The following is a 198,048-nucleotide window of genomic DNA, read 5'->3' as shown; positions in this document are numbered from 1 at the left end:
CCGCCGCATTTTTTCTGAAATTTGGGGGTGGGTCCTTTGGGGCCCGCCCCCTTTTTTTTATGCCCGGGAACGGGTGCCGATGACGGACGTACTGGCGCCATTGGATGTCGCAACGTCCCGCTGAGCATGCGGAAATGCCTGGATCCGGCGCCGGATCCAGGCATTTCCGCATGCTCGTTGCCGCTTAGCCGGTGCGGCCGGCCTCGTGCAGGTCGCTCAGGTCATCCAGATCGTCCTGCCGGTCCGCGGCCTCCACCTCCTCCCGGGAGATTCCCAGGAGGTAGACGATGGTGTCGAGGTAGGGGACGCTCACCGAAGTGTCGGCCTGCTCGCGCACGACGGGCTTGGCGTTGAACGCCACGCCCAGGCCGGCTGTCTGCAGCATGTCCAGGTCGTTGGCGCCGTCGCCGATCGCCACGGTCTGGCTCAGCGGCACGCCCGCCTCTACGGCGAAGCGGCGCAGTGCCTCGGACTTGCCCTTGCGGTCGACGATCGGGCCCACCAGCGCGCCGGTGAGCTTGCCGTCGACGATCTCCAGAGTGTTGGCCATCGAGTAGTCGAGGCCCAACCGTTCCACCAGGACGTCGGTGACCTGGGCGAAACCGCCGCTGACGATCGCGCACTCGTAGCCGAGCCGTTTGAGGGTGCGCACCAGGGTGCGGGCGCCGGGGGCGAGCACCAGTTGTTCGCGCACCGCATCGACCGCGGATGCGTCGAGTCCCTTGAGCAGGGACACCCGGCGGCGCAGGGAATCTTCGAAGTCGAGCTCGCCGCGCATGGCCTCTTCGGTCACGCGGGCGACCTCCTCGGCGCAGCCCGCGTGTTCGGCGAGGAGCTCGATCACCTCGCCCTGGATGAGCGTGGAGTCGACGTCCATCACGATCAGGTGTTTGCCGCGACGGTGCAGGCCGCTGGGCTGCAGCGCCACGTCGACCGACTGGGTCGCGGCTTCCATGGACAGATCTGCGCGCAGCCGCTCGGGCTCGGCGCCGGAGATGTCCAGCTCGATGGAGGTGACGGGGTAGCTGGCGAGCCGCTCGATGCGGTCGATGTTGGCGCCGGAGCGGGCGACGCAGGAGGCGATCGCGCCGAGGGCACCGGGGCGTAGCGGGTCGGCCAGTATGGTCACGTGGAGCTGCTCGGCGGATGCCGCGCCGACGCGTCCGTTGCCGTTGGAGAACTCGACGTCCATGTCGAGGTCGATGCAGGTCTTGTCGACGGCACTGCGGATTTCAGTGAATACGCGGTCGTGGCTGACACCGGGGGCGACACCTTCGTCGACCGAGAGCAGCGCGCCGAGAACGAGGCGGCCTCCCACGACGACCTGTTCGAGGTCGACGAGGGTTACCGGGAACACGGACAGGGTGCTGAGCAGCCGGGCGCTGATGCCCGGGCGGTCGCGGCCGGTCACCGTTACCAGGAGCGTGGTGTGATCATTCATGGCGCTCACCACGGTACTCGCCCGACTTTTCGGACAGTTGGGCAGGGCCGCACCCCCGCGAAGGGGGTTCATCACGTCGTCACCGTCCGGTCGGCGGGCCGGTGCGCGGGCGTTACCGGTCCTTCTTCCGCTTGCGCTTGGGGCGCTTCGCCTTGACTTCGATACCGCCGAGCATGCAGGTACCCGTAAGCCGGATAACGGGATGATTCGGATCGGACACCGCGTCCGTGCCGTGCAGGTTGGCCCCACCGAGGATCCCCGATGTGTTGTTCACCACACGTACCCCGTGGGGGACGGTGATCTCCAGGCCGCCCATCACGACAGCGCACTGGATGGTCACCTCGCGCTGCGACAGCACGGCGTCGCGCAGGTCCAGGTCAACGCCGCCGCACAGCACGGAAACGTTGGTGCGCGGCTCGACCAGCCAGCGTCCCTTGCGCTCGGCCCCGCCGAACACCGCGACGATGTTCTCCCGGCCGACGCTCTGGGCCGCCATCCGCCGCGCCTCCTCCGTGGAGACCGACACCCCGCTTTCGGGCGATCCGCTTCCGCCCGACTCGGGTAGGTCGTGGGTGATCTGCGAGAGTTCACCGACGGTCTTCGCGCGGTAGACGGCATCGAGCCGGTCCTCGTGCTCGACCTGTGTCAGCCGCCCCTCGGCGACGGCTTCGCGAAGGCGCTCCGACACGCGGTCGCGGTCGGCGTCGGAGGCGCGGATGTGTTCGGGTTCCATGGCGGGTGGCCGTCCCTCTGCTGTCATGGTCTGCTGCGTTCGCGGGGGTTCGAGCGCGGCCGCTCAGTGGCTGCGCCCGCGCTCGGCCGCGTTGAGCTTGCCGGGCTCGCTGGGCGTGTTGAGCTCCCTGGACTCTGCGGTCTGGATCTCGACCGCGGAGAGCCAGGATTTCCCCGTCACCACTACGGTAGGCCCGCCGGGTGCCGCGCCGCCGCCGGTCGTGTTGGCGGTACTGGCCGCAACGCCGGCGACGCGGCTGACAACGTTCACCCCCGGCGGCACGACGAGTTTCAACGCGCCGAGCAGGAGCGTGACCCGCACGGTGACCTCGTGCTGGGAGAGTACCGCCGACCTCATGTCGAGCTCGGTGGCTCCCAGAACCGTTGCGACGTTGGTGCGCGGCTCGACCAGCCAGCGCCCCTTGCGCACGGCCGCCGCCAGCACCGAGCGGATGTTCTCCGTGCCGTTGGGCGCGCGCACCATTCCACCGGTATCGCCGTGCGGACCGGCGGGTGCCGGCCCGGCCCCGGCAGCCGCATCCGGCAGGTCGGCGGTCAGCGGCGCGAGTTCGCCGAGGGTGCGTGCGGCGTAGGCGGCGTCCGTGCGGTCGCTGTGCTCTTCCTGGCTGATCCGCCCCTCGGCCAGCGCGGCGCCGAGGATGTCGGCGGCGCGGTCGCGGTCGGCATCGGATGCCCGCAGAGCGGCGCGGTGGGTGTCGGCGCGGTTCCCGGCGGGTGCGTGAGCCGTCTCGTTCATGTTCCGAGTATCGGTGCCGGCCCCCGCCGCGCGGATCCGGAAACACCCCTGGCTTTCCCCTGATGAATCCAGGGCCCGCCCCGGGGACCGCTGGGTGCGATCACCCTGCGGCGGCGCCGTAGGCGGCGACGCGTGCCCGGCGCACCGCGCTGTCGAGCGTGCGCAGCGCCTCGCGGCGGGACTGCATCTGCCCGGAGCTGAGGCCGCGCCCCTCGTCGTTGCCCGCCAGGCGGACGACGACCGCCAGCCGGTCGGCCTGGGCTGCCAGCCCATGCGCGCGCTGGGGGTGGCCCGGCGCGAGGCCGGGGGTGGGTGCGCGGCCGGTGTCGCGCAGGTCGGCCAGCGCCTTGGTGACTTCCGGGCCCCATGTGGAGATGTCGTCGACCTGGCCGAAAAGTGCCGCCGATTCGCGGATGGCCGCCTGGAGCCGGTGTTCGGCGTCGGCCAGCGGCACGGGTTCGGGGTCGGTGTCCGCCGCCGGATAGGGCGTCCAGGCAACGCCTACGTAGGAGGAGCCGCGCCGGTCCTCGCGGGGCACCAGCCCGACCTGGCGGTTTTCCAGCCGCACCAGTACGGCTTCGCGCGCATCGATGGCGGCCTTGTTCAGTTCGGGCTCGCCGACCAGGCCCAGCGGGTCGCCGGGGACGGGCAGGCACAGCCGGAAGGAGGTGAGCCCGTGCGAGCGGAGCCGGGCCAGCGCTGTGCGCAGCGGTGCGCCGGCCTCGAATGGCAGGCCCTCGCCGACGGTGTCGACGACATGGGGTCCGGTACCCTGCTCGACCGCGTCGACGGCGTCGTCGAGCCCGGCCCGCCCGGCCAGCCAGGCGTTGCCCCACGCGACGAGCTGGGCGGAGGAGAGTTCTTGCAGCATCGGTTCAGCTTAGATCGGCTGGGAGCGTGTTCGGCCCGGCGTGGTGGAACCGGGGACGTCGGACCCGGCCCGGACCGACCGGGTCGAAACGGCACTCCCTTAGCCCTCTCGGGCCGGCCCCGCTTGCCGCCCTACCCCCGGGTGCACCGGTCGTTCGGCCGGGGTTCGGGGAGCGGGCGGCGATCGGTGTCCAGTAGGTTCGCATCGGCGGCTGCGGGCGCGGCCGCCGAGCGGTGGACGTGCGGCTCGACCCCAGAGTATGACGACGGAGAGTGCGATGAACGGCCAGGTGCTGCGCTTGAGCGGCGTGACGGTGCGCCGCGGCGAGGCGGAACTGCTGCGCGATGTGGATTGGACCGTCGAGGAGGACGAGCGCTGGGTGGTGCTCGGCCCCAACGGTGCCGGCAAGACGTCGCTGCTCAGCGTCGCCGCCGCGCAGTTGGGGCCGGACTCGGGAACCGCGGAGGTCCTCGGCGAGGATCTGGCCGGCGCCGACACCACCGAGATCCGCAGCATGGTTGGGTTCGCCGGTTCGGCGGTGGCCAACCGGATCCCCGATTCGATGCCGGTGCTGGATCTGGTGGTCAGTGCCTCTTACGGCTACCTGGGCCGCTTCGGTGAGGAGTACGGCACGGTCGACTACGGGCGCGGACGCGCGCTGCTGGCGCGCTGGGGAGTGGGGCACCTTGCCGAGCGCCGGTTCGGCACCCTGTCGGAAGGCGAGCGCAAGAGGGTGCTCATCGCCCGCGCGCTGATGGCCGACCCCGAACTGCTGCTGCTGGACGAGCCTGCCGCCGGCCTGGACCTGGGTGGGCGCGAGGATCTGCTGGGGCGGCTGGCCGTCCTGGCGGGCGACCTCGAAGCCCCGGCCCTGGCGATCGTCTCGCACCACGTCGAGGAGATCCCGCCGGGGTTCACCCATGTGCTGATGATGCGCGGCGGCGCCGTGACCGCCGCCGGGCCGCTGGAGTACGCCATGACCCAGGAGAACCTGAGCGAGACCTTCGGGATGACGCTGAAGGTGGAGCGCGACGGCGAGCGGTGGAGCGCCCGGGCGGTGTGAGCGCGCGCTCGGCTTGCGGCGGCGGGCCGCCGGGCAGCGGGACGGCGCCTGCGATCGGGCATTGGGGATGGCCCTAATACATATATCCGGACGCCCGTAATCGGCGGGGCTGTCCGCATGTGGCCAGGTGGCCGCGGTTTGGTCCGAGATCACCGGACTGCTGCGGGGACGCGCGCGCACAGCCGTCCTATGATCGCCGCGTGTGTGCGGTATCCGAGCCGTCCGCGCACACCGGTCGCGGTGCACCGGCCGCGGTGTTCCGGCGACTGTGCAGTGCCGCCTGTTGTCCCCCGACCTGTGCCCCCGACAGGAGAGCCGGAGCCGCCCTGATGGGAACCATCGTCATCATCCTGCTGATCTTCGTGGCCATCCTGGCAGTGGTCGGCTGGCGCAGCGTCCGCATAGTCCCGCAGGCCATGTACTACGTCGTGGAGCGGTTCGGCGGCTACCACCGCACGCTCAAATCGGGGTTCAACATCGTGGTGCCCTTTGTCGACCAGGTCCGCGAGCGCATCGACATGCGCGTCCAGGTGTTCACCTTTCCGCCGCAGCCCGCGATCACCCAGGACAACCTGTCGGTCAACGTCGACACGGCCGTCTACATCCGGGTCACCGACCCCTACAACGCCACCTACCGGGTGGCGAGCTACAGCCAGGCGGTCGAGGAGCTCGCCTCGGCGACCCTGCGCAACGTCGTGGGCGGGATGGACCTGGAGCAGACCCTGACCTCGCGCGACGAGATCAACAGCGAGCTGCGCGCGGTGCTGGACGACGCCACCTCCGAATGGGGGATCGAGGTCAGCCGGGTCGAGCTGAAGTCCATCGAGCCGCCGGAGTCGGTCCAGGAGGCCATGGAGAAGCAGATGCGCGCCGACCGCGACAAGCGCGCCGAGATCCTCAATGCCGAGGGGCAGAAGCAGTCGGCGATTCTGCGGGCCGAAGGCGAGCAGTCGGCCGCCGTGCTCAGCGCCCAGGGTGCCGCGGACGCCGAGAAGGTGCGCGCGAAGGCCGAGGCCGAGGCGATGACCGTGCGCGCCCGCGGCGAGGCCGACGCGATCACCATGCTGGCCAAGGCGCTGAAGACCGGCGAGGTCAGCCAGGAGGTACTGGCCTACCAGTACCTGCAGAAGCTGCCCGAGATCGCCCAGGGCGACGCCAACAAGCTGTGGATCGTGCCCAGCGAGATGGGCAGAGCGCTGGAAGGCATCGGCAGCCTGTTCGAGGGTGCCCGCGGTGCTGCGGGCACCGCGGGTGCGGCCGGCGCATCCCGCGAGGCGGTACCGCCCGAGGCAAGGGACCCGAAAGCCGACTCCAGCGGGAAGATCGCGAACCACCGGCTGCAGGGCTGATCCGAGCCGACCGACCCGAGCCGACCCGAGCCGGTCCGCGCTGGGCGGCGCCCTAGACGCCCTGGACGCGCTCGGCGCTGGGGGCCACCGGGGCCGATGGCCCCGCATGGCCCCGCAGATGCCCGTGAGCGCCCATGAGGGCTCGCAGGCGCCCGCGGCCCGCCCGCTGCGGGCGCGCGGCCGTTGCCTGCGCTCTGGTGCCCGCTCATGCGGCGCACACCCCTGCGGCGCCCGCGGCGTGGGTAGGTGTAGCGCACACGCCGGGCCGCGCCTTCGCGGGGACATGCTGCGAAGGCGCGGCCCGGCAAGCCGGGCTCAGTACGGCGGCCGGAGGGGCCGCCGGAACGGCCGCAGCGCCGGGATCAGGGTTCGGTCTCGGCGTAGACTTCGGCGGCCAGTTCGGCGTCCTGGCACCGGCCCTCGCCCGGTGCCGCCGGGTTCCGTTCCTCGTAGCGGGCCCGTGCCGCGGTCAGCAGATCCCACCACGAGGTGACATCAGGACGGCGGCGCAGCAGCGCGCGGCGTTCGCGTTCGGTCATCCCTCCCCAGACGCCGAACTCGATGCGTCCGTCCAATGCCTCGGCCAGGCACTCGGTGCGCACCGGGCAGCCGCGGCAAATCAGTTTGGCGCGGTTCTGCGCGGCACCCTGAACGAACAGTGCGTCGGGATCGACCTCGCGGCACAGTGCGCGGGTCGCCATTTCTGCAGTCCACATGTTGCCCCACTCCCAAGATCAGCATGTGTGTTGTTTGCGCCGGCGGGCGCGGTCGCCGGCGGGTTGGGGTGAAGGGGGACATCGGCCGGGAACAAGCCCGCTCGCTGGTCCGGACAGGGGGTCGGTTCTTCGCGGCGGGCCGGGGTTTCGGCTCGCTGTGTCCTTCCTCACCGCTGAGGTCGAAACTACGGACCGGCAGAGACGACCGACAGGCCCCATTGGGCCCATTTCTGATATAGCCCGAGTGGGCCATAGCCAACGGGACCAGGAGTCGCAAGGCGGGTACCCGGTGTCATCGGCGGCGGGTGCGGAGGGCGTGTCCAGCGGCGGCCCGGTGCGCGGGCGCAGCGGCTGGAGCGGCGAATGTGACGCAGGGCGCTCCGGGGCGGCATGCGCGCACTGCGCCGACCTGCGTAGACTGTATGCAGCGGGTCTTGGTTCGGTCGATCTGGTTGACCTGGCCGATCCGGTCGGTTCACCGGCCGGCAAGCGGTCCGCGCGGCGTGCGGAGCCGGTGTTCGCCAGTGCGCTCCCGCCGATAACCGTCCGGATGTTCGCACCGATGTGCGCAATACGTGCCGTTGAAAGGTGTCCATGAGTCTGTGGGAGGCGCTCGCCGTGCTGGCGGCGGGAATCGGCGCCGGCGGCATCAACGCCGTGGTCGGCTCCGGGACCCTGCTCACGTTCCCCGTGCTGCTGGCCTTCGGCTACGCCCCGGTGACCGCTTCGATCTCCAACAGCATCGGCCTGGCACCGGGCACGCTCACCGGTACCTTCGGTTACCGGCGCGAGCTGCGCGGCCAGGGCCGCCGGGTGCTGCGCCTGGCCGCGATGTCGTGCCTGGGTGCCCTCACCGGCGGCGTGCTGCTGCTCAACCTGCCGTCAGAGGTCTTCGAGCGGGTCGTGCCGGTGCTCATCGGGCTGGCCTGCGTGCTCATCATCGTCCAGCCGCGCCTGGCCAAGTGGGTGCGCAACCGCAACAGCGGCCGGGAGCGTTCGGGCGGCGGGCCGCTGCTGCCGCTGGGCGTCTACGCCGCCGGCACCTACGGCGGCTACTTCGCGGCCGCGCAGGGCATCGTACTCATCAGCGTCCTCGGCACCGCGCTGGACGAGGACATGCAGCGGATCAACGCGCTGAAGAACGCGCTCGCCGCCACCGTGAACGCGACCGCCGCGGTCTTCTACATCACCTTCGGCGATCCCGCCTGGCCGGTGGTGGCGCTCATCGCCGGCGGATCGGTCATCGGCGGCTACGCCGGCGCGTGGCTGGGCCGCCGGCTCAAGCCGTTCGCGCTGCGGGGGCTGATCGTGGCGGTCGGGCTGACCGCGGTGGTCCAGCTCGTGCTGGAACAGCTCTGACCCGACCGCCCGCCTGGGCCGGTCCTACCCCGCAGCCAGGTACCCGCGGCGCTCGGCGTCCTCGATCAGTGCCACGGCATAGGACCCCAGCGCCTCCGACCCCTCCGAGATGGTCTTCACCCGCTCGGCCACCTGCGAACGGGTGACACCGTGGCGCACCCAGGTACCGCCCTCGGTGTGCCAATTGGCGAGCATCGGCGCGAGGCGGTCGATGGCCTTGGCGAAACGCGCCTCAGCGGTTGCGCGCCCCTCGAACTCGTCCCACAGCTCCCGTGTCCGCTCCGCCTGGTCCGCGGGCAGCAGCGCAAAGATACGGTCGGCGGCGGCACGTTCCCGCTCGGCCTGAGTGTCGGCCGCCTGCGGGTCGTAGATGAACGTATCGCCGGCGTCGATCTCGACGATGTCGTGCAGCACCAGCATTTCCACGACCCGGTCGATGTCGGTACCCGCCGGCGCGTACTCGGCGAACACGCGGGCGGCCAGGGCCAGGTGCCAGGAGTGTTCCGCATCGTTCTCGCGGCGCGAGCCGTCCACCAGCATGTTGCGCCGCAGGATGCGCTTCAGCTTGTCGGTTTCCAGAATGAACCGGAGCTGGGACGTGAGCCGTTCGTGATCGACGCCGCTGGCAAACACCGGTGCCGGTTCCGTCACGTAAGTCGCCCTCCTAGCACACACAATGAATCGTCACGTTGAAACCAGGGAGTTCCCGGCCGCCACGGGGATGATGATCCCATGCAACGGGGGCCGGCTGACGCCGGAGCGTCCGACAGAGGAGACTGCATGGAGCGGCGAATGAACGCACGGCCACGACTTATCGTCATCGGCGGCGACGCGGCGGGGATGAGCGCCGCCTCGCAGGCCCGGCGGCTGCGCGGCGCCGAGGATCTGGAGATCCTCGCCCTGGAGCGCGGACCCCACACATCGTACTCGGCATGCGGAATCCCCTATCTGGTCGGCAAAACCGTATCGAGTCCCGGCGAACTCGTGTCGCGCGACCCCGAGACATTCCGCCGCGACTTCGGTATCGACGTGCGCACATCGGTAGAGGTCGAAGGGATCGACCTGGACCGGCGCACGGTCACCGCACGCGCAGCAGGCGGAGGTGCGCGCGAGGAACCCTTCGACGAGCTCATGGTCGCCACCGGCGCGGTGCCGGTGCGCCCCGACCTGCCGGGAATGGACGCCCCGGGCGTGTTCGGCGTGCAGACGCTCTCCGACGGCATCGCGGTGCGCGAGTTCGTCGACACCGCCGGTCCGCAGACCGCGGTCGTGGTCGGCGGCGGCTACATCGGCCTGGAGATGGCCGAGGCGTTCGTGCAGCGGGGCATGGAGGTGCACCTGGTCGAAGCGGCGGCCGAGCCCATGGGCACCCTCGACCCGGACATGGGCCGGCTGGTGCGCGACGCCCTGGTGGGCATGGACGTCCGCGTGCACCTGGGCGAACCGGTCACCGGCATCGAGACCGGCCCTGGCGGCCAGGGGGTGCGCGCGGTGGTCTCCTCGCGGGCGCGCTACCCCGCCGACGTGGTCGTGCTGGGCCTGGGGGTGCGGCCCAACAGCGGTCTCGCGCGCGGCGCGGGTATCGACATCGGCCCCACCGGGGGTATCGCGGTCGATGCCCGGATGCGCACCTCGGCCGAAGGCGTGTGGGCGGCCGGCGACTGCGTGCAGAGCCTGCACCGCGTCTCGCAGGGACCTGTTGCCATCGCCCTGGGCACCCACGCCAACAAACAGGGCCGGGTGGCGGGCACCAACATCGGCGGCGGCTACGCCCGGTTCGGCGGCGTGCTGGGCACGGCCATCAGCAAGGTCTGCGGCTTGGAGGTGGCGCGCACCGGGCTGAACGAGGCCGAGGCCGAGCAGGCCGGATTCGCGTTCGAGACCGCCACCCTGGAGTCCACCACCCGGGCCGGCTACTACCCCGGCGCCGCGACGATGACGCTGAAGATGCTGGCCGAGCGCCGCTCCGGCCGGCTGCTGGGCGCCCAGATCGTCGGCTGGGAGAACGCGGGCAAGCGGATCGACGTGCTGGCCACCGCGTTGTGGAACGGCATGGCGGTCGAGGACATCGCCGCCATGGACCTGGGCTACGCGCCGCCGTTCTCGCCGGTGTGGGACCCGGTGCTGATCACCGCGCGCAAACTCGCCGAGCGGATGTGACACCCCCGGTGCCCCTGGCGCCCCTGATGCCCCCGGCGGCGCCGTGCCGCCGCGTGCCGCCGGCGGCGGGCGCTCAGGACAGCCGGACGGTCGCCTCGGCCGCATCGGCAGGCCCCGCCGCTTTCATGTGCGTGTGGAACCACTCGACCAGGGCGCGGTCGGCCAGGACGTTGCCGGGAGCGGGCGGGCCCGGCTGCAGCCCCGGCTCGGGTCCCATGGTGTGGGCGAGGTCGGGGATCTCGATGTGGCGCAGCGCCTGCGCGGGGTATCCCGCCTCGATCAGGGTGTCGTGCAGGGCCCGGCCCCGCTCGGGCGCGATGACATCGTCCTGCTGGCCGGCGGCGATCAGCAGCGGCGGCTGGGGCCGGCGGGCGGCGAGGTCGCCGGCGCGGGTGGTGAAGTCCAGCCAGGCGGCGACCTCGCGCGAGGTGTCGTTCCAGGCGTAGGGGATGCCCAACCGCCGCTCGCGGGCCGCCAGCACCGCCCGCGGCTCGATGACCGGGTTGACGACCCCGGCGGCGGCGATCGGCAGCCGGCTCTCGGCGAGGGCCAGCAGCGCGGCCGCGCCGCCCGCGCCCACACCCATCAGGCCGAGCGGGGAGTCGGCGACCGGGAACTGCTCGCGCAGGTCGGCCACCGCCCGGGAGAGCTCGGCCGCGGCCTGCTCGACGACGGGGCCGTAGAGCTCGATCAGGTAGTCGGCCTGCCCGCGGCGGTTCACCTCGGCGACACCGCCTTCTGGCAGCCGCGCCCCGAACATCGGCAACCCGAGGTAGAACCGCCAGGCGGGCAGCGAAGCCAGCGGCAGGGTGCCCGCCAGCGCGGTCTCGCTGCGGGGCGGCTCGAACGCGTGCAGGGCGACGACCATGGGAGCCGGGCCGGCGGTGACCGCGGGCGGCACGGCGACATAGGGGATTCCCGCCGCCGTTCCCATGGTCGGCTGAGTAGGGGTGCTGTCGGCTCGCACTGGAGGATCCTCCTGTAGTTCGGACGCCGAAAGCCGTCTAGTGGCGATCTCGACCGACCTCATTCGTGCTGAGAGTGCATGTCGCAGCCTAGTTCAGCCGAAGTGATTGCCGAGGTAGTTCCGCAACAGGAGCTTGGCCTCCTCGATCAGCCGGGGATCGCCATCGGCGTCGCTGCGGAACGCCAGCTTGAGTACCGCATCGGCGGCCTCGACGGCCACCAGCACCGCCCGGTCGACCTCCTCGCTTTCGCCGGCCCCGCCAATGGAGGTGAGGAGCAGGCGGATCCGGGTGGCGATCACCCGGTTGTTCTCGGAGCCGGAGTCGAGCAGCCTGGTGTCGACCGTGTCCCCGAAGTGCAGGCTGCGGAACCCGGGGACGGTGCGGTGCATCGCAAGATACTCGTCGATGATGACATCGGCCGCCTGGGTCCAGTGCTCGCGGGTGCCTTCAGCGAGGCGCTCGCGTAACCGGGCGGTGAACATGTCGAGATAGCGCAGGCCCAGAGCCTGCGTGATCGCCTTCTTATCGGGGAAGAACTGATACACCGACCCGATCGCCACGCCCGCGCGTTCGGCGATCCGGGTGGTCGACAGCTCGCTGTAGCCGCCCTCGTCGAGCAGTTCGGCGCAGGCGTCGAGCATGCGCTGCACGCGCACCATGCTGCGCTGCTGCGCCGGCAGCCGGCGCAGCGGGGCGCGGGCCAGTGACGCACTTGCGGCCGTGTCGGCACCTGCGCGGTGGCAGCCGCCGGCGCCCGTGCCGCCGGTCTCGGTCCCGGCGGCGGGTCGGCCGGGCTCTGCGGGTTCGTCGCCTCCTGTGGGCGGCGTGCGGGTCGCGCTCCCTGTTGAAGTAGTCATCACGCCCCCTCTGACTGTGCCCCGTGTCCGGTCGGTTCCCATTGAACGGCGGGAACGGGGCCGTGATCGGCAGTCTGACCGCATACGGCCACCTGCCGCGCGCGGAGGCGGATCGCACGGGATTGCACGGATCGCTGTCAGAAGCGACCCGCCGGACTTGGTACGGAGCCTGAGGCTGAGTACCGTCGCCGGAATGGACCTCCCAACGCCCGCCTCCGACATCGAGGCGTTCATCCGAGAACTCCCCAAGGTCGAACTCCACGTGCACCTGGAAGGCTCCATGCAGCCGGCCACGCTGCTGGAGCTGGCCCGCAAACACGGCGTCACCGGTGTTCCCGGGTCCCTGGAGGAAGTCGGCGACTGGTACGCCTTCCGGGATTTCCCGCACTTTATCGAGGTCTACCTCACCTCCATGCAGGCACTCGCCGACGAGGAGGACTTCGCGCTGCTGACCGCCGACGTAGCAGCCCGGCTGGCCGCCCAGAACGTCCGCTACGCCGAAGTGCACGTCAGCCTGTACGCCCACCTGATGCGGGGCGTGCCCGCCCGCGTCGTCTTCGCCGGGATCGAGCAGGCGCGCGCCGACGCCGAGCGCAGGCACGGCATCAGGCTGCGCTGGATCCCCGACTTCCCCGCCGACTACGGGGTGCACACCGGTGAACAGACGCTTGACGCGGTACTGGCCGACGGCCCGGAAAGCGTCATCGGGTTCGGCGTGGGCGGGGTGGAGGTGCCGATGGAGCCGATGGCCGGCCTGTTCGCCCGCGCCCGGGCGGCCGGACTGCACAGCCTGCCGCACGCCGGCGAGCACGGCGGCCCCGAACGCGTGCGCGAGGCGCTGGACCTGCTGAAGGCCGAACGGATCGGCCACGGCATCGACGCAATGCGCGACCCCGGGCTCGTCGCCCGCCTGCGCGACGAGCAGGTGCCGCTGGACGTGTCGCCGACCTCGAACCTGCGCACCGGTGCCATCGGCCGGATCGCGGACCACCCGCTGCCCCGGATGGCGGCGGCCGGGCTGGCCGTGACGCTGAACTCCGACGACCCGCCGATGTTCGGCACCGACTTGACCAACGAGTACCGGACAGCCGCCCAACTGGGGCTGGACCCCCACGGCCTGGCCGGCCTGGCACGCAACGGTGTGGCCGCCTCCTACCTCGAGGAGTCCGACAAGCGGGTGCTGATCGCGGAGATCGACACGGTGCTCGCCGGACACGCGCACACCCTGTAGGCCCGGGGCACCCGCGCGCCCCCGGCAGGCGGGTCCTACCCGGCCGCGTCCGCGCCGCTGCCGCCTTGGCCGCCGCCCTCGGGGGACTGGGTGAGGTCGAGTCCGCACGCGTCATTCATGGCCTGCCACTCCGGCATCTCCTCCTCGGCGGCGGCGCCCTCGTAGACCCGCGGGACGCCGTCTTCGAGCTGCGCCGGCTGCCACTGGTCGCCGACCACCTCGCCGTTCTGGAAGGTGAGGGTGAGCAGCCCGGTTTCGGCGGTGGGCCCGTAGTAGTTGTAGAACCCGAAGTTGCCCAGGCCGTACTGGACAAAGGAGTCGCCCAGGTAGCCGCTCGGCGAGATCTCGTGGGCGTGCCCGCCGACCACGGCGTCGGCGCCGGCGTCGACGAGGTCCTGGGCCAGGTCGGGCGCGTGCGCCTTGGGGCAGTAGTCGCCGACCAGTCCCCAGTGCAGGTAGGTGATAACGGTGTCGGCCTGCTGGGTGGCGGCCGAGACCGCCTCGACCAGCCGGCCGCGCATCTCGTTCTTGGCCGAGGCGAGGCCGGGCTTGTCCTTGCCGGCCGTCCACGCTTCGAGGAGGTGGTCGTCGAGGACGTCGGTGGCGCCGATGACCGCGACCTTGCCGCCGGGTGTGTCGAAGATCTCGGGCGCGTAGGCCTCCTCGGCGTCGAGGCCGGCGCCCATGACGCGGACCCCGGCCTCGTCGGCGTTGGCCAGGGTGTCTTCGAGGCCCTCGACGCCGTAGTCCATGCCGTGGTTGTTGGCCAACGAGGCCACGTCGATGCCGGCCGACGACAGCGCGGTGAAAGCCGGCGCCGGTACGCGGAAGCGGTATCCCCCTCCGGGAGCCGGGGTGCCGCGGTCGGTGACCGGGGTCTCCAGGTTCACCATGGCGACGTCGGCGGTGGTAAGCGGGGTGGAGATCGGTCCCATCGCGGTCTCGGGGTTCTCCTCCAGGCGTCTGCGCATCACGCCCTCGAAGATCACGTCGCCGCCGATGGCCACCGTGATGGGCGGGTTTTCGCCGGCCGTGTCCGCAGCCGGGTCCGCGGCGGCCGCACCCGGGTCGGTGCTTCCGCCGGTGGAGGTGCCGGCCGAGCAGGCGGCCAGCATGGCGAGCGCCGACGCCGCTGCTCCGGCGCGCAGCAGGACGGGAAGTCCGGTGGTGAAGGAGACACGGGCCATATCAAGCTCCAGGTCGAGGCGGCTGCAATGGGGGGCACGGGGCGCCGCCGTGAGCGGGCGCGGCCGCCGGGCCGGTTCCCTGCCGTGCGGCGGGGGGAGCGCGGTTACTCGGGGAGGGCGCGCTGCCACAGGCGGCACGAGTTTACTGTCGCTCCGCGGGTATCCGCGTGCGCGGTGCGCGGGAGAGTTCCCATGGCGTCCGGACGGGGCGGATACCGGGATTAACCCAGGTCAAACGGAAGGTAAGCGTTTAACTGGAATCTCTCGTTTTCTTGAGTCATTCCAGTTTGTGTCCTACAGTGGGGATCATGGACAACGTCGCCGGCGATCTTCGCTCGGCCGGACTCCGGGTCACCGCGGCACGGGTGGCCATCCTTGAGGAGGTCCGGTCCGGCAACCACCTCGACGCCGAACGCATTGCGCGCGGCGTGCGGGGCTCGCTCGGCCACGTCTCGACCCAGGCGGTCTACGACGCGCTGCATGCGCTGACCAAGGCCGGCCTGCTCCGGCGGATCGAGCCCGCGGGATCGCCCGCGCGCTTCGAATCCCGGGTCGGGGACAACCACCACCACCTGGTCTGCCGCATGTGCGGCGAGGTCACCGACATCGACTGCGTGGTCGGCCGGGCTCCCTGCGTGGAGCCCTCTGAGTCGCACGGCTACGCGATCGACGAGGCCGAAGTGGTGTTCTGGGGCGTCTGTCCGCAATGCCAGGCACAGAGTGCGGGATCCGACAGCGGACCGCTCGCGCAGGATCAGGGCGGTCTGTGACTCCCTTGCTCCGCCGCGCCGGCTCCGCCGCGGAATGGCACCGCGAATCCCGGCCTGCGCCGATCCACGAGGCCGCTTTGAGCATTTTCGAAAGGTGCGAGCAGTGAGCGTTCCCTACAGCACGGACGACGCCGGCCACCCGGCGCCCAGCGACGGTCTGTCGCAGTCGGTAGGCCCCAATGGCCCGCTGCTGCTGCAGGACCACTTCCTGATCCAGAAGATGGCCCACTTCAACCGCGAGCGCGTTCCCGAGCGCGTCGTGCACGCCAAGGGCGGCGGCGCCTTCGGCGAGATGGAGATCACCGAGGACGTCAGCCAGTACACCAAGGCCGACCTCTTCCAGAAGGGCAAGAAGACCCCGCTGCTGCTGCGGTTCTCGACCGTGGCCGGCGAGCTGGGCAGCGCCGACAGCCAGCGCGACCCGCGCGGGTTCTCGCTGAAGTTCTACACCGAGCACGGCAACTACGACGTGGTCGGCAACAACACGCCGATCTTCTTCATCCGCGACCCCTCGAAGTTCTCGGACTTCATCCACTCGCAGAAGCGCCGCGCCGACAACCAGCTGCGCGACAACAACATGCAGTGGGACTTCTGGACGCTGAACCCCGAGTCGGCCCACCAGGTCGCGTTCCTGATGACCGACCGCGGCATCCCCAAGACCTGGCGCCACATGAACGGCTACGGCAGCCACACCTTCCTCTGGTACAACGCCGACGGCGAGAAGTTCTGGGTCAAGTACCACTTCAAGACCGACCAGGGCGTCGAGAACCTCACCGCGGGCGAGGGCAAGTCCCTTGAGGCCGCCGACCCCGATGCCCACCGCCGCGACCTGTGGCAGGCCATCGAGCAGGGCGACTACCCGTCCTGGACCGTCAAGGTGCAGATCATGCCCTTCGACGACGCGGCCGACTACCGGTTCAACCCGTTCGACCTCACCAAGGTGTGGCCGCACAGCGACTACCCCGAGATCACCATCGGGAAGTTCACACTGAACCGGAACCCGGCGAACTACTTCGCCGAAATCGAGCAGGCCGCGTTCGAGCCGTCCAACCTGGTTCCCGGCATCGGCACCAGCCCCGACAAGATGCTCCAGGGCCGGCTGTTCTCGTACCCGGACACCCACCGCTACCGGATCGGCCCGAACTACCTGCAGCTGCCGGTCAACCAGCCCAAGTCGGCCACCCGCAGCTACAACTTCGACGGGCCGATGGCCTACTCCAACAACCAGGACCCGGTCTACGCGCCCAACACGGCCGGCGGCCCGGTCTCGGCCAACGAGCTCTACGAGCCCGAGGGCTACCAGATCTCCGGCGAGATCACGCGCTCGGCTTACGAGCTGCACAAGGAGGACGACGACTTCGGCCAGGCGCGGACCCTGTGGGAGTCGGTCCTGACCGAGTCCGAGCGCGCCAACATGGTGAGCAACATCGTCGGGCACGCCTCGGCGCCCGAGGTCACCGGCGACATGAAGAAGCGCGTGGTCGAGTACTGGACCAACATCCACCCCGACCTCGGCGCAGGTGTGGCCAAGGGCCTGGGCGTGCAGTCCTAAGCACTGCGGCCCCGGGCCCGCAGGCTTAAGCACTGCGGCCCCGGTCCTGTGGTCCCGGCCGGTTCTGCTGCCGGGACCGTCCAGGCGGCGGCGCCGAAAGGCGGGGGCGGCGCGTGCGCGCACCGCCCCCGCCCGGCGCCCGGCCCCGGGTGCGGATCCGCGATACCGCCCGGTATTGCGGATCCGCACCCGGGGCTTTTTGCTGTCGGGGCGGATCGCCCTTTGCGGCAATGCGGGGACTCGGGATAAAGACGGTTGTTTTCCGGTGGCCGGTAAGTGCCGATAGTGCAGTGGCGGGTCGTAGCCCGTGCTTTCCAACGGTGTATTCCGTTCGATAGGCGCCTGTCCATTGGTATGCACTCGCGCGTATTGTAGGTGCATAGAAGGCGTAATGTGGAAATGATGGCATTCGTAGTTGTTTGTCGTGTTTGGCGGGTCTTGCGGGGGATATCCGGTGCGGGGGTCCGGCGCCGCGGCCCGGCCGCTCGGCTGCCGGGGTGCCGTCTTCCGGTCGCCGAACAGCGCACACTCCGTTACGTAGTAGTACGAGTTCGCTGCGCCCCCGGATAAGTTGTTTTTTCGGGCGAAACGCATGACAGGCCGATGAAAACTGCTAGCGTGGTCGGACAACGGCGCAGGGAAAACATACCCGCCCTTTTCCGGGGCGGCGCCGTCAGGCTGCCGGTGGCACGAAGACGCCCAATCGCGTGCCCATGTACGGCGACAGCCGATTTCTGCTGTTCCATTCGGCTCGGCGGTTCACTCACCCCGCCTCGGTGACGCCATGCCCCCCAATAACGAACACGCCCTCCGTGTTCGCGTCCGCGAAAGGTCATGCCCGAACATGCGCAAGCGCTTCTACACGTCCTTGTCCGTCTCACTGCTGACCGCCGGCCTGGTCGGCGCGTCCCCGGCGATGGCCTTCGCCGGCCCTGAGACAAGCGGCTCCGGCGGCGTCGCCAGCGGCAACCAGATCAATGTGCCCGCCGACATCAAGGCCGAACTGTGCGGCAACGCCGTCTCGGTCCTGGGCATCTCCTCGGCCGACTGCACCCGCGTCTCCAAGGTGCTCTACGCCGCGAGCGACGCCGGCAAGGACTCGCCGCAGACCGACGGTTCCGGCGGCGTCGCCAGCGGCAACCAGATCAACATCCCGGTCGACGCCGCCCTGGACCTGTGCGGCAACTCCGCGGCAGTGGGCGGGGTCGCCAAGGCCGACTGCACGACCGTCGTCAAGAAGCTGGCCGAGAAGACCGAGGGCGGCGAAGCGCCGCAGACCGACGGTTCCGGCGGCGTTGCCAGCGGCAACCAGATCAACATCCCGGTCGACATCGCGCTGGACGTCTGCGGCAACTCCATCTCGGTGCTGGGCGCGTCCAAGGCCGAGTGCACCACCGTGGTCAACGTCATCGAGAAGTCGCCCGACAACGGCGGCGGCGAAGCGCCGCAGACCGACGGTTCCGGCGGGATCGCCAGCGGCAACCAGGTGAACGTCCCCGTCGACGCGGCCGTCGACATCTGCGGCAACGCGGTCGGGGTGCTGGGCCTCGCCAAGGGCGAGTGCATCGAGCAGATCTCCAACGGCGGCGGACACGACGACGGCGGCGATGACGGCAACGACAAGCCGGACGACGGCGGCCAGGACGAGCCCGGGGACGGCGACGAGCAGAATCCCGGCGGCGACGGCGATGACGGCAACGACAAGCCGGACGGCGGCGAGTCCCCCGCGCCCGAGCCCACCACCGACCCCGCTGCCGACAACACCCCCGACGCCAAGCCGGCGCCCGGCAACGGCGACGACACCAACGCGTCCGGCGGGCTGCCGCTGACCGGCCCGGCCCTGGGCGGCCTGGTCGCCGCGGCCGTTGCCGCGCTGGGTGGCGGCGGCGCCGCCATGTACTTCAGCCGCCGCAAGGCCGCCGCGGCCGGCGCCGACAACGCCTCCGACGAGGGTGCTGAAGACTAGAACAGGCGCCATCGGCGAGTCGGCGCTCTTTGTAGCCGGTTCGCAGGGCGGGCCGCGCGCACCCAGGGGTGTGCGCGGCCCGCCCGCGTTTGCCCTGGGGCGCAGCGGGCCGGCGGTGTAGTGGCTGGTGGGGGCAAGACCGACCCGCTGACCGGCCGCGCCGCGGCTCCTATAGCCTCGAAAACGTGCTCCGTGTCCTGCTTTCTCCGCGCATGCTGGCGTTCCACGCGCTGGTCGTGCTGGTCGTGCCCTCGTTCATCTGGCTGGGGTTCTGGCAGCTGGGCCGCTGGGAGGACAAGTCGGCGGCGGTCGACATGCAGGAGACCAACATGGCGGCCGAGCCCGTCGCCGTCGAGCGGCTCACCGGACCCGGCGAGGACGTCGCCGCCGGCGACCGGTGGCGCCCGGTCACCGCGACCGGGCAGTACGACCCCGAGCACGAGCTGCTCGTGCGCAACCGCACCGGCGACCGCGGTGTCGGCCTGCACGTGCTGACTCCCCTGGTCACCGACGACGGAACGGCGCTGCTGGTCAACCGCGGCTGGATCGAGCAGCCGCCCACGGCGACCAGCAGCCCCGATGTCCCGGCTCCGCCCGAAGGACGGGTCACCGTCACCGGCCGGCTGCAGTTCAGCGAAACCGAGGAGAGCACCGGCATCCGGGTGCGCGGCGGCCTGCCCGAGGACCAGATCATGGTCGTCAACGTCGACCGGATCGCTGCGGACCTCCCCTACCCCGTCTACGGCGGCTACGCCGAACTGACCGAGCAGCGGCCCGAGGGCACCGACCGGCCCGAGGAGGTCTCGCCGCCGGAGTCCAACACGGGTATGAACCTCTCCTACGCGGTGCAGTGGTGGGTGTTCACCGCCATCGCGATCGGCGGCTGGGGCTTCCTGATGCGCCGCGAGGTCATCGAGGCGCGCGGCGGCGGAGGTGGCGAAGGCGGCGGCGAACCCGGTCCGGACGCGCACGAGGCACCGGACGGACCCCCGGACGCCCCAGAGCCCGAACCGGAGCCCGCCGGGCCGGATCCGGAACCCGTACGCTCCGACGCCCGCCTGTAGCAGCGGCCCCGCCCGCAGTGCCCCGCGCCGGCTCGGTAAGCCGGCGAACGGGTGGCAGGATCGGGGCATGACCGACGACCTGGACGCCTCCGACATTCAGCGCGTGACACGGCGCGCGGCCGGACCCGATGAGAGCGCGGCGGCCAACCGCGTGTGGTGGGAGCGCGCCGCCGACGAGTACCAGATCGAACACGGCGCGTTCCTGCGCGACACCGGGTTCATCTGGGGCCCCGAGGGCCTCGACGAAGCCGCCGCCGGACTGCTCGGCCCCCTGGAGCGGCTGCGCGGCGCGCAGGTGCTGGAACTGGGCTGCGGTGCGGGGCAGTGCTCGCGGTGGCTGCGCGCCCAGGGTGTCGAACACGTGGTGGGTGTGGACGTGTCCCGCCGCCAACTCCAGCACGCGCGCCGGATCGACGAGGACACCGGGCTGCGGGTGCCCGCAGCCCAGGCCGATGTCCAGCGCCTGCCGTTCGCCGCGGGCGCCTTCGACCTGGTGTGCTCGGCTTACGGCGGGTTGCCGTTCGTGCCCGACGCGGCGGCGGCCCTGGCCGAGGCGGCGCGGGTGCTGCGCCCGGGCGGGCGGCTGGTGTTCTCAGTGAGCCACCCGTTCCGCTGGTGCTTTCCCGACGACCCCGGCCAGCGGGGCCTCACCGCCGACCAGTCCTATTTCGACCGCCGCGCCTACGTCGAGGAGAACGCCGCCGGCCGGGCCGTCTACGTCGAGCACCACCACACCGCCGGCGACTGGGTCCGCGCGCTGGCAGGCGCGGGTTTTGTGCTGCAGGACCTGGCCGAGCCGGAGTGGCCGGAGGACAACGAGGAGGTGTGGGGCGGCTGGAGCCCGCTGCGCGGCCGCATCCTGCCCGGCACCGCGATCTTCGCCGCCGAACGCCCGTAGTACGGGCCCGCAGCGGCCAACGCCTCTGCGCGGCCGGGAACCGCTGAGCGGCGAGGGCCGCACTTCGGGAGCCGCGCCCGCCCGGTCAGCGGGTCAGCCGGGTCAGCCGCTGAGGCGTTCGGTGGTGGCGCGCAGGGCGGCGGGGTCGATGTCCGCCCGGGCGAGTACCCGGCCGGCCGCCGACTCCGGAACGCGCAGGATGCCCAGTAGCAGGTGGCCGCTGTGGATCGTGCCGCCCTTGCCCGCCAAGCAGGCCTCCAGCGCCTGCTCCAGCGACGACCTGGCCGCCGTGGAGAAGCGGATGTGGCCGCTGGTGGCACCACGCAGCCGCCCGAGCAGGCCGCGCCTCTGCGGGGACCCCTCGGCTTGCGCGTCCGCTCCCACACCCGCGGGTTCGGGGTCGGGGGCCGCGGCCTGCGGCGGGACCTCCTGCCGTACCAGGGTGCGCAGGGCGTCGATGCCGGTGCCGTGCTCGTGCAGCGCGCGGGCGCCGGTGCTGTTGCCGTCGGTGAGCAGTCCCAGCAGGAGGTGCTCGGTGCCGATGCGGCGGTGTCCGATCGTGCGCGCTTCGTGCTGGGCCTGCACGACGGTCTGGCGTGCTTCCGGTGTGAATCGCTCGAACATCTGGGAACCCTGCTTTCCGTTGCGGTGTGCGCCGGGCCGTGGTGCCCGCCTGTTTGTCAACTTATGTTGACCGCATGGCAGTGTCAACTGAAATTGACCAGAAGGCGGATCGGCTGCCGGGCACCCGCCGGCCCGCCGGCTTGCCGCCGCGCGAAAGTGCGCCGCAAGCCGGCTTCCGGGGTGGGCGCGGAATGTGCGCCCGAGCGGCCGGGCTCAGTCGGTAGCGGGTTTGCGCAGGTGGTGGATCCAGGCCGGCGGGATATTGGCCAGGACCCGCTCGGTGCCGATGCCGTAGCGGTTGACCCATTCCTCCACCACCCAGCTCGACCGGGCCTGGCGGAGGTAGTCGGCGCGGGGGGCGACGACCGCCTTGACCTGCTTGGTGTAGAGGTAACCGAACAGCGAGACGCGGCCGCCGGGGCGCAGTACGGAGAAGTAGTACTCCAGGATCTCGCGGACTTCCTCGGCCGTGAAGTTGGCGAAGGGGAGCCCGGAGACGATCACGTCGTAACTGCGGTCGGGGCCGAGGTCGGTGACCAGTGCCTGGTGCAGGTTCGCGCTGTCGGCGATCAGGTTCAGGTCGGGGTCGGAGACAAGGAGTTCGGCCAGGTGGTCGGCGAACTCGGGGTTGGGTTCGACCAGGTCGATCGTGTCGCCCTTGCGCATGTGCTGGGCGATCACCCGGGAGACGGCTCCGGTGCCGGACCCGGCCTCCAAGATCGACAGCGGGGCGTTGGGGTCCTCGCGTTCGTCGACGAACCGGGAGAGCGCGTGCCCCAGGGCGCGGCTGCTGGGAGCCACCGCCCCCGTAGCGCGGAAGGTGCGTGCTGCCTGCCGGACGAACAGCCCGGCATCGCGCAGCCGCGAATCTAGACCAGTGGATTGCAGTGGATTCTGTGGCGCTGCCATGCCAGAACGGTAGTGCCTATCACCGTAAGCCGCAGGTTAGCCGGTCCGGCGTGTGACGTGTAGCATAACCGGGTTTTCCCGCGAGAGCGGATGGCATGTGGCGCATCCGACAATTCCGGCGGAGCCGGGCGTTGCATAACGGGTTGCCGACAAGAGGCGGACCTATGGCGGATACGCGCCGAGCCGCGGGTAGAGGTGCGCCGCGGGCAGGCCCGCGATAGTGGGCAGCAGACCCGAAACCACCGAGATCCGGACGCACGCCGCCTGTGTAGGGAGAACAGCAGTGAGCGAAACCGAGGGCACCCCCGAACCGGAAACCGCGCCCGCGCCCTCCGGCGGGCGCCCCGGGCGCCGCACAGCACTGGTCACCGGCGCGTCGTCGGGCATCGGCGAGGAGTACGCGCGCCGGCTCGCCCGGCGCGGCTACAACCTCGTGCTGGTGGCGCGCCGCAGCGAGCGGATCGAAGAACTGGCCGGCGAGCTGACCGGCGAGTGCGGCGTGGACGCCACCGCGCTACCGGCCGACCTCGCCGACCCCGACGACCTGGCCCGCCTGGAGGAGCGGCTGCGCGCCGACGGCACGGGCGGCGGCGACGGCGCCGCACCCGTCGACCTGCTCGTCAACAATGCCGGCATGGGCGGCGGCGGCGAGTTCGCCGAGCAGGACCCCGGCGAGGTCGACACCATGCTGGACCTCAACGTCCGCGCCGTCCTCCGGCTCGCCCGGGCGGTCATCCCGGTCCAGGCCGCCCGCCGCAGCGCGGCCGGGCTGGCGCCCGGTGCCGCGCCGCGCATGGGCGTCATCAACGTGTCCTCGATGGCCGGGCAGTTGGCGGCCAACCCCGGCGGAGCCGTCTACGGCGGCACCAAAGCGTTCATCCGGCTGTGGAGCGAGAGCGTGTCCTTGGAGGTCGCCGGAATGGGGGTGCAGGTCACCGCGGTCCTGCCCGGTTTCGTGCGCACCGAGATGACACGGCGGGTGCAGGAGAGCGGCGTGCCCGACCTCGCGTTCGTGCCCAAGGAGCGCGTCGTCACCGAGTCCCTGCGGGCCTGGGCCGCCGGGCGGACCTCGGTCGTGCCCGGACCGCAGTACAAGACCGCCGACAACCTGCTGCACCTGATCCCCCGCACCCTGGTCAAAAACGTCGTACGGCGCAGTGGCGCCAAGGGGGTACTGCGCAAGCTGGAGTGAGCCCGGCCGCATAAGCCGCTCGTCATCCGCTGTTCCGCCGAGCGGGGTCACGACCGGGGGCGGCGTGCGCCTAGGCTGGGAGGGCACGCCGCCTGAGGAAAGTGATCATGAAGACCTTCGATGAGCTGTTCGCCGAGCTGTCCGAGAAGGCGCGTACCCGGCCCGAGGGCTCGGGCACCGTCGCGTCCCTGGACTCGGGCGTGCATTCCATCGGCAAGAAGGTCGTCGAAGAGGCCGCCGAAGTGTGGATGGCCGCCGAGTACGAGTCGGACGATGCCGCGGCCGAGGAGATCTCCCAGCTGCTCTACCACCTCCAGGTGCTGATGCTGGCGCGCGGGCTGCGCCTCGGGGACGTCTACCGGCATCTGTAGGCCGGTCCGGGCCTTGCCGCCGCGACCGGCCGCCGCCGAGCCCACCCCTGCCCGCAGTCGACGCTCAACGAGGACACTCCTGCCATGGCCGACCAACTCCGAATCGCCGTGCCCAACAAGGGCCAACTCGCCGAACCCGCCAGCGCAATGCTCCGCGAAGCCGGCTACCGCCAGCGCAAAGACTCCCGCGACCTTGTGCTGGTCGACCCCGAGAACGAGACCGAGTTCTTCTTCCTGCGCCCCAAGGACATCGCCGTCTACGTCGGCGAAGGCATCCTGCAGGCCGGAATCACCGGCCGCGACATGCTGCTCGACTCCGGTGCGCCCGTCGAGGAAGTGCTGCCGCTGGGATTCGGCGGCTCCACCTTCCGCTTTGCGGCGCGCGGCGGCTCGTCGATGACAACCGCCGACCTCGAAGGCAAGCGGATCGCCACCTCGTTCGAAGGGTTGCTGGAGCGCTACCTGAGCGAACGGGGCATCGGCGCCCGCGTCATCCACCTCGACGGCGCCGTCGAGAGCTCCATCCAACTGGGCGTGGCCGACCTGGTCGCCGACGTGGTCTCGACCGGCACGACCCTGCGCAACGCCGGGTTGGAGCTGTTCGGCGAGCCCATCCTGGAATCCGAGGCCGTGGTCATCCGCCCGCGCGGCGCCGCCGAGGACCCCAAGATCGAGCAGCTGCTGCGCCGACTGCGCGGGGTGCTGGTGGCGCGCGACTACGTGATGATGGACTACGACGTCCACGCCGAACAGCTCGACGACGCCGTGGCGCTGACCCCCGGCATGGAGGGCCCCACGGTATCGCCGCTGCACCGCGAGGGCTGGGTGGCCGTGCGCGCCATGGTCCCCCGCAGCACGGCCCAGCGCATCATGGACGACCTGTGGGAACTCGGCGCCCGCGCGATCCTGGTCACCGACATCTACGCCTGCCGGCTGTGACCTTCGGGCCGTCCGCAGCAGAACCCGAGGTCGTCGACCGCACGGTAGGTGCCACCGGCGGCGAGCTGGTGCTGCGCCGCGCCGGCGGGCACTTCGAGATCATCAGCAACGGCGTGTTCCTGATGGACACCCGCGACGGCGCCTCCGAGCGGGAGATGGTGCGGGCCTGCCTGGAGCCGCTGCCCGCTGCGCGCGGCGGCGGTTCCGGGGCGCGGGTGCTGATCGGCGGCCTCGGCGTCGGTTTCTCCGCGCGTGAGGCGCTGGACGACCCGCGGGTGGAGCACGTGCTGGTGGTCGAGCTGGAACCGTCGGTGGTCGAGTGGCACCGCGGCCCGCTGGGCGCCGCCGCAGGCCGGCCCGCCGCGGACCCGCGGTGCGAGGTGGTCTGCGCCGATTTCGTCACCTGGGTCGCCGAGGCGGCCGAGCGCGCCGCGGTAAAGGGCCCGTGGGCCGACGCGGTCTGCCTGGACATCGACAACGGCCCGGGCTGGACGGTGAGCGAGGGCAATGGCCGGCTCTACCGGCCGGCGGCCCTCGCACAGCTCCGCCGGCTGCTGCGCCCGGGCGGCACGCTGGCGTTCTGGAGCGCCATGCGCGCTCCGGCGTTCGCCGACCTGCTGCACGCGGAGTTCGGCGCCGTAGAGACGATCGACATCCCGGCCCGGGCCGGCGAGCCCGACCTCATCTACCTCGTCCGGACCCCGGACCGGTAGGCGGACGCCTGCACAGGCCCGCGGGGCCTTCGGCGACGCCTGCCGGGCACCGTCCGCCGACCTCCTGCCATCGGCGTTCGTTCCTCAAGCAGGTGTTCGCATCGCGCGGACCTCCAGTGCGATGAGCCAGGTCCATCCGATGATGTTCGTCAGGCGTTGCCAGATACCGAGGGTGTCGGGCGCTGCCAGAGCGACGACGAAGGTCGCCGGCATGGCGACGCCCGCGAGGATGCAGTACCACCGCCACAGTGGGGTGGCGCGCCAGCCCGAGGCGGCGAAGCAGGCCGCTATCAGCGCAGCGGAACTGACGGTTCCCACAACGTTGTGGGCCAGGCCGTGCCAGGTCGGATCGCCGGTCGGTACCGGATCGGAGACGAATACCCCGGAGAGAGCCAGGCCCATTCCGACGAGGACGACGAACCTGCCCGTCCAACGGTTCACTGTTTGCGATATCGCCGAGGCGGACGCCGTGACCAGCAACCCGGAGATGATGAAGTTGGCGATCTGCAGCCACCCCCCGCGGCCGATCCCGGCCTCGCTGACCGCGTCGCTTACCGGGTTGTAATCCGGCTTGATGGCGTCGTTGACAAGGAAGAGCAGCATGAACAGAGCCGCGCCCGCAGCACCGCATAAGAGCAACCGCTGTCGTGGATTCATCGCGCGCACAGGTATCCCAAGGATTCGAGCCGGAGTCCGTCGTGGGCCGGTCGGCCGCCACGGTGACGACAGCCTATGCCGTCACCGGAACTGGCCGGTGCTCCGGGTATGGCTGTCTCCTGCCGACTCGGGCGTTGACGGTGGCCTGCGGTGCCTCGGGCCCTCTGGGTGGTGATATGGCTCCTGGCCGTGCCCTATCCCCGAGATTGCCGGATGATGGCGGGGCGACGATGGCGATCCGCTCCCCCTGCGGCCAAGGCGGCGCCGCAACCGGCCTTGTAGGTTCGTCGTGAACGCCAGCGCCAGCTTCTGACCCCGCACGCCGCACCGGAAAGGCCCCTCGTGCACGAGGAGACCCCCCCACTCCCCGACGGCCCCCCCAACCCGTTTGCCTCCGGCCGGTTCCTCGCGGCCGCCGCCACTGTCGGCGTGCTCGTGGTCATGGGGTTGGTCGTGACCATCATCATGCTGATCGAGGGCAGCTCGCCCGACAGCTCCTCGTCCCCGTCCTCCGAGCAGAGCCAGGAAGGCGCGGTCGGCGAACAGGAGTACCCCGACGACCCAGCGACCTCTGCGGTGCCGCGTAGCGACGGTAGCGAGAGCGTCTGCGGCCTCGCGGGCGCAGAGGCCACCGACTTCACCGCTTGGCCCCAAGACACCACCTGGCAGACGGTGGGCACCTTGGAGGCGCCCTCCAGCACGGTGCACGGGCCCGGACAGACCGAAGACAACGGCTACCGCCACTGCTATGCGAAATCGCCCTCCGGCGCGGTGATGGCGGCCACCAACTTCACCGCCATGGGCACCGACCCCCTCATCACCCCGGACCTGGCCGAACACATGCTGGCCGAGGGCGAGGGCCGGCAGGCGGTGCTGGAGGAACTGGAGTCAGGCGGAGCCGGCTCCGACACGAGGACCCCCGGCCACATCGGCGGGGCCAAACTCGTGTCCTACACCGGCGAGCGGGCCCGGGTGGAGATCGCTCTGGTCATCGAGGAACCACAAGCCATCGCGGCCCACTCGGTCGACTTGCGCTGGGCGGACGGCGACTGGAAAGTCGTCACCCGCGACGACGGGCAGATGATCATTCCCCAGGTCATCATCTACTCCCTGGACGGCTACGTGCTGGGCCCTGAAGAAGAGGATGGGTAGGGAGAGCTATTCGGGGTAGCTCGTGCAGTTCCCCTCAATCTGGAGGAACTTCAGCGGCACTGCCAACCCGAATCGGGTCGCCGCGAGCTTGTCCGACAGCTCGAGGTCGCCTTCCTCTGGCCGTCACTGCTCTTCGAGTCCCACTTCCTCGGGACTCCGCCCGTGGCACGCATGGCACTCCAGGTGTGCGGTCCTGTATTAGCACCCCAACCCCCTGGTGGCGAGGGCCCTGGGCCGGTGCGTGGGAGTGTTGCGTCGGGAGCCCCCCCGCGGGTTACTTGTCGTCCTGTCGCCGATATTTCGGGGATCCCGGACCCGCGGCACGATTAAGGGGCGCGCCGTGCGGCACGCCCCTTAATCGGCTGTGCGGTTCACTCCGCTGCGGCCTCGCCGTCGGCCTGCTGCTTCTCGATCTCCTTGCGGACCTCGTCCATGTCCAGGTCGCGGGCCTGGCGGATGAGGTCTTCCAGGCTCTCCTTCGGCAGGGCACCCGGCTGGGCGTAGATCACGGTCTTGTCGCGCACGACCATCAGCGTCGGGATGGACTGGATGTCGAAGCTCGCGGCGAGCTCCTGCTGGTCCTCGGTGTCGACCTTGGCGAAGACCAGGTCGTTGTGCTTCTCGGAAGCCTCTTCGTAGACCGGGGCGAACTGCTTGCAGGGGCCGCACCAGGACGCCCAGAAGTCGATGAGAACGAACTCGTTCTCCGTCAGGGTGTCGTTGAAGTTGTCCTTGGTGAGGTCGATCGTGGTCACGAAGTCTCCTGGGTAATGGTTGACGATTGCTTCCCCCGTAGAGCGGTCGTGCCCGCTGTTTTGTTCCGCAAGCGTCGGGGTCAGCACGGATGCGGACGCGTGTGGGGAGGCGCCGTCGGACAGCGTCGCACACGCCGCCCCGATGCTGGCAATCCCGACATTACGCCTGATGAATACCGGTTTGGGAGGAAAAGGTGGCGGTCACTAGGGTCATTGCTGAAGATGATCACCACCGGTCGCCCATCGGGCGGCGGACAGGGGGCAGGCGATGGCCGCGGGCAGAGATCTATCCGCGGGGGAAACGGCCGGAGCCGGCGGCGGCGAGCGCCCCGGCGGATCCAGGGGGCTGGAGCCGGACTACCGGTTCACCCTGGCCAACGAACGGACCTTCCTGGCCTGGATCCGCACCGCGCTCGCGCTGATCGCGGGAGCGGTCGCCGTGCTGCATCTGGTACCGCTGGACTGGCACGCAGGGGTGAAGCTGGCGGTCGGGTTCGCGCTCACCGGTCTCGCGGTCGTCATCACGGTTTATGCGCCGCTGCGGTGGCTGCACGTGCAGAAGGCGATGCGGCGCGAACAGCCGCTGCCCATGAGCGCGCTGCCGGTCATCACCGCCGTCGGGGTGGCGCTGGTGTGCGCCGCCGTCCTGTTCGGGAACTACTGGTCGTGATGGGGCACTGGACGAGCACGGACACGCCCGCGGACATACCGCCGCAGGAGCGCAGCGGTTCCCACGCCCCGTTCGGCGGCGGACTGCAGGCCGAGCGGACCCTGCTCGCCTGGCAGCGGACCCTGATCGTGCTCATCGCCGTGGCGCTGCTCTACCTGCGCGACCCGGTCGACACCGCGCAGGCGGCCGTCAGCGAAAACGCGGTCTACCGCCTGTTCCCAGTGCTGGGAGTGCTGCTGGCGGTGGGGTTTCTCATCGTGCACCTGCGCCGCCGCTGGCGCTCCACCGGCCACGGCCTGTGCGACGACCGGACCGGCCGCCCACCCGCTCCGGTAGCGCGCCCCTGGGCACTGGTACTGGCCAGCGCGGCAACGGCGCTGCTGGCGTTCGCGGTGGCTGTGGGCGCGGTGCTCGGTTAGGCCGGAGCCGGAGTTGGGGACGCGGGTGGTCGTGGTTCGGCCGCCCTTGACTCACCCCGACATCCGCGCCGACGATTACGAGGTGAGCAAACCGGAGCAATCCGAGAGCGGGGGACATTCGCATGCAACTACGGTTCCTCGGCAAGGAGAGTAAAAGCGGCGACAGCCCTACCCTCTACGCCACCGACCGCGACACCTACCTCGTCCAGGGCTACACCGTCCCACCGGCGATGCGCGCGAACCTTGACCTGGCCGAAGGGAACACCTGCGTGGTGATCTACGATCGGCTACTCGGGCACCTCGCCCGCGACGGCATCACCGGAACGCCGCACCGCCGGCGCCCCATCATCGCCGCCGTCAACGAGGAGTCCAGCGTGATCGAGGGAGCCGTGGTCACTGACACCCGGGCGCGCGCCCGCATGCGCATCCCCGACCACGAGGATTGCGTGGAGATCCCCAAGGCCGCCCTCGCCGCCCTGATGGGAGTACCCGGTTGGACCTGATCAGTCCCGAGCAGCGCAACAAGCTGTTCGAGACCTTCGAGAGCGATGCGTTCCACCTGGAACTGCGCGACACCTACCACGTGTCCGGCGAGGAAGACCCGTTCACCGCCTGGTTGGACGGTGTGCCCGACGACCAGGCATGGCTGCAGCCCTGGCTGGACCTGATGCGTTCGGCCACCGCCTTGGGCCGCACCGTGCGGCGGGTGCGCGTGGTCACCGAACCCGTCTCCGACTACATCCGTTTCGAGCACGAGGGCACCGCCGACAACATCGCCGCCGGTGAGGACATCCGGTGGCTACCGCGCCACCACCTCCCCGAAGGGCTGGCGCTTCCCGCCGGCGGGCGGGACTGGTGGCTCTTCGACGATCGGCTCCTGGCCGTCGGCCACTTCGACGCGCATGGCCGCGTGCTCGGCTCCGAGCTCGTCACCGATCCTCAGACCGCGGCCGAGTGCGTCCGCGTCCGCGATGAACTGTGGGCGTTGGCCATCCCGCACGACACCTACGCCCCCCGCTGAGCCTGCATGTCCAGTCAGGCCCAGCAAGCACGGGAAGCGCTGGGGGGCCGCCTGCGCGACCTGCGCAAGGATGCCGGTCTGACCGGGCGGGCCCTCGCCGCCGCCGCGGGGTGGCAGCTCTCCAAGGTCTCCAAGATCGAGCACGGCAAGCAGAACCCCACCGAGGACGACATCCGCACCTGGTGCTCCCACTGCCGTGCTGAGGACCAGGTGGGCGACCTCATCGCCACGGTCCGCCACGTCGAATCGCTGTGGATGGAATGGCGCAAGGTCCTGCAGACGGGAACCCGCCGACGGCAGCGGACCTCGATCGGACTGTATGAGCAGACGCGGCAGATCCGGGTATTCGAGCCCGCGATGGTGTGGGGTTCGCTCCAGACGGCCGAGTACGCTGCCGCGGTACTGCGCACGGCCGTGGAGTTCTACGGCATCCCCGATGACGTGGAGGAGGGCGTGGCCGCGCGGATGGAGCGCCAGCAATTCCTCTACCGCGGGTACCGCCGTTTCTCCTGCTTGCTGGGAGAGCAGGCACTGTACACCAGGATCGGCGGGCCCGACGTCATGCGCGGGCAGCTCGACCGGCTGCTGGCCGCGATGTCGCTGCCGCGGCTGAGCCTCGGCATCATCCCCGCAGCCGGTCCGGGCGGCATCGTTCCAGGGGAGGCGTTCGCCATGTTCGACGACCGCGCCGTCATGGTGGAGACGGTCTCGGCCGAACTGACGATCACCCAGCCGCGCGAGATCGAGCTGTACGCGAGGGCGTTCACCCGGCTGCAGCAGTCCGCGGTCTACGGCCAGGCCGGGCGGGACCTGATCCACCGGGCTGCTGACTACCTGAGTTGAAGCAAACCAAAGCAAACATCTCGCGCCCGAGGTGCGCCCCTTTCTAGCTTCGTTGCATGGCTACCGCATCCCCGGATCCCGGCCTTGACGGCCTCAACGAGACCTACGCCGACCGGTGGCGCGTGTGGCGTTCGGTCGACGAGTACGGGCGGCACGCCGCCTGGTGCGCCACCAACCTCGATCCCGCCGGCGACCGGGTGCCGACATTGCACGCCCACACGCTGGCGGAGCTGGAACGGCAGATGGCGGACCCGCCCCGGCGCGTCCGTACCGGCTTGCCGGACCTGCGGGCGCCGCGGTGACCCGCGGCAAGCCCGAGAGGGGCCAGGACCGCGACGACCCGCCGTATGAGCCGCCGCGGCGGATCTCGGGTACCGAGTGGGATTCGGACTACGACGAGGCCGTGCTGCCGCCTGACCGGATGACCTACGGCCCGCAGACCTGATGAACGGCCGCGGCCACACAGACCTCCGCGCGCCGGTGTGGCGGATCACCGCCCCCGAGGGGCCCGGCGCGCGGAGCCACACCCCCTGCCCCCGGTGCGGCGCGGCACCGGGCAGGGCCCACCCACCCCCACAAGAGGAGGACACACAAGATGGCACAGTGCAGCATGTGCGACGGGACCGGCGTCGTCTGGACCGAAGGCGACGGCGACGGCAAGAGCCCTTGGAAATCCCGCAAACCCATCCCCTGCCCCGCTTGCAACGGGAAAGGCCACAAATGACCGACTGGTCGCCGGCGCGAGCGGAACTCGCCGCCGCACTCGACACCGCCCCCGAAATCGCCGCCGCCTTCGCAGCCGTGCCGCGGGAAGCGTTCATTCCCGACCGGGTCTGGCCCACCCACCTCGGTGACCCCCTGGACCGCGCCGACGACCCTCGCACATGGGCGGAGCTGATCTACGCGGACCAGCCCATCGTCACCCAGGTCGATGACGGCCAGGTCGGCGGCATCGGACGGCCCTCGTCCTCGTCGTCCATGCCGTCGATGATGGCCCGGATGCTCCAGGCCGCCGACCTGGGCCAGGGGTCGCGGGTGCTTGAGGTCGGCACGGGGACCGGCTACAACGCGGCGGTGCTGTGTGAACTGGTCGGGGCTGGGAACGTGACCACGATCGAGGTCGACCCCGCGGTCGCCGAGGATGCGCGCCGGCGGCTGGCCGCTCTCGGCCGCAACCCCGCGAGCCTGGTCGGCGACGGGTCGGCGTCCGTCGAGGGCGGCCCGTTCGATGCCGTCATCGCCACATGCAGCGTGATCGGCGTCCCGCCCGCCTGGATCACCCAGACCCGGCCCGGCGGGGTGGTCGTCACCCCGTGGGCGCCGGCGCCGGACCTGCCGAGCGGTCTGCTGGCGCGCCTGGTGGTCGGCGCGGACGGCGCGGCCACCGGCCGGTTCGCCGGTACCTCCAGTTTCATGCGGCTGCGGTCCCAGCGCTGGACCGGCGGGCCGCCGCATGACCTGGACGCCGACCCCGAAGTGCGGACCCGTGCCGACGGCGACCCGCGCGACGTGGTGATGGAGGATGCGGGTCTGCAGTTGGCGCTGATGACCGGCCCGTGGCGGTTGGGGATGCGCTGGGACTCACCGCGCGCGGACCCGTATGTGTGGATCTCGGCCACCACCAGCCCGTCGTGGGTGCGGTTGCACGGTGACGGGCGTGTGGAGCAGGGCGGGCCGCGCCGGTTGTGGGAGGAGCTGGTCGAGGCCCGCCGGTGGTGGGAGGAGAACGGGCGGCCGGCGGTCACCGGATACGGATTGAGCGTCGATACCGCAGGAAACCACCGGGTGTGGTTCGGTGCCCCGGACGGGCCGTCGTGGCGGCACCCGGGGGTGGCCGGGTAGGTCTTGTACCCGGTTGCCTCAGAGCAGGCGGGACAGTCCCGGGGATGCGGGCTGCTCACAACTGAATACGCGCAGGTCAAACGGCTTAAGGGGCCGGACAGCGGGAATCCGGCCCGACACGCCCGCGCTGCGTCGATCAGGAGGCCGCTTCGGCCGGGCTGTCAGAAACGCCGGGCCGATCGGCGGGTCAGGACGCCAGGGCAGCGCGCGGAGGCGGGGCCTGGGCTCCCTTGTGTTCGATGATGGAGTTGATGATGTCGTCGAGCCGCCACTCGGGTTCGTAGTCGATCAGGCTGCCTGCCAGCGCGGTGTCGGGCATGCGCCGCCGCATGTCCTCATAGCCTTCGCCGTAGGCCTCGTCGTAGGAGACGTAACGCAGCTCGCTGTCGGACCCGGTGAGGTCGATGACGCGCCGGGCCAACTCGGCGATGGAGACCTCCTCCAGCCCGCCGAGGTTCACCGCGCGGTTGCAGGCCTCGGGAGTCTCCAGCAGCCGGACCATGGCCGGCACGACGTCGAAGACCGAGCCGAAGCACCGCCGCTGGGTGCCCTCGCCGTAGACGGTGATCGGCTCGCCCGCCAGCGCCTGGTCGACGAAACGCGGCACCACCATGCCGTAGCGGCCGGTCTGGCGCGGGCCGACGATGTTGAAGAACCTGGTGATGACACACGGCAGCCCGGAGTCGCCGCCGTGGATGTAGGCCACCAGCTCGTCGAGTCCCTTTGCCGCGGCGTAGGACCACCGGCTCTTCAGCGGCGAACCCAGGATGCGGTCGGCGTCCTCGGTGATCCCGTCGGCGTCGTTCTTGCCGTAGACCTCGCTGGTGGAGGCGACGAGATAGCGGGCGCCGTGGGCGACGGCGGCCTCGACGACGTTCTCGGTGCCGTGCAGGTTGGTGCGCAGCGACTCCAGCGGTCTGTCCACAATGGTGTGCACACCCACCGCCGCGGCCAGGTGGAAGACGGTGTCGCCGCCGGCGACCACGTCGCCGACCAGTGCTCTGTCGAGAATCGATCCTTTTACCAGCTCGAAACGCGGGTGCCCTTCGAGCTGCTGCAGGTTGGACTCGGAACCGGTGGACATGTCGTCCAGGGCGACGACCTCGTGCCCGTGGGCGATCAGGTGGTCGCACAGATGCGATCCGATGAATCCGGCTCCGCCGGTTACAACGGCCTTCAAGTTGCCTCCCCCTCATCAGGGTGCTGCGTGGAATACGCGGACCTCGGTGGTGCTGCGGGGCTCGGGCCCGTAACAGGTCAGGCCAGGCAGCGCATCGCGTAATACGCCTCGGCGAATGCGACCCCGCCCTGCATCCCGCGCAGCACGGCCAGGCTCTGCAGGGTGAGCTCGGAGCGTGTGTGCGGGTGATCGTGGAACTGGCTGCCGTACAGGCGCATGGCGGCGATCTTGGAATCGATCGCGCCTTGGTCCAACTCGACCAGCATGTTCGGTGCGGCGGCGGGCTCGTAGCGCCACTGATCGGCGGCCTCCTCGTAGGCGAGCATGAGGCCGGGGTGGTGGCGGCGCTGGGCGTTGGAGGGCCGCAGCGCGGTGTGCACGGCCTCGGCCGCCGCCTGGTGGTCCTGGTTGTAGCTCAGCCGGTGCGGCGCGAGCACCACGGTGGGTTCGACGGCGGCGACGCCGATCGGGCTGCCCCGTTCGACCATGTTGGCGACCTCGAAACGCGGTACCGCGTCCAGGCGCAGGTGGTAGTCGTCGCCGGGGAAGGCGATGTGCCAGTCGTCCCAGCGGAAGTGGTCGGCGACCTCTTTGATCTCGCCCACGCGCTCGTTCGCGGTGGAGTAGCCCCGAGCGGAGATATCGGCGGTGTCGCCGACCGTGAGGAACTGGACGTAGACCTCTGCGCCGGCGGACTTCGCCTTGTGCAGCAGCCCGCCGCAGCCGAGTACTTCGTCGTCGGGGTGCGGAGCGATGACCAGGAGACGCTGTTTGGACCAATCGATCATGATGCGGTGTCCTTCGTGGAGGATTGGAGAAGCGGCGCGAAGTGCCGCCGGCGGCCGCCCCCGCGGTCGGTGTGCGGTGTGCGGTGTGCGGACAAGGCCGGATGAGCGGCTTCGGGCTGCGTTCGGATGTGCGGGAATTCGCTGTTGGGGACGGCCGCGCTGGGCTAGCCGTCCGCGGACCCGGCGCGGGTGTCGCGCAGTAGCCGCAGGCCCTCGGCCGGACCGGCGTTGACCAATAAGTCCAGGGCGGCCATCCGGGGGAGGAACTCCGCCTCGACCCGGTTGAACTGCGGGTACTCAGGGTGCCGGAACCGCTGCCACTCCACGTCGATGCCGTACCGGCGGAAGGCCGCGGTGTCGATGTAGCCGCGGGCTCCGTCGCCGGAGAGCATGGATGTGGCGCCCACCTTGGCGGCGATCTGGGCGAGGAGCTCGCTCTTCTGGCCCGGGAACTCGCCGAGCTCGCTGGCGCGCACCACGGGGGTGCGGATGCCGAAACCGTCCAGGACGGTGCGCATGGTCGCCATGGCGAGATCGGACAGGAGGTGCCAATCCTCCTCGTAGATGCGCAGAATTCCCGTGCGGAACTCCTCCCAGAACGGCGCGCCGTTGTAACAGTGCTCCGCCAGCGTGCGGCGGTGTTTTTCGCGCCAGGAGTGGGAGTTGTCGATGGATTTGTCCAAGATTCGCTCGTTGCGGTTGCGTTGTATTACCGGAACGGTCAGCAGTACCGGTCCGCTCTTCGTAGCGACGTAGTTGCGGTTCTGCCACCCCCTGCGCTCGTATTGGACATGGTCGAGTACGACAAAGAGGTCGCTCTGATCCGCCTTGTCGATGAGTCCCAGCCAGGGCAGGTAATGCGGCTGGTGCATGGCGACGCGCACTGCGGTTCCTCTCCGAGATGGTTCCGGCACATGGAGTTGCGCTGACCAGTGCGGACTTCGCGGTGTCGGTCCTTGACGCCGAGTGCGGGGCCGGTCGGTCCGGGATGTGTGTAGGAGGTCGGCGAACACTGCTGATAACGGTTGAAACCAATGGTGAATCCGGAGAAACTGCTGGCATGGGTCCTGCTGCGAGCTCCCCCAGGTATTGCACCAACGGGCACCACGGACCGCAAGGACATGCATTAAGTTTCGTGTGGCCTAGATAGGCCGCCAACTTCCGTGAACTTCTGGCATCTGAGAAACGTCATCTTATTGCTTGCCTTGTCGCCAACGATCGGTCAAACCACCATCAGGAGGACAACCCGTGCGTACGGCGCGTTTCATCGGAAGTTGGCTCGCCGGGGTGATCGCCCTGACGCTTGCCGTGACACTATTTGTGCAGTGGCTGCGGTTCGTGCTCGGCTCGGCGGGCGATGCCACCCCCGCGCCGCTGCTCCTCGGGATGGCCTTCGGGGTCAACCTGTTCGTGTGGAGCCTGGTAGGCGGAGCCCGGCTGGGTGACGACTCGGTGCGGGCGCTGGTCGCGCGCCGGGCGGAGTCCCGGCGCCTTGCGCGGTCCGCTGCCGGCGGGTCCGGCGCCATCGGCCCCGAGCCCGTGCCCGCCGGTGTCGGCGAGGCCGACCGCACCGGCGGCGACCGGGTGCTGGTGCGCTCGGCTACCGCACCCGCCGCCGGCGGGGCAGGCGGCGAGGGCGGCTCCGACACGCCGGGCGGTCCGAACGATCCGGTCGGGGCCGAACCCGCCCGGGGCGCCCACGCGGCCGTTGCCGAAACCGGCGGTGACCCTGATCGGATCCGCCTGGCCGTGGTGATCCCCGCGCACAACGAAGAACCGGTGATCGACGCCGCGATCACCTCGGCGCTGCGGCTCTTCAACCGCTGGGACATCTACGTCGTCTCCGACAGTTCGCACGACGCCACCGCCGACATCGCCGCCGAGACCGGTGTCAACGTGCTGGAGCTGCTGACCAACCGCGGCAAGGCCGGCGCAATCGAGGCGGTCGTCGAGGAGTTCGAGCTCACTGAGCACTACGAGGGCGTGGTCATCCTCGACGCCGACACCGAGCTCGACGCCAAGTACGTCGAGGGCGCCTGCAGACAGCTCGCCGACCCCGGTGTCGCCGCGGTCGCCGGGTTCGTGGTGGCCGAGTGGAAACCCAAGAAGCGCACCGTCGTCGGCCGGCTGATTTCGGCCTACCGCGACCGCCTGTACTGGCTCCTGCAGTACCTGATGCGGTTCGGGCAGACCTGGCGGCACACCAGCACGTCGTTCATCGTCCCCGGGTTCGCCAGCGTCTACCGCACCAGCGCCCTCAAGGCCATCGACATCAACCCCAAGGGACTGGTGATCGAGGACTTCAACATGACCTTCGAGGTGCACCACAAGCGCCTCGGCCGGATCTCGATGAGTCCCGACACACGGGCCTACTGCCAGGACCCGTTCACCCTGGGCGACTACATCAAGCAGGTGCGGCGCTGGACACTGGGGTTCTGGCAGACGGTGCGCCGGCACGGGATCTGGCCCAGCCTGTTCTGGTTCGCCCTGTTCTTCTACATCCTGGAGGTCGTGGTCGTCTCGGTGCTGCTGCTGACCACGGCCCTGCTGGGCGTGTTCACCCTGGCGCCGCCGCTCACGGGGGGCGCGGTGCTGGCGTGGGACGGCTACGCGGCCGGCTATGCGGCCGTCACCGCGGTGCTGCCGCTGACCACCATCCTGGTCGGGCTGTTCGTGCCCGACTACGTACTCACCTGCATCCTCGCCACCGTCCGGCGGCGGCCCAGCTACCTGGTCTACGGGCTGTTCTTCCTGCCGATGCGGGTCATCGACGCGTACCTGACCCTGCGCACCATGCCCCAGGCCTGGACCACGAAATCCGACGGCCGCTGGCAGAGCCCGATCCGCGCATCGCAGGGACTCTGACGGCCGCACCGGGGCGGGTGCGGCCCGCCGGCGTGTGACCCGACCCGCATCGGCGGCGCTCACCACGGCGTTTAGGCTCGATTCAGGCCGAACCACCGCAGCCGCACACCCGCCGACAGCACGAGGTGCCCCGTGGAAAAGAAGCGTCTCCCGTTCACCCTGTACCGGATCCTGGCCTATGTGACGGGCGTCTTCCTGCTACTGCTGACGTTCGTGGCGATGCCGGCGAAGTACCTGATCGGCGAGACCGCGCGGTTCTCGCTCGTGGGCGCGCCCGCGGGCACCGAGACCTTCTTCGGCGAGGAATCGGTGCTGATGCCGCTGGTGGCGATCCCGCACGGCTACGTCTACATGGCATACGTGCTGGTCGTGCTCTGGTTGGCGCTGAACCGGCGCTGGAGCGCACCGCGGACCGTGGGCGTGGCGCTGGCCGGGACCATCCCGTTCGTCGGGCTGTTCCTGGAGCGCCGGCTGACCGGCGCGGAAAAGGCCGGGCAGGCGCAGCCGGCCGGCGCGGCCAAGAGCGGCGGGGCTCAGGAGGTCGGCGCCACCGACAGCTGAGGACCCGCGGCTCCGTCCGCATCGGCCGGGGCGGGGGCGGTTGCCGCAGGAGTGCCTGCGGCGGCACCGCCGCCCGCGGCCGCACCGCCCCCGGCCGACCCGCTGCCGGATGCCGCACCGCCGGGTTCCGGGTCGGCCGGACCCGCCGGTCCGGCACCGCCTCCGGTGCCGCCCGCACCACCGGACGGCCCGCCGCCGGACAGCCCGCCGTCGGCGGAATCGCCGTCGCCGCGCAGCTCGCGGCGCATCAGCGAGATCCAGAACACCAGGACCGCACCGCCGAACACCACCCACTGCCCGGCGTAGCTGACGTTGCGCCAGTTCCATACGGTGCCCTGCGGCGGCTCGGGCGGCGGGATCCTGCGCAGTTGCGTGTCGGCACCGCTGAGCGCGGGGTCGGCCGGGCGCTGCTCGCCGCTGATGATGTAGCCCTCGTAGAGCCGGTAAGGCCACTCGTTGACCAGCAGCGACGGCGCGATCCGGGCGACGTGGCCCTGCGGGGTGTCCATGGGGATGTAGCCGTCCTCGGCCTTGTCGGGCGGGGCCAGCCACCCGGTCACGGCGACCTCGCCTTCGGGCAGGGCCGGGAGCCGGTCGGCGGAGCCGGCGGCGTCCTGGGGGATCCACCCGCGGCTGACCGCGATGGCGGTGTCGTCGCCGGTGACCAGCGGCACCACAACGTAGTACCCCTTCTCGCCCTTGGGTGAGAGCGCCGGCGCGAGCCGCCGGCCACCGGGATCGTAGACGCCGGTGGTGGTCACCGCCTGGTTGCCCTCGCTCTCGGGCATGTACTCGCCCGGTCCGAGCACCTCATCCAGCGGTTGCGCGGCGGCCAGGCGCTCGACGGGGTTGGTCACCACCTCGCGCGAGGGTTCCTGAGCACGTTCGAACTGCCAGTACCCCAGCCCGAGGCATACCGCCACGGCGAGCACGGCCAGCAGATGTATCCCGATCCAGCGGGGCTTGACCAACACAGAGCGCACGTTCCCCAGGCTATGTCCGCGGTTGCGGCCCCGTGTTTTGCCCCCGTATCCAGCGCGTTCTTGACCCTGTGGGCTGCGACTTGGTGCGCCGGTTGAGTGAACATGGATATCACTTTAAGTAATTCGGCGTGACTGAGGGTTGTTTTGGCAGGTCATGATCGGTAGTCTCTGTACCAGAGCGAGAGAGAAAGCTGTTTCGCACGGCGCTCTCGCCACAACATAGAGCTTTGCAGGTCGCGACTCCAGGGGGGAGGAGTCTGCGGCCGTTCCCAAAGGCGAGGGCCGCATCCGTGATTTTGAGGGGGGACACGGAGGCGGCCCTCGCGTCATGCCCGCGGGGACCGGGCCCCCGATTCGCACCCCCGGCGGCCACCGGTCCGAAACCCCGCTGCGCGAGCCGCCCCACCCGCCGGCGCCCGCGATTTCTGCCCGCCGCAGAACGCGCAGGCGGCGCCGCCGCTGCCGTGGCCGCGGCCCGCGCTGCGGCGTAGGCTCGACCCGTCGGGTGCGTGCGTGTTTTGGAGGGCTCCATGGGTGAACAGTCCGCTGCGTGGCACGAGCCGCTGATGCGCGACCTCGTCGGGGGCGTGCTGCGCCGCGCCAGGTTGGAGCAGGGGCGCACACTGCAGGACGTCGCCGACGAGGCCGGGGTCTCGCTGCCGTACCTGTCCGAAATCGAGCGCGGACGCAAGGAGCCCTCGTCCGAGGTGCTGGCCGCGGTCTATCGCGCGTTGGGGCTGCAACTGCTCGACCTGGTCGGCGGCCTGCACACCGAGCTCGCACCCGCTCCGGTACCGCTCGGCGGCGAATTCCGCCCCTCCGGGCCGAACGGCGGCCCCCAGGCGATGCTGCTGGCAGCCTGAGCCGATCCGCCGCCCGGCCCGGGCCCCGGACAGTCCTGCCCAGGGCCCGCACCGCCGGCGCCCGGGCCGCCGGCGCCCGCCATGCTCCGGCCGGAGTGCTCAGGCCGGGCCCACCGCGAGCCTGTCGCCGGAGATCACGGTGTCGACCAGGCCGTAGTCCTTCGCCTCTTCAGCGGTGAAGATCTTGTCGCGGTCGGTGTCGGCGCGCAGCCGCTCGACGCTCTGGCCGGTGTGCCGCGACAGGATCTCCTCGATCTCGGCGCGCACCCGCAGCACCTCGGCCGCCTGGATCTCCAGGTCGGCGGCCTCGCCCTGGCCCTCGCTGGAGGGCTGGTGCAGCAGCACCCGCGAATGACCCAGCGCCAGCCGCTTGCCCGGTGTGCCCGCGGCGAGCAGCACCGCCGCGCCCGAGGCCGCCTGGCCCATGCACACCGTCGAGACGTCGCTGCGCACGTAGTCCATGGTGTCGTAGATCGCGGTCAGCGCCGACGTGGAGCCGCCGGGGGAGTTGATGTAGAGGTTGATGTCGCGCTCGTTGTTCTCGTGGTCGAGGTGCAGCAGCTGGGCCATGACCACGTTGGCGACCCCGTCGTCGATCCCCGTGCCCAGGAAGATGATGCGCTCCGACAGCAGCCTGCTGAACACGTCGTAGGAGCGCTCGCCGCTGGGGGTGCGCTCGACGACCACCGGAACCGTGTACTGCCCGCTCATTTGCTCTCTCCCTGCGCGCCGTGGTTGGGCTGGGCCGGGGTGATCCCCGGCGCGTGCTGTGCTGAGTCGAACCCGAACCTGCGGGCGGTGTCGCCGCCGAGGTCGGCGATGCTCTCGACCACGTGGTCGACGAACCCGTAGTCCTTGGCCTCCTGGGCCGTGAACCAGCGGTCGCGGCGCTGGTCCTCGACGATCCGCTCGATCGGCTGGCCGCTGTGCCGGGCGGTGAGCTCCTGCAGCGTCTTCTTGGTGTGCGACAGGTTCTCGGCCTGGATGGCGATGTCGGCCGCGGTCCCGCCCAGGCCGCCGGATGGCTGGTGCATCATGACGCGCGCGTTGGGCAGGCTGTAGCGCTTGCCGGCCGTGCCCGTGCACAGCAGGAACTGGCCCATGCTGCCCGCCCAGCCCATGGCCAGCGTGGCAACGTCGTTGGGGATGAACCGCATCGTGTCGTAGATGGCCATGCCCGCGTACACCGAACCGCCGGGGCTGTTGATGATCAGCGTGATGTCGCGCTTGGTGTCCTCTTCGGAGAGCAGCAGGAGCTGCGCGCAGATCCGGTTGGCGATCGCCTCGTCCACCTGGCTGCCCAGCACGATCATCCGGCCGTGCAGCAGCCGGTGGGCGATCTGGTCCTCGAACGGTGCGGCCGCGGTCTCGGCGGTGAGCCGCGGAAGCGTGTGCTGAGTGGTTGAGAGCACGTCTCCTCCTTCTAGTGGGTCGTACGTCGCTCTGCTGCCGGTTCGTGCGGGTCCGGGAGCGGCGGTGCTCGCCCGCCTCCGGGCCGGTCCACTCCAGCCTGCGGCCCGCACCCGCGCCGAATCGAGCGTTTCTGCCCTGGGGAGATCTGCCACGGGCAGAGCCCCCGGCGGTACCGGTACCGGTACCGCGCCGGTCCGGGCGTGCGGCGTCCGCCACCGCCGCCCGGTTGACCTCAACATTGGTTTAGGTACGAGGGTGTGGAGCGGACCGGCAACTGCGGACCCGGACGAGCACGACAGGCACGACAAGCACGGACAAGGGAGTGATCGCCATGCGCGCGGTACAGGCACACGGTTTCGGCGGGCCCGAGGTACTGGAGACCGCGGAGGTACCCGCCCCGCAGCCGGGCCCCGGCCAGGTACTTGTGCACGTGGAAGCCGCCGATGTGCTGTTCGTCGAAACCCAGATCCGCAGCGGGTGGGGCCGCGAGCAGTGGGGGATCGAGCACCCGTGGACACCCGGCGACGGCGTCGCCGGCCGGGTCGCCGCCGTCGGCCCCGGAGTCGGCGCCGAATGGGTGGGGCGCCGGGTCGCCGCCACCACCGGCAACGCGGGCGCCTACGCCGAGCGGGCCGTGGCCGCCGCCGAGAGCCTCACCCCCATCCCCGGCAACCTCAGCGCCTCCGAGGCCGTGTCCTACGTGCACGACGGCCGCACCGCCCGGATGCTGCTGGAGGCGACCGGCGCGAAAGAGGGCGAACGGATCCTGGTGACCGCTGCCGCCGGCGGCCTGGGACTGCTGCTGGTCCAATTCGCGCACGCCGCGGGAGCCACGGTCGTCGGCGCCGCCCGCGGCGCGGCGAAACTGGCGCTGGTGCGGGACATGGGCGCCGACGCCGCCGTGGACTACACCGAACCCGACTGGACCGGGCAGGTCACCGCGGCCTTCGGGGGCCGCGGCCCCGACGCCGTGTTCGACGGTGCCGGCGGCACCATCGGCGCCGACGCGTTCGCGATCACCGCGCCCAACGGCAGGTTCTCCGCCCACGGCGCGCCCAGCGGCGGTTTCGCCGCGGTCGGCGCAGCCGAGGCCGCCCAGCGCGGCATCACCGTGCAGGGCATCGAGCAGGCCCAGCCCAGCGGCCCGGCCGAGAGCGCACGGATCATCGGGGAGGTGCTGGCCGACGCCGCAGCGGGCCGGCTGCGCAACCCCATCGGCGCGGTGTTCCCCCTGGAACGCGCCGCCGACGCCCACGCCGCCCTGGAAAGCCGCGCCGTCGTCGGCAAGGTGCTGCTGACCCCGTGAGCACGGGCCGGTGGGGCGGTGTCCGCACCGCAGCACCGGCCCCGCGGCCCCGGCCGCGGCAGCACCGGACCGCCGGATGATCGAGAAACCCCCGGCCGGATGTGTTCGGCAGCTACGCTGGCCACCTGGAGTACCAGGAGGTCGCGCATGGCCGTCGTTTCCCTCCACTACCGCTTTGACGGGCCCCGGCACGCCCCCGTGGTGCTGCTGCTGGCGCCGCCCGGCGCGAAGTGGACGGTTTGGGAGCCGCAGATGCCCGAGCTGACCCGGGAACTGCGCGTGCTGCGGGTCAACCACCGCGGGCACGGCTCGTCGCCGGCGCCGCTCGGCGATTACGCCATGGCCGAACTCGGCGCCGACCTGGTCGCGCTGCTCGACGAGTTCGGGCTGGAACGCCTATCGGTCGTGGGGGCAGGCCTCGGCGGCATGCTGGCTACCTGGCTCGCGGCCACCCACCCCGAACGGGTGCAGCGGCTGGCCCATGTGGTGAGCACGGCGGCCGTGCCGCGCGGCGAGCCGTGGCCGCGGTTGGCGGCGCGCGCCCGGGGCGGCGGCATGGCCGGGGTTGTCGACGAGGCGACCCGGTGCTGGTTCACCCCCGGGTTCGGCGAGTCCCGCCCCGATGTCGTCAAACGCCTGGCGGAAGAGTTCATGGGCGTGGCGGCGGCGGGTTTCGCGGGCTGGTGCACGGCCGTTGCAGGGCTCGACCAGCGCCGGCTGCTGTCGCGCGTGCGGGCCCGCACGCTCGTCATCGCCGCCGCGCACGACCCGCTGCTGCCGCCCGGCCACGGCCGCCGCCTGGCCCGGGGCATCCCCGGCGCCCGGCTGGCGACGGTGCCGGGCGCCGCCCACCTCGCCGGAATCGAACGCGCCGACCGGGTGAACGAACTGCTGACCGAGCACCTGGCCCACTGAGCCCGAGCTGCCGACCGGGCGGGTCGGTCCGGTTAGAATCGGCGCCGGAACCACGAGCGAGTGGCGGTGGGGCCCGCCACGAGAACCCGCGCGAAGGGCGCAGGGCAACCGCGGCCAGGCCGGATTCGCTGTACCGCCGCCTGTACCGCCAACGGTCCCTATCAGGCAGTGTTCGCTGATAGGAGATCCCGCCGTGCCCGATGAACCCGTCCCGCCCCCTGAACGCGCCGGAGCCCGCAGCGCCGAGCCCGCCGCGGCCGTCGACCCCGATGTCGACCTGCACGTTCCACGCCAACGGCGCGAGCTGCGCGACGCGCCCTGGGCGGTGCTCGCCGCGGTTTCCGCCGGCGGCGCGATCGGCGGGGCGGCCCGCTGCGCGGTCGGGTTGCTGGTGCCGTACCAGGTGGGACACCTGCCGTGGCCGACCCTGACCGCCAACATCACCGGGTGCCTGCTGATCGGCGTACTGATGACCGCGGTCGCGCGCGCCCGCCCCGGTTCGCGGTTGCTGCGCCCCTTTGCCGGGCCCGGGATCCTCGGCGGCTACACCACCTTCTCCGCCCATATCGGCGAAGCGCATGCGCTGCTGAGCGGCGGCGCGCCGCTGGGTGCGCTCGGCTACCTCGCGGTGACATTGCTCGGCGGGCTCGCCGCGGTGTGGGCGGGGATCGCGCTGACCGAGCGGCTGCTGGACCGGGGCGCCGCCCCCGCGCCCCATCGAGCGGGTACCGGCGGAGGTACCGGCGGCGGGGAGGTGCGGCCGTGATCGCGACCGTGCTGCTGGCCGCGGCGGGCGCCGCAGTGGGCGCTCCGCTGCGCTACCTCACCGACCGGTTCGTGCAGCAGCGCCACGACTCGCGGTTCCCGTGGGGCACCCACGCCGCCAACGCCACGGCATGCCTGCTGCTGGGCCTGGTCAGCGGCCTCGCCCTGCCAGGGTGGGCCCAGACGTTGGTCGCTACGGGACTGCTCGGCGCCCTGTCGACCTATTCGACGTTCGGCTACGAGACCGTCGCGCTGCTGCGCGATCGCGCCCGGTTCCTGGCCGTTGCCAACGTGGCCGCCTCGTTGCCGGCCGGATTGGGCGCGCTGGTCATCGGCCGGGCGCTGGGTGCCGCGGTCGGCGCGGGGTGAGCGCCGCAGCGCCCAATCACCCGGTCACCCGGCTCACACGATGTCGGGACCGCCCCAGCCGTAGGTGTCGCGGGCGCGGACCGCGGCGAGGTCGTCCTCGGAGAGCACGCGCGGCTCGCCCAGCGCCCGCGCGCGGATGTAGATGCCGCACAGCCACTCCAGCAGGCGCGCGTGCTCGAACGCCTCCTGCGGGTCGGCGCCGAGGGCCAGCCCGCCGTGGTTGGCCAGCAGCGCGGCGCGTTTGCCCTTGAGCGCCTTGACCAGGTGGTCGGAGAGCTGGCCGGTGCCGTAGGTGGCGTAGTCGCCGACCGGGATTGCGCCGCCCAACCGCGCGGCGCTGTGGTGGATCGGCGGGAGTTCCGCCAGGACCGCGGAGACGACGGCGGCGTGCTCGCCGTGGGCCTGCACGACCGCGCCGGTGTCGGTGGTGCGGTAGGCGGCGGTGTGCAGCGTGGTCTCGGCGGCGGGTTCGCGGCGGCCTTCCAGCACCCCGGCGTCGACCGACAGCACCGGGCAGTCGGCGGGTTCGACCCGCTCCAGCGGTATGCCCGCCGGGGTGATGGCGATCCAGGAGCCGCTGCGGATGCTGACGCTGCCGCCGTCGTGCCGGGCCAGGCCGGTTTCGGCGAGTCGGCGGGCGACGCGGCACACGTCGCGGCGTTCTTGCTCCAGCAGCATGGGACCTCGGCAGTCTCCCGGCACGGCGGGGTTGGGAAGGGCGGAGGCGCACACCGGCACCGGCACTGCCACCGCACTGCGGCATCGCATTAGGTATGCCTTATCTACGTTAACCCGATATGGGGTTGTTCTGTCCAGGTGGGGCCTTGATGCGGATGTGTATGGGCCGGACGCCGGTGGGATGTGCGCCGGGGCGGTTGCGGCCCCGGCGCAGGCCGCAACCGGGGGCGGACCGGCGGTATCGGCGGTAGCGGCGGCGTCCGGGGGCGGAGCGCCGGGTGGGGCGCATCACCCGAACAAGCTGCGATTTCAGGTCTTCTGCGCAGGTCAGCTATGGTCTAGCGATTGCCGCCCGCTTAGTAAAGAACCTGCAACGTCCGTTTGTGGCCACTTCACCTGGGGAGGAGGGTTCCGTGACTGGACCTGACCTACGACTCCCGGCCAAGCCCTACTTGTCCGAGCCCGGCTCGGCCCGCGCCGAGAGCAACTACATCGACGGCGCCTGGTGCGCCGCGGCCAAAGGCGGTATCCGCGAGGTAATCAACCCCTACGACGCCTCGGTGCTGACCGTCGTCAGCGAAAGCGGAGCGGGCGACGCCGAAGCCGCTGTCGCCGCCGCCCGCGCTGCTTTCGACCAGGGCGACTGGGCCCGCCGGCCCGCCGCCGAGCGCGGCGCGATCCTGAACCGCATCGCCGACCTGCTGCAGCGCGACCGCGCCGAGATCGCGCTGATGGAGTCCCTCGACACCGGCAAGACCATCGAGGAGGGCGGCATCGACGTCGACGACGTCACCGCCGTGTTCCGCTACTACGCCGGCCTCGCCGACAAGGACGCCGGCCGCGTGGTCTCGGCCCCCGAGGGCATCTTCAGCCGCGTCGTCTACGAACCCGTGGGCGTCTGCACGATGATCACCCCCTGGAATTACCCGCTGCTGCAGCTCTGCTGGAAGATGGCGCCCGCCATCGCCGCCGGAAACACCATGGTGGTCAAACCCAGCGAGATCACCCCGGTGACCACCTGCAAGCTCTTCGAGCTGTGCACCGAAGCCGGCGTGCCGGCCGGCGTGGCCAACCTGGTGCTGGGCACCGGTGCCGAGGCCGGATCCGCGCTGGTCGAGCACCGCGACGTCGACCTCGTGTCCTTCACCGGCGGCCTGGCGACCGGCAAACGGATCATGGCCGCAGCGGCCGAAACCGTGAAAAAGGTCGCCCTGGAGCTGGGCGGCAAGAACCCCAACATCATCTTCCCCGACGTCGACCTCGACACCGCGGTCGACTACGCGATGATGGCCGCGTTCTTCCACTCCGGCCAGGTCTGCTCGGCCGGGGCCCGCCTCATCGTGCACGAGGACATCCACGACGCGTTCGTGGCCGAACTGTGCCGCCGCGCTGAACGGGTGCGCCTGGGCTGCGGCCAACACGAAGGTGTGCAGTGCGGCCCGCTGGTGTCGGCCGAGCACCGCGCCAAGGTCGAGGCCGCCGTCGCCCGCGGTATCGAAGAGGGCGCCACCCTGGCCGCCGGCGGCCGCCGCCCCGACGAGCCCGGACTCGCCGACGGCTTCTTCTACCGCCCCACCGTCTTCACGGGCTGCCGCGGCGGCATGGACATCGTGCAGACCGAGGTGTTCGGCCCCGTCGTCACCGTCGAAACCTTCCGCACCGAGGACGAAGCGGTCGCCATCGGCAACGACACCGACTACGGCCTCTCCGGCGCCGTCTGGACCGACGACCCCGGCCGCGGCGACCGCGTCGCCGCCGGGCTGCGCCACGGCACCGTGTGGATCAACGACTTCGGCCCCTACTTCCCGGGCGCCGAATGGGGCGGGTTCAAACGCTCCGGCGTCGGCCGTGAACTCGGCCAAGCCGGACTCGACGAGTACCGCGAAGCCAAGCACATCTACCGCAACCTGGCTCCCGAGCCGCAGCGCTGGTTCGACTGAGCCAACCGCCCGGCCCGCCCGGCCCGCCCGGCCCGTTCCCCGTTCGACACGGAGGACAGGGCCGGCCGGGCCGGCCGTTTCGCCCGGGCCGATGGCCGCGCGCCGCCGCGCCGCGCCCACCGCCCCGACCGCCCGCCGCCGGCCCCTGCCCCGGCGCGGCGTGCCACCCCCGCGCCCCCGCCATCCCCGCTACCCCATCCCCGGAATAAGGAGCTGCAACAGGTGTCCGCCAACGACGGCCACAGCGGCGGAAACGCCACCCCGACCAGTACCACCACCACCTCCACCGCATACGACTACGTCATCGTCGGCGGCGGTACCGCGGGCTCGGTCATCGCCAACCGCCTCACCGAGGACCCCGGCACCAGCGTGTGCGTGATCGAGGGCGGCCCCTCCGACGCGGGCATGGAACGCGTACTGCGCCTGCGCGACTGGCTCGGGCTGCTGGAAAGCGACCTCGACTACGGCTACACCACGGTCGAACAGCCGCGCGGCAACTCCCACATCGTGCACTCCCGCGCCCGGGTCCTCGGCGGCTGCTCCTCGCACAACACGCTGATCAGCTTCCGCCCGTTCGCCCAGGACCTCGACGACTGGGTCGCCGCCGGCGCCCGCGGCTGGGACAACGCCACCGTGCAGGCCTACGCCGACCGCATCAAGTGCAACATCGTCCCGGTGGCCCCGCAGGACCGCAACCCCATCGTCACCGACTGGATCACCGCCTCGTCCCGGGCCACCGGCGTGCCGGTCATCGAGGACTTCAACGCCGAAACCTCCCACCGCGGCGGGTTCCGCGACGGTGTCGGCTTCTTCTCGCTGTCCTACGACCCCTACACCGGGCACCGCTCCTCGGCATCGGTGGCCTACCTGCACCCCATCATGGGCGTGCGCGGCAACCTCACCCTGATGCTGGAAACCTGGGCGCACCGGCTGGTCTTCGACGGCGACCGCGCCACCGGCGTGCAGGTCACCACAGCCGACGGCCGCGAGCAGACCGTCACCGCCGAACGCGAGGTCATCCTGTGCGCCGGCGCGATCGACACTCCGCGCCTGCTGCTGCTCTCGGGCATCGGCCCGGCGGCCGACCTGCGCGAAGCAGGGGTCGACGTGCGCCACGACCTGCCGGGTGTCGGCGAGAACCTGCTCGACCACCCCGAGTCGATCATCATGTGGGAAACCGAGCAGGAGATCCCGGAGAACACCGTCATGTTCTCCGACGGCGGCCTGTTCGTGCGCCGCGACACCGGCGACCCCCGGCCCGACCTGATGTTCCACATCTACCAGGTGCCGTTCGACGACAACACCGCCCGCCTGGGCTACGACTCGCCCGGACCGCGCAACGCCGTCTGCATGACCCCGAACATCCCGCGGTCCCGTTCGCGCGGGAAACTCTGGCTGACCAGCGCCGACCCCGCCGCGAAACCCGCGCTGGACTTCCGCTACTTCACCGACCCCGACGACTACGACGCGCGCACGATCGTCGACGGGCTGCGCATCGCCCGCGACATCGCCGCAACCGAGCCGTTCAAGTCGTGGATCAAACGCGAGGTCGCCCCCGGCCCCGCCCTGACCACCGACGAAGAACTCTCCGAATACGGGCGGCGCGCCGCCCACACCGTCTACCACCCCGCCGGCACCTGCCGGATGGGCGCCGCGGACGACCCCGCGGCAGTGGTCGACCCGGACCTGCGCGTGCGCGGGCTCGCGGGCCTGCGCGTCGCCGACGCGTCCGTCTTCCCGACGATGCCCTCGCCCAACCCGATGGTCACCGTGCTCGCGGTGGGCGAACGCGCCGCCGACCTCATCCGGGCCGACCGGTAGCACGGGGCGCCGACCGCGCCCCGCCCCCATCCAACGACAGGCCGCACCGCCGCCCGACCGGCGGCGGTGCGGCCGATCAGAGGAGCGAACCTTCCGATGAACTCTCCAGCAGAGTCCACCGCACAACCGAATACCCCCGGCGGCACCGAGCCGCGCATCTCCGTCCGCAACATGTGGAAGATCTTCGGCAAGAACGCCGACTCGGTCGTCGGCACCGAACTGGCCGCTTTGGACCGCGAAACCATCCGCGGACGCACCGGCGCCACCGTCGCCGTCCGCGACATGTCCTTCGACGTGCACCCCGGCGAAATCTTCGTGGTGATGGGCCTGTCCGGCTCGGGCAAGTCCACCCTGGTGCGCTGCTTGACGCGGCTGATCGAACCCACCTCCGGCAGCGTGCACCTGGACGGCGAGGACATCGCCGCCTGCGCACCCGCCCGCCTGCGCGAACTGCGCCGCAGCAAAATGGCGATGGTCTTCCAGCACTTCGGGCTGCTGCCGCACCGCCGCGTCATCGACAACGTCGCCTACGGGCTGGAGGTGCGCGGCACCGACCGCGCCGAACGCTACGCCCGCGCCCGCGAAATGATCGACATGGTCGGCCTGTCCGGCAACGAGGACTCCCGCCCCGGACAGCTCAGCGGCGGCATGCAGCAGCGCGTCGGCCTGGCCCGCGCACTCGCCGTCGACCCAGAGGTCCTACTGTTCGACGAGCCCTTCAGCGCACTGGACCCGCTGATCCGCCGCGACATGCAGCAAGAGGTACTGCGGCTGCAGCGCGAACTCGACAAGACCGCCGTTTTCATCACCCACGACCTGTCCGAAGCGCTGAAACTCGGCGACCGCATCGCGATCATGCGCGACGGCGAACTCGTGCAGACCGGCACCCCCGAAGAGCTGGTCGCCGCCCCCGCCGACGACTACGTCCGCGACTTCGTCAAGGACGTCTCACGCACCACGGTGCTGACCGTGCGCACCCTGGCCCGCCCGGCGCGCCCCGGCGAGGAAACCGACGGCCCGGTCGTGTCGCCGGACACCGTGGTGGCCGACGCCCTGGGCCCGCTCGCCGCAGGCGGCGCACCCCTGCGGGTGATGGACGGCGCGAAGCCGCTGGGCCACGTCGGCCGCGACGACGTGCTGCGGATCATCGCCGAGGACCACTCCGCCGACGCGGTCAAAACCGCCGGCGAGGCGCCGGCGGCCACCGCCGCGGGCGACACGGCGGGAGCGTGACCATGGCAACCGCACGCCCCGCATCCCGAACCCCCGCCGACACCTCCGCCACCTCCCCGCCCGCCCCGCCCGCATCTTCCCCCGGAGGCAGCGGGCCCGGCGCCTTCGCCTGGGCACGCAACCGGTGGGTGCAGGCAGGCGCCGCACTCGCCGTGCTGGCCGCCGGTTTCTTCGCCGCCCGCGCCCTGGGCTCGCCCGCGTGGCTCGGCACTTTCCCCGAAGCCACCGGCCAGTGGCTGATCGCCCGGCTCGACACCGTCTACGAATGGATCGTCGCCAACCGCAACTCCAGCCCGCTGTTCCTCTACGGCTTCAACTACGTGTCAGTGGGCCTGGGCTCGGCGGTCGTCCTCGTCAACCAGGCGCTCGTGCTGCTGACCTGGCCCGGCGTCGTCGTCCTGGGCACCCTGGCGTCCTGGCGCGCCGCCGGGTGGCGCGCGGCCCTGCTCGTCCTGGCCACCTTCGCCGTCTTCGCGCTCACCGGGCTGTGGAACGAGGCGATGACCACCCTCGCGCTGATCGCCACCTCGGTGCTCATCGCGCTGCTCATCGGCATCCCCCTCGGCATCGCCGCCGGCCGCAGCGACACGGTCCACCGGGCTCTGCGCCCGATCCTGGACTTCCTGCAGATCATGCCGGCGTTCGCCTACCTGATGCCGATGCTGCTGCTGTTCGGTATCGGCAACCCCGCCGCGGCCGTCGCCACGTTCCTCTACGCGATCCCGCCGGCCGTGCGCATCACCGCGCTGGCCATCCGCAACGTCGACGCCGGCGCCATCGAGGCCACCACCTCGCTGGGCTCCACCCCCTGGCAGATCCTCACCAAAGTGCAGCTGCCGATGGCCAAACGCACCATCCTGCTCGGCGTCAACCAGACCATCATGCTCGCGGTTTCCATGGTCGTCATCGCCTCGGTGATCGGTGCCGGCGGACTCGGCGACGCCATCTACCAGGCGCTGGCCAAGGTCAACGTGGGCCAGGCGGTCGAGGCGGGCGCCGCGATCGTGTTCATGGCCATCGCCCTGGACCGGGTGACCGGCGCGGCCGGCGACGGCATCCGCACCCCCGTCCTCCCGCAGGCATGGCGCCGCCCGGCGCCGGTGATCGGCCTGGCGGCGACCGCCGCGGTCGCCCTCGCCGCCCGCACGGCCGGGATCGCGGGCTGGCCGCCGGCCTGGTCGGTCAGCGTTTCCCGTCCCGTCAACAGCGCCCAGCAGGCCGTGCAGTCGGCCATCGGCGACGCCACCGGCGCCTTCGGCGAACTGCTGCTCAAGTGGGTGCTCAACCCGCTCAGCACCCTGCTGACCGGTGCGCCGTGGTGGCTGGTGGTGCTGGTCGCCGCCGCGTTCGGGCTGATCTTCGGCGGGTGGCGCATCGCCGCCACGGCCGCAGCGGCGATCCTGGCCACCGGCCTGCTCGGGGTCTGGGAGAACAGCATGGACACGCTCTCGCAGGTGCTGGTGGCCGCCGCGGTGACCATCGCCATCGGCGTGGCGGTCGGCATCCTCGCCGCCCGCAGCGACACGCTCGCGGCGGTCCTGCGCCCGGTGCTCGACGCCATGCAGACCCTGCCGCCGTTCGTGTACCTCATCCCCGCGGTCGCACTGTTCAGCGTGGGGCGGGTGCCGGCGCTGGCCGCGTCGGTGGTGTTCGCACTGCCGCCGGTCATCCGGCTCGTCAACGACGGCATCCGCGGGGTCTCGCCGGCCGCGGTCGAAGCCGCCGTCTCGCAGGGCTCGACCCGCCGCCAACTGCTCGCCAAGGTGCAGTTGCCGCTGGCCCGCTCATCGCTGCTGCTCGCCGTCAACCAGGGGATCATGATGGTCCTCGCCATGGTCGTCATGGGCGCGCTGGTCGGCGCGGGCTCGCTCGGCTACGACGTCGTGTTCGGCCTCAAACAGAACCAGCTCGGCCTCGGGGTGACCTCGGGGCTGGCCATCGTGTGCCTGGGCGTGTTCCTCGACCGCGTGACCCAGGGAAGGAGGAACGATGCGTGAGCACACCCCCATGCGGCGCCGTCCGATACTGCTGACCACCCTCGCCGCGTTCTGCGCGGTGCTGATGCTGTCCTCGTGCGCGGTGCGCACCACCTCCACACTGCGCGACCCCAACACCGTGCGGATCGCACTGAACGGCTGGGTGGGCTACCAGGCCAGCGCAGTCGTGCTATCCCACCTGCTCGAACAGGAAATGGGCTACCAGACTCAGCTGATGCGCGTCGACGAACAACCGTCCTGGCAGGCCATGGACCAGGGCGCGGTCGACGTCATCGTGGAGAACTGGGGCCACGAGGACCTGATGGAGCTGTACGGGCCAAAGGGCAACGGCACCGCGGTCGACGGCGGCCCCAATGGCAACAAGGGGACACTCGGCTGGTACGTGCCCCGATACCTCGTCGACGAGTACCCCGGGATTGACACGATGGAGGGCATCAAGGAGCACGCGGACATCTTCGCGACCGCCGAGACCGGCGGCAAAGGCCAGTTCCTCGGCGGCGACCCCGGCTTCGTGACCCAGGACCAGGGCATGATCAACCACTTCGGGCTGGACCTGGAAATGGTCTACGCGGGCTCGGAAGCCGCCCAGATCACCGAGGTCCGCGAACGCTACGAGGCGCGCGAGCCCGTCCTGTTCTACTTCTACGAGCCGCAGTGGCTGTTCGAGGAGCTGGACCTGGTGCACGTCGACTTCCCCGACTACCGCGAAGGCTGCGACGCCAACCTGGACGACGTCGCCTGCGACTACCCCTCCTACGACCTGAACAAGATCTTCCGCAAGGGCTTCGCCGAAGAGGGCGGCCCGGCTTACCGGATGCTCGACAACTGGAAGTGGACCAACTCCCAGCAGAACGAGGTCGCCCGGATGATCGCCCAGGACGGGATGGACCCCGAGGAGGCCGCGGCGAAGTGGGTGCGGGAGAACCCGGACGTGTGGCGGCCGTGGATCCCCGCTGATGCGAAGCAATGAGCGGATGAGGCGGCGGTGGCGGCGCCGGCGAGTTGGTGAGCCGGTGCTGCCGGTGCTGCGGCGGCAGCGCCGCGGCGCTGCAGGCGGGGCGGACCGGCCCTTCGGCCGGCCCGCCCGCCGCCCCGGTGGCGTATCAGCGCTCGTAGCGCCGGCGCCGGCTGACCCAGAAGATGTTCAGCCCGGCGGCGACCGCCCCCGCCGCCAGCACGATCGTCAGCGGCGCCGAGTGCAGCACCGCCGCGGCCAGAACCGTCCCGACCAGCAGGACGATCAGCCCGAAAACGGCCAGGACCAGCCGGAACAGCAGCGGACTGGCCGGGCGCTCGTGGCTGCCGATCGGCCCTTTCAACCGTCCCCGGCGCCCCATGTTCCCGGCCCTTTCCGCGTTGCCCAGCCGACCGCGCTCATCGTAGCGAGGCCGGCCGGCAAGCCCGCGCCGGGATGGGCGGCCCATGCAGGGCCGGTGCCCCGGGCCGCGGGCGCGGTGCCGCGAGTGGGTGGCTGCCCCAGCGCGGCGGCCCGCCCGCCGGAAGCGGCAGCGGGCCGCGTCCGCCGACCGGCCGACGCGTGGGCAGAGGGCGCTGGGCCGCCCACCCGCGGCGGTCAGACAGTGGAGAACCGCAGGAACGCGCCCACGCCGTCCCGCGCGTCCGACGGGCTCGGCAGCTTGGTGAACGCGGCACTGGTGGCCTGGGCCGCCCGCAACAGCAGCGAGCCCGCCGGTGCCTCGAACGCCTCACCCGGGTCGGTCAGCCTGCCCCGGTCGTCGGCGACCTCCAACGGGTCCGACGCCGACGCCCACAGCACCGGTTCGCTGCTTCGCTCGCCCGCCAGCAGCAGCCGGCTCACCTGCCCCGACCGCAGCGCCTCGCAGGTGGCGGTCAGCCCCTCGACGGCCCGCCCCTCCCGGTTCAGGTCCTGGGCGAAGTCCTCCATCAGGCCCGACCGCAGCGCCACGGCGGTGCGGCGCAACCCTTCCTCGACCGACTTGCGCAGGTCGGCGAGCGCGTCCGGGTCGCCGCGGCCGCCACCGGAAAGCTCGATGAGCATCTCGGTGGTGCGCTCGCCGAGGTGTTCGCGCAGCTTGCCCGCCGCGCGTTCGTCGCCGCCGACGAAGACCGCGGCGGCCTGCACCGACTTGATCGCCTCCTCGACGTCGTCGGCGACCTCCGCGGCGTTGGCGAACCACACCTCCTCGGTGTGGCGCTGCTGGTGCTTCTGCCGCCAGCCGCCGGAAGGCACCTTGTTGATGTGCAGGTTGGCGCCGCTGGTGTGGCGCTCCTCGGTCAGGTCACCGTAAGCGGGGTAGGCGTAGACGTCGGCGCCCTCGCGGTCCAGGGCCACCACCACGTAGGGCAGCCCGTCGTCCAGCTCGCTGACCAGCTCGACCGGGTCGGGCACCGGAAGCAGGGCGGCACGGTCCTGCGGCGGGGTGCGCGAGAGGGTGTAGGCGGCGATCAGCTCGCCGTCGGCGGCGAACAACGCCTCGCCCTGCGGCCCGGGTATCCCCGTCACGCCGCCCGCGGCCGAGTCGAGCGCCTTAAGCGTCGCCTCGTCGGCGCCGCTCTCCGCCAGTTCCTCGCGCAGCCCTCGCCAACGCAACCCGATCTCGTGCGCGGCGTTCTCCGTGGCGCGGGTGGTGTCCATGTACACAGAGGCGACCGGACCGGCCGCACGGTACAGCGGTTCCAGAAACTTCAGATCCATGATGGCTGGGCCGCAGCCGGACGGCCCGTCCTCACCTCCCGACGCTGCTGTGCGGTCGATGCCAACGCGGGCGCCGCCGGCACGTGGCCGAGCGCGCCCTTCCTGCGCCACTGCCCGCCCGGCCCGTGCGCATGCGGGCTGCGGGGCTCTTTACGGTGGCGCCCGTCGGCGGCGGCGCGGCTCAGGGAGCGCGGAGCGGCTGCACGGGAGTAGCGGTGCCGCGGCGCGCGGCTGCCCCCGCGTGTCGGCGCGCCGCGGCGCCGTTGCGCCCGCAGGGCCGTTGCGCCGCAGGACTGCAGGCCAGCGGCCCGATGTCGTACTCCCGAGACCGTTTGCCCAGGACCTGCCGCGGGTAGCCGGGCTGTCTGCGGACGGACACGACGACGCGCGGCTGATGGGAGGGCCAGATGGAACGCGGCAGCGACAAGCACGGCCCGAAGCTCGACGACGAGCTGGAAAGCGAGATGCAGGGCATGCTCAAGGGCAACAAGCCCACCCGCGCCGAGGAGGAGCGCGAACCCGAGCCCACCGTCACCGACGAGGGAGAACCCGCCACCGACCCCGCGGCCGTCGACCCCGACGCGGAACTTCCCGAGGACCAGCGCCGCGAACGCTGAAGGCGCGGGGCACGCCCCGCCGGGTCGGCGGGGCGGTGGGAGCCCCGGTATGACCTCCGAGCCCTCGGCCCGGCCCGGCCGAGGGCTCGTTGCCGGCCGCCGGGCGGCCGGGTGGTGTCCACAGGTGCGGGGTTGGGTTGGCGGGGTGGGGTGGGTGTCGGCTTGACTTGGGATAAGGGATCCCCCGGGAGCCCCGGCATGGTCGTGCCCTGGGCCTGCGGCCGGGCCGGCTTTGGTCCATGAGATGGAAGCTGCAGCGGCGGCCGCGGGCGGCTGGGGCGGGTGGTCACCGGTCCCCCCGCAGGCGGCGGGCCGCTCGGCGCACGGACGATCATGACGGAATGCCCACATTTTAAAGCTGAGACGGGCATTTTTGCATGATCACCGCCGACCGTTTCGCATGTGTACCCCTAATGCGCGGCAGTGCTCTCCCTGCTTAGTCCAGAATTGACTTTTTGTATGTCCTTTGGTTGATTTGGACAGCGATGTCCGCCTGCTCTGTTCGTGATCCCGCGCGTAGCCGGCAGAGTGCCGGACGGGCACCGCACCCGGCGGGGCGGCATTCCCGCATGCCGCCATTCAAAGCGGGGCCGGCAGACGGCGCGCCGCGCCCAAAGGGTCCGGCCGTGTTCCCCCGTCCGCCTGGTCGGATGCGCCTCGGGACAACCGCGCGCACAGAATTTCACCCCCATCGAAAGTAGGGGATGGCGAATCCCCAAGGGTGGTTCCGGCCGCGAACCGCGCTCTCTAGTGTGTCTCCCGAATCCTTATCGCCCAAAACCTGGGATAGGCAGAATGAGCACACCCGCGTCCAGCCCCGCCCCGATCCTCGAAGCGGTCGACCTGGCGAAGCGATACGGCGAAGGCGGTGCTGCGGTCACGGCCGTGGACCACGTCTCCTTCGAGTTCGCCCGCGGCGGATTCACCGCTGTCATGGGCCCATCCGGCTCCGGGAAATCGACGCTGATGCACCTGCTCGCCGGACTCGACACACCAACGTCCGGGCGGGTGATCCTCGAAGGAACCGACCTTACGCACATGGACGACCGAACCCGCACCCGCACGAGAAGGGAACGGATCGGGTTCGTCTTCCAGGCGTTCAACCTGCTGCCGACCTTTACCGCCGAACAGAACATTCTGCTCCCGCTGAAGCTCGCGAAACGCCGCCCGAACAAGGCGTTCTTCGACGAGATCGTCCGCGATCTGCGCATCGAGGACCGGCTCGCCCACCGGCCCGGCGAACTCTCCGGCGGCCAGCAGCAGCGTGTCGCGATCGCGCGTGCGCTGCTGACCAGGCCCGCGGTGGTTTTCGCCGACGAGCCCACCGGTGCGTTGGACATCGCCGCCGGCCGGGAGTTGTTGGCGCGGCTGCGCTCGGCCTGTTCCGACTTGGGGCAGACCATCGTCATGGTCACCCACGATCCGGTCGCCGCCACCTACGCCGATCAGGTCCTCCTGCTGGCCGACGGCGAGGTGCGGGGCTGTATCGCCCAGCCGACCACCGACGAGATCCTCGACTCGATGAAGCGGCTGGAGGCGGTCTGATGCCGGCATCGGTTTGGGCGCAGATCCGAACCTACCCCGCCCGCCTGGTCGCGATCCTCGTCGCCATCACGCTCGGCGTGGGTTTTCTGGCCGCCACCGCCGTGTTCGCCGCGACTTCCTCCGCCGGGCTGCAGGCGACCGCCGCGGCGCCGCTCACGCGGGCCGACGTCGTTGTGCAGCCCGATGAGGCACCGGAAGATCCCGGCTGGTTCCGCCGGATCGAGGGCAATTCCGCGGTGTCGGCCGTCGCCCCGGTGCACGCCCGCACCGTCCAACTGACAACCCCGGATCAGCGGGCCACGACCACCGTGTACAGCGTCGCCCAGCAGCCCGCGCTGCGGTGGTTCGAACTCGCCGAGGGGCGGTGGCCCGCTGCATCCGACGAGGTGGTCGCCGACGCGCAGACACTGCAGGACGCAGGGCTGTCCGTCGGCGCCGACGTGGAGGTGGCGGATTCCGGGCAAACACGGACCATACGCGTCGTCGGCGCGGCCGACCTGGGGTTCCGGCCGCTGACCGGCGTGCAATACCAGCTCTACGCGTCCTCGGACTTCTTCGGCGACGATGTCCCCTCCAGCGCGCTCGTCCGCATCGCCGACCACACCACGGTCGACGACGCGATCGCGGCACTCGAATCGCGGTTGCCCGGCGGCTACAGCGTTGCATCGGCCGAGCAGCAGGCCGAGGCCGCAGCCGAGCGGTTCGCGGGAGGCTCCCAGCAGCTGGAGCTCATCCTGCTCGCGTTCGCGCTGATCGCCCTACTGGCCGCCACGCTGGTCATCGCCAACACGTTCACCATCCTGCTGGCGCAGCGGCGCCGCGACACCGCGCTGCTCCGGCTCGTCGGGGCGGAGCAGGCGCAAGTGCGCAACCTGGTGCTTGCCGAGGCGGCCCTTGTCGGGGCCACCGGCTCGCTGCTGGGCCTGGCCATCGGCACGGGCGCGGGTTATCTCGGTGCGTCGCTGATGGCGCTGAGCGGCGGAGGGCTGCGCGTTGAACCGCTGGCGCTGCTCGGGGCCTTCGCGGCGGGTGTCGCAGCGACCATGGCCGCGGCATGGCTGCCCGCTCGGACGGCGGCTTCCGTCCCACCGATCGAGGCAATGGCCACCGCGTCGACAGCGGAGCGGCGCGGGTCGCGAGCCGCCCTGCTCGCGGGCGTGGCGGCGGTCGTCATCGGCGGCGGAGTGATGCTGTTCGGCGCGATATCGGCCTCGCTGCCGCTGGCGGTCGCCGGCGGCTTCGTCTCGGCGACCGCCCTGCTGCTCGTCCTCCGCCCCGCTATCGCCCGGCTGCTGCCGCTCGCCGAACGGCTGCTGCGCGGGTTCGGCGGCACCGCCGAACTCGCGGGTGCCAACATCCGCCGCAACGCCGGGCGGACAGCGACGACGACGCTCACGCTCGTCTTGGGTACGGCCCTGATCATCGCGCTCTACACGGCCGCCGCCAGCGGCCAGGCAACGGTCGACGCCGACCTGCGCAACCGCTACCCGGTCGATATCAGTGCCCGGGCCGGCGACGGTGAGGTTTCCGAGCGGATCGTCGAGCAGGTCGCCTCGATCGACGGGATCCGCCGTGCCGAGCCGGTTCCTGCCGCCCGGGTCTCCGCACCCGATCTCGGCGGTGAGGTCACCGTGGCGGGCATCTCCGCTGGGATGCGGAAGGCGGCGGGCGCCGAGCCGCTGGGCGGGCCGGAGCGCGGCGGGCCGCCGGTGATGCTGGTGTCCGACGACATGCTCTCCGCTGCGGGCGTCGCCGAGGGCGGCAGCGTCACGGTCTCCACACAACACGGGGCGCAGCGGTTCACACTCCGCACCTCCAATCTGGCGGCCGTCTCCGGGGCGGACGTCCCGGTCGTGCGCCGCGCCGTGCTGGCAGACCTGGCCACCGAAACGAATCCGCTGATGGTCTGGGGAGTGGCGGCCGCCGACGCCGACCGCAACGCGCTGGGCACAGCCATTAGCCGGGTGGCGGCCGCCGACCCGGACCTCGTCGTCGCCGGGTCGGTGAGCGAGCGCCGGGACATCGCCGAGGTTCTCGCCGTGCTGGTCAACCTGGCGCTGGCGATGCTGATCATCACGGTGGTGATCGCCGTGATCGGGGTCATCAACACGCTGGGGCTGTCCGTGCTGGAGCGGCGCCGCGAATCGGCGCTACTGCGTGCGCTGGGCCTGACCAGGCGGGAACTGGCGGCGACCCTGGCGATCGAGGCGGTGACGATCTCCGTGTTCGGCGCGCTCATCGGCCTGGTCATCGGGTTGCCTTACGGCCTCGTAGGCATCGACGCGGTCGTCGGCGCGACCGCGCCGCTGGTGGTGGAGATCCCGTGGGCGAGTTTCGGCGCCGTGCTGGTGGCCGCAGTCGCCGCGGGCGTCGCTGCGAGCGTGGTCCCCGCCCGCCAGATCGCCGGAACCGCCCCCGCCGAAGGGCTGTCCCGCGCGTGAACCGCTCGGCTCCAGACACCGGGGGCGCGCCGCTGCCGGACCGCCGCGGGCATCGGGGCCGCAGCGGTTCGATCGAGGCACGCCCCCGGCAGGTCAGCCGCTCACTGTGCCCGCGGTGATCATCTGCCGGGAGGCCAGTTCGCGGTAGAGGCCGCTGCGCACCAGCAACTCCTCATGGGTCCCGGAGTCGACCACGCGTCCCCGGTCCATGACGACGATCCGGTCCGCATTCAGCACCGTCGCCAGCCGGTGCGCGACGATGATGACGGTCGTGCCGGCAGGGACACCGTCCAGCGCATCCTGCAGTAGACCTTCCGTGCGCGCGTCAACGCTCGACGTCGGCTCGTCCAGCACCAGCAGGGGGCGCCGCATGAGCAGTGCCCGCGCCCAGGTCAGGCGCTGCCGCTGGCCGCCCGAAAGCAGCGTGCCCCCGTCGCCGACGCTCCGTTCCAGCCCACCGCCGGAGACGTCGGCGAATTCATCGAGCCCGACCGTGCGCAGGACCGCACACATCTCCTCCGCCGTTGCGTCGGGGCGGCCAAGGCGCAGATTGCGCGCCACCGAGCCTGCCAGGGCGGGGGCGTCCTGCTCCACATAAGCGATCTGGGAGCGGATGCTCCGGCGGGGCAACCCGGCCGTGTCGTGGCCGCGGAAGCGCAGGGTTCCGGGGCCGGCGGTGTAGAACCGTTCGATCAGGGCCAGCACGGTCGACTTCCCCGATCCGGAGAGCCCGACGATCGCCACCCGGCTGCCCGCCTCAATGGCCAGGTCGACCTCGCGCAGCGCCGTGGTCTGGTTGGGGTAGGTCAGGGAGACCGACTCGAATTCCACCAGTGGTTCGGCGGGGTCGTGCGCCGCCGGCGGCGCAGCGTCCGTGTCGGGCTCGTCGTCCGTTTCCTCGCGCAGTCCGAGTATTTCGCCCACGCGGTCCAGCGCCGCCAACCCCGCCTGAGTCTGGGTATAGCCCGCCGCGGCCTGAATTACGGGGGTGGCCAGCATGAACATGTACAGCACGAAGGCCGCGAGATCTCCCAGCGCCAGGTCGCCGGCTGCGACGCGGTAGCCGCCCAGCAGCAGGACGACCATGAGCCCGCCCTGCGCACTGGTGGCGATCGCGGGCGATGCCAGGGCTTGGAGGGCCGCGATCCGCACGCCGGAGTCGCGCGCCCGGGTGGCGGCGCCGTCCAGCTCCGCGATCTCCCGGTCCGTCGCGTCGCAGGCCCGGATGGTGCGTACGGCCGAGAGCGCCCGCTCCATGGCCACTGTCATCAGGCCGACGTTGGCCTGGGTCCGGCTGCTGGCTCGGCGGACCGCCCCACCCATACCGGCGACCACCGCGACGCCGATGAGCAGGCAGGCCATGGCGGCGGCGGACAGCACCGGGCTGATGTAGACCATGAGCGCGATCGCACCGGCGATCGTCAGCGCGGCCGACACCAGCGAGAAGATGCCCGAGGTGAGCGCCGACCTGAGTACCGTGGTGTCGGTGCCCAGCCTCGACAGCAGGTCGCCGCTGGACCTTTCGTCGTACTCGGCGGCGTGCAGCCGCAGCAGTCTCCGATACAACGCCTTGCGCAGACCGAGGATGAATTCCTCGCCTGTCCGCTGCAGCACATAGGTGCGCCAGGCGCCCAGCAGCGCCCCGCCCAGGGCTGCGGCCAGCAGCGCCGCCGATATGGGAACCACGGAAGCGGCGCCGGTCAACGCGCTGATGAGCCGGCCCAGGAGCATGGGCGGGGCGAGCATGAGGGCGCTGGAGGCGACGGTCAGCACCAGCACGGCGATCAGGGCCCGGCCGTGCGGCCGTACGTGGTCGCGCAGCCGCCACTGCGTCTGCGCGCTCATGGGCGGACCGGACCTTGGAGCGACAGCACCGACGGAACCGTCCGTGGCGCCGCCATGCGCAGCAACCCGAGGACAAAACCGGCGGATCCAAGCATCAGACCGGGCGATTCCGCCCGGGTTCCGGCGATACCGATAGCCGCGTCCCCCCGTTCGAACCGTTCGAGGATTGTCCTGTCCATGCGTTCCCTTGCGGTGCGTGCCTCAGCAGACCGTTCGCAAGCCGTGTGCAGCAGTTCGCGGGCGCCCAGTGTTCCGTGGCAGAGCGAGTCGTTGGGCGGGACGCCTTTTTCCGTGACGGCGCGGACGGCCGCATCGGCTTCGGCAGCCAGCGCAGGGTCGGGCCGCAGGCGGTGGCACAGTTCGCGGACCAGCCCGATGCCGACCGCGCCGTGGCACCATTGGACGGGGTAAGCGGCCTGTCCGCGTACCTCCCTGCGCAGGTCGGGCCAACCGCGGGCGGCCTCGAACCGCTCGGTGTCGAATGCCAGCGCCCGGTACCCGGCCTCGGTCAGCCGCGCATCCTTCGCGGCAGTACCCACCTCGATGAGCGCCCAGCCGATTCCGGATGCGCCGTGTGCCAGGCCGCCCAGGTGCCCTCCGTCGATGTCGGTCGGCCAGGACAGGGCCCGCCCGTCCTCGCGGGCTCGGGAGAGCACCTGTGCGGCCGTCTCCTGAGCGAGACCGAGGAAGTGCGCATCGCCGTAGTACTCGTAAAGGCGAAGGCAGATCAGCGCCGCCCCCGCAGCGCCCGCCACGACATCGTGGGCGGTGTCCCGCTCCGCCATGTCGGCGACCGGGCGAACCGCCTTCGCGATCAGCGTGTCGGTTCCCGGGTCGCCGCCGACAGCAGCCGAATGGTGCAGCAAAGCGTAAAGGGCACCGGTATAGCCGCTGTAGGCACCGACCGGCTCGGCCGATGATGTGCTCGCCTCGCACCGGTCCGCCACGAAAGCCGCCACCGGCCGGATGCAGCGGCGCGCGGTGTCGCGGTAGGCGTCGCCACCCAGAACCAGTGACGCGTAGTTGTAGGCGAGGGCCATCCCGGCCAGCCCCTCGAAAAGCATGGGCGAGAGCGGCCGGTAGTCGAATCCCACTCCGTCGAAGGCGGCCGGGCTGATTCCGATCCAGATCGAGTCGCGGCCGTCGGCTCCATCGATGCGGGCGGCGTCGAGACCGCGCAGAACTTCGGTGGCCGCCGCGCGTGCGCGCCGCGCCGTCTCCGCCGGCCCGCTGAGACCGGCCGGACCCGCGACCACGGGACTGGCTGCGGGGTCCGCGTGGTCCCGCGCTTGAAGTGTGGACATGGCCTCGTCGATGATCCGCGTGTGCCATTTGCGGTCGGCCGCACCCGTCTGCTGCAGCCGGTCGCGCACTGCGGAGAGGGCCGTTGCCGAGAAGTAGTGCGGGTCGAGTATCCCGCTGTCGTCCGAAAGTGCGGTGCCGTCCACCGCCGCGGTGAACTTCGGGACGTCGTGCCGCAGCAGTTGGCGGATCTCCGAGGCCACGCCCGCGCCGAGGGCGGGTTGGCGCGAAGTGGTCGCCCACAGGCGGTTGAACAGGTGTTCGCGATCGGGGCCCGAGGCCAGGTAGCGGGGATGGCAGCTCTCGTGGAGGAACCTGCTGTACATGCGCGTGGGCCGGAGCAGGTACCGGGTACGCACGCCGGAGGTGTCTCCCAGCGCGGCGGCAAAGGAGCCGCCGTCGGCGGCGATGAGGTCGTAGACCGTGTTGAACCCGTCGATGATCGCCTGGGTGTACGCGGCGGGGCGGAGCCGGCTCGGGTCGATCGGCTGGTTGGCGGCCGGCCCCATGCGGGCGCTGCCCCTGCCGACGGCCATTCGGTCCGTTCCTACGCCGGTGAGCACGGAGACGGTGATCTCGGTGCCCTGTACCAGCCCGCCGGCGATCACGCTGACGTCGGCCGCCTGCCGGTCCTCTCCGTTAGCGGCGTGCATGGGCAGGTAGCCGATACCGAGCACACTGTTGTTGAGCAGGTCCCTCGCCCTGGCGAACGCGGTCCGCCCGCCCTGCGCCACCTCCCTGTTCTGCAGCAGGGTCTCCAAGTCCACGATCACGCTGTGCCGTCCGCTGGCCACGACGTTCTCCATGTGCACGTCGCTCGCGCCGAGAACGTGGGCCAACGCGAGCGCCGATCCGATCCCGCGGTAGTAGTCGTCCAGCCCGTCCTCGGGACAGCTCCGGTGCGCAATGAATCCGGTCCAGCCGAAGCCGTCGCGTTCGATGACCGGAGGAGCCGCCAAGGGGCGGTTCGGGCTGCGCTCGTTGACGAAGGCCACGGCGCGCTCGTAGAGGGAGTCCAGGGCGACCGGGCGCGGTTTGTAGACCACCCGCCGGCCGCGGTCGAACTCGCAGACGATGACGGAGCGCCCGCCGTCGTGGCTGTCGCCGGAGTCCGTATCGACCGAGACGAGTACCGAGTCGGGCGCGTCGATCCAGCCGCGCATGTACAGCTCGGCGCGGTCGGCGCGCAGGCGGGCGAAGAACTCGCGGATATGGCGTACCCAGGCGGTACGGGCCTCGATCAGCAGCCTTCCCAGCATGGGGTAGGCGGAGAACAGCCGGCTGAGGTACGCCGGGCTGGCAAGCAGGCGCTCGTTGTAGTCGGCGTAGCGGAGTCCGGGGGTTTCGCCGTGCAGTTCTCCCTGCTTGCGGGCCCGGTGCATATCGGCGATGAGCGCCCGGACGGCGAGAGCGGCCAGGCGCGATGCCAGTCCGGTCTGCAGCCGGGCGCCCAACCGGGTTCCGGGCCCGGCATCCGCGCCGGAGCCGGCCGCCGCATCCTGGACGGCGTTCAGGGCCGGCGGGACGAAGCGGGCGAAGAGCCCGCTGAAAGGCGCCGGGGTATGGGGCACCCCGAGGACCACCGCGCCGAGGCGGCCGTGTGCGGGATCGGGGCTGTGCCCGGTGATGACCGTGTTCAGTTCGCGCGCCCACTCCGGAAGCCCTGCGGGAGGCGGCCTGTCATTGCGCAGCGCGTGGGCCAATTGACTCTCGGTAATACCGTGCGACACGAGGTAGCGCTGGAATACCTCCGGATCAGGAAAGGCTGATCGCTTCCATTCGTCCGGGCACTCGGCCGGTTCCGCTCGCCCCGGCGGAGCGGCCGAGCCGGTGCTGATCCGTTCGCCGGTATACAGGGCACGTGCGGCGTCCGCCGCGGAGATTCCCGGCATGGCAGTCGCTTACCACCTCTCCGTCATGTTCGAACGGCGGTCCGTTTCCCGGGCGGAGGAAGCGCGGTGCGCGCATACGGGACCCGGGCCCCCGTGTTGCGCGCACCGCTAATCCGCCGGGGCGGGAAGCGCCTCACCTACCGGCAGGCGCAGACGATGGTTCCGCACTCGATGGTCAGGGTGCAGATCCAGCCGCTGCTGGATGCGTAGATGTCGTGCTCCTCGGAGAGGAGGCCGTCCACGGTCAGGTCGTCGGCGAGGGCGCCGGCCGGGTCGAATTCGGTCTCGGTCCGGTCGATAAGGGCAGTCGACATAATTGTCTCCCTGTGGGTAGAAATTGGTCAAGGCCAATTGACCGAATTTCAAAGTAGGCGGATCCCGGTGGGTGCGTCAACTCCTGGGCGCTGGAACGAAAATCCCGGCACCGCGGGTCATGTGCTTTTGTGTGCAGCTTCTACCAGCGGCGCGGTCCGTCTTGCTTTTTCAAGCGAAAGCATGTCCGAATGCGGACGTTGGTGCTTTCTTGACAGGATTAAAATGATCTTATAACGGTGCGTGCGAACGAATTTGCCGGACGGGCTGTGAATTCATGGAAGTTCGCGGATGCAATCCCGTTGCTGAAATTTCAGAGAACGATCACGGAGTGTCGGCGGGCAATGGATTTGCTACCTTGAAATGCACGGGTGGCCACGCGCCGGTCGACCGGGCCACCGCGTCGGAATCCGATGGGAGAGACGCATGCAGCAAGGTAACGGCGACCCCTATGGCAGCATGTTCGCAGATCACTACGATAAGGTCCGCCCCAAGGACGCAGAGGCCGATGCCGCGGCCGCCATGCTGGCCGACCTCATGCCGGAACCCGGAAAGGCACTCGAATTCGGCGTTGGAACGGGGCGCATTGCGATCCCCCTTGCGCGGAGAATTGGAGCTGTAGTGGGGGTTGATTCGTCGGAAAAAATGCTTGATGTGCTCCGCCGGGACGCCGCTGAAGAGAATGTCGATGTGCCCGTGGTGTGCGCTGACATGAGAGGATATAGCGGCGGTGGCCGATACCCGCTCGTATATTGCGTCAGCGGCACCCTTTCCGTGATTTCCGGGTCTGGCGAGCAGCAGAAAACCGTGGCCGAGTGGGCCGGCCTCGTGTCGCCGGGGGGAATTCTGGTGATCGAGATGCAAAACCCCGAGGCCATCGGGATTCTGCATGGAGAACGCCTTGTCGACACGGTCTTCAAGGCGCGGCCCGGATCCGATTCCGGGATGCTCGTATCGCGGGTGCTGGATAAGGAGCGTCTGGTCTGGGAAATTTCCAGCGCCTACTTCGAGAACGGGTCGGTCCGCGTCACACAGGAGGTATGCCACCTCGCCCCGCCGGAGCGCTTCGATGGCTGCGCAGGCCTCGAACTCGTGAAGCGCTTCGGCGACTGGCACGGCGGTCCGTTGAACACCGGATGCGGCACCTACATCTCCGTATACCGGAAGGCAGCGTAGCCAGGGCCGGACCGTTGGCGATACGCGTCCGCCGCCTGCCCCGCCGGAGCGGCGCGCCCGCAGCGCATGCACGCCGGCACGCCGCCCCCGGCCGGAAAACCGCTTGCCCCCGATCGCCCTCGGCTACTCGGCGCCGAGGACCTCGCGCAGCGGGGACTCGTAGGTGTTGCGCAGGGTGTCCAGGTCGATGCTGAAGCCGCCGTCCGCGTAGGTCACCGTCATCGACGAACCGCCGACCGAGCCGATCTCGGTGGCGGGGACGCGGTGGTGCCGGCACAGGCGGGCGAACGCCTCCTCCTGGTCGGTCTCGACCACGGCGATGGCGCGGGCGCCGGACTCGCTGAACAGGGCGGTGAACGCATCGTCCACGTGCACCGTGCAGCCGACCCCGCCGCGCAGGGACGACTCCGCCAGTGCGACGGCCAGACCGCCGCCGGAGAGGTCGTGCGCTGTGGCCAGCACCTCGTCGTCGGCGGCCGCCGCCAGCAGGCGGGCAAGTGCGGCTTCGGCGGCCAGGTCGACCTGCGGCGGCAGCCCGCCGAGGTGGCCGTGCACGCGTTCGGCCCACACCGAACCGCCGAACTCCTCGGCCGTGGTGCCCAGCAGCATGATGCGCGCACCGCCGCTGCGGGCCGGGAACGCGGTGGTGAGCCGGTTGTGCACGTCGCTGATCACGCCAAGCACGCCGATGACCGGGGTCGGGTTGATGGCGCTTTCGCCGGTCTGGTTGTAGAAGCTGACGTTGCCGCCGGTGACCGGGGTGCCCGCCGCGAGGCAGGCATCGGCCAGCCCGCGGGTGGACTCGGCGAACTGCCACATCACCCCGGGGTCCTCCGGCGAGCCGAAGTTCAGGCAGTTGGTGACCGCCAGCGGGCGGGCGCCCGTGGCGGCGACGTTGCGGTAAGCCTCGGCAAAGGCGGCCTGGGTGCCGGCGTAGGGGTCCAACCTGGTGTAGCGGCCGTTGCCGTCGGTGGCCAGGGCCACCCCGCGGTCGCCGGTCTCGCCCACCCGGATCATGCCGCCGTCGTGCGGGGCGGACAGCACCGTGTCGCCCATGACGAAACTGTCGTACTGCTCGGTGACCCACGACGGGTCGCACACCCCGGGCGCGGACAGGACCTGCAGCACCTGCTCGCGCAGCTCCTCGTCGTCGCCGGGCCGCTCCAGGCCGTCGGGGGTGTCGGCTTGCAGGACGTCCTGTTCGGCGGGGCGGGAGTAGGGCCGGTCGTACACCGGGCCTTCGTCGGAGGCGGTGCGCGGGGGCAGATCCACCACGGTCTCGCCGTTCCAGGTCATCACCAGGCGCCCGCCGCGCTCGGCCTCTTCGGGCGTGACCTCGGTGACCTCGCCGATGACCGCGGCCTGGATGTTCCACTTGCCGCAGGTCGCCAGGAACGCGTCGAGGCGCTCCGGCTCGACGACCGCCATCATGCGCTCCTGCGACTCGCTCATCAGGATCTCTTCGGGCGTGAGCGTGGAGTCGCGCAGCGGCACCCGGTCGAGTTCGACGCGCATGCCGCCGGTGCCGCCCGCGGCCAGCTCGGTGGTGGCGCAGGAGACCCCGGCCGCCCCGAGGTCCTGGATGCCGACGACCAGGTCGGCCTCGAACAGTTCCAGGCTGCACTCGATGAGCAGCTTCTCCAGGAACGGGTCGCCCACCTGCACGCTGGGCCGCTTGGCGTGGCTTTCGTCGTCGAATGTGGCACTGGCCAGCACCGACGCGCCGCCGATCCCGTCGGGGCCGGTGGTGGCGCCGAAGAGCACCACCTTGTTGCCCGGGCCGGGCGCCTGGGCGAGCTTGATGTCCTCATGGCGCAGCACACCCACGCACAACGCGTTGACCAGCGGGTTGCCCGCGTACCCGGCGCCGAAGCCGAGTTCGCCGCCGATGTTGGGCAGCCCCAGGCAGTTGCCGTAGAAGGAGATGCCCGAGACCACGCCCGGCAGCACACGGCGCGTGTCGGGGGCGTCCAGTGGTCCGAATCGCAGCGCGTCCATGACGGCGACCGGCCGGGCGCCCATGGTCAGGATGTCGCGGACGATGCCGCCGACCCCGGTGGCGGCACCCTGGTGCGGTTCGACGTAGGAGGGGTGGTTGTGCGACTCGATCTTGAAGGTGACCGCGTTGCCGTCGCCGACATCGACCACACCGGCGTTCTCGCCCATGCCCACCAGCAGCGCGTCGCTGTGCGGCGCCTTGTCACCGAACTGGCGCAGGTGGGCCTTTGAACTCTTGTAGGAGCAGTGCTCGCTCCACATGACCGAGTAGATCGCCAGCTCGGCCGCAGTGGGCCGGCGGCCCAGGATGCGGCGGATGCGCGCGTACTCGTCGTCGGCCACACCCAACTCGGCGTAGGGCTGCGGGGAGTCGGGGGTGCGCTGGGCGGTGGCGACGGTGTCGAGCTGCGGTTGTTCGGGCATCGGTGTGTTTTCCGTTCGGCGAAAGGCTTGCGCGGCGCGGTTGCAGGGCGGGCGGGCCGGCTGGCGGACTGGCGGGCTGCGGACTCGGGCCGGCAGAGGGTGAACCGGCCGGCTGGAAGTCCGGGTGCCGGGAGGCCGGGGCCTCCGGCGGTCACCCGGGCGGCGGCACGGGCACTGGAACAGGCACGGTCACTGGCATGGCGTCAGGATGCGGGTTTTTGGGCGTGCATCAGCATCACGCCCGCACTGGCGTCGGGCGCGTTGACCGGGGTGGCCGTGATCAGCACCTGCCCGTCGGTCAGGTAGCTCTCGCCGAGCGGCACGCTGTCGGGATCGGCCTCGCTGTTGGGCAGCACCCGGCCCCAGCCCTCGTCCAGCAGATGGTTGAAGACCTTGTTGATGGCGGCCTCGGTCTGGTTGCCGGAGTCCTGCCTGTCGCCGTCCTTGCCCCCTTCAAGGGAGATGCCGACGATGCGCACGCACTCCACATCGGGGCACTGCTCGCCGAAGTCGGTGTAGGCGGTGCCCTTGGGGGCCTTGCCCATTGAGTCCAGTTTCGGCGCCGCTGCAGGCGACTCCGCCGAGCCGGTCGGTCCGCCCTGCCCCTGCCCGGCAGCAGAGGGTTCCGGGGCGTTGCGCGCGCTGAACAGACCCCAGGCCCCGGCGGTGACCATGCCCAGGGTCACCGCGGCGGCCAGGACGACCATGGCCACCCGTGACCGCAGCAGGTCCATCATGCGCATAACGTCCCCCAGGATGTCGCGTCGGCGGTGGTCTAGCCCGCCGCGGCCGCTGCCGCGGGGCTGGTGTCGGCCAAGTACGCGAGGAGGGAGGTGAAGAAGTCCAGGCCGTCGGCGGAGGCGCCGGTGAGCTCCTCCACGGCGTGCTCGGGATGGGGCATCACACCGACCACGTTGCCGTGCTCGTTGGCCACACCGGCGATACCGCGCCGGGCGCCGTTGGGCGCATCGCCCACGTAGCGTGCGACCACCCGCCCGGAGCGCTCCAACTCATCCAACGTGGCGTCGTCGGCGACGAAGTTGCCCTCGCCGCTCTTGAGCACGATGCGGATCTGCTCGCCTTCGGTGTAGCGGTTGGTCCAAGCGGTGGCGGTAGATTCCACCCGCACGAGCTGGGGGCGGTTGATGAACCGCAGCGACCGGTTGCGGGTGAGCGCACCCGGCAGCAGGTGGCTTTCGCACAGGATCTGGAACCCGTTGCAGATACCCAGCACCGGCAGCGCCCCCGATCGGGCGGCGGGCACCAGCTCGGTCATGATCGGGGCGAAGCGGGCGATGGCGCCGCAGCGCAGGTAGTCGCCGTAGGAGAAACCGCCGGGCAGGATCACGGCGTCGACGCCCTGCAGACCGGTGTCGCCGTGCCAGAGCGCGACGGGTTCGGCGCCGGCGATGCGGACGGCGCGTGCGGCGTCCCTGTCGTCAAGGGAGCCGGGGAAGGTGACGACGCCCACGCGGGCTGTCATGGGCACTCTCCGGATGTTGGTCGGTGGGAGTCGCGCGCCGCCGCGGCAACAGCCGCCGACGCGTCCGAAACCGAGGTTACCTGCTGACCTCGGCACCTGGGCCAGCGCCGCAGCGCCGGGCGGCCGGAGCGGCGGTCCGGATGCCCGCGGGTCAGCGCAGCGCGGGTTGGCGCTGGGACCATTCGCCGTGTTCGGGCGGCGTTGCGCCGCACTCGCGGAACCGCTTGCGCAGCAGGACCCGCGTGGTGCCGTCGGGATCGCCGGTGATCGCGACGTCCTCCATGACCTGGTGCATCAGAAGAATGCCCCTGCCGGACTCCGCTTCGATGTCTGGCAGGGGCACCTGGGCCGGGTCGAAACCCGGCCCTCTGTGTGAGATCTCCAAGACGCAGGTATCGGTGTGGATCCGCGCGGTAACCTGGTAGCCGCAGGAAGGAGCGCCGTGGTCGACCGCATTGGCGCATGCCTCGGATGCGGCGAGCAGGATCGCGAATCTGCAATCGGCGCAGACACCGGTGGTGCGCAGCGCCTCACCGAGGAAGTCCCGCATCACGGCCACGGTATAGGCCTGTCGGGGGAGCGCAATCGCGAAATTTATGTCCATCGGAAGCCCTCACGACCGGTAGGCACACCATGGAGCCTTCCCGAGGGGCGACCTGCGAAACGGACATGGCGGCTAGTTGGCCGGATGCGGTCCGTGACATTGAGATTGTGCTGCGCAAGCAATGCCGGGCAGGGGTACCGGGCGAATTCAGGTCACGCCTGGCGCGGCGCCGCGATGTGCCCTATTCCACATGCAGCGAGAAATCCTCGATGACCGGGTTCGCCAGCAGTGTCTCGGCCATGCGCCGCACCTCGGCCACCGCGGCGTCGTCGGCCTCGCCGTCGATCTCGACCGCGAACCGCTTGCCCTGGCGGACCTCCTGAACGCCGGCGAACCCGAGGCGCTCGCAGGCGCCGACTATCGCCTGGCCCTGGGGGTCCAGGATCTCCGGCTTGAGCATGACGTCAACCACGACGCGGGCCACAGGGTCCTCCACAGGTTTTCGGGCGGGTTCGCAGGGTCGATGGATCCGCTCCCGCGGGTAGCGGGGAGGCAGGCAGCCAAAAGCGTACGGCACACAGCCTTCCGCGCGGGCTCGAAGGCTCGGCCTCTAGGCTGGAAGGAGGTGCACTTGCCCACACCGTTGGAGGCGCAAGCAATGGCGGCGCCCGGTGTCCGGCACCACCTGCTGCGGGCCCGGCGCCACCGCTGCCACCGGCACACCCGTTGAACCGCCACCGCTGCCGAAGGAGGCGCTGCGTCGATCCGGGCGTTACCCGCGTGCGGCCCGCAACCCCCGGGCGCGCCGGTGGCGGGTGTCCGCGGCGGCCGAGAGCGCCCGGTTGCGTTGGCCACCGCCTCAACCGGCGCCGCATTGTCCGCCATCCGCTCGGGAGTGCCGGGCCCGCATGCCCGCCACTCACCTGGAAAGAGGAGACACTTCGTCCGTGCCTTTACGTTGCGTTCACCGATCGCCGCCATCCTCAACGGAGGCGATAAACGTCCAGGGTTTACCTTACGTTGAACCGCTGAACATCCCGAACCGGTGTTTCCGTGACACGCATCACCCGGCTTGGGCGCATCTTCAGCCGTACTCTGGTGCGTCTATCAAGTTAGTAACAAACACCGGTCGTCCCAAGGGGGAAATTTGACGACCACTCAGCTGGAGCGTATGCGCGGAACCGACGAGTCCACCGAATCGACCGAGTCCACGGGTTCGCTCGACTTCGTCACCGCCGTCACCCCGTATGCCGATCAGCTCTACCCCACCGCCCTGCGCATGACGCGGAACTCCGCCGACGCAGAGGACCTGGTGCAGGAGACCTTCGCCAAGGCGTTCGCCAACTTCCACCAGTTCCGCGCGGGCACCAACCTGCGGGCCTGGCTCTACCGCATCCTGACCAACACCTTCATCAACGGTTACCGCAAGAAGCAGCGCGAGCCCCGCCAGGACTCCACCGACGAGATCAAGGACTGGCAGCTCGCCGCCGCCGACGCGCACCACTCCACCGGGTCGCGTTCGGCCGAGTCGGAGGTACTGGAGCGCCTGCCCGACTCCGCCATCCGCCACGCGCTGGCCGACCTCCCCGAGGACTTCCGCATGGTGGTCTACCTCATCGACGTCGAGGGATTCACCTACAAGGAGGTGGCGGCCCGCATGGGAACGCCGCTGGGCACCGTCATGTCGCGCCTGCACCGCGCGCGCCGGCAGCTGCGTGAGCACCTGGCCGACTACGCCAAGGAGCGCGGGGTCCGCACCGCGGCCTGAGCCGCGCCGCGCGCCCTGCGCCTACTTCCACAGCCCGGGCGGCCCGGCTTGTGCCGCCCCGCCCCGGGAGCGCCACCGTTGCCATCCCCTCGTTGAACGCCAACGGTGTTTACCTGTCACTTTCCGTGACTGTTTCCTTGCAGTATTGCCCGCATGCCGCACTCCGGACCGGTTGCGCCGCGCCTTGACGAGATAGACAAAATGGGTCTAACTTGTAAAGCGTCAATCGCGACGCGAAGAAGAGGTGGGGCTCGTGCGGAACCGGGTAAGAAAACAGCGGCTTGCGGACCGGTGCGCATGACGGCGCAGGAACAAGCAGGCGATCCGTCCCGGAGCGAGGCGATCGCCGAGGCCGCAGTGCCCGTCTTCCTGCGCTACGGCCTGCGCAAGACCTCGATGGACGACCTCGCCGCGGCGGCCGGGCTGTCGCGCCAGGGCCTCTACCTGCACTTCAAGAACAAGCAGGAGCTCTTCCACGCCGCCCTGCGCCGCATGACCGCGCAAGTCCAGGCCGCCGTCACCGAGGCGCTCGCCGACACGGCATTGCCGGCGCACGAGCGCCTACTCGGCGCCTTCACCGCCCTGAACGGGCCGGTCGCCGCCACCGCCGACGACACAGTGGTGGAACTTCTCGCCGCGGCGAACACGCTGGGCAACGAACTCCTGCACGAGTTCGAACACCACGTCGTCGCCGCGGTGGCCGCCGTGCTGCGCGAGGAAGGCGTGCCCGACCGCACGCCGGGCGCAACCCCCGAGGACCTCGCCTACCAGCTCCTCGCCGTCGCGGCGGGCGCCAAACACCTCGCGACGATCGCGCCCGAGGACCGCAGCAGGCACATCCGGACCGCCATCACCCTTGTGCTCGGCCCCCGCTTGGAAACCTGACCCGAGCCCGAACCCGGCCCCCTCTCCGGCCCCGAACCACGAACGGACACGCCATGACCGTGCACGCCTATGCAGTCGACCATGCGGCCGGCCCCGCCAGGGCCTACAAGTACGAGCCCGGACCCCTCGGCCCGCTCGAAGTGGATATCGCCCTCACCCACAGCGGGATCTGCCATACCGACCTGGGCCTCATCGACGACCACTACGGGATGGCGGACTTCCCCGTCGTTCCCGGGCACGAAGGGGTGGGCGTCGTGGCGGCCACGGGCTCCGCCGTCGACCCCCAACGGCTCCAAGCCGGCCAACGCGTCGGCGTGGGCGCGGTCGCCGGATCCTGCTTCGCCTGCGAATGGTGCCTGGCCGGACGCCAGCACCTGTGCCCGGAGCGCGACGACGTGATCTTCCGCGACCGGGGAGGCACCTTCGCCAGCCACATCCGCGCCGGCGACTGGCGGCACGTGGTGCCCATCCCCGACGGCCTGGCCTCCGAGGAGGCGGCCCCGCTGTTCTGCGGCGGCACCACCGTGTTCAACGCGGTCGTCGAGAACGGCGTGCGCCCCACCGACCGCGTCGCCGTCGTGGGCATCGGCGGGCTCGGCCATCTCGCCCTGCAGATCCTGGTGAGCTGGGGCTGCCACGTCACCGCCATCTCCACCAGCGCCGACAAGGAGCAGGACGCCCGCCGCTTCGGCGCCCACGCCTTCCTTACGGCAGACGAGGTCGCCCAGGCCGGCGAGCGTTTCGACTTCATCCTCGACACCGTCGGCGCCGACCTGCCCTGGGACGACTACTTCGCGGCCCTGCGCCCCAACGGCAAACTGTGCGTCGTCGGTGTCCCCGCCAACCCGTTCACCATCGGGCAACTGAGCATCCTGCCCGGGGCGAAATCGCTGGTCACCGCATTGGTCGGCCCGCCCACCGTCACCCGCCAACTCCTCGACTTCGCCGACCGGCACGGCATCCGCGCCCAAGCCGAGGTCTTCCCCCGCGACCAGATCGACCGCGCCGTCGACCACGTCCGCAACGGCCGCGCCCGCTACCGCGCCGTCATCGACCTCCGGTGAACGCCGGCCCCGCCCACCCGCCGGGCCGCCCGAGTCCCAGCGGTCTCGGCGCCGGCCGATGAATGGAAGCGCGGACCGCCGAAAGTCACTGTGTGCAAACAATTCAGAACGCACGGGAGCGTTTCGGCGGACAACCCTTAGGCCGTCCGAATTCTTCTTCGGACGGCCTTGCTAATGCTAGGAAGTCCTGGTAGTTGCACTTTTTCTCGAGTGGTACATCATGGTGCGGCGGACGAAAGTCGGCACTGGGCTCTTGCGCTGCCAGTGGTGAGTTCTGTCACGATGTCGGTAGGGCTGCCGCTATGTCCCGTTACCCCGGGTACGCGGCAGAGATCCGGCCGACGTAGTGGTACCCCGCGAAACCGGCCCCGACCACCCGAGGAGCGACAGGTGTCGGACAACACCGCGCATGGACAATCCGAGCTCGTCCAGCTCTTGAACCCCGACGGAGAACGGCGGCACCACCCCGACTACCCGCTGGAGATCAGCCCCGAGGAGATCCGCGGCCTCTACCGCGACCTCGTACTCGTCCGCCGCGTCGACACCGAGTCGGTCGCCCTGCAGCGCCAAGGCGAACTCGCGCTGTGGGCCTCCCTGCTCGGCCAGGAAGCCGCCCAAATCGGCTCCGCGCGCGCCCTGCGGACCAAGGACATCGCGTTCCCCTCCTACCGCGAACACGGCGTCGCCTGGGTGCGCGGCGTCACCCCCCGCGAACTCCTGAGCCTGTTCCGGGGCGTCACCAACGGCGGCTGGGACCCTGCGCAGCACGGGCTGTACCTCTACTCGATCGTCATCGGCAGCCAGACCCTGCACGCCACGGGCTACGCCATGGGTGTCCAGCGCGACGGCGCCACCGGCGAGGACGGCTCCGCCGTCATCGTCTACTTCGGCGACGGCGCCACCAGCCAGGGCGACACCAACGAGGCGTTCAACTTCGCCGCGGTCAACAACGCCCCGATCGTGTTCTTCTGCCAGAACAACCAGTGGGCCATCTCCGAGTCCTCGGAGCGCCAGGCACGGGTCCCGCTGTACCAGCGGGCCGCCGGATTCGGGTTTCCCGGGGTGCGCATCGACGGCAACGACGTCTTCGCCTCCCTCGCCGTCACCCGCAAGGCCATGCAGCACGCCCGCGAAGGCCAGGGGCCGATGCTGATCGAGGCGTTCACCTACCGCATGGGCGCCCACACCACCAACGACGACCCCACGCGCTACCGCGTCGCGGCCGAGTTGGAGGAGTGGAAGGCAAAGGACCCCATCCTGCGGCTGCGCGCCCACATGCAGGCCGAGGGCATCGGCGACGACGACTTTTTCACCGCGGTCGAGGCCGAGGCCGAGCGCCTGGGCGAGCAAGTGCGCTCCGACTGCCACTCGCTGCCCGAACCCGACCCGATGGACATCTTCCACGAGGTCTATGCCGACCCCAACCCCGAGCTCGACCTGCAGCGGGCCGGGTTCGCCGACTACCTGGCGTCCTTCGAGGACGCCGGCGCCGAGGGAGGCCGGTGACCATGAGCACGAACCTCACCATCGGAAAGGCCATCAACGCCGGACTGCGCCGGGCGATGGAGGCCGACCCCAAGGTCCTCATCATGGGCGAGGACGTCGGCCGCCTCGGCGGCGTGTTCCGGGTCACCGACCAGCTCCACAAGGACTTCGGCGCCGACCGCGTCATCGACACCCCCCTGGCCGAATCCGGCATCGTGGGCACGGCCATCGGCCTGGCGCTGCGCGGCTACCGGCCGGTCTGCGAAATCCAGTTCGACGGTTTCTTCTTCCCCGCCACCAACCAGACCTTCACCCAGCTCGCCAAGCTGCGCCGCCGCTCGGAAGGCGCGCTGAACGTTCCCGTCGTGCTGCGCATCCCCTACGGCGGCGGAATCGGTGCGGTCGAGCACCACAGCGAATCCCCTGAGGCGTACTTCGCCCACACGGCCGGGTTGCGGGCGGTCACCGTCGCCAACGCGGTCGACGCCTACTGGATGATCCAGCAGGCCATCACCTCCGACGATCCCGTCGTGTTCTTCGAACCCAAGCGGCGCTACTACGACAAGGCCGACGTCGACACCGGCGAGTCCGCCGACTCGGCCCTGCCGATGGGCTCGGCCCGCGTGGCCCGGCCGGGCACCGACATAACGCTGGTCGCCTACGGGCCCATGGTCAAGACCGCGCTCCAGGCGGCCGAAGCCGACACCGACCACTCCATCGAGGTCATCGACCTGCGCTCCCTCGCGCCGGTCGACTACCCGCTCGTGCAGGAGTCGGTGCGGCGCACCGGGCGGCTGGTCGTCACGCACGAGGCGCCCGTCACGGGCGGCATCGGCGGCGAGATCGCGGCCCGCATCACCGAGTCCTGCTTCTACCACCTGGAAGCCCCCGTTATCCGCGTGGGCGCCTTCGACACCCCTTACCCGCAGTCCCGCCTGGAGGAGCACTACCTGCCCGACCTCGACCGGATTCTCGACGGCGTCGACCGCGCGTTCGCGTACTAGAGGGGGCGGGAACCAAGGTGAACCAGACGAATCAGGCTGACCAGGCGGGCCGGACGGGCCAGGCCGATACCCGGCAGGGCGGCGTGCGCGAGTTCCGGCTGCCCGACGTGGGCGAGGGACTGGTCGACGCCGAACTGCTGCAGTGGTACGTCCAGCCGGGCGACGAAGTGCAGGTCAACCAGATGATCTGCGAGGTCGAGACCGCGAAGGCGGCGGTCGAACTGCCCAGCCCCTACGCGGGCACGGTCCGCGAGCTGCTGGCCGAGGCCGAGAGCACGGTGGATGTGGGCGCGCCCATCATCACCATCGACACCGGCGGCGGTGATAGCGGATCGGGCGCCGAGGCGGGGCAGGCCGGGCAGGCCGCTGAAGGCGGTCAGGCCGACGAGCGGGAGAAACCGCTCGTGGGCTACGGCGAGCGGGCCGCGTCCACCCAGCGCCGCCGCAGGCGGCCGGGTGCGGCGGCCGCGAACGGTACGGCGGCGGCTCCGGAAGCACCGGCCGAGCGCAACGGCCGGGGTGCGCCGCCGGCCGAACAGACGAGCGCTGCGGGCGCGCCGGATACACGGGGCGCGCAGGAGGCCGTACAGCCGGCACAGGCCGCGCAGCCGGCTCCGGGAACGGGCGCGGGTACCGCAACGGGCGACGGCGCCCCGGCGCGGGCGCTCGCCAAGCCACCGGTGCGCAAACTAGCCAAGGACCTGGGTGTCGATCTGCGCTCGGTCACCCCGACCGGGCCGGGCGGCGTCGTCACCCGCGATGACGTGCGCCGCGGCGCGGGTGAGGGTGCAGAGCCGGCGGGCGCGGGTGCCGCTGCTCCCACCGCACCGGCGCCGGAACAGGCGGCACCCGCCGAGCAGGAGCCTGCGCCGGCAACGGCCGCCGCCGGCCCGGCCCCGGGAGCGCGCGAGGAACGCATCCCGGTCAAGGGCGTGCGCAAGCACACCGCGGCGGCCATGGTGCGCAGCGCGTTCAGCGCCCCGCACGTCACCGAGTTCCTGCAGGTCGACGTCACCAAGATGATGAAGACCGCCAAGAAGCTGCGCGACCGGCCGGAGTTCGCCGAGGTAAAGGTGTCGCCGCTGCTGCTGGTGGCGCGCGCCCTGCTCACCGCCGTACGGCGCCACCCCGAGGTGAACGCCTCGTGGGACGACGAGACCCAGGAGATCGTGCGCAAGCACTATGTCAACCTGGGGATTGCGGCGGCCACCGACCGCGGGCTGGTGGTGCCCAACATCAAGGACGCCCACACCAAGCCGCTGCCGGAGCTGGCCCGCGACCTGCAGCACCTCACCGAAACCGCCCGCGCGGGCAACGCCACTCCGGCGGACCTGACCGGCGGCACGATCACCGTCACCAACGTGGGGGTCTTCGGGGTCGACGCGGGCACGCCCATCATCAACCCGGGCGAGGCCGCGATCCTGGCGTTCGGCCAGATCCGCGACATGCCGTGGGTGCACAAGGGAGAGCTGGCGGTACGCAAGGTGACCACCCTGTCGCTGTCCTTCGACCACCGGTTGGTCGACGGCGAACTGGGATCGAAGGTCCTGCGCGATGTCGGCGCGATGTTGGAGGACCCCAAGACCACGGCGTTGGTCTGGGGCTGATGCCCGGCAGCCGGCGGCTGACGGCTGCCGGCCTGGTGGCGGATCCGGCGGCCGGGGCAGGGCGGCTGGGGTGCGGAAGTGCGCCCCTGCCCTGCCCGGCCCGCAGGCCCGCGCACCACGGTGACAAGGCCGATCGCCGGCCACGCCCAGTGGCGGCCTAATAGGCTTTTGTGATGTCAGTTATCGTGCCATTGTTCGTGGTCGGCATCATCATAGTGCTGGCCGCACTGGTGACCCTTGTGGTGGTGCTGGTGGTGAAGTCCGGCAAGAAGTCCGGGGCTGCCGGGCCTACCGGTCCTTCAGGACCGCCGCAGCAGCAGCCGTACCCGGGTTACCCGGCCGGCCCGCCCCCCGGCGCCCCGGTGCAGCAGGGCCCGCCGCCTGGGCCGCCCGGCCCGCCGCCTAACCAAGGGCCGCAGCAGGGTGGGTGGTAGCAGCTCCGGTAGCGCCCACCGGCGGGGTGGAGCCGCTTCCGCCCCGCCGGGGCTGGCTTGTTCAGCGGCGGGAAGCGGCCCTCAGCGCGTCGACGAACGCCTGCCATCCGGTTGAGGGGAAGGCGAGGCGGCCGTGGTCGAGGCGATGCTTCGTGACCGCCGAAAATAGGGCGTGCCGACCCTGCACGCGCCCCAACACCGATATGGCCTGCGGCTACTGCGGCCATCTTCGGGACGGGCAGTGGCGCCTGCCGCCCCTGCCCGGCGAGCGCGGCGCGGTCCGGGCGGGCCGGATCGCGGGTGTGCGCTCGTATGCGTTGGCGCCCGCCGAGGATGAGATGGCCGCGCAGGCCACACCCACCACACCGACCACGCCCACCGCGGAAACCGGGCAGACCTGAGCCTCAGCCCTGCGGCGCGAGGTGCTGCTGCGCCCACTGGTCGAGCGTGGTCAGCGTCAGCCCGAACTTCTGCGCCTGTTCGGGACGGGCCGGTTGGCCGACCTCGTTCTGCCACGCGTGGGCCGACGCCCAATACGGCATCCCGGCGGCCACCGCCTCCTCGGTCGTCATGTCCGGCGCGGTCAGCTCGACGCCCAGCGCCTTGCCGAGGATCGCCGCGCACTCCGCCATGGTCAGTACGTCGCCCGCCAAGTCCAGTTCGGCCTTGTTGAAGCGGTCCGGGTCGGCGATCGCCGCGGCGGCCGCCGTTCCGACGTCCTCGACGGCGACGGGGGTCAACGCAGAGGCGGGCTTGATGACCGTGATCAGCCCGCCCTGCGGTCCGTTGGGCATCAGGAAGGATGGCGGGAGGAAGTTCTCCATGAAGAAGCCCGGCTTCAGCAGCGTCCAGTACTCGAAACCGGCTTCGCGGAGCCGGTCCTGCAGTGCGGTCTTGGTCTCATAGTAGTTCTCCAGTATTGCCCAGCGGCCCTCGTTCCAGCCGGGGGCAGCGCGGTGCTCGCCGGCACCGGAGGTGGAGGTGTGCACGAACTGCGGGACTCCGGCCTGCCGCGCGGCCTCGATCAGGTTGATGCCCTGCACCCGCTCCGAGTCGCCGTCCAGGTCGTCGAGGTCGGGTGTCTGCACGGAGAAGACGGCCCGGGCGCCTTCGGCGGCCCGGACCAGCGAGTCGCGGTCGCGGAGGTCGCCGGTGACAAGTTCGGCGCCGAGCGCGGCGACCGCCGCCGCCCGGTCGGTGGACGGGTCGCGGACCAGGGCCCGCACCGGAACACCCGCCGCGACCAGGGCGCGGGCGGTGGCCCCGCCCTGCTTGCCGGTGGCACCGGTGACCAGTACGGGGGCGGGGTGTGCAGACATGGTGCCCTCCGGGGCTCGTTGCGATGAATATAAACGGCGGGGGTCGCCGTTTGCCTTTCGGTACAATACACGATGTGGCGGGGCCCGCCACTTTCCCTGTGAAGGAGATGCCTTGACCGGTCAGCGTGTCGACGCCCGCCGCAACTACGCGCGCATCCTCGCCGTGGCCGAGCAGGAGGTCGCCGAGCGCGGGGCCGACGCCTCCCTGGAGCAGATCGCCCGCACGGCCGGGGTCGGCTCGGCCACCGTGCGCCGGCACTTTCCGGGCCGGCGCGCACTGCTGGAGGCGGTATTCAGCCGGCGGATCACGACCCTCGGCGAAAAGGCCGACGAACTGTCCAGGGCCGACGACGCGCGGGCTGCGCTGCTGGAATGGCTGAGAGTGCTCACCGACTACGCCGCGACCGTCCGCGGCCTGGCGAACGCACTGGTCGGCGACGACGCCGCCTCCGCAATGGAGACGCACGCGTGCTCGTCCCAACTCGCCGACGCGGTACACCCGCTGATGCACAGGGCCCAGCAGGAGGGTGCGCTGGCGTCCGAAACAACAGCCGCTGACCTGCACAACCTTGTCGCCGGCATCGTGCTGGCCACGGAACACCACCCGGACCCCGCCGCCGAGGCCAAGCGCCTGCTCGACCTGGCCATCCGCGGGATCAGCCCGGGGGACTGACCCCGCCCCGCCCCGCCACCGCCGCGGCACGCCCTCCAGACGCCCGCCGAGTGGATCGCCGCCTGCCGCGGTCGCGGTGCCCGCGGCCGTTCCGGGCGGCCGTGCGTGGCGGCTCCGGCAGCGACCGGAACGGCCGCTGCGGCGGCCGTCCCGGCGTTGCGGTCAGGCGCGCCGTCCGCCGTCGACCGACAGCGTGGCCCCGGTGACGTAGGAGGCTCCGGCGGAGCAGAGCCAGATCGCGGCGGCGGCGACCTCGTCCGCCGTTGCAAGGCGGCCGAGCGGAGTGATCGCCTCCTGCTGGGCGATCATGTCCGTACCTGCGGCGACCTGGTCGAACATTGCCGTGCGGGTGATCGCGGGCGCGACCGCGTTGACCCGGATTCCCTCCGCTGCGTGGTCGACCGCGGCGACCTTGGTCAGTCCGACCACGCCGTGCTTGCTCGCCACGTAGGCCGGGGCGTGCAGGATGGCGTAGAGGCCGCCGTTCGAGGCGATGTTCACGATCGCCCCGCCGCCGGTGCGGCGCAGTTCCGGAATCTCGTGCTTGATCGAGAAGAACGCGCCCGTGAGGTTGATGCGCAGGACGCGCTCCCACGCCTCCGCCGACATGCCGGCGAGGTCTTGGCCGGTCGACGGAACCGCCGCGTTGTTGACGGCGACATCCAGCCGCCCGAACCCGGCCGCGGTCCGCGCAACAGCGGCACGCACCGAATCCTCGTCCGCGACGTCGGCGGCGACAGCAATGGCCGTGCCGCCATCAGCGGTGATCGCCTCGGCGGTCTCCGCCGCCGCGGTGCCGTCCAGGTCGAGGGCCGCCACACACGCACCCCGGCGGGCGGGATCGGACGCGATGGCGCGTCCGATCCCGCTGCCGGCGCCGGTGACCAGCGCGGCACTACCGGCAAAGTCGTTCACGCCGGCGCCTCGTGGTTCACCCACGCCACCTTGTACGGGTGGCGGGCCTGCCACTTGTGGACGACCTCGCCGGCGCCGGGCGCGGCGAACATCGTGGCCAGGGCCTCGCGGTCCGCGACACCGAGTTGCACAACCGCGGTCGCGATGAACGCGGGGATCGACTCCTCACCGGGGACGGGGATGTGGCGCTGCGCCGAGAACGTCTCTGTCGCACCGGTCTCCGTCATCGCTTTTTCGATGTCCTTTAGGAACTGATCCAGCTCTGCATCCGGGATCGGGTTTTCGAATGCTACGAGCATCGTGTGGTTGATCATGCCTCTATGCTGGCGCTTCGGTTCCGCTGGGGTCCAATACACATCGGGAAACGTCCGATAACCTATGGGAATGAATTTGCTTGAGGTTCGGGAACTGCGGTATTTCGTGGCCGTTGCCGAGGAACTGCACTTCGGCCGTGCCGCCGAACGGCTCTCGGTCGCGCAGCCGGCGCTGTCGAAGACCATCCGGCGCATCGAGTCCCGGCTCGGAGTCCGCCTGTTCACCCGCACCAGCCGCAGCGTGGTGCTCACCGCCCCCGGCGAAACCCTCCTCGAACACGGCAGGCACGCGCTGAACGCGATGGCGGTGGCCGTGCAGCAGGCGCAGCAGGCGGGCGCCCACGAGCGGCTCCGGCTGGTGCTGAAACCCGGCGGCGACGCGAACCTGCTGTCCGGGATCCTCGCCGCCTACGCCCAGCAGCCGAACGCGCGGCAGGTCGACATCCTCTTCAGCGGCAGCGTCGACCGGACCGACCACCTCCACGACGGACGGGCCGACGCCGCCCTGCTCTACGTGCCGTTCGACGACCTCACCGGACTCGCCGCCGAAACCCTCCACGTCGAGGACCGGGTTGCGGTCCTGCCCGAAGGACACGTGCTCGCGCGCCGCAATGCCGTCCGGTTGGCGGAGCTCGCCGGTGAGAGCTTCCCGCGTTGGAAGGGCGTCCCCGGCAGTGTCGGCGACGGGCCCGAAACCACCGACATCACCCAGCTGATCCCGCTGGTCAGGATCGGCCGGACCGTCGCCGTGCTGCCGCGGTCGCTCGTCAGCCCGATTCCGGACGGGGTCGCCTGCGTCCCCGTCGAAGACACCGAACCCAGCCGCATTGTCATCGCCCGCAACGAATACGACCACCGCGACTCGGTCGTTGCGCTCATCAACGCGGCCGTCGCCGCCACGCCGGAACACCGGCGCGGTCCGGCGGCCGGGGCCGGCCGCTAGGTCGGGCGGGTCGCGGCGCCGCCGATCAAGCCGACGCGCGCTCGCGGTCGCTGATGAGGGCCGCCACGCCATGGAGCAGCCGGTCCAGGCCGAAGGTGTAGGCGTGCTCGGGACTGTGCGGCGCTTGGTGCGCCTGGCCCGCCGCTTGGCCGACGCGGGCCGCGATCGGGTACTGGGCGGGGTCGAACACCTCGGTGAGCGGTCCCTGGACCTGCTGCCACCACTGCTCGTCGGTGATGCCGGTGCGTCGGACGGCCAGGTCGGCTTCGAGCCTGCGCCGGGCGACGCCTTCGACGTGGGTGTGCACGAGGGTGGCGACCGAGTCCATCTCGACGTCGGTGAGGCCGATGCCCTCGATCACGCTCAGCTCGCGCTCGTACTTGGCGATGGCGTGCGGCCCCAGCGCCGGGCGCCCGGTGAACACCTGAAGCACCCAGGGATGACGCATGTAGAGGTCCCAATTGACCTGCGCGACCTCGCGCAGGCCGTCGTCCCATGCGGTGTCGCCCCGCGGGCCGAGCCGGCGGACCGCCTCGCCGTAGACGCTGTCGAGCATGGCTGCGACGAGTTCCTCACGGGACGCGATGTAGGTGTAGAGCGACATCGTGCCCACGCCCAGCGACTCGGCGACCCGGCGCATCGACAGGGCGCCGAGCTCCTGGTCGCCGTCGGCGATCGCGACTCCGGCGGCGACGACCTCCGCGGTGGTCAGTGTGTGCTTGGGGCCGCGCCGCGGTAGCTGCCGGGTGCCCCACAGCGTGGCGATCGTGCGCGCCGGATCGCCGCTGCCACCGATCTCTGTCTCCGCCATGGCCTCATCATAGGAAGATTTACTTCGTGCGCTGTACGAAGTTATTGCTACTCTTCTCCGTATGGCATACGAAGAGAAGGTGGCGGCGTCCGGCGCCCCGCCGGGAGCCGCGGCGATCGAAGCCGTCGACGTGCACAAGCGCTACAAGGGAAAGGCGGCGCTGGACGGATTCGGTCTGCGCGTCGAGCCGGGCACGGTGTGCGGCCTGCTCGGGCCGAACGGGGCCGGCAAGACCACGGCCGTCCGGATCCTGACGACCCTGCTCCGCCCCGACTCGGGCCGGGTCCGTGTGGCAGGGTGCGACGCGCTCGGCGCCCCGCGCGCGGTTCGCTACCGGATCGGCCTGGTGGGTCAGAACGCCGCTGTGGACGAGATTCTCAGCGGTCGGCAGAACCTGGTGATGTTCGCGAAGCTGTATCACCTGCCGACCGCCGCGGCCCGCCGGCGGGCCGGTGAACTGCTGGAGCGGTTCGACCTGGCCGGAGCCGCCGACCGGTCGGTCGCCGAGTACTCCGGCGGCATGCGCCGCAGGCTCGACCTGGCCACCAGCCTGATCCTGTCGCCGCCCGTGCTGTTCCTCGACGAACCCACCACCGGCCTGGACCCGCGGGCCCGGACCGACGTGTGGGACGCGATCAGGTCGCTCGCCGGTTCGGGCACGACCGTGCTGCTGACCACCCAGTACCTGGAGGAAGCCGACCGGCTGGCCGACCGGATCGCCGTCATCGACGCCGGACGGGTCGTCGCCGACGGCACCCCGGACGAGCTGAAGGCGAGGGTGGGGCCCGACCGGGTCGAAACCGTCACCCGAAAACCCACCCTCGACGAGGTCTTCCTGCACCTGACCGGCAGCGCCGGTGTAACCGGCGAGACCGGCGCGACAGGGACCGAGCAGGCGAGCGAACGGATCGCTGCGCAGACCGTCGACCAGCCGGCCGGGCACCCGGCCGATCAGCCGGGCGACCGGACAGCCGACCAGGCACCGGAGCAGACATCATGACCCCCACGAAACCGACCGCGCTGCCGCCCGCCCCGCAGCCGCCCGGGCCATCGGCGGCCGACGGGCTCCGCGATGCCGCCACCCTGGCCGGGCGGGTCCTGCGGCACTGGAGGCGCCGTCCCGTATCGATCCTGGTGGGGCTGCTGTTCCCGGTCCTGATGGTGCTGATGTTCGGCTACCTTTTCGGCGGCGCCATGGCCGTCCCGGACGGCCGGTACATGGACTTCCTCATCCCCGGCATGTTGGCGATGACCATGCTGTTCGGGTTGGAAGGCATGGTCGTGAGCGTCACCGCCGACGCAGCGAAGGGCGTCACCGAGCGCATCCGCGCCATGCCGGTCGCGACCGCGGCGGCCCTGGCCGGCCGCTGCTTCGCCGACATGGCCAACGCCGTGGTGGGCCTCGCCGTTATGGTCACGACCGGGCTGTTGACCGGGTGGGCGCCGGACCGCGGCCTACCGCCGGCGCTGGCGGCGCTCGGGCTGCTGCTGTGGCTGCGGTTCGCGTTCACCTGGGTCGGCACCTACCTGGGGCTGCTGCTGAAAACCCTGGAGGCGGCCGTTGCCGTGCAGATCCTGGTCTGGCCGGTCGGGTTCCTCTCCAGCGCGTTCGTTTCGCCCGGCACGATGCCGGGCTGGCTCGGCGCCATCGCCGCGTGGAACCCCCTGTCGGCCACTGCCGCGGCCATCCGGGAGCTGTTCGGCAATCCTGATTGGAACGCGCACAGCTGGGCGGCCGACCACTCGGCGGTCCTCGCGCTCGGTTGGCCGGCGGTGCTGACCGCGGTGTTCCTGCCGTTGGCCGTACACCGGTACCGGGGCTTGGGGCGGTGACGAACGTTCCCGGTGCCGGTCGATCGGTCGAGGGGGCGGCCGATCGACCGGCCGGCGAGTCCGGTACCGTGCCGCGCCGCGCCGCCGTTACCCGGACCGCGGTTGCGCGGGGGGTGCGGTGGCGCGGCCGCCGTACATCAGGCGGCGGAGTGCCACCTCTGCCGGGCCGCGGCGGCCGGTGCGGTCGAGGGCGTAGGCGCCTGCGACCGTGAGCAGCCACACGCCGATCGCGACGAGCGCCATGGTCGCGCTGGTCAGGTGCGCGCCCAAGCCCAGCCCCCAGGCGGCCAGCAGTGGCGCGGCGATCAGCGAATGCGCGAGGTAGCAGGACAGGGACCGGTTGCCGACCGCGGCGACCGCCGCCACCGGCAGGCTGCGCCGGGCGCTGTCGGAGAGGTGGTGGACGATCAGGGCGAACACCGAGACGTAACCCAGCCCGCCCACTACGCCAGTGATCGACTGGATCGTGTACAGCGGCCCGCCCTCGGCCATCATCGCTGGTGCGGCGCCGAGCACACCGACATGGGCCAGGGCGGAAGGCAGCCCGCCGAGCAGGCCGACGGCCACCCCGACGATCGCGGTGCCGCGCAGCAGCGGCAGGTACCGTTCCGGCTCCTCGAGGAGCCTCTTGCGGGCGGACCAAAACCCGAGCAGCATCGCGGTGTAGGAAGAGAAGCCGAGGAGCCCGCCGCCGAAGGCGACGAACAGCCACGTGGAGAACCGGGTGGCGACCGAGGCGGCGTAGCTCTCCTCGCCGGAGGCGTAGTAGGTGGTGGAGGGCTCGGTGGCCAGGGCGGCGGAGTCGCCGGCGGCCAAAATGCCAAGCGCGGACTGGGACTCGAAGTACGCGGAAATGCCCAGGAAGAGCACCGCCCACACCAGCAGCGTGGTGTCGCGCCGGCGCAGGAACAGCCAGCCGATCAGCAGACTCGCCACCCCGTAGGTGCCGAGGATGTCGCCGCCCAGCAGTAGGGAGCCGTGGAGCAGGCCGAAGACGAGCAGCCACAGACTGCGGCGCCGCAGCAGCCGCACGGCGGCGCGCTTGGTGCTTCCGGCGTCGGTCTGGCGCCGCATGACCTGCATCATGCCGTAGCCGAAAAGGAACGCGAACAGCGGGAAGATACGCAGATCCAGCCCGGTGATCATGGCGAACTGGACCGCCCGGTCCACCGCTGAGCCGTCGACCGGGTGCCAGCCGGAGGGGCCGTGCTCAGCCGTGTAGAGGAAGAACGCGGTATTGGACAGCACGATCAGCAGCAGCATCAGCCCGCGCGCGAGGTCGGGCGCAAGCGCCCGCTCGCCGGCGCGCACGCCGCCGCGGGGCGGGGGTTGGTGCCGGCGGGGCGCGGTCGAGCCGGGCGGCTCCGCGTCCGCCGGGTCGGCCGGCACCGCCGGGTGGGCCGCCGCCGCGCCGGGCGGCTCGGCGTCCTGTGGCGGCGGGGGACCGGTTGTCCACAGGTCGGCGGATCGGGTTGGTGGTGTGGAGGTGGGGTCGGCTTGACTTGAATTAAGGGGTCCCCCGGGGGCCTCCGTGTCGTCGTGTCCACTTGTCCACAGGTCGGCGGATCGGGTTGGTGGTGTGGAGGTGGGGTCGGCTTGACTTGAATTAAGGGGTCCCCCGGGAGCCCCCGCATCGTCGTGCCCGCTCGCCGCCCCGCCGCCTTCACAGGCCCCGGGCTTGCCCGCATCTGACATCGGCGCGTCCCTTCGCCGGGGTGTCCGCCGTATTCCGGGATGTCCGCCTCGGTGGCACGGTGACAACCGGATAACAACTTCGAACACCGTTCGGAGTAATATCCCCGAACGGTATACGGAGTTTTATGCTGTCTGCAAGATGAGTACCGAAGACACCTACGAAGACCCCACCCGCGCGCTGAAGATGCTCTGGGGGGTGGACGATCCGCACCCCCGCCGCGGTCCGCGGCCCGGGCTGAGCCGTGAGCGCGTGGTCCAAGCCGCGATCGAGGTCGCCGAGGCCGAAGGGCTGGCCGCGTTGTCCATGCGCCGGGTGGCGCTGCGGCTGGAGGTCGGCACGGCCTCGCTGTACACCTATGTCCCGGGCAAGCCCGAACTGCTTGCGCTGATGCTGGACGCAATGGTCGGCGAGGGGCCGCTGCCGCACACCCTGCCCGGCGGATGGCGCGAGCAGTTGGAAGCCGTGGCCCGTTCCGACTGGGCGGACTTCCGCCGCCACCCCTGGACTCTGCAGATCGCCTCGGACCGGCCGCTGCCGGGCCCGAACCTAATGGCCTGGTTCGACTCCGCACTGCGGGTGCTCGAAGGCACCGGCCTCACCGGAGCCGAACGCATCACGGTGGTCGAAGGACTCGACGGCCTGGTCCGGGGCATGGCGCGCAACGCCGCCGACCCGGCGATCCGGCCGCCGAGCGAAGACGCCGGCGGGCAGGCGCAGGCCTGGCAGGCGGCTCGCGACGAGTTTCTGGAGAGCCACGTCGACTTCGCCCGTTACCCGCACTTCGCCGCGGCTTTCAGCAGCGGTGCGGCGCCCGGACCGGACGAGGTCTTCGAGTTCGGGCTGCGCCGCATGCTCGACGGCGTGGCGGCCCTGATCGCCGAGCGGGGAGGAGGGAGCAGTGGCAGCGCCGGAGGGAACGGCAGTGGCGGCGGGAAGAGCGGCAACGGCAACGGCAACACGTAAATCGCCGATGCGGTCAGCCTGTTGCGGCTCTCCGGCTCTCCGGCTCTCCGGCTCTCCGGCTCTCCGGCTCTCCGCGATCCGGGGCCCCGCGGGTCTGTGCGGTCCCGCGGGCGGCCCCGCCCGCAATCGCGGAAAATTTCCTTCCGGTGCGGCGGAACCGATCGGGCGTGACCGGCATCTGACTCTGCAGAGGCTCCGATCGAGTCATATCGAGTCTCGACCAAGGATCAACGGGACACCTGACCCCGGCCGCGACGAAGCGGTGGCACTGCCGATGAACCACTGAACCTCTGAGTGCCCGCTGCGGGCTTGGTGAGGCTCCTGGGCACCCGATGGGTGCAAGGGGCCGCCGGGATCGCTTCAGGCGGCTGTGAGGGAGGGGGAGGGGGCGTGGTGGCGACCGCGCTGGAAGGGGCTCGTGAGGGGGAAGGAGAATGCGTTCAGCATCTCCGCGGCCCCAGCGGGATCGCTGGCCGGATGGGTGACGGTGCTACCCACCAGGTCGTTCCAGAAGAACTGGCCGTCGCGGCACCAGACGTTGATACCCCGCATGACCGATATGACGGCGAGCTCGGAGGTGCCGGCCCGGTACATCGGACGGGCGGCGAGCGCCGTGAGTTCGTCCCACAGAGCGGTGACGGCTCGCTCGGCGCAGAACGCGTGCCGAGGTCTGTGTTTCACGCGGTTGGCCAGCGCCGATTTGACGCGGCAGGCCCGCGGGTTGTTCAACCGCCAGTGACTCAATTCGACGTCTCCTGATCAGTCCGGTTACCGCGGCGATGTGCCGCTCTTACGAGCTTTCGCGCTGCCGCGGGCAGAGCATGGGCCGGTCAGTCAAAGACCCACGATCTTCGCAAAGTTGGTAGGCAGCGAACCCTGTCGTTACCTCCTGGTTATTCTTTGCGCTCCGGATAGTAGCAGGGATTGCCCCCTAGGGGTCGACCCTCAAAAATGTGGCCCATGTCACAGGTGGAGGCAGGGTGACATCTGGGTGTACGAGTTGTTTTTCCAGCTCAGGAGGGGTGTTCGAAGTGCTGTGTGGCCGTTTTTGGCCACTGCCCCTGACTGTGCTCCTCTATGGGAATACGGGTTGATCCGCCGGGGCCGGGTGCGTCAGGCCGACGCGTTTTCGCAGGTGAGGGTGGTTGTCTGCGGGTTTTCGCTACCTTATTCGCGAGTCAAACCTGTTGGACCGTACAAATCTGCCCAATGACTTCCGGGGGTGGAGCGCATCGGCGTTTCGATCGACGCAGCGTGTTTAAGCAAATTCGCAACGTGGTAGTCAATGCTGCTGGGTGGCCGCCCCGGGACGCGGATCGGAGGCGGTTGCCCTTGGTTGTTGCATGGGTCTGCCTTTGCCCGCTTTTGTCTGGCATATCCGGTTGCGTTGCCCAGGGTTGCCCCACCGCATGGCCACTGCACGCCCGCAGCGCTCACCGTCCCGCGGGCCCACCGCAGCCGGCGCCCCCGGGGGGGGCGAGTCCGGCCCCCGTGTCCCGGGCCACTCTGCCGGGTGGTGCGTCACACCCCTTTGTCCTGCTGTTTCCTCTCCTTTTCGCGCGCACGCGCGGGAGATTGCGGCTAGCATAGATACAAGATGCATACAACGACTTCCGCGACCGACCGCGCCTACCGCTACGCCAAGGACGCCATCCTGGGCCGCCGTTATGCCGGCGGCGACCTCATCAGCGAAGGCGACATCGCCACCGGCGTCGGGGTCTCCCGCACGCCTGTGCGCGAGGCGCTGCTGCGGTTGGAGGCCGAAGGACTGGTGCGGCTCTACCCCAAGCGCGGTGCACTCGTGGTCCCCGTCTCCCAGGGCGAGATCGACGACGTCATCGAGACCCGCCGCCTGGTCGAGACACACACCGCGCAGAAAGCGGCCGGCGCCGCTCCCGCCGCGCGCGAGGACCTCGCGCGGCGGCTGAGTGAGCTGCTGGAGCGCATGCGCGCCGAGGTCGAGGGCGGCCGCCAGGCATTCGTATTCGCCGACCGCGAGTTCCACCGCGAGATCGTCGCCGCCGGCGGCAACGACATCCTCGCCGGCTTGTACGACTCGCTGCGCGACCGCCAGTTGCGCATGATGGAAGAGGGGGTTCGCACCGTGGAGCAGATGCGTCGGAACATCGACGAGCACGCGGCCATCCTTGCGGCGATCAGGGTGGGCGACCCCGAGACCGCCCGCCGCGTCGTGCAGGTCCACTTGGACGCCGCCGCGCAACTGCTGGGTGCCCGCACGTGAGCGGCGCCGACCCCGCCCCCGGAACCGCTGCCCCCGGGCAGCCGGACCGGCCCGGCGAATCAGACCGGACGAACCCCGCGGACGGGTCGGAGCGGTCGGTGCGGACCGGCTCCGCGCAGCGCCGCCGCGAGCGAAGGGTCCAAGTGTGCGCAAATTCATCCGGTGACCGGTTGTCCGGCGAATCCCCGGAGGCCGACGGCGCAGACCCTGCAGCCCCCGCCCCCACCGCCTCCACAGCCCCCGAAGTCCCCGCGGCCTCCGCGGATCCCGCCCCCCTGCAGGCACCGGGCGGCGGCCGGGCCTGGCTGGTGTGGGGCGTCGGAGTTGGCGTCTACTTCCTGGCGATGTTCCACCGCAACGGCCTCGGCGCCGCCGCCCTGGAGGCCCAGCAGCGCTTCGACGTCGGACCGGCACTGCTGTCCATGCTCCCGATGCTCCAACTACTGGTGTACGTGCTGCTGCAGGTGCCCACCGGGGTGCTCGCCGACCGGGTCGGCCCGCGCGTTTCCCTGCTGTTCGGGTCGGTCGTCATGGCGCTGGGCGTGGGCCTGTTCGCAGCGGCCCCCTCGGTCGAGGCGGCCATCGCCGGCCGGGTGCTGATCGGTATCGGCGACGCGGTCACCTTCCTGAACGTCATCCGGTTGGCCGCGCTGTGGTTCCCCCGCTCCCGCTACGCGCTCGTCAGCGCCCTCACCGGGGTTGCCGGAGGGCTGGGCCAGGCCGCCAGCGTCGCCCCGCTGTCCTTCGCACTGCACGGCCTGGGCTGGACGGCCGCATTCCTCGTATTCTCCGGCGTGACTCTGGCCATGACCCTGCTCGTACTGCTGGTGGTGCGCGACCGGCCCGGAGGCGGCCCCCCTGCGGCCCCGCACGCGCCGATCGCCGCATGGGCGAGCATCACCGGCGCGCTGCGGACCCACGGCCCGCGCGTGGGCCTGGCCCACCACGCCGCGATCATGCCGCCCTTCACGATGCTGGGCATGCTGTGGGGCTACCCCTTCCTGGTGGAAGGAATGGGGTTTTCGCCCGCCCTGGCCGGCACGCTGCTCTCGGGTGTGGGCGTGGCCGTGCTGTGGACCTCCCCGCTCATCGGCGCGCTCGCCGGCCGGTGGCCCGGCGTGCGGCGGCCGCTGGCAACGGGGCTGGCGGGCATGCTCGGGCTGGGCTGGCTGGTGCTGGTCGGCTGGCCCGGCGGGCTCCCGCCGGCGTGGCTGGTCGTGATCGTGCTGGTGGTCAGCGCGGCCGGCGCGGTGATCGCGCCCGCCCTGTCCTTCGACTTCGCCCGCGACGGCATGCCCGCCGAACGCACCGGAGTGGCATCGGGACTGGTGAACATGAGCGGCTTTCTGACCACGGTGGTGGTCATCGTGGCCGCCGGGATCATCCTGGAGACCGGCGCCGGGTTCCAGGCCGCGTTCGTCCCGGTCACCGTCACCACGGTGCTGGCGGGCGGCGTGCTTGCCGTGCTGCTGTGGCGCCGCCCACTGGACGGCGACCGCGCCCGCCGCTGAACCCGCGCGAACCGCCGGCGGCGCCTGAGCCCGCGCCCGGCGGTCCCGCGGCCTCCCCGAACATCCGCCCGCCGATGACCGCATCCGGACAAGCCGGTCACCGGGCTTAAGCGGTCGACCACCCGTTCGGTATGGTCAGGGAGCACATGCCAGAGGCCGCGCACGGCGGCCGGTTCCGGGCTTACGTAGAACCGGTGCCGCTGGGGAGTTGTGGGAGGGCGCGGCAACACCCATGAGTGGTCTACTCGAAGCCTCACTGGCGTTTCCCACCGCGTTGTTCAGCTTCCTGCTGGTGGTGGTCGTCGGCTACTGGCTGTTCGTGGTGTTGGGCGCCGTCGGCGCCGACATTCTTGACGCCGATTCCGGCGCCGATTCCGGCGGCGGAATCGGCGGTGCGCTGGGGGCGATCGGCCTCGGCGGCGTACCGGTGACCGTTGTGCTGTCGCTGATGGTCGCGGTGGCGTGGTTCGTGAGTCTGGTGGGTACCGTGCTGATCGACTCGTTCCCGGTGTCGTCGCCGCTGATGATCGCGCTGGGATTGGTCGTCCTGGTGGCGGCCGTCATCATCGCCTGGGGCGTCACCAGCGCGGTCGTGATGGGTCTGCGCAAGCTGCTGCCCGCCGAGCACCAGCGCCGCGGCACCGACTTCGTCGGCCGCACGTGTGTGGTGCGCACCGGCCGGGTCGACCGCGACTTCGGGCAGGCGGAGATCTCCGGGGGCGACGGATCGTCCTCACTGATCGAGGTCCGCACCATCGGCGACGAACGGCTGACCGCGGGCAGCACCGCGCTCGTCTTCGACTACGACACCGACTCCGGCGTCTACCGGGTGACACCGTTCGACTCCGCGCTCGACCCCGGGTCCTCCGCTTGATGGGTGGCGGGGCTCCGGAACCCGGCGGCCGGTCCCGGCGGCCGGTGCCGCCGCGCACTCCGCGCTCGGCGTGCTCGGAGTGCTCCCCGGACCCCTGATCCGCTCCGCTGCCCCGCCCGGCTCACCGTTCCCGCGGCCGTACCGGCCGGTGCGCCGCCCCGCCCCACCGGGCAGGGGCGGAACCGGCGGCCGCCCGGCTCCGTCGTATCCGCAAGCCGCGAACCGGCACCGCATTGCGTCGGCGCCGGCAGCGCGGCGCCGCAACGTCGCAGCATCCCCCGAGCATCCCAAGACAACCGCGACCCCGCGTACCCCCGGCCCCCCGATCCTTCGACCAGTTACGCGCTCTGCGCCAACGCCCGCGTCCGCACCGCTCCCAGCGCGCCCCACCGCCGGCGCCCGGGCGCGCCCGCGTCCGACGCGCCGCAACGAAGAAAAGAGACACCGCCTGATGGATACGAGCACCATCACCGTTGGGGCAGGCGTGCTGCTTGCCGTAGCGCTGCTAATAGTCATCGGCCTGCTCATCACGGTCACCCGCCTGTTCCGCAAGGTCGAACAGGGCAAGGCGCTGATCATCTCCAAGATCCGCAAGGTCGATGTCACCTTCACCGGATCCGTGGTCCTGCCGGTCCTGAACAAGGCCGAGACCATGGACATCTCCGTGAAGACCATGGAGCTGGAACGCAGCGGCAACGACGGCCTGATCTGCCAGGACAACATCCGCGCCGACATCAGCATCAAGTTCTTCGTCCGCGTCAACCCCACCACCGAGGACGTACTGCGTGTCGCCAAGCTCATCGGGGTGGAGAACGCCAGCAGCCAGGACAAGCTGCAGGACCTGTTCAGCGCCAAGTTCTCCGAGGCGCTGAAGACCGTCGGCAAGCACTTCGACTTCGAGGACCTCTACACCCGCCGCGCCGAGTTCCGCGACCGGATCATGGAGGTCATCGGCCAGGACCTGAACGGCTATGTGCTCGATGACGCCGCCATCGACTACCTGGAGCAGACCCCCAAGGCGCGCCTGGACGCCGACAACATCCTGGACGCGCAGGGCATCCTCAAGATCACCGAGCTGACCAAGCCCAAGAACGAGCGCACCCACTCCCTGGAGCAGGACGAGGCCAAGGAGAAGGACCGCCAGCGCACCGAGGCGATGGAGGCCCGCGAGGAGCTGCGCCGCCGCCGCGAGGAGGCCGAGGCCAAGGCGGCGCGGGAGATCGAGACCCTCAAGGCCCGCGAGGAGGCCGAGACCCAGCGGGTCCAGGCCGAGGAGCGCCTCAAGTCGCAGACCGCGCACATCCGCACCGACGAGCAGCTCGGCGTCCAGCGGGAGAACCAGCAGCGCGAGATCGCCGTGGCCGAGAAGAACCGCGAGCGCGTCATCTCCATCGAGAGCGAGCGCATCGAGAAGGACCGGATGCTGGAGGTCATCGGCCGCGACCGCGAGACCGAGCTGGCGGGCATCGCCAAGGACAAGGAGGTCGAGGCCGAGAAGCGCGAGGTCGCCGAGGTCGTGCGCGAGCGCGTCGCCGTCGAGAAGACCGTCGCCGAGCAGGAGGAGAACATCAAGAAGCTGCGCGCGGTCGAGGAGGCCGAGCGCGGCCGGCAGGCCATCGTCATCCACGCCGAGGCCGAGGCCCAGCAGAACCTCGTCAAGGACATCAAGGCCGCCGAGGCCGCCGAGCAGGCCGCCAAGCACAAGTCCGCCGAGGAGCTGACCCTGGCAGAGGCCCGCCAGCAGGCCACCGAGCTCGACACCCGCGCCAAGATCCGCCACGCGGAGGGCCTGCAGGCCGAGGCCGCTGCCGAGGGCCTGGCCGCCGTCCAGGTGCGCGAGCAGGACGCCGAAGCCGTCGAGAAGCTCGGCCGCGCCGAGGCCGTCGTCGAGCGGGAGAAGTCGATGGCCGCCGCCGAGGGTGTCCGCGAGAAGCTCAGGGCCGAGGCCGAGGGCCTCAATGAGAAGGCCGGCGCGATGGCGGCCCTCGATGAGGCCGGCCGCGGCCACGAGGAGTACCGCCTGCGGCTGGAGACCGAGAAGGACGTGCGGCTGGCAGGCATCGACGTGCACCGCCAGGTTGCCGAAGCCCAGGCAACGGTCCTGGCCACCGGGCTGGAAAAGGCCGACATCAACATCGTCGGCGGCGACGGCATGTTCTTCGACCGCATGGTCAACTCCATCGGCATGGGCAAGGCCGTCGACGGGTTCGTGGAGAACTCCGACGTCGCCCAGAGCCTGGCCGGATCCTGGCTCGACGGTTCGCAGGACTTCGGTCGCGACCTGTCGCGGATGCTGGGCTCGGTCGGTACCGATGACGTCAAGAACCTCACCGTCTCCGCGGTGCTGCTGCGGCTCATAGACTCCGGCGGTCCCGACGCCGACAAGATGCAGGAGCTGCTGAGCACCGCCCGGCGGCTCGGTGTCGACAACGCTCCGGTTGCCTCGCTCGACGGCGCAAAGGCGAACCGGTGACGGACACCGCCACCGAGGGGCCCGCCGCGGCGGGCCCCTCCGGTCCCTCCCCGGCAAGAGACCTGGACGCCGGAACCTACGAGGTGCTGTATTCGCGCCTGGCCGCGCAGGCCACCGAGTTGGCCCGCCGCGCCGAGGCGCTGAACACCCGCCGCGTCGAGGTGTTCGGCGGCAACGAACTGCACCTGGCCGGCACGGCCCGGATCCGTACCGAGAACAACTGCGTGCCCCGCGACATCATCTCGGTCAACGGGTTCATGCTGTTCGGCTACAACGTGTTCATCGGTCTCAAACCCGAGACGAAGATCAGCGACGTGTTCTCGCTGCACACGTTCAACCGCGGCGGTGCTGGCGGTGCTGAAGGCGGTGAAGCCGACGGCGGTGCCGGCGGTGCCGACGCGGCCGGTACGACCGGTGCGTTCCGGTTCGACACCGCCGAGTTCGCCGAACTGCCCGAGCTGCTGGCGGCCCCCCGGTTCCAGCGCGACTTCGGCGAGCTGTACCGCTACTACCGCGAAACCCGGCTGATGCAGCTGCGCCGGGTCGACGAGAAGCTGCTCGCCGTCTTCCAGACCGGCCCGGAAACCTCCGACGTGCGCGTGCTGCGCTGGGAGATCGGTGCCACCGGCGCAATCTCCTACCTGGACAACCGGGGCGACCGCGACCACGTGTTCCCGCCGCCCTACGACTTCGAGTGGACCGCCGCCACCCGCGACGACCACGTGCCGGGCCGCCACCCGCACATCTCCATCCTGGGCGAGCTGTTCGTCGAAACGGTCGGCGGCACCCTGACCGTCAAGGTCGAGAACAACACCGAGGTCGGCGAGGGCGTCTACAGCGAACCGGTCGACGAGCCGCTGCAGAGCCTGGCCGACGCCGAGGTGGGCTATGCCCGCATCGGCGCGCTCATCCTGCTGCGGGTGCTGCCCTACAACGAGACCGAAGCCCGCTACCTGGTGTTCAACACCCGCACCAAGGACGTGGTGCGCCTCGACGGCATCGGGCAGGCGTGCCGCCGGCTGCCCGACGACCAGGGCATCATCTTCCCCGGCGGCTACTACCTGGCCACCGGCGCGGTGAAGACCTTCGACGCCGACCTGGACGCCCTGGAGTTCGAGAAGGCCGTGCGCTCGCCCAACGGCGAGGACGTCCTCTACGTGTTCCACGCCCGCAAGGAGGGCCGCAGCCTGCTGCTGCCCTACAACGTCATCCGCAAGGAGGTCGCCGCACCCATCCCCTGCCACGGATACTCGCTGTTCGACGACGGCACCCTGGTGGTCTTCCGGGCGGTCTCCGGCGAACCCACCCGCGTGCACCCGATGCAGGTGTGGCAGACCCCCTACGTCTCCGACACCTACGCTGCCGCGCAACCGGTGGGCACCGGGCCGCTGGAGCGCGTGGGCAACGCCGAACTGGTGCGCGGGGTTTCCGACTGCCTGTCGGTGGCGCGCATGGTCGAGGACATGTCGCCGACGGCGGCCGTCTTCGAAGGACTGATCGCCAACTGCCGGCGCGTGTTCGACCACTACCACTGGTTGGCAGCCCCTGAGCTGGGCGACCTGCGCGCTCCGCTGGCCGAGGTCCGCAGCACCGCCGAACAGGTACTCGACGAGTTCGAGAAGGTGCAGGCCCTCACCGCCCAAGCCGACCGGGCGCTGGAGGATGCCGCCGCGGAGGTCGCCTCGCTCGTGCGCCGTTCCCGCGGTGAAACCCCGCGCACGGCCGAGGGCTGGGTGGCCCGGCTGGCCGAGCTGCGCCGCGCCCAGGGGCACCTGGTCACGCTGCGGGAGATGCGCTACATCGACACCGCCCGCGTCGACGGCCTGGACACCTCGCTGACCGACGAGCTGGGCGCGGCGGGCGGCCGCGCCGTGGAGTTCCTGCAGGGCGAGGACGCGTTCAGCGCCTACCACACCGAGGTCGACCGGCTGGTCGCCGACGCCGAAGCGATCGCCGCGGTGGCCGACGCCCGGCCGCTGGGTGAACGCATCGCCGAGCAGACCGAGGGCCTGGAGATCGTCACCGAGGTCGTCGGGTCCCTCGACATCGCCGATGCCCGGGTGCGCACCGCCATCCTGGAGCGCATCGGCGAGGTGCTGGGCGGCGTCAACCGGGCGCGGGCGACCCTGGAGGCGCGCCGCAGGGAGCTGCTCGACTCCGAAGGGCGGGCGGAGTTCGCCGCGGAGTTCGCACTGCTGGGCCAGGCCGTCACCGGTGCGCTGTCGGCCGCCGACAGCCCCGGCCGGTGCGACGAGCAGCTCGGCCGGCTGATGCTGCAGATGGAGAACTTGGAGTCGCGCTTCGCGGAGTTCGACGACTTCCTGGAGGAGCTGGCCGCCAAGCGCGACGACGTCTACGAGGCGTTCTCGGCGCGCAAGCAGGCACTGCTGGACGAACGGGCGCGCCGCGCCGACCGGATGATGGAGTCGGCCGAGCGGGTGCTGTCCACCGTTGCCCGCCGGGTGGCCGGCCTGGGTTCGCTGGATGAGGTCAACACCTACTTCGCCTCCGACCCGATGGTGGCCAAGCTGCGCTCCAGCGCCGCGGAACTGCGCGAACTGGGCGAGGCGGTGCGCGCCGAGGAGCTGGAGGGCCGCCTCAAGGCCGCCCGCCAGGAGGCCGGGCGGGCGCTGCGCGACCGCGTCGACCTGTACGACGGCGGCGGCGACACCATCAAGCTGGGCCGGCACCGCTTCGCAGTCAACACCCAGCCGCTGGATCTGACCCTGGTGCCCAGCGGCGGCGCGATGGCGCTGAGCATCACCGGCACCGACTTCCGCATGCCGGTGACCGACCCGGAGTTCCTGGCCACGCGCCCGCTGTGGGAGCAGGCCCTGGTATCGGAGGACGCCGGGGTCTACCGCGGCGAGTACCTGGCGGTGTCGATGCTGGCCGACGCCGAAGCCGGAACCGGCGCGGTCCCGATCGCCGAGCTGCACCGGGCGGCGGCCCAGGACGGCGGCGACCCGGCCGCCGGGCTGCTGCCGCTGGTGCGTGCGGCCGCCGAGGAACGCTACGACGAGGGCTACGAGCGCGGCGTGCACGACCACGACGCCGCCCTGCTGCTGGGTGCGCTGCTGCGGCTGCACGCGGCGGCCGGCCTGCTGCGCTACCCCGGGCCGGCCCGCGCCGCCGCCCAACTGTTCTGGGCCTTCGGCGCGTCCGAGGACGCCAAGGCCGCCTGGTCCACCCGGGCGTCGTCGCTGGCGCGGGCCCGCGACGCGTTCGGCGGGCACCGGTCGCCGGCGATCGGCGGGCTCTGCGCCGAACTGGGCGAGGCGCTGGCCGCCTTTGCCGCCGCCTCCGGGCTGGGCGACCTGCTGGAGCCCGACGCCGCGCCTGCGGGGGAGTACCTGTTCGAGGAGCTGGCCCAGGGCGGCGGATTCGTCACCGGGGCGGGCGCGCGCACGCTGCTGGACCGGTTCCGCCGCGCCCTGGGCGGCGCGCCGGCCGCTTCCCGGGAGGACTTCGAGCGCGACGTCCGCTCGCTGGGCGGCGACCTGGCGGCGCGCCGCCAGCTGGTCACGGCGTGGCTGGAGGCCTACCTGGCCGGTGCGGGCGAACACCCGGGTGCGGCGGGCGCCGCGGGCGGCGGCGACCTCGCCGAGGCGGCGGCCATCGAGCTGTGCGGCTCGGCGCTGGAGCGCCGCGACTCCGCGGCGCCGCTGGAGACCGAGGTCACCGGCCTGCTCGGGGCGCACCCGCACATCCGCGAACGGCGGATGGCGCTGCGGCTCGACGAGGTGCTGGCGCGGGTGCGCCGGTTCCGCGCCGAACAGGTACCCGCGTTCCGCGACTACCAGCGCCGCCGCCACGAACTGGTGGCCCGCGAACGCACCCGGCTGCGGCTGGAGGAGTACCGGCCGTCGGTGATGAGCGGATTCGTGCGCAACCGGCTGCTGGACGAGGTGTACCTGCCGCTGATCGGCGACAACCTCGCCAAACAGATCGGCGCCGCAGGAGACGGCAAACGCACCGACCAGAGCGGCCTGCTGCTGCTCATCTCCCCGCCCGGTTACGGCAAAACCACGCTGATGGAGTACGTCGCCAGCCGGCTCGGGCTGGTGTTCGTGAAGGTCAACGGCCCGGCCCTGGGCCACTCCGTCACCTCGCTGGACCCTGCCGAAGCCCCCGACGCCACCGCGCGCCAAGAGGTCGAGAAGATCAACTTCGCGTTGGAGATGGGCGGCAACGCGCTGCTGTACCTGGACGACATCCAGCACACCAACCCCGAACTGCTGCAGAGGTTCATTTCGCTGTGCGACGGCCAGCGGCGCATGGAAGGCGTCTGGGAAGGGCGCACCCGCACCTACGACCTGCGGGGCAAGCGGTTCGCGGTGTGCATGGCCGGCAACCCCTACACCGAGCAGGGCAGCCGGTTCCGCATCCCCGACATGCTGGCCAACCGCGCCGACGTCTACAACCTGGGCGACGTGCTCTCCGGGCGGGACGAACTCTTCGCGTTGAGCTACATCGAGAACGCGCTCACGTCCAACCCGGTGCTGGCCCCGCTGTCCACGCGCGAGCGCGGCGACATCGAGCTGCTCGTGCGCATGGCCCGCGGCGACGACTCGGTGCGCGCCGACCAGCTCTCGCACCCCTACTCGCGGGTCGAGCTGGAGCAGATCCAGGCGGTGCTGGCCAAGCTCGTGCGCATCCAGCAGGTGGTGCTGGCGACCAACCAGGCCTACATCGCCTCGGCGGCGCAGGCAGAGGAGTCGCGCACCGAGCCGCCGTTCCAGCTGCAGGGGTCCTACCGCAACATGAACAAGCTGGCCGAGCGGGTCGTGCCGGTAATGAACGGCGCCGAACTGGAAGCGGCGATCGACGACCACTACCTGGGCGAGGCCCAGACCCTCACCTCCGGTGCAGAGGCCAACCTGCTCAAGCTCGCCGAACTGCGCGGCACACTCGGCGCCGAGCAGGCCGACCGCTGGGCCGAGGTCAAGGCCGCCTACCGGCGCGCCCAGGCGCTGGGCGGCGACGGCGACGACCCGATGACCCGCGCCGTGGGCGCTGTCGGGTTGTTGGCCGACCGTGTGGGCGCCGTGCAGACGGCCATCGAACGCGCTGCCGACGGGCGCACCGAGCGCGGGCCGCGATGACGCGGGTGGAGCCGGCGGCGACCCTGCAGAAATGCCCGCTCTCAGCGTTGGTATTGGGCATCTCTGCAGGGTCGATGCGTCACCCGCCCCCGCCGCCTGCGGCGGAAGCTGTGAACGCCCGCCCCGGCGGCCTACTCCCGGCCTGCGTCCGCGGAGTTCTGGTCATCGCCGTCGGGGACCCAGCGCAGGATGTCGCCCGGTTGGCAGGCCAACGTGCGGCAAATGGCGTCGAGCGTGGTGAACCGTACCGCCTTGGCGCGTCCGTTCTTCAGCACGGCGACATTTGCGGGGGTGATCCCGACTGCCTCGGCGAACGTGGCAACCGACATGCCGCTGCGGGCGAGCTGCACGTCGAGGTCGACGGCGATCGCCATCAGACCACCTCGGACATCTCGGTCTGCAGATCCGTCGCCTTGCGTAGGAGGCTGCGCATGAGCACCAGGAACATCGCCAAAGCCACCCCCGCACAGGTGGCCACGGACGTGTAAAGCAGCGCGCCGACCGCCTGCATGTTGTTGGGGAAGGGCATGCCGCTCGCCGCGATGTGCACCGTGGCCCCGGCCGTGACCAGTGTCGCGACGATGGTGGCGCCGATGACGATGTCCACCCAGCGGAAGGCCTTGGGGCTGAAGAGCGCATCGCGCTGGAGCATGCCGAGCAGCATCCACACCGCGACGAGCGCGGCCTGGACGCAGGCGACGCCGATGATCGCCAGCGCCGCATAGGGGACGGCATAGGGCTCGTACGGCGGAAACCGGTCGACCTCGTTGGCGGCCGTTCCCGGGATGACCGCGACCTGGCCGAAGACCCCGACCAGGATGGCCATGGCGGCGCCGGCGCGGAGAAGGATGATGAAGAAGCGGGACATGCATCGATTATCGATAGTTTCCTATTGTTTTTCAATAGATGGATCTGGTGTCGGTGTGGCCTGTTCCATGTCCGCCGGTCCGTGTGAGTGGTTTTGCCGGGGGCCGGTCCGCGGGATTCCCGGTCGGCCGCGGGGGTGCCGCGCATCGGGTCGGCCAAGTGAGCGGACTCTCGCTGCGGCGACACCGGGTGCCGGTAGCCGCCGCCTACTACCGGGTAGTAACATTGCGGTGTTACCCACCAGTAGATCGCGTGTGCACACACAGCGGCCCGGACGAGCGGAGCGCGCCCATGTCGCATTACAAGAGCAATCTCCGTGACCTTGAGTTCAACCTCTTCGAGGTCTTCAAGCGCCAGGACGTCCTGGGCGCCGGGCCGTTCGAGGAGCTGGACGAGGACACGGCCCGCACCATCCTCGACGAGGTGAACCGGCTGGCCACCGGGGTCGTGGCCGATTCGTTCGAGGACGCCGACCGCAACCCGCCGGTGTTCGACCCGGCGACCGGCGGCGTCACCCTCCCCGAAAGCCTGAAGAAGTCCTACCGGGCCTACATGGACGCCGGCTGGTACAACCTCGACCTCCCCCAGGAACTGGGCGGGCTGAACGCCCCCCGCTCGCTGGCCTGGGCCGCCTCCGAGCTGATCCTGGGCGCCAACCCCGCCGTGCACATGTACGCCGCCGGGCCCGGCTTCGCCAACGTCCTCTACCAGGAGGGCAACGACGCCCAGAAACGCACCGCCCAGCAGGCCATCGACCGCGGCTGGGGCGCCACCATGGTCCTCACCGAGCCCGACGCGGGCTCCGACGTGGGCGCCGGCCGCACAAAGGCGGTCGACCAGGGCGACGGCGTCTGGCACATCGACGGAGTGAAGCGCTTCATCACCTCCGCCGAGCAGGACATGACAGAGAACATCTTCCACCTGGTCCTGGCGCGCCCCGAGGGCGCCAAGCCCGGTACGAAAGGCCTCTCGCTGTTCCTGGTCCCCAAGTTCCTCGTCAACGAGGACGGCTCGCCCGGCGAGCGCAACGGCGTCTACGTCACCAACGTCGAGCACAAGATGGGCCTGAAGGCGTCCACCACCTGCGAGCTCACCTTCGGCGCCAAACACCCGGCAGTGGGCTACCTGGTCGGCGACAAGCACGACGGCATCCGGCAGATGTTCCTGGTCATCGAGCACGCCCGCATGATGGTCGGCACCAAGGCCATCGCCACACTCTCCACCGGCTACCTCAACGCGCTGGAATACGCCAAGGAGCGCAAGCAGGGCGCCGACCTCACCCGGATGGCCGACAAGACCGCGCCGCGGGTGCCCATCACCAATCACCCCGACGTCCGCCGCAGCCTGATGACCCAGAAGGCCTACGCCGAGGCGCTGCGCGCACTGGTCATCTACACCGCCACGCAGCAGGACGCGGTCCAGATGGCCCAACACGAGGGCGCCGACTACAGCGCCACCGACGCGCTCAACGACCTGCTGCTGCCCATCGTCAAGGGCGTGGGCTCCGAGCGGTCCTACGCGCTGCTGGCCGAGTCTCTGCAGACCCTGGGCGGTTCGGGCTACCTGCAGGACTACCCGCTGGAGCAGTACATCCGCGACGCCAAGATCGACACCCTTTACGAGGGCACCACGGCGATCCAGGCGCAGGACTTCTTTTTCCGCAAGATCGTCAAGAACAACGGCGAGGCCTTCGGCCGGCTCGTCGGCGAGATCAAGGAGTTCGCGGCGGGCGAGGCCGGCAACGGCCGCCTCAAGCAGGAGCGCGCCGCCCTCGCCGAGGCGGCCGAGCACGTCGAGAAGATGGTCGAGACCATGGTCGGCGACCTGATGCGCTCCGCCGAGCAGCCCGACGAGCTCTACAAGGTCGGGCTGAACACCACCCGGCTGCTGATGAGCTCCGGCGACCTGGTCCTGGGCTGGCTGCTGCTGCGCCAGGCCGAAATCGCCCTGACCGCCCTCGACGGGGCCAAGGACACCGACCGCGACTTCTACACCGGCAAGATCGCCGCCGCGCGCTTCTTCGCCGACCAGGTCCTACCGCGCCTGGCCACCGAGCGCGCGATCGCCGAAAAGGTCGGCCTGGACCTGATGGAGGTCCCCGAGTCGGCGTTCTAGCCGTCCGCGGCCCCCAACCGCAGTCCCCATCCACAGCCACCGGAGCGGCGATCCCGCCCCGGCACTTGCGGCCCGGTGCGCACAACCTCTGCGCATCGGGCCGTTGTACCGGCCGCAGGCCGGTTACACGGTCGGCGGGCGGGGGCCGCCGACCGCCACCCGCTACGGTGGTGGCATGGACCTGTTGGCGGATGCATTGCGGGTCTCCGGCGCGCGGGGTTCGTTGGGGACGCGCGTGGAGGCCGGCGGGACGTGGGGACTGTGGCTGGACACCTTTCCCGGCGTCGCTCTACACGTCGTCACGGCCGGGACGCTGTGGCTCGATGTGCCCGGAACGCGGCCGCGGAGGATGGACGCCGGCGACGCCGTGCTCCTCCCCGCGGGCACCGAGCACGGGTTGGCAAGCGGGCCCGGCGTGATGATGGGCCCCTGCGACCGCGAGAGGGCCGACCGGGCGCGGGTGGTCGGCGGCGTCCTGCAACTCGGGGAAGAACAAGCCGAAACCACCCTGGTGACCCTGCACTACGAGCAGGACCCGGAGGTCAGCACGCCGGTGCTCACCGCCCTTGAGGGACCTGTGCACGTGGCGGCGAGCGAGCGGGCCTACCTCGACGACACCGTCCGGCTGCTGACCCGGGAACTGGCCCACCCGCAACTCGGCACCACCGCGGCCGTCAACAGCATCATCGACCTGCTGCTGCTCCAGTTCGTCCGGGCGTGGCTGACCACGCAGTCGGTGCAACCGCCCAGTTCGTGGCTTGGTGCGCTGCTCGACCCGGTCGTCCGCGATGCACTGGAGAGCATCCACCGCGAACCCGCCCGCGCCTGGACGACCGCGACCCTGGCCGCCGCGATCCGAGTGTCGCGCGCCACCCTGTCGCGCCGCTTCCCGGCCGCGCTCGGCCAGACACCCGGCGCCTACCTCACGGCATGGCGCATCGACCTCGCCGCCGCACGGCTCCGCGACACCGATGACACGGTCGAGGCCGTGGCCGCCGCCGTGGGGTACTCCTCACCGCACGCGTTCAGCCGCGCTTTTCGGCGTGCTCGCGGATTGGCACCGAGCGAGTTCCGCACCGACGTGCGCGCGGCCGCCCGCACCGGTGGCCGAGTGCCGGTGTAGCGGTCGCGCGCACGGAGGGTGCTCTACCGGCGGCCGCCCCCTCACGTGGCGGCGAACGCCACCGGGGTGAGCTCGTCGAGGTAGTACTCGAACTCGCTTAGCGATCCCGCAGCGTAGGAGGGGTCGAACAGAACCTCGGTGGCGCCGGACCGGCGAGCGTTCCCGATGTCTTCGGCGACCTGCTCGACCGTCCCGTGGTACGGGGCGCGGTCGCTGCCCAGCGGCCGGTCGGAAAGCGCGATCTCCGCGCGGAGGATGATCTGCCCGCCGTCCGGGTCGCGGCCGGCCTCGGCGCGCGCGGACCGGTACAGCTTGGCGAGATCGGCGAGGTCGGCGCCTGCCGCGTTCACCGGGTGGATTGCTGCGCCGACGCGCGCAGCGCGCCGCGCCGCTGCGGCGCTGTTGGTCGCGAGGGCGATCGCCGGGTGCGGGTTCTGGACGGGTTTGGGCAGGATCGAGGACTCGGGCACGGTGAAGAACCTGCCTTCATACCTCACGGGATTCTCGGTCCACACCGAGACCAGCAGGTCCAGGAACTCGTCCATGCGCCGCCCGCGTGTGGACAGGTCACCGCCGGTCGCGGTGAACTCCTCCGGGTTCGCCCCGACGCCCAACCCGGCGACCACCCGGCCGCCGGAGAGGATGTCGAGCGTCGTGAGCTGGCGGGCCAGTACCACCGGATTGAGGTAGCCGGCGATCAGCACGCTCGTGCCGAGACGGATGCGGGAGGTCCTGGCCGCCACGTAGGTGAGCACCGCGATCGGGTCGAGAGCGTACCGGTGCGCCTCGGGAGGGAGACCGTCCGCCGAGCCCGGGTGCGGGCGGATCGGCCGGGTCGGCACGAGCAGGCGGTCGGTGACCCACAGCGATCCGAACCCGCGCTCTTCGCTGCGCCGCGCGATCTCAACGATCCCCTCCGGAGTGGCCGCCGGCCCCAGGTTGGGCACGAAGAATCCGAATGCCATGATCGCCTCTCGTACTGGTGTGCTGGATGGGCCCGGTCATCGGACGAAGCGTTCCGACTGCACGAGGACGGTCAGGGAGTGGCCGCCGCGGCCGACGAGCTCGGTGAACGCCTCCGGGTCGGCGGCCACTCCGTCCTCGAAGGCGGTCCGCGTCGGCCACCAGAGCTGCCGCGCCCCGAGGAAGGTCGGGTTGTCGCCGTGAAACTCGCGGGAGGGGTGGTTGCGCACGTGGCGCAGGGCGCCGATTCGCCGGCCCAGGTCGGCGTCGTCACTGCCGGCCCAGTCGGGGTTGCCGTCGAGGCGGACGAATTGCAGAAGCTGGATGGTCACGCTGCGGTCGAGGTGGTACCACTGCGCATCGCCGTAGCCCGCCCCTTCCTGGGGCCGAGGGCGGGCGACGAGCACCTCCTCCTCCGTGGCGAAGTTCTCGATCTTCGACTTGTCCATGAACAGGGGTTCGTCGGGCAGGATCCAGTCGTAGTACTGCCGCTCGCTAACCAGGCCGTCGGCCTCGGCGACGGAGTCGAACTCGATCACCGAAATGGCTTCGTGCGTGTCCTGGTCGGCGTCGAGCAGGTCGGTGTGGATGTGATGGGCCTGCACATAGGTGCGGATGCCGGGGATCAGGCTGCCGTAGGTCGCGTGCGGGTGGCGCCAGTGATCGTGGAACACCTCTGGGGCGACCTGGGGCAACCGGGTCAACATGGCGAAATACCGGATCATGGGAGTTCTCCGTCTCGGGGTAAGGAACCGGGGTCGCCGAGAGGTGGCCGCCGGAGGGGGTGGGTGCTCAGGACTCGAGTTCGGCATTTACGGTGATCTGCACCCCGGCGAGCGCCTTGCCGAACGGGTCGGTGCCGGCTGCGCGCTGAGCGGCTTCGGCGAAGCCGGCCGCGTCCAGGCCCGCCACCCGGCCGCGCACGGTGAGCGTGAGGTCCGTGAGCCGGAACCCGCCCGCGGGATCGGGGGCCAGCGAGACGTCCTCGCTCACGTCCAGGGTTTCCGGGGTGCCGCCGGACTGCGCGACGACCGCCGAGAGGGCCATGGCGTAGGAGGCAGTGTGCGCGGCGGCGAGCAGTTCCTCGGGGCTGGTGGTGCCGCCGGAGTCCTGCGCGGTGCGCTCGTAGTAGGAGACCGGGTGGGTGGCGGCCCGCGAGCTCTCCAGCGTCACCTGGCCGGAGCCTCCTTCGAGGTTGCCCTCCCATGCGATGCGGGCGGAGCGTGTGGGGGGACGGGCGGTGCCGGGGTACAGGACGCCGCTGTCTTCGGTGGACATGGTGCTCCTCATATTGATGTTGGGAAAGAAGGGGTGATCGGATGAAAGTCAGGAAACGTCGAGGACGGCCTTGCCGTCGATCTTCCGGCCGAGCAGGGCGTCGACCGCGTCGTCGGCGTCGCGCCACGACCCGCGCCAACCGATTTGCGGGGTGAGCGAGTCGTTGGCCAGGAGGTCGAGGATCAGGGTGAGGTCCTCGGCGCTCTCGCCGCCCCGGACGAAGATCTCGATGCGGGTATCGGCGGCACGGCCGCGCTGCGCCTCAAGGTCGAGGACCAGCGGCTCCCCCGAGGCCGCGCCGACGTTCACCGCGATACCCCCGGGCTCCAGGTGGCCGACCGCCCGGGCGAGCGCGGTGCCGCCGACGTTGTCGACGATGCCCGCGAGCCTGCCGGTGAGGCCGGTGAGCTCGGGGCCGTGCACCACCTGGGACGCGCCGATCTCCCGCAGCCCTTTCCGGCGCTGAGGGGAGCCGACGGCGGCCACGGCCTCGGCGCCCATCCGGGACGCGAGCGCCACGGCGTAGCGCCCGACCCCGCCGGAGGCGCCGGTGATGAGGACGCGGCGGCCGTCCAGGGGCCCGATCCGGCGCAGCGCCCGCAGTGCGGCCACCGCCGCGACGGGCACGGTCGCAGCGGCCCCGAGATCGACGGCGCCGGGTACGGCGGCCAGCTCGCCGGTCGCCACCGCCCGAAGGGCTGCCCACCCGCCGGCGGCGCCGAAGGTCGCCACGCGGGCGCCGGCCGGTGGGCCGGAACCGTCGGCGGCAGGGGTGACGACGACGCCGGCCGCGTCCCAGCCCGGCACCTCGCCCGGTTGCCGCATCGCGGCGAGGTAGCGCACCTCCCCGAAGTTCAGCGACACCGCTTCCACCGCGACCAGCGCTTCATCGGCGGCGGGGACGGGATCGGGAACCTCGGCGAGGGCAAGTCCCGTCCGGGCCGACGGGGCATGGACGAGTGCCTGCATGCCAACTCCTCGAATCAATATCGTGTGTGACCGCGAAGCCGGCCATGACCCTGATGTCTCCCTTCAAAGGTAGGAACGCAGCACGGGCGTGACGATGACCGGTGGCGTCGATGATGTGTCCGCCTGCCTCACTCAGGTGAGGCACGTCGGTCAACCGGCGGGCGGCGTGCTCGTCTGCGGGAGCGATCCCGGTCATCATGCAGAAATGCCGTGATCCGGCCCCGGATCACGGCATATTCGCGCATGACCGCATGATCGTTGCCGCGCACCAGGCGAAGCGGCGGTTCCCGCGGTAGAAGCGGGCCGATCAGGCGGCGGTGTCCACCCGTTTGGCGAGGGCGACGTACTGATCGAGTGCGCCCGGCAGGACGTCCAGGTGGACCAGCGTGCCGCTCGGGTGCGGGGCCAGGTCCGCTACGACGGCAACGGCAGGCGCGTCGTCATCACCGGCGACCACCAGGCCACCTGGGACGATGATCGACGGGTCGCGGGCTTCATCGAGGAACGCCCACACGTGGCCTGTCTTGTCCTCGGCGTTGAGGTCGGCGGCAATGTCCACTGAGACCATCCCTGTCACCTTCTTCGTCGCCTCGTTTCGCCATATCCAGGGTTGGGCCGCGGCGGCCCGAACAGGTCCATGAGTGTGCCGCTTCGGTCCGGCGGGCCCAGCACGACGGTGACATGCGGCCGGTTGAAGGCGGGAAGTACATAGAACCCGGCGCTCGTAAGCCGGTCGACAGTAGTCGTGTGTACGAAACGATAGGTCGAAAGCTTGCCCGCGAGTAGACCGTGGAACGAATCCGCACCGACTTCATCCAGAGCCGCGAACAGTGAGACACCGAGAATCGAAGCGGAATCATGAGTGAAGGCGCGGCGCATGCGTTGGGCATGGACGCTCAGCTTGCCTGCGGAGCCGGGGCCGCCGCGTATCGGTACGGCATCCGGTCGAAGAGGTTCCTCGCGAACGTTGTCGCGGAGGTCCGGCAGATCACGCTCGCACCCGGACACCAGCGACGTACACCGCGGTTGTCCTGAGAACCAGCGGATCAGGGGGGCGGGTTTCCGGGATGTCCGGGATGCCGGGGCACCGAGCGGGTAGAAGTAGTCGACGGGATCGCAATTGACGCGGTGCGGAGGCAGGAATGGGAATCGGACTCGGCATCTTCCTGGTGGTCATCGGAGCTGTTCTGTCCTACGGCATTACCGCCGAGATCGCCGGACTGAACCTGGATGCCATCGGCATGATCCTCATGGGCGCCGGTGTGGTGGTGGTCGTGCTGACGATCATCCTGATGATGGTCCGCCGCGACCGCACCCGGCAGTCGCTTCGCAACGACACCGACGTGCTCTAACAGCGCGGCACAGCACGGCCGCCCGGCCACCCGTGCGGGCGGCGCCCCACTCGACTCCACGGCCCCTGCCGGCCACCACACGTGCACAACGCCGCGCGGCCCCGGCGATTGGTCGCCGGGGCCGCGCGGCAGGTGCCGGACACACCACCTCAGACCGACGCCGGCTCCGGCTCGGGCTCGGGCGTGCCCGGGCGGACGCTGAGTGCGTCCCTGCCCTCGTCGAGGTCGACGACCACCGAGTTGCCCTCGACCAGCTCCGCCGACAGCAGCGCCTTTGCCAGCGGGTCGCCGATGGCCGCCTGCACCAGCCGGCGCAGCGGCCGCGCGCCGTAGACCGGGTCGTAGCCGGTGAGCGCCAGCCACTCGCGTGCCGCCGAGGTGACCTCCAGCTTCAGCCGCCGCTCGCCCAGCCGCGCGGCCAACCGGTCGACCTGCAGGTCCACGATGCGGGTCAGCTCGTCGGTGGACAGGGTCTCGAACACGATCAGGTCGTCCAGCCGGTTCAGGAACTCCGGCTTGAAGGTGTTGCGCACGACCGACATCACCTTCTCGCGGCGTTCCCCGCCGACCAGAGCCGGGTCGACAAGGAACTGCGACCCCAGGTTGGAGGTCAGCACCAGCAGCGTGTTGCGGAAGTCGACGATCCGCCCCTGCCCGTCGGTGAGCCGGCCGTCGTCGAGGACCTGCAGCAGGGTGTCGAAGACCTCGACGTGGGCTTTCTCGACCTCGTCGAGCAGCACGACCGTGTAGGGCCGGCGGCGCACCGCCTCGGTCAGCTGGCCGCCCTCCTCGTAGCCGACGTAGCCGGGCGGCGCCCCGACCAGCCGCGAAACCGAGTGCTTCTCGGAGTACTCGCTCATGTCGATGCGCACGATCGCCCGTTCGTCGTCGAACAGGAACTCCGCCAGCGCCTTGGCCAGCTCGGTTTTGCCCACGCCGGTCGGGCCGAGGAACAGGAAGGAGCCGGTGGGCCGGTCCGGGTCGGAGATCCCGGTGCGGGCGCGCCGCACCGCGTCGGAGACCGCGGCCACCGCCTGCTGCTGGCCGACCAGGCGCTTGCCCAGCTCGTCCTCCATGCGCAGCAGCTTGGCGGTTTCGCCCTCCATCAACCGGCCAACGGGGATCCCGGTCCACGACGACACCACGTCGGCGACGTCGTCGGCGCCGACCTCGTCCTTGACCATGGTCGGTTCGTCGGTGCTGTCGGCCTCCTCCTCGGCGGTGGACGCCTCTTCCAGCTGTTTCTCCAACTGCGGGATGTCGCCGTACATCAGCCGCGACGCCTCGGTGAAGTCGCCGTCGCGCTGGGCCCGTTCGGCCTGGGTGCGCAGCCCGTCCAGGCGCTCCTTGAGCTCGCCGACCCGGTTCAGCCCCGCTTTCTCCTGCTCCCAGCGGGCGACCAGCCCGTTGAGTTCCTCCTGCCGGTCGGCCAGGTCGGCGCGCAGCCGCTCCAGCCGGTGCAGGGAGGCGGCGTCGGACTCCTTGTCCAACGCCATCTCCTCCATCTTCAGCCGGTCGACGGTGCGCTGCAGCTCGTCGATCTCAACCGGGCGGGAGTCGATCTCCATGCGCAGCCGCGACGCCGACTCGTCGATGAGGTCGATTGCCTTGTCCGGCAGGAACCGGGCGGTGATGTAGCGGTCCGACAGCGTGGCCGCCGCCACCAGCGCCGAATCGGCGATCTGCACCTTGTGGTGGGCCTCGTAGCGGCCCTTGAGCCCGCGCAGGATGGCGATGGTGTCGGCCGCCGACGGTTCGCCCACCTGCACCTGCTGGAAGCGGCGCTCCAGCGCCGGGTCCTTCTCGATGCGCTCGCGGTACTCGTCCAGCGTGGTCGCGCCGACCATGCGCAGCTCGCCGCGGGCCAGCATCGGCTTGAGCATGTTGCCGGCGTCCATGGCACCCTCGGCCGCGCCCGCGCCGACCATGGTGTGCAGCTCGTCGATGAAGGTGATGATCTGGCCGTTGCTCTCCTTGATCTCGTTGAGCACGGCCTTGAGCCGCTCTTCGAACTCGCCGCGGTACTTGGCACCGGCGACCATCGCCGACAGGTCCAGCGCGATCAGCCGCTTGTCGCGCAGCGACTCCGGCACGTCGCCGGCCACCACCCGCTGGGCGAGCCCTTCGACAACGGCGGTCTTGCCCACGCCGGGTTCGCCGATGAGCACCGGGTTGTTCTTGGTGCGCCGCGACAGCACCTGCACCACGCGCCGGATCTCGGAGTCGCGCCCGATGACCGGGTCGAGCGCGCCCGCGCGCGCCCGGCCGGTGAGGTCGACGCCGTACTTCTCCAGCGCCTGGTAGGTCTCCTCGGGGTTCTGGCTGGTGACCTTGCCCGGGCCGCGGACCCGTTCGAACGCCTCAAGCAGCGCCTCGGGTGCGGCGCCGGCGTCGTTCAGCAGCCGGCTCGCCTCGCCGCCGTCGGCGGCCAACCCCACCAGCAGGTGCTCGGTGGAGACGAACTCGTCCTCCATCTGCTGGGCGCGCTGGGCCGCGGTGTTCAGCGAGACGATGAGCTGGCGCGCGCTCTGCGGCGCCCCCACCGTGCTGCCCGCGGCCTTGGGCAGGCCCGCGATGGCCTGCTCGGTTTTCGCGGCGAGGTCGTCGGGGCCCGCGCCGACCTCCTTGAGGAGCGGGCGGATGATGCCTTCGCCCTGGTTGAGCAGGGCGGCGAGCAGGTGGACCGCCTCGACCTGCGGGTTGCCGTCCGTGGTCGCGCGCCGCATCGCCGCCGATACGGCTTCCTGGCTCTTTGTGGTGAGTTTGTAGTTCATGCGTCGCCGCCCCCTTCACGCGTGATCGCTATGCGGTTGTGTGGTTCGTGGGTTGCAGCGCCGGGGTGTGCTCCGCGGTCGGTCCGGCCGCCGCTGCGCCGGCCGGGCACAAACCGCCCCGGCCGGCCGTCCGCGGCGGCCGACCGGGGCGGTGGGCGCCGCTACTGGTCCTGCTCGGGTGGAGGAGAGGTGTTGAAGATGGTGAGCCGGGCGCGCCGCACCGGCAGCAGCTCGCCGCCGCCGGCATCGCCGGCGGAGCGCCGCGCGACCGCCGAGCGCGCCGCCTCAAGCTCGTTGTGCAGATGGAAGAGGTGTTCGCGGAGTTTCTCGACCTCGCGTTCCAGCTCCAGGATCCGTTTGATCCCGGCGAGGTTGATGCCCTCTTCCTGCGAGAGCCGCTGCACCTCGCGCAGTGTCCGGATGTCGCGCATGGAGTAGCGCCGGCCCCGGCCCGAGGCCCGGCCCGGTGAGACCAGGCCCAGCCGGTCGTACTGGCGCAATGTCTGCGGATGCAGCCCGGACAGTTCGGCGGCCACCGAAATCACATAGACCGGGATGTCCTCGCCCAGTCCCGGATTCGTCATGACATTCACTTCCCCTTTGCGCGGGTCTCCAGCCCGCTGCGCGGGTCTTGGTCAGCGGTCGCGGCGCGGAACTTCTCAAGTGCCTCGCGCGCCTCGCCGTTGAGGCTCTGGGGCACCGATACCTCAACGGTCACCAGCATGTCGCCGGTGGTGCCGTCGCGCCGGGTGCTGCCCTTGCCGCGCACGCGGAACGTGCGCCCGTTGGGGGTGCCCGGCGGGATCTTGACCGTTACGGGCAGGCCGTTCAGGGTCGGCACCCGCACATCGGCGCCGAGTGCGGCCTCAGGAAAGGTCACCGGGACGGTGATCGTCAGGTTGTCGCCGGACTTGCCGAACACGGGGTGCGGCTGCACATTCACCACCACAAAGAGGTCTCCGGCCGGTCCGCCGTGTTCGCCCGGCGCACCTTTGCCCTTGATGCGGATCCGCCGCCCGTTGGAGACGCCCCCCGGGATCCTGGCCTGGATGGTACGGGTGCTCTTGCCCCGTCCGCTGCCCGTGCAGGTGGGGCAGGGGTCGTCGACCACGAGGCCGCGGCCCTTGCACTCGCTGCAGGGCTCGGACAGTGAGAACCCGCCCTGGTTCTGGTTCTCGTGCCCGGTGCCCGAGCACTTCGGGCACACCCGCGGTGCGGTGCCCGCCTTTGCGCCGGTGCCCTTGCACGTGGGGCATGCGGTGTCGCTGCTGAGTTGGAAGGAGCGGGTGACGCCGGTGGCCGCCTCGGAGAAGGTCAGCCGTGTCTCGGTCTCGATATCGGCCCCGCGCCGCGGCTGGGTGGTGGTGCGGCCGCGGCCGCCGAACAGCCCGCCGAACAGGTCGCTCAGCCGCTCGCCGCCACCGCCGCCGGGCTGGCCGCCGCCCTGGCCGAACAGGTCGCCCAGGTCGAAGCCGCCCGCGCCGGTGTTGCCCCCGCCCGGCCGGTAGGACGAGCCGAAGAGGGAGCGGGCGTCGTCGTACTCTTTGCGCCGGTTTTCGTCGCTGAGGACGTTGTAGGCCTCGGAGATCTCCTTGAAGCGGTCCTCGGCCCCGGGGTCGCCGGTATTGGCATCGGGGTGGTTTTCACGCGCGAGCTTGCGATAGGACTGCTTGATTTCGTCCTGCGAGGCGGTCTTTGAGACTCCGAGGACCTTGTAGTAGTCCTTCTCCAAATAGTCCTTGGTGCTCATCGACGTTTGCCTTCTCCCGCTTCGCGCTCTGGGTCGAATGGTCCCGGGCACCGCCCCCGGCGGGCCGCGGTCCGCGGCCCGCCGCCAGGCGCACCCGGTGTCCGCGCGCCCCGGGCGCCGCGATGGCGCCCGGGGCCCGGCGGTCTACTGGTTGTCCGCACCGGCCCCGCCGGCGGGGCCGGTTTCGGGGGCCCCGGCCGAGGCCCCCTGCTCGCCTTCGCCCGGTTCGGGCTCGGCGGGCTCGGTGGGCGCCTCGTCCGCTGCGGTACCGGCCTCTGCAGCATCGTCCCCCGGACCGGCCACCACCACGCGTGCGGGGCGCAGCACTCGCTCGCCGATGGTGTAGCCGGGCTGGAAGACCTCGATGACCGTGGGTACCTCGACATCGGTGGAGGGCACCATGGTCAGGGCCTCGTGCACGTTCGGGTCGAACTCGTCGCCCTGTTCGCCGTACCTCTTCAGCCCCAGCTTGGTGACCAGCGCCTCGAGCGCCTCGCCGACGGACCGGAACCCGCCGTTGAGTTCGTCGTGCTCGCGCGCCCGGCCGATGTCGTCCAGGATCGGCAGGAGGTCGCCCACCACCTGGGCGGTGGCCTGCTCGCGCACTGCCACCCGGTCGCGGTCGACCCGCTTGCGGTAGTTGGCGTACTCCGCCTGCAGCCGCTTGAGGTCGTTGGTGAGTTCCACAAGCTGCTCGCGGGCCTTGAGGAGCTCGCCGCCCTCGGCGGTGTCGTCGATGATGACGGGCTCGTCCTCCACCCCGATCTCCGCCTCGGTGGAGTCGGGAGCGGAGTCCTCGGCTCCCTCGGGCGTACGGAGCTCACCGGTTTCGGGATCTATGCGGCGTTTGTCGCGGATCACCGGCCCCTGCTGCTCCTTGCCGTTCTCGTTCTCCGGCAGCGCCATTGGCTGCGCCTCCCTTGCCTTGCCTACCGGCCGATCAGGCGTTGCCGTCCTTCTTGGCGTTGTCCTCGTCGACGATCTCGGCGTCAACGACGTCGTCGTCGCTCTGGGTCTGCCCGCCGGCGGCGGCGCTCTCGGCGCTGTCGGCGTCGCCCTGCTGGCCCTGGCCGTAGATGGAGGAACCGATCTTCTGGCTGGCCAGGGCGACCTTCTCGCTCGCCTGGCGGATGGCCTCGATGTCGGTGCCTTCCAGCGCGGTCTTCAGGTCGCCGACGGCGCTCTCGGTCTCGGTCTTGACCTCGGCCGGGATCTTGTCCTCGTTGTCCTTGATGACCTTCTCGGTCTGGTGGACGAGCGACTCGGCGTTGTTGCGGACCTCGGCCTCTTCGCGGCGCTTGCGGTCCTCCTCGGCGTACTCCTCGGCCTCGCGGACCATCTTGTCGATGTCGTCCTTGCTCATGGCCGAGCCGCCGGAGATGGTGACCGACTGCTCCTTACCGGTGCCCATGTCCTTGGCGGTCACGTTCACGATGCCGTTGGCGTCGATGTCGAAGGTGACCTCGATCTGGGGCACGCCGCGCGGGGACGGCGGCAGGCCGGTGAGGTCGAAGACGCCGAGCTTCTTGTTGTACTGCGCGATCTCGCGCTCGCCCTGGTAGACCTGGATCTGCACCGAAGGCTGGTTGTCGTCGGCCGTGGTGAAGATCTCGGACCGCTTGGTCGGGATGGTCGTGTTCTTCTCGATGAGCTTGGTGAACACGCCGCCCTTGGTCTCGATACCCAGCGACAGCGGGGTGACATCGAGCAGCAGGACGTCCTTGACCTCGCCCTTGAGCACGCCGCCCTGCAGAGCCGCGCCGATGGCAACGACCTCGTCGGGGTTGACGCCCTTGTTGGGCTCCTTGCCGCCGGTGAGCTCCTTGACCAGATCCACGACCGCGGGCATGCGGGTGGAACCGCCGACCATGACCACGTGGTCGATCTTGTCGACCTGGATGCCGGCGTCCTTGATGACCTGGCGGAACGGCTCCTTGGTGCGGTCCAGCAGGTCGGAGGTCAGGCGCTGGAACTCCGCGCGGGTCAGCTTTTCATCGAGGTGCAGCGGGCCCTCGGACGAAGCCGTGATGTAGGGCAGGTTGATGGCCGACTCGCTGGAGCTGGAGACCTCGATCTTGGCCTTCTCAGCGGCCTCGCGCAGCCGCTGCAGCGCCATCTTGTCCTTGGACAGGTCGACGCCGTTGTTGTTCTTGAAGCGCTCGACCAGCCAGTCGACGATCGCCTGGTCCCAGTCGTCGCCGCCCAGGTGGTTGTCGCCGTTGGTGGCCTTCACCTCGACCACGCCGTCGCCGACCTCGAGCAGGGAGACGTCGAAGGTACCGCCGCCGAGGTCGTAGACCAGGATGGTGGCCTCGTCCTCTTTCTCCAGGTGGTAGGCCAGCGCCGCCGAGGTGGGCTCGTTGATGATGCGCAGGACGTTGAGACCCGCGATCGTGCCGGCTTCCTTTGTGGACTGGCGCTGGGAGTCGGAGAAGTACGCCGGAACCGTGATGACGGCGTCGGTGACCTCCTCGCCCAGGTACGCCTCGGCGTCGCGCTTCAGCTTCTGCAGCACGAACGCGCTGATCTGCTGGGAGTTGAAGTCCTTGTCGTCGATCTGGGTCTTCCAGTCGGTGCCCACGTGGCGCTTCACCGAACGGATGGTCCGGTCGACGTTGGTGACCGCCTGACGCTTTGCGACCTCGCCGACGAGCACCTCGCCGTTCTTGGCGAAGGCAACGACGGACGGGGTGGTCCGGGCACCTTCGGCGTTGGCGATGACCGTGGGCTCGCCGCCCTCCAGGACCGAGACGACCGAGTTCGTCGTCCCCAGGTCGATACCGACCGCACGTGCCATGAGTACGTTCCTCCGTCAGAGTTGAGTCTTACAGGCGTAAGTTTGCTTCGCGGCTCGCGTGCTGTCAAATCACTTGAGCCGAGGGGGCTCAATGCCTGTTTCCGACTCCTATAACGGACGGGACCGCGGCGTTTGTTCCCGCTGGAACCGGCCGGCCCGGCAAGCTCCGGGACCGGCCGGGGTGGCCTCAGGGCCGCCTCAGGGGCGCGCGCGGCGGATTCAGGGGTGCGGGAGGCCCGCCGCACGGGGCCGCCCGCGCTCGGCGCGGTAGCGGGGAGCGCGGGCGGGCGGGAGCGTGCGGGAGGGCCCGCCGGTCACGCGGCGCCGGTTTCGGCTCCGGGTTGGGCCCGATCGCCGCCGCCGGTTCGCACCGCGGTGAGGACCACTGTGGTGTAGTTCATGGTGAAGCCGCCGCCCAGCCGGTCGATGGCGGCCCCCAGACCCGCCAGCACCTTCTCCAGCCGGTCCGGCTCAAGGCGGGTGAGGTACCCGGTGGTGGGGATGGCGTCCAGCCACTCGTCGCGGGTGTAGTACCGCTCCCAGGAGAACCGCCACCGCTCCGGGGCGCCGAACGAGCCCGAGTGCCCCAGGCCGGAGGCGGCGCGGGCGATTATCTCCGAGTAGGGCTCCGTATCGGCGGTCGCAGACGTTGAGGCGGTATAGGCGGCGAGCGGGGACTCGGGTATCACCCGCTGGTAGACCTCGGCGGCGGCCCGGGTCAGTTCGGGCGGTGGCCCGTCCGCGTTCCAGAACACCGCCAGGCGGCCGCCGGGCCGCAGTGCGGCGGCCGCCTTGGCCGCTCCGCGGTCCGGGTCCACCCAGTGCCAGCTCTGCGCGGCGGTGATCGCGTCGAACCGCCGCCCGGCGGGGTCCCAGTCCTCGAAGGCGGCGAGTTCGACCTCGGTGCCGCGCCTGCGTGCGAGGCCGGCCATGCGGGCGTCGGGTTCGACCCCGAGCACCCGGCAGCCGGCCCGCTGGAACTGCCGGGCGGCGATGCCGGTGCCGCAGCCGGCGTCGCAGACGCCGGGCCCGGCGGCGGCGATCCGCTCGACCATGGCAGCGGGGTAGCGGGGCCGGGCGCGGTCGTAGCGTGCGGCGTCCGTGCCGAACGACTCGGCCATCTGTCGTTGCTGGTGGGGCTGCTGTTCCTCGGAGCGCGATCCGCGTTCCGGCGGTATAGTGGGCATGCGCCCACTATTAATGGGCGGGTGCCCACTCGTCAATGGAGCGCCCAGGGAAAGCGCCCGGCAACAGAAGTCCGCGCCGCAGCCGCAGCCGAACACGCCGGAACAAGAGGAGGAGGCGCGTTGCCCACGGGAGTCGCCATCCGCGACGCACGCGAACAGCTTTTCAATGCCGCCGAACGCGTCGTGCTGCGCGACGGGCCCGGTGCGCTGACCAGCAGGGCGGTCACCACCGAGGCCGATTGCGCCAAAGGCGTGCTGCACCGGCACTTCGCCGACTTCGACGCCTTCCTCGCCGCGTTCGTACTGGAGCGTGTCGTCGCGCCGGGTGGCCGGGCGGCCGCCGATCTGCGCGGCGTCGCCGGTACGGGAACCGTCGCCGGCAACCTGGCCGGCGCGCTGGCGGACCTGCTCAACCCGCTGGCCATGGCCGCCATGGGGTTGGCCATCGCCCGCGACGGCCTCCGCGCCCGGTTGCGCGAGGCCGGGGCGAGCGGCCTCGCCGTCGCGGCAGAGGCCGCGGCGGCGGTCGCCGGCTACCTGGCGGCCGAGCGCGAGTTGGGCCGTATCGCGGTCGGCACCGACATCGACACGCTCGCCCCCACGCTGGTCGGGGCCGCCCACCTGCTCTTCGCCGACCGCGAAGCCGACCCGCCCGATCCCGCGGCCGTCCGAGGGATGGTGGCCACCGTGGTCGCCGGCGCCGTGGCCGAACCTCCGCCGCCGTGAACGCCTGCCCGAAGTCCGCGGACCGCCCCGCCCTCCGCTCCCCGGCGCATCCCCGCCCCGCCGATGGGGCTTGCCGGGGCGGGTGGTCCCGCCGATTCGCTGCGCAGCATGGTCTTCTACCGTTGGACGGCGGCCGTTGCGGCGCCGCGCCAGGGGCGGCGGACCCACCACGTATTACTGGCTAGTAACATATGGGTGGGCCTCCGATGTGTGGCGCATCGGGGAACGACAGCAGGATGGGAGGCCGCGGGCGATGCTCTACACGGTTCTGGGGATCATCACGACCGTCGTCGCCGTGGTCGGCGTCGCCACGTTCGCGTTCGGCATCAGCCGGATGGTGCGGACCGTGCGGCTGGGCCGGCCGGCCGAGAAAGGCCGGACGGGACCGTTCGGCCGGCGGCTGACGACCACGCTCATCGAGGTACTGGGGCACACCCGGATGCTGAAGCGGCCGTGGGTGGGTGTCGCCCACTGGTTCGTGATGGTGTCCTTCCCCCTGCTGGTCTTCACCGTTGCCGAGGCGCACGGCGAGGTGTGGGATCCGCACTTCCACCTGCCGCTGATCCATGACTGGACGGTCTACGGGCTGTTCATCGAGGCGGTCTCGGCAGTCGGACTCATCGCGATCGTGGGCCTGGCCGCCTACCGCCAACTCAAGGGTCCGCGGCGGATCGGCCGCGAATCCCGCTTCGCCAACTCGGTGCACTGGACGGCCTACTACGTCGAGGCCTACATCATCGCCCTGCTGGCCTGCATCTTCGTGATCCGCGGGTTCAAGGTCGCCATGAACGACTTCCCGTTCCCGGTGTGGGCCACCCCGGTCTCCCACGCGCTCGGTGCCGTGCTGCCGGCGAGCGAACCGGCCCTGGCGCTGGTGGCCGCGTTCAAGCTGCTCATCTCCTGGATGTTCTTCATGGTCCTGGCCGCGGTGCTGACCATGGGCATCGGCTGGCACCGCTTCACCGCGCCGTTCAACATCTACTTCAAACGCGACCCCGACGGCGCTCCGGCGCTGGGCGCGGCCAAGCCGATGATGGACAAGACCGGCAAGGAGCCGCTGGACTTTGAGGAGGCCGACCCCGACGAGGGCCCGTTCGGCGTCGGCAAGGTCGAGGACTTCACCTGGAAGGGCCTGCTCGACTTCAGCACCTGCACCGAGTGCGGGCGCTGCCAGTCGCAGTGCCCGGCGTGGAACACCGGCAAGCCGCTCTCGCCCAAGAAGCTGATCACGGACCTGCGCGACCACGCCTACGCCAAGGCGCCCTACCTGATGCAGGGGGTCACCGAGGAGACGCCCGATATCCACGACGACGTCCTGGCCCTGCTCGGCAAGCCTTTGGTGGGCACCGAGGAGGAGGGCGGCATCATCCACCCCGACGTGCTGTGGTCCTGCACCAACTGCGGTGCCTGCGTCGAGCAGTGCCCGGTCGACATCGAGCACATCGACCACATCATGGACATGCGCCGCTACCAGGTGATGATCGAGTCCAGCTTCCCGTCCGAGGCCAACACGCTGCTGAAGAACCTCGAAAACAAGGGCAACCCCTGGGGCATGGCCGAGGACCGGCGCATGGACTGGATCGGCGAGCTCGACTTCGAGGTCCCGGTGGTCGAGGACAAGCTCCCCGAGGGCACCGAGTACCTGTTCTGGGTCGGCTGCGCCGGAGCGCTGGAGGACCGCGCCAAGAAGACCACCAAGGCCATCGCCGAACTACTGCACACGGCCGGGGTGAAGTTCGCGGTCCTGGGCGGCATGGAGGCCTGCACCGGCGACCCCGCGCGGCGGCTGGGCATGGAGTACGTGTTCCAGATGCTCGCCCAGCAGAACGTCGAGACCTTGAACGAGGCCGGGGTCACCAGGATCGTGGCGAGCTGCCCGCACTGCTTCAACACGCTGGGCAACGAGTACCCGCAGCTCGGCGGCGAATACGACGTCATCCACCACAGCCAACTGCTGGCCAAGCTGGTCGAGGAGGGGCGGCTCACCCCGGTACAGCCGATCGAGGAGAACATCACCTACCACGACCCCTGCTTCCTGGGCCGCCACAACAAGGTCTACACGCCGCCGCGCGACATCATGGCGCAGGTGCCCGGCATCACCACCAAGGAGATGCACCGGCACAAGGAGCGCGGCTTCTGCTGCGGTGCGGGCGGCGCGCGCATGTGGATGGAGGAGCGGATCGGCAAGCGCATCAACACCGAGCGGGTCGACGAGGCGCTGACCACCGATCCCGACACGGTCTCGACCGCCTGCCCGTTCTGCCAGGTGATGCTGGGCGACGCCATCAACGAGAAGAAGTCGCAGGGCGAGGCCAAGGAGTCCCTGGAGGTCGTCGACGTCTCCCAGCTGCTGCTGCGCTCGGTCAAGGGCGATGCGGCCCCGGCCGGCGAGGCGGGCGAGAAGGAGAACGCCTAAGGGCGCCTGAGTATCGGGTATCCGCGGGGCGGCCTGCTAGTCCGGGCCGCCCGGCCGGTCCGAGCCGCCCTGGGCGCCGCAGGCGGGGCGGGGTGCCGGGCCGCCGATCGCGACCGCGGGATCTCCGGCGCGGCAGGACCGCGCTCCGGGCAGCCGCCGCCCGGGGCGCGGCCCTGCCGCGCCGGTGGCCGCGGCCCCGGCACCGGATGGCCGGGTAAGCAGCGCAGCGGTGGTTCGCGGTTCGCCCGGAAAACCGGTGGTTCAGCCGGCGCCGTGCGGTTGGGCGGTGCGTCCGAGCGGCCGGCGGCGCGCCTGCTCGGGCACGGCAGGGCACACGCCCAGCACAATGTCGATCTCCTCGTAGGTCAGCCGCCGGTCCGACCCGGCGGCCGCGATCAGGAGTTCGGCGTAGAGCTCGATCTCCGCCAGCGCCACCTGGTCGTGGAGGCGCAAGTCGGGATCCATCCGCGCCCACCTCCATTGACAGCACCACGGGGACGCGACCCGCCCTGGACAGGAAACGCGGAAGGTCGCGAGTATCCCCGAATCGGCCACGGCCGCCGTGGGATCCCGCCCGGGACATCCCGCTAATCGCAGGTTACGTCGTGGTAGTCCCCGGACGCATGACCCAGACGGGCCATTCTTAACTTCGCGTTCAAGTAGTCATCCGGCGGTATACGCACCCGGACACCGGGCACCGAACGGACTAGACGGCAGCTGCTTGGCCGGTCCCAGTGGTCACGCCGGGCCCTGCGTGCGAATATCGGTGCGTGCACTATCACGGGTACTTCTGGCGCGGATCCGACAGTGAACGCTCGCGCAAGGCGCGTGACGCCCATATCGACGGACCCCAGTTCGCCACCGCCGATGTGCCGCCGATCAAGATGGGCTGGTGGCTGCGCAAGCCCGCGGACAGGATCTCGGGAACCTGGCACACCGCGCAGGACGCCGCGCAGTGGATGGTCGACCGATACGAGACCGTACGCGCGGAGATCAACGGATCCGGCGCGTTCTGGTCCCCCCACGGCGACCGGGGCGACCGGTACGCCGCGACTCTGCGCGACATCGCCGCCGGCCGCGATGTCACCTGGCAGTACCAACTCGGCGGCGACGAACGCGCCTTCGTCTCGGTCGTCGCCTGCTCACCCAACCACTGGGACCCCGAAGCCGCCTGCCCCCTGGAGGCGCGCCGGAACTAGGGGGTGGTCGGCCGGTCCGTCCGCGGGCGGCGGGGGCGCGCGGTCACCGACCCTGCGGAAATGCCCGGAATACAACGCTGGGACCGGCATGTCCGCATGATCATCAACGGGAAACCGACATAACGGGCGCACAGCCACCCTGCAATCCGGTGATGTCAATCGGTGCTCACACACTTCCTAAACAGGGCTCAACCCTCCGGCATCTCCCGGTTCACGCTGCGTTGGAGCAGGTCGCAGGTGTACTGGAACTCCTCCTGGAGCCGGCTCGCCTCGATCAGCAGGGCGCCGTACGGGCTCGACCGGTCGGTGATGATGAATTGGATGTCCTCGGCACCCTCGGAGAGCCGGTTGGCGTAGTCGCCGGCCTGGTCTGCCAGGGATTGCAGGTGTCCGGACTGCTCCACGAGCCGGTTTTCCTCGACCTCGCTCAGCTCCCGGGTGATTTCGGCGAGCGAGGCCAGGAAGTCGGCGTAGAGCTCCAGGAACCCCTGACGCTGCGGGCCCTGCTGGGTTTCGGTGACGGACTCGTCGAGTGCCCGGGCGACGGAGGACAGCTGGGAGGCGCTCCGTTCGAGGGCATCCACCACGCTCGCGTAGCCGGTGAACCCCTGCTGGGGCATCCGGTGGCGGTTCAGCAGCCGCCGCGGGTTGTAGTAGGTGCTTTCTTTGGCCGTCCGCACCGCGCTGCGAACCTCCGCGATGGTCCCCTCCATACGGTTCGCGCGGCTCCGCCACTGCTCGGTGCGCTCCTTGTCGAGCTGTCCTTCGCGCAGCGGCGGGTGCATGTCCGACAGCAGGTCGCAGAGTGCGTGGGACAGTGCGCGGACCCCATACTCGGCGCTGCGGAAGCGCATCGGCGGGATGACGAGCACGTTGACCACGACGCCGATCGTGCACCCGATGGCGACCAGCAGCAGGATCTGCCCGAGCTGGGTGGCGCGCTCGATGGGGCTGGTGGCCATGATGTACATCGCGAAGGCGAAGAACGCCGCGGTGACCACCTGCGAGCCCTGCGAACCGAGCCGGGGCCAGCGGCCGATCGCCAGGGCGATGAGCGTGACGATCACGAACGTCAGCAGGTTGGGTCCGGCGAGGAATCCGACCACGCCCTGGACGGCCACACCGGCGCCGACCGCGCCGAGGTAGCGCACCGACTGGGCGATCGACTGGTAGATGGTCACTTGGATCATCAGTACGGCCGAGAACGGCGCGAACGCCGGGGCGGCGGCGTGCAGCAGGTGGTAGGAGATGATCCAGGCGATCGTGGCCGCCAGGGTGCTCTTGCCGATCAGCAGCAGGGTGTAGCGCTCGTGGCCCGCTGCTGTGGCGCGCCGCAGCCACTGGCCCAGGCGCGGCCAGATCCCCAGTGGTGCCGGCCGCCTTCCCGACCGTTCCGACGGTCGCATTGCCTCACCCCCGTGCCGAACGCCTGCCCCGGTGACCCGTTACCGCTGGCCGTTAACCGGATTCGGGGCGGACATGTGCAGGGGGAGGCGGCGATCGGGTGGGAGAGGGTTTCCGCTGGTGGCGGCTTGCGCGGCCGACGCAGGGGGCGCCACAGGGGACCGGCGCAGCGGGACCGCGCAGCAAGGCGGCAAAGCCCGGTCCGGCAAAAGCATGGTCTGGCAAAGCCGGGCAAAGGCGGTCCCGTCCGGACGCCGGCCGGGCCGCCGGACGCCGGGGACGAGCCCCGGGCGGGGGCTCAGGAGCGGCGGCCCCGGGGGCCGCTGAGCCAGGTGACCTCGCGGTGGCGTTCGGCGTAGCGGGCGTACTTCTCGGGGGTTTCGGCAAAGCCCGCACGGTCCTCGTCGGTCAGTTCGCGCACGACCTTGCCCGGCAGGCCCGCCCACAGGGTGCCCGCCGGCACGTGTTTGCCGGGCGGTACGAGCGCGCCCGCTGCGACCAGGGCGCCTTCGCCCACGGTGGCGCCGCCCAGCACGATCGCGCCGATACCGATCAGGGCGCCCTCGCCGATCTCGGCGCCGTGCACCATGGCCTTGTGCCCCAGGCTGACCCGGTCGGCCAGCACGGCCGGTTCGCCCGGGTCGGAGTGCAGCCCGCACTGGTCCTGGATGTTGCACAGCCGCCCGATCACGATGTCCTCGGTGTCGGCGCGCACCACCGAGCCGTACCAGACGCTGCTGCGGGAACCGATGCGCACGCGTCCGACGACGACCGCGCCGGGGGCGATCCAGGCATCATGGTGGATGTCGGGTTCCCCGAACGGGGCATCTCCGACCAAGGGAGCGGACACCTGCACCTCCTTGCCGCCCGGCCGTCGCCCGAGCCGCGTGTCGAATGGTCCACACCGGCCCCGCGCCGCCGTGAACGGGCATACCTTAGTAGTGCGGTGGGCACGGCGGCCGCGGCGCAACGCCGCGCGGGAACGATACATCCAGGCTATTGAGGGGGAGGTGCAGGGCCCATTACCGTAGTCGCCTCCCCCAGTGTTCACTTAGTCACACTTTGCACGCGATACGGCTCTCTGCGCGGGTTTCCCATGACACCGCCAAGCTTGGGGAATGGATGTCATTGACGTGTTTTCCGGGTGTTATGGGAATGATAGGCAGGGAGTCCGGCCACCATCCCATTGGCAGCCAACCTGGTTGATTAGGACATGAACGAGCACAGCGCAGAGATCTTGCCGAACTTCCTTCGAGAAGAAGCCTTCCCGACCGAGAAGCGGGGCTACAGCAAGCGCCAGGTCGACGACTACGTGGTGCGCAACCACAACCAGACCCGCGATCTGCAGGAGCGGCTGGCGCGCGCCCACGACGAGCTGGAGCAGCTCCGCCGCGAGCTGGCCGAGGCCAAGGAACAGGCCGCGGTCAAGCCCGAGCACGAACAGATCAGCGAACGCATGTCCACCATCCTGCGCATCGCCGAGGAAGAGGCGAAGGAGAAGCGCAGCAAGGTCGACAACGAGGTCGATTCCATCCGCGGCAAGGCCGAGGAGGAAGCCACCAAGCGGCTGAAGGACGCCGAGGAGCACGCCGAGCGCGTCGTCTCCAGCGCGCGTTCCGAATCCCACGAGATGGTCTCGACGGCCAAGCAGGAGGCCGAACAGCTCCGCGCGCAGGCCGCCGAGGAGACCGAGCGCCGGGTCGCCGACGCTGAGGCCAGGGCCAAGAAGATCAACGAAACCGCCGACCGCCGCCTGGCCACGCTCACGGCCACGCACAACGAGGCGGTGCGCCGGCTGACCGACATGCACGGCACGCTCGCCGAGCTGCTCGACGCCGAGAACAAGTCGGGCCCGCTCGAAGCCGGCCTGTCCAAAGCCGAGGTCGATGCCGAGCAGCGCGAGGCGGCGGCCGAGCCCGGGCAGCACACCAAGCAGTCCGGGCCGCAGCGCCCGCAGCAACCGCAACCGCAACCGCAGCAGGCGCAGCAGGGCCGCCAAGGCGGTCAGGGCGGTCAGGGCGGCCAGCAGCAGGCCCAACCCGCCGCTCAGCAGGGGCGCAAGCCGCAGCAACCGCAGCAGCCCGCCCAACGGCCGCAGCCTGCCGCGCAGGGCCAAGCCGCTCCGGCCGTTGCTCCGCAGCAGCCGCCCGCGGGCTCAGGCGCCCGCGGCAACACGGGCGGCGACGCCCCGATGGGGCAGCAGGCATCGGCCGCCGGCGGCGGCGATCCGGCTGGGGACGACGAGACCACCACGCGGGTCGGTCCGGCCGCGCAGCCGCTCGACGTCGCCGACGGTTCCACCGTCCGGCTCAACCCGTCTCCGCCGGCCGGAGCCCAGGGCGAAAACGCGGACTTCACGTCGCAGCCCGTCCGGCAGGCCCCGCAACCGCAGGGTGCGCGCTACGCGGGCCCTGCACCGCAGCCGGCACCGCAGCAGCCGCAGCAGGGCGGTCCGGCCCAACCGGCCAACGACCCGGGCGTGACCGGCATCCAGCAGCGGCCCGACGACCCGGAGGCAACTGAGGGAGTGCGCATCATCAAGCCGTGACCCGGCGCGGTCCGCGCGATCAGCGGGAGCGTCCATCGCGTGCGCGCCCCGCAAGCACGGACCGCCGACGGCCGGGTTGGACGGGACTCGCTCATGTTCACCAGCGGGGCGGGGGCGCGCAACGCGCCCCCGCTCTGTGGTATTTGTCCTGGCCTGAGGGGGGACGTCGGCCTTTGTGTCGATGTCGGCTACGATGCCGGAAGCCATGATTATCCGCTCGGCCATTCGGTCTGACCTCGGTGCGATTCTGCGGCTCCTTCGCGATCTGGGCGAAACCGTCCCTGCGCAGAGCAGCACGGTCCGCATGTCCTCAGCAGCGGTGCGTGCCTGGACCCGGATGGAGAACGACCCCGACCGCTCGGTCCTGGTCGCCGAGCGCCGCGGCCAGATCATCGGCACCCTGGATCTGCTGGTGGTCGCCAACCTCACCCACGACGCGCAGTCCTGGGCGATCGTCGACAACCTGGTGGTCGATCCGGCGTGCCGCCGCGGCGGTGTCGGCCGCGCGCTGATGGAAGAGGCCGTCGACCGCGCCTCCCGCGCCGGCTGCTACAAGATCGAGTTGCTCTCCCACGAGAACGGCAGCGGCGCGCACGCCTTTTACGAGTCGGTGGGCTTCGCGAACTCGGCCCAGGGCTTCCGCCGCTACCTCTGAGCGTCCAAGCTCGCCTGCTGCCGCCTCGCCCCGCCCTGGCCGCCCGCGCGCGTGCACCGGCGCTGCGCTGTCCGGGGAACCGGGCGGGAGCCGGCACAGGTACGGCAACAAGCGAAAGGGACGCACCGCGTCCGGCCGGAGCAGGAGCGGTGCGCCCCGAAAGCGCCGCTTGCCGCGCAGGACGGGCGCGCGGTTCAGCGGTTCAGCGTCCCGAACGCAGCGGGACCTGCTTGAAGAAGAGCACGATCGCGAATGCGACCACCGCGATCGGTATGCCCAGGGTGAACACGGTGTGCATCGCGTTGCTGAAGGCCGTTATGACCGCTTCCTGTGCGGCGGGCGGCAGCGCGTGGATCGCGTCGGGCGAGCCCGTGGCCGAGCCCGACAATTCGCCCGGCGCGGAACCGCCCGCGCGTTCGGCGAACCGGGCGAGTTCGTCGTGCAGCCGGTTGGTCATCACCGAGCCGAACATGGCAACGCCCATCGCGCCGCCGAGGTTGCGGAAGAACGACACCGCCGAGGTCGCCGAGGCCAGATCCGCCCGTGCGACCGCGTTCTGGGTGGCCAGGATGAGGATCTGCATACACAGCCCCAGCCCCAGGCCGATCTGGGCCACGCCGACGGCGACCAGCACCAGGCCGGAGTCCACGTCCAGCAGGGTCAGGGTGCAGAAGCCGGTCGCGATGAGCACCGTGCCCACGGTCGGGAAGATCTTCCACTTGCCGGTGCGGCTGACCAGGAAACCCGAGGCCACCGAGGCCACCAGCAGGCCGAGCACCATCGGCAGCGTCATCAGTCCCGAGGCCGTCGGGCTGAGCCCCTGCACGATCTGCAGGTACTGCGGCAGGTAGATCATCACGCCGAACATGCTCATGCCGACCGCGGCCGAGGCCAGCGAGCCGAGCACGAACGTGCCGTTGCGGAACAGGCGCGGCGGCAGGATCGGGTCCTGGGCGCGCCTCTCGACCAGCACGGCGGCCGCGATCAGCACGGCCGCGGCGGCGATCAGCGCGTAGGAGGGCGCCGATTGCCAGGCGAACTCCTGGCCGCCCAGGCTCAGCAGCAGCATGGCAGCGCTGGCGGCGCCGACGATGCAGGTCGCGCCCCACCAGTCGATGCGGTTATTGGTGTGCGGGCGCGCGGGCAGCTTGAGCAGGCGCTGGATGACGATGAAGGCGACCACCGCCAGGGGCACGGTGATGAAGAAGCACCAGCGCCAACCCAGGGGGCTGTCGACCAGGAAGCCGCCCAGTAGCGGTCCGCCCACGGTCGCCACGCCGAACACCGAGCCGAGGAACCCGGAGTAGCGGCCGCGCTCGCGCGGCGCGACCACGTCGCCGAGGATGATCTGCGGCAGTGCGGCCAGCCCGCCGGTGCCGATGCCCTGGAAGAACCGGGCCGCGATGAGCCAGGCCATGTCGTTGGCGAAGCCGGCGGCGACCGATGAGGTAATGAAGATGACCAGGGCGATCTGGAACAGCAGCTTGCGGCCCCAGACGTCGGAGAGTTTGCCCCACACGGGTGTGGAGGCGGTCATCGTCAGCAGGGTGGCGCTGGCCACCCAGGACAGCCGGTCCTGCCCGCCCAGTTCGCCGACGATGGTGGGCAGCGCCGTGCCCACGATCGAGGTGGTGAGCATCGAGGTCAGCATGGCCAGCATCAGCCCGATGAGGATGTTGATGATCTGGCGCCGGGAGTAGTTCACCGGTGCCTCATCAACGGCCGTATCGGCGGCGGGCTCCCCCGGGGCGGCGTCGGCCGGCCGGTCCGTTCCGGCTAAATCCGATTCTGCTGAGCGTTGCTCCACGTTCGCGTTCTCCTGTTCATAGCCCCGTGTGCGCTGCTGCGGTGGCGGGCCCCGCGGCGGTGCGTGCGCGCTGGATCCGCCGGATCGGGGCCGGGTGCCGGTGGCATGGCGAACCGCCCCCGGTGCGAACGGGGGTGGTTCGGGTGGATTGCCTCCTATCCAGGTATAAGTAAACAGTGTTGACTTGTCAAGTCGGGGCGTTATAGTGCGGAGGACCAAGTACGAGAGGCGTCGCTGAGCAGGGACTCTGCGACGGCGACAGCATGGGAGCGGGATGGACCAGCCGGACGCCGCCGACACCTGCCAGGGGCGGGTGCGCGACCGCGAGGCCACGCGCCAGCGCATTCTCGACAGCGCCCGCGATCTGTTCACGACCGAGGGCTACGAGCAGGTGTCCTCGCGCCGCATCGCAGCCGAGGCCGGGGTCAATGTCGCGCTGATCAACCGCTACTTCGGTGCCAAACGCGGCCTGCTCGCCGAGGTCGTCGCCGAGGACGCCGCGTTCCCCGGCGTTTTCGAGGGCGACCGCGCCTCGCTGCCGCGGCGCATCGCCGAGCACGTCGTCTACCGCTCGCTGGGCGAGAGCACCCCGCTGCAGCGCGCGCTGGTCCACTCCATGGGCGACCCCGACCTGCAGTCGGTCTTCCAGGAGCGGTTGCAGGGCGCGATCATCGGGCCGCTGGCCGCCTACATCGGCGGCGCCGACGCCCGCACCCGCGCCACCCTCGTGGCCGCGCTGCTGATCGGTATCGGCAGCGTCCGGCGGATGGGCGGGGCCGACTCGCTGATGGAACAGGATCCCGAGGCGCTCGTCCAGCGGATGGTCCGGATCGTCGAGCGCTGCCTGGAGGAGTGAGCGCCGCCGAACCCGGCTCGGCGGGTGGGCGGGTGCGGCGCCGGCTGCGGGCGGGCGCCGAGACCTCCGGCGCCGCAGGGCTTCCCGTATGCCCGCGCACGGGCGGCCATCCTCCGGTAACCGAGTGCGATAAGCCCGCGTGGCGGGTGTTGCGTGCGGCGTCAGCGAGCGGAGACGTGCAGATCATGTCCAGGTCACTTGGGCGAGGTTGGCTCACCAGGTCCGCAAACTCGTCAAAGGAGGGCCGATGCCCGACAAGTTCGAGGCACAGACATCCGGTGTGAACCGCAGGCGTTTCCTGGCAGGTACCGGCCTGGTCGGTGCCGCAACCGCACTGCAAGGGCTCATGGGCCAGACCGCGGCCTACGCGTCCGGCCCGGGCGCCGGCAACAACCGCGGCGGCGTCGCCCCTGAAAACGGCGGCTACGGACCGCTGCGCCCCGCCGGCCCCGATGGCGAATTGCTGCTGCCCGCGGGCTTCTCCTACGTGGCGTTCGGCCAGACCGGCACCGAGATGAGCGACGGCACGCCCACCCCGGGCCGCCACGACGGCATGGCCGCGTTCGAGAGCCCGGACGGCGCGCTGCGCCTGGTGCGCAACCACGAGCAGAGCGGCGGCGCGGCATTCGCCTCGCCCAACTACGACCCGCAGGCGGCGGGCGGCACCACCACGCTGGAGTTCGACCCCGAGGCCATGCGCCTGGTCGGCTCGTCCGCCAGCCTCTCCGGGACCATCCGCAACTGCGCCGGCGGTCCCACGCCCTGGGGCTCGTGGCTGTCCTGCGAGGAGACCTTCACCGGCCTCGACACCGACACCCCGCACGGCTATATCTTCGAGGTGCCCGTCGACGCCGACGGCCCGGTGGACCCGGTGCCCTACAAGGCGATGGGCCGGTTCACCCACGAGGCGATCGCGGTCGACCCCAACACCGGGATCGTCTACGAGACCGAGGACCGCGGCAGCTCCGGTTTCTACCGGTTCGTCCCCGACAAGCCATCGGACCTGGGCAAGGGCGGGCGGCTGCAGATGCTCGCGATCAAGGACCACTCGCGCTACGACACCCGCACCGGCCAGCGCTCCGGCAAGCCGCTGGCGGTGGAATGGGTCGACATCGCCGAGCCCGACCCCGACAGCGGCGACTCGCTGGCGGTGTTCAACCAGGGCCGCGAGCAGGGCGGCGCTGTCTTCGCCCGGCTGGAAGGCGCCTGGTACGGCGACGGTGCGATCTACATCGTCTCGACCAGCGGCGGCGACGCCGGCCTGGGCCAGGTGTGGGAGTACCGCCCCCGCGGCCGGTCCGGCGGGCAGTTGGTGCTGGTCTACGAGTCGGTCGACCCGGAGCTGCTGCAGAGCCCCGACAACATCTGCGTCTCGCCCAACAGCGGCGGCCTGGTGCTGTGCGAGGACGGCTCGGGCACCGACATGCTGCGCGGCGTGACCGACCGGGGCGAGATCTTCGACTTCGCCGCGTTGAACAGCAGCAACACCAGTGAGCTGGCCGGGGCGACCTTCAGCCCCGACGGGCAGGTGCTCTTCTTCAACGTGCAGACCCCCGGTATCACCTACGCGGTCACCGGCCCGTGGCGGAGCGGCGCGCTGTAGCGGTTGGGCGGCGGCCACCGGCGGTCGGCGGCAGGCCCCATCCTGTGCTTGTTCGGATGGGACGGGGCCTGCCGCTGATCCGCTCGTGCGGCCGCTGGAGCAGGCGCCGTTGCGGACCGGGGTGCAGGGACTCCGGGCACCGATAACCGCGCGATTGCGTTTTTTACCGGCAAACCTCGCTTATCGCACGCAATTGGCGTGGCGGCCGGCGCCCCGGGAACGCCGTCGGCCCGGCGCAGCGGGGATTCAACTGCGACACGCCAGGACTCCGAGAAGAACAAGTGCCGCGGAATGCCTGTGTTTCCCTATGGAACTGTGCACCGGAGCGCACCGCTCCGGGACATTGAACAATATGGGGGAACAATGAAGCTTTCCATGGGATTCGCACGGCCTAAACGGGGAAACAGTCCGCGCCGGATGACCAAGGCCGCGCTGACGTTATCCTCCCTGGCGGTGCTCGCCGCATTCGGTCTTGCCTCCGCGCCGCAGGCGGTCGCCGATGAACGGGTGTACCAGGCGTCGAGCGTCGCCAGGGAAGCAGTGGAACACGCGAAAAAGGAGATCGGCAAGCCTTACGTATACGGCGCCGAAGGTCCGGGGTCCTTTGATTGCTCGGGGCTTGTGCAGTATGCCTACAAGAAGGCCGGCAAGAACATCAGCCGCACCACATACACCCAGTTCGACCAAGGGCGTTCGGTGTCGCGGTCGAACCTCAAGCCGGGAGACCTGGTGTTCTTCTATTCCGGGCCGGGCCATGTCGGAATGTACGTCGGAAACGGCAAGATGATCCATGCGCCGAGTTCCGGGAAAAGGGTCCAGATCGTCAAGATGGCCGGTTACTACAACCGCCACTTCGTGGGGGCGCGCCGTGTCGCCTGAGTCTCCGCCGGGCGCAGTGACGCCAGGCGTTGAGACCGGCTGACCGCGCCGCCTCGCGCCCGCCACCCGGTGCCGCCCGGGCGGCGGGCGCGGATCAGCCGAGCACGATCGCCCCGGCAAGGACCGGTTGGCGGAAGGTGGCCGAGCCGCGGCCCGAGGTGACAGCGCGGGTGCCCTGGCACGAGGTGCCGGCGAAGAGCGCATACTTGGCGGCGGTGTCGGACTCGATGGCGATCACACCGCCCTGGTCGGATTCGAGGGCCCGGCAGCCGCCGCTATCGACCACCTGCCGATGCCCGGACTCGAAGGTGACCGTGACGGGCCGGACACTGTCCTTGCCGGCACGCATACCGGACAGCGCTCCGGCGATGGTGGCGGACATGGTGGCGAGGTTGGCAGGGCGGATCGGCACGGTGCAGCTCTCGTTCCTCGGGGTTCCTCGGCGACCCGGACAATGGTCACTCCCCGTTATTTAGCTACAGCAATCCGTGAACAGCGCGGATTCCGTGCGGTGTGTCGCCACATCCGGCCGGATCGAGCGCGGTGCACCGCAACCGCGGTCGAAGGCCGGGCGGCCCCGCCCACCGCGGCGGGCGGAGCGGCCTACCTGTGGGCGGGAGCGTGCGGTACCACCGGTTCGGCGAAGACGCGCGCATAGCAGTCGTTCGGGTACTGCTCGTTGAACTCGGTCGGGGTGCCGCGCCAGTTGCCGACGATGCGGACGTCGACCGGGGCCTTGGTGGACGGGCAGAGCGCCGAGCCGCTGCGCATCCGCTCCAACTCGCCGCCGCCCGAGCGCAGCCGCTCGCAGGCCGCTTGCGGGCGGGGATGGGTGCCGAAATCGGGATTGCAGTTCAGCCAGTAGCGGTCGAGGGTTCCCGTGCTCGCGCGCTCGACGGTGATCTCAAAGGTCGAGGACGGTTCCTCGGCGCTCGCGGGCGCGGCGGGCGCCGCCGAGACCAGGGCGGCAGCGCAGGCGGCCCCCACCCAGGCGGCGGTACGACGAAGCATGATGTTCCAATCACAGTGGGTGACGAATGGCCGTGTTGAGTTTGGCGTATCCGCCGAACCGCGCGCAAGCGCGACTGTGCATGGAAAAGCGCTTCCGACCTGGCCGTATCTTGGTTCGCCCGCAATTGCCCGGCGGTGGGGCCGGGCGTGTCCACCGCGGTGCCGCGGCGGACTCCGTAACCGGTAGTAGCCGGTTGCGGGCGCAACCGGGCGCGGTCGGCCGCGGCCGCTCGTGAACACCTTGGCGCGCGGAGCCTGCCGCGGCCGCCCGGCCGCCCTACTGCTACAGCGGGACGTTGACGCAGGCCAGGCGCGTGCCGGCCTCGCCGGCGACGCCCGGGGCCGTCTTGGTGTGGTCGGAGTGGATCACGATGGAGTTGGCCTCGCCCTCGCGCGGCCGCCAGTCGACATCGGCGTCGGAGGTGGCGGTGCCGTCTCCGTCGGTGGTGAAGTCCAACCAGACCTCGTTGTCGTCGTTCACGTATTCGGGATCGTGTGAGGCATGCGGGGGCGCCGGGTCGTCCTGGTAGTGCCCGCCGGCGGCATCGGGGGTCTCGCCGCAGGGCTTTACGTGTACGTGGGCGCCGTAGGTCTCGTCGGGTTGCAGGCCGCTGACCGCCAGCGCGAAGTCGGTCTCGGCGCCGTCGCGGGTGACATCGACATTGACGGTGGCGCCCACGGGGACGGCTTCTTCGTCGTAGGTGACCGCCTCGGCGCCGGGCGAGTACGGCTCGAACTCCGCGTTGATGCGGGCGAGATCCGGGCCGCCGGCGGCCTCGGCGGTATGGCCCTTCGAGGGAGACGGGTCGGCGGCTCCCTGGTCGTCCGCCTGAATGTCCTCGCCGCATCCCATGACCAGTACGGCCGTGGCGGCCAGGGCGATGGTGGATCGGATCGCGAACACGTCAGAACCCCCCGGTTCCTCCGGCTGATGTTGGCGGCACGCTACCCAAAGTCACTCCGCCATCACCGGATTTTGCGGGAATGGGGGCGAGCCGCCCGGCGCGCGGCCGGTTCTCCCGGTGGATGTACAGCGCGACCTCCCGTTACGGATGCCCGGTACGGCTCTTTGTTGCCGCTTCGATACTCCCCAGGCGGTTCGCGCTACGGGACAAAGGTAGAAATCGGGTGAAGCAGGACACGTGCGTGACTGATCCGAGGACATTCCATGGCAACACCAGACGAGCCCGGGCCGGCCCCCGCCCCACCCGGGGCGGACCGGGCGACAGGCGGCACCGCATCCGCCGCTCCCGGCGACAGCGCCGAGGCCGAAACCGGCCTGTCGCGCAAGAGGATAGGCCTGGTCGCGGGGGTGGTACTCGCGCTGGCCGTCTACTTCCTCCTACCCGACTCGCTGGACCATCCCGGAAAAGTGACCGCGGCCGTCGCCACGCTGATGGCGGCGTGGTGGATGACCGAGGCGATCCCGCTTCCGGCGACGGCGCTGCTGCCCCTGGTGCTGTTCCCCGTGCTCATCGGCGCCGACATCGCCGAGGTGGCGGCGCCCTACGCCGACGACGTCATCTTCCTGTTCATGGGCGGGTTCATGCTGGCCATGGCGATGCAGCGGTGGAACCTGCACCGCCGCATCGCACTGGCGGTGGTGGCGGCGGTCGGCACGAGCCCGGTGATGCTCATCGCCGGGTTCATGCTGGCGACCGCGTTCATCACAATGTGGGTCAGCAATACGGCAACAACCGTGATGATGCTGCCGATCGGCCTGTCCGTGCTCGGCCTGGTCAACCAGCTCGGCGACGGCAAGGGCGACGCCAACTTCGCGACGGCGCTCATGCTGGGCATCGCCTACTCCGCCTCGATCGGGTCGGTCGCCACCCTCATCGGCACCCCGCCCAACGCCTTCATGGCCGGGTACCTGTCGCAGACCCACCAGATCGAGGTCGGGTTCGGCCAGTGGATGATGGTGGGGCTGCCGCTGGCAGCGGTGTTCCTGGTGGTCGCCTGGCTGGTGCTGACACGCCTGGTGTACCCGCCCGGGATCCGCACCCTGCCGGGCGGGCGCCGGCTCGTCCTCGACCAGCTCCACGAGATGGGGCCGATGTCGCGCGGCGAGTGGACGGTGCTCGCCGTCTTCGTATGCGCGGCCGCGTCCTGGGTCGGCATCCCGCTGCTGGCCGATACCGCCCTCATCGGCGATGCGTTGCCGTGGCTGGCCAACATCTCCGACGCCGGTATCGCGATGGCCGTCGCGGTGGCCCTGTTCCTGATCCCGGTGAAGCCGCGCAAGGGCGTCGCCGCACTCGACTGGCCGACCGCGCTGGAGCTGCCCTGGGGCATCCTGCTGCTGTTCGGCGGCGGCATCGCGCTGTCGGTGCAGTTCGAGGAGAGCGGGCTGAGTAACTGGATCGGTGAACGCGTGGGCCTGCTCAGCGGGGTGCCCGCGTGGCTGATCGTGCTGATCGTGGTGGCCCTGGTGCTGCTGCTGACCGAGCTGACCAGCAACACCGCCACCGCCAACATCTTCATTCCGGTGCTGGCGGGCGTGGCGGTCGGCCTGGGCATGGACATCATGCTCCTGGTCGTGCCCGCCGCTCTCGCGGCCTCGCTGGCCTTCATGCTCCCGGTGGCGACCCCGCCCAACGCCATCGCCTTCGGGTCCGGCTACATCCGCATCGGGCAGATGGTGAAGGCGGGGATCTGGCTGAACGCAATCGCCGTGGTGCTGATCATGGCGGCGATGTACGGGATCGCGTTCTGGGTCTTCTCGCTGTAGGCGCGGTGGCCGCGGGCGGTCCGCCCGCGGCCACCCGCCCGTCGACCGCCTAGGATCGAAACGGACATGCGAACGATCAGCGGCGGCGGCGAACACGAGCTGCACATCAAGAAGTCGCGGTTCGTCTGCGCCCTGGCCCGGGTCGGGAGCGACGACGAGGCGCGCGCGTTCATCGCCGAACGGCGGCGGTTGCACTGGAACGCGGCGCACAACTGCACGGCCTATGTGGTCGGGGCCGAGGGGCGGGTGCAGCGCTCCAGCGACGACGGCGAACCCGCGGGCACAGCGGGGGTGCCGATGCTGGAGGTACTGCGGCACCGCGGCATCACCGACACCGCTGCAGTGGTCACCCGCTATTTCGGCGGCGTGAAGCTGGGGGCGGGCGGGCTCATCCGCGCCTACGGCAGTGCGGTGGCCGCCGCGCTCGACGAGGTCGGCGAGTTGGAGCGGCGCACACTGCGGATTGTCACGGTCGGCGCCGACTACGTGCTCGCGGGCAAGCTGGAGAGCGACCTGCGCGATTCCGCCTACCGGGTGCAGGACGTGCGCTACGGCGCGGGCGTGGCCATCGACATTGCCGTGGCCGAACCGGCTCTCGCCGGGTTCGGCGCGTGGCTGGCCGAGGTCTCCGGCGGCAGGGCGCAGTACGAGGCCGGCGGCACGATGACCATCGAGGTCGATCCGGCCGCGGAGTGAGCCGAGTCCGGTCCGGCCGCGGGTGTGTCGGCGCGGGGGCGGCGTTCTAGGATTCCGGTACCTGATGTCGTCGTAGGGAGTGACCGGCCATGCGCACCTGGCGGCGGGCGCCACTTTCAGCGGCTGCGGCTGCGGGGGCGGCGCTGCTCGTCGCGGGAACCGCCTGCACGGCCGGCGGCGAACCGGACCGGCCGCAGGACTCGCCGCGGCCGCTGCCCACCTCCTTCACGGGCGAAGTCCCGCCGGGCGTCGGCCGAGAACCGCTGCGCCATCTGCACGGCCCCGGCGGCGCGGGGCCCGCCATCCTCGGCGACGACATGGGCGTGCGCATCTCGTCAGTGGGCGACGCGTTCCTCATCAGCTCCAACAGCAAGGAGCGGCACGTGCTGGTCGGCGCCGAGGACGGCGAGACCCTGTGGCACGGCAGGCGCCAGATCCAGCGGTTCGGGACCGGCGCCGACGGTTCGCAGGTGCTGCTCGTCGACGGCCGCGGCGGCGGCACCGAGGTGATCGGCGCCGACGGCGACACCGTGTGGCGCGGTACGGGCCGGCGGGAGTCGTTCGTCGGCGGCGCGGTGGTGCGGCGCCCCGCCGGTTGGAGCGCGGACGACCCCTACGGCGACTACACCGTCCTTGACCCGGGCGGCGAAGAGCTGTGGGACTACACCTTTGCGGCGCCCGCACCCGGCGGCGGCGCATCGGACGGCGCCAATGGCGAGGACGAGGACGAGGACGCAAACACCGCCGAGTCCCCGACCGAACCCGACCCCGACCGCAACGGTGTGCCGGTCGCGGCCCGCGACGGGGTGCTGCTGCTCGACGACGGCGCCGGGCTGCTCCAAGCGCGCGGCATCGGCGCCGAAAACGCGGGCGAGCTGCTGTGGAGCATCGCCGGCGACGATCCCGACCTCGCCGGCGGCACCGACGTGCAGCGGCCCCGCGCCCAGGTCGTGGGTACCTACGACATCCCCGGCGACCACGAAACCGGCGGCACGGGCGAGGACACCTCCGAGACGGCGGACGCGACACCCGGCGCCGGCGGGAGCGCCTCACCGCCGCCGGAACAGGGGGAGGGCGCCGGTGCCGGAAGCACCGGAAGCAGCGAGGACGCTGCGGAAACCGACGGCGCCGGCGGTGCCGAGGACCCGCCCACCGGCCCTGCGGTCCTGGTGCGCTGGAGCGCGCCCGAGCAGCGGTCGGTGCTGTCGCTGCTCGACCTGCACACCGGCGACCTGCTGTGGAGCTTCGCCGAGCCCGGTGCCAACCCGGGCGGCGGCGAGTTCGCGCCGCCCCCGCTGCAGGGAGCCCTTTACGAGCCGCGGACGGGCACCCTGCTGCTGCCCCAGGCGACCGGCGCAACCCCGCTGATCGCCGTCGACCTGGTGGCGGGCGAGGTCCGCTGGCGGTTCGAGGACGAGTCCGAGCAGGCGATCACCCCGGCCCTGGCCATGGGCGGCTACATCTACGGCGACACCGCGGGCACCGACGGATCCGCGTCGGACCAGGTGGTCCTGAACGCCGCGGACAAGGACGTCGCGGCCGAGGGGCTGAACGCCTACGTGGAGGCGGCCACCACCGACGGTTACAGCATCATCGTCCGCAACCGCCAGCGCTTCGTCTTCCCGCCCGCTGAAGCACCCCCCGCGGACGAGCCCACCGGGCCCACCGCGACCCCGACTCCGAGCAGCTGACCACTGCGGGCACCGGCCCGGTCCCCGCAGGCGCTTGTCCGGTTCGGCAGCGGCTCCGAACGCGCCCCAGGGGCCGCGCGATCAATCCGCGGAGGCGGTGCCGCCGCAAGGGATCCGGCAAGCCGCGAAAGCCGTTGACCTGTGTAAACCTTATTTCCGCGGGGCTGTTTCCGAACCACTTTGAATTTCGTGGTACCCGTGCTGCGCTGCAGGTCCTGTTTTTTAACGGCCCGGCCATACCGGTGGGTGCGCCGGACGCGTTCGCCGGCCCCTGAGGGAGGGGGTATGGTACGCGCGGAACAGTCGTCCCACGGGAGTATTTCCACCCTTCGGAGCCGATGTGGAGGCGGGAAATCGGCGCCGCTACTCGGCATTCGAACAATTGATTCGCCACGATAGTGCGATATCTTAGATATTCTAATACCCAGAAGTGGAAGCCGGGTTGAATTGAAACTCAAGAAGATGCTGGCCACCGGAGCGGTCACGATCGCATGCACGGCAGGGGCCATGGTCGCCACGGCGGGAACGGCCAATGCCGACTGGAACCAATGCCCCGCCGGCCAGGTCTGTGCCTGGGAGCACTCCGGTGGCAACGGCACCATGGTCTACGGCGGACCGACCCACAATATGGTCGGCTACATGGACAAAAAGGCGAGTTCAATGTGGAACCGCACTGACACCATGGTCTGCCTCTATCGGAGCGACGGGCGCTACATGCTGCTTGGTCCCGGCATTCAGCGGGACATCCCTGCTTGGATCAACGACCGGATCACCGAGTGGAAGCCCTGCTAGTAGTCCCGGCAAGGGCACCGACTCCATAGAACCGCCGCCGCCGAAGCCCGGCCGCCCCCGGACGTCCGGCGCGATTGCACCGCCGCCGCGCCCCTGACGACCGGTATTTCCGGGACCGGGAAATGCGTGGGCAATGCAATGCGGAAGGCCCCCGGCAGCGATCCGATCGCCAGCCGGGGGCCTTCCTGCCGTGCGGCGGCGGTATCGGGTGACGGCGCCGACCCGGCCTCCGGGTGCAGAGCGGCGCCCTACCGGGTCGCCAGGTGGCCGCACTCGGTCATTCTGCTGACGCTGCGCAGTCGTCTGGTTACCGTCTTGGTGACCGGAGGGAACTGGCATGGGAAAGCACAAGAAGGAAGTCGACTGCGGTGTATGCAGCGGAAACGGCGGGTGGAACAAATCCGACGACGGTAACGTCGTCTGGGAGCGGTGCTGGGCCTGCAGCGGATCGGGGAAACAATGACCTCCAGCGAGGCGTTTGCCGCTGTCGATCGGGAACCGTTCATCCCCGCAACGATCTACGTGCGCAGCGAGGACACCGGGTGGCCGACCCCGCTGCACCGCGATGACGACCCGGACACCTGGCGCTCGCACGTCCGGTCCGACCGGCCCGTGGTCACCGCCATCGCCCCTGATCCGCGGGCTCCCGCGCACATCCTCGACCCGGCGACCGGACGCGGCTACACGTCGGCCTCCTCCAGTAGCGACCCGCGCACCATGGCTCGCATGATCGACATCCTGGAGTTGCAACCGGGCATGCGGGTGCTGGAGATCGGCAGCGGCACCGGGTGGAATGCGGCCTTGCTGGCCCACATCGTCGGGCCTGGTGCGGTCACCACGGTCGAGGTGGATGCCGGACTTGCTGCGCACGCCCGCGCAGCACTGGACGCGGCCGACTGCAAGGTGCAGGTGGTCACCGGCGACGGAGCCCGCGGCCATCCGCCCGGTGCCCCGTATGACCGGGTGGTCGCAACCGCTGCCGTGCACACCCTGCCGTATCCATGGGTGGCACAGACCCGGCCCGGTGGGCTCATTGTCGTCCCGTGGGCACCGACGTTCCACCCGGACGGGCCGTTGGTCGTCCTCACCGTCGGCGAGGACGGTAGCGCCCGCGGCCGCTTCGCCGGGCCGGCGCCCTTTATGCCGCTGCACGGGCAAGGCCTCGCCCCAGCCGCGGTCGACGTGGCGCGGGAACACTGGGAAGAGGCGGGAAGACCGCGTTGCGAACGGTTCGGGCTTACGGCCACCCGCGAAGGTCAGCGGGTGTGGCTGGACGATCCCGGGTGCGTGGTGCAGGAGTCGGCGGCCGTACGCTGAGGGAGCCGCCGCGGACGATCGAGGACGCCCCAGGCCCGGCAGGGCGGCCGGCGGCCGGTGAAGAAGCTGTCCGGGTGCTGCCTCCGAGTTTTCCCCAGACTTCGCCCCGGCCGCGACCGCGGGCGGGGGAATTGCCTAACATCCAAGGTATGGAAACTCCGGAAAGCGGTCCGCCGACCTCGTACGGGCAGGGCGTCGCCGGTCCGGCGGCTGCCGCCGACTTTCCCGAGGCCACGTTCGAACAGTGGCGCGAACTCGTGGCCGGGGTCCTGAAGAAAACCGGTGCCGCGGCCGATCCCGCCGATCCCGCGCCCGAGGCCGCGTTGGCCGCGGCCACCTACGACGGCATCGTGCTGCGCCCGCTGTACACCGCCGCCGATACCGCCGGCACCGCCGATCCCGGCTACCCCGGCTTGGCGCCGTTCACCCGCGGCGGCCGGCCCGAAGGCGCCGTGGCCGGGGGGTGGGAGGTCCGCCAGCAGCACCGCGACCCCCGGCCCGAGCACGCGCGGCGGGCGGTGCTCGCCGACCTCGAGAACGGGGTCGACACGCTGTGGCTGGTCTACGGCGCATCGGGTATCCCCGTCGGCGCCCTCGGCGATGTGCTCGCCGATGTCCACCTCGATCTCGCGCCGGTCACCCTCGACCCCGGTGCCGACTACCCGGCCGCCGCCGCTGAACTGCCGGCGCTCTGGCGCGACCGCGGGCTGCCCGATACCGCGGTCGCCGGCGGGCTGGGCATCGACCCGCTCACCGTGGCCGCGCGCACCGGCGAACCGGCCGACCTCGCCGGCGCGGCGCGTACCGCAGCGGGTCTCGCAGCGCGCCACCCGCGGTTGCGCCTGGTCACCGCCGACTCCACGCCGTACCACGACGCCGGCGGCTCGCCGGCGCAGGAGCTGGGGGCGGCGGCGGGCGCCGGGGTGGCCTACCTGCGGGCGCTGACCGGCGCCGGAATGGACCTCGCCGATGCCGCGCGGCGCATCGAGTTCCGCTTCGCCGCCGGCGCCGACCAGTTCGCGACCATCGCCAAGCTGCGCGCGGCCCGCACCATGTGGAACCGCGTGCTTGAGGTCTGCGGACTCGGGGCCGCCGAACGCCCGGCCATGCGCCAGCACGCGGTCACCTCGGCGGCCATGGCCACCCGCCGCGACCCCCACGTGAACATGATCCGCACCACGCTGGCCTGCTTTGCCGCGGGCACCGGCGGCGCCGACACCGTCACCGTGCGGCCCTTCGACTCCGCGCTGGGCCTGCCCGACGATTTCTCGCTGCGTATCGCCCGCAACACCCAGACCCTGCTGGCCGAGGAATCCCACCTGGCCCGGGTCGTCGACCCAGCGGGCGGGTCGTTCTACGTCGAACGGCTCACCGCCGACCTCCACGCCGCCGGCTGGACGTTCTTCCAGGAGATCGAGGCCGCGGGCGGCATGGCCGCGGCGCTGTCGAGCGGGTTGGTCGCCGCCCGGGTCGACGACATGTGGCAGCGCCGCCGCCACTCGATCTCCCGCGGCCGCGACCCCATCACCGGTGTCACCGAGTTCCCCGACCTGGACGAACCCCCGATCCGGCGCGAACCACCGCCCGAACCCGCAGCGGTGCCCGCGGCGGGCTCGGCGGCGCTGCCGCCGCGGCGCTACGCCCAGGACTTCGAAGACCTGCGCGACCGCTCCGACACCCACCTGGCGGCCACGGGCGCGCGCCCGCAGGTTTTCCTGGCCACGCTGGGGCCGGTGGCCGCCCACACCGCTCGCGCGGCGTTCGCCCGGAACCTGCTGCGATCCGGCGGCATCGAGACCGCGGGCGGCGACTCCGCGGGCGGCGCCGCCGATGCGGTGGCCGGTTTCCGCCGCAGCGGGGCGCGGGTGGCGTGCCTGTGCGGCAGCGACTCCGGCTATACCGAGCACGCCGCCGCGGCCGCCGCCGCGCTGAAGGAAGCCGGCGCCGAAACGGTGCTGCTGGCCGGCCGGCCCGAAACCGCTCCCGACGATGCGCAGGTCGACCGTTTCTGCTTCTCCGGGTGCGATGCGCTCGGCCTGCTGGCAGAGCTGCACGAGGTGCTGGGGGTGGCCCGATGAAATCCGGTCTCCGCTGTGCCGGACGCGGCCCGGCCCAGGCGGCCCACGCGGGGCCGACCGCCCAAGCGGTGCGGCCCGAGCCCGGCCGCCCGCACCGCGCCGGGCGCGACTCCTGCAGCCGCTCGCCGGATCCGCACGAGCCCTTGGGGGTAGCCCGATGATTCCCGATTTCAGCCGCATCGGCCCCGGCGCCGCTGCCGCACCCGCTGCCACCACCGACCCCGGCGCCGCGCCCGAAAACACCGCCGCCCCCGGCGCAGCCGCCACCGCAGCCCAATGGGCGCGCGCCGTCGAAGACGCCACCGGCAAGACCCCCGACGCCCTTGAGTGGGAGACCCCCGAGGGCATCGGCGTCAAGCCGCTCTACACCCCGGCCGACCGCGAAGGCCTCGGCATCGAGGGCCAGTACCCCGGCATCGCCCCGTACCTGCGCGGCCCCTACCCGACCATGTACGTCAACCAGCCCTGGACCATCCGCCAGTACGCCGGGTTCTCCACCGCCCAGGAGTCCAACGCCTTTTACCGGCGCAACCTCGCCGCCGGGCAGAAAGGGCTGTCAGTGGCCTTCGACCTGGCCACCCACCGCGGCTACGACTCCGACCACCCGCGCGTGGCCGGCGATGTCGGCATGGCCGGGGTGGCCATCGACTCCATCTACGACATGCGGCAGCTCTTCGACGGAATCCCGCTCGACCGCATGAGCGTGTCCATGACCATGAACGGCGCGGTGCTGCCGGTGATGGCGCTGTACATCGTCGCCGCCGAGGAGCAGGGGGTGGCGCCCGAGCAGTTGGCGGGCACCATTCAGAACGACATCCTCAAGGAGTTCATGGTCCGCAACACCTACATTTACCCGCCGCAGGCATCGATGCGGATCATCTCCGACATCTTCGCCTACACCAGTCGGCAAATGCCGAAGTTCAACTCCATCTCGATCTCCGGCTACCACATGCAGGAGGCCGGGGCCACGGCCGACCTCGAACTCGCCTACACGCTGGCCGACGGCATCGAGTACATCCGCGCGGGCCGGCGCGCGGGCCTGGACGTCGACTCGTTTGCGCCGCGCCTGTCGTTCTTCTGGGCCATCGGCATGAACTTCTTCATGGAGGTCGCCAAACTGAGGGCGGCGCGGCGGCTGTGGGCCGGGCTGGTGGGCTCGTTCGGGCCGGACAACCCCAAGTCGCTGTCGCTGCGCACGCACTCGCAGACCTCGGGATGGTCCCTGACCGCCCAGGACGTGTTCAACAACGTGGCGCGCACCTGTGTCGAGGCCATGGCCGCCACCCAGGGCCACACCCAGTCGCTGCACACCAACGCGCTGGACGAAGCGCTGGCGCTGCCCAGCGATTTCTCCGCGCGCATCGCCCGCAACACCCAGCTCGTGCTGCAGCAGGAGTCCGGTACCACGCAGGTCATCGACCCCTGGGGCGGCAGCTTCTATGTCGAGAACCTCACCGCCCGGCTCGCCGAGCGCGCGCAGGCCCACATCGACGAGGTCGAGCAGGCCGGGGGCATGGCCGCCGCCATCGACGCCGGTATCCCCAAGATGCGCATCGAGGAGGCCGCCGCCCGCGCCCAGGCCCGCATCGACTCCGGGCGCCAGCCGGTCGTCGGGGTCAACAAGTACCGGCCCGAGACCGCCGATGACATCGACGTGCTGCGGGTCGACAACAGCCGGGTGCGCGCCGAGCAGTTGGCGAAACTCGAGCAGCTGCGCGCCGAGCGCGACGACACCGCGGTGCAGCAGGCACTGGACCGCCTCAGCGCGGCGGCGGCCGCCCCCTCCGGCGGGGCCGGCCTTGAGAACAACCTGCTCGCTGCGGCGGTCTGCGCCGCCCGCGCCAAGGCCACCGTCGGCGAAATCTCCAACGCCATGGAGCGGGTTTTCGGTCGCCATTCCGGGCAGATCCGTACCATTCAGGGTGTGTACCGCGAAGAAGCCGGATCGTCGCCCGATGCCGAGGCGGCCATGTCCGCCGTGGCCGACCGCGTTCGCGCCTTTGCGGAGAACGCGGGCCGCCGGCCGCGCATCCTCGTCGCCAAGATGGGCCAGGATGGCCACGACCGCGGACAGAAGGTCATCGCCACCGCGTTCGCCGACCTCGGCTTCGACGTCGACGTGGGACCGCTGTTCCAGACCCCGGCCGAGGTCGCGGCCCAGGCCGCCGAATCCGACGTGCACATCATCGGCGTCTCGTCGCTGGCGGCCGGGCACTTGACCCTGGTCCCGGCGCTGCGTGCCGAACTCGCCGCACTGGACCGCTCCGACATCCTGGTGGTCGTGGGCGGCGTGGTGCCGGCGGCCGACTACGACGCGCTCCGCGAAGCCGGCGCCGCCGCGATCTTCCCGCCCGGAACGGTCATCGCCGAGGCCGCGGTCGGCCTGCTCGACACCCTCGATTCCGATCTCGGCCACGGCTGATGGCAGTGGCACCCGCCCCGCCGCCGATCCCGCTGCCGACCCTGCCGCCGCACACCCCGGAATCCGGATGAGCCGCCGCCCGATCGACATCGACGCCTACACCGAGGGGGTGCTGGCCGGGCACCGGCCCACCTTGGCCCGCGCCATCACCCTGGTCGAATCCCGCCGGCCCGACCACGCCGAACTCGCCCAGCAGCTGCTCGTGCGGTTGCTGCCGCACGCCGGCCGCGCGCAGCGCGTGGGCATCACCGGTGTTCCGGGCGTGGGCAAGTCCACGTTCATCGACAGCCTGGGCACCCGGCTGACCGCAGCCGGCCACCGGGTGGCGGTGCTGGCGGTCGACCCTTCCTCCACCCGCAGCGGCGGCAGCATCCTCGGCGACAAAACCCGCATGGCCCGGCTCGCGGTCGATCCGCAGGCGTTCGTGCGGCCCTCGCCCACGGCGGGCACGCTGGGCGGGGTGGCCCGCGCCACCCGCGAAACCATGGTGCTGATGGAGGCTGCCGGATTCGGCGTCGTGCTGGTCGAGACCGTGGGGGTGGGCCAGTCCGAGGTCGCGGTCGCCAACATGGTCGACTGCTTCTGCCTGCTGACCCTGGCGCGCACCGGCGACCAGTTGCAGGGCATCAAAAAGGGCGTGCTGGAGCTCGTCGACCTGGTGGCCGTGAACAAGGCCGACGGCCAGCACGGGGCCGATGCCCGCAAGGCCGCCCGCGAGCTGGCCCGCGCGCTGCGGCTGCTGCAGCCCGCACACCCGGCGTGGCGTCCGCCCGTGCTGACCTGCAGCGGCCTCACCGGCGACGGCCTCGACGACCTCTGGCAGCGCATCCTCGACCACCGCAGCGCGCTTGAGGACGCCGGTGAGCTCGCCGAACGCCGCAGCCGCCAACAGGTCGACTGGATGTGGGCGCAGGTGCGCGACCGCCTCATGGACTCCCTGCTGGCGCACCCGCGCGTGCGCGAGGACACACCGCGGCTTGAGGCCCGTGTCCGCTCCGGCGAGCTCACCGCCACCCTGGCCGCTGAGCAGATCCTCGCCGAGTTCGCCGGCGGCGGCACCGGGTCGGCCGGCGGCGACCCCGCCGGCCCGCCCACCGGCCGGGGCGCCGCCCCGAACGATTCGGGCGAAGGGCGCGATTCATCACAGGCGCCGGAATCCCGCTGACACGGCGGTGGACGCCCGCAGTGAAACAGACCACAATGGTGGCGGGTCTGGAGCGCCCGCATGTGGAGAAAATACTTCCGCGACGGCATTCCCGGCGGGCCGCAGGCCTAATACCGTATGTGGTCACAGACTTACGGGAGCAGGGGGTCGGCGCCCACGGCCCCCGTTCACCGGCGCCGGCCGCTCCGCAGCCCGCCCGCACAGGCCGCCGCCGCAAGGGAACGCGGATGGACCCCTACCGAAATCCGCTGTTTTCCGTAGGGTGAGCAAGGGGACCCCTCATCGACACGTGGGGCTGGGAGGAGTGAACGTGCACAGGCTTGGGCTGAGCACCCGGGTCGATCACCACAGCGTGATCGTGAGCATCGAGGGCGACCTCGACATCGCGACCGCCGACGACCTCCACGAGCATGTCCTATCCGCCATCGACAAGCACGGGCCGTGGTTGATCCTCGACCTGACGGGGCTGGAGTTCATGGACTCCAGCGGCCTGAACGTCGTCATCAGCGCTTACCGTGCCGTCAAGGAGCACGGTGGCAGCCTTGCGCTGGCCGCACCGAACGAGCGGGTGACCAAGGTCGTCCGCCTTGTCGGACTGCACCGGCAGGTTCCGGTCCACAACTCCGTTTCGGCGGCGGTCAACGCCATGGAACTGCTCGAAAGCAAGCAGCAGGCGGGCTGATCCAGCCCGGCCCATGGCCGACCGCGCTGCGGTGTGCTGCGGCGCCCCGGTCATCCGGGGCGGCCGCGGTGCCCCGCGATCCGATACCCGTCCTGCGCCTGACTCGGAGCCTTTGGCGTGGACCTGTCGTGGAACCACAATGTCCACTACCACGAGCACCTACTGCGGCATGTGCCCGGCCACTGCGTGCGCGCCCTCGACATCGGCTGCGGCGCCGGGCGCTTCGCCCGCCGCCTCGCCGGGGTCTCGGCCCGGGTCGAGGCGATCGACCCCGACCCCGCCATGATCGGGCAGGCCCGCCGGCGCACCCCGCGGCGGCTTGGCATCCGTTACGCCCGCACGGCGTTGGCCGACTACGGGATCGCGCCGGGCACCTACGATTTCATCTCCGCGATCGCCTGCCTGCACCACATGGATTTCGCCGAGTCGGCGCGCGCCCTGGCCCGCGGCCTTGCTCCCGGCGGTGTGCTCGCGGTTCTCGGCCTCTACCGCGAGCAGACCGCAGCCGACCACGCCACCAGCGCTGCCGCCTTGGTACCGCAGTGGGCGATCGGCGCGGGGTTGTATGCCGCCCGCGCCGTCACCGGGATCAGCGATCCCTCGCCTGCGCGGCAGCCGGGCATGCCGGTGCGCGAACCCGCGATGGGCCTGCGCGAGGTCCGCGCTTCCGCTGAGCAGGAGCTGCCCGGAGCCCGCGTGCGGCGCCTGCTTTTCTGGCGGTTCTCGCTGGTTTACGTGCGCCCCGTCACGGTCTGAGGCCGGGCGCGGGTTCGGGCGCATGGGTAATGTCGGTGCCATGCCCACACCCGAATTCATCCTGCGCCTGCGCAAGCACGTGGGCCACGACCTGATCTGGCTGACCGGTGTGACGGGCGTGGTCATCGCGGAATCGGGTGAGGTGCTGCTGCACCGCCGCGCTGACGACGGTTCTTGGAGCACCCCCGGCGGCATCCTGGAGCCCGGCGAGCAGCCTGCCGCCGCGCTGGTGCGCGAGGTCGCCGAGGAGACCGGTGTCGATGTGGTGCCCGAACGGGTCGCCAGTGTTGTCACCGAGCCGCCGTTCACCTACGAGAACGGCGACCGGGTGCAGTTCCTCGACATCACGTTCCGCTGCCGCCCGGTGGGCGGACACGCCCGGCCCGACTACGAGGAGTCGCTGGAAGTCGGCTGGTTCGCCCCCGACCGCCTGCCGCCGATGAACGAGCGGATCATGCGCCGCATCGGCCACGCCCGCCAAGAGGGTGCCGCTTTTTACGAGGAGCCCTAAGCCCTGGTCGATCGGGGCTGCCCGCATGCCGCGGGCGGCCGGGGCGGGCGGCCGACCCTGCGGAAATGCCCAAAAAATCAAAGCTGAGATGGGCATTCCTGCAGATCGTCAACGGAAAACCGACATAACGGGCGCACGGGCGGCGGGCGGGCCGGACGCGGGTGGCGGGATCAGGCCCACAGGCGGCGCATGGTCCAGTGGCCGGTGGAGTTGTCGCAGGTGATATCGGCGATGCTGAGGTCGCCGTCCTGGGATTCGGCGGCAACGCGGACCAGCCGCACATCGGTGGCCGTGGCCTGCCCGCCGCGGGGCGCGGGATCGTCGCCCGGGCTGGCCCAGGAACCGATGATGCGCCGTATGCGGTAGGTGCGGTCGCGCCAGGCAAAAAATGCCGGGTGGCCGCCGGTGGTCGATCTGACGTCGATCCGTTCGTTGTAGAGACTCACCCGGCCACTGTATCGAACAAGTGTTCGAGTTCGCATGGGGTGTGGAAAACCCGTGTCGCCCGCATCCGGCGACCCGGCCATCCACCGGCCAGGACGTGACCAGCGCGCACACGGTCCGCCTGGGCCGCGCGGTCCCCGGTTCGGAACCGCCGCCGCGGCGCCGGCGGCACGTGCCGCCGACAGGACCGCCGCCGAGTACCGGCGAGTGCCGGGGAATGCCGGCGAACACTGCCAGTGCGTCCGGCTAGGCGTATCCGGCATGCCTGCGCACGCGACCGGCCGGTATCCGCGGGCGCGCGGCCCGCGGCGGACGCACCGCACACCCTACGGGTAGCGTCGGCTCCGCCGCCGGTGCGTGCACCGCTGTGCCCCGGTTCGGTGCGTGCCGAAACCCTGGTGACCTGCGAGTGTTCCGCCGCACCCCGCCGCCCGGATGTTCCGGCGGCGACGGCCGTTCGGCGTGTCGCGCGATGGTGCCCGCGGGGCCGCAGTCGCCGCGGAGCCCGATCCGGCACCGAGCGGCCGGCCGGTCCGTATACCTATGCTGGAAGCGGCTGTTACAAAGCCGCAGACCGGAAGACGGGACGACGCATGCAGAAGACGGACGGCCGACAGGACTCGGCCACCGCGCCCGACCGCAGGCTCGCGGTTCCCGACCGGCTGCTCTCGGCCGCCACCCGGCTCTTCGCCGAACAGGGCTTTGAACGGACCTCCGTGCAGGAGCTGGTTGCGGCCGCCGGGGTCACCAAGGGGGCGATGTACCACTACTTCGCCTCAAAGGACGATCTGCTGTTCGCGGTCTACCAACGCGTGCTGTCGATGCAGATGGACCGGTTGAACGGGTTCGCCGACGCTGAAGGGCCCGTGCAAGAGCGGCTGCGGCAGGCGGCGGTCGACGTCGTGCACACCACTGTGGAAAACCTCGACGACACCCGGATCTTCTTCCGGTCCCTGCACATGCTTTCGGCCGACCGCCGGGCCGCCGTGCGCAAGGAGCGCCGCAAGTACCACGAGCGTTTCCGCGGGCTGATCGAAGAGGGCCGGAGCGAGGGCGTGTTCCGCACCGACGTGCCCGCCGACCTCGCCGTCACCCAGTTCTTCGGCGCCGTGCACCATCTCAGCACCTGGTACCACGCCGAGGGCGAACTCAGCGGTGCCGACGTGGGCGCCTACTTCGCCGACCTGTTCCTTGCGGGCCTGCGCCCCGATGCCCGGCCCCGGCCGCAGAGCCCGTAGCCCGGTGGCGGAGCAAAGGTCACAGGAACACCTGCCCGGGCCGCGTGCGGTCGCGGATCGCGGCCATGCGCCTGGTATTCGAGGGGCGGCTGGACAGCAGGTTGTACAGGAACAGGAACGGCCCGCGGTCGGTGCGCGCCCGCTCGGCCATCTCGCTCATGTTCACCTGCGGATAGAGGTGCCCGCCGCCGGCCAGCAGGCGGACGGCGTGCACGCCTTCGGGGCAGTGCGCGTGTGCATGGTTGTCGGCGGTGTACTCCATCGCCCGGGATAGCGAGGCGCCGAGCACGGGCACCAGCCGGCCCGCCGCCGTTCCGGCGCGCAGCAGGTAGGACGTGTGGCCGGCTGCAATGTGGCCCAGCTGGTGGGCGACCAGGAAGCGCAGCGCCGCGGGATCGCGCAGGCTGCCGCCGAATTCGAACAGGTCGCTGGAGATGACGATGTAGCTGCGGGTTCCGTGCCCGGACGCCCAGGCCCGCAGGCGGCCGGTGCTGGGGCACACGTAGGCGTCCGGTGCGCTGCTCAGCCCCATTTGCGCGCTCATGCGGCGGATGGCGTGTTCGGCCTCGGGGAACTGGGTCGGGGAGATGCGGACCGACTGCGCCCGCTGTTCGGCGAGGAGCAGGCCGCGCCTGACCCAGCAGCCGCCCGGGAGCCCGGCGAGCACGAGCGCGGCCACCCACCACGCCATGCCCTCGGCCGTCAACAGGGTGTGCACGGCCAGCGCGAGCACGCAGGCGGTCACCGCGAACGCGGCCGCAGTGAGCGGCCACTCCCATGGGTTCCGCGCGACCGATAGGGGCTCGGTCAGCACCGTGCCGTCGGTTTCCGGACCGGTTCCCGCGGCGCCCGGCGCCCGGCGCAGCGGTGCGCGCCCGGGGCCCGCCGCCCGGGACGCGCGCAATTCCGGTTCCCGGCGCCGCTGCGCAGCGGAGGCCCTTCCGGCGGCCGAGCGCGGCCGGACCGGGCTCCGATGCGGTGGGAGGCGGCGCTGGCCGTCGTTGGAGGCCGTCGTGTGCGTCATGGTGCTGCCCTCCTCCGTGCCGCCGTTGCGGCCCGCGACACGCATCTGCACGTCAAGTTATCGCATATTACTTTCCGTATCGGATGGAACTCGCGGAAATTTGAGCGTGTCCGTAGGTCGCGGCCTTTCGGTACAACCGTTTTCGCGACGGACAGCGCGGGGGCGGCGCGGGACACACACGCAGGCGGCCCGGCGGGAGCGCGGCGGGTCCGCGCCCACCGCCGGAGTGCACCCGGCTTCGGCCACCGGGTACCCGCCGGGGCTACCGGTGCCCCTGGGTCTCCTCGTAGTACCGGAACTCTTCGGCGAGGAAATCCAGGAACGCGTCGACCTGCGCGGGGTCATAGCCCGGCCTGGCCCGCGTCGTCGAGAACCGGGCGCGGTCGACCTCGGCGGCGGTCAACGCGGCGCGCTCGTGCATGCCGTGCATCAACGCCTCCAGGGTGGCCTCGGCGGTGTCCAGGAACGCGTCGACCTCGTCCTCGTTGTAGCCGGTGGTGAGCCGGGTGGTGGAGAACTGCTGGTTGCGGATGTCCTCGGGCCGCAGCGGCCGCCGTCCGTTCCGCGCCGAGGGCGGCGGGCCGGCCGGCGGAGGCGGGGGCGGGGGACCGACCGTGCCGGGGTGCGGGTGGGGCGGTGGCCCTCCGGCTGGTCCGGGCGCACCGGGTGGTCCGGGCGCAACACCATGCCGGGGTGGCCCGGAACCGCCGCCCGGGCGGGAAGCGGCGGGAGGACCGGGATGCCCTGCGGGCCCGGGTGCGCCGGGCGGGTGCGGTCCGCCGGGCGGCGTCATGGTGTGCGGGGGCTGCGGTTGGGCGGGGTGGTGCCTCGGCCAGTACGCGTCGGCGGCGCTGTCGAGCCCGTGCTGGCGCAGTTCGGCCGCGACCACGTCGAGAAAGGCGTCGACCTCGTCCTCGTCGTAGCCCGAACTCAGCCGCGTGGTCCGGAACTTCGAGCCCTCGACCTCGGCGGCCGTCAACGGCGCCCCGGTGCGGGGGCCGCCCTGGAGGCCCGCGAGCGTGGCCTCGACCCGGTCGAGCAGTGCGTCGACGTCGTCCTCGTTGTACCCGGGGCGGAGGCGCACCGTGTTGAACCGCTTGTTTCGTATATCAGCCGGATTCAGAGGCATGGCTACATTGTGCCGATTCCGTGCTGGGGTGTGGGCAAAGAATCGGAGCCGGCCGCGCCGCGGGGTTGGGGCAACCTGCGCCCGGCCGCGCCCGATCCGCCCAGTATGCCGGGCCGGCGGTCACCCGCCGGTGCCGTCCGCACCGCCGCCGTCCCCCGCCTTCCCCGTTGTCAGGAAACGGGTGAGTCCCGAGGCGATGGACTCGGCCGCCTTCTCGCGCCAGTCGGGGTCGGCGAACTGTTCGGCGTCCGTGCTGTTGCTCATGTTCCCGGCTTCCAGGAACACCTTGGGGACGTCGGAGAGGTTCAGCCCGCCCAGGTCGGTGCGCACATCCAGGCCCTCGTCGGCGATGTAATCCGCCCGCGGCTGGCCGGTGCCCTCGGCGAACTCTGCGCGCAGGTCCAGGGCCAGGCGGTGCGAGGGCTCGGCGATGTCGTCGGTATAGCCGTCCAGCTCGCCCGGGGCGATGATGTGGAAGCCGCGCCCGCTGGGCGGCCCGCCGTCGGCGTGGATGGAGATCGCGGCGTCGGCGCCGGCCTCGTTGCCGATCTCGGCGCGTTCGGTGATGCAGGGGCCGACGCCCTTGTTGTCCTCGCGGGTGAGCACGACCTCGGCGCCGTCCTCGGCCAAGCGGTCGCGCAGCCGCTTGGCGACGTCCCAGTTGAAGGCGTGCTCGGAGTAGCCGTCGTCGGTCTCGGCGCCGACGGTATCGCAGGCCTTGCTTCCGTGCCCGGCTTCGACGAGTTCGCTGATGGTGTCGGGGGCATCGGCGTTGCCGCCGTTGTGTCCGGGGTCGATGGCGATCGTCTTGCCTGCCAGCGGCCCCTCTGACGTGTCTGACGTGTCGGGTTCGCCACCGCCGCCGGAGCCGTCGGTTGCCGAGGCTCGGGGGGTGCCGGGGTCGCCGGGTGCGGGAGCTGCGGAAGGGGCGGGTGCGCCGCCTCCGCCCACCGCACTGCAAGCGCTGAGGGCGAGGACCGCCGCCGCGGTGAGGGGGGCGATCCGCGGCATCATCCCCAGTACGCCGGTTCTGGTGCGCATGATGGTCTACGGGTCCTTGCCTTCGGGGGCGGGGCGCAGACCAACCTAGCCTGTCCGAGGAACCTTTGCCGCTTTGGTCGCGTCATATCGTGAGTAGTACGGAGATCCGACCCTGCCGCGCGGGTCCGCCGCGTCGGCCGGATCTCCGAGCCACACGGATGCCGAGGTGAAGTCAATGCGCAAGAGCAATCGCGCCGCCGCCGGTGCCGCGGCGTGGCAGGCCGTGCACAGCAGTTCCGGGCCGGGTTCTCCGGGCGTGTGGGAGCGCGTTTCGGCGCTGCCGCGCCTGCTCGGGTCGCGCCTGCGCGGGAATTACGACGGCCTGACCGCACCGCGGCTGGTGATGTTCGTCCTGGCGATCGCCTATATCGCCTCACCCATCGACCTTGTTCCCGAGCTGTTCATCCCCGTGCTGGGCCTGGCCGACGATGTCGGGGTGGCGGTCTGGCTCGCCACCGGCCTAATGGGCGAGGCGGAGCGCTACCTGCAATGGGAGCAGCGCGACGGCTACGTGCAGGGGCACGTCGTCTCCTAGTTTCCCAACGTTTCCCAACCCGCCCGTCCGAACCGGCGGCCCGCGGCTCCCAGCGGGTTTCCAAGCCTTACCGGGCCTGCCGCCCGCAACCTCCACCGGGCCGCAACCTCCGACCCGGTGCCCGCAACGCGGTCGCCCGCTCGCGCCGACGCGCGGGCGAGCGCCCGCGCCGGCGGCATGCGGTCAGGTGCGGGACGGGCCTTCGTCAGCGGCGGCATGTTCCTGCTCCCGCTCCTGCTCCTGCTGCGGCGGGGGCAGCGGCAGCCGGCCGCTCTCCATTGCGTCGATCATCGCCATGGCGCCGCCCCGCGCCGCCGCGCTCAGGCCGAGCTCGGAGGTATCGACCACGCAGTTGCCCGCGTCGGGCGCGAAGGCGAGTTCGCGTACCGCCGCCCGGCAGGAGGACAGCAGCCACGGCGCCAGCGGTACGAAGTAGCCGCCCAGCACGACCGCGCCGGGGTTGACCAAGTTGACCAGCATCGCCGCGCCCCGCCCCAGCCAGGTGCCGGCCCCGTGCAGGGCCTCGACGGCGGCCGGGTCGCCGGCGGTGGCGCGTTCGACCGCCGTGCCCACCAGCCCGCCGACACCGGCGCGGGCGGGTGTGCCGTCGGGGAAGCGGTCGGGCAGTGCCGCGCGCAGGATGGCCTCGATTCCGGCCAGCGCCTCAAGGCACCCGCGGCGGCCGCAACCGCACAGCGGGCCGTGGTCGAGCATGTGCACGTGGCCGATCTCGCCGGCGAACCCGGCGGAGCCGCGCAGCAGTTCGCCGTTGGTGAGCACGCCCGCGCCGATGCCGACCTCGCCGGTGATGTAGACGAGGTCGCCGGTGCGGGCGAGGTGGCCGCTGCGGTATTCGGCGACCGCGCCGAGGTTGGCGTCGTTGTCGACGAGGACGGGCATCGGTGCCAGGTCGGCCGCGGTCATCAGTTCCTGCAGCCGGCTGCGCAGGGGAGTCCCGCGCCAGGCGAGGTTGGGCGCCCGGGTGACGACCCCGGACGGGGAGTCGACCAGACCGGGGACCGCGACGCTGAGCCCGATGACGGTGCGGTGGCGCAGTGCGGGATCGGCCACCACGGATTCCACGGCCGCGACGATGCGGCGGGCGCAGGAGTCGGGCCCGGCCGATCGGGCGTCGAAGGCGATGTGGCGGGTGACCAGGTCGCGTTCGAGCAGGTCCACGGCGACCACCGACAGGTAGTCGACGTTCACCTCAACACCGATCGCGGCGATGGTGAGGTCGTCGAGTGCGAGCATCACGCCGGGCCGGCCGACCCGGCGTTCAGCGGATTCGCCGGTTTCGCGCAGCAGGCCGCGGGCGATGAGGTCGGCGACGAGGCTGGACACGGTCGTCTTGTTCAGCCCGGTGGCGGCTGCCACGGTTGCGCGCGAGCAGGGGGCGCGGGTGCGGACCGCCCGCAGGACCACCCCCAGGTTGGTCTCGCGCACGTCGTGGAATCCGGTCGGGCCGGCGCGCATGTCCCTCATGTCGCTTCCCTCCCGGCGTGTGTCGGCCCGCGTGGCCGGGCGCTGGCGCCCACTGTGTGCGGCGTTGCGGAGCGGCGCTTCGCCGGTTCCTCCGTGAACATACCGACAGCGGGGGTCCGGCGGCAAAGCCTGCCACCCCGGTACAGCAGGGACGATGCAGGGTCGGGCCGCGCCGGGTGCGGTCCGGGGCTGGACCGCACCCGGCGGCGGCGGTGTGCGGTGCCGAGCGGGGGCGCCGATGCGGAAAGCGGAAAACCGAAGATTGAGAAGGGCGGGCCGCCCGGCGGCCCGCCCTCAGATGGCAGGGAGTGGCTGCGCGCCCCCCGCCCGGTCCCCCCGGAAACGGCACAAGCCGGGGGAGATCACTCCGAGCGCTGGTTGGGGATACCAGCCAGCAGAGCGCGAACCTCGGTCTCGCGGTAGCGGCGGTGGCCACCCAGAGTCCGAATCGAGGTCAGCTTGCCCGCCTTAGCCCAGCGCGTGACGGTTTTGGGGTCCACGCGGAACATGGTGGCAACCTCGGCAGGGGTCAACAGGGGCTCCGCCTCGGGCGTGCGAGTTGACATGTGTACGGCCTCTCCTCCTGGATCTGTGTGCCGATCCTGAGCCTTATCCTGGCACTTGGCCCGGATGTCCAATATTGCCCTCGTAGGTCTATATTGGCATCACCCGAGGTGATTACGCGACCACTTACCGCGACTTTGTCGGATGGGAGGTCCCAAAGTCGCCCATGCGTCGCGTCACGCTGAGTGATTCTAGCGACACGTTTAGTGGCATGTGGCGTATTCGGTCAAAACTTCGTTCTCCGGCCCTGTTTTTCTCGATCCGGTGGACCGGAAGTGTTAGAGACGGCCGGACTGAAACCCGTGCGGCGAGCTGCGGCGGAAGCCGAAAGCCCGGTCCTGGCCAGGTCTTTCGCGCGTGCGGGCCGCGCGATCGAGGTACATGTCTTTTCTCATCGACGGCTCTCCTGTGTCACGTACATCCTCGGCGTGGCCCGGGTTTCCGGTTACGCAGAGTGCAGTCGGTGACCGGCTCAACACAGTGTATGTCGATCTCTATGGACTGGTATGCCCAGTTTCGACAAAGTTGATGCCAACTGTGAAGGTCGTCCGGACATATCCGCCTGTCAGAAAGCGATGGCACGACCGCGCTGGGTAAGAAACCTGGCCGCCAGGTTGGCGTTCGGCGTGGCGTGGGAGCGCGGTGGGGATGAAACACCCCCGCGATTCAGGTGGGGAAGCCGTGACCCTCAGTTGGCGTGTTCAAGGGCCTGGATCTCCTTCCAGCGGCCCGTGACCCGCTGGTACATCGCCGAGGTCAGCTCCTGCTGGCCGGTCTCAAGGCCGGTGAGGGCCGCCGACACCTCGGCGACCGACTGGTCCTGGCGCAGCCGCTCGTCGTCGACCAGGTGCACCAGGCCCCCGTAGTCGAGCTCCAGCAGCGCACTGGGATGGGCCACGCCCAGCAGCCAGTCCTCCAGCTGTTCGGCCGACGACAGCGCCGGGCTGTCGCCCACGTGCTCGCGCAGGATGGCGATCGTGCGCTCCAGGCGGCGGCGGGCGTCGGGCATGCGGGCCACGTACAGCAGCGCCCGGGGCGCGGCCGCCGACCCGCCGCCGGCCGGGTGGCAGGCCCGGGCGCCGTGCGCAGGGTCCGAGCGGGCGGCCTCGGCGGTCTCGTGTTCGTCGCCCAGCACCAGGCAGCGCTCATCGGAGTCGAAGGCCGCGAACCACGGCAGCGGTACCGTCCAGGTGCTGGTGAGGATCTGGGTGCGCATCGGCTCGCCGCGCTCGCGCCACCGCTCGAAGCGGTCCTCGGCGGCCGCGGCCACCCCTTCGGGCATGAAGGCGGTGCTCAGCCGCACCGGGGTTTCGGCGCGGAAGTCGCGTAGTCCCAACCAGGACCGCAACCGGGTCTGCCAGGGGCAGATGTAGACCTCGCCGCCCAGGCGCCGCACGTACGCGTCGCGGCTTTCGCGTTCGGGGACCGGTATGGGCGGGGTGGCCACCAGCCGGCCCAGGCTCTCGCTGTGCTCGGCGGCCACCGCGTGGCTGCGCCGGGGGCGTTGCGACGACGCGGCGTAGGCCCTCCAGTAGGCCTTTTCGCGGTTGGAGAACGCGACGAGGGGCTGGTAGACGCGCAGATAGGCGGTGTAGGGCAGCACGCACGCATAGTGGCACAGATCGCGGAGGGCGGCATGCGGAGTGGGAACACCGGTGGTGTCCCGTGCGTTGGTTGGCTATACAGGGGGTTTCCCGTCGTTCCGGTTGAACTCCGGCTCGGCCGGGAATCCTGCGACAACAACCGGGCCGCCACCGTGCCGCGTGCGGCCGGGCGGCGCGGCGGCACGGGGCGCATCGGGTGGGCGCCCGATGCCGGCGTTGCGCGCCGCTGCGGCCTCGGCCCCGCTCCAGCCGGTCGGGGTGCCTGTTAGGCGCGGGCGGCGTAGGCAGGTCCGGCCCAAACCGGGTACGGTTGTATCCGTACGTAAGCTGGCGCCTGTCGTCAGTGCGGTGACGGCCGTCAGCCCGGCATTGCGGTTTTGTTAGTGATCTGGGGTTTGTCCGAACCCAATCGTTGAGGGGGTCGAGCCAATGGGGCGCGGCCGAGCCAAGGCCAAGCAGCAGAAGGTCGCTCGGAGGCTGAAGTACGACTCCGGCCACACCGACCTTGAGCAGCTACGGGCAGAGCTGGGTGTCGCTGAGGATGAGGGGGCGGCGGCGGAAACGCCGGAGCAGCCCTACGAAGACCCTTACGACGACCTGGTCGACCGATATGCGGATCTTGCCGAGGAGTACCCGAGCGGCGGCAAGCCGGCGGAGGAAGAGTCCGATCGTTCGGACAGCCTTCGCTGATCCGCCGTTCTGGTTCGCCGGAAATCTGCGCCATCCGCATGACCGGGTTTGCTGAACCCGCTGATACGCATGCTGTACACACGATGTAATCAGTGCATTGAAACATAGCCGGTTCGCGCCGCTTCGGTGGCGCGAACCGGCTATGTTTGCGCCCTTGCTCTTGCCCGGCCTCAGGCGTAGGCACCGTCAAGGCGCGCATCCCCGGTGCCGGCCACGATCGTGCCTGCGGTCCAAGCGGGCACTCCCCGCTCGTTGAGCTGGGCCAGCGCCGCGTCGACCGAATTTGCGGGCACGATGGCGGCCATGCCCACCCCCATGTTGAACGTCGCCTCCATGTCGGCTTGGGCCACGGCGCCGCGCTCGGCGACGAACGAGAACACCGCCGGCGGCGTCCAGGTGGTGCGGTCCACAACGGCGTCGAGGCCCTCGGGCAGCGACCGCGCGAGGTTGGCCGCCAGTCCGCCCCCGGTGATGTGGGCGAAGGCGTGCACGTCGGTCGCCGCCGCCAGCTCCAGGCAGTCCCGGGCATAGATGCGGGTGGGCGCCAGCAGCTCCTCGCCCAGTGCGGTGCCGAACTCGGGCACGCGGGTGTCGAGCCGCAGCCCCGCCTCGTCGATGATGCGGCGCACCAGCGAGTACCCGTTGGAGTGCAGGCCCGAGGAGGCCATCGCGATGACGGAGTCGCCTTCGCGGACCCGCTGCGGGCCGAGTACCGCGTCCTCTTCGACGACCCCGGTGCCCGCGCCGGCCAGGTCGTACTCGTCGGGCCGCATGGCGCCGGGGTGTTCGGCGGTCTCGCCGCCGATGAGCGAGCATCCGGCCTGGTGGCAGCCTTCGGCAATGCCCGCGACGAGTTCGGCGATGCGCTCGGGCACCACCTTGCCGCAGGCGATGTAGTCGGTCATGAACAGCGGTTCGGCGCCGCAGACCGCCAGGTCGTCGACGACCATCCCGACCAGGTCCAGGCCGATTGTGTCGTGGCGGTCGAAGCGCTGGGCGATCAGCGCCTTGGTGCCCACACCGTCGGTGGAGGTGGCCAGCAGCGGCGCACGGTATTTGGCCGTGTCGAGCCGGAACAGCCCGGCGAAACCGCTCGCGTCGGCGACCTGCTCGGGGCGGCGGGTGCGCCCGACATGCTGCTTCATCAGCGCGACCGCGCGGTCGCCGGCGTCGATGTCGACACCGGCGGCGGCGTAGGCCGGTGTGGTGTTGGCGCCCTCTGCCACGCGATACCTCTCAGCTCGTTCTCAGCTCGTTGCGGTGTTGCGGTGCTGCCGTAGTGCGGTTGGGACTGCAGTGCGGTGCGGCTGCGGTCGTGCCGTGGGGTTTGCGGTGAGGGGAAGCAGGGCGGGCCGGCCCGCGCCCGCTGCGGCGCCGCAGCGGGCGCGGAGCCGCAGCGGGCGCCGCCCCGGCGATCGGGGCGGCGGCGTGCGATCAGCGCTGCCCGCGCCCTGCCAGCGGCCGTTCCGTTGCGTTGCCGTAGGAGTTCTCCAGCAGGTACTTGCCGCGGGAGTCCTTGTCGACCTCGATCGGATAGATGCCGTCGAAGCAGGCGCGGCACAGCCGGTCCTTGGGGACCTCGGTGGCCTCGACGAGTTCGTCCAGGCCGATGAAGGCCAGGGAGTCGGCGCCGATGGAAGCGCGGATCTCCTCGGACGACAGGTTGCCCGCGGCCAGTTCGGCCTTGGTGGCGAAGTCGACACCGTAGTAGCAGGGCCAGGTCACCGGAGGGCTGGAGATGCGCACGTGCACCTCGGCGGCCCCGGCCTCGCGCAGCATCCGCACCAGCGCCCGCTGGGTGTTGCCGCGCACGATGGAGTCGTCGACAACGACCAGCCGCCTGCCCTCGATGACCTCGCGCAGCGGGTTGAGCTTGAGCCGGATGCCGAGCTGGCGCAGGGTCTGGCTGGGCTGGATGAAGGTGCGGCCCACGTAGGAGTTCTTGACCAGGCCCTGGGCGAAGGGGATGCCGCTGCCGTCGGCGTAGCCCACGGCTGCGGGCGTGCCGGACTCGGGGACCGGGATGACCAGGTCGGCCTCTGTCGGGTGCTGTTTGGCCAGGCGGCGCCCGACCTCGACCCGCGAGGAGTTGACGTTGCGCCCGGCGATGGTGGTGTCGGGCCGGGCGAGGTAGACGTATTCGAACAGGCAGCCCTTTGGCTCGGCTACCGCGAACCGCTGCGAGCGCACACCGCGCTCGTCGACCGTGATCAGCTCGCCCGGCTCGATCTCGCGTTCGTAGGTGGCGCCGACGATGTCGAGGGCGGCGGTCTCGCTGGCCACGGCCCAGCCTTGCTCCAGCCGGCCCAGCACCAGCGGGCGGATGCCCTGCGGGTCGCGGGCGGCGTAGAGCGTGGACTCGTCCATGAACGTCAGCGAGTACGCGCCCCGCACCCGCGGCAGCAGCTCCATCGCCGCTTCCTCGGTGCTGCGGTCGGGGTTGTCGGCCAGCAGGCCGGTGAGCACCTCGGTGTCGGTGGTGGCTCCGCGGCGGTCGCCGGGCAGCATGGCGGCGAGTTCGGGGGTGTTGATCAGGTTGCCGTTGTGCCCCAGAGCCAGGCCGCCCTGGCGCGCGGTGTAGAACGTCGGCTGTGCGTTCTCCCACACCGGCGATCCGGTGGTGGAGTAACGGCAGTGGCCGATGGCCAGGTGCCCGTGCAGGGAATCGAGCGTGGCCTCGTTGAAGACCTGGGAGACCAGGCCCATGTCCTTGTAGACCACGATGCGCTCGCCGTCGCTGAGCGCGATGCCCGCGGATTCCTGGCCGCGGTGCTGCAATGCGTAGAGGCCGAAGTAGGTGAGCTTGCTGACTTCTTCGCCGGGAGCCCAGACCCCGAAGACTCCGCAGGCGTCGGCTGGTGCGCGCTCTTGCGGGTCAAGGTCCATGGTGAGCCGGCCGTCGGGTTGCGCCACGTTTCTCAGCCTAGTCGCTGAACACCGGACCCGTGTCCACCGGGTTCGCGGTGGGCGTCCACAGCGGCAGCAGCGGGGACAGGTCGGCGCGGGCGCCGCTGGCGGACACGGCGTGCTCGGCGACGGCTGCGTCCCAGGTCATGGCGCCTGCGGCCAGGGCCAGCCAGGTCAGCGGGCCGGTCTCGACGACTCCGGGCGGCGTGCCGCGGGTGTGGCGCGGACCCTCGATGACCTGCACCGCTCCGTGCGGTGGCACGCGTACCTCCAGACTGTGTCCGGGCGCGCGCTCGGCCAGCTCGGCCAGGGTGCCGCGCACCGCCGCCTTGACCGCTGAGGGCACGGGTGCGGCGCCGCGGCTGCGGGCGCGCAGCACCGCCTCTGTGCAGGTGCTCAGCACGAGCGAGGGGTGGTCGGGCCCGGAGTGGGGCGGTTCGCCCAGCGCGGCGAGCTGGGCGTCGAGTGCGGCGCGCAGGGCGGCGAGGCGCCGGTGGGCCGCGGTGGGCTTGGACGGCATGCCTTCGAGCATAGGCAGGGGCGCCGCCCGCCGGTGGTGCGCGCCGCTTCCGGGCGGGGCGGCCGCAAGAAGGGGCACGGGACTGCGGGAGGGTGGGCGGGGCGCAGCTGCGGGAACGCGGCGGGACGGCGCCGGTCACCGGGGCGGCGAAGGGGTGCGAGGCACGCCGATGGGGCATTGCGCGGCAAAGCTTGCCGAATACCCCGGACCCAGGGAAACTGTCGGTCGAGGGAAAACACGGCGACCGCAGTGTGAACAGACCGTTCCCCTGTAGTGACCTGTAGACCGTGGCGGGCGGTAGGGCCGGTGTTCTACTGTGATTTACGTCCCGTTCGCGAAGTTCTATCGCGGGGTGTCCGCGACTGGGGTCGGCCTCGGTATCTGGGTACGTGCCGGGGTGGCAAGGATAGGATGAATGCTCCACTACGTCGGCTTTCGCAGCTGTCGGCGGAGTTCAACTGAACAAGGAGTGAACCGCCCCCGAGTCGCGGTACGGGGGTGCCGTGCGGTCACGCCTGCCGTCCAGTTGTGACCATTTTGCCCGGTTAGTGCCAATAACATCCCTGAGGACGACCACCGCACTTCGGGAGATAGATGTGCGTCTGCGCCTGACTCCGCGTGATGACAGCTACTTCGAGATGTTCGCCGACTCCGCGAACAACCTCGTCATCGCCGCGCGCCTACTGGTGGAACTCATCAGCGAAGGCGCCGATCGCGAGGCCATTGCCGAAAAGATGCGGGCCTGCGAGCACGCCGGCGACGACCGCACCCATGCGATCATGCGGCGGCTCAACGAGAGCTTCGTCACGCCCTTCGACCGCGAGGACATCTACCGCCTGGCGTCGTCGCTGGACGACGTGATGGACTCCATGGACGCGGCGGTCGACCTCGTCGGGCTATACGGGCTCGATCGCCTGCCCAAGGGGATCATCGACCAGATCGAGGTACTGGAACGTGCCGCGGAGCTGACCGCCGAGGCGATGCCCCGGTTGCGCTCCATGAAGGACCTCACCCGGTACTGGATCGAGATCAACCAACTGGAGAACCAGGCCGACCAGATCTACCGCCGCCTGCTCGCCAACCTGTTCAGCGGCGAGTACGACGCGCTCACGGTGCTCAAACTCAAGGACGTCATCGAGGAGCTGGAGACCGCCGCAGATGCCTTCGAACACGTCGCCAACACGGTCGAGAGCATCGCGGTGAAGGAATCCTGACACTCTCCCGTTTTCGACGCTTGGCTGCAACGTGCCCCTCGAAACCGTTTCGCTGAGCGCGGTCCTGGTCGCCGCGCTGGTGTTCGCATACACCAACGGCTTCCACGACGCCCCCAACTCCCTGGCGACCGCCATCTCCACCCGGGCGCTCGGCCCGCGCGCCGCCGTGATCATGGCGGCGTGCATGAACGTCATCGGCGCCTTCCTCGGCGAGGGCGTCGCGCGCACCATCAGCCGCGACATCATCAATCCCCCCGAGGGCAGTGCCGGCCTGTCCGTGCTGCTGGCCGCGCTGATCGGCGCGATCGTGTGGAACGTCGCCACCTGGTACAAGGGCATGCCCTCGTCGTCCTCCCACGCGCTGGTCGGCGGGATGATCGGTGCGGCACTGGCCTCGACCACCACCGTGCAGTGGCGCGGCGTGGGCACCGACTTCGCACTGCCGATGGTTCTCTCGCCGCTGATCGGCGGGCTGCTCGGCTTCGCGGCCATGGTCGCGATCCTGTGGGTCTTCCGCCGCACCCACGTGCGCCGCGTCAACCGCGGTTTCAAGATCGCCCAAAGCGCCTCAGCGGCGGCCATGGCGCTCGGCCACGGGCTGCAGGACGCGCAGAAGACCATGGGCGTGGTGGTCCTGGCACTGGTCGCCACCGGCTACCAGACCTCCTACGACGTGCCGCTGTGGGCGGTGTGCGCCGCCGCAGGCGCCATGGCCCTGGGCACGTTGACCGGCGGCTGGCGCATCATGCGGACCCTGGGCCGGCGGGTCATCCAGCTGGACGCGCCGCGCGGTTTCGCCGCGGAGAGCACGGTGGCGGCGGTCTCGTATGCGACCTCGTTCATCTGGCAGGTGCCCGTCTCCAACACCCACCTGATCACCTCGGCCATCGTGGGCGTGGGCGCCACCCGCCGCCTCTCGGCGATCCGCTGGGGCGTGGCCGGCAACATCGTCACGGTCTGGCTGGCCACCCTGCCCGGAGCCGCCCTCATCGCCGCCGCGGCCTACGTTCTGGTGAGCACGGCGCTGCCGGTTTAGCGTTCCGGCGCGGTGCGGCGGTGCGGCGGACGCACGGATATGGCAGCAGCGGCGGCGGAGCCGTGTCAGCTCCGCCGCCGCCCAATGGTTCCCGGGCCCGGGTCGGCGCCCGGGCCGGCCCTTATCCGAACCGGCCGGTGATGTAGTTCTCGGTCTCCTTCTCGTCCGGCTTGGTGAAGATCTTGTTGGTGTCGCCCATCTCGATCAGCCGGCCCGGCTGGCCCGTGCCCGCCAGGTTGAAGAACGCCGTGCGGTCGCTGACGCGCGCCGCCTGCTGCATGTTGTGCGTCACGATCACGATCGTGTAGTTCTCCTTGAGCTTGGCGATGAGGTCCTCGATCGCCAGCGTGGAGATGGGGTCGAGCGCCGAGCAGGGCTCGTCCATGAGCAGCACCGCCGGCTCCACCGCTGTGGCGCGGGCGATGCACAGGCGTTGCTGCTGACCGCCGGAGAGACCCGCACCGGGCTTGTGCAACCGGTCCTTGACCTCTTCCCAGAGGTTGGCGTCGCGCAGCGACCGCTCGACGACCTCGTCGGAGCGGCGCTTGCTCATCCGCTGGTTGTTCAGCCGGGCCCCGGCGATGACGTTGTCGTAGATGGACATCGTCGGGAACGGGTTGGCGCGCTGGAAGACCATGCCGATCTCGCGGCGGACCGCCACGGGGTCGACGGAGGGGTCGTAGACGTCCAGGTCGTCCAGCATGACCTTGCCCTGGACACGGGCGCCGGGGGTGACCTCGTGCATGCGGTTGAGGGTGCGCAGGAAGGTCGATTTGCCGCAGCCCGACGAGCCGATGAAGGCGGTCACCGAGCGCGGCTCGACGGTCATGGTCACGTCCTCGACCGCCTTGAAGTCGCCGTAGTAGACGTTCAGGTCGGAGACGTCGATTCGCTTGGCCACTGGTTGTCCTCAGTCAGAGTTGATCGTGCTGGTCGAGTCGGTGCGGGCTCAGCGGGTGTGCGGCGAGAAGAAGCGCGACACCAGGCGCGCCGCGAGGAACAGCAGCATCACCAGGATGATCAGTGTCAGCGCCGCCGCCCATGCGCGCTCCTCGGCGTAGACGCCCGCCTCGCCGGAGAGGCCCATGTCGCGAACCGCCTTGTAGATGTAGACCGGCAGGCTCATCATGTCGCCCTCAAGCGGGTTGGCCTGGATCCGGGTGGAGGCCATCCCGGCGGTGAGGATCAGCGGTGCCGTCTCACCGATAACACGGGCGAGCGCGAGGATGATTCCCGTGGTCAGCCCGGCCACGGCGGTCGGCAGGACCACCTTCACGATGGTCAGCCACTTGGGCACGCCCAGCGCGTAGGAGGCTTCGCGGAGTTCGTTGGGCACCAGCCGCAGCATCTCCTCGCTGGAGCGCACCACGACCGGGATCATCAGCACCGACAGCGCGATCGCACCGGCCAGACCGTTGGTCTCGCCGGGACCGAACAGCATGATCCACAGGGCGACGACGAACAGCCCGGCCACGATCGAGGGGATACCGGTCATGACGTCGACGAAGAAGGTGATGAGCTGCTTGAGCCGGCCCCGGCCGTACTCGACCACGTAGACGGCCGTCATCAGCCCGATCGGCACCGAGATCACGGTGGCCAGCAGGGTGAGCACCAGCGTGCCGATGATGGCGTGGTAAACGCCGCCGGCGTCCATGCTGGGGATGACACCGTTCATCGACACGGTGAGGAAGTACCAGTCGAGCCGCTCGATACCGCTGAGCACCACGGTCGTCAGCAGCGACACCAGCGGAACCATCGCGATGGTGAAGCAGCAGTAGACGACTCCGGTGACGAGCCGGTCGGCGGCGCGGCGGCCGTTCTCGACCGTCGCGGAAACGGCGGTGACCGCCACCAGGTACAGCACGGCCGCCAGCACCACGACCGGGGCCGGGTGGAAGGAGCCGAGCGCGAAGAAGGCGCCCGCGACAACGAGTACGCAGGCCGCGAGCAGAGCAGGCGGGAAGTACCCCGGCAGCGAACGGGTGTACAGCCCCTCGGTCTTTGCCTTGGGCCCCTCGCCGGAGCTGTCGGAGGGGGCCTGCTGGGTCGTGGTTGTCATTCGGTGAACTCCTTGCGCCGCGAGACGACGAAGCGGGCAGCCATGTTCACGGCCAGGGTGATCGCGAACAGGACGAGGCCCGCTGCGATCAGCGCGGACACGCCCTCGCCGTTGGCCTCGGGGTACTGCAGCGCAATGTGCGCGGCGATGGTCTGGTTGCCGCTCTGCAGCAGGAACGGCGAGATGACCAGCTCCGGCGAGAGGATCATTGCCACGGCCATCGTTTCGCCCAGTGCACGGCCCATGCCGAGCATGGCGCCACCGATGACGCCGGGGCGGCCGAAGGGCAGCACCGCCGTGCGGATCATCTCCCAGCGGGTGGCGCCCAGCGCCAGCGCCGCCTCGCGGTGGGCCTGGGGCACCTGGTGGAACACGTCGCGCGCCATGGCGGTGATGATCGGCAGGATCATGACCGCGAGCACGATGCCCGCGCTGAGCATCGTCCGCCCGGTGGGCGAGACCGGGCCGGCGAACAGCGGGATCCAGCCCAGGTACGTCTCGATGAACTTGTAGAAGGGCTGCAGTTCATTGACCAGGTAGACGACGCCCCACAGGCCGTAGACGACGCTGGGGATGGCCGCCAGCAGGTCGACGATGTAGCCCAGCAGCGAGGCGAGCCGGCGGGGTGCGTAGTAGACGATGAACAGCGCGATCCCGACGGCGACCGGCGTGGCCAGCACCAGCGCGATGATCGCCGCCAGCACGGTGCCGAAGGCCAGCGCGGCGACCCCGAACTGCACACCGTTGCCCGGCTCGACCTCCGGGCTCCACTCGGAGGTGGTCAGGAAGTTCGCCTCGTTCGCGGAGAGCGAGCTGAACGACTGCACGAGCAGGAAGATGGCGACGCCCGCGAGGATCGCCAGGATCAGCAGCCCCGCTCCTCGGGCGGAATTGGCGAAGAGCAGGTCGCCCAGCCGACGCCTGCCCTTGGGGACTTCGGCCTTTTCAGACGAGTCCGTGGTTGTCATGTATGGCTCCGGTTGAGTTCGGTCATGGTTCGCCACCGGGCGAACGGAGCTGCGGCGCGAGCCGTGCACAGCCGGTTAGCGGGTGACGGCGTGCGACGCCGGGAGACATTGTGCTGGTTGTGCCGGAGTGGTGCGGTGTTGGGGCCGGTGCGCCGCGCAGTGGGGCGGCGCCCCCGGAGCCGGAACCGCCAAGAGCGGGGCGCGCACCCAGTGCGTGCCCCGCCCCGACGGACGGCATCTGCGGCCCCGTGACTAGGAAGCCGCGGAGATCTTTTCAATGGTGCCGAGGAGCGAGTCGCGGGTCTCCTGGCTGATCGGCGCGGAGCTGGCCTCTTCGGCCGAGGCCTGCTGGCCCTCTTCGCTGACGACGTAGCTCAGGAAGCTCTTCACCAGGTCGGCGTCGGTCTGCTCCTGGTACTCCATGCAGGCGATGTGGTACGAGACCAGCACGATCGGGTACACACCGGCTTCTTCGGTGGTGTAGTCCAGGTCGATGGCGTGGTCGTTCTCCGTGTTCTCGTCACGCGGCTGGGAAGCGTCGACGATCGCGGAGGCGGCCTCGGGGCTGAACTCGGTGAACTCGTCACCGGAGCCGACCGCAACGGTGCCCAGCTCGCCGACGTGCGAGGCGTCGACGTAGCCGATGGTGCCCTGGCCGCCCTCGACGGCTTGGACGACACCGCTGGAGCCCTGCGCGGCCTCGACCGGGTCGGTCGGCCAGTTGCCGCTGACCTCGTGCGGCCAGGCGTCGGGCGCGGCCTCGGAGAGGTAGGCGACGAAGTTCTCGGTGGTGCCGGACTCATCGGAGCGGTTGACCGGGACGATGTCCTCGCTGGGGAGGTCGGCGTCGGGGTTCAGCTCGGCGATGGCGTCGTCGTCCCAGGAGGTGATCTCCTGGTTGAAGATGTCGGCGATGACCTCGGGGGTCATGTTCAGCTTGCCGACGCCGTCCAAGTTGAAGACGACGGCGATGGGGGAAATGTAGGCGGGGAGGTTGACGACCTCGGAGCCGTTGCAGCGCTCCGTGGCGTCCTTGGTCTCCTTCTCGTCGAGCGCGGCGTCGGAGCCCGCGAAGGCGGTCCCGCCGCTGATGAATTGGGAGCGGCCCGCACCCGAGCCGACCGCGTCGTACTGCACGACGGAGCCCTCGCAGGCCCCCTCCCAGGACGCCTTCCAGGCCGCCATGGCGTTTTCCTGCGAGCTTGCGCCTGCCCCGGAGAGCGTGCCGCCGCCGTCGACGCAGTCGACGTTGCCGGCGGCCTGCTGGTTCTGCGGGTCCACCGCCTGGTCGCTACCGCAAGCGGTCAGTGCAAGCGTGCCGGCGAGTGCAATCCCCGCGAACTGGCTGTACTTGGAGAGCTTCACAGCCCCGATGTCCTTCCGGTTGGACTTCGTCACCTTTGGGCGAGCCCGGTCGATGACCTCGCCAAATGCGAAGGTAAGCACGCGAAGTGACGGGAGCTCCCAAGCAGGGTGAACGCAGAATGAACGCCGGGGCCAGACTCTACGAAGAAGAGGCGGACCTTCGATGGCTGTGGGGTTAACCACACCAAGGTCACGCTGATGTCACGCCGACACGCCGTGGTGACCTGGAATCCTGACCGCCCATCCGCAACCGGTGACGGTGTGTGCGCGGGGTCCGGATGTCTGCGCAGGTCGGGTCGGGGGCGCCGGATCGGGGGCGCTCAACCTGCGGCGTACATCACGTCAGCATCCCACACGGAAAAGCCCAGCGATTCGTACAGCCGGACGGCCGCCCGGTTCTCCTCATCGACGTAGAGCAGCACCCACGGCAGGCCGCGTGCGTGCAGATGGCGCAGCCCCACCAAGGTCAGCGCGCGGCCCAGGCCGGTACGCCGCCAGGCCGGGGCGACCCCCACCACGTAGACCTCGCCCACCGGTTCGTCGGCGAGCCCGGCGCCGTCGGCGTGCACCTTGGTCCAGTGGAACCCGGCCAGGCCGCCGGTGCGGGTGTCCTCGGCAACGAAGAAACCCTCGGGGTCGAACCAATCCTCGTTTTCGCGTTCGTGCAGGTCGGCGAGTGTGAGCCCGCCCTGTTCGGGGTGGTCGGAAAACGCGGCGGCGTTGGTCTCCAGCCACGCCTGCTCGTCGGAGCCGGGCCGGAACGCGCGGACCACCAGCCGTTCACCGATGGAATCGGGCAGCACCGGCTCGGGCAGGGCGGCGCCGCCGGGCCCTTGCGCCGCGGACCCGCCGCGCAGGTTCATCCGCATTTTCAGCAACCCGCGCACCTGGTTCCAACCCGCGGACCGGGCCAGCGCCACCGCGCCCTCTGTGCGGCCGTGCGCCCACACCCGCAGCCCTTCGCCGGGCGCGTCGCCGGACAGGGCGCGCAGCAGGGCCGCGCCGTGGCCCTTGCGCCGCTGTTCGGGCGCGACGACCAGTTCGGCGGCGTCGGGTTCGCCGGGTGTGCGGGCGGCAAAGGCGAAGCCGACCAGTTGCGCGGGTGCTCCGACGGGCGCGCCCGTGGGATCCGCGGAGGGCACGGGTTCGGATGCGAGGTGGAACCTTGCGCTGCCCTGGGGCGCCCCGTTGCGGATGCGCAGCAGGGTCTGCTCGGAGAGCGCAGGGACGCCGTCGTAGCCGCCGGCGGCCTCGGCCAGCGCGATCACGGCCGCGGCCTCGTCGGTCGACAGGGTCTCGGTGGTGCGCACGTGGGTCATGGCTCCGAGCCTAATGTCCGGCGGCCGGTTTGCCCCGCCCGGGCGGAGCAAAGCGCACTCGCCGCAGAGGGGGATCGGCGCGCCCCTCGGTCGGCGGTTGAGTCAGTCCTTGCGGCGCCGGCCCTTGTAGGTGTTCGGGCCCAGGCGGACCCGACGCGAGGGCGCCAGCGGTGTCGAGAACAGCAGCAGCAACAGCAGGAACAGCACGAGTACGGCCGGAGTGACCATCGAGGCCGGGGTCTCCTGGCGGGAGGCGACTTCGGTGGTGCCCGCGGAGTCGTCGTTCTCGCCCGGTTCGACGGAGGGGAGGTCGGCCAGTGGTCCGCCTTCGGACGGGGACAGCGGGCCGTCTTCGGGCGGGGAGTCGAGGCCGGGCAGGTCGGGTGCGCCGGTGGGCGGGTCGGGGCGGATCGCTCCGCCGCCGGGATCGGCCGGGGCGTCGTTGTCGACCGGAGCGGTGGAGGAGGGACTGCCGCCGCTGCCGGAGCCGGAACCGATTCCCCCCGAGGAGGCGCCGCCCCCGGAGCCGCTGCCGCCGCCGTCGTTGCGGTGCTGCTGCCCGCCGCCGCTGCCGGCCGTACCCCCGCCGTCCTGGCCGCCTTGGTCTCCCTGGCCGCCTCCGCCGTCTTGGCCGCCGGAGCCGCCCGTGGCGGTGGGCGAGTTCCCGGTGGGCGAGGTGGACGGCGGTGCCGATTCCTCCGGTGGCGACGATTCTTCCGGTGGCGGTGCCGATTCTTCCGGCGGCGGAGATGACTCCTCCGGCGGCGGCGATTCTTCCGGCGGCGGTTCGGAGGTCGGGGGGTCGGAGGGTGTGGGACCGGGGGTCTCGGGTTCGACCGCCGCGATGAACGGCGCCTGCGACCGGGCGGTGGCGGCATCCGCGGGCGAATCGGGGCAGGTGGTGCCCTGCTCGGCCTCGGAGTAGGTGATGGTGGCGGTGACCTCGGCCGTGGTGTCGGGCTCACCGGTGATGATCGCGGTGGCCGGCGTGTTCGGCCCGGGTTCGGAGGTGACCCTGAACCCGCTGTCGACCTCAAGGCCGTACAGGCAGACCTGGTTATCGGTGGCCCCCGCCGCGATGTGCACGGCCGTTGTGGCGGACTCGCCCGGCGAGACCGAGACGAACGCGGGTGTGAACGTGAGCACGGGCGCCGCGGGATCGGCGGCGGCCGCCGCCGGAGCGGGCAGACCCACCAGCCCGGAGCCCGCGAACAGCGTGCCAAGGGGGACTGCGGCGGCCAAGCGCCAGGGCAGGGGGAAGCGGGCGGTCGCGAACCGCTTTCCGCGGTGCATGGACGTGGCCTCCTTGCTCAGGGTGCCGCAGGTGCGGAAGAGGGCGACACGGCGACCACTGGGAGCGTGGGGGCGGTCACCACACGCCGACTGCCTCATGCATCCTAAACAATCGGACGCCGCCGTACGAGACCCGGCTCGGCGGGGTTCTCATTTACCGGGCGCATGCGCGCCGCGGCGGGTCCGGAACCGCGGAAGACCGCAGCCGACCGCTCCGAGCTCGGCCGGTGCCCCTGCGAGTCGGGGCACCGGCGGCGCTCGCGGGGAAGAGCGGGAAGCCTCAGCCCTGGGTGGGTGCGGTCCGTGCGGGCGCGCCGAGGTCGTCGTTGTCCTCGGGCGCCGCCGCTGCCTGTTCGCCGCCCGTCTTGGTGGCGGGGTCGGGCACGAAGCGGTAACCGACGTTGCGCACGGTGCCGATCAGCGACTCGTACTCGCTGCCGAGCTTGGCGCGCAGCCGCCGCACATGGACGTCGATCGTGCGGGTGCCGCCGAAGTAGTCGTAGCCCCACACCTCCTGGAGGAGCTGTGCCCGGGTGAAAACCCGCCCGGGGTGCTGAGCGAGGAACTTCAGCAGCTCGAACTCCTTGAACGTGAGGTCGAGGATGCGGCCCCGCAGCCGGGCGATGTAGGTGGCCTCGTCGATGACGAGGTCGCCGCGGCGGATCTCATCGGGGTCGTCGGAGCCGGCCTCGGCCTGGCCGATGGCCAGCCGCAGCCGGGCCTCGATCTCGGCGGGGCCGGCGGTGGTGAGTAGGAAGTCGTCGACCTGCCAGTCGGGGGTGAGAGCGGCCACGCCGCCCTCGGTGAGGACCACGAGCAGCGGGCAGTCGAGCCCGGTGGTGTCGAGCAGGCGGCAGAGGTTGCGCACCGAGGCGAGGTCGCTGCGCGCATCGACGAGAATGGCGTCGACGGGCGTGCTCGATGAACGGTCCGTTCCCGCGGTCAGTAGCGCGCCGGCCTCGGCGGGTGCGACGCGGACCGAGTGCAGGAGGAGTCCGAGGGCGGGCAGAACATGATCCGACGGTTCGTTGGAGTTCGTCAGCAGCAGGAGATGGCTCATGTGTCTCTTCCCGTCAACCCGCGCGTGGCGGTGGTCGAAGGCGCCATTGCCCCCGGCGGAGAAATAATGAAGTGTTTGCCTCCGAGACCTTCAAGGATAATCAACAGATGGTGAATGGAACCATCCGGTACTGGGCCGCGGCCAAAGACGCGGCGGGCCGCGCCGAGGAGCCGGTCACCGGTGCCACGCTGGCGGAGGTCCTGGAGTCGGTACGCTCGGCCCGCAGCGGCGACGACAGGTTGCTGCGGGTGCTGGAGCGCTCGTCGTTCGTCGTGGACGAGTACCCGGTGGGTACCCGCCCGCATGCGGACGTAGGGCTCGACGAGGGATATGTCATCGAGGTGCTGCCGCCCTTCGCCGGCGGTTGAGCACCCGCGGAACGGACCGAACGGCCGGTGCCCGGGCTCCGTGGCCGCCGGCCGCTGCGCCCCCGCCGCGCAGCGGATACGCGGTGGCCACCGCGGTCACCGCAGCCACCACCACGCAGCAGAAAGGCGGAGCGGCAATGGCCGACCCCACGGACCCCGGCGGCGGAGCCGGAACCGCTACCGGAACCGGCTCCGCAGCGGGCCGCACCGTGACCATGCTGGGCAGGTCGGGCTGCCACCTGTGCGAGGACGCGCTGCGCACCATCGAGCGCGTCTGCGCCGAGACGGGTGCGGCGGTGCAGGTGCGCGACCTCGACGCGGCACCGGCCGCCGAGCGCGACGACTACTGGGACAAGATCCCGGTGACATTCATCGACGGCGCCCAGCACGACTTCTGGCGGGTCGACGAGCAGCGGCTGCGCGCCGCACTGGCCGCGCCGAGCACGGCGCCGTGACCGGCTCCGGCCGCGCGGGGGGCCCGGACCGGCCGCCCGCGGCGGCAGGCGCCGGCGGCCCGGCGCCGCCATCGGCCGCATCGGCCCTGTTCACCGGAGTGCGGCTGCGCCGCTGAGGCTGCGCCGGCGCCGAAGCGGGGAGCGCCGCGGCGGTGCACCCCACTTTGTGCGCGTGTTCACAAGGGCGTAATCTGAAAAACGGCATCCAGTCCGGCCGGGGGGATAGGCGACCGTCCTCGCACGGCGGCCCCGTTTCCGCGGTTGGCCTGAGCCACCGATCCGGCAGTGACGATCGCCGCTCAGGAGCCTAGGCCAGTGACCCCCCCTGCACCACGGCCCCGAGACCGGGGCATACCGGAGGCGACCGTCGCCCGGCTCCCCGTCTACCTGCGCGCACTCCAGGCGCTGGACGAACGCGGGATCCCCACGGTCTCCTCCGAACACCTGGCCGAGACCACCGGTGTGAACTCCGCCAAGCTGCGCAAGGACCTGTCGCACCTGGGCTCCTACGGCACCCGCGGTGTCGGCTACGAGGTCGAGTACCTCATCTACCAGATCTCGCGTGAACTTGGTCTCACCCAGGACTGGTCGGTGGCCATCGTGGGCGTGGGCAACCTGGGCCGCGCACTGGCCAACTACGGGGGCTTCGGCACCCGCGGTTTCCGCATCGCCGCCCTGCTGGACGCCGACGTCAAGGTGCTCGGCGACACGGTCGCCGGGCTGTCGGTCGGGCATATCGACACGTTGGAGCGCGTTGTCGCCGACGAGAACGTTTCGATCGGCGTGATCGCAACGCCTGCAGCGGCAGCGCAGGACGTGTGCGACCGGTTCGTCGAGGTCGGCGTCACCAGCGTGCTGAATTTCGCGCCGGTGGTCCTCAATGTGCCTCCGGGCGTTGATGTGCGTAAGGTCGACTTGTCCATCGAGCTGCAGATCCTGGCCTTCCACGAGCAGCGCAAGGCCGACGGCTACGCCGGTCTCGACCCGTTCGGGAAGGGGCCGGTGTGAGCGCGGCCGAGCCCGGGGCAGCAGGGCCACAGCACAGGGCGCGCCCGTTCGCGCGGGCGGCGCCGCAGGTACTAAAGCAGCGCAATGCAGCCCGCGCATTGGAGTGCACATGAGTGTCCTCGCAGTAGGGGTGAGCCACCGAAGCTCGCCCGTGGCGCTACTGGAGCGCGTCGCCTTGGAGGGGCAGGCGCGGCTGAAGGTCATGTCCGAACTGGTGTCGGCGCCCTCGATCAACGAGGTGCTGATGGTCTCGACGTGCAACCGCACCGAGGTCTACGCCGATGTCGACAAGTTCCACCCGGCCATGGCGGCCGTCACCGAACTCCTCTCCTGGCACAGCGGCGTCTCCCTCAGCGAGCTCTCCCGGCACGCCTACGTGCACTACGAGGAACGCGCCGTCCAGCACCTGTTCTCCGTCACCTGCGGGCTCGACTCCATGGTCGTGGGCGAAGGCCAGATCCTCGGCCAGGTCCGCAACGCGATCAAGGATGCGCAGCAGGCCGGAACCCTCGGCCGGGTGCTCAACGATCTCGGCCAGCGGGCGCTGCGCGTGGGCAAGCGCGCCCACACCGAGACCCACCTCGACCACGCGGGCGCCGACATGGTCGGGTTCGGGCTCGACGTCGCACTGCGGCGGTTCGGCGCCGCACCGGCGGGCCCCGCGCCCGCTGATGCCCCCGCGGCCGCCGGCACCGCCACTGCCGCCGGCTGCCCCGTGGCGGGCTCCGCCGCCGGCACCGGTTCCGGCGCCTCGGCCTCCGCCGCCGACGAGGTCGCCGCCGCACTGCCCGGCCCCCAGCCCCTCACCGGCCTGCGGGTGCTCGTGCTGGGCGCCGGATCGATGAGCGCGCTCGCCGCCAACACCGTCGCCCGCCAGGGCGCCGGCCGCGTGACCGTGGCCAACCGCACCCACGACCGCGCGCTGCGCCTGGCCGAGTGCCTCACCGAGGCATACGAGCCCATCGACGGCCGCGCCGTCGCCTTCGACTCCGCCGCCGAGGCGCTGCCTGAAACCGACCTGGTGATCTCCTGCACCGGCGCCCAAGGGCTCGTGCTCACCCGCGACCAGGTCGAGCCCGCCGCCCGCTCGGGCGGCCGCCCCCTGGTCTTTTTGGACCTTGCGCTGCCCCGCGACATCGACCCCGCCGTGCGCGACATCCCCGGGGTCGACCTCGTCGACATCGAGGACCTGCGCCAGGCGGTCACCGAGGACCCCGACGACTCCGGCGAGCGCTCCGGCGCCATCTCGATGGCCCGCGGGATCGTCGACGAAGAGGTCGCCGAGTACCAGAGCGTGCGCCGCGCCGAACTCGTCGCCCCAACCGTCGTGGCGCTGCGCAGCAAGGCCCGCACCGTCATGGAGTCCGAGCTCACCCGGCTGCAGGGCCGCCTGCCCGACCTCGACGACAAGACCCGCGGCGAGGTCACCCACGCCATGCGGCGCGTCGTCGACAAGCTGCTGCACCAGCCCACCGTGCGGGTCAAGGAACTGGCCGCCCGGCCCAACGGCGACTCCTACGAGGCGGCGCTGCGCGAACTGTTCGACCTCGACCCGGCCGGCCCCGATGCCGTGACCCGCGCCGAGCCCGCCGCCGGAGAGGAGGGATGACCGTGTCCGACCGCCCGGCCAGGCTCGGCACCCGCCGCAGCCCGATGGCCACCGCGCAGTCGCAGGCCGTGGCCGACGCCATCACCGCGCGCACCGGCAACGGGGTCGAGCTGGAGCTGATCACCAGTTTCGGCGACGTCACCCGCGCCCACCTCACCCAGCTCGGCGGCACCGGCGTGTTCGTCAACGCCCTGCGCGACGAACTGGCCTCCGGGGGCGTCGACTTCGCGGTGCACTCCCTGAAAGACCTGCCCACCACCCCGGCCGAGGGCCTGACCCTGGCCGCGGTCACCGAACGCGACGACCCCCGCGACGCCCTCTGCGCCCGCGACGGCCGCAAGTTCTCCGACCTGCCCGCCGGCGCCTCGGTCGGCACCGGCTCGCCGCGCCGCGCCGCCCAACTCGCGAGCCTGCGCCCCGACCTGAACTTCGTCCCCATCCGCGGCAACGCCGGCACCCGGCTGGGCAAGGTCGCCGACGGCGAACTCGACGCGGTCGTGCTGGCCTACGCCGGATTGGTGCGGGTCGGCCGCGTCGACGACATCACCGACGTCTTCGAGCCCGAACAGGTCCTGCCTGCGCCGGGCCAGGGGGCGCTGGCGGTGGAGTGCCTCGACTCCCGCGCCCGCGGCGACCTCGCCTACCTCGCCGCCGTCGACCACGGCCCCACCCGTGCGGCCGTCACCGCCGAACGCACGGTGCTGGCCGAACTTGAGGCGGGCTGCGCCGCACCGGTGGGCGCCTACGCCGAGGTCCACGACGGCCGGCTGCGGCTGCGCGCCGCAGTGGTCGCCACCGACGGCCGCGAGTCCGTGCGGCGCGAACGGTCCGTTCCGATCGCGCCGGACACCGACCCTGCCGCGGCGGCCGGCTCCCTCGGGCGCGAACTCGCCCGCGAGATGATCGGCGAAGGGGCGGACCGCATCGTCGCCCAGGCGTCCGCGGAGGGGTAGCGCCGCCATTCGATGAGTGAAGGAAACCGCAGGGCAGAGCGCTGGAAGTGCCGCCGCAGTTCGGCGGGGAGCACGGCCGGCGCCGCCCGACAGCCCGCGGGGCCGCGGCCGCGTGCCGGGCACGGGGGTACGCACCCTGCGGCCGCGGCGCTCCACGGGGGCGCCGCCGGGCTAGAGCAAGGAGCGATCGCACAGTGAATCCGCAGAGCGCAAACCAGGAACCACCGAACACACCGGGTGGGTCCCCGCGCGGCCACGTCGCCCTGGTGGGGGCGGGTCCGGGCGACGCCGAGCTGCTAACTCTGCGGGGCGCAGCGGCGCTCGCCAAGGCCGACGTCGTCGTCAACCTCCGCGAGCCCGGCCCCGAGTTGGCCAAGCACCGCGAGGCCCTGCTGCGGCACTGCCGCGAGGACGCCGCCGTCATCGACCCGGCCGAGTGCAGCGGCGAGATCGACGCCGTTACCGTGGGCCACGCCCGCGAAGGCAAGCGGGTGGTGCGCCTCTACAGCGGCGACCCGCTGCTGGGCTGCCGCGGCGCGGAGCTGGCCGCGGCCTGCCGCCAGGCGGAGGTGGAGTACGAGGTCGTGCCCGGGCTTTCGGCGGTGACCGCGGTGCCCGCGTTCGCCGGCATCCCGCTGCTGCCCGAGGGCGTGGGCGAGGCCCGCGTCGTCGACGCCATGGCTCCCGGGCTCGACTGGGAACGGCTGGCCCACGGCGACGCCGGACTCGTCGTGATGTTCCCCGATTCCCCCGACACCGAGGCCGCCCGCCACAGCGGGCCCGGTTTCGACAAGCTGTGCAAGACCCTGATCGCCGCCGGAAAACCCGCGAACACCCCGGTCGCGGTCGTGCGCATGGGTTCCACCACCGAGCAGACCACCGTCAACTCGACACTGTCGCGGCTGCCCGCCGACCTCAAGGCCGCCGACGCCAAGGGCCACAACGTCACCGCGCCCGCCCTGTTCCTCATGGGCAAGGGTGTGACCGGCGACAAGGCCCCGTCCTGGTTCGAGGGCCGCCCGCTGTTCGGCTGGCGGGTGCTGGTGCCCCGCACCAAGGAGCAGGCCGCCGGGCTGTCGGACCAGCTGCTGGGCTACGGCGCGGTGCCCGAGCAGGTGCCCACCATCTCGGTGGAGCCGCCGCGCACCCCGCAGCAGATGGAGCGCGCCGTGCGCGGCCTGGTCACCGGCCGCTACCAGTGGGTCGCGTTCACGTCGGTCAACGCGGTCAAGGCCATCCGGGAGCGCTTCGAGGAGTACGGCTTGGACGCCCGCGCCTTCGCCGGGGTCAAGGTCGCCGCGGTAGGCGACCAGACCGCCGCCGCACTGCGCGAATTCGGTATCCAGCCCGACCTCACCCCGCCCCCGGAGAGCCAGTCCGGCGCCGGACTGGTCGAGGTGTGGCCGCCTTACGACGCCGAACTCGACCCCATCGAGCGGGTGCTGCTGCCGCGCGCCGACATCGCCACCGAGACCCTGTCGTCCGGGATCGCCGGCCTGGGTTGGGAGGTCGACGACGTCACCGCCTACCGCACGGTGCGCGCGGCGCCGCCGCCCGCACCGGTCCGCGAGGCCATCAAGGGCGGCGGCTTCGACGCGGTGCTGTTCACCTCCTCCTCCACCGTGCGCAACCTGGTGGGGATCGCCGGAAAGCCGCACAACACAACGGTGATCGCGGTGATCGGGCCCGAAACCGCCAAGACCGCCCAGGAGTTCGGGCTGCGCGTCGATGTCGTCGCACCGAAAACCTCGGTTTCGGCACTTGCCGAGGCCCTTTCGGAGTACGGTGCGGCACAACGAGCCGAGGCCGCAGCCGCGGGCAAGCCGGCGCTCAAGCCCAGCCAGAAGCGGCGCGGCCGGCGCCGCAAGACCGTATGACCTGGAGCCTGCAATGACCGCCCAGTACCCCGCGGCCCGCCCGCGCCGGCTGCGCCGCACGCCCGCCCTGCGGCGGCTGGTCGCCGAGACCCGGCTGCGGCCCGAGGAACTCATCCTGCCGATGTTCGTCAAGGAGGGCATCGCCGAGCCCAACCCGGTGGGTTCCATGCCCGGTGTCGTCCAGCACACCCGCGACAGCGTCCGCAAGGCCGCCGAGGAGGCCGCCGCGGCCGGTGTCGGCGGACTCATGCTGTTCGGCATCCCCGAGGCCAAGGACGAGCGCGGATCGGGCGCCGATGATCCGGACGGCGTGGTCCAGCGGGCACTGGCCGACCTCTCCGCCGACCTCGGCGGCGACATCGTGATCATGGCCGACCTGTGCCTGGACGAGTACACCTCGCACGGCCACTGCGGCCTGCTCACCCCCGCGGGCGAGGTCGACAACGACTCCACGCTGGAGCGCTACGCCGCCATCGCCGTGGCCCAGGCGGCCGCGGGCGTCGACGTCGTGGCGCCCAGCGGGATGATGGACGGCCAGGTCGCCGCCATCCGCGCCGCCCTCGACTCCGCCGGATACACCGAAGTGGCGATCCTGGCCTACGCCGCCAAGTACGCCTCGGCCTTCTACGGGCCCTTCCGCGAGGCGGCCGAGGGCGCACCGCGGTTCGGCGACCGCAACGGCTACCAGCAGGACCCCGCGAACGCGTTGGAGTCGCTGCGCGAGGTGGAGTTGGACATCGCCGAAGGCGCCGACATGGTCATGGTCAAACCCGGGCTGGCCTACCTGGACATCATCGCCAGGGTGGCCGGCCAGGCAACGGTCCCGGTCTCGGCGTACCAGGTCAGCGGCGAGTACGCGATGGTCGAGGCCGCGGCCGAGAAAGGCTGGCTGGACCGGGAGCGGGTGATCCTGGAGACCCTGCTCTCCTGTCGCCGGGCCGGCGCCGCACAGATCTTGACCTACTGGGCGGCCGAGGCGGCGCGAATGCTCCGCTGAGCGGGGAACCTCCGTTTCCCCGCCGGATCGCGGTCGAGGCCGGGGGATGCGGAAGCACCACTGGCATCGACCGGCGATAAGGGAAACGGGGAGGCAAAACGTGGCCGAGGTCCTGCAACGGCGGAAACGCCGCCGGCCGGTGGACGGCATGCTGAGCGCGGCGCAGCGCTATGCGGCGCTCGGGTGGCCGGTGTGCCGCGGTGCGGCGCCATCGGGTGCGGGCGGGCGCGCCTGCGGCTGCGACCGGGTGGGCTGCCCCGACCCCGGCGCCCACCCCGTGTCGGCCACCTGGGGGATCGAGGCCACCACCGACCCCGCCACCATCACCCGGTGGTGGAGCGCGACCCCCGACGCCAACGTCATCCTGCCCACCGGGCGGGTCTTCGACGTGTTCGACGTTCCGGCGGGGGCGGGTGTCATGGCGCTGGCCCGCATGGGCCGCGCCGGCGTGCACACCGGCCCGGTCGCCGCGGTCGAGGCCCAGCGCTACCTGTTCTACGTGGCCACCCGTTCACCGGTCGACGAGGACGAATGGTGGTCCTGCCACCTCGACTGCGTCCCCGAGACCGTCGAGGACACCCCGGGCCTGCGCTGGCACTGCCGCGACAGCTACGTGCTGGCCGCGCCCTCCATGCTGCCCTCGGGCAACCCGGTGGCCTGGATCCGCGCCCCCCACGAGTCCCTTCGGGAGTCCGACCTGCCCGACCCCATCGCCGTCCTCGACATCCTCGCCGACGCCTGCGAAGAGTTCCTGCCCGCTTGAGCCGGAGCCGGGGGCGGGGCGGGGGCGCAGCGCCGCAGCGCCGCAGCGCCGCAGCGCCGTACGGCTAGGGCCTCGCGGCCACCGAGTGGCGGATGGCCGCCGCCAGTTCCGGCCAGGTGGCGGCCTGCTGCGCCCACTCCGGCAGTCCGCCGGGTGCGGCCGCCGCGCCCCCTCCGCCGGTGAACAGGTAGCGGTGCGGCACCGCGGCGAGGTGGCGCAGTACGTCGAGCCGGTCGTCGACGAAGTGCGTGATGCCCAGCCGCTCGCACACCGGCGCCTTGTCCGCGCGTTCGAGGACGAAGTGCACATGGTCCTCAGCCACGCCGGTGCGCCGGCTGAAACCGTGCAAGGCGAGCCAGCGGAAGGTGCGCTCGGCGGTGGCGGGCTTGGCCTTGGACACCAGGTGCACCCGGTCGCGGAACGGGTCCGACGCCAGGGCGGCGATCGCCTCGAAGGCTCCTGCGACGGCGGGTGTGCGCATCGGGGTCTCGCCGAAGAAGGAGGTGTCCTGGTCCTCGGCCATCCGGTGGATGATCACACCGCCGATGTCGAGGCCCAGCACCGGCGGCCCCACCGCCCCGCCGGTCGCGCGAACCCGCTCCTGCGCCGCCACCCGTCCTCCCGACTTCGGCCCGCCCGCTGTTGCGGCTCCCTGCCCGCCCTCGCCCGCCCCGCGCCCGCTACCCAGGGACGGGGACGTCCAGCTTCTCCTCGCTGATCACGATGCCGTCGTCGTCGCTGTAGAGCCAGGCCTCCGGGGCGAAGACCACGTTGCCGAACGCCACGGGCGCATCCAGTACGCCCGCGCCGGTCTTGGCGGACTTGCGCGGGTTGGCGCCCAGCGCCTTGATGCCCAGGTCGAGCCCTGCCAGTTCGGCGACGTCGCGCACTGCCCCGTTGACGACGACGCCCGCCCAGCCGTTCTCGCGGGCGGCCTTGGCGATGCGGTCGCCCATCAGCGCAGCACGCAGCGACCCGCCGCCGTCGACCACAAGCACCCAGCCTTCGCCGGGTTGGCTGAGCTGCTCTTTGACGAGTTCGTTGTCCTCGTGGCACTTGATCGTGGCTATGGGCCCGTGGAAGGCGCGGCGCGCGCCGAACTGGCGGAACTGCGTCTCGCAGCTCGCCAGCGCGTCGCCGTGCTCGTCGGTCAGGTCGGCGGTTGCGAAGACCTCGGTCATGGCACGTCCTTTGCGGTCGGCAGCCGGTGCCGTCTCAACCTACTTATTGCCGCGCGGGACCCGGAACACAGGGGCGCCCGCTGCGGGGTATCCGGGAACCGGTTCCCCGCTGCGGCTGACACACTTGGAGTGTGGGTACACGAGAGACTTCCGCCGAGCTGTTCCAGCGAGCCAGTGCCGTCGTCCCCGGCGGGGTGAACTCCCCGGTCCGGGCATTCGGTGCGGTAGGGGGCACACCGCCGTTCATGGCATCGGGCCAGGGCCCCTACCTCACCGATGTCGACGGCAACACCTACGTCGATTTGGTGTGTTCGTGGGGACCCCTGATCCTGGGCCACGCCCATCCCGCCGTCGTCGAGGCGCTGACCACCGCCGCGGCCAAGGGGACCTCCTACGGCACCCCGACCGCGGGCGAGGTCGGGCTCGCCGAGGAGATCGCGGCGCGCGCACCGGTCGAGCGGGTCCGGCTGGTCAACTCCGGCACCGAGGCGACCATGTCGGCGATCCGGGTGGCCCGCGCCGCCACCGGCCGCGGCAAGGTGGTCAAGTTCGCCGGCAACTACCACGGCCACGTCGACGCGCTCCTGGCGTCCGCGGGTTCGGGCGTGGCCACGTTCGCGCTGCCGGACTCCCCGGGGGTCACCGGGGCCGGCGCAGCCGACACCGTCGTGCTGCCCTACAACGACATCGCGGCTGTCGAGCGGCTGTTCGCCGAGTCGGGCGAGGACATCGCCTGCATCATCGCCGAGGCGTGCCCGGCCAACATGGGCGTGGTGCCGCCCACGGACGGTTTCAACGCGCGGTTGAAGGAGATCGCCGCGGCCAACGGTTCGCTGCTCGTCCTGGACGAGGTGCTGACCGGGTTCCGCGTCAGCCGTTCGGGCTGGTACGGGCTTGAGGGGGTCGCACCCGACCTGGTGACCTACGGCAAGGTCATGGGCGGCGGCCTGCCCGCCGCGGCGTTCGGCGGGCGCGCCGAGCTGATGGACCTGCTGGCGCCGGCCGGGCCCGTTTACCAGGCCGGCACGCTGTCGGGGAACCCGCTGGCCACCGCGGCGGGGCTCGCCACCCTGCGCAACGCGACCGATGACGTCTACGCGCGCATCGACGCCGCCGCCGACCAGGTCGCAAGCGCCGTGGGCCGCGAGCTGAGCGCCGCGGGCGTCGAGCACCGCGTCCAGCGCGGCGGCAGCCTGTTCACCGTCTTCTTCACCGGCGAGGAGGTCACCGACTTCGACCGGGCCCGCGCCCAGCACCTCGACCGGTTCGCCGCCTTCTTCCACGCAATGCTCGACCAGGGGGTCTTCCTGCCGCCGGCCGCGTTCGAGGCGTGGTTCCTCTCGGCCGCGCACGACGACGCCGCGGTCGACCGCATCCTCAGCGCCCTGCCCCGGGCGGCCCGGGCCGCCGCCGAGGTCTGAACGCGCTGGAAGGGCAAACCCATTGCCGGAACGCCGGAACGGGGGCCGGCCGCATTGATCCGCACTGCGCCGCCCCCGCAACGGGCCGCGGTGCGCCCTGAGGGCGGACTGGCGATAAATTGGGTGCATACCCGGCTGAACGGCGCCGGCTCGACCGCGTCCGGCGCGCGCTCCGCAGCCGCGGGCGAGGACCGCCTGCCGCCTGCTGTCCGCCGCAGCGCCGCCTCGCAACGATCGGAAGGGAATCGGTCGCCCGCCCATGAGTACGACCACCGTTGTCCACCTCCTCAGACACGGGGAAGTCCACAACCCCAACGGAATCCTCTACGGCAGGCTGCCGGAGTTCCACCTGAGCGAGAACGGCGCGGAGATGGCGGGGCTGGTGGCGGAGTGGTTCACCGGACGCGACATCGCGGCCCTGTACTCCTCGCCGCTGGACCGCGCCGCCGAGACCGCCCGGCCGGTCGCCGACGAGTTCGGGGTCTCCATCCGGCTGGACGAGCGGCTGATAGAGGCGGGGAACACGTTCCAGGGCATGGTCCTGTCGTCGCGCTCAGTGCGCGACCTGCAGGTGCTGCGGCGGCTGTACAACCCGTTCCGCCCGTCCTGGGGCGAGCCCTACTCGCGCATCGTCTCCCGCATGGTCGACGTCATCAAGGTGGTGCGCAAGGAGGCGTGGGGGCGCGAGGCGGTGTGCGTCAGCCACCAACTGCCGATCTGGATGGCGCGCCGCGCGGCCGAGCGCAAACGGCTGTGGCACCGCCCGGACCGCCGGCAGTGCAATCTGGCCAGCGTGACCTCGTTGACCTTCGAGGAACACAAGCTGGTCGGCCTGGGCTACACCGAGCCGGCCGCCCGGCTCTACCGCCGCAGGCTGGCCCTGCCCGGGGCTTGAGCAGGCGGGAGCCTGAGCGGAGGGGCCCGATACCGGCGGCCTGAGCAGCGCTGCCGCGCGCCCCGCCGGCAAACCGGGCCTTCCGCGGCCGCCGGGCCCGCAACCGCGGAATTTCCGGTGGCCCGCGCGGTGTTGGACCCGGTGAGCACGTCGGCCGACCGAGGCGGCGTGCCGCATCCGGCCCCGTCCCCAACGGCGCGCAGCGGCAACGCAACCGCCCTCGTGCGCCGACCGTATTGCGTGACGGGGTAGGCTGGTCCATCGGGTGCGGCGTATTTCATCGGCGCGCTAGCGCGCGCCCGTCCCACGGACGGATCCCGCCGCATTCTTCCGCCGGTACCGCCACAGAACGCGCGCTGCCCTATGCGCAGCGGGCGAGGCGTGCCGTCGTGTCATCTGGTCCGCTGGCGAGAGGTGAGCCGCATGGGTTCCGTCATTAAGAAGCGCCGCAAGCGCATGGCGAAGAAGAAGCACCGCAAGCTCCTGAAGAGGACCCGGGTCCAGCGCCGCAACAAGAAGTAGCCGAGAGTTCGGCAGCAGAGGTCGGTCTCTCCGCGGAAACCGTGCGCGGCGGCGGCCATCGCAGTCCCGCTGTGGAGCGGTCGCCGCGGAGGCCTCCTCCCTGCTCTGCCGGCTTTCAGCGGAAAGAACCCCCTCGACTCGTGGAGGCGTGTCAGATGGGCCGCGTTGTACTGGTGACCGGGGTCGCCCGCTATCTGGGAGCCCGGGTGGCCGAGGCCATGGCCGCCGAACCCGGAGTCGACCGGGTCGTGGGTGTCGACACCGCGCCCCCGCGCCACCCGCTCAGGGCCGTCGAGTACATCCTCGCCGATCTGCACGGCGGCGATGTGGGTCAAGCCGTCCTGGATTCCGGTGCCGACACCGTGCTCCACCTGGGGCTCACCCCCGCCGGCGGCAACGCGGGCGGCCGGGCGGCCGCCGACAACGGCCATGTGCTGGGCACAATGCAGCTCCTCGCGGGCTGCAGGCGCTCCGCGGCCGTCACGCGCCTGGTGGTGCGGTCCAACGCCGCTGTCTACGGCCAGAGCGTTGCCGACCCGCTGCTGTGCACCGAGGACCGCGAGCCGCGCAGCATGCCGCGCTCGGCCTACGCGCACAACGCCGCCGAGGTCGAGGAACACACCGGCGCACTGGAGCGCCGCCGCCCTGACCTGTCGGTGGCCGTGCTGCGCTTCGCCAGCTTCATCGGCCCTTCGGTCGATACCCCGCTGACCCGCTACTTCGCGATGCGCTTCGCGCCCACGGTGCGCGGCTACGACCCCCGGATGCAGTTCATCCACGAGGACGACGGTGTCGAAGCGGTCCGCCGGATGGCGCTGGCCGGCGGCGCGGGGGTCTTCAACGTCGCCGGGTCCGGCTCGCTCCCGCTGTCGCAGTGCCTGCGGCGCGTGGGGCGGCGCCGCTTCGCGGTCCCCGAGCGCGGACTGCGCATGCTCGGCGGGCTGGCCCGGCGCGGCGAGCTCGACTACTCGCCCGACCAGTTGCGGCTGCTGTGCTCGGACCGCGTGCTGGATTTCAGCAAGCTGGAGCGCGTGCTGGACTGGTCGCCGGCCTACACCTCGCAAGAGGCGTTCGAGGCGTACCTGACCGCGCGCGCCGGGGGCTCCGCCGGGCACGGCGGCGCGGCCCGCGGCCGCACGCACCGGCCGCGTCCGGCGCTGGGCGCCTGAACCCGTCCGCGGGAGGGCCAACGCAGGTAGGCGGCTGCCACCGCCGGCCGGTGCCGATCAGCGCCGCTCGGCGGCCATCAGCCCCGGTCCGCGCGCCGGCGCAGCGCCCGCATCGCACTGACGGTCACGCCGCCCGCCACCGCGCCGGCCACCGCTGAGGGAACGCCCACCCGCAGTACGGTGCGGTGCCTGCGGAAATCGTGCACCGGCCAGCCCTGGGCAAAGGCGTGGTCGCGCAGTGCGCCGTCGGGGTTGACCGCATTGGGGCTGCCCACGGCGCGCAGCAGCGGCAGGTCGTTGCTGGAGTCGCTGTAGGCCGTGCAGGTGCTCAGGTCGACGCCTTCGTGGTCGGCCAGCGACTCGATCGCGGCGGCCTTGGCCGGACCGTGCAGCAGGTCGCCCACGAGGCGGCCGGTGTAGACGCCGTCGATGGTTTCGGCGACGGTGCCCAGGGCGCCGTCCAGGCCGAGCCGGCGCTTGATGATGTCGGCCAGTTCCACGGGTGTGGCGGTGACCAGCCAGACGCGTTCGCCGGCCCGGAGGTGGCGCTCGACCAGTCGGCGGGTGCCCTCCCAGATCCGGTGGGACATGGTGTCGTCGTAGATCTCCTCGCACAGCCCCACGAGGTCGTTGACGTCGTGCCCGGCGACGAAGGCGAGCGCGGCCTCGCGCGCGGCGTTGATCTGGTGGGACTGTTCGGTGCCGCTGACCCGGAAGACCAGCTGCCCCCAGCCGAAACGCAGCAGGTTGCGCGTGGTGAACAGGTCGCGGGCGGCCAGGCCGCGGGCGAAGTGGTAGATGGAGGCGCCGCGCATCAAGGTGTTGTCGACGTCGAAAAACGCGATGGGGGTGCCCGTGCGGGGCGCCGCCGCGGGTGCCGGCAACGGCCGGGCGTAGGCGTGCTCGGAGCGGCCGGTGCCGCGCCGGCTCCGGGCGGTGGCCGCGGACGCATCTCCGGCGACGGCGGCGCGGGCACGGTCGTCTCGACGGAGATAGCGCCACATGCCTCCGAGCCTAAGACCCTCGCGCGCACGACCGTACAACGAAGCGGAAACCGCTTGATGTCCGGTGAGGTAACTCACAAGTTAAACACCTGATTCACTCCAAAAGGGAGTGATCTCGGCAAATCGGGCGGAGGATTGTCGGATCGGGTTCACGGTTGGGTCTTCGCGTGCACCATCATTAGCGGGATGGTCGAGGTTGGACTGGCATTCGTCTGCGCCTTGGTGGCATGGAGCGCCACCGCGGCGCTCATAGCCCGCGGCACCCGGCGCCCGCGGCTCTTCACGACTGTCTGGGTGGCCGCGGCGGCCATCCTCGCGGTCGCGCTGAGCGCGGCGTTCCCCGGTGCGCTGCTGGACTTCTCCGGCGCCACGTTCCGCATCCTGCAGATCGGTATCGGGCTGCTGGCGCCGCTGCTTACGGCCTGGGGCGCCGTGGAGTACTCGGTCGCATCGGCACGCGGGCGGTTCGGCACGCGCCTGGTGGTGACCACCCTGGGCGTCGTGCCGCTGGTGGTGCTCACCATGGACCGCCTGCGCGGCCGTTTCGACAACGGCTACCCGGTCATGAGCGAGCACTACGACACCATCCCCTCATTCGCCCTGGCGCTGGTGCATACCTTCGCCGCGGTGGCGCTGGTGGTCTGCGCGATCGTGGTGGTGCGGCGGCTCGGCGAACAGCCCCGATCGGCCCGGCACGAACTGTCGGTGCTGGGGCTGATGGCGCTCTCGGTGCTGCTGGAGGTCGTGGTCAGCCGCTTCGGCCTCGGTGTTCTCGGACAATTACTGATGCTCGGCGCGGTCGCCGCCCTTTGGGTCGGCTTCCTGCGGGCCGTAAACCCCCCGCGCGAGCGCCCGAGCCGCCGAGCGGGGCGGGGCCGCTCCAGGGCGGGCGGCGGCCAGGACGGCCAACGCGACGGCGCCGACGACGACGAGGAGGACGGTGTGTGGGGCAGGCGCCGGCGGCGCGACCGCGACGATGACCACGAGTACGACGACGAGCGGGACGGCTACGACGGCCCCGACGAGTACGGCTACGACGACTACGAAAGCGGCGGCCGCGATGGCGCGGGCCGCGGTTCCGGCGGGCCCGCACCGCGCCAGCAGCCGCTGCGCGGCATCATCACCATTTACACGCTGGCCGAAGGCCGCGCCGAGGCCTTCGATGAAGCGGCCGAGGACGTGGTCGACGAGGTCGCCCGGCGCGAACCCGACACCCTGCTCTTCGCCTGCCACACCGTGCCCAGCGCGCCCCTCCAGCGGATCGTCTACGCCATGTACCGCGACGACCTGGCGCTGGAAGAGCACGAGCAGCAGTCGCACGTCATCGAGTTCACCCGCCGCAGCACCGGTGCGGTCGTGGCCACCAACGTGATCGAACTCTCGCTCGCCGGCGCATCGGCGACCGACAACCTGGCCGGCATGCTCATGCCGCGCTAACCTCTGCACCGGCGCGCGAGGCGGTACGGCATCGCCACCGCGGGCCCGGATCACGGCGTTTCCCACGTTGCCTTCGCCGCGTTGCCCTCAACCGCATTTTCCGTCCGCCGCTTGCCTTGTCCGCCTGGGTGCTTCGTCAGAGTTCGCTGGGAGATTCCCCCGGAACCCGGAGTGACGAATCGGGTGAAGTACCCTTCCTTCTAGTACTGAGCCGGGCGCCCTCCGACGCCGCGTGGCGTGCCCGCCGGCCGGACGTCGGAGCCGGGGCGGGGCGCCGGAACCAACAGGAGCGTGCTGGTAGCCCGATGCGTAAGTTCCTCGTCGTTCTGATCTTCGTGCTGATCGTGGTGGCCGTTGCCGACCGCGGCCTGCACTACGCCGCGGAGAGCGAAATCGCCTCCCGCGTTGAGCAGCAGTATGAGATGTCCTCCGAACCGGAGGTCACCATCGGCGGCTTCCCCTTCCTTACCCAGGCGTTCGGCGGCGAGTACGACCGGATCCGCATCGTCACGGGCGCGATCGTCGTCGAAGACGTCCAGTTGGAGCGCGTCGATGTCACCGCCCGGGACGTCAAGGCGCCCCTGTCGGACCTGATGACCCAGCCCAGCGTGGTCGCGGGCACGGCCGAGGCCAAGGTGATGCTGCCCTACAGCGAGCTGCAGAAGCGGCTGCCGGAGGGCATCGTCATCGAGAACGAGAACGGCAAACCGCGCATGTCGGGCGACCTTGCGCTGGGCCAGTACAGCACTCCGGTGACCGCCGACCTGAACGTCTCCGTCGAGGGCGACACCATCGCGGTCACCCCCTCCAACGTCGAGGTCGGGCAGAACCAGCTCGGCAACACGGGACTGGTCGAGGACATGCTCGCGATGCAGGTACCCGTGCCCGAGATGCCGTTCGGGCTGGAGGTCGCCGGTATCGAGGCGCTGCCCAACGGGGTCGAGGTCACCGCCCAGGCCGAGGATGTGCAGCTCGTCGGCGCCGACCCGGCCGTGCAGCGGTAGCGTCGTGGACACGGCCGCGTTGGGTGCCGACACCCTGGCAGGCGGTACCGCCCTTGCGGCGGTGCTGGTCCTCGGTACGGCGATCGGCCTGCTGCGGCGCCGGCGCGACGGCCGCTTCCGCGCGGCCGCCGCACGCGCCGGCCCGCGCTCGCGGCCCGTGGCGACCCAAGCAGCGGCAGAGGAGGCGGTCGGCATGGACGGGGCTCAGGTGCCGCGGCAAGCAGGGCAACCGGATCGGCCCGGGCACGCCGGTCAACCAGGGCGGCCCACAGGCGTCGCGGAGCCGGCGCAGGAGGGCGCGCTCACCGCCGCCGACCTCGGCAGCGGCCTCGGCGAACGCGCGACCCTGGTGCAGTTCTCCAGCGCCTTCTGCCAGCCCTGCCGCGCCACCCGGCGCATTCTCGACGAGGTGGGCGGCATGGTCGAGGGGGTGGCCCACATCGAGGTCGACGCCGAGTCGCACCTGGACCTGGTGCGCCGCCTGGACATCGTGCGTACCCCGACCGTGCTGGTGCTCGACTCCGCCGGCCGGATCTCCCAGCGGGCCAGCGGGCAGCCGCGCAAGGCCGACGTCATCGCCGCCCTCGGCACCGCGATCCCCTGACCGCCGTCTGCCGACCGCGGCTCGGGCGCCGGTCTGCTGCATGGCGCTGCTCAGGCCCCGATCGCGCGCTTGTGAGTGGACCCACCCGTGACATCCATCCGCCCAGCCCGTAGTATTTGACCCGTGAGTTCCCTGACAGAGCCGTTGCTGACCAAGCGGCGCGCCGTGGATTTCTGCCACGTCGCCACCGCGCTCTGTCGTGCTGACCATTAGAGCCGATCGCCCCGGGGCCTGACCCCGCAACGCCGGTCGCTGTGCGCGCTCGTTCGCGCACCGCCCTCGACTCCTTTCAGCACTCACCCGGGTGGGAAGCCACGATGCAGGTCGACCCGCGAGGTCAGCGCTTCGCCGCCGTTATCACCACGGTCGTTCTCGCGCTGGTGCTCGTCACCGGAAATCCATGGCTGCTCGCGGCCCAAGCGCTGGTGTTCGCCATCGCGGTCGCGGGCGGGGTCCGGCGTTCGCCCTACGGATTGCTCTTCGCCCGCTTGGTCCGGCCCCGGCTGGCACCGCCGCAGGAAACCGAGGATCCGGGCCCGCCGCGCTTCGCCCAGGCGGTCGGGCTGGTGTTCGCGCTGATCGGCCTCCTCGGCTACTTCGCCGCGGGGGCATGGCTGGGGATCGCCGCAACGGCGTTCGCGTTGCTGGCCGCCTTCCTGAATGCCGCCTTCGGCCTGTGCCTGGGTTGCGAGATGTACCTGCTGATGCGCCGGCTCGCTCCGGCGAGCCGTACTACCCCGTGACCGCGCCCCGACCGACCCCGACACCCGACGACCAGTACCGCACCGACCGCCCCTGCGGCGGAACACACGACCGAGACAGATGATTCAAGGAGGTTCCCCATGAGCCGCTCCGACGTCCTTGTTGACGCCGATTGGGTGGAGGCTCGCCTCGACGACCCGAACGTGGTGCTCGTCGAAGTCGACGAGGACACTTCGGCCTACGACAAGGGCCACATCCGCAACGCAGTCAAGATCGACTGGAAGCAGGACCTCCAGGACCCCGTCCGCCGCGACTTCATCGACCGCACCGGCTTCGAGAAGCTGCTCTCCGAGCGCGGAATCTCCAACGGCGACACCGTCGTGCTCTACGGCGGCAACAACAACTGGTTCGCGGCCTACGCCTACTGGTACTTCCGCCTTTACGGGCACCAGAGCGTCAAGCTGCTCGACGGCGGCCGCAAGAAGTGGGAGCTGGACTCCCGCGAGCTGGTCGAAGACGTGCCCGAGCGCGCGAAGACCTCCTACACCGCTGAGGAACAGGACCACTCGATCCGCGCGTTCCGCGACGAGGTCGTGGGTGCCATCGGCACCAAGGACCTGGTCGACGTCCGCTCGCCCGACGAGTTCGTGGGCAAGCTGCTGGCCCCGGCGCACCTGCCCCAGGAGACCTCGCAGCGGCCCGGGCACGTGCCCACCGCGCGCAACATCCCCTGGTCCAAGGCCGCCAACGAAGACGGCACCTTCAAGAGCGACGAAGAGCTGCGGCAGCTCTACACCGAGGCCGGTGTCGACCTGAACAAGGACATCATCGCCTACTGCCGCATCGGCGAGCGCTCGTCGCACACCTGGTTCGCGCTGCACGAGCTGCTCGGCCTGGCCAACGTGAAGAACTACGACGGTTCCTGGACCGAGTACGGCTCGCTGGTGGGCGTGCCGGTGGAGCTCGGCGAAGCCAAGTAGCGCCCTGACCGCGTCCGGGTGCGGGCCCGGGCGCACACACGGGCACAGACGGCCGTGCGGCACCGCCGCAGGGCACTGAGCGAGGAGGACACGCTGTGAGCGACAACGGATGCGGCGCGCCGGTCGGCGGCGTCGCCCTGGCCGACGTCGATGCCGGAGACCAGGCGGTGATCCAGGGGGTCGTGCGGCGCGACGGCGTGCCGCTCAGCGGCGCCTACGCGCGCCTGCTGAACGGCTCCGACGACTTCGTGGGCGAGGTGGCCACCGGCGCCGAGGGCACGTTCCGCTTCTTCGCGGCGGATGGCGCGTGGAAGGTCCGCGTACTGGCCTCGAAGGGCTTCACCGCCGAGTACGCCGTCAGTGCCGAGACCGGAAAGGTGATCGACCTCCAGATCGACGCCTGAGCACGCACGGCAGCGGCAAGCACCCGGGCGCCGGTGCCGGCGGGAACCCCCGCCGGCACCGGCGCCCGCTGCGTTTCCGGTGCGTGTTGCCCGGGGGCGGCGGGATGGCTCGCCGCGGCCCCGCCCGCAGGCGGCCGCGGACGGAAACCAGCGATGAACCCGGAATGTCCGGAAGCTAAACTGGCCGGCCGTGCGCCGGCTTCCCGGCGCCCTGCCGAAGCGAACGGACCCCCCGGACGCCATGCCCGCTCTCGCCGTCGCCGCCGTCCTGACCGCGGCCCTGCTGCACGCGGTCTGGAACGCCATCGCCCACTCGATCACCGACCGGCTGGTGGGCTTCGCACTCATCGGCGCCGGCGGGATGGTGTTCGGCGCCTTGCTGGCGCCGTTCACCGGCCTGCCCGCTCCCGCTTCGTGGCCGGCGCTGGGGGTTTCGGTACTCCTGCACATCGCCTACATGGGCGGGCTCATGCTCTCCTACCGACTCGGCGACTTCGGGCAGGTCTACCCCCTGGCGCGCGGCACCGCGCCCTGGGTGGTGGCCCTCGCAGCCGCCCTGCTGTTCGGCGAGCGCCTGCCGCTGTCGCACCTGTGCGGCGTGCTGGTGGTCTCGGCCGGGCTGTGCGCGCTCGCGTTCTCCCAAGGGCGCCCCACGCGCGCCCACCTGCCCGCCATCGGCGCCGCCCTGGCCACCGGGCTGGCCATCGCCTCCTACACCCTCGTCGACGGCTTCGGCGTCCGCTCCTCCGGCGACCCGCTCGCCTATATCTCGTGGCTGATGATCCTGCAGGGCCCTTTCTACGGTGCCGTTGCCCTGGCCACCCGCCGCGGCGCCCTGGTGGCCCAGTTGCGGCCGGTGTGGCGCGTCGGCGTACTCGGCGGCATGCTGTCCATGGCCGCATACGGGCTCGTGCTGTGGGCGCAGACGGTCGGCACGCTGGCGGGTGTGGCGGCCCTGCGCGAGACCGGCATCATCATCGGCGCGCTGATCGGCACCGCTGTTTTCGGCGAGCGTTTCGGACGGGTCCGGATGGCCGCCGCTGCAGTGGTCGCAGCCGGTGTGCTGCTGCTGAACCTGTGAACCCGCGGCACCCGGGTGCCGCGCAGCGACCGCAATCCCCGCCGGGCCGTGACAACCGGGCGGCCTCCTGCCAACATCTGCGGTAGTCTCCGCACGATCTCCGCATACCCCGCGATGCCGACCCGGCCGCCCCCGACGCCGGGCAGGAGGTGCTTCGAGGTGGCCGAACACCCATCGGGTGCGCATCCGACCCCCACCTATCTCGGATGGCGCTACGAGGTGCCGGTACCCGACCCCGGCCCCCCGCCGCACCGCCCCGCACCCGGCGACCAGATCCGCATCAGCCCCGAGTGGCTCGCTGCGCAGCGCGCCGACGAGGCCCGCACCAACCGCCCCCTCTACATCGCGCTGGCGGTGCTGGCGGTCCTCGCGCTGCTGTGCGTACTGCTGTGGCCGCTGCGCGTGCTGCCGGGCCTGCTGGCGCTCGGCGGGTTCCTGGCGTGTGCGGTGGTGGCCCTGCCGGTCGGTGTGGCGCTGCTGCAGGGCCGCCGGGTCATGCGCGAGCGGTTGGGCGCCGAGGAGCGCCGACTGGCCGCCGAGCGCTCCGCCCGCGACCGCGACCTGCGCGAACGCCAGGAGGAGCACGCCCGCGCCTACGCCCAGTGGCAGACCCGCAAACGCGTCTACGAGTCCCAGCCCCGCTGGTACAGCGTGCGCCCGCCCGACGGCACGCACACCGTCGTCGTCGCGGGCGGCGGCGACGCCGGCTGGTCGGCGCTGCTGACCACCGTGGGCGCCTCGCTGCTGCGCATCGGCGGCGACCTCACCGTGGTCGACCTGTCGGGCCGCGGCGCAGCGGCCGAACTCACCTCGCTGGTGAAACGCTCGGCCGTGATCCCGCGGGTCTGGGTGCTGCCCGCCGATCTGCAGCGGATGAACCTCGGCACCAACCTCGGGGCGGGCCAGCGCGCCCGCATCCTCGCGTCGCTGGCCTGCGCCTCCGACGCCAAGGCTGACATCGACGCCGACGAGACCCTGCTGCTGCGGCTGTTCGAGGTGCTGGGGCCCGAGATCAGCATCGCCGGCCTCATCGGCGGGCTGCGGGCGCTGAGCACCCCGGCCGGCGACCCCGGCGGCGACACCGACCCCGCGCTGCAGCAGGTCTCCACCGAACAGCGCGGCGAGCTGCGCGCCCGCTGCGGCGGCGACCGGGCGGTGCGCGAACGCGCCTGGGAGCTGGAGCAGCACCTCGCCCCCTTTGAAGGCGTCGGCCGCCGCGCAGCCGAGGAACCCTACGCGCAGATCAAGGTCATCGCCACCGACCGCACCCTCGGCGACGTCGCCGCCCGCGCCTACGGCACCTACACCGTGGCCGCGCTCAGCGAACTGCTGGAGCTGCGCGCCACCCGCGCCGAGACCCCCGGGCGGGCCTGGCAGCACACGGTCGTGGTCGCCGGCGCCGAAATGCTGCCCGCCCACGAACTGGAGCGCCTCGGCGAGACCGCGTCCTTCGCGGGCGCCGGACTGGTGCTGCTGTTCCGCGAGGTCGCCGAGGACGCGGCGCACTGGCTGACCGGCGAGGGCCGGTTCCCGGTGGTCATGCGCCAGCCCACCGCCGCCGCAGCGGCGCGCGTCCTACCGGTGCTGTTCCAGAACGGGGGCGCCCAACCCGGCGGCGGCACCGCTTCCGGGCGCCGGCGGGCGCCCGCCCTGCGGTTGCACCGGCTGACCGAGGTCATCGGCGAGGCGCTGAGCGACTCCGTGGCCGACGGCTACGTCACCGACAGCGCCGAGGACGTCACGGGGCCGGTGTCCATGCGCAACGCGGCCGCGTCCCTGGCGCCGCTGGACCTGGTGCGCCACATGCGGACCGCGACCACCTGGGGGCGCACCACCGCCCAAGCCGCGGGAATCGACGGCGGCACCGGATCCGGCGAACCTTCCGGCCCGTCCCGCTCGTCCGGGTCTCCGGCGCAGGGCGGCCCGGCCGACACGCTCAGCGGCCACCGCGCCGACGTGCACGGGCTGCGCACCCTGCCTCCCACGGCCATGGTGCTGCCCGGCCCCGACGGCCCGGTGCCGGCCGACGCCAACCCGGGCATCCTGACCCTGCCCACCGCCACCCTCAGCACGGTCGAAGAGTCCCCCGGCGCCCCCGACCCCGACGCCGCAGCAGCGGGAGGCGCGCCGGCGGCCGACGGCGCGGGCGATACCCCGCCGGCCAACCTCGGCCCGCCCGCCGAGCGGCTGGACTGGCGCGGGGCCGGGTAACCGGCACCGGGGGCGGCCGGCAACCCGCGCGCCCCGGTGCTCCGGTAACCTGGCCGCTTCCCGGCGACCGCGGAACCGGGGGCCGCCCCTGCCAAGGCGGGCGCTCCGGCGATCCGTGCGGTCCGGGCAGGGCAATAGGCTGTGAACCACCGCCTGGCGCCCAGGCGCATCGCAGACTCTTTCGAACGTTGTGGGGATCATGAGCGAACTTCCCTTGCGTGCCCAACTGGCCGCTGCCATGGGCAAGGGCGCCGCCTCGCTCTCCCGGGCCACCGGGCGCGGCGACGGCTCCGTCATCGGCGGCAAGATCGCGCTCAAGGTCGAGCCCGACCTGCTCGGCCAGCTTGCGCGCGGCCGCCGGCTCGCACTCGTCAGTGCGACCAACGGCAAGACCACGACGACGCGGCTGATCGCGTCGGCGCTGCGGGAGCTCGGGCCCGTGGCCACCAACGAACAGGGCGCCAACATGCCCACCGGGCACATCACCGCCCTGGCCAACAGCCCTGATGCCCGCGACGGCGTGCTGGAGGTCGACGAGAAGTACCTGCCGGAGGTGCTCCGGGCCACCAACCCGGCCGTGGTCGTGCTGATGAACCTCAGCCGCGACCAGATGGACCGCGCCTCCGAGATCAACCTCCTCGCCAAGAAGTGGCGCGACGCGCTCGGCCGCACCCAGGCCCACGTCGTCGCCAACGCCGACGACCCCCTCGTCGCCTGGGCGGGCATGGGCGCCCCCTACGCCACCTGGGTCTCGGCGGGACAGCGCTGGAAAGAGGACTCCTGGTGCTGCCCCGAATGCGGCGGCCACCTCAAGCGCGACCCCGACCCGCACTGGGAGTGCCCCGAGTGCGGGATGCGCCGCCCCGAGGCCACCTGGTCGGTCGACAACGCCACCGACAGCGTGACCGACCCCACCGGGCAGAGCTGGCCGCTGCGGCTGAACCTGCCGGGCGACGCCAACCGCGCCAACGCCGCGATCGCGATGGCCACCGTCTCCGCCTACGGCATCCAGCCCGCGCAGTCCCTGCCGCGCCTGCAGGAGATCCACTCGGTCGCCGGGCGCTACACCTCCGTGGTCACCGACGGCGTCGAGGTCCGGCTGCTGCTGTCCAAGAACCCGGCGGGCTGGCTGGAGTCCTTCGCGGTGCTCGACCCGCCGCGGGTGCCGGTGATCCTCTCGGTGAACGCGCAGATCCCCGACGGCAAGGACACCTCCTGGCTGTGGGACGTCGACTACACGGTGCTGCGCGGCCGGCGGGTGTTCGTCATGGGCGAGCGGCGCACCGACCTGGCGCTGCGGCTGGAGACCGACGAGGTCGCCTTCGAGGTCGCCGACCGCGTCAGCGACGTGGTCGCCAAGACCAAGGCAGAGCAGCCCGACACCACCAAGATCGACGTCATCGCCAACTACACGGCGTTCCAGCAGATCCGCGCCGAATACGGCCGCGTCCAGTAGGCGCCAGAAGGGCCAAACCATGAGCGACACCAGCAGCGTGCTGCGCATCGTGTGGATCTATCCCGACCTGCTCAGCACCTACGGCGACCAGGGCAACGCGCTGATCCTGCGCCGGCGCGCCGAGCAGCGCGGTATCCCCACCGAGACCGTGCACGTGTACTCCAGCGACCCGGTGCCGACCGAGGGCGATATCTACCTGCTCGGCGGCGGCGAGGACCGCCCGCAGATCCTCGCGGCCGAGCGGCTGCGTTCCGACGGCGGTCTCAAACGGGCCGTCGAGCGCGGCGCGGCGGTGCTGGCGGTCTGCGCCGGCTACCAGATCGTCGGCGAGTCCTACGGCGACGACGACGACAACCCGCTGCCCGGTGTCGGCATCCTCGACATCCGCAGCGGGCGCGGCGAGACCCGCGCGGTCGGCGAGATCGTCGCCGACGTCGCCCCCGAACTCGGCGGCGGCCGCATCACCGGTTTCGAGAACCACCAGGGCCGCACCACGCTGGGCCCCGGCGCCGCGCCGCTGTCGCGGACCGTCTCCGGTATCGGCAACGACGGCCACACCGAAGGCGCCTTCCAGGGCCAGGTGCTGGGCACCTACCTGCACGGCCCCGCGCTGCCGCGCAACCCGCAACTGGCCGACCTGCTGCTGCGCATGCGGGTGGGCGAGCTCGCCCCGCTGCCGCCGTCGTGGGGCGAGGCCCTGCACCAGGAGCGGTTGGCAGCGGCGCTGTAGTGCCCAACGGCTGGTGAAGACCGTGCGGAAACGCCCGTCTCGGCGTTGAGCTTCGCGCGTTTCCGCACGGCACACCAGCGCGCCGGATCAGCCGATCAGCCCAGCAGCAGCGCAAGGACCAGCAGGACCGCGGTCACCGGCAGCACGGTGAAGCCCAGCGCCTCCTTGCTCCGGTCGGCGCGGATGAGTTCCTGCTCGCTGCGGGTGGAGATCGTCATCGGCTCGTCCTCGCCGCCGACCAGCACGATGCCGCCGTCCTTGCGGTGCGGGAACGCGCGGACGAAGATGCGTTCGCCGGGGCGGACCACCCATTCGCGGAAGGTGCAGCCGGGTGTCAGCTCGGCGGGGCCGGCGACCTTGGTGCCGGCGGTGCACACGCCGCGCTCGTCGGCGGCCAGATGCGCCGGCGACAGCGGGTCGGCGGGCGGGACCGCGCCCTGCTCGAAGCGGTCGTGCACCAGGTCGGCGTGCTCCACATCGACCCAGTGCGGGCGGCAGGTGGCCGACCCGGTGACGTCGGTGAGGGCGAAGGGCTCGTGGGAGTGCAGGTCGAAGACCGGGTTCAGCTCCAGCCGGTCGCCGGTCTCGTCGGCGTAGGTGTGGTGCACCACCTCCACCCGGAACCACACGCACTCGGTCTGCGAGTACGGCGCCGTGAGCAGCCCTTCGGGCCCGGCGCCGGCATCGGCCAGCACCTCGGCCCTGTCGGGAAGCTCGGCCATCCCACCGAGCCGGCCGAGCGTGTAATTGGGCGTGGTTTCGAGGCCGCGCCGGTGCGCACGCGCCCGCATGGCGCGCCACCACAGGAAACAGCCCGCGCCGACCAGGATCAGCGCGATCAACTGGAGGGTTACTGCCAAGTCGTGCATGGGGGTCCGATACGCGTCGGTGGTGAGGGGCGGGACCGCCGGCGTGGCGAGGCGCCGCGCATCACGCAGCAGCACCCTAGTGGATCCCCGCCGCGCAGATCACCACGGCGCCGACGCGGCGCCCGCGGGGGAGCTCAGGCCGGGCGGCGGCGCAGCTCGATGTTGGCGTTGGCGCCGGTATCGGGCGCCACGATGACCTCCTGCGCGGCGGCGATGGCGTCGGCGGTGAGCTGGGTTTCGACCGGCACGGTGCGTTTCAGCAGCCCGAGCGCGATCGGCCCCAACTCGTGGTGGCGGGCGGAGGAGCCGACGGTACCCACCGACCGGCCCTCCAGCTCGATCGCGGCACCGGGTTCGGGCAGGCGTTCGGGGGTGCCGTCGAGGTGCAGCAGTACCAGGCGGCGCGGCGGGCGCCCCAGGTTGTGCACCCGCGCGACGGTCTCCTGGCCCGGGTAGCAGCCTTTCTCAAGGTGTACGGCCGGACCCACCCAGCCCATCTCGTGCGGGATGGCGCGGTGGTCGGTGTCGAGCCCCAGCCGCGGGCGGTGGTCGGCGATGCGCGCGGCCTCGTGCGCCCACATGCCCGCGGCCCGGATGCCGGAGTCGCTGAGCGCGGCGGCGACCGGGCCCAGCGATTCGGCGGGCAGGAACAGGTCGGTGCCGGAGTCGGTGCGGCGCATCGGGATGCCGGTGCCGAGGTCGGGCACGAGCGCGAGTGCGGCCTCGCGGTCGGGGCCGGCGACGGTGAGCACGGCGCGGGAGTCGCTGAGGTCGTCGATCTCGACGCGCAGCATGAACCGCATGGAGTCGAGGAAGGCGGCGAGGTCGGCGGCC

184 protein-coding genes (1 of these 184 running past the window's edge) are annotated in these 198,048 nt (G+C 71.1%); 106 read left to right on the top strand and 78 right to left on the bottom strand.

Annotation, left to right across the window (positions count from 1 at the left end; all coding sequences use genetic code 11):
- Positions 1–184 precede the first annotated feature (184 nt).
- The 4 genes from serB to ACYVD5_RS02695 form a co-directional block, all read right to left on the bottom strand.
- The gene (serB, locus tag ACYVD5_RS02710; RefSeq protein ID WP_460999238.1) at positions 185–1,441 is read right to left on the bottom strand and encodes a phosphoserine phosphatase SerB; all 1,257 of its coding nucleotides are present in this window, start codon (positions 1,439–1,441) and stop codon (positions 185–187) included.
- Positions 1,442–1,553: 112 nt separating this feature from the next.
- Positions 1,554–2,174 carry a DUF1707 SHOCT-like domain-containing protein gene (locus tag ACYVD5_RS02705; RefSeq protein WP_460999237.1) on the bottom strand — a complete coding sequence of 207 codons (621 nt, stop codon included), beginning with the start codon at positions 2,172–2,174 and terminating at the stop codon, positions 1,554–1,556.
- A gap of 63 nt (positions 2,175–2,237) precedes the next feature.
- Complete coding sequence (locus ACYVD5_RS02700; protein WP_460999236.1) at positions 2,238–2,930, bottom strand: DUF1707 SHOCT-like domain-containing protein; 693 nt, start codon at positions 2,928–2,930, stop codon at positions 2,238–2,240.
- A gap of 100 nt (positions 2,931–3,030) precedes the next feature.
- Positions 3,031–3,801, bottom strand: coding sequence for a hypothetical protein (locus ACYVD5_RS02695; protein ID WP_460999235.1), 771 nt, complete (start codon positions 3,799–3,801; stop codon positions 3,031–3,033).
- Between the two features lie 277 nt (positions 3,802–4,078).
- Here ACYVD5_RS02695 and ACYVD5_RS02690 point away from each other — a divergent pair, with 277 nt between their 5' ends.
- Positions 4,079–4,864 (top strand): ABC transporter ATP-binding protein, encoded by a 786-nt coding sequence (locus ACYVD5_RS02690; protein WP_460999261.1) that lies wholly within the window; start codon positions 4,079–4,081, stop codon positions 4,862–4,864.
- Positions 4,865–5,193: 329 nt separating this feature from the next.
- Complete coding sequence (locus ACYVD5_RS02685) at positions 5,194–6,213, top strand: SPFH domain-containing protein (protein WP_460999234.1); 1,020 nt, start codon at positions 5,194–5,196, stop codon at positions 6,211–6,213.
- A gap of 362 nt (positions 6,214–6,575) precedes the next feature.
- Here ACYVD5_RS02685 and ACYVD5_RS02680 read toward each other — a convergent pair whose 3' ends face one another.
- Positions 6,576–6,929 (bottom strand): WhiB family transcriptional regulator, encoded by a 354-nt coding sequence (locus tag ACYVD5_RS02680; protein WP_460999233.1) that lies wholly within the window; start codon positions 6,927–6,929, stop codon positions 6,576–6,578.
- A gap of 594 nt (positions 6,930–7,523) precedes the next feature.
- On the opposite strand from ACYVD5_RS02680, the gene ACYVD5_RS02675 reads away from it, so the two are divergent.
- Positions 7,524–8,288: a sulfite exporter TauE/SafE family protein gene (locus tag ACYVD5_RS02675; protein WP_460999232.1), complete on the top strand. Its 765-nt coding sequence runs from the start codon at positions 7,524–7,526 to the stop codon at positions 8,286–8,288.
- A 24-nt stretch (positions 8,289–8,312) separates the two neighbouring features.
- Here ACYVD5_RS02675 and ACYVD5_RS02670 read toward each other — a convergent pair whose 3' ends face one another.
- A complete protein-coding gene (locus ACYVD5_RS02670) occupies positions 8,313–8,939 on the bottom strand; it encodes an HD domain-containing protein (RefSeq protein WP_460999231.1) in 627 nt (208 codons plus the stop codon).
- A 141-nt stretch (positions 8,940–9,080) separates the two neighbouring features.
- On the opposite strand from ACYVD5_RS02670, the gene ACYVD5_RS02665 reads away from it, so the two are divergent.
- Positions 9,081–10,448 (top strand): FAD-dependent oxidoreductase, encoded by a 1,368-nt coding sequence (locus ACYVD5_RS02665; protein WP_460999230.1) that lies wholly within the window; start codon positions 9,081–9,083, stop codon positions 10,446–10,448.
- 73 nt (positions 10,449–10,521) lie between these two features.
- Here ACYVD5_RS02665 and ACYVD5_RS02660 read toward each other — a convergent pair whose 3' ends face one another.
- Positions 10,522–11,415, bottom strand: a complete 894-nt coding sequence (locus ACYVD5_RS02660) for an alpha/beta hydrolase (RefSeq protein WP_460999229.1) — start codon at positions 11,413–11,415, stop codon at positions 10,522–10,524.
- Positions 11,416–11,508: 93 nt separating this feature from the next.
- The gene (locus ACYVD5_RS02655; RefSeq protein ID WP_460999260.1) at positions 11,509–12,075 is read right to left on the bottom strand and encodes a TetR/AcrR family transcriptional regulator; all 567 of its coding nucleotides are present in this window, start codon (positions 12,073–12,075) and stop codon (positions 11,509–11,511) included.
- A 391-nt stretch (positions 12,076–12,466) separates the two neighbouring features.
- On the opposite strand from ACYVD5_RS02655, the gene add reads away from it, so the two are divergent.
- Positions 12,467–13,504: an adenosine deaminase gene (add, locus tag ACYVD5_RS02650; RefSeq protein ID WP_460999228.1), complete on the top strand. Its 1,038-nt coding sequence runs from the start codon at positions 12,467–12,469 to the stop codon at positions 13,502–13,504.
- Positions 13,505–13,539: 35 nt separating this feature from the next.
- On the opposite strand, the gene ACYVD5_RS02645 is transcribed toward add, so the two are convergent.
- Complete coding sequence (locus tag ACYVD5_RS02645) at positions 13,540–14,691, bottom strand: CapA family protein (RefSeq protein WP_460999227.1); 1,152 nt, start codon at positions 14,689–14,691, stop codon at positions 13,540–13,542.
- Positions 14,692–14,999: 308 nt separating this feature from the next.
- Here ACYVD5_RS02645 and ACYVD5_RS02640 point away from each other — a divergent pair, with 308 nt between their 5' ends.
- From ACYVD5_RS02640 to ACYVD5_RS02620, 5 genes are all read left to right on the top strand, one after another.
- Positions 15,000–15,461, top strand: a complete 462-nt coding sequence (locus ACYVD5_RS02640) for a Fur family transcriptional regulator (RefSeq protein ID WP_460999226.1) — start codon at positions 15,000–15,002, stop codon at positions 15,459–15,461.
- Positions 15,462–15,564: 103 nt separating this feature from the next.
- Positions 15,565–17,013, top strand: a complete 1,449-nt coding sequence (locus ACYVD5_RS02635; protein ID WP_460999225.1) for a catalase — start codon at positions 15,565–15,567, stop codon at positions 17,011–17,013.
- An 844-nt stretch (positions 17,014–17,857) separates the two neighbouring features.
- Positions 17,858–18,979 (top strand): chaplin family protein, encoded by a 1,122-nt coding sequence (locus ACYVD5_RS02630; protein WP_460999224.1) that lies wholly within the window; start codon positions 17,858–17,860, stop codon positions 18,977–18,979.
- Positions 18,980–19,164: 185 nt separating this feature from the next.
- Complete coding sequence (locus ACYVD5_RS02625; RefSeq protein ID WP_460999223.1) at positions 19,165–20,043, top strand: SURF1 family cytochrome oxidase biogenesis protein; 879 nt, start codon at positions 19,165–19,167, stop codon at positions 20,041–20,043.
- 67 nt (positions 20,044–20,110) lie between these two features.
- A complete protein-coding gene (locus ACYVD5_RS02620; RefSeq protein ID WP_460999222.1) occupies positions 20,111–20,941 on the top strand; it encodes a class I SAM-dependent methyltransferase in 831 nt (276 codons plus the stop codon).
- Positions 20,942–21,043: 102 nt separating this feature from the next.
- On the opposite strand, the gene ACYVD5_RS02615 is transcribed toward ACYVD5_RS02620, so the two are convergent.
- Positions 21,044–21,565 carry a Clp protease N-terminal domain-containing protein gene (locus tag ACYVD5_RS02615; RefSeq protein WP_460999221.1) on the bottom strand — a complete coding sequence of 174 codons (522 nt, stop codon included), beginning with the start codon at positions 21,563–21,565 and terminating at the stop codon, positions 21,044–21,046.
- Between the two features lie 213 nt (positions 21,566–21,778).
- Complete coding sequence (locus ACYVD5_RS02610; protein ID WP_460999220.1) at positions 21,779–22,474, bottom strand: class I SAM-dependent methyltransferase; 696 nt, start codon at positions 22,472–22,474, stop codon at positions 21,779–21,781.
- Between the two features lie 283 nt (positions 22,475–22,757).
- On the opposite strand from ACYVD5_RS02610, the gene ACYVD5_RS02605 reads away from it, so the two are divergent.
- From ACYVD5_RS02605 to ACYVD5_RS02590, 4 genes are all read left to right on the top strand, one after another.
- On the top strand, positions 22,758–23,666 hold the full coding sequence (locus tag ACYVD5_RS02605; protein WP_460999219.1) for an SDR family NAD(P)-dependent oxidoreductase: 909 nt from the start codon (positions 22,758–22,760) through the stop codon (positions 23,664–23,666).
- Between the two features lie 107 nt (positions 23,667–23,773).
- A complete protein-coding gene (locus ACYVD5_RS02600; protein ID WP_460999218.1) occupies positions 23,774–24,037 on the top strand; it encodes a phosphoribosyl-ATP diphosphatase in 264 nt (87 codons plus the stop codon).
- 84 nt (positions 24,038–24,121) lie between these two features.
- Positions 24,122–24,976: an ATP phosphoribosyltransferase gene (gene hisG / locus ACYVD5_RS02595; RefSeq protein WP_460999217.1), complete on the top strand. Its 855-nt coding sequence runs from the start codon at positions 24,122–24,124 to the stop codon at positions 24,974–24,976.
- The gene (locus tag ACYVD5_RS02590; protein ID WP_460999216.1) at positions 24,973–25,689 is read left to right on the top strand and encodes a spermine/spermidine synthase domain-containing protein; all 717 of its coding nucleotides are present in this window, start codon (positions 24,973–24,975) and stop codon (positions 25,687–25,689) included. The genes hisG and ACYVD5_RS02590 overlap by 4 nt, the downstream gene beginning before the upstream one ends.
- An 84-nt stretch (positions 25,690–25,773) precedes the next feature.
- On the opposite strand, the gene ACYVD5_RS02585 is transcribed toward ACYVD5_RS02590, so the two are convergent.
- Positions 25,774–26,346 (bottom strand): DUF998 domain-containing protein, encoded by a 573-nt coding sequence (locus tag ACYVD5_RS02585; protein ID WP_460999215.1) that lies wholly within the window; start codon positions 26,344–26,346, stop codon positions 25,774–25,776.
- A 342-nt stretch (positions 26,347–26,688) separates the two neighbouring features.
- Here ACYVD5_RS02585 and ACYVD5_RS02580 point away from each other — a divergent pair, with 342 nt between their 5' ends.
- Positions 26,689–27,498, top strand: a complete 810-nt coding sequence (locus tag ACYVD5_RS02580; protein ID WP_460999214.1) for a hypothetical protein — start codon at positions 26,689–26,691, stop codon at positions 27,496–27,498.
- 371 nt (positions 27,499–27,869) lie between these two features.
- Here ACYVD5_RS02580 and trxA read toward each other — a convergent pair whose 3' ends face one another.
- A complete protein-coding gene (trxA, locus tag ACYVD5_RS02575; protein ID WP_460999213.1) occupies positions 27,870–28,253 on the bottom strand; it encodes a thioredoxin in 384 nt (127 codons plus the stop codon).
- Positions 28,254–28,521: 268 nt separating this feature from the next.
- Here trxA and ACYVD5_RS02570 point away from each other — a divergent pair, with 268 nt between their 5' ends.
- From ACYVD5_RS02570 to ACYVD5_RS02530, 9 genes are all read left to right on the top strand, one after another.
- The gene (locus ACYVD5_RS02570) at positions 28,522–28,923 is read left to right on the top strand and encodes a YidH family protein (protein WP_460999212.1); all 402 of its coding nucleotides are present in this window, start codon (positions 28,522–28,524) and stop codon (positions 28,921–28,923) included.
- Positions 28,887–29,342, top strand: a complete 456-nt coding sequence (locus ACYVD5_RS02565; RefSeq protein WP_460999211.1) for a DUF202 domain-containing protein — start codon at positions 28,887–28,889, stop codon at positions 29,340–29,342. The genes ACYVD5_RS02570 and ACYVD5_RS02565 overlap by 37 nt, the downstream gene beginning before the upstream one ends.
- 122 nt (positions 29,343–29,464) lie before the next feature.
- Complete coding sequence (locus tag ACYVD5_RS02560; protein WP_460999210.1) at positions 29,465–29,845, top strand: hypothetical protein; 381 nt, start codon at positions 29,465–29,467, stop codon at positions 29,843–29,845.
- Positions 29,836–30,363: a DUF6879 family protein gene (locus tag ACYVD5_RS02555; protein WP_460999209.1), complete on the top strand. Its 528-nt coding sequence runs from the start codon at positions 29,836–29,838 to the stop codon at positions 30,361–30,363. Before ACYVD5_RS02560 ends, ACYVD5_RS02555 begins: the two co-directional genes overlap by 10 nt.
- A gap of 6 nt (positions 30,364–30,369) precedes the next feature.
- Complete coding sequence (locus ACYVD5_RS02550; protein ID WP_460999208.1) at positions 30,370–31,206, top strand: helix-turn-helix domain-containing protein; 837 nt, start codon at positions 30,370–30,372, stop codon at positions 31,204–31,206.
- A 56-nt stretch (positions 31,207–31,262) separates the two neighbouring features.
- Positions 31,263–31,508, top strand: a complete 246-nt coding sequence (locus tag ACYVD5_RS02545; protein ID WP_460999207.1) for a hypothetical protein — start codon at positions 31,263–31,265, stop codon at positions 31,506–31,508.
- Positions 31,505–31,651 carry a hypothetical protein gene (locus tag ACYVD5_RS02540; protein WP_460999206.1) on the top strand — a complete coding sequence of 49 codons (147 nt, stop codon included), beginning with the start codon at positions 31,505–31,507 and terminating at the stop codon, positions 31,649–31,651. The genes ACYVD5_RS02545 and ACYVD5_RS02540 overlap by 4 nt, the downstream gene beginning before the upstream one ends.
- A gap of 150 nt (positions 31,652–31,801) precedes the next feature.
- Positions 31,802–31,930 (top strand): hypothetical protein, encoded by a 129-nt coding sequence (locus ACYVD5_RS02535; RefSeq protein ID WP_460999205.1) that lies wholly within the window; start codon positions 31,802–31,804, stop codon positions 31,928–31,930.
- The gene (locus ACYVD5_RS02530; RefSeq protein WP_460999204.1) at positions 31,927–33,048 is read left to right on the top strand and encodes a methyltransferase domain-containing protein; all 1,122 of its coding nucleotides are present in this window, start codon (positions 31,927–31,929) and stop codon (positions 33,046–33,048) included. Before ACYVD5_RS02535 ends, ACYVD5_RS02530 begins: the two co-directional genes overlap by 4 nt.
- Before the next feature lie 187 nt (positions 33,049–33,235).
- Here ACYVD5_RS02530 and ACYVD5_RS02525 read toward each other — a convergent pair whose 3' ends face one another.
- The 3 genes from ACYVD5_RS02525 to ACYVD5_RS02515 form a co-directional block, all read right to left on the bottom strand.
- Complete coding sequence (locus tag ACYVD5_RS02525) at positions 33,236–34,228, bottom strand: NAD-dependent epimerase/dehydratase family protein (protein WP_460999203.1); 993 nt, start codon at positions 34,226–34,228, stop codon at positions 33,236–33,238.
- A 77-nt stretch (positions 34,229–34,305) separates the two neighbouring features.
- Complete coding sequence (locus ACYVD5_RS02520; RefSeq protein WP_460999259.1) at positions 34,306–35,019, bottom strand: PIG-L deacetylase family protein; 714 nt, start codon at positions 35,017–35,019, stop codon at positions 34,306–34,308.
- A 161-nt stretch (positions 35,020–35,180) separates the two neighbouring features.
- Positions 35,181–35,900, bottom strand: coding sequence for a WbqC family protein (locus ACYVD5_RS02515; RefSeq protein WP_460999202.1), 720 nt, complete (start codon positions 35,898–35,900; stop codon positions 35,181–35,183).
- 364 nt (positions 35,901–36,264) lie between these two features.
- On the opposite strand from ACYVD5_RS02515, the gene ACYVD5_RS02510 reads away from it, so the two are divergent.
- Both ACYVD5_RS02510 and ACYVD5_RS02505 read left to right on the top strand, forming a co-directional pair.
- Complete coding sequence (locus ACYVD5_RS02510; RefSeq protein ID WP_460999201.1) at positions 36,265–37,881, top strand: glycosyltransferase family 2 protein; 1,617 nt, start codon at positions 36,265–36,267, stop codon at positions 37,879–37,881.
- Between the two features lie 132 nt (positions 37,882–38,013).
- Positions 38,014–38,442 carry a DUF3817 domain-containing protein gene (locus tag ACYVD5_RS02505; RefSeq protein WP_460999200.1) on the top strand — a complete coding sequence of 143 codons (429 nt, stop codon included), beginning with the start codon at positions 38,014–38,016 and terminating at the stop codon, positions 38,440–38,442.
- On the opposite strand, the gene ACYVD5_RS02500 is transcribed toward ACYVD5_RS02505, so the two are convergent.
- Positions 38,415–39,425 (bottom strand): SURF1 family protein, encoded by a 1,011-nt coding sequence (locus ACYVD5_RS02500; protein WP_460999199.1) that lies wholly within the window; start codon positions 39,423–39,425, stop codon positions 38,415–38,417. The two genes, ACYVD5_RS02505 and ACYVD5_RS02500, sit on opposite strands and share 28 nt — an antisense overlap.
- A gap of 530 nt (positions 39,426–39,955) precedes the next feature.
- Here ACYVD5_RS02500 and ACYVD5_RS02495 point away from each other — a divergent pair.
- Positions 39,956–40,288 (top strand): helix-turn-helix domain-containing protein, encoded by a 333-nt coding sequence (locus ACYVD5_RS02495; protein WP_460999198.1) that lies wholly within the window; start codon positions 39,956–39,958, stop codon positions 40,286–40,288.
- Positions 40,289–40,387: 99 nt separating this feature from the next.
- On the opposite strand, the gene ACYVD5_RS02490 is transcribed toward ACYVD5_RS02495, so the two are convergent.
- Together ACYVD5_RS02490 and ACYVD5_RS02485 are read right to left on the bottom strand one after the other, a co-directional pair.
- Positions 40,388–40,999 carry an ATP-dependent Clp protease proteolytic subunit gene (locus ACYVD5_RS02490; protein WP_460999197.1) on the bottom strand — a complete coding sequence of 204 codons (612 nt, stop codon included), beginning with the start codon at positions 40,997–40,999 and terminating at the stop codon, positions 40,388–40,390.
- Positions 40,996–41,700 carry a ClpP family protease gene (locus ACYVD5_RS02485; RefSeq protein ID WP_460999196.1) on the bottom strand — a complete coding sequence of 235 codons (705 nt, stop codon included), beginning with the start codon at positions 41,698–41,700 and terminating at the stop codon, positions 40,996–40,998. The genes ACYVD5_RS02490 and ACYVD5_RS02485 overlap by 4 nt, the downstream gene beginning before the upstream one ends.
- Positions 41,701–42,032: 332 nt before the next feature.
- Here ACYVD5_RS02485 and ACYVD5_RS02480 point away from each other — a divergent pair, with 332 nt between their 5' ends.
- The 4 genes from ACYVD5_RS02480 to ACYVD5_RS02465 all read left to right on the top strand — a co-directional run bounded on the left by ACYVD5_RS02480 (position 42,033) and on the right by ACYVD5_RS02465 (position 45,056).
- A complete protein-coding gene (locus tag ACYVD5_RS02480; RefSeq protein ID WP_460999195.1) occupies positions 42,033–43,007 on the top strand; it encodes a zinc-binding dehydrogenase in 975 nt (324 codons plus the stop codon).
- Between the two features lie 147 nt (positions 43,008–43,154).
- Positions 43,155–43,922 (top strand): alpha/beta fold hydrolase, encoded by a 768-nt coding sequence (locus ACYVD5_RS02475; RefSeq protein WP_460999194.1) that lies wholly within the window; start codon positions 43,155–43,157, stop codon positions 43,920–43,922.
- A 193-nt stretch (positions 43,923–44,115) separates the two neighbouring features.
- Positions 44,116–44,688: a fluoride efflux transporter FluC gene (locus ACYVD5_RS02470; protein ID WP_460999193.1), complete on the top strand. Its 573-nt coding sequence runs from the start codon at positions 44,116–44,118 to the stop codon at positions 44,686–44,688.
- Positions 44,688–45,056, top strand: coding sequence for a fluoride efflux transporter FluC (locus ACYVD5_RS02465; RefSeq protein WP_460999258.1), 369 nt, complete (start codon positions 44,688–44,690; stop codon positions 45,054–45,056). The genes ACYVD5_RS02470 and ACYVD5_RS02465 overlap by 1 nt, the downstream gene beginning before the upstream one ends.
- A 33-nt stretch (positions 45,057–45,089) precedes the next feature.
- Here ACYVD5_RS02465 and ACYVD5_RS02460 read toward each other — a convergent pair whose 3' ends face one another.
- Positions 45,090–45,734 carry a class II aldolase/adducin family protein gene (locus ACYVD5_RS02460; protein WP_460999192.1) on the bottom strand — a complete coding sequence of 215 codons (645 nt, stop codon included), beginning with the start codon at positions 45,732–45,734 and terminating at the stop codon, positions 45,090–45,092.
- Positions 45,735–46,186: 452 nt separating this feature from the next.
- Between ACYVD5_RS02460 and ACYVD5_RS02455 the strand changes: the two genes are divergently transcribed.
- The 5 genes from ACYVD5_RS02455 to ACYVD5_RS02435 all read left to right on the top strand — a co-directional run bounded on the left by ACYVD5_RS02455 (position 46,187) and on the right by ACYVD5_RS02435 (position 53,695).
- A complete protein-coding gene (locus ACYVD5_RS02455; RefSeq protein WP_460999257.1) occupies positions 46,187–47,674 on the top strand; it encodes an aldehyde dehydrogenase family protein in 1,488 nt (495 codons plus the stop codon).
- A gap of 303 nt (positions 47,675–47,977) precedes the next feature.
- A complete protein-coding gene (locus ACYVD5_RS02450; protein WP_460999256.1) occupies positions 47,978–49,495 on the top strand; it encodes a GMC family oxidoreductase in 1,518 nt (505 codons plus the stop codon).
- Between the two features lie 96 nt (positions 49,496–49,591).
- A complete protein-coding gene (locus ACYVD5_RS02445) occupies positions 49,592–50,728 on the top strand; it encodes a quaternary amine ABC transporter ATP-binding protein (protein ID WP_460999191.1) in 1,137 nt (378 codons plus the stop codon).
- Between the two features lie 2 nt (positions 50,729–50,730).
- Positions 50,731–52,725: an ABC transporter permease gene (locus ACYVD5_RS02440; RefSeq protein WP_460999190.1), complete on the top strand. Its 1,995-nt coding sequence runs from the start codon at positions 50,731–50,733 to the stop codon at positions 52,723–52,725.
- Between the two features lie 10 nt (positions 52,726–52,735).
- Entirely contained in the window at positions 52,736–53,695 is a 960-nt protein-coding gene (locus tag ACYVD5_RS02435) for an ABC transporter substrate-binding protein (protein ID WP_460999255.1), read from the top strand.
- A gap of 133 nt (positions 53,696–53,828) precedes the next feature.
- Here ACYVD5_RS02435 and ACYVD5_RS02430 read toward each other — a convergent pair whose 3' ends face one another.
- Both ACYVD5_RS02430 and ACYVD5_RS02425 read right to left on the bottom strand, forming a co-directional pair.
- Entirely contained in the window at positions 53,829–54,062 is a 234-nt protein-coding gene (locus ACYVD5_RS02430; protein WP_460999189.1) for a hypothetical protein, read from the bottom strand.
- A gap of 236 nt (positions 54,063–54,298) precedes the next feature.
- A complete protein-coding gene (locus tag ACYVD5_RS02425) occupies positions 54,299–55,402 on the bottom strand; it encodes a baeRF2 domain-containing protein (protein WP_460999188.1) in 1,104 nt (367 codons plus the stop codon).
- A gap of 407 nt (positions 55,403–55,809) precedes the next feature.
- Between ACYVD5_RS02425 and ACYVD5_RS02420 the strand changes: the two genes are divergently transcribed.
- From ACYVD5_RS02420 to ACYVD5_RS02410, 3 genes are all read left to right on the top strand, one after another.
- Positions 55,810–56,019 (top strand): hypothetical protein, encoded by a 210-nt coding sequence (locus ACYVD5_RS02420; protein ID WP_460999187.1) that lies wholly within the window; start codon positions 55,810–55,812, stop codon positions 56,017–56,019.
- Between the two features lie 795 nt (positions 56,020–56,814).
- The gene (locus tag ACYVD5_RS02415; RefSeq protein WP_460999186.1) at positions 56,815–57,564 is read left to right on the top strand and encodes an ABC transporter ATP-binding protein; all 750 of its coding nucleotides are present in this window, start codon (positions 56,815–56,817) and stop codon (positions 57,562–57,564) included.
- A complete protein-coding gene (locus ACYVD5_RS02410) occupies positions 57,564–60,005 on the top strand; it encodes an FtsX-like permease family protein (RefSeq protein ID WP_460999185.1) in 2,442 nt (813 codons plus the stop codon). Before ACYVD5_RS02415 ends, ACYVD5_RS02410 begins: the two co-directional genes overlap by 1 nt.
- Positions 60,006–60,098: 93 nt before the next feature.
- Here ACYVD5_RS02410 and ACYVD5_RS02405 read toward each other — a convergent pair whose 3' ends face one another.
- From ACYVD5_RS02405 to ACYVD5_RS02395, 3 genes are all read right to left on the bottom strand, one after another.
- The gene (locus ACYVD5_RS02405) at positions 60,099–61,850 is read right to left on the bottom strand and encodes an ABC transporter ATP-binding protein (RefSeq protein WP_460999184.1); all 1,752 of its coding nucleotides are present in this window, start codon (positions 61,848–61,850) and stop codon (positions 60,099–60,101) included.
- The gene (locus ACYVD5_RS02400) at positions 61,847–64,882 is read right to left on the bottom strand and encodes a type 2 lanthipeptide synthetase LanM family protein (RefSeq protein WP_460999183.1); all 3,036 of its coding nucleotides are present in this window, start codon (positions 64,880–64,882) and stop codon (positions 61,847–61,849) included. The genes ACYVD5_RS02405 and ACYVD5_RS02400 overlap by 4 nt, the downstream gene beginning before the upstream one ends.
- Before the next feature lie 299 nt (positions 64,883–65,181).
- Positions 65,182–65,358: a hypothetical protein gene (locus ACYVD5_RS02395; RefSeq protein WP_460999182.1), complete on the bottom strand. Its 177-nt coding sequence runs from the start codon at positions 65,356–65,358 to the stop codon at positions 65,182–65,184.
- A gap of 424 nt (positions 65,359–65,782) precedes the next feature.
- Here ACYVD5_RS02395 and ACYVD5_RS02390 point away from each other — a divergent pair, with 424 nt between their 5' ends.
- Positions 65,783–66,532 (top strand): class I SAM-dependent methyltransferase, encoded by a 750-nt coding sequence (locus tag ACYVD5_RS02390; RefSeq protein WP_460999181.1) that lies wholly within the window; start codon positions 65,783–65,785, stop codon positions 66,530–66,532.
- Between the two features lie 123 nt (positions 66,533–66,655).
- Here ACYVD5_RS02390 and purL read toward each other — a convergent pair whose 3' ends face one another.
- The 5 genes from purL to purS form a co-directional block, all read right to left on the bottom strand.
- On the bottom strand, positions 66,656–68,953 hold the full coding sequence (gene purL / locus ACYVD5_RS02385) for a phosphoribosylformylglycinamidine synthase subunit PurL (RefSeq protein ID WP_460999180.1): 2,298 nt from the start codon (positions 68,951–68,953) through the stop codon (positions 66,656–66,658).
- A gap of 203 nt (positions 68,954–69,156) precedes the next feature.
- On the bottom strand, positions 69,157–69,696 hold the full coding sequence (locus tag ACYVD5_RS02380; RefSeq protein WP_460999179.1) for a hypothetical protein: 540 nt from the start codon (positions 69,694–69,696) through the stop codon (positions 69,157–69,159).
- A 32-nt stretch (positions 69,697–69,728) separates the two neighbouring features.
- Positions 69,729–70,436 (bottom strand): phosphoribosylformylglycinamidine synthase subunit PurQ, encoded by a 708-nt coding sequence (gene purQ / locus ACYVD5_RS02375; RefSeq protein WP_460999254.1) that lies wholly within the window; start codon positions 70,434–70,436, stop codon positions 69,729–69,731.
- Positions 70,437–70,587: 151 nt separating this feature from the next.
- The gene (locus tag ACYVD5_RS02370) at positions 70,588–71,040 is read right to left on the bottom strand and encodes an ATP-binding protein (RefSeq protein ID WP_460999178.1); all 453 of its coding nucleotides are present in this window, start codon (positions 71,038–71,040) and stop codon (positions 70,588–70,590) included.
- Between the two features lie 181 nt (positions 71,041–71,221).
- Entirely contained in the window at positions 71,222–71,464 is a 243-nt protein-coding gene (gene purS, locus ACYVD5_RS02365) for a phosphoribosylformylglycinamidine synthase subunit PurS (RefSeq protein WP_460999177.1), read from the bottom strand.
- A 687-nt stretch (positions 71,465–72,151) separates the two neighbouring features.
- Between purS and ACYVD5_RS02360 the strand changes: the two genes are divergently transcribed.
- The 7 genes from ACYVD5_RS02360 to ACYVD5_RS02330 all read left to right on the top strand — a co-directional run bounded on the left by ACYVD5_RS02360 (position 72,152) and on the right by ACYVD5_RS02330 (position 79,628).
- On the top strand, positions 72,152–72,748 hold the full coding sequence (locus tag ACYVD5_RS02360; protein ID WP_460999253.1) for a sigma-70 family RNA polymerase sigma factor: 597 nt from the start codon (positions 72,152–72,154) through the stop codon (positions 72,746–72,748).
- Positions 72,749–73,045: 297 nt separating this feature from the next.
- Positions 73,046–73,633, top strand: coding sequence for a TetR/AcrR family transcriptional regulator (locus ACYVD5_RS02355; protein ID WP_460999176.1), 588 nt, complete (start codon positions 73,046–73,048; stop codon positions 73,631–73,633).
- Between the two features lie 53 nt (positions 73,634–73,686).
- A complete protein-coding gene (locus ACYVD5_RS02350; RefSeq protein ID WP_460999175.1) occupies positions 73,687–74,697 on the top strand; it encodes an NAD(P)-dependent alcohol dehydrogenase in 1,011 nt (336 codons plus the stop codon).
- Between the two features lie 390 nt (positions 74,698–75,087).
- Positions 75,088–76,203 (top strand): pyruvate dehydrogenase (acetyl-transferring) E1 component subunit alpha, encoded by a 1,116-nt coding sequence (gene pdhA / locus ACYVD5_RS02345; protein ID WP_460999174.1) that lies wholly within the window; start codon positions 75,088–75,090, stop codon positions 76,201–76,203.
- Between the two features lie 2 nt (positions 76,204–76,205).
- Positions 76,206–77,186 (top strand): alpha-ketoacid dehydrogenase subunit beta, encoded by a 981-nt coding sequence (locus ACYVD5_RS02340; protein WP_460999173.1) that lies wholly within the window; start codon positions 76,206–76,208, stop codon positions 77,184–77,186.
- Between the two features lie 17 nt (positions 77,187–77,203).
- On the top strand, positions 77,204–78,793 hold the full coding sequence (locus ACYVD5_RS02335) for a dihydrolipoamide acetyltransferase family protein (RefSeq protein WP_460999172.1): 1,590 nt from the start codon (positions 77,204–77,206) through the stop codon (positions 78,791–78,793).
- A gap of 586 nt (positions 78,794–79,379) precedes the next feature.
- Positions 79,380–79,628, top strand: a complete 249-nt coding sequence (locus tag ACYVD5_RS02330; protein WP_460999171.1) for a hypothetical protein — start codon at positions 79,380–79,382, stop codon at positions 79,626–79,628.
- Between the two features lie 3 nt (positions 79,629–79,631).
- Here the strand turns inward: ACYVD5_RS02330 and ACYVD5_RS02325 are convergent, their stop codons facing one another.
- Entirely contained in the window at positions 79,632–80,546 is a 915-nt protein-coding gene (locus ACYVD5_RS02325) for an SDR family oxidoreductase (RefSeq protein WP_460999170.1), read from the bottom strand.
- A gap of 112 nt (positions 80,547–80,658) precedes the next feature.
- On the opposite strand from ACYVD5_RS02325, the gene ACYVD5_RS02320 reads away from it, so the two are divergent.
- Complete coding sequence (locus ACYVD5_RS02320) at positions 80,659–81,219, top strand: TetR/AcrR family transcriptional regulator (protein ID WP_460999169.1); 561 nt, start codon at positions 80,659–80,661, stop codon at positions 81,217–81,219.
- 162 nt (positions 81,220–81,381) lie between these two features.
- On the opposite strand, the gene ACYVD5_RS02315 is transcribed toward ACYVD5_RS02320, so the two are convergent.
- Both ACYVD5_RS02315 and ACYVD5_RS02310 read right to left on the bottom strand, forming a co-directional pair.
- On the bottom strand, positions 81,382–82,158 hold the full coding sequence (locus ACYVD5_RS02315) for an SDR family NAD(P)-dependent oxidoreductase (RefSeq protein ID WP_460999168.1): 777 nt from the start codon (positions 82,156–82,158) through the stop codon (positions 81,382–81,384).
- Positions 82,131–82,448: a hypothetical protein gene (locus ACYVD5_RS02310; protein WP_460999167.1), complete on the bottom strand. Its 318-nt coding sequence runs from the start codon at positions 82,446–82,448 to the stop codon at positions 82,131–82,133. The genes ACYVD5_RS02315 and ACYVD5_RS02310 overlap by 28 nt, the downstream gene beginning before the upstream one ends.
- 70 nt (positions 82,449–82,518) lie before the next feature.
- Between ACYVD5_RS02310 and ACYVD5_RS02305 the strand changes: the two genes are divergently transcribed.
- Complete coding sequence (locus ACYVD5_RS02305; RefSeq protein ID WP_460999166.1) at positions 82,519–83,391, top strand: LysR family transcriptional regulator; 873 nt, start codon at positions 82,519–82,521, stop codon at positions 83,389–83,391.
- Between the two features lie 25 nt (positions 83,392–83,416).
- Here the strand turns inward: ACYVD5_RS02305 and ACYVD5_RS02300 are convergent, their stop codons facing one another.
- Complete coding sequence (locus tag ACYVD5_RS02300; RefSeq protein ID WP_460999165.1) at positions 83,417–84,202, bottom strand: TetR/AcrR family transcriptional regulator; 786 nt, start codon at positions 84,200–84,202, stop codon at positions 83,417–83,419.
- 61 nt (positions 84,203–84,263) lie between these two features.
- Here ACYVD5_RS02300 and ACYVD5_RS02295 point away from each other — a divergent pair, with 61 nt between their 5' ends.
- Positions 84,264–85,202, top strand: a complete 939-nt coding sequence (locus ACYVD5_RS02295; protein ID WP_460999164.1) for an ABC transporter ATP-binding protein — start codon at positions 84,264–84,266, stop codon at positions 85,200–85,202.
- Entirely contained in the window at positions 85,199–86,035 is an 837-nt protein-coding gene (locus tag ACYVD5_RS02290; protein ID WP_460999163.1) for an ABC transporter permease, read from the top strand. Before ACYVD5_RS02295 ends, ACYVD5_RS02290 begins: the two co-directional genes overlap by 4 nt.
- 87 nt (positions 86,036–86,122) lie before the next feature.
- Here ACYVD5_RS02290 and ACYVD5_RS02285 read toward each other — a convergent pair whose 3' ends face one another.
- The gene (locus ACYVD5_RS02285; protein ID WP_460999162.1) at positions 86,123–87,346 is read right to left on the bottom strand and encodes a DUF418 domain-containing protein; all 1,224 of its coding nucleotides are present in this window, start codon (positions 87,344–87,346) and stop codon (positions 86,123–86,125) included.
- 523 nt (positions 87,347–87,869) lie between these two features.
- Between ACYVD5_RS02285 and ACYVD5_RS02280 the strand changes: the two genes are divergently transcribed.
- The gene (locus ACYVD5_RS02280) at positions 87,870–88,694 is read left to right on the top strand and encodes a TetR/AcrR family transcriptional regulator (RefSeq protein ID WP_460999161.1); all 825 of its coding nucleotides are present in this window, start codon (positions 87,870–87,872) and stop codon (positions 88,692–88,694) included.
- A gap of 360 nt (positions 88,695–89,054) precedes the next feature.
- Here the strand turns inward: ACYVD5_RS02280 and ACYVD5_RS02275 are convergent, their stop codons facing one another.
- Positions 89,055–89,438: a hypothetical protein gene (locus ACYVD5_RS02275; protein ID WP_460999160.1), complete on the bottom strand. Its 384-nt coding sequence runs from the start codon at positions 89,436–89,438 to the stop codon at positions 89,055–89,057.
- An 853-nt stretch (positions 89,439–90,291) separates the two neighbouring features.
- Here ACYVD5_RS02275 and ACYVD5_RS02270 point away from each other — a divergent pair.
- The 5 genes from ACYVD5_RS02270 (at position 90,292) to ACYVD5_RS02250 (ending at position 100,899) form a co-directional block, all read left to right on the top strand.
- On the top strand, positions 90,292–90,936 hold the full coding sequence (locus ACYVD5_RS02270) for a GntR family transcriptional regulator (protein ID WP_460999159.1): 645 nt from the start codon (positions 90,292–90,294) through the stop codon (positions 90,934–90,936).
- 170 nt (positions 90,937–91,106) lie between these two features.
- Positions 91,107–92,447 carry an MFS transporter gene (locus ACYVD5_RS02265; RefSeq protein ID WP_460999158.1) on the top strand — a complete coding sequence of 447 codons (1,341 nt, stop codon included), beginning with the start codon at positions 91,107–91,109 and terminating at the stop codon, positions 92,445–92,447.
- A 232-nt stretch (positions 92,448–92,679) separates the two neighbouring features.
- The gene (locus ACYVD5_RS02260) at positions 92,680–93,321 is read left to right on the top strand and encodes a DUF1449 domain-containing protein (protein WP_460999157.1); all 642 of its coding nucleotides are present in this window, start codon (positions 92,680–92,682) and stop codon (positions 93,319–93,321) included.
- A 451-nt stretch (positions 93,322–93,772) separates the two neighbouring features.
- On the top strand, positions 93,773–95,794 hold the full coding sequence (locus tag ACYVD5_RS02255; RefSeq protein WP_460999156.1) for a flotillin family protein: 2,022 nt from the start codon (positions 93,773–93,775) through the stop codon (positions 95,792–95,794).
- Complete coding sequence (locus ACYVD5_RS02250; protein WP_460999155.1) at positions 95,791–100,899, top strand: DNA repair ATPase; 5,109 nt, start codon at positions 95,791–95,793, stop codon at positions 100,897–100,899. Before ACYVD5_RS02255 ends, ACYVD5_RS02250 begins: the two co-directional genes overlap by 4 nt.
- A gap of 131 nt (positions 100,900–101,030) precedes the next feature.
- Here the strand turns inward: ACYVD5_RS02250 and ACYVD5_RS02245 are convergent, their stop codons facing one another.
- The gene (locus ACYVD5_RS02245) at positions 101,031–101,273 is read right to left on the bottom strand and encodes a helix-turn-helix domain-containing protein (protein WP_460999154.1); all 243 of its coding nucleotides are present in this window, start codon (positions 101,271–101,273) and stop codon (positions 101,031–101,033) included.
- Positions 101,273–101,767, bottom strand: a complete 495-nt coding sequence (locus ACYVD5_RS02240) for a DUF2975 domain-containing protein (RefSeq protein WP_460999153.1) — start codon at positions 101,765–101,767, stop codon at positions 101,273–101,275. Before ACYVD5_RS02240 ends, ACYVD5_RS02245 begins: the two co-directional genes overlap by 1 nt.
- Before the next feature lie 290 nt (positions 101,768–102,057).
- On the opposite strand from ACYVD5_RS02240, the gene ACYVD5_RS02235 reads away from it, so the two are divergent.
- A complete protein-coding gene (locus ACYVD5_RS02235; protein ID WP_460999152.1) occupies positions 102,058–103,881 on the top strand; it encodes an acyl-CoA dehydrogenase in 1,824 nt (607 codons plus the stop codon).
- A 175-nt stretch (positions 103,882–104,056) separates the two neighbouring features.
- Positions 104,057–105,004, top strand: a complete 948-nt coding sequence (locus ACYVD5_RS02230) for an AraC family transcriptional regulator (protein WP_460999151.1) — start codon at positions 104,057–104,059, stop codon at positions 105,002–105,004.
- 41 nt (positions 105,005–105,045) lie between these two features.
- Here the strand turns inward: ACYVD5_RS02230 and ACYVD5_RS02225 are convergent, their stop codons facing one another.
- From ACYVD5_RS02225 to ACYVD5_RS02205, 5 genes are all read right to left on the bottom strand, one after another.
- Complete coding sequence (locus ACYVD5_RS02225) at positions 105,046–105,969, bottom strand: TIGR03619 family F420-dependent LLM class oxidoreductase (RefSeq protein WP_460999150.1); 924 nt, start codon at positions 105,967–105,969, stop codon at positions 105,046–105,048.
- Positions 105,970–106,005: 36 nt separating this feature from the next.
- Entirely contained in the window at positions 106,006–106,692 is a 687-nt protein-coding gene (locus ACYVD5_RS02220) for an EthD domain-containing protein (protein WP_460999149.1), read from the bottom strand.
- A gap of 67 nt (positions 106,693–106,759) precedes the next feature.
- The gene (locus tag ACYVD5_RS02215; RefSeq protein ID WP_460999148.1) at positions 106,760–107,245 is read right to left on the bottom strand and encodes an OsmC family peroxiredoxin; all 486 of its coding nucleotides are present in this window, start codon (positions 107,243–107,245) and stop codon (positions 106,760–106,762) included.
- Between the two features lie 48 nt (positions 107,246–107,293).
- The gene (locus ACYVD5_RS02210) at positions 107,294–108,214 is read right to left on the bottom strand and encodes a zinc-binding dehydrogenase (RefSeq protein WP_460999147.1); all 921 of its coding nucleotides are present in this window, start codon (positions 108,212–108,214) and stop codon (positions 107,294–107,296) included.
- Positions 108,215–108,521: 307 nt separating this feature from the next.
- Entirely contained in the window at positions 108,522–108,782 is a 261-nt protein-coding gene (locus ACYVD5_RS02205; protein ID WP_460999146.1) for a hypothetical protein, read from the bottom strand.
- Between the two features lie 574 nt (positions 108,783–109,356).
- On the opposite strand from ACYVD5_RS02205, the gene ACYVD5_RS02200 reads away from it, so the two are divergent.
- A complete protein-coding gene (locus tag ACYVD5_RS02200; protein ID WP_460999145.1) occupies positions 109,357–109,566 on the top strand; it encodes a DUF6458 family protein in 210 nt (69 codons plus the stop codon).
- 149 nt (positions 109,567–109,715) lie between these two features.
- On the opposite strand, the gene clpB is transcribed toward ACYVD5_RS02200, so the two are convergent.
- The 6 genes from clpB to ACYVD5_RS02170 form a co-directional block, all read right to left on the bottom strand.
- Complete coding sequence (clpB, locus tag ACYVD5_RS02195) at positions 109,716–112,340, bottom strand: ATP-dependent chaperone ClpB (RefSeq protein WP_460999144.1); 2,625 nt, start codon at positions 112,338–112,340, stop codon at positions 109,716–109,718.
- A gap of 161 nt (positions 112,341–112,501) precedes the next feature.
- Positions 112,502–112,924 carry a heat shock protein transcriptional repressor HspR gene (locus ACYVD5_RS02190; RefSeq protein WP_460999143.1) on the bottom strand — a complete coding sequence of 141 codons (423 nt, stop codon included), beginning with the start codon at positions 112,922–112,924 and terminating at the stop codon, positions 112,502–112,504.
- 5 nt (positions 112,925–112,929) lie between these two features.
- Entirely contained in the window at positions 112,930–114,090 is a 1,161-nt protein-coding gene (gene dnaJ, locus ACYVD5_RS02185; protein WP_460999142.1) for a molecular chaperone DnaJ, read from the bottom strand.
- A gap of 144 nt (positions 114,091–114,234) precedes the next feature.
- Positions 114,235–114,996 (bottom strand): nucleotide exchange factor GrpE, encoded by a 762-nt coding sequence (gene grpE / locus ACYVD5_RS02180; RefSeq protein ID WP_460999141.1) that lies wholly within the window; start codon positions 114,994–114,996, stop codon positions 114,235–114,237.
- Positions 114,997–115,030: 34 nt separating this feature from the next.
- Positions 115,031–116,887 (bottom strand): molecular chaperone DnaK, encoded by a 1,857-nt coding sequence (gene dnaK, locus ACYVD5_RS02175; protein WP_460999140.1) that lies wholly within the window; start codon positions 116,885–116,887, stop codon positions 115,031–115,033.
- A 314-nt stretch (positions 116,888–117,201) separates the two neighbouring features.
- Positions 117,202–118,074: a class I SAM-dependent methyltransferase gene (locus tag ACYVD5_RS02170; protein WP_460999139.1), complete on the bottom strand. Its 873-nt coding sequence runs from the start codon at positions 118,072–118,074 to the stop codon at positions 117,202–117,204.
- 120 nt (positions 118,075–118,194) lie between these two features.
- Between ACYVD5_RS02170 and ACYVD5_RS02165 the strand changes: the two genes are divergently transcribed.
- Both ACYVD5_RS02165 and ACYVD5_RS02160 read left to right on the top strand, forming a co-directional pair.
- Entirely contained in the window at positions 118,195–118,800 is a 606-nt protein-coding gene (locus tag ACYVD5_RS02165; RefSeq protein WP_460999138.1) for a TetR/AcrR family transcriptional regulator, read from the top strand.
- A gap of 253 nt (positions 118,801–119,053) precedes the next feature.
- Positions 119,054–121,216 carry a (Fe-S)-binding protein gene (locus ACYVD5_RS02160; protein WP_460999137.1) on the top strand — a complete coding sequence of 721 codons (2,163 nt, stop codon included), beginning with the start codon at positions 119,054–119,056 and terminating at the stop codon, positions 121,214–121,216.
- 261 nt (positions 121,217–121,477) lie between these two features.
- Here ACYVD5_RS02160 and ACYVD5_RS02155 read toward each other — a convergent pair whose 3' ends face one another.
- On the bottom strand, positions 121,478–121,681 hold the full coding sequence (locus tag ACYVD5_RS02155; RefSeq protein ID WP_460999136.1) for a hypothetical protein: 204 nt from the start codon (positions 121,679–121,681) through the stop codon (positions 121,478–121,480).
- A 305-nt stretch (positions 121,682–121,986) separates the two neighbouring features.
- Between ACYVD5_RS02155 and ACYVD5_RS02150 the strand changes: the two genes are divergently transcribed.
- Positions 121,987–122,415 carry a hypothetical protein gene (locus tag ACYVD5_RS02150; RefSeq protein ID WP_460999135.1) on the top strand — a complete coding sequence of 143 codons (429 nt, stop codon included), beginning with the start codon at positions 121,987–121,989 and terminating at the stop codon, positions 122,413–122,415.
- Between the two features lie 188 nt (positions 122,416–122,603).
- On the opposite strand, the gene ACYVD5_RS02145 is transcribed toward ACYVD5_RS02150, so the two are convergent.
- Together ACYVD5_RS02145 and ACYVD5_RS02140 are read right to left on the bottom strand one after the other, a co-directional pair.
- Positions 122,604–123,821, bottom strand: coding sequence for an FUSC family protein (locus tag ACYVD5_RS02145; RefSeq protein WP_460999134.1), 1,218 nt, complete (start codon positions 123,819–123,821; stop codon positions 122,604–122,606).
- A gap of 296 nt (positions 123,822–124,117) precedes the next feature.
- Positions 124,118–124,669: a gamma carbonic anhydrase family protein gene (locus ACYVD5_RS02140; RefSeq protein ID WP_460999133.1), complete on the bottom strand. Its 552-nt coding sequence runs from the start codon at positions 124,667–124,669 to the stop codon at positions 124,118–124,120.
- A 363-nt stretch (positions 124,670–125,032) separates the two neighbouring features.
- Here ACYVD5_RS02140 and ACYVD5_RS02135 point away from each other — a divergent pair, with 363 nt between their 5' ends.
- Positions 125,033–126,367, top strand: coding sequence for a hypothetical protein (locus ACYVD5_RS02135; RefSeq protein WP_460999132.1), 1,335 nt, complete (start codon positions 125,033–125,035; stop codon positions 126,365–126,367).
- Positions 126,368–126,572: 205 nt separating this feature from the next.
- The gene (locus ACYVD5_RS02130) at positions 126,573–127,022 is read left to right on the top strand and encodes a GNAT family N-acetyltransferase (protein WP_460999131.1); all 450 of its coding nucleotides are present in this window, start codon (positions 126,573–126,575) and stop codon (positions 127,020–127,022) included.
- Positions 127,023–127,224: 202 nt separating this feature from the next.
- Here the strand turns inward: ACYVD5_RS02130 and ACYVD5_RS02125 are convergent, their stop codons facing one another.
- On the bottom strand, positions 127,225–128,829 hold the full coding sequence (locus ACYVD5_RS02125) for an MDR family MFS transporter (RefSeq protein WP_460999130.1): 1,605 nt from the start codon (positions 128,827–128,829) through the stop codon (positions 127,225–127,227).
- 274 nt (positions 128,830–129,103) lie between these two features.
- On the opposite strand from ACYVD5_RS02125, the gene ACYVD5_RS02120 reads away from it, so the two are divergent.
- The 3 genes from ACYVD5_RS02120 (at position 129,104) to ACYVD5_RS02110 (ending at position 132,167) form a co-directional block, all read left to right on the top strand.
- On the top strand, positions 129,104–129,685 hold the full coding sequence (locus ACYVD5_RS02120; RefSeq protein ID WP_460999129.1) for a TetR/AcrR family transcriptional regulator: 582 nt from the start codon (positions 129,104–129,106) through the stop codon (positions 129,683–129,685).
- A gap of 247 nt (positions 129,686–129,932) precedes the next feature.
- Positions 129,933–131,288: an alkaline phosphatase PhoX gene (locus ACYVD5_RS02115; RefSeq protein ID WP_460999128.1), complete on the top strand. Its 1,356-nt coding sequence runs from the start codon at positions 129,933–129,935 to the stop codon at positions 131,286–131,288.
- Positions 131,289–131,651: 363 nt separating this feature from the next.
- A complete protein-coding gene (locus tag ACYVD5_RS02110) occupies positions 131,652–132,167 on the top strand; it encodes a C40 family peptidase (protein WP_460999127.1) in 516 nt (171 codons plus the stop codon).
- Between the two features lie 94 nt (positions 132,168–132,261).
- Here ACYVD5_RS02110 and ACYVD5_RS02105 read toward each other — a convergent pair whose 3' ends face one another.
- The 3 genes from ACYVD5_RS02105 to ACYVD5_RS02095 all read right to left on the bottom strand — a co-directional run bounded on the left by ACYVD5_RS02105 (position 132,262) and on the right by ACYVD5_RS02095 (position 134,082).
- Positions 132,262–132,579: a phosphatase gene (locus ACYVD5_RS02105; RefSeq protein ID WP_460999126.1), complete on the bottom strand. Its 318-nt coding sequence runs from the start codon at positions 132,577–132,579 to the stop codon at positions 132,262–132,264.
- A 191-nt stretch (positions 132,580–132,770) separates the two neighbouring features.
- Positions 132,771–133,178 (bottom strand): SSI family serine proteinase inhibitor, encoded by a 408-nt coding sequence (locus ACYVD5_RS02100; protein ID WP_460999125.1) that lies wholly within the window; start codon positions 133,176–133,178, stop codon positions 132,771–132,773.
- Positions 133,179–133,461: 283 nt separating this feature from the next.
- A complete protein-coding gene (locus ACYVD5_RS02095; protein WP_460999124.1) occupies positions 133,462–134,082 on the bottom strand; it encodes a superoxide dismutase family protein in 621 nt (206 codons plus the stop codon).
- 264 nt (positions 134,083–134,346) lie between these two features.
- Here ACYVD5_RS02095 and ACYVD5_RS02090 point away from each other — a divergent pair, with 264 nt between their 5' ends.
- The 11 genes from ACYVD5_RS02090 to ACYVD5_RS02040 all read left to right on the top strand — a co-directional run bounded on the left by ACYVD5_RS02090 (position 134,347) and on the right by ACYVD5_RS02040 (position 148,019).
- Positions 134,347–135,909 carry an SLC13 family permease gene (locus ACYVD5_RS02090; protein ID WP_460999123.1) on the top strand — a complete coding sequence of 521 codons (1,563 nt, stop codon included), beginning with the start codon at positions 134,347–134,349 and terminating at the stop codon, positions 135,907–135,909.
- A 66-nt stretch (positions 135,910–135,975) separates the two neighbouring features.
- Complete coding sequence (locus ACYVD5_RS02085; RefSeq protein ID WP_460999122.1) at positions 135,976–136,605, top strand: YigZ family protein; 630 nt, start codon at positions 135,976–135,978, stop codon at positions 136,603–136,605.
- 89 nt (positions 136,606–136,694) lie between these two features.
- Positions 136,695–138,296, top strand: coding sequence for a hypothetical protein (locus ACYVD5_RS02080; protein WP_460999121.1), 1,602 nt, complete (start codon positions 136,695–136,697; stop codon positions 138,294–138,296).
- 447 nt (positions 138,297–138,743) lie between these two features.
- Positions 138,744–139,088, top strand: coding sequence for a peptidase inhibitor family I36 protein (locus ACYVD5_RS02075; RefSeq protein WP_460999120.1), 345 nt, complete (start codon positions 138,744–138,746; stop codon positions 139,086–139,088).
- 459 nt (positions 139,089–139,547) lie between these two features.
- Positions 139,548–140,405 carry a methyltransferase domain-containing protein gene (locus ACYVD5_RS02070; RefSeq protein WP_460999119.1) on the top strand — a complete coding sequence of 286 codons (858 nt, stop codon included), beginning with the start codon at positions 139,548–139,550 and terminating at the stop codon, positions 140,403–140,405.
- A 149-nt stretch (positions 140,406–140,554) separates the two neighbouring features.
- Entirely contained in the window at positions 140,555–142,483 is a 1,929-nt protein-coding gene (locus ACYVD5_RS02065; protein WP_460999118.1) for a methylmalonyl-CoA mutase family protein, read from the top strand.
- A 157-nt stretch (positions 142,484–142,640) separates the two neighbouring features.
- Positions 142,641–144,905, top strand: a complete 2,265-nt coding sequence (scpA, locus tag ACYVD5_RS02060; RefSeq protein WP_460999117.1) for a methylmalonyl-CoA mutase — start codon at positions 142,641–142,643, stop codon at positions 144,903–144,905.
- A 67-nt stretch (positions 144,906–144,972) separates the two neighbouring features.
- Positions 144,973–146,070, top strand: coding sequence for a methylmalonyl Co-A mutase-associated GTPase MeaB (meaB, locus tag ACYVD5_RS02055; RefSeq protein WP_460999116.1), 1,098 nt, complete (start codon positions 144,973–144,975; stop codon positions 146,068–146,070).
- Between the two features lie 310 nt (positions 146,071–146,380).
- Entirely contained in the window at positions 146,381–146,752 is a 372-nt protein-coding gene (locus tag ACYVD5_RS02050) for an STAS domain-containing protein (RefSeq protein ID WP_460999115.1), read from the top strand.
- A gap of 117 nt (positions 146,753–146,869) precedes the next feature.
- Positions 146,870–147,508, top strand: a complete 639-nt coding sequence (locus ACYVD5_RS02045) for a class I SAM-dependent methyltransferase (RefSeq protein WP_460999114.1) — start codon at positions 146,870–146,872, stop codon at positions 147,506–147,508.
- 40 nt (positions 147,509–147,548) lie between these two features.
- Complete coding sequence (locus ACYVD5_RS02040) at positions 147,549–148,019, top strand: NUDIX hydrolase (RefSeq protein ID WP_460999113.1); 471 nt, start codon at positions 147,549–147,551, stop codon at positions 148,017–148,019.
- Positions 148,020–148,189: 170 nt separating this feature from the next.
- Here the strand turns inward: ACYVD5_RS02040 and ACYVD5_RS02035 are convergent, their stop codons facing one another.
- Positions 148,190–148,465, bottom strand: coding sequence for a DUF6504 family protein (locus tag ACYVD5_RS02035; RefSeq protein ID WP_460999112.1), 276 nt, complete (start codon positions 148,463–148,465; stop codon positions 148,190–148,192).
- Positions 148,466–149,056: 591 nt separating this feature from the next.
- Between ACYVD5_RS02035 and ACYVD5_RS02030 the strand changes: the two genes are divergently transcribed.
- Entirely contained in the window at positions 149,057–149,701 is a 645-nt protein-coding gene (locus tag ACYVD5_RS02030) for a TetR/AcrR family transcriptional regulator (protein WP_460999111.1), read from the top strand.
- 19 nt (positions 149,702–149,720) lie between these two features.
- Here ACYVD5_RS02030 and ACYVD5_RS02025 read toward each other — a convergent pair whose 3' ends face one another.
- The 3 genes from ACYVD5_RS02025 to ACYVD5_RS02015 form a co-directional block, all read right to left on the bottom strand.
- Positions 149,721–150,725, bottom strand: a complete 1,005-nt coding sequence (locus tag ACYVD5_RS02025) for a M48 family metallopeptidase (protein WP_460999110.1) — start codon at positions 150,723–150,725, stop codon at positions 149,721–149,723.
- Between the two features lie 262 nt (positions 150,726–150,987).
- Positions 150,988–151,854, bottom strand: a complete 867-nt coding sequence (locus tag ACYVD5_RS02020) for a DivIVA domain-containing protein (protein WP_460999109.1) — start codon at positions 151,852–151,854, stop codon at positions 150,988–150,990.
- A 120-nt stretch (positions 151,855–151,974) separates the two neighbouring features.
- Positions 151,975–152,895, bottom strand: coding sequence for an N-acetylmuramoyl-L-alanine amidase (locus ACYVD5_RS02015; protein WP_460999108.1), 921 nt, complete (start codon positions 152,893–152,895; stop codon positions 151,975–151,977).
- Positions 152,896–153,070: 175 nt separating this feature from the next.
- On the opposite strand from ACYVD5_RS02015, the gene ACYVD5_RS02010 reads away from it, so the two are divergent.
- Entirely contained in the window at positions 153,071–153,430 is a 360-nt protein-coding gene (locus ACYVD5_RS02010; protein ID WP_460999107.1) for a YkvA family protein, read from the top strand.
- A gap of 183 nt (positions 153,431–153,613) precedes the next feature.
- Here ACYVD5_RS02010 and ACYVD5_RS02005 read toward each other — a convergent pair whose 3' ends face one another.
- The 3 genes from ACYVD5_RS02005 to ACYVD5_RS01995 all read right to left on the bottom strand — a co-directional run bounded on the left by ACYVD5_RS02005 (position 153,614) and on the right by ACYVD5_RS01995 (position 157,082).
- Complete coding sequence (locus tag ACYVD5_RS02005) at positions 153,614–154,915, bottom strand: ROK family protein (RefSeq protein ID WP_460999106.1); 1,302 nt, start codon at positions 154,913–154,915, stop codon at positions 153,614–153,616.
- Positions 154,916–155,277: 362 nt separating this feature from the next.
- Complete coding sequence (gene bldC / locus ACYVD5_RS02000; protein WP_017621302.1) at positions 155,278–155,481, bottom strand: developmental transcriptional regulator BldC; 204 nt, start codon at positions 155,479–155,481, stop codon at positions 155,278–155,280.
- Positions 155,482–156,167: 686 nt separating this feature from the next.
- The gene (locus ACYVD5_RS01995; RefSeq protein ID WP_460999105.1) at positions 156,168–157,082 is read right to left on the bottom strand and encodes a hypothetical protein; all 915 of its coding nucleotides are present in this window, start codon (positions 157,080–157,082) and stop codon (positions 156,168–156,170) included.
- 430 nt (positions 157,083–157,512) lie between these two features.
- Between ACYVD5_RS01995 and ACYVD5_RS01990 the strand changes: the two genes are divergently transcribed.
- The gene (locus ACYVD5_RS01990; RefSeq protein WP_460999104.1) at positions 157,513–157,773 is read left to right on the top strand and encodes a DUF3073 domain-containing protein; all 261 of its coding nucleotides are present in this window, start codon (positions 157,513–157,515) and stop codon (positions 157,771–157,773) included.
- Positions 157,774–157,943: 170 nt separating this feature from the next.
- Here ACYVD5_RS01990 and purM read toward each other — a convergent pair whose 3' ends face one another.
- The 3 genes from purM to ACYVD5_RS01975 all read right to left on the bottom strand — a co-directional run bounded on the left by purM (position 157,944) and on the right by ACYVD5_RS01975 (position 161,200).
- Positions 157,944–158,999, bottom strand: coding sequence for a phosphoribosylformylglycinamidine cyclo-ligase (gene purM, locus ACYVD5_RS01985; RefSeq protein WP_460999103.1), 1,056 nt, complete (start codon positions 158,997–158,999; stop codon positions 157,944–157,946).
- A gap of 208 nt (positions 159,000–159,207) precedes the next feature.
- On the bottom strand, positions 159,208–160,659 hold the full coding sequence (gene purF, locus ACYVD5_RS01980) for an amidophosphoribosyltransferase (RefSeq protein ID WP_460999252.1): 1,452 nt from the start codon (positions 160,657–160,659) through the stop codon (positions 159,208–159,210).
- 37 nt (positions 160,660–160,696) lie between these two features.
- Positions 160,697–161,200, bottom strand: a complete 504-nt coding sequence (locus ACYVD5_RS01975; protein ID WP_460999102.1) for a sterol carrier family protein — start codon at positions 161,198–161,200, stop codon at positions 160,697–160,699.
- 596 nt (positions 161,201–161,796) lie between these two features.
- Between ACYVD5_RS01975 and ACYVD5_RS01970 the strand changes: the two genes are divergently transcribed.
- Together ACYVD5_RS01970 and ACYVD5_RS01965 are read left to right on the top strand one after the other, a co-directional pair.
- On the top strand, positions 161,797–162,414 hold the full coding sequence (locus ACYVD5_RS01970; protein ID WP_460999101.1) for a DUF47 domain-containing protein: 618 nt from the start codon (positions 161,797–161,799) through the stop codon (positions 162,412–162,414).
- Between the two features lie 31 nt (positions 162,415–162,445).
- The gene (locus tag ACYVD5_RS01965) at positions 162,446–163,450 is read left to right on the top strand and encodes an inorganic phosphate transporter (protein ID WP_460999100.1); all 1,005 of its coding nucleotides are present in this window, start codon (positions 162,446–162,448) and stop codon (positions 163,448–163,450) included.
- Between the two features lie 121 nt (positions 163,451–163,571).
- On the opposite strand, the gene pstB is transcribed toward ACYVD5_RS01965, so the two are convergent.
- The 7 genes from pstB to ACYVD5_RS01930 form a co-directional block, all read right to left on the bottom strand.
- A complete protein-coding gene (gene pstB / locus ACYVD5_RS01960) occupies positions 163,572–164,351 on the bottom strand; it encodes a phosphate ABC transporter ATP-binding protein PstB (protein ID WP_460999099.1) in 780 nt (259 codons plus the stop codon).
- Between the two features lie 48 nt (positions 164,352–164,399).
- Positions 164,400–165,509: a phosphate ABC transporter permease PstA gene (gene pstA, locus ACYVD5_RS01955; RefSeq protein ID WP_460999098.1), complete on the bottom strand. Its 1,110-nt coding sequence runs from the start codon at positions 165,507–165,509 to the stop codon at positions 164,400–164,402.
- Complete coding sequence (pstC, locus tag ACYVD5_RS01950; protein WP_460999097.1) at positions 165,506–166,477, bottom strand: phosphate ABC transporter permease subunit PstC; 972 nt, start codon at positions 166,475–166,477, stop codon at positions 165,506–165,508. The genes pstA and pstC overlap by 4 nt, the downstream gene beginning before the upstream one ends.
- 252 nt (positions 166,478–166,729) lie before the next feature.
- The gene (gene pstS, locus ACYVD5_RS01945; protein ID WP_460999096.1) at positions 166,730–167,842 is read right to left on the bottom strand and encodes a phosphate ABC transporter substrate-binding protein PstS; all 1,113 of its coding nucleotides are present in this window, start codon (positions 167,840–167,842) and stop codon (positions 166,730–166,732) included.
- Between the two features lie 320 nt (positions 167,843–168,162).
- Positions 168,163–169,161, bottom strand: a complete 999-nt coding sequence (mshD, locus tag ACYVD5_RS01940) for a mycothiol synthase (RefSeq protein WP_460999095.1) — start codon at positions 169,159–169,161, stop codon at positions 168,163–168,165.
- A 102-nt stretch (positions 169,162–169,263) separates the two neighbouring features.
- A complete protein-coding gene (locus tag ACYVD5_RS01935; protein WP_460999094.1) occupies positions 169,264–170,454 on the bottom strand; it encodes a hypothetical protein in 1,191 nt (396 codons plus the stop codon).
- Positions 170,455–170,734: 280 nt separating this feature from the next.
- Positions 170,735–171,514 (bottom strand): winged helix-turn-helix transcriptional regulator, encoded by a 780-nt coding sequence (locus ACYVD5_RS01930; protein ID WP_460999093.1) that lies wholly within the window; start codon positions 171,512–171,514, stop codon positions 170,735–170,737.
- A gap of 107 nt (positions 171,515–171,621) precedes the next feature.
- Between ACYVD5_RS01930 and ACYVD5_RS01925 the strand changes: the two genes are divergently transcribed.
- The 8 genes from ACYVD5_RS01925 to ACYVD5_RS01890 all read left to right on the top strand — a co-directional run bounded on the left by ACYVD5_RS01925 (position 171,622) and on the right by ACYVD5_RS01890 (position 179,544).
- Positions 171,622–171,882, top strand: a complete 261-nt coding sequence (locus ACYVD5_RS01925; RefSeq protein WP_460999092.1) for a MoaD/ThiS family protein — start codon at positions 171,622–171,624, stop codon at positions 171,880–171,882.
- A 215-nt stretch (positions 171,883–172,097) separates the two neighbouring features.
- On the top strand, positions 172,098–172,337 hold the full coding sequence (locus ACYVD5_RS01920; protein WP_460999251.1) for a glutaredoxin family protein: 240 nt from the start codon (positions 172,098–172,100) through the stop codon (positions 172,335–172,337).
- Between the two features lie 315 nt (positions 172,338–172,652).
- Entirely contained in the window at positions 172,653–173,345 is a 693-nt protein-coding gene (locus ACYVD5_RS01915) for a redox-sensing transcriptional repressor Rex (RefSeq protein WP_460999091.1), read from the top strand.
- Positions 173,346–173,454: 109 nt separating this feature from the next.
- The gene (locus ACYVD5_RS01910; protein ID WP_460999090.1) at positions 173,455–174,954 is read left to right on the top strand and encodes a glutamyl-tRNA reductase; all 1,500 of its coding nucleotides are present in this window, start codon (positions 173,455–173,457) and stop codon (positions 174,952–174,954) included.
- The gene (gene hemC, locus ACYVD5_RS01905; RefSeq protein WP_460999089.1) at positions 174,951–175,907 is read left to right on the top strand and encodes a hydroxymethylbilane synthase; all 957 of its coding nucleotides are present in this window, start codon (positions 174,951–174,953) and stop codon (positions 175,905–175,907) included. Before ACYVD5_RS01910 ends, hemC begins: the two co-directional genes overlap by 4 nt.
- 194 nt (positions 175,908–176,101) lie before the next feature.
- Positions 176,102–177,784 carry a bifunctional uroporphyrinogen-III C-methyltransferase/uroporphyrinogen-III synthase gene (locus ACYVD5_RS01900; protein WP_460999088.1) on the top strand — a complete coding sequence of 561 codons (1,683 nt, stop codon included), beginning with the start codon at positions 176,102–176,104 and terminating at the stop codon, positions 177,782–177,784.
- Between the two features lie 13 nt (positions 177,785–177,797).
- Positions 177,798–178,781 (top strand): porphobilinogen synthase, encoded by a 984-nt coding sequence (hemB, locus tag ACYVD5_RS01895; protein ID WP_460999087.1) that lies wholly within the window; start codon positions 177,798–177,800, stop codon positions 178,779–178,781.
- A gap of 100 nt (positions 178,782–178,881) precedes the next feature.
- Positions 178,882–179,544: a bifunctional DNA primase/polymerase gene (locus ACYVD5_RS01890; RefSeq protein ID WP_460999086.1), complete on the top strand. Its 663-nt coding sequence runs from the start codon at positions 178,882–178,884 to the stop codon at positions 179,542–179,544.
- Positions 179,545–179,608: 64 nt separating this feature from the next.
- Here the strand turns inward: ACYVD5_RS01890 and ACYVD5_RS01885 are convergent, their stop codons facing one another.
- Together ACYVD5_RS01885 and rraA are read right to left on the bottom strand one after the other, a co-directional pair.
- A complete protein-coding gene (locus ACYVD5_RS01885; protein WP_460999085.1) occupies positions 179,609–180,157 on the bottom strand; it encodes a hypothetical protein in 549 nt (182 codons plus the stop codon).
- Between the two features lie 67 nt (positions 180,158–180,224).
- Entirely contained in the window at positions 180,225–180,725 is a 501-nt protein-coding gene (gene rraA, locus ACYVD5_RS01880) for a ribonuclease E activity regulator RraA (protein ID WP_460999084.1), read from the bottom strand.
- Positions 180,726–180,856: 131 nt separating this feature from the next.
- On the opposite strand from rraA, the gene hemL reads away from it, so the two are divergent.
- The 4 genes from hemL to ACYVD5_RS01860 all read left to right on the top strand — a co-directional run bounded on the left by hemL (position 180,857) and on the right by ACYVD5_RS01860 (position 184,732).
- Complete coding sequence (gene hemL / locus ACYVD5_RS01875) at positions 180,857–182,146, top strand: glutamate-1-semialdehyde 2,1-aminomutase (protein ID WP_460999083.1); 1,290 nt, start codon at positions 180,857–180,859, stop codon at positions 182,144–182,146.
- A 259-nt stretch (positions 182,147–182,405) separates the two neighbouring features.
- A complete protein-coding gene (locus ACYVD5_RS01870) occupies positions 182,406–183,041 on the top strand; it encodes a histidine phosphatase family protein (RefSeq protein ID WP_460999082.1) in 636 nt (211 codons plus the stop codon).
- Between the two features lie 423 nt (positions 183,042–183,464).
- On the top strand, positions 183,465–183,563 hold the full coding sequence (locus ACYVD5_RS01865) for a 30S ribosomal protein bS22 (protein ID WP_003948845.1): 99 nt from the start codon (positions 183,465–183,467) through the stop codon (positions 183,561–183,563).
- Positions 183,564–183,718: 155 nt separating this feature from the next.
- Entirely contained in the window at positions 183,719–184,732 is a 1,014-nt protein-coding gene (locus ACYVD5_RS01860) for an NAD-dependent epimerase/dehydratase family protein (RefSeq protein ID WP_460999081.1), read from the top strand.
- 77 nt (positions 184,733–184,809) lie between these two features.
- Here ACYVD5_RS01860 and ACYVD5_RS01855 read toward each other — a convergent pair whose 3' ends face one another.
- Positions 184,810–185,736, bottom strand: coding sequence for an HAD family hydrolase (locus ACYVD5_RS01855; RefSeq protein ID WP_460999080.1), 927 nt, complete (start codon positions 185,734–185,736; stop codon positions 184,810–184,812).
- A 186-nt stretch (positions 185,737–185,922) separates the two neighbouring features.
- On the opposite strand from ACYVD5_RS01855, the gene ACYVD5_RS01850 reads away from it, so the two are divergent.
- The 10 genes from ACYVD5_RS01850 (at position 185,923) to ACYVD5_RS01805 (ending at position 196,345) form a co-directional block, all read left to right on the top strand.
- Positions 185,923–187,173, top strand: a complete 1,251-nt coding sequence (locus ACYVD5_RS01850) for a putative quinol monooxygenase (RefSeq protein ID WP_460999079.1) — start codon at positions 185,923–185,925, stop codon at positions 187,171–187,173.
- A gap of 305 nt (positions 187,174–187,478) precedes the next feature.
- Entirely contained in the window at positions 187,479–188,177 is a 699-nt protein-coding gene (locus ACYVD5_RS01845) for an LmeA family phospholipid-binding protein (protein WP_460999078.1), read from the top strand.
- Positions 188,178–188,523: 346 nt separating this feature from the next.
- Complete coding sequence (locus tag ACYVD5_RS01840; RefSeq protein ID WP_460999250.1) at positions 188,524–188,781, top strand: thioredoxin family protein; 258 nt, start codon at positions 188,524–188,526, stop codon at positions 188,779–188,781.
- 317 nt (positions 188,782–189,098) lie between these two features.
- Complete coding sequence (locus ACYVD5_RS01835; protein WP_460999077.1) at positions 189,099–189,524, top strand: DUF4395 domain-containing protein; 426 nt, start codon at positions 189,099–189,101, stop codon at positions 189,522–189,524.
- Between the two features lie 99 nt (positions 189,525–189,623).
- Complete coding sequence (locus ACYVD5_RS01830; protein WP_460999076.1) at positions 189,624–190,463, top strand: sulfurtransferase; 840 nt, start codon at positions 189,624–189,626, stop codon at positions 190,461–190,463.
- A gap of 95 nt (positions 190,464–190,558) precedes the next feature.
- Positions 190,559–190,867 carry a DUF1416 domain-containing protein gene (locus tag ACYVD5_RS01825; protein ID WP_460999075.1) on the top strand — a complete coding sequence of 103 codons (309 nt, stop codon included), beginning with the start codon at positions 190,559–190,561 and terminating at the stop codon, positions 190,865–190,867.
- A gap of 241 nt (positions 190,868–191,108) precedes the next feature.
- Positions 191,109–191,948, top strand: a complete 840-nt coding sequence (locus tag ACYVD5_RS01820) for an EamA family transporter (protein WP_460999249.1) — start codon at positions 191,109–191,111, stop codon at positions 191,946–191,948.
- 159 nt (positions 191,949–192,107) lie between these two features.
- Positions 192,108–194,159 (top strand): hypothetical protein, encoded by a 2,052-nt coding sequence (locus tag ACYVD5_RS01815; protein WP_460999074.1) that lies wholly within the window; start codon positions 192,108–192,110, stop codon positions 194,157–194,159.
- A 199-nt stretch (positions 194,160–194,358) separates the two neighbouring features.
- Complete coding sequence (locus tag ACYVD5_RS01810) at positions 194,359–195,615, top strand: MurT ligase domain-containing protein (RefSeq protein WP_460999073.1); 1,257 nt, start codon at positions 194,359–194,361, stop codon at positions 195,613–195,615.
- Positions 195,616–195,634: 19 nt separating this feature from the next.
- Entirely contained in the window at positions 195,635–196,345 is a 711-nt protein-coding gene (locus ACYVD5_RS01805) for a type 1 glutamine amidotransferase (RefSeq protein ID WP_460999072.1), read from the top strand.
- Between the two features lie 95 nt (positions 196,346–196,440).
- On the opposite strand, the gene ACYVD5_RS01800 is transcribed toward ACYVD5_RS01805, so the two are convergent.
- Together ACYVD5_RS01800 and ygfZ are read right to left on the bottom strand one after the other, a co-directional pair.
- Positions 196,441–197,214: a GIDE domain-containing protein gene (locus ACYVD5_RS01800; RefSeq protein WP_460999071.1), complete on the bottom strand. Its 774-nt coding sequence runs from the start codon at positions 197,212–197,214 to the stop codon at positions 196,441–196,443.
- A 134-nt stretch (positions 197,215–197,348) separates the two neighbouring features.
- Positions 197,349–198,048: the 3' portion of a CAF17-like 4Fe-4S cluster assembly/insertion protein YgfZ gene (ygfZ, locus tag ACYVD5_RS01795; protein WP_460999070.1), read on the bottom strand. It continues 329 nt past the right edge of the window; only the last 700 of its 1,029 coding nucleotides appear in the window; its start codon lies off the right edge, out of view — the gene reads right to left on this strand; it ends in the stop codon at positions 197,349–197,351.

It is taken from the genome of Streptomonospora sediminis, from assembly GCF_054778995.1.
This window is presented reverse-complemented; position numbering and strand designations above follow the sequence as displayed.

What these genes read in the sequence shown, in the direction of transcription:
- ACYVD5_RS02395 (WP_460999182.1), bottom strand. Translation starts at nt 65,358, where the DNA reads ATGTCGACTGCCCTTATCGACCGGACCGAGACCGAATTCGACCCGGCC.
- ACYVD5_RS02350 (WP_460999175.1), top strand. Translation starts at nt 73,687, where the DNA reads ATGACCGTGCACGCCTATGCAGTCGACCATGCGGCCGGCCCCGCCAGG.
- ACYVD5_RS02325 (WP_460999170.1), bottom strand. Translation starts at nt 80,546, where the DNA reads ATGTCTGCACACCCCGCCCCCGTACTGGTCACCGGTGCCACCGGCAAG.
- ACYVD5_RS02360 (WP_460999253.1), top strand. Translation starts at nt 72,152, where the DNA reads ATGCGCGGAACCGACGAGTCCACCGAATCGACCGAGTCCACGGGTTCG.
- ACYVD5_RS02435 (WP_460999255.1), top strand. Translation starts at nt 52,736, where the DNA reads ATGCGGCGCCGTCCGATACTGCTGACCACCCTCGCCGCGTTCTGCGCG.
- ACYVD5_RS02705 (WP_460999237.1), bottom strand. Translation starts at nt 2,174, where the DNA reads ATGGAACCCGAACACATCCGCGCCTCCGACGCCGACCGCGACCGCGTG.
- scpA (WP_460999117.1), top strand. Translation starts at nt 142,641, where the DNA reads ATGATTCCCGATTTCAGCCGCATCGGCCCCGGCGCCGCTGCCGCACCC.
- ACYVD5_RS02135 (WP_460999132.1), top strand. Translation starts at nt 125,033, where the DNA reads ATGAACGAGCACAGCGCAGAGATCTTGCCGAACTTCCTTCGAGAAGAA.
- ACYVD5_RS02015 (WP_460999108.1), bottom strand. Translation starts at nt 152,895, where the DNA reads ATGCGCACCAGAACCGGCGTACTGGGGATGATGCCGCGGATCGCCCCC.
- ACYVD5_RS02270 (WP_460999159.1), top strand. Translation starts at nt 90,292, where the DNA reads ATGCATACAACGACTTCCGCGACCGACCGCGCCTACCGCTACGCCAAG.
- ACYVD5_RS02110 (WP_460999127.1), top strand. Translation starts at nt 131,652, where the DNA reads ATGAAGCTTTCCATGGGATTCGCACGGCCTAAACGGGGAAACAGTCCG.
- ACYVD5_RS02600 (WP_460999218.1), top strand. Translation starts at nt 23,774, where the DNA reads ATGAAGACCTTCGATGAGCTGTTCGCCGAGCTGTCCGAGAAGGCGCGT.
- ACYVD5_RS01870 (WP_460999082.1), top strand. Translation starts at nt 182,406, where the DNA reads ATGAGTACGACCACCGTTGTCCACCTCCTCAGACACGGGGAAGTCCAC.
- ACYVD5_RS02310 (WP_460999167.1), bottom strand. Translation starts at nt 82,448, where the DNA reads ATGATCAACCACACGATGCTCGTAGCATTCGAAAACCCGATCCCGGAT.
- ACYVD5_RS02115 (WP_460999128.1), top strand. Translation starts at nt 129,933, where the DNA reads ATGCCCGACAAGTTCGAGGCACAGACATCCGGTGTGAACCGCAGGCGT.
- serB (WP_460999238.1), bottom strand. Translation starts at nt 1,441, where the DNA reads ATGAATGATCACACCACGCTCCTGGTAACGGTGACCGGCCGCGACCGC.
- ACYVD5_RS02370 (WP_460999178.1), bottom strand. Translation starts at nt 71,040, where the DNA reads ATGGACATAAATTTCGCGATTGCGCTCCCCCGACAGGCCTATACCGTG.
- purQ (WP_460999254.1), bottom strand. Translation starts at nt 70,436, where the DNA reads ATGACAGCCCGCGTGGGCGTCGTCACCTTCCCCGGCTCCCTTGACGAC.
- ACYVD5_RS02645 (WP_460999227.1), bottom strand. Translation starts at nt 14,691, where the DNA reads ATGGCCCGTGTCTCCTTCACCACCGGACTTCCCGTCCTGCTGCGCGCC.
- ACYVD5_RS02570 (WP_460999212.1), top strand. Translation starts at nt 28,522, where the DNA reads ATGGCCGCGGGCAGAGATCTATCCGCGGGGGAAACGGCCGGAGCCGGC.
- ACYVD5_RS02475 (WP_460999194.1), top strand. Translation starts at nt 43,155, where the DNA reads ATGGCCGTCGTTTCCCTCCACTACCGCTTTGACGGGCCCCGGCACGCC.
- ACYVD5_RS01810 (WP_460999073.1), top strand. Translation starts at nt 194,359, where the DNA reads ATGAGCGAACTTCCCTTGCGTGCCCAACTGGCCGCTGCCATGGGCAAG.
- ACYVD5_RS02230 (WP_460999151.1), top strand. Translation starts at nt 104,057, where the DNA reads ATGGACCTGTTGGCGGATGCATTGCGGGTCTCCGGCGCGCGGGGTTCG.
- ACYVD5_RS01805 (WP_460999072.1), top strand. Translation starts at nt 195,635, where the DNA reads ATGAGCGACACCAGCAGCGTGCTGCGCATCGTGTGGATCTATCCCGAC.
- ACYVD5_RS02085 (WP_460999122.1), top strand. Translation starts at nt 135,976, where the DNA reads ATGCGAACGATCAGCGGCGGCGGCGAACACGAGCTGCACATCAAGAAG.
- ACYVD5_RS02665 (WP_460999230.1), top strand. Translation starts at nt 9,081, where the DNA reads ATGAACGCACGGCCACGACTTATCGTCATCGGCGGCGACGCGGCGGGG.
- ACYVD5_RS02610 (WP_460999220.1), bottom strand. Translation starts at nt 22,474, where the DNA reads ATGGCAGCGCCACAGAATCCACTGCAATCCACTGGTCTAGATTCGCGG.
- ACYVD5_RS02170 (WP_460999139.1), bottom strand. Translation starts at nt 118,074, where the DNA reads ATGCCCACTATACCGCCGGAACGCGGATCGCGCTCCGAGGAACAGCAG.
- clpB (WP_460999144.1), bottom strand. Translation starts at nt 112,340, where the DNA reads ATGAACTACAAACTCACCACAAAGAGCCAGGAAGCCGTATCGGCGGCG.
- purL (WP_460999180.1), bottom strand. Translation starts at nt 68,953, where the DNA reads ATGCCCGAACAACCGCAGCTCGACACCGTCGCCACCGCCCAGCGCACC.
- ACYVD5_RS02655 (WP_460999260.1), bottom strand. Translation starts at nt 12,075, where the DNA reads ATGGTGCGCGTGCAGCGCATGCTCGACGCCTGCGCCGAACTGCTCGAC.
- ACYVD5_RS02090 (WP_460999123.1), top strand. Translation starts at nt 134,347, where the DNA reads ATGGCAACACCAGACGAGCCCGGGCCGGCCCCCGCCCCACCCGGGGCG.
- ACYVD5_RS01855 (WP_460999080.1), bottom strand. Translation starts at nt 185,736, where the DNA reads ATGTGGCGCTATCTCCGTCGAGACGACCGTGCCCGCGCCGCCGTCGCC.
- hemB (WP_460999087.1), top strand. Translation starts at nt 177,798, where the DNA reads ATGACCGCCCAGTACCCCGCGGCCCGCCCGCGCCGGCTGCGCCGCACG.
- ACYVD5_RS02490 (WP_460999197.1), bottom strand. Translation starts at nt 40,999, where the DNA reads ATGAGCGGGCAGTACACGGTTCCGGTGGTCGTCGAGCGCACCCCCAGC.
- ACYVD5_RS02545 (WP_460999207.1), top strand. Translation starts at nt 31,263, where the DNA reads ATGGCTACCGCATCCCCGGATCCCGGCCTTGACGGCCTCAACGAGACC.
- dnaJ (WP_460999142.1), bottom strand. Translation starts at nt 114,090, where the DNA reads ATGAGCACCAAGGACTATTTGGAGAAGGACTACTACAAGGTCCTCGGA.
- ACYVD5_RS02355 (WP_460999176.1), top strand. Translation starts at nt 73,046, where the DNA reads ATGACGGCGCAGGAACAAGCAGGCGATCCGTCCCGGAGCGAGGCGATC.
- ACYVD5_RS01845 (WP_460999078.1), top strand. Translation starts at nt 187,479, where the DNA reads ATGCGTAAGTTCCTCGTCGTTCTGATCTTCGTGCTGATCGTGGTGGCC.
- ACYVD5_RS02245 (WP_460999154.1), bottom strand. Translation starts at nt 101,273, where the DNA reads ATGGCGATCGCCGTCGACCTCGACGTGCAGCTCGCCCGCAGCGGCATG.
- ACYVD5_RS01830 (WP_460999076.1), top strand. Translation starts at nt 189,624, where the DNA reads ATGAGCCGCTCCGACGTCCTTGTTGACGCCGATTGGGTGGAGGCTCGC.
- ACYVD5_RS01910 (WP_460999090.1), top strand. Translation starts at nt 173,455, where the DNA reads ATGAGTGTCCTCGCAGTAGGGGTGAGCCACCGAAGCTCGCCCGTGGCG.
- ACYVD5_RS02340 (WP_460999173.1), top strand. Translation starts at nt 76,206, where the DNA reads ATGAGCACGAACCTCACCATCGGAAAGGCCATCAACGCCGGACTGCGC.
- ACYVD5_RS01835 (WP_460999077.1), top strand. Translation starts at nt 189,099, where the DNA reads ATGCAGGTCGACCCGCGAGGTCAGCGCTTCGCCGCCGTTATCACCACG.
- ACYVD5_RS01935 (WP_460999094.1), bottom strand. Translation starts at nt 170,454, where the DNA reads ATGCACCGCGGAAAGCGGTTCGCGACCGCCCGCTTCCCCCTGCCCTGG.
- ACYVD5_RS02190 (WP_460999143.1), bottom strand. Translation starts at nt 112,924, where the DNA reads ATGACGAATCCGGGACTGGGCGAGGACATCCCGGTCTATGTGATTTCG.
- ACYVD5_RS02305 (WP_460999166.1), top strand. Translation starts at nt 82,519, where the DNA reads ATGAATTTGCTTGAGGTTCGGGAACTGCGGTATTTCGTGGCCGTTGCC.
- ACYVD5_RS02145 (WP_460999134.1), bottom strand. Translation starts at nt 123,821, where the DNA reads ATGCGACCGTCGGAACGGTCGGGAAGGCGGCCGGCACCACTGGGGATC.
- ACYVD5_RS01850 (WP_460999079.1), top strand. Translation starts at nt 185,923, where the DNA reads ATGGTCGAGGTTGGACTGGCATTCGTCTGCGCCTTGGTGGCATGGAGC.
- ACYVD5_RS02100 (WP_460999125.1), bottom strand. Translation starts at nt 133,178, where the DNA reads ATGCTTCGTCGTACCGCCGCCTGGGTGGGGGCCGCCTGCGCTGCCGCC.
- rraA (WP_460999084.1), bottom strand. Translation starts at nt 180,725, where the DNA reads ATGACCGAGGTCTTCGCAACCGCCGACCTGACCGACGAGCACGGCGAC.
- ACYVD5_RS01865 (WP_003948845.1), top strand. Translation starts at nt 183,465, where the DNA reads ATGGGTTCCGTCATTAAGAAGCGCCGCAAGCGCATGGCGAAGAAGAAG.
- ACYVD5_RS02685 (WP_460999234.1), top strand. Translation starts at nt 5,194, where the DNA reads ATGGGAACCATCGTCATCATCCTGCTGATCTTCGTGGCCATCCTGGCA.
- ACYVD5_RS02460 (WP_460999192.1), bottom strand. Translation starts at nt 45,734, where the DNA reads ATGCTGCTGGAGCAAGAACGCCGCGACGTGTGCCGCGTCGCCCGCCGA.
- ACYVD5_RS02070 (WP_460999119.1), top strand. Translation starts at nt 139,548, where the DNA reads ATGACCTCCAGCGAGGCGTTTGCCGCTGTCGATCGGGAACCGTTCATC.
- ACYVD5_RS02425 (WP_460999188.1), bottom strand. Translation starts at nt 55,402, where the DNA reads ATGGATCTGAAGTTTCTGGAACCGCTGTACCGTGCGGCCGGTCCGGTC.
- ACYVD5_RS02380 (WP_460999179.1), bottom strand. Translation starts at nt 69,696, where the DNA reads ATGCGCATGATGGACCTGCTGCGGTCACGGGTGGCCATGGTCGTCCTG.
- ACYVD5_RS02220 (WP_460999149.1), bottom strand. Translation starts at nt 106,692, where the DNA reads ATGATCCGGTATTTCGCCATGTTGACCCGGTTGCCCCAGGTCGCCCCA.
- dnaK (WP_460999140.1), bottom strand. Translation starts at nt 116,887, where the DNA reads ATGGCACGTGCGGTCGGTATCGACCTGGGGACGACGAACTCGGTCGTC.
- ACYVD5_RS02290 (WP_460999163.1), top strand. Translation starts at nt 85,199, where the DNA reads ATGACCCCCACGAAACCGACCGCGCTGCCGCCCGCCCCGCAGCCGCCC.
- pstA (WP_460999098.1), bottom strand. Translation starts at nt 165,509, where the DNA reads ATGACAACCACGACCCAGCAGGCCCCCTCCGACAGCTCCGGCGAGGGG.
- ACYVD5_RS02010 (WP_460999107.1), top strand. Translation starts at nt 153,071, where the DNA reads ATGCGCAAGAGCAATCGCGCCGCCGCCGGTGCCGCGGCGTGGCAGGCC.
- ACYVD5_RS02390 (WP_460999181.1), top strand. Translation starts at nt 65,783, where the DNA reads ATGCAGCAAGGTAACGGCGACCCCTATGGCAGCATGTTCGCAGATCAC.
- grpE (WP_460999141.1), bottom strand. Translation starts at nt 114,996, where the DNA reads ATGGCGCTGCCGGAGAACGAGAACGGCAAGGAGCAGCAGGGGCCGGTG.
- ACYVD5_RS02480 (WP_460999195.1), top strand. Translation starts at nt 42,033, where the DNA reads ATGCGCGCGGTACAGGCACACGGTTTCGGCGGGCCCGAGGTACTGGAG.
- ACYVD5_RS02640 (WP_460999226.1), top strand. Translation starts at nt 15,000, where the DNA reads ATGGACAACGTCGCCGGCGATCTTCGCTCGGCCGGACTCCGGGTCACC.
- ACYVD5_RS02680 (WP_460999233.1), bottom strand. Translation starts at nt 6,929, where the DNA reads ATGTGGACTGCAGAAATGGCGACCCGCGCACTGTGCCGCGAGGTCGAT.
- ACYVD5_RS02530 (WP_460999204.1), top strand. Translation starts at nt 31,927, where the DNA reads ATGACCGACTGGTCGCCGGCGCGAGCGGAACTCGCCGCCGCACTCGAC.
- ACYVD5_RS02560 (WP_460999210.1), top strand. Translation starts at nt 29,465, where the DNA reads ATGCAACTACGGTTCCTCGGCAAGGAGAGTAAAAGCGGCGACAGCCCT.
- ACYVD5_RS02550 (WP_460999208.1), top strand. Translation starts at nt 30,370, where the DNA reads ATGTCCAGTCAGGCCCAGCAAGCACGGGAAGCGCTGGGGGGCCGCCTG.
- ACYVD5_RS02445 (WP_460999191.1), top strand. Translation starts at nt 49,592, where the DNA reads ATGAACTCTCCAGCAGAGTCCACCGCACAACCGAATACCCCCGGCGGC.
- ACYVD5_RS02225 (WP_460999150.1), bottom strand. Translation starts at nt 105,969, where the DNA reads ATGGCATTCGGATTCTTCGTGCCCAACCTGGGGCCGGCGGCCACTCCG.
- ACYVD5_RS02200 (WP_460999145.1), top strand. Translation starts at nt 109,357, where the DNA reads ATGGGAATCGGACTCGGCATCTTCCTGGTGGTCATCGGAGCTGTTCTG.
- mshD (WP_460999095.1), bottom strand. Translation starts at nt 169,161, where the DNA reads ATGACCCACGTGCGCACCACCGAGACCCTGTCGACCGACGAGGCCGCG.
- ACYVD5_RS02630 (WP_460999224.1), top strand. Translation starts at nt 17,858, where the DNA reads ATGCGCAAGCGCTTCTACACGTCCTTGTCCGTCTCACTGCTGACCGCC.
- ACYVD5_RS01820 (WP_460999249.1), top strand. Translation starts at nt 191,109, where the DNA reads ATGCCCGCTCTCGCCGTCGCCGCCGTCCTGACCGCGGCCCTGCTGCAC.
- ACYVD5_RS02420 (WP_460999187.1), top strand. Translation starts at nt 55,810, where the DNA reads ATGGAACGCGGCAGCGACAAGCACGGCCCGAAGCTCGACGACGAGCTG.
- ACYVD5_RS01860 (WP_460999081.1), top strand. Translation starts at nt 183,719, where the DNA reads ATGGGCCGCGTTGTACTGGTGACCGGGGTCGCCCGCTATCTGGGAGCC.
- ACYVD5_RS01800 (WP_460999071.1), bottom strand. Translation starts at nt 197,214, where the DNA reads ATGCACGACTTGGCAGTAACCCTCCAGTTGATCGCGCTGATCCTGGTC.
- ACYVD5_RS02215 (WP_460999148.1), bottom strand. Translation starts at nt 107,245, where the DNA reads ATGTCCACCGAAGACAGCGGCGTCCTGTACCCCGGCACCGCCCGTCCC.
- ACYVD5_RS02040 (WP_460999113.1), top strand. Translation starts at nt 147,549, where the DNA reads ATGCCCACACCCGAATTCATCCTGCGCCTGCGCAAGCACGTGGGCCAC.
- hisG (WP_460999217.1), top strand. Translation starts at nt 24,122, where the DNA reads ATGGCCGACCAACTCCGAATCGCCGTGCCCAACAAGGGCCAACTCGCC.
- ACYVD5_RS02130 (WP_460999131.1), top strand. Translation starts at nt 126,573, where the DNA reads ATGATTATCCGCTCGGCCATTCGGTCTGACCTCGGTGCGATTCTGCGG.
- ACYVD5_RS02005 (WP_460999106.1), bottom strand. Translation starts at nt 154,915, where the DNA reads ATGAGGGACATGCGCGCCGGCCCGACCGGATTCCACGACGTGCGCGAG.
- ACYVD5_RS02300 (WP_460999165.1), bottom strand. Translation starts at nt 84,202, where the DNA reads ATGGCGGAGACAGAGATCGGTGGCAGCGGCGATCCGGCGCGCACGATC.
- ACYVD5_RS02495 (WP_460999198.1), top strand. Translation starts at nt 39,956, where the DNA reads ATGGGTGAACAGTCCGCTGCGTGGCACGAGCCGCTGATGCGCGACCTC.
- ACYVD5_RS02160 (WP_460999137.1), top strand. Translation starts at nt 119,054, where the DNA reads ATGCTCTACACGGTTCTGGGGATCATCACGACCGTCGTCGCCGTGGTC.
- ACYVD5_RS02080 (WP_460999121.1), top strand. Translation starts at nt 136,695, where the DNA reads ATGCGCACCTGGCGGCGGGCGCCACTTTCAGCGGCTGCGGCTGCGGGG.
- ACYVD5_RS02295 (WP_460999164.1), top strand. Translation starts at nt 84,264, where the DNA reads ATGGCATACGAAGAGAAGGTGGCGGCGTCCGGCGCCCCGCCGGGAGCC.
- ACYVD5_RS02205 (WP_460999146.1), bottom strand. Translation starts at nt 108,782, where the DNA reads ATGGTCTCAGTGGACATTGCCGCCGACCTCAACGCCGAGGACAAGACA.
- hemC (WP_460999089.1), top strand. Translation starts at nt 174,951, where the DNA reads ATGACCGTGTCCGACCGCCCGGCCAGGCTCGGCACCCGCCGCAGCCCG.
- ACYVD5_RS02260 (WP_460999157.1), top strand. Translation starts at nt 92,680, where the DNA reads ATGAGTGGTCTACTCGAAGCCTCACTGGCGTTTCCCACCGCGTTGTTC.
- ACYVD5_RS02235 (WP_460999152.1), top strand. Translation starts at nt 102,058, where the DNA reads ATGTCGCATTACAAGAGCAATCTCCGTGACCTTGAGTTCAACCTCTTC.
- ACYVD5_RS02430 (WP_460999189.1), bottom strand. Translation starts at nt 54,062, where the DNA reads ATGGGGCGCCGGGGACGGTTGAAAGGGCCGATCGGCAGCCACGAGCGC.
- ACYVD5_RS02675 (WP_460999232.1), top strand. Translation starts at nt 7,524, where the DNA reads ATGAGTCTGTGGGAGGCGCTCGCCGTGCTGGCGGCGGGAATCGGCGCC.
- ACYVD5_RS02440 (WP_460999190.1), top strand. Translation starts at nt 50,731, where the DNA reads ATGGCAACCGCACGCCCCGCATCCCGAACCCCCGCCGACACCTCCGCC.
- ACYVD5_RS01975 (WP_460999102.1), bottom strand. Translation starts at nt 161,200, where the DNA reads ATGCCGTCCAAGCCCACCGCGGCCCACCGGCGCCTCGCCGCCCTGCGC.
- purF (WP_460999252.1), bottom strand. Translation starts at nt 160,659, where the DNA reads ATGGACCTTGACCCGCAAGAGCGCGCACCAGCCGACGCCTGCGGAGTC.
- ACYVD5_RS02695 (WP_460999235.1), bottom strand. Translation starts at nt 3,801, where the DNA reads ATGCTGCAAGAACTCTCCTCCGCCCAGCTCGTCGCGTGGGGCAACGCC.
- ACYVD5_RS02410 (WP_460999185.1), top strand. Translation starts at nt 57,564, where the DNA reads ATGCCGGCATCGGTTTGGGCGCAGATCCGAACCTACCCCGCCCGCCTG.
- ACYVD5_RS02690 (WP_460999261.1), top strand. Translation starts at nt 4,079, where the DNA reads ATGAACGGCCAGGTGCTGCGCTTGAGCGGCGTGACGGTGCGCCGCGGC.
- ACYVD5_RS02240 (WP_460999153.1), bottom strand. Translation starts at nt 101,767, where the DNA reads ATGTCCCGCTTCTTCATCATCCTTCTCCGCGCCGGCGCCGCCATGGCC.
- ACYVD5_RS02255 (WP_460999156.1), top strand. Translation starts at nt 93,773, where the DNA reads ATGGATACGAGCACCATCACCGTTGGGGCAGGCGTGCTGCTTGCCGTA.
- meaB (WP_460999116.1), top strand. Translation starts at nt 144,973, where the DNA reads ATGAGCCGCCGCCCGATCGACATCGACGCCTACACCGAGGGGGTGCTG.
- ACYVD5_RS02620 (WP_460999222.1), top strand. Translation starts at nt 20,111, where the DNA reads ATGACCGACGACCTGGACGCCTCCGACATTCAGCGCGTGACACGGCGC.
- ACYVD5_RS02280 (WP_460999161.1), top strand. Translation starts at nt 87,870, where the DNA reads ATGAGTACCGAAGACACCTACGAAGACCCCACCCGCGCGCTGAAGATG.
- ACYVD5_RS02020 (WP_460999109.1), bottom strand. Translation starts at nt 151,854, where the DNA reads ATGCCTCTGAATCCGGCTGATATACGAAACAAGCGGTTCAACACGGTG.
- ACYVD5_RS02210 (WP_460999147.1), bottom strand. Translation starts at nt 108,214, where the DNA reads ATGCAGGCACTCGTCCATGCCCCGTCGGCCCGGACGGGACTTGCCCTC.
- ACYVD5_RS02585 (WP_460999215.1), bottom strand. Translation starts at nt 26,346, where the DNA reads ATGAATCCACGACAGCGGTTGCTCTTATGCGGTGCTGCGGGCGCGGCT.
- ACYVD5_RS02030 (WP_460999111.1), top strand. Translation starts at nt 149,057, where the DNA reads ATGCAGAAGACGGACGGCCGACAGGACTCGGCCACCGCGCCCGACCGC.
- ACYVD5_RS02065 (WP_460999118.1), top strand. Translation starts at nt 140,555, where the DNA reads ATGGAAACTCCGGAAAGCGGTCCGCCGACCTCGTACGGGCAGGGCGTC.
- ACYVD5_RS02535 (WP_460999205.1), top strand. Translation starts at nt 31,802, where the DNA reads ATGGCACAGTGCAGCATGTGCGACGGGACCGGCGTCGTCTGGACCGAA.
- ACYVD5_RS02415 (WP_460999186.1), top strand. Translation starts at nt 56,815, where the DNA reads ATGAGCACACCCGCGTCCAGCCCCGCCCCGATCCTCGAAGCGGTCGAC.
- ACYVD5_RS01990 (WP_460999104.1), top strand. Translation starts at nt 157,513, where the DNA reads ATGGGGCGCGGCCGAGCCAAGGCCAAGCAGCAGAAGGTCGCTCGGAGG.
- ACYVD5_RS02025 (WP_460999110.1), bottom strand. Translation starts at nt 150,725, where the DNA reads ATGACGCACACGACGGCCTCCAACGACGGCCAGCGCCGCCTCCCACCG.
- ACYVD5_RS02120 (WP_460999129.1), top strand. Translation starts at nt 129,104, where the DNA reads ATGGACCAGCCGGACGCCGCCGACACCTGCCAGGGGCGGGTGCGCGAC.
- ACYVD5_RS01930 (WP_460999093.1), bottom strand. Translation starts at nt 171,514, where the DNA reads ATGAGCCATCTCCTGCTGCTGACGAACTCCAACGAACCGTCGGATCAT.
- ACYVD5_RS01925 (WP_460999092.1), top strand. Translation starts at nt 171,622, where the DNA reads ATGGTGAATGGAACCATCCGGTACTGGGCCGCGGCCAAAGACGCGGCG.
- ACYVD5_RS02155 (WP_460999136.1), bottom strand. Translation starts at nt 121,681, where the DNA reads ATGGATCCCGACTTGCGCCTCCACGACCAGGTGGCGCTGGCGGAGATC.
- ACYVD5_RS02405 (WP_460999184.1), bottom strand. Translation starts at nt 61,850, where the DNA reads ATGAGCGCGCAGACGCAGTGGCGGCTGCGCGACCACGTACGGCCGCAC.
- ACYVD5_RS02615 (WP_460999221.1), bottom strand. Translation starts at nt 21,565, where the DNA reads ATGTTCGAGCGATTCACACCGGAAGCACGCCAGACCGTCGTGCAGGCC.
- pstC (WP_460999097.1), bottom strand. Translation starts at nt 166,477, where the DNA reads ATGACAACCACGGACTCGTCTGAAAAGGCCGAAGTCCCCAAGGGCAGG.
- ACYVD5_RS01920 (WP_460999251.1), top strand. Translation starts at nt 172,098, where the DNA reads ATGCTGGGCAGGTCGGGCTGCCACCTGTGCGAGGACGCGCTGCGCACC.
- bldC (WP_017621302.1), bottom strand. Translation starts at nt 155,481, where the DNA reads ATGTCAACTCGCACGCCCGAGGCGGAGCCCCTGTTGACCCCTGCCGAG.
- add (WP_460999228.1), top strand. Translation starts at nt 12,467, where the DNA reads ATGGACCTCCCAACGCCCGCCTCCGACATCGAGGCGTTCATCCGAGAA.
- ACYVD5_RS02700 (WP_460999236.1), bottom strand. Translation starts at nt 2,930, where the DNA reads ATGAACGAGACGGCTCACGCACCCGCCGGGAACCGCGCCGACACCCAC.